At 37.9% G+C, this 230,686-nt stretch carries 208 protein-coding genes and 21 tRNA genes (1 of these 229 cut by a window edge); 133 read left to right on the top strand and 96 right to left on the bottom strand.

Features of this window, described 5'->3' with window-relative positions; translation table 11 throughout:
• The first annotated feature begins 361 nt into the window (after positions 1-361).
• Positions 362-1,480 (top strand): vWA domain-containing protein, encoded by a 1,119-nt coding sequence (locus ACM40_RS11105; RefSeq protein WP_048502897.1) that lies wholly within the window; start codon positions 362-364, stop codon positions 1,478-1,480.
• 58 nt (positions 1,481-1,538) lie between these two features.
• Positions 1,539-2,978, top strand: a complete 1,440-nt coding sequence (locus ACM40_RS11110) for an AAA family ATPase (protein ID WP_048503717.1) — start codon at positions 1,539-1,541, stop codon at positions 2,976-2,978.
• A 262-nt stretch (positions 2,979-3,240) separates the two neighbouring features.
• Here ACM40_RS11110 and ACM40_RS11115 read toward each other — a convergent pair whose 3' ends face one another.
• Positions 3,241-4,869, bottom strand: coding sequence for an acyl-CoA carboxylase subunit beta (locus ACM40_RS11115; RefSeq protein ID WP_048502898.1), 1,629 nt, complete (start codon positions 4,867-4,869; stop codon positions 3,241-3,243).
• Between the two features lie 293 nt (positions 4,870-5,162).
• Positions 5,163-5,690, bottom strand: coding sequence for a GNAT family N-acetyltransferase (locus tag ACM40_RS11120; RefSeq protein ID WP_048502899.1), 528 nt, complete (start codon positions 5,688-5,690; stop codon positions 5,163-5,165).
• 237 nt (positions 5,691-5,927) lie between these two features.
• Between ACM40_RS11120 and ACM40_RS11125 the strand changes: the two genes are divergently transcribed.
• Genes ACM40_RS11125 through ACM40_RS11135 form a run of 3 tightly spaced genes read left to right on the top strand, consistent with a single transcriptional unit; the run spans position 5,928 to position 8,685 of the window.
• Positions 5,928-6,803, top strand: a complete 876-nt coding sequence (locus ACM40_RS11125; protein ID WP_048502900.1) for a DMT family transporter — start codon at positions 5,928-5,930, stop codon at positions 6,801-6,803.
• Positions 6,804-6,820: 17 nt separating this feature from the next.
• Positions 6,821-7,903 carry a PorV/PorQ family protein gene (locus ACM40_RS11130; RefSeq protein WP_048502901.1) on the top strand — a complete coding sequence of 361 codons (1,083 nt, stop codon included), beginning with the start codon at positions 6,821-6,823 and terminating at the stop codon, positions 7,901-7,903.
• 23 nt (positions 7,904-7,926) lie between these two features.
• Positions 7,927-8,685, top strand: coding sequence for a hypothetical protein (locus ACM40_RS11135; protein ID WP_048502902.1), 759 nt, complete (start codon positions 7,927-7,929; stop codon positions 8,683-8,685).
• Positions 8,686-8,745: 60 nt separating this feature from the next.
• Here ACM40_RS11135 and uvrC read toward each other — a convergent pair whose 3' ends face one another.
• Both uvrC and ACM40_RS11145 read right to left on the bottom strand, forming a co-directional pair.
• The gene (gene uvrC / locus ACM40_RS11140) at positions 8,746-10,539 is read right to left on the bottom strand and encodes an excinuclease ABC subunit UvrC (protein ID WP_048502903.1); all 1,794 of its coding nucleotides are present in this window, start codon (positions 10,537-10,539) and stop codon (positions 8,746-8,748) included.
• Positions 10,540-10,626: 87 nt separating this feature from the next.
• Complete coding sequence (locus ACM40_RS11145) at positions 10,627-11,388, bottom strand: hypothetical protein (protein ID WP_048502904.1); 762 nt, start codon at positions 11,386-11,388, stop codon at positions 10,627-10,629.
• A 137-nt stretch (positions 11,389-11,525) separates the two neighbouring features.
• On the opposite strand from ACM40_RS11145, the gene hutH reads away from it, so the two are divergent.
• The 4 genes from hutH to ACM40_RS11165 all read left to right on the top strand — a co-directional run bounded on the left by hutH (position 11,526) and on the right by ACM40_RS11165 (position 15,617).
• Positions 11,526-13,016, top strand: coding sequence for a histidine ammonia-lyase (gene hutH / locus ACM40_RS11150; protein ID WP_048502905.1), 1,491 nt, complete (start codon positions 11,526-11,528; stop codon positions 13,014-13,016).
• 8 nt (positions 13,017-13,024) lie between these two features.
• On the top strand, positions 13,025-13,492 hold the full coding sequence (locus tag ACM40_RS11155) for a DUF2059 domain-containing protein (protein WP_048502906.1): 468 nt from the start codon (positions 13,025-13,027) through the stop codon (positions 13,490-13,492).
• Positions 13,493-13,562: 70 nt separating this feature from the next.
• Positions 13,563-14,009, top strand: coding sequence for a GNAT family N-acetyltransferase (locus ACM40_RS11160; protein WP_048502907.1), 447 nt, complete (start codon positions 13,563-13,565; stop codon positions 14,007-14,009).
• Between the two features lie 117 nt (positions 14,010-14,126).
• Entirely contained in the window at positions 14,127-15,617 is a 1,491-nt protein-coding gene (locus ACM40_RS11165) for a S8 family peptidase (protein ID WP_048502908.1), read from the top strand.
• Positions 15,618-15,778: 161 nt separating this feature from the next.
• On the opposite strand, the gene ygiD is transcribed toward ACM40_RS11165, so the two are convergent.
• Both ygiD and ACM40_RS11175 read right to left on the bottom strand, forming a co-directional pair.
• On the bottom strand, positions 15,779-16,606 hold the full coding sequence (gene ygiD, locus ACM40_RS11170; protein ID WP_048502909.1) for a 4,5-DOPA dioxygenase extradiol: 828 nt from the start codon (positions 16,604-16,606) through the stop codon (positions 15,779-15,781).
• A 110-nt stretch (positions 16,607-16,716) separates the two neighbouring features.
• Complete coding sequence (locus tag ACM40_RS11175) at positions 16,717-17,229, bottom strand: YceI family protein (protein ID WP_048502910.1); 513 nt, start codon at positions 17,227-17,229, stop codon at positions 16,717-16,719.
• Between the two features lie 407 nt (positions 17,230-17,636).
• Here ACM40_RS11175 and ACM40_RS11180 point away from each other — a divergent pair, with 407 nt between their 5' ends.
• The gene (locus tag ACM40_RS11180; protein WP_048502911.1) at positions 17,637-19,778 is read left to right on the top strand and encodes a S9 family peptidase; all 2,142 of its coding nucleotides are present in this window, start codon (positions 17,637-17,639) and stop codon (positions 19,776-19,778) included.
• Between the two features lie 53 nt (positions 19,779-19,831).
• On the opposite strand, the gene ACM40_RS11185 is transcribed toward ACM40_RS11180, so the two are convergent.
• Positions 19,832-20,638, bottom strand: a complete 807-nt coding sequence (locus ACM40_RS11185; protein WP_048502912.1) for a hypothetical protein — start codon at positions 20,636-20,638, stop codon at positions 19,832-19,834.
• A 121-nt stretch (positions 20,639-20,759) separates the two neighbouring features.
• On the opposite strand from ACM40_RS11185, the gene ACM40_RS11190 reads away from it, so the two are divergent.
• From ACM40_RS11190 to ACM40_RS11200, 3 genes are all read left to right on the top strand, one after another.
• Positions 20,760-21,785, top strand: coding sequence for an LLM class flavin-dependent oxidoreductase (locus ACM40_RS11190; protein WP_048502913.1), 1,026 nt, complete (start codon positions 20,760-20,762; stop codon positions 21,783-21,785).
• An 81-nt stretch (positions 21,786-21,866) separates the two neighbouring features.
• A complete protein-coding gene (locus ACM40_RS11195) occupies positions 21,867-22,118 on the top strand; it encodes a VF530 family DNA-binding protein (RefSeq protein WP_048502914.1) in 252 nt (83 codons plus the stop codon).
• Between the two features lie 99 nt (positions 22,119-22,217).
• Positions 22,218-22,718 carry a peptidylprolyl isomerase gene (locus tag ACM40_RS11200; RefSeq protein ID WP_040997023.1) on the top strand — a complete coding sequence of 167 codons (501 nt, stop codon included), beginning with the start codon at positions 22,218-22,220 and terminating at the stop codon, positions 22,716-22,718.
• A 38-nt stretch (positions 22,719-22,756) separates the two neighbouring features.
• Here the strand turns inward: ACM40_RS11200 and ACM40_RS11205 are convergent, their stop codons facing one another.
• A complete protein-coding gene (locus ACM40_RS11205) occupies positions 22,757-23,134 on the bottom strand; it encodes a YchJ family protein (RefSeq protein WP_048502915.1) in 378 nt (125 codons plus the stop codon).
• 209 nt (positions 23,135-23,343) lie between these two features.
• Positions 23,344-25,485, bottom strand: a complete 2,142-nt coding sequence (locus tag ACM40_RS11210; RefSeq protein WP_048502916.1) for a M3 family metallopeptidase — start codon at positions 25,483-25,485, stop codon at positions 23,344-23,346.
• Between the two features lie 58 nt (positions 25,486-25,543).
• Here ACM40_RS11210 and ACM40_RS11215 point away from each other — a divergent pair, with 58 nt between their 5' ends.
• Positions 25,544-26,380, top strand: a complete 837-nt coding sequence (locus tag ACM40_RS11215) for a head GIN domain-containing protein (protein WP_048502917.1) — start codon at positions 25,544-25,546, stop codon at positions 26,378-26,380.
• 92 nt (positions 26,381-26,472) lie between these two features.
• Here ACM40_RS11215 and ACM40_RS11220 read toward each other — a convergent pair whose 3' ends face one another.
• From ACM40_RS11220 to ACM40_RS11240, 5 genes are all read right to left on the bottom strand, one after another.
• A complete protein-coding gene (locus tag ACM40_RS11220; RefSeq protein WP_048502918.1) occupies positions 26,473-28,353 on the bottom strand; it encodes a monovalent cation:proton antiporter-2 (CPA2) family protein in 1,881 nt (626 codons plus the stop codon).
• A 3-nt stretch (positions 28,354-28,356) separates the two neighbouring features.
• Positions 28,357-28,878 carry an NAD(P)H-dependent oxidoreductase gene (locus ACM40_RS11225; RefSeq protein WP_048502919.1) on the bottom strand — a complete coding sequence of 174 codons (522 nt, stop codon included), beginning with the start codon at positions 28,876-28,878 and terminating at the stop codon, positions 28,357-28,359.
• 186 nt (positions 28,879-29,064) lie between these two features.
• Positions 29,065-29,874, bottom strand: coding sequence for a TPM domain-containing protein (locus ACM40_RS11230; RefSeq protein WP_048502920.1), 810 nt, complete (start codon positions 29,872-29,874; stop codon positions 29,065-29,067).
• Complete coding sequence (locus ACM40_RS11235; protein ID WP_185097190.1) at positions 29,855-30,283, bottom strand: TPM domain-containing protein; 429 nt, start codon at positions 30,281-30,283, stop codon at positions 29,855-29,857. Before ACM40_RS11235 ends, ACM40_RS11230 begins: the two co-directional genes overlap by 20 nt.
• Positions 30,283-30,888, bottom strand: coding sequence for a LemA family protein (locus ACM40_RS11240; protein WP_040997006.1), 606 nt, complete (start codon positions 30,886-30,888; stop codon positions 30,283-30,285). The genes ACM40_RS11235 and ACM40_RS11240 overlap by 1 nt, the downstream gene beginning before the upstream one ends.
• Positions 30,889-30,961: 73 nt before the next feature.
• On the opposite strand from ACM40_RS11240, the gene ACM40_RS11245 reads away from it, so the two are divergent.
• Together ACM40_RS11245 and ACM40_RS11250 are read left to right on the top strand one after the other, a co-directional pair.
• A complete protein-coding gene (locus tag ACM40_RS11245; protein WP_048502922.1) occupies positions 30,962-31,456 on the top strand; it encodes a dihydrofolate reductase in 495 nt (164 codons plus the stop codon).
• A 74-nt stretch (positions 31,457-31,530) separates the two neighbouring features.
• Positions 31,531-32,100 carry a membrane protein gene (locus ACM40_RS11250; protein WP_040997002.1) on the top strand — a complete coding sequence of 190 codons (570 nt, stop codon included), beginning with the start codon at positions 31,531-31,533 and terminating at the stop codon, positions 32,098-32,100.
• A 66-nt stretch (positions 32,101-32,166) separates the two neighbouring features.
• On the opposite strand, the gene ACM40_RS11255 is transcribed toward ACM40_RS11250, so the two are convergent.
• The 3 genes from ACM40_RS11255 to ACM40_RS11265 form a co-directional block, all read right to left on the bottom strand.
• A complete protein-coding gene (locus ACM40_RS11255; protein WP_048502923.1) occupies positions 32,167-32,799 on the bottom strand; it encodes a trimeric intracellular cation channel family protein in 633 nt (210 codons plus the stop codon).
• A gap of 99 nt (positions 32,800-32,898) precedes the next feature.
• Positions 32,899-33,363 (bottom strand): pantetheine-phosphate adenylyltransferase, encoded by a 465-nt coding sequence (coaD, locus tag ACM40_RS11260; protein WP_048502924.1) that lies wholly within the window; start codon positions 33,361-33,363, stop codon positions 32,899-32,901.
• Between the two features lie 129 nt (positions 33,364-33,492).
• Positions 33,493-34,476 (bottom strand): D-alanine--D-alanine ligase, encoded by a 984-nt coding sequence (locus tag ACM40_RS11265; protein WP_048503718.1) that lies wholly within the window; start codon positions 34,474-34,476, stop codon positions 33,493-33,495.
• Positions 34,477-34,631: 155 nt separating this feature from the next.
• On the opposite strand from ACM40_RS11265, the gene ACM40_RS11270 reads away from it, so the two are divergent.
• The 5 genes from ACM40_RS11270 to murI all read left to right on the top strand — a co-directional run bounded on the left by ACM40_RS11270 (position 34,632) and on the right by murI (position 40,035).
• On the top strand, positions 34,632-35,735 hold the full coding sequence (locus tag ACM40_RS11270) for a PASTA domain-containing protein (RefSeq protein ID WP_048502925.1): 1,104 nt from the start codon (positions 34,632-34,634) through the stop codon (positions 35,733-35,735).
• A 71-nt stretch (positions 35,736-35,806) separates the two neighbouring features.
• Positions 35,807-36,880: an RluA family pseudouridine synthase gene (locus ACM40_RS11275; RefSeq protein ID WP_048502926.1), complete on the top strand. Its 1,074-nt coding sequence runs from the start codon at positions 35,807-35,809 to the stop codon at positions 36,878-36,880.
• 51 nt (positions 36,881-36,931) lie between these two features.
• Positions 36,932-37,882, top strand: coding sequence for a PorP/SprF family type IX secretion system membrane protein (locus ACM40_RS11280; protein ID WP_048502927.1), 951 nt, complete (start codon positions 36,932-36,934; stop codon positions 37,880-37,882).
• Positions 37,883-37,933: 51 nt separating this feature from the next.
• Entirely contained in the window at positions 37,934-39,058 is a 1,125-nt protein-coding gene (hemW, locus tag ACM40_RS11285; RefSeq protein WP_083996845.1) for a radical SAM family heme chaperone HemW, read from the top strand.
• Positions 39,059-39,204: 146 nt separating this feature from the next.
• Positions 39,205-40,035 carry a glutamate racemase gene (gene murI, locus ACM40_RS11290; RefSeq protein ID WP_048502928.1) on the top strand — a complete coding sequence of 277 codons (831 nt, stop codon included), beginning with the start codon at positions 39,205-39,207 and terminating at the stop codon, positions 40,033-40,035.
• 55 nt (positions 40,036-40,090) lie between these two features.
• Here the strand turns inward: murI and ACM40_RS11295 are convergent, their stop codons facing one another.
• Positions 40,091-40,690 (bottom strand): nitroreductase family protein, encoded by a 600-nt coding sequence (locus tag ACM40_RS11295; protein ID WP_048502929.1) that lies wholly within the window; start codon positions 40,688-40,690, stop codon positions 40,091-40,093.
• A gap of 85 nt (positions 40,691-40,775) precedes the next feature.
• Here ACM40_RS11295 and ACM40_RS11300 point away from each other — a divergent pair, with 85 nt between their 5' ends.
• Positions 40,776-41,126, top strand: a complete 351-nt coding sequence (locus ACM40_RS11300; RefSeq protein WP_048502930.1) for a winged helix-turn-helix transcriptional regulator — start codon at positions 40,776-40,778, stop codon at positions 41,124-41,126.
• On the opposite strand, the gene ACM40_RS11305 is transcribed toward ACM40_RS11300, so the two are convergent.
• The 4 genes from ACM40_RS11305 to ACM40_RS11320 form a co-directional block, all read right to left on the bottom strand.
• The gene (locus tag ACM40_RS11305; RefSeq protein ID WP_048502931.1) at positions 41,123-41,695 is read right to left on the bottom strand and encodes an RsmD family RNA methyltransferase; all 573 of its coding nucleotides are present in this window, start codon (positions 41,693-41,695) and stop codon (positions 41,123-41,125) included. The genes ACM40_RS11300 and ACM40_RS11305 overlap by 4 nt on opposite strands.
• Positions 41,696-41,779: 84 nt before the next feature.
• Positions 41,780-42,496, bottom strand: coding sequence for a DUF3822 family protein (locus tag ACM40_RS11310; protein WP_048502932.1), 717 nt, complete (start codon positions 42,494-42,496; stop codon positions 41,780-41,782).
• An 18-nt stretch (positions 42,497-42,514) separates the two neighbouring features.
• Positions 42,515-43,009 carry a Smr/MutS family protein gene (locus ACM40_RS11315; RefSeq protein WP_048502933.1) on the bottom strand — a complete coding sequence of 165 codons (495 nt, stop codon included), beginning with the start codon at positions 43,007-43,009 and terminating at the stop codon, positions 42,515-42,517.
• A gap of 29 nt (positions 43,010-43,038) precedes the next feature.
• Positions 43,039-43,536 (bottom strand): metallophosphoesterase family protein, encoded by a 498-nt coding sequence (locus tag ACM40_RS11320; protein WP_048502934.1) that lies wholly within the window; start codon positions 43,534-43,536, stop codon positions 43,039-43,041.
• 135 nt (positions 43,537-43,671) lie between these two features.
• Between ACM40_RS11320 and ACM40_RS11325 the strand changes: the two genes are divergently transcribed.
• Positions 43,672-45,216 carry a serine hydrolase gene (locus ACM40_RS11325; protein WP_048502935.1) on the top strand — a complete coding sequence of 515 codons (1,545 nt, stop codon included), beginning with the start codon at positions 43,672-43,674 and terminating at the stop codon, positions 45,214-45,216.
• Between the two features lie 65 nt (positions 45,217-45,281).
• Here ACM40_RS11325 and ACM40_RS11330 read toward each other — a convergent pair whose 3' ends face one another.
• Both ACM40_RS11330 and ACM40_RS11335 read right to left on the bottom strand, forming a co-directional pair.
• Positions 45,282-46,166 carry an archaemetzincin gene (locus ACM40_RS11330; protein WP_048502936.1) on the bottom strand — a complete coding sequence of 295 codons (885 nt, stop codon included), beginning with the start codon at positions 46,164-46,166 and terminating at the stop codon, positions 45,282-45,284.
• Positions 46,147-46,623: a SixA phosphatase family protein gene (locus ACM40_RS11335; protein ID WP_048503720.1), complete on the bottom strand. Its 477-nt coding sequence runs from the start codon at positions 46,621-46,623 to the stop codon at positions 46,147-46,149. Before ACM40_RS11335 ends, ACM40_RS11330 begins: the two co-directional genes overlap by 20 nt.
• A gap of 115 nt (positions 46,624-46,738) precedes the next feature.
• On the opposite strand from ACM40_RS11335, the gene ruvX reads away from it, so the two are divergent.
• The 5 genes from ruvX (at position 46,739) to ACM40_RS11360 (ending at position 50,533) form a co-directional block, all read left to right on the top strand.
• Complete coding sequence (ruvX, locus tag ACM40_RS11340; protein WP_048502937.1) at positions 46,739-47,155, top strand: Holliday junction resolvase RuvX; 417 nt, start codon at positions 46,739-46,741, stop codon at positions 47,153-47,155.
• Positions 47,152-47,724: a peptide deformylase gene (gene def / locus ACM40_RS11345; RefSeq protein ID WP_048502938.1), complete on the top strand. Its 573-nt coding sequence runs from the start codon at positions 47,152-47,154 to the stop codon at positions 47,722-47,724. Before ruvX ends, def begins: the two co-directional genes overlap by 4 nt.
• 78 nt (positions 47,725-47,802) lie before the next feature.
• Positions 47,803-48,357 carry a DUF5606 domain-containing protein gene (locus tag ACM40_RS11350; RefSeq protein ID WP_048502939.1) on the top strand — a complete coding sequence of 185 codons (555 nt, stop codon included), beginning with the start codon at positions 47,803-47,805 and terminating at the stop codon, positions 48,355-48,357.
• A gap of 319 nt (positions 48,358-48,676) precedes the next feature.
• A complete protein-coding gene (gene mazG / locus ACM40_RS11355; RefSeq protein WP_048502940.1) occupies positions 48,677-49,444 on the top strand; it encodes a nucleoside triphosphate pyrophosphohydrolase in 768 nt (255 codons plus the stop codon).
• 204 nt (positions 49,445-49,648) lie between these two features.
• Entirely contained in the window at positions 49,649-50,533 is an 885-nt protein-coding gene (locus ACM40_RS11360) for a hypothetical protein (RefSeq protein ID WP_048502941.1), read from the top strand.
• A 27-nt stretch (positions 50,534-50,560) separates the two neighbouring features.
• Here the strand turns inward: ACM40_RS11360 and ACM40_RS11365 are convergent, their stop codons facing one another.
• Entirely contained in the window at positions 50,561-51,280 is a 720-nt protein-coding gene (locus tag ACM40_RS11365) for a hypothetical protein (RefSeq protein ID WP_131705358.1), read from the bottom strand.
• A 276-nt stretch (positions 51,281-51,556) separates the two neighbouring features.
• The gene (locus tag ACM40_RS11370; RefSeq protein WP_048502943.1) at positions 51,557-55,270 is read right to left on the bottom strand and encodes a metallophosphoesterase; all 3,714 of its coding nucleotides are present in this window, start codon (positions 55,268-55,270) and stop codon (positions 51,557-51,559) included.
• A 26-nt stretch (positions 55,271-55,296) separates the two neighbouring features.
• Between ACM40_RS11370 and ACM40_RS11375 the strand changes: the two genes are divergently transcribed.
• A complete protein-coding gene (locus ACM40_RS11375) occupies positions 55,297-56,478 on the top strand; it encodes a Pycsar system effector family protein (RefSeq protein ID WP_048502944.1) in 1,182 nt (393 codons plus the stop codon).
• 131 nt (positions 56,479-56,609) lie between these two features.
• Here ACM40_RS11375 and ACM40_RS11380 read toward each other — a convergent pair whose 3' ends face one another.
• From ACM40_RS11380 to ACM40_RS11460, 18 genes are all read right to left on the bottom strand, one after another.
• The gene (locus ACM40_RS11380) at positions 56,610-58,916 is read right to left on the bottom strand and encodes a GAF domain-containing protein (RefSeq protein WP_048502945.1); all 2,307 of its coding nucleotides are present in this window, start codon (positions 58,914-58,916) and stop codon (positions 56,610-56,612) included.
• A 258-nt stretch (positions 58,917-59,174) separates the two neighbouring features.
• Positions 59,175-60,554 carry an NADH-quinone oxidoreductase subunit N gene (locus tag ACM40_RS11385; protein ID WP_048502946.1) on the bottom strand — a complete coding sequence of 460 codons (1,380 nt, stop codon included), beginning with the start codon at positions 60,552-60,554 and terminating at the stop codon, positions 59,175-59,177.
• A gap of 137 nt (positions 60,555-60,691) precedes the next feature.
• Positions 60,692-62,185 carry a NuoM family protein gene (locus ACM40_RS11390; RefSeq protein WP_048502947.1) on the bottom strand — a complete coding sequence of 498 codons (1,494 nt, stop codon included), beginning with the start codon at positions 62,183-62,185 and terminating at the stop codon, positions 60,692-60,694.
• The gene (nuoL, locus tag ACM40_RS11395; protein ID WP_048502948.1) at positions 62,185-64,098 is read right to left on the bottom strand and encodes an NADH-quinone oxidoreductase subunit L; all 1,914 of its coding nucleotides are present in this window, start codon (positions 64,096-64,098) and stop codon (positions 62,185-62,187) included. The genes ACM40_RS11390 and nuoL overlap by 1 nt, the downstream gene beginning before the upstream one ends.
• 3 nt (positions 64,099-64,101) lie before the next feature.
• Positions 64,102-64,431: an NADH-quinone oxidoreductase subunit NuoK gene (nuoK, locus tag ACM40_RS11400; protein ID WP_034703571.1), complete on the bottom strand. Its 330-nt coding sequence runs from the start codon at positions 64,429-64,431 to the stop codon at positions 64,102-64,104.
• A 4-nt stretch (positions 64,432-64,435) separates the two neighbouring features.
• A complete protein-coding gene (locus tag ACM40_RS11405) occupies positions 64,436-64,933 on the bottom strand; it encodes an NADH-quinone oxidoreductase subunit J (RefSeq protein ID WP_048502949.1) in 498 nt (165 codons plus the stop codon).
• Positions 64,933-65,490, bottom strand: coding sequence for a NuoI/complex I 23 kDa subunit family protein (locus ACM40_RS11410; RefSeq protein ID WP_040996950.1), 558 nt, complete (start codon positions 65,488-65,490; stop codon positions 64,933-64,935). Before ACM40_RS11410 ends, ACM40_RS11405 begins: the two co-directional genes overlap by 1 nt.
• A gap of 64 nt (positions 65,491-65,554) precedes the next feature.
• Positions 65,555-66,619: an NADH-quinone oxidoreductase subunit NuoH gene (nuoH, locus tag ACM40_RS11415; RefSeq protein ID WP_048502950.1), complete on the bottom strand. Its 1,065-nt coding sequence runs from the start codon at positions 66,617-66,619 to the stop codon at positions 65,555-65,557.
• A gap of 116 nt (positions 66,620-66,735) precedes the next feature.
• Positions 66,736-67,734 (bottom strand): 2Fe-2S iron-sulfur cluster-binding protein, encoded by a 999-nt coding sequence (locus tag ACM40_RS11420; protein WP_048502951.1) that lies wholly within the window; start codon positions 67,732-67,734, stop codon positions 66,736-66,738.
• 43 nt (positions 67,735-67,777) lie between these two features.
• Positions 67,778-68,656: a hypothetical protein gene (locus tag ACM40_RS11425; RefSeq protein WP_117614867.1), complete on the bottom strand. Its 879-nt coding sequence runs from the start codon at positions 68,654-68,656 to the stop codon at positions 67,778-67,780.
• An 8-nt stretch (positions 68,657-68,664) separates the two neighbouring features.
• Positions 68,665-70,023 (bottom strand): NADH-quinone oxidoreductase subunit NuoF, encoded by a 1,359-nt coding sequence (nuoF, locus tag ACM40_RS11430; RefSeq protein WP_048502952.1) that lies wholly within the window; start codon positions 70,021-70,023, stop codon positions 68,665-68,667.
• Positions 70,024-70,035: 12 nt separating this feature from the next.
• Positions 70,036-70,545: a complex I 24 kDa subunit family protein gene (nuoE, locus tag ACM40_RS11435; RefSeq protein ID WP_040996940.1), complete on the bottom strand. Its 510-nt coding sequence runs from the start codon at positions 70,543-70,545 to the stop codon at positions 70,036-70,038.
• Between the two features lie 102 nt (positions 70,546-70,647).
• Positions 70,648-71,871 carry an NADH-quinone oxidoreductase subunit D gene (locus ACM40_RS11440; protein ID WP_048502953.1) on the bottom strand — a complete coding sequence of 408 codons (1,224 nt, stop codon included), beginning with the start codon at positions 71,869-71,871 and terminating at the stop codon, positions 70,648-70,650.
• Between the two features lie 74 nt (positions 71,872-71,945).
• Entirely contained in the window at positions 71,946-72,440 is a 495-nt protein-coding gene (locus tag ACM40_RS11445) for an NADH-quinone oxidoreductase subunit C (protein WP_048502954.1), read from the bottom strand.
• Positions 72,441-72,445: 5 nt separating this feature from the next.
• On the bottom strand, positions 72,446-73,006 hold the full coding sequence (locus tag ACM40_RS11450) for an NADH-quinone oxidoreductase subunit B (RefSeq protein ID WP_034712360.1): 561 nt from the start codon (positions 73,004-73,006) through the stop codon (positions 72,446-72,448).
• A gap of 104 nt (positions 73,007-73,110) precedes the next feature.
• Positions 73,111-73,482 (bottom strand): NADH-quinone oxidoreductase subunit A, encoded by a 372-nt coding sequence (locus ACM40_RS11455; RefSeq protein ID WP_048502955.1) that lies wholly within the window; start codon positions 73,480-73,482, stop codon positions 73,111-73,113.
• Positions 73,483-73,603: 121 nt separating this feature from the next.
• Positions 73,604-73,780 carry a FeoB-associated Cys-rich membrane protein gene (locus ACM40_RS20585; protein WP_165579307.1) on the bottom strand — a complete coding sequence of 59 codons (177 nt, stop codon included), beginning with the start codon at positions 73,778-73,780 and terminating at the stop codon, positions 73,604-73,606.
• A 156-nt stretch (positions 73,781-73,936) separates the two neighbouring features.
• On the bottom strand, positions 73,937-75,061 hold the full coding sequence (locus ACM40_RS11460; protein WP_048502956.1) for a GNAT family N-acetyltransferase: 1,125 nt from the start codon (positions 75,059-75,061) through the stop codon (positions 73,937-73,939).
• A gap of 105 nt (positions 75,062-75,166) precedes the next feature.
• Between ACM40_RS11460 and ACM40_RS11465 the strand changes: the two genes are divergently transcribed.
• Entirely contained in the window at positions 75,167-75,877 is a 711-nt protein-coding gene (locus tag ACM40_RS11465; protein ID WP_185097191.1) for a zinc metallopeptidase, read from the top strand.
• Here ACM40_RS11465 and ACM40_RS11470 read toward each other — a convergent pair.
• From ACM40_RS11470 to rbfA, 8 genes are all read right to left on the bottom strand, one after another.
• The gene (locus ACM40_RS11470; RefSeq protein ID WP_048502957.1) at positions 75,874-76,476 is read right to left on the bottom strand and encodes an IMPACT family protein; all 603 of its coding nucleotides are present in this window, start codon (positions 76,474-76,476) and stop codon (positions 75,874-75,876) included. The genes ACM40_RS11465 and ACM40_RS11470 overlap by 4 nt on opposite strands.
• A gap of 227 nt (positions 76,477-76,703) precedes the next feature.
• The gene (locus tag ACM40_RS11475; protein ID WP_048502958.1) at positions 76,704-76,904 is read right to left on the bottom strand and encodes a hypothetical protein; all 201 of its coding nucleotides are present in this window, start codon (positions 76,902-76,904) and stop codon (positions 76,704-76,706) included.
• Positions 76,905-76,995: 91 nt separating this feature from the next.
• On the bottom strand, positions 76,996-78,030 hold the full coding sequence (gene ribD, locus ACM40_RS11480; protein ID WP_048502959.1) for a bifunctional diaminohydroxyphosphoribosylaminopyrimidine deaminase/5-amino-6-(5-phosphoribosylamino)uracil reductase RibD: 1,035 nt from the start codon (positions 78,028-78,030) through the stop codon (positions 76,996-76,998).
• A gap of 62 nt (positions 78,031-78,092) precedes the next feature.
• Complete coding sequence (locus ACM40_RS11485) at positions 78,093-79,895, bottom strand: DUF349 domain-containing protein (protein WP_048502960.1); 1,803 nt, start codon at positions 79,893-79,895, stop codon at positions 78,093-78,095.
• Positions 79,896-79,970: 75 nt separating this feature from the next.
• Positions 79,971-80,708, bottom strand: coding sequence for a shikimate dehydrogenase family protein (locus ACM40_RS11490; RefSeq protein WP_048502961.1), 738 nt, complete (start codon positions 80,706-80,708; stop codon positions 79,971-79,973).
• A gap of 62 nt (positions 80,709-80,770) precedes the next feature.
• A complete protein-coding gene (locus ACM40_RS11495) occupies positions 80,771-82,567 on the bottom strand; it encodes an endonuclease (protein WP_048502962.1) in 1,797 nt (598 codons plus the stop codon).
• Positions 82,568-82,637: 70 nt separating this feature from the next.
• Entirely contained in the window at positions 82,638-83,843 is a 1,206-nt protein-coding gene (locus ACM40_RS11500) for an ABC transporter permease (RefSeq protein ID WP_048502963.1), read from the bottom strand.
• Positions 83,844-83,846: 3 nt separating this feature from the next.
• Positions 83,847-84,206 carry a 30S ribosome-binding factor RbfA gene (rbfA, locus tag ACM40_RS11505; RefSeq protein ID WP_048502964.1) on the bottom strand — a complete coding sequence of 120 codons (360 nt, stop codon included), beginning with the start codon at positions 84,204-84,206 and terminating at the stop codon, positions 83,847-83,849.
• A gap of 94 nt (positions 84,207-84,300) precedes the next feature.
• Here rbfA and mce point away from each other — a divergent pair, with 94 nt between their 5' ends.
• On the top strand, positions 84,301-84,699 hold the full coding sequence (gene mce, locus ACM40_RS11510) for a methylmalonyl-CoA epimerase (protein WP_048502965.1): 399 nt from the start codon (positions 84,301-84,303) through the stop codon (positions 84,697-84,699).
• Between the two features lie 62 nt (positions 84,700-84,761).
• A tRNA-Ile gene (locus ACM40_RS11515) sits at positions 84,762-84,835 on the top strand.
• A gap of 63 nt (positions 84,836-84,898) precedes the next feature.
• On the opposite strand, the gene ACM40_RS11520 is transcribed toward ACM40_RS11515, so the two are convergent.
• Positions 84,899-86,476, bottom strand: a complete 1,578-nt coding sequence (locus tag ACM40_RS11520; protein ID WP_048502966.1) for a Na+/H+ antiporter — start codon at positions 86,474-86,476, stop codon at positions 84,899-84,901.
• A gap of 275 nt (positions 86,477-86,751) precedes the next feature.
• Between ACM40_RS11520 and map the strand changes: the two genes are divergently transcribed.
• Positions 86,752-87,516 (top strand): type I methionyl aminopeptidase, encoded by a 765-nt coding sequence (gene map / locus ACM40_RS11525; protein ID WP_048502967.1) that lies wholly within the window; start codon positions 86,752-86,754, stop codon positions 87,514-87,516.
• Between the two features lie 72 nt (positions 87,517-87,588).
• Here map and ACM40_RS11530 read toward each other — a convergent pair whose 3' ends face one another.
• Together ACM40_RS11530 and ACM40_RS11535 are read right to left on the bottom strand one after the other, a co-directional pair.
• Entirely contained in the window at positions 87,589-87,795 is a 207-nt protein-coding gene (locus tag ACM40_RS11530) for a hypothetical protein (protein ID WP_048502968.1), read from the bottom strand.
• A 196-nt stretch (positions 87,796-87,991) separates the two neighbouring features.
• Positions 87,992-90,133: a TonB-dependent receptor domain-containing protein gene (locus ACM40_RS11535; protein ID WP_048502969.1), complete on the bottom strand. Its 2,142-nt coding sequence runs from the start codon at positions 90,131-90,133 to the stop codon at positions 87,992-87,994.
• Positions 90,134-90,433: 300 nt separating this feature from the next.
• Here ACM40_RS11535 and ACM40_RS11540 point away from each other — a divergent pair, with 300 nt between their 5' ends.
• A complete protein-coding gene (locus ACM40_RS11540) occupies positions 90,434-91,480 on the top strand; it encodes an MBL fold metallo-hydrolase (protein WP_048502970.1) in 1,047 nt (348 codons plus the stop codon).
• 152 nt (positions 91,481-91,632) lie between these two features.
• Here the strand turns inward: ACM40_RS11540 and ACM40_RS20760 are convergent, their stop codons facing one another.
• Complete coding sequence (locus ACM40_RS20760; protein WP_228376172.1) at positions 91,633-92,484, bottom strand: DUF4822 domain-containing protein; 852 nt, start codon at positions 92,482-92,484, stop codon at positions 91,633-91,635.
• 164 nt (positions 92,485-92,648) lie between these two features.
• On the opposite strand from ACM40_RS20760, the gene ACM40_RS11550 reads away from it, so the two are divergent.
• The 4 genes from ACM40_RS11550 (at position 92,649) to ACM40_RS11565 (ending at position 95,275) form a co-directional block, all read left to right on the top strand.
• The gene (locus ACM40_RS11550; RefSeq protein WP_048503724.1) at positions 92,649-93,377 is read left to right on the top strand and encodes a DUF434 domain-containing protein; all 729 of its coding nucleotides are present in this window, start codon (positions 92,649-92,651) and stop codon (positions 93,375-93,377) included.
• Complete coding sequence (locus ACM40_RS11555) at positions 93,364-94,014, top strand: hypothetical protein (protein WP_048502971.1); 651 nt, start codon at positions 93,364-93,366, stop codon at positions 94,012-94,014. The genes ACM40_RS11550 and ACM40_RS11555 overlap by 14 nt, the downstream gene beginning before the upstream one ends.
• A gap of 134 nt (positions 94,015-94,148) precedes the next feature.
• A complete protein-coding gene (locus ACM40_RS11560; protein ID WP_048502972.1) occupies positions 94,149-94,493 on the top strand; it encodes a hypothetical protein in 345 nt (114 codons plus the stop codon).
• Entirely contained in the window at positions 94,490-95,275 is a 786-nt protein-coding gene (locus ACM40_RS11565) for a TatD family hydrolase (protein WP_048502973.1), read from the top strand. Before ACM40_RS11560 ends, ACM40_RS11565 begins: the two co-directional genes overlap by 4 nt.
• Positions 95,276-95,387: 112 nt before the next feature.
• On the opposite strand, the gene deoD is transcribed toward ACM40_RS11565, so the two are convergent.
• Positions 95,388-96,098 carry a purine-nucleoside phosphorylase gene (gene deoD, locus ACM40_RS11570; protein WP_048502974.1) on the bottom strand — a complete coding sequence of 237 codons (711 nt, stop codon included), beginning with the start codon at positions 96,096-96,098 and terminating at the stop codon, positions 95,388-95,390.
• A gap of 182 nt (positions 96,099-96,280) precedes the next feature.
• Between deoD and ACM40_RS11575 the strand changes: the two genes are divergently transcribed.
• The 30 genes from ACM40_RS11575 to ACM40_RS11715 all read left to right on the top strand — a co-directional run bounded on the left by ACM40_RS11575 (position 96,281) and on the right by ACM40_RS11715 (position 115,809).
• A complete protein-coding gene (locus tag ACM40_RS11575) occupies positions 96,281-96,670 on the top strand; it encodes a VOC family protein (protein ID WP_048503725.1) in 390 nt (129 codons plus the stop codon).
• A 281-nt stretch (positions 96,671-96,951) separates the two neighbouring features.
• Complete coding sequence (locus ACM40_RS11580) at positions 96,952-97,596, top strand: hypothetical protein (RefSeq protein WP_048503726.1); 645 nt, start codon at positions 96,952-96,954, stop codon at positions 97,594-97,596.
• Positions 97,586-98,302 (top strand): hypothetical protein, encoded by a 717-nt coding sequence (locus tag ACM40_RS11585; RefSeq protein ID WP_048502975.1) that lies wholly within the window; start codon positions 97,586-97,588, stop codon positions 98,300-98,302. The genes ACM40_RS11580 and ACM40_RS11585 overlap by 11 nt, the downstream gene beginning before the upstream one ends.
• 6 nt (positions 98,303-98,308) lie before the next feature.
• Positions 98,309-99,442 (top strand): AAA family ATPase, encoded by a 1,134-nt coding sequence (locus tag ACM40_RS11590; RefSeq protein WP_048502976.1) that lies wholly within the window; start codon positions 98,309-98,311, stop codon positions 99,440-99,442.
• The gene (locus ACM40_RS11595) at positions 99,415-100,158 is read left to right on the top strand and encodes a hypothetical protein (RefSeq protein ID WP_048502977.1); all 744 of its coding nucleotides are present in this window, start codon (positions 99,415-99,417) and stop codon (positions 100,156-100,158) included. The genes ACM40_RS11590 and ACM40_RS11595 overlap by 28 nt, the downstream gene beginning before the upstream one ends.
• Positions 100,149-102,530, top strand: a complete 2,382-nt coding sequence (locus ACM40_RS11600; protein ID WP_048502978.1) for a hypothetical protein — start codon at positions 100,149-100,151, stop codon at positions 102,528-102,530. Before ACM40_RS11595 ends, ACM40_RS11600 begins: the two co-directional genes overlap by 10 nt.
• Positions 102,520-104,226: a US12 family protein gene (locus ACM40_RS11605; protein ID WP_048502979.1), complete on the top strand. Its 1,707-nt coding sequence runs from the start codon at positions 102,520-102,522 to the stop codon at positions 104,224-104,226. Before ACM40_RS11600 ends, ACM40_RS11605 begins: the two co-directional genes overlap by 11 nt.
• A complete protein-coding gene (locus tag ACM40_RS11610) occupies positions 104,219-105,238 on the top strand; it encodes a tetratricopeptide repeat protein (RefSeq protein WP_048502980.1) in 1,020 nt (339 codons plus the stop codon). The genes ACM40_RS11605 and ACM40_RS11610 overlap by 8 nt, the downstream gene beginning before the upstream one ends.
• Before the next feature lie 854 nt (positions 105,239-106,092).
• Positions 106,093-106,166 (top strand) — tRNA-His (locus ACM40_RS11620).
• Between the two features lie 86 nt (positions 106,167-106,252).
• Positions 106,253-106,329: transfer RNA gene (locus ACM40_RS11625), tRNA-Lys, on the top strand.
• Positions 106,330-106,428: 99 nt separating this feature from the next.
• Positions 106,429-106,502 (top strand) — tRNA-Arg (locus ACM40_RS11630).
• A gap of 7 nt (positions 106,503-106,509) precedes the next feature.
• Positions 106,510-106,580: transfer RNA gene (locus tag ACM40_RS20590), tRNA-Asp, on the top strand.
• A 66-nt stretch (positions 106,581-106,646) separates the two neighbouring features.
• A tRNA-Pro gene (locus ACM40_RS20595) sits at positions 106,647-106,718 on the top strand.
• Positions 106,719-106,726: 8 nt separating this feature from the next.
• Positions 106,727-106,798 (top strand) — tRNA-Glu (locus ACM40_RS11635).
• A 96-nt stretch (positions 106,799-106,894) separates the two neighbouring features.
• A tRNA-Ile gene (locus tag ACM40_RS11640) sits at positions 106,895-106,968 on the top strand.
• Between the two features lie 5 nt (positions 106,969-106,973).
• Positions 106,974-107,045 (top strand) — tRNA-Asn (locus ACM40_RS11645).
• A 459-nt stretch (positions 107,046-107,504) separates the two neighbouring features.
• Positions 107,505-107,588: transfer RNA gene (locus ACM40_RS11650), tRNA-Tyr, on the top strand.
• A gap of 83 nt (positions 107,589-107,671) precedes the next feature.
• Positions 107,672-107,743 (top strand) — tRNA-Glu (locus ACM40_RS11655).
• Between the two features lie 274 nt (positions 107,744-108,017).
• Positions 108,018-108,091, top strand: a tRNA-Leu gene (locus ACM40_RS11660).
• Positions 108,092-108,099: 8 nt separating this feature from the next.
• A tRNA-Leu gene (locus ACM40_RS11665) sits at positions 108,100-108,173 on the top strand.
• 106 nt (positions 108,174-108,279) lie between these two features.
• Positions 108,280-108,352 (top strand) — tRNA-Phe (locus tag ACM40_RS11670).
• Positions 108,353-108,455: 103 nt separating this feature from the next.
• Positions 108,456-108,528 (top strand) — tRNA-Gln (locus ACM40_RS11675).
• An 8-nt stretch (positions 108,529-108,536) separates the two neighbouring features.
• A tRNA-Trp gene (locus ACM40_RS11680) sits at positions 108,537-108,607 on the top strand.
• A 103-nt stretch (positions 108,608-108,710) separates the two neighbouring features.
• Entirely contained in the window at positions 108,711-109,196 is a 486-nt protein-coding gene (locus tag ACM40_RS11685; RefSeq protein ID WP_048502982.1) for a ribonuclease H-like YkuK family protein, read from the top strand.
• Between the two features lie 76 nt (positions 109,197-109,272).
• On the top strand, positions 109,273-110,049 hold the full coding sequence (locus ACM40_RS11690; RefSeq protein WP_048502983.1) for an ATP-grasp domain-containing protein: 777 nt from the start codon (positions 109,273-109,275) through the stop codon (positions 110,047-110,049).
• Between the two features lie 18 nt (positions 110,050-110,067).
• Entirely contained in the window at positions 110,068-110,430 is a 363-nt protein-coding gene (locus ACM40_RS11695) for a cyclic-phosphate processing receiver domain-containing protein (RefSeq protein WP_410492735.1), read from the top strand.
• A complete protein-coding gene (locus ACM40_RS11700; protein ID WP_048502984.1) occupies positions 110,427-110,978 on the top strand; it encodes a 3'-5' exonuclease in 552 nt (183 codons plus the stop codon). Before ACM40_RS11695 ends, ACM40_RS11700 begins: the two co-directional genes overlap by 4 nt.
• A 236-nt stretch (positions 110,979-111,214) precedes the next feature.
• Positions 111,215-111,493 carry a hypothetical protein gene (locus ACM40_RS11705; protein ID WP_048502985.1) on the top strand — a complete coding sequence of 93 codons (279 nt, stop codon included), beginning with the start codon at positions 111,215-111,217 and terminating at the stop codon, positions 111,491-111,493.
• A gap of 273 nt (positions 111,494-111,766) precedes the next feature.
• Positions 111,767-114,463, top strand: a complete 2,697-nt coding sequence (locus ACM40_RS11710; RefSeq protein WP_048502986.1) for a DUF6493 family protein — start codon at positions 111,767-111,769, stop codon at positions 114,461-114,463.
• A 2-nt stretch (positions 114,464-114,465) separates the two neighbouring features.
• On the top strand, positions 114,466-115,809 hold the full coding sequence (locus ACM40_RS11715; RefSeq protein WP_048502987.1) for an SWIM zinc finger family protein: 1,344 nt from the start codon (positions 114,466-114,468) through the stop codon (positions 115,807-115,809).
• A 43-nt stretch (positions 115,810-115,852) separates the two neighbouring features.
• On the opposite strand, the gene ACM40_RS11720 is transcribed toward ACM40_RS11715, so the two are convergent.
• From ACM40_RS11720 to ACM40_RS11735, 4 genes are all read right to left on the bottom strand, one after another.
• On the bottom strand, positions 115,853-116,299 hold the full coding sequence (locus ACM40_RS11720; protein WP_048502988.1) for a VOC family protein: 447 nt from the start codon (positions 116,297-116,299) through the stop codon (positions 115,853-115,855).
• 156 nt (positions 116,300-116,455) lie between these two features.
• The gene (locus ACM40_RS11725) at positions 116,456-116,836 is read right to left on the bottom strand and encodes a helix-turn-helix domain-containing protein (RefSeq protein WP_228376173.1); all 381 of its coding nucleotides are present in this window, start codon (positions 116,834-116,836) and stop codon (positions 116,456-116,458) included.
• Entirely contained in the window at positions 116,817-117,248 is a 432-nt protein-coding gene (locus tag ACM40_RS11730) for a transposase (protein WP_048502990.1), read from the bottom strand. Before ACM40_RS11730 ends, ACM40_RS11725 begins: the two co-directional genes overlap by 20 nt.
• Positions 117,249-117,840: 592 nt before the next feature.
• Complete coding sequence (locus ACM40_RS11735; RefSeq protein WP_048502991.1) at positions 117,841-119,373, bottom strand: SulP family inorganic anion transporter; 1,533 nt, start codon at positions 119,371-119,373, stop codon at positions 117,841-117,843.
• A 511-nt stretch (positions 119,374-119,884) separates the two neighbouring features.
• Here ACM40_RS11735 and ACM40_RS11740 point away from each other — a divergent pair.
• The 10 genes from ACM40_RS11740 to ACM40_RS11785 all read left to right on the top strand — a co-directional run bounded on the left by ACM40_RS11740 (position 119,885) and on the right by ACM40_RS11785 (position 128,837).
• A complete protein-coding gene (locus ACM40_RS11740) occupies positions 119,885-120,553 on the top strand; it encodes an HAD family hydrolase (protein ID WP_048502992.1) in 669 nt (222 codons plus the stop codon).
• A gap of 5 nt (positions 120,554-120,558) precedes the next feature.
• On the top strand, positions 120,559-121,383 hold the full coding sequence (locus tag ACM40_RS11745; protein ID WP_048502993.1) for a phosphoribosyltransferase family protein: 825 nt from the start codon (positions 120,559-120,561) through the stop codon (positions 121,381-121,383).
• Entirely contained in the window at positions 121,373-121,930 is a 558-nt protein-coding gene (locus ACM40_RS11750) for a TerD family protein (RefSeq protein WP_048502994.1), read from the top strand. The genes ACM40_RS11745 and ACM40_RS11750 overlap by 11 nt, the downstream gene beginning before the upstream one ends.
• Positions 121,931-121,932: 2 nt before the next feature.
• On the top strand, positions 121,933-123,102 hold the full coding sequence (locus ACM40_RS11755; protein ID WP_185097192.1) for a toxic anion resistance protein: 1,170 nt from the start codon (positions 121,933-121,935) through the stop codon (positions 123,100-123,102).
• Between the two features lie 40 nt (positions 123,103-123,142).
• Positions 123,143-124,066, top strand: a complete 924-nt coding sequence (locus ACM40_RS11760) for a hypothetical protein (RefSeq protein ID WP_048502995.1) — start codon at positions 123,143-123,145, stop codon at positions 124,064-124,066.
• A 100-nt stretch (positions 124,067-124,166) separates the two neighbouring features.
• Positions 124,167-124,775 (top strand): TerD family protein, encoded by a 609-nt coding sequence (locus tag ACM40_RS11765; RefSeq protein ID WP_048502996.1) that lies wholly within the window; start codon positions 124,167-124,169, stop codon positions 124,773-124,775.
• A 173-nt stretch (positions 124,776-124,948) separates the two neighbouring features.
• A complete protein-coding gene (locus ACM40_RS11770; RefSeq protein WP_048502997.1) occupies positions 124,949-125,983 on the top strand; it encodes a TerC/Alx family metal homeostasis membrane protein in 1,035 nt (344 codons plus the stop codon).
• A gap of 359 nt (positions 125,984-126,342) precedes the next feature.
• Positions 126,343-126,870 (top strand): TetR/AcrR family transcriptional regulator, encoded by a 528-nt coding sequence (locus tag ACM40_RS11775; protein WP_048502998.1) that lies wholly within the window; start codon positions 126,343-126,345, stop codon positions 126,868-126,870.
• Between the two features lie 3 nt (positions 126,871-126,873).
• On the top strand, positions 126,874-127,275 hold the full coding sequence (locus tag ACM40_RS11780; protein WP_048502999.1) for a DUF1348 family protein: 402 nt from the start codon (positions 126,874-126,876) through the stop codon (positions 127,273-127,275).
• A gap of 170 nt (positions 127,276-127,445) precedes the next feature.
• The gene (locus tag ACM40_RS11785) at positions 127,446-128,837 is read left to right on the top strand and encodes a T9SS type A sorting domain-containing protein (RefSeq protein ID WP_083996848.1); all 1,392 of its coding nucleotides are present in this window, start codon (positions 127,446-127,448) and stop codon (positions 128,835-128,837) included.
• Positions 128,838-128,956: 119 nt separating this feature from the next.
• Here ACM40_RS11785 and ACM40_RS11790 read toward each other — a convergent pair whose 3' ends face one another.
• Positions 128,957-129,964: a catalase gene (locus ACM40_RS11790; RefSeq protein ID WP_048503001.1), complete on the bottom strand. Its 1,008-nt coding sequence runs from the start codon at positions 129,962-129,964 to the stop codon at positions 128,957-128,959.
• Between the two features lie 243 nt (positions 129,965-130,207).
• Here ACM40_RS11790 and ACM40_RS11795 point away from each other — a divergent pair, with 243 nt between their 5' ends.
• From ACM40_RS11795 to ACM40_RS11815, 5 genes are all read left to right on the top strand, one after another.
• Entirely contained in the window at positions 130,208-130,642 is a 435-nt protein-coding gene (locus ACM40_RS11795) for an FKBP-type peptidyl-prolyl cis-trans isomerase (RefSeq protein ID WP_053077109.1), read from the top strand.
• Between the two features lie 105 nt (positions 130,643-130,747).
• Positions 130,748-131,698 (top strand): hypothetical protein, encoded by a 951-nt coding sequence (locus ACM40_RS11800; RefSeq protein ID WP_048503002.1) that lies wholly within the window; start codon positions 130,748-130,750, stop codon positions 131,696-131,698.
• 66 nt (positions 131,699-131,764) lie between these two features.
• Positions 131,765-132,175, top strand: coding sequence for an Rrf2 family transcriptional regulator (locus ACM40_RS11805; RefSeq protein WP_048503003.1), 411 nt, complete (start codon positions 131,765-131,767; stop codon positions 132,173-132,175).
• A 58-nt stretch (positions 132,176-132,233) separates the two neighbouring features.
• A complete protein-coding gene (locus ACM40_RS11810) occupies positions 132,234-132,887 on the top strand; it encodes an NAD(P)-dependent oxidoreductase (RefSeq protein ID WP_048503004.1) in 654 nt (217 codons plus the stop codon).
• Between the two features lie 17 nt (positions 132,888-132,904).
• Entirely contained in the window at positions 132,905-134,080 is a 1,176-nt protein-coding gene (locus ACM40_RS11815; protein WP_048503005.1) for an MBL fold metallo-hydrolase, read from the top strand.
• Positions 134,081-134,481: 401 nt separating this feature from the next.
• On the opposite strand, the gene ACM40_RS11820 is transcribed toward ACM40_RS11815, so the two are convergent.
• A complete protein-coding gene (locus ACM40_RS11820; RefSeq protein WP_048503006.1) occupies positions 134,482-135,522 on the bottom strand; it encodes a M23 family metallopeptidase in 1,041 nt (346 codons plus the stop codon).
• Between the two features lie 227 nt (positions 135,523-135,749).
• Between ACM40_RS11820 and ACM40_RS11825 the strand changes: the two genes are divergently transcribed.
• The 4 genes from ACM40_RS11825 to ACM40_RS11840 all read left to right on the top strand — a co-directional run bounded on the left by ACM40_RS11825 (position 135,750) and on the right by ACM40_RS11840 (position 139,935).
• Complete coding sequence (locus tag ACM40_RS11825; RefSeq protein WP_048503007.1) at positions 135,750-136,790, top strand: NAD(P)H-dependent glycerol-3-phosphate dehydrogenase; 1,041 nt, start codon at positions 135,750-135,752, stop codon at positions 136,788-136,790.
• A 265-nt stretch (positions 136,791-137,055) separates the two neighbouring features.
• Positions 137,056-138,561 (top strand): malate dehydrogenase (quinone), encoded by a 1,506-nt coding sequence (gene mqo, locus ACM40_RS11830; RefSeq protein ID WP_048503008.1) that lies wholly within the window; start codon positions 137,056-137,058, stop codon positions 138,559-138,561.
• 102 nt (positions 138,562-138,663) lie between these two features.
• The gene (locus ACM40_RS11835; RefSeq protein WP_048503009.1) at positions 138,664-139,065 is read left to right on the top strand and encodes a hypothetical protein; all 402 of its coding nucleotides are present in this window, start codon (positions 138,664-138,666) and stop codon (positions 139,063-139,065) included.
• A 6-nt stretch (positions 139,066-139,071) separates the two neighbouring features.
• A complete protein-coding gene (locus tag ACM40_RS11840) occupies positions 139,072-139,935 on the top strand; it encodes an AadS family aminoglycoside 6-adenylyltransferase (RefSeq protein WP_048503010.1) in 864 nt (287 codons plus the stop codon).
• A gap of 2 nt (positions 139,936-139,937) precedes the next feature.
• On the opposite strand, the gene ACM40_RS11845 is transcribed toward ACM40_RS11840, so the two are convergent.
• Complete coding sequence (locus ACM40_RS11845) at positions 139,938-141,521, bottom strand: GMC family oxidoreductase N-terminal domain-containing protein (RefSeq protein WP_048503011.1); 1,584 nt, start codon at positions 141,519-141,521, stop codon at positions 139,938-139,940.
• A gap of 133 nt (positions 141,522-141,654) precedes the next feature.
• On the opposite strand from ACM40_RS11845, the gene ACM40_RS11850 reads away from it, so the two are divergent.
• From ACM40_RS11850 to ACM40_RS11865, 4 genes are all read left to right on the top strand, one after another.
• A complete protein-coding gene (locus tag ACM40_RS11850; protein ID WP_048503012.1) occupies positions 141,655-142,272 on the top strand; it encodes a DUF1684 domain-containing protein in 618 nt (205 codons plus the stop codon).
• A 3-nt stretch (positions 142,273-142,275) separates the two neighbouring features.
• Positions 142,276-142,749, top strand: a complete 474-nt coding sequence (locus ACM40_RS11855) for a GNAT family N-acetyltransferase (RefSeq protein ID WP_048503013.1) — start codon at positions 142,276-142,278, stop codon at positions 142,747-142,749.
• Between the two features lie 72 nt (positions 142,750-142,821).
• Entirely contained in the window at positions 142,822-143,631 is an 810-nt protein-coding gene (locus tag ACM40_RS11860; RefSeq protein WP_048503014.1) for a glucose 1-dehydrogenase, read from the top strand.
• Positions 143,632-143,793: 162 nt separating this feature from the next.
• Positions 143,794-146,451, top strand: coding sequence for an MGH1-like glycoside hydrolase domain-containing protein (locus ACM40_RS11865; protein ID WP_048503015.1), 2,658 nt, complete (start codon positions 143,794-143,796; stop codon positions 146,449-146,451).
• Between the two features lie 40 nt (positions 146,452-146,491).
• Here the strand turns inward: ACM40_RS11865 and recO are convergent, their stop codons facing one another.
• Genes recO through ACM40_RS11885 form a run of 4 tightly spaced genes read right to left on the bottom strand, consistent with a single transcriptional unit; the run spans position 146,492 to position 151,146 of the window.
• Entirely contained in the window at positions 146,492-147,178 is a 687-nt protein-coding gene (gene recO, locus ACM40_RS11870; RefSeq protein ID WP_048503016.1) for a DNA repair protein RecO, read from the bottom strand.
• Positions 147,178-149,436, bottom strand: a complete 2,259-nt coding sequence (locus ACM40_RS11875; RefSeq protein ID WP_185097193.1) for a hypothetical protein — start codon at positions 149,434-149,436, stop codon at positions 147,178-147,180. The genes recO and ACM40_RS11875 overlap by 1 nt, the downstream gene beginning before the upstream one ends.
• Position 149,437: 1 nt before the next feature.
• Positions 149,438-150,388, bottom strand: coding sequence for a bifunctional metallophosphatase/5'-nucleotidase (locus ACM40_RS11880; protein ID WP_048503017.1), 951 nt, complete (start codon positions 150,386-150,388; stop codon positions 149,438-149,440).
• A complete protein-coding gene (locus ACM40_RS11885) occupies positions 150,388-151,146 on the bottom strand; it encodes a 5'-nucleotidase C-terminal domain-containing protein (protein WP_048503018.1) in 759 nt (252 codons plus the stop codon). Before ACM40_RS11885 ends, ACM40_RS11880 begins: the two co-directional genes overlap by 1 nt.
• A 192-nt stretch (positions 151,147-151,338) precedes the next feature.
• On the opposite strand from ACM40_RS11885, the gene dapA reads away from it, so the two are divergent.
• The 4 genes from dapA (at position 151,339) to ACM40_RS11905 (ending at position 154,169) form a co-directional block, all read left to right on the top strand.
• Positions 151,339-152,214, top strand: coding sequence for a 4-hydroxy-tetrahydrodipicolinate synthase (dapA, locus tag ACM40_RS11890; protein ID WP_048503019.1), 876 nt, complete (start codon positions 151,339-151,341; stop codon positions 152,212-152,214).
• A gap of 138 nt (positions 152,215-152,352) precedes the next feature.
• A complete protein-coding gene (locus ACM40_RS11895) occupies positions 152,353-152,856 on the top strand; it encodes a GNAT family N-acetyltransferase (protein ID WP_048503020.1) in 504 nt (167 codons plus the stop codon).
• Between the two features lie 292 nt (positions 152,857-153,148).
• Positions 153,149-153,730, top strand: a complete 582-nt coding sequence (locus tag ACM40_RS11900) for a helix-turn-helix domain-containing protein (protein WP_048503021.1) — start codon at positions 153,149-153,151, stop codon at positions 153,728-153,730.
• A complete protein-coding gene (locus ACM40_RS11905; RefSeq protein WP_048503022.1) occupies positions 153,723-154,169 on the top strand; it encodes a transcriptional regulator in 447 nt (148 codons plus the stop codon). Before ACM40_RS11900 ends, ACM40_RS11905 begins: the two co-directional genes overlap by 8 nt.
• A gap of 600 nt (positions 154,170-154,769) precedes the next feature.
• Here ACM40_RS11905 and recG read toward each other — a convergent pair.
• From recG to ACM40_RS11940, 7 genes are all read right to left on the bottom strand, one after another.
• Complete coding sequence (gene recG, locus ACM40_RS11910; RefSeq protein WP_048503023.1) at positions 154,770-156,854, bottom strand: ATP-dependent DNA helicase RecG; 2,085 nt, start codon at positions 156,852-156,854, stop codon at positions 154,770-154,772.
• A 105-nt stretch (positions 156,855-156,959) separates the two neighbouring features.
• On the bottom strand, positions 156,960-157,493 hold the full coding sequence (locus ACM40_RS11915) for a thioredoxin family protein (RefSeq protein WP_048503024.1): 534 nt from the start codon (positions 157,491-157,493) through the stop codon (positions 156,960-156,962).
• A gap of 41 nt (positions 157,494-157,534) precedes the next feature.
• Entirely contained in the window at positions 157,535-159,046 is a 1,512-nt protein-coding gene (locus tag ACM40_RS11920; RefSeq protein WP_048503025.1) for a peptide MFS transporter, read from the bottom strand.
• 23 nt (positions 159,047-159,069) lie between these two features.
• The gene (locus tag ACM40_RS11925; RefSeq protein WP_048503026.1) at positions 159,070-160,065 is read right to left on the bottom strand and encodes a YhcG family protein; all 996 of its coding nucleotides are present in this window, start codon (positions 160,063-160,065) and stop codon (positions 159,070-159,072) included.
• A 57-nt stretch (positions 160,066-160,122) separates the two neighbouring features.
• Positions 160,123-161,877, bottom strand: coding sequence for a peptide MFS transporter (locus tag ACM40_RS11930; protein ID WP_048503027.1), 1,755 nt, complete (start codon positions 161,875-161,877; stop codon positions 160,123-160,125).
• A 132-nt stretch (positions 161,878-162,009) separates the two neighbouring features.
• The gene (locus ACM40_RS11935; protein ID WP_048503028.1) at positions 162,010-163,665 is read right to left on the bottom strand and encodes a peptide MFS transporter; all 1,656 of its coding nucleotides are present in this window, start codon (positions 163,663-163,665) and stop codon (positions 162,010-162,012) included.
• A gap of 141 nt (positions 163,666-163,806) precedes the next feature.
• On the bottom strand, positions 163,807-165,936 hold the full coding sequence (locus ACM40_RS11940) for a S9 family peptidase (protein ID WP_048503029.1): 2,130 nt from the start codon (positions 165,934-165,936) through the stop codon (positions 163,807-163,809).
• 120 nt (positions 165,937-166,056) lie between these two features.
• Here ACM40_RS11940 and ACM40_RS11945 point away from each other — a divergent pair, with 120 nt between their 5' ends.
• The gene (locus tag ACM40_RS11945) at positions 166,057-166,530 is read left to right on the top strand and encodes a hypothetical protein (RefSeq protein WP_048503030.1); all 474 of its coding nucleotides are present in this window, start codon (positions 166,057-166,059) and stop codon (positions 166,528-166,530) included.
• 11 nt (positions 166,531-166,541) lie between these two features.
• On the top strand, positions 166,542-166,727 hold the full coding sequence (locus ACM40_RS11950) for a DUF6496 domain-containing protein (RefSeq protein ID WP_048503031.1): 186 nt from the start codon (positions 166,542-166,544) through the stop codon (positions 166,725-166,727).
• 144 nt (positions 166,728-166,871) lie between these two features.
• Here ACM40_RS11950 and glgP read toward each other — a convergent pair whose 3' ends face one another.
• Entirely contained in the window at positions 166,872-168,539 is a 1,668-nt protein-coding gene (gene glgP, locus ACM40_RS11955) for an alpha-glucan family phosphorylase (RefSeq protein ID WP_048503032.1), read from the bottom strand.
• 204 nt (positions 168,540-168,743) lie between these two features.
• On the opposite strand from glgP, the gene ACM40_RS11960 reads away from it, so the two are divergent.
• The 5 genes from ACM40_RS11960 (at position 168,744) to ACM40_RS11980 (ending at position 175,487) form a co-directional block, all read left to right on the top strand.
• Entirely contained in the window at positions 168,744-169,541 is a 798-nt protein-coding gene (locus ACM40_RS11960) for a hypothetical protein (RefSeq protein ID WP_048503033.1), read from the top strand.
• 169 nt (positions 169,542-169,710) lie between these two features.
• Positions 169,711-171,819, top strand: a complete 2,109-nt coding sequence (locus ACM40_RS11965; RefSeq protein ID WP_048503034.1) for a T9SS type B sorting domain-containing protein — start codon at positions 169,711-169,713, stop codon at positions 171,817-171,819.
• A gap of 94 nt (positions 171,820-171,913) precedes the next feature.
• Entirely contained in the window at positions 171,914-172,501 is a 588-nt protein-coding gene (locus ACM40_RS11970) for a DUF1572 domain-containing protein (RefSeq protein WP_117614878.1), read from the top strand.
• Positions 172,502-172,571: 70 nt separating this feature from the next.
• Positions 172,572-173,918, top strand: a complete 1,347-nt coding sequence (gene mtaB, locus ACM40_RS11975) for a tRNA (N(6)-L-threonylcarbamoyladenosine(37)-C(2))-methylthiotransferase MtaB (protein ID WP_048503036.1) — start codon at positions 172,572-172,574, stop codon at positions 173,916-173,918.
• Positions 173,919-173,969: 51 nt separating this feature from the next.
• Entirely contained in the window at positions 173,970-175,487 is a 1,518-nt protein-coding gene (locus ACM40_RS11980) for an FMN-binding glutamate synthase family protein (protein WP_048503037.1), read from the top strand.
• Between the two features lie 65 nt (positions 175,488-175,552).
• Here the strand turns inward: ACM40_RS11980 and ACM40_RS11985 are convergent, their stop codons facing one another.
• Positions 175,553-176,299 carry a hypothetical protein gene (locus tag ACM40_RS11985; protein ID WP_048503038.1) on the bottom strand — a complete coding sequence of 249 codons (747 nt, stop codon included), beginning with the start codon at positions 176,297-176,299 and terminating at the stop codon, positions 175,553-175,555.
• A gap of 55 nt (positions 176,300-176,354) precedes the next feature.
• On the opposite strand from ACM40_RS11985, the gene ACM40_RS11990 reads away from it, so the two are divergent.
• Positions 176,355-176,795 (top strand): RNA-binding S4 domain-containing protein, encoded by a 441-nt coding sequence (locus tag ACM40_RS11990; protein ID WP_048503039.1) that lies wholly within the window; start codon positions 176,355-176,357, stop codon positions 176,793-176,795.
• A gap of 9 nt (positions 176,796-176,804) precedes the next feature.
• Here the strand turns inward: ACM40_RS11990 and ACM40_RS11995 are convergent, their stop codons facing one another.
• On the bottom strand, positions 176,805-177,320 hold the full coding sequence (locus ACM40_RS11995) for a shikimate kinase (protein ID WP_048503040.1): 516 nt from the start codon (positions 177,318-177,320) through the stop codon (positions 176,805-176,807).
• A gap of 114 nt (positions 177,321-177,434) precedes the next feature.
• On the opposite strand from ACM40_RS11995, the gene ACM40_RS12000 reads away from it, so the two are divergent.
• The 4 genes from ACM40_RS12000 (at position 177,435) to ACM40_RS12015 (ending at position 178,005) form a co-directional block, all read left to right on the top strand.
• Positions 177,435-177,507 (top strand) — tRNA-Lys (locus ACM40_RS12000).
• Positions 177,508-177,543: 36 nt separating this feature from the next.
• Positions 177,544-177,626, top strand: a tRNA-Leu gene (locus ACM40_RS12005).
• 55 nt (positions 177,627-177,681) lie between these two features.
• Positions 177,682-177,754, top strand: a tRNA-Lys gene (locus ACM40_RS12010).
• 178 nt (positions 177,755-177,932) lie between these two features.
• Positions 177,933-178,005: transfer RNA gene (locus tag ACM40_RS12015), tRNA-Lys, on the top strand.
• Positions 178,006-178,195: 190 nt separating this feature from the next.
• Here the strand turns inward: ACM40_RS12015 and panC are convergent.
• The gene (gene panC, locus ACM40_RS12020; protein ID WP_048503041.1) at positions 178,196-179,044 is read right to left on the bottom strand and encodes a pantoate--beta-alanine ligase; all 849 of its coding nucleotides are present in this window, start codon (positions 179,042-179,044) and stop codon (positions 178,196-178,198) included.
• Positions 179,045-179,214: 170 nt separating this feature from the next.
• Between panC and ACM40_RS12025 the strand changes: the two genes are divergently transcribed.
• The 9 genes from ACM40_RS12025 (at position 179,215) to ACM40_RS12065 (ending at position 189,738) form a co-directional block, all read left to right on the top strand.
• On the top strand, positions 179,215-179,985 hold the full coding sequence (locus ACM40_RS12025) for a glycogen/starch synthase (protein ID WP_048503042.1): 771 nt from the start codon (positions 179,215-179,217) through the stop codon (positions 179,983-179,985).
• 11 nt (positions 179,986-179,996) lie between these two features.
• Positions 179,997-181,607, top strand: coding sequence for a DUF4270 family protein (locus tag ACM40_RS12030; protein WP_048503043.1), 1,611 nt, complete (start codon positions 179,997-179,999; stop codon positions 181,605-181,607).
• Positions 181,608-181,622: 15 nt separating this feature from the next.
• Positions 181,623-183,476, top strand: coding sequence for a glutamine--fructose-6-phosphate transaminase (isomerizing) (glmS, locus tag ACM40_RS12035; protein ID WP_048503044.1), 1,854 nt, complete (start codon positions 181,623-181,625; stop codon positions 183,474-183,476).
• A gap of 108 nt (positions 183,477-183,584) precedes the next feature.
• Positions 183,585-185,006 carry a gliding motility lipoprotein GldK gene (gene gldK, locus ACM40_RS12040; RefSeq protein ID WP_048503045.1) on the top strand — a complete coding sequence of 474 codons (1,422 nt, stop codon included), beginning with the start codon at positions 183,585-183,587 and terminating at the stop codon, positions 185,004-185,006.
• Positions 185,007-185,064: 58 nt separating this feature from the next.
• Entirely contained in the window at positions 185,065-185,757 is a 693-nt protein-coding gene (gldL, locus tag ACM40_RS12045; RefSeq protein ID WP_048503046.1) for a gliding motility protein GldL, read from the top strand.
• A 53-nt stretch (positions 185,758-185,810) separates the two neighbouring features.
• Positions 185,811-187,403, top strand: a complete 1,593-nt coding sequence (locus ACM40_RS12050) for a GldM family protein (protein WP_048503047.1) — start codon at positions 185,811-185,813, stop codon at positions 187,401-187,403.
• A 20-nt stretch (positions 187,404-187,423) separates the two neighbouring features.
• Positions 187,424-188,362, top strand: a complete 939-nt coding sequence (gene gldN, locus ACM40_RS12055) for a gliding motility protein GldN (protein ID WP_048503048.1) — start codon at positions 187,424-187,426, stop codon at positions 188,360-188,362.
• Positions 188,363-188,417: 55 nt separating this feature from the next.
• The gene (locus tag ACM40_RS12060; RefSeq protein WP_048503049.1) at positions 188,418-189,452 is read left to right on the top strand and encodes an NAD(P)/FAD-dependent oxidoreductase; all 1,035 of its coding nucleotides are present in this window, start codon (positions 188,418-188,420) and stop codon (positions 189,450-189,452) included.
• Positions 189,453-189,480: 28 nt separating this feature from the next.
• Positions 189,481-189,738, top strand: coding sequence for a SemiSWEET transporter (locus ACM40_RS12065; protein ID WP_048503050.1), 258 nt, complete (start codon positions 189,481-189,483; stop codon positions 189,736-189,738).
• A gap of 70 nt (positions 189,739-189,808) precedes the next feature.
• On the opposite strand, the gene ACM40_RS12070 is transcribed toward ACM40_RS12065, so the two are convergent.
• Positions 189,809-190,246, bottom strand: coding sequence for an META domain-containing protein (locus ACM40_RS12070; protein WP_048503051.1), 438 nt, complete (start codon positions 190,244-190,246; stop codon positions 189,809-189,811).
• 38 nt (positions 190,247-190,284) lie between these two features.
• Positions 190,285-190,677 (bottom strand): hypothetical protein, encoded by a 393-nt coding sequence (locus ACM40_RS12075; RefSeq protein WP_048503052.1) that lies wholly within the window; start codon positions 190,675-190,677, stop codon positions 190,285-190,287.
• A gap of 566 nt (positions 190,678-191,243) precedes the next feature.
• Between ACM40_RS12075 and ACM40_RS12080 the strand changes: the two genes are divergently transcribed.
• The 12 genes from ACM40_RS12080 (at position 191,244) to ACM40_RS12135 (ending at position 211,200) form a co-directional block, all read left to right on the top strand.
• Complete coding sequence (locus tag ACM40_RS12080; RefSeq protein WP_048503053.1) at positions 191,244-191,633, top strand: hypothetical protein; 390 nt, start codon at positions 191,244-191,246, stop codon at positions 191,631-191,633.
• A gap of 144 nt (positions 191,634-191,777) precedes the next feature.
• Positions 191,778-192,860, top strand: coding sequence for an efflux RND transporter periplasmic adaptor subunit (locus ACM40_RS12085; protein ID WP_048503731.1), 1,083 nt, complete (start codon positions 191,778-191,780; stop codon positions 192,858-192,860).
• A gap of 25 nt (positions 192,861-192,885) precedes the next feature.
• Positions 192,886-196,080, top strand: a complete 3,195-nt coding sequence (locus ACM40_RS12090) for an efflux RND transporter permease subunit (RefSeq protein ID WP_048503054.1) — start codon at positions 192,886-192,888, stop codon at positions 196,078-196,080.
• Positions 196,067-197,509: a TolC family protein gene (locus tag ACM40_RS12095; protein WP_048503732.1), complete on the top strand. Its 1,443-nt coding sequence runs from the start codon at positions 196,067-196,069 to the stop codon at positions 197,507-197,509. Before ACM40_RS12090 ends, ACM40_RS12095 begins: the two co-directional genes overlap by 14 nt.
• A gap of 237 nt (positions 197,510-197,746) precedes the next feature.
• The gene (locus ACM40_RS12100; protein WP_048503055.1) at positions 197,747-199,291 is read left to right on the top strand and encodes a T9SS type A sorting domain-containing protein; all 1,545 of its coding nucleotides are present in this window, start codon (positions 197,747-197,749) and stop codon (positions 199,289-199,291) included.
• Positions 199,292-199,295: 4 nt separating this feature from the next.
• Positions 199,296-202,715, top strand: a complete 3,420-nt coding sequence (locus tag ACM40_RS12105) for a hypothetical protein (RefSeq protein WP_048503056.1) — start codon at positions 199,296-199,298, stop codon at positions 202,713-202,715.
• A gap of 132 nt (positions 202,716-202,847) precedes the next feature.
• Complete coding sequence (locus ACM40_RS12110; protein ID WP_053077110.1) at positions 202,848-206,426, top strand: DUF6443 domain-containing protein; 3,579 nt, start codon at positions 202,848-202,850, stop codon at positions 206,424-206,426.
• A 6-nt stretch (positions 206,427-206,432) separates the two neighbouring features.
• The gene (locus ACM40_RS12115) at positions 206,433-206,837 is read left to right on the top strand and encodes a hypothetical protein (RefSeq protein WP_048503057.1); all 405 of its coding nucleotides are present in this window, start codon (positions 206,433-206,435) and stop codon (positions 206,835-206,837) included.
• A 497-nt stretch (positions 206,838-207,334) separates the two neighbouring features.
• Positions 207,335-207,688, top strand: a complete 354-nt coding sequence (locus tag ACM40_RS12120) for a hypothetical protein (RefSeq protein ID WP_131705359.1) — start codon at positions 207,335-207,337, stop codon at positions 207,686-207,688.
• A 302-nt stretch (positions 207,689-207,990) separates the two neighbouring features.
• Positions 207,991-208,557 carry a hypothetical protein gene (locus ACM40_RS12125; RefSeq protein ID WP_048503059.1) on the top strand — a complete coding sequence of 189 codons (567 nt, stop codon included), beginning with the start codon at positions 207,991-207,993 and terminating at the stop codon, positions 208,555-208,557.
• A 106-nt stretch (positions 208,558-208,663) separates the two neighbouring features.
• Positions 208,664-210,196 (top strand): M20/M25/M40 family metallo-hydrolase, encoded by a 1,533-nt coding sequence (locus tag ACM40_RS12130; RefSeq protein ID WP_048503060.1) that lies wholly within the window; start codon positions 208,664-208,666, stop codon positions 210,194-210,196.
• 305 nt (positions 210,197-210,501) lie between these two features.
• Complete coding sequence (locus ACM40_RS12135) at positions 210,502-211,200, top strand: hypothetical protein (protein ID WP_048503061.1); 699 nt, start codon at positions 210,502-210,504, stop codon at positions 211,198-211,200.
• A gap of 134 nt (positions 211,201-211,334) precedes the next feature.
• On the opposite strand, the gene ACM40_RS12140 is transcribed toward ACM40_RS12135, so the two are convergent.
• The 3 genes from ACM40_RS12140 to ACM40_RS12150 all read right to left on the bottom strand — a co-directional run bounded on the left by ACM40_RS12140 (position 211,335) and on the right by ACM40_RS12150 (position 213,495).
• Positions 211,335-212,165 (bottom strand): DUF2490 domain-containing protein, encoded by an 831-nt coding sequence (locus ACM40_RS12140; protein ID WP_083996850.1) that lies wholly within the window; start codon positions 212,163-212,165, stop codon positions 211,335-211,337.
• A gap of 171 nt (positions 212,166-212,336) precedes the next feature.
• Positions 212,337-212,423 (bottom strand) — tRNA-Ser (locus ACM40_RS12145).
• Positions 212,424-212,478: 55 nt separating this feature from the next.
• Positions 212,479-213,495: an asparaginase gene (locus ACM40_RS12150; RefSeq protein ID WP_048503062.1), complete on the bottom strand. Its 1,017-nt coding sequence runs from the start codon at positions 213,493-213,495 to the stop codon at positions 212,479-212,481.
• Positions 213,496-213,576: 81 nt separating this feature from the next.
• Here ACM40_RS12150 and ACM40_RS12155 point away from each other — a divergent pair, with 81 nt between their 5' ends.
• A complete protein-coding gene (locus tag ACM40_RS12155; RefSeq protein ID WP_048503063.1) occupies positions 213,577-214,248 on the top strand; it encodes a TrmH family RNA methyltransferase in 672 nt (223 codons plus the stop codon).
• On the top strand, positions 214,245-214,886 hold the full coding sequence (locus ACM40_RS12160) for an XAC2610-related protein (protein ID WP_048503064.1): 642 nt from the start codon (positions 214,245-214,247) through the stop codon (positions 214,884-214,886). The genes ACM40_RS12155 and ACM40_RS12160 overlap by 4 nt, the downstream gene beginning before the upstream one ends.
• A gap of 33 nt (positions 214,887-214,919) precedes the next feature.
• Here the strand turns inward: ACM40_RS12160 and ACM40_RS12165 are convergent, their stop codons facing one another.
• Genes ACM40_RS12165 through tsaD form a run of 3 tightly spaced genes read right to left on the bottom strand, consistent with a single transcriptional unit; the run spans position 214,920 to position 217,083 of the window.
• On the bottom strand, positions 214,920-215,621 hold the full coding sequence (locus tag ACM40_RS12165) for an RsmE family RNA methyltransferase (RefSeq protein ID WP_048503065.1): 702 nt from the start codon (positions 215,619-215,621) through the stop codon (positions 214,920-214,922).
• A 44-nt stretch (positions 215,622-215,665) separates the two neighbouring features.
• Positions 215,666-216,070, bottom strand: coding sequence for a hypothetical protein (locus ACM40_RS12170; RefSeq protein WP_048503066.1), 405 nt, complete (start codon positions 216,068-216,070; stop codon positions 215,666-215,668).
• A complete protein-coding gene (tsaD, locus tag ACM40_RS12175) occupies positions 216,067-217,083 on the bottom strand; it encodes a tRNA (adenosine(37)-N6)-threonylcarbamoyltransferase complex transferase subunit TsaD (protein WP_048503067.1) in 1,017 nt (338 codons plus the stop codon). The genes ACM40_RS12170 and tsaD overlap by 4 nt, the downstream gene beginning before the upstream one ends.
• A gap of 4 nt (positions 217,084-217,087) precedes the next feature.
• On the opposite strand from tsaD, the gene ACM40_RS12180 reads away from it, so the two are divergent.
• From ACM40_RS12180 to ACM40_RS12190, 3 genes are all read left to right on the top strand, one after another.
• Positions 217,088-221,878: a hypothetical protein gene (locus ACM40_RS12180; RefSeq protein WP_048503068.1), complete on the top strand. Its 4,791-nt coding sequence runs from the start codon at positions 217,088-217,090 to the stop codon at positions 221,876-221,878.
• Between the two features lie 134 nt (positions 221,879-222,012).
• On the top strand, positions 222,013-222,483 hold the full coding sequence (locus ACM40_RS12185) for an Lrp/AsnC family transcriptional regulator (protein WP_040996736.1): 471 nt from the start codon (positions 222,013-222,015) through the stop codon (positions 222,481-222,483).
• Between the two features lie 70 nt (positions 222,484-222,553).
• Entirely contained in the window at positions 222,554-222,931 is a 378-nt protein-coding gene (locus tag ACM40_RS12190; protein WP_048503069.1) for a hypothetical protein, read from the top strand.
• Between the two features lie 28 nt (positions 222,932-222,959).
• Here ACM40_RS12190 and gwsS read toward each other — a convergent pair whose 3' ends face one another.
• From gwsS to ACM40_RS12240, 9 genes are all read right to left on the bottom strand, one after another.
• A complete protein-coding gene (gene gwsS / locus ACM40_RS12195) occupies positions 222,960-224,009 on the bottom strand; it encodes a grasp-with-spasm system SPASM domain peptide maturase (protein ID WP_048503070.1) in 1,050 nt (349 codons plus the stop codon).
• A gap of 175 nt (positions 224,010-224,184) precedes the next feature.
• A complete protein-coding gene (gene gwsG / locus ACM40_RS12205) occupies positions 224,185-225,090 on the bottom strand; it encodes a grasp-with-spasm system ATP-grasp peptide maturase (RefSeq protein WP_228376175.1) in 906 nt (301 codons plus the stop codon).
• A complete protein-coding gene (locus ACM40_RS12210; RefSeq protein WP_048503072.1) occupies positions 225,090-225,983 on the bottom strand; it encodes a hypothetical protein in 894 nt (297 codons plus the stop codon). The genes gwsG and ACM40_RS12210 overlap by 1 nt, the downstream gene beginning before the upstream one ends.
• A 52-nt stretch (positions 225,984-226,035) precedes the next feature.
• Positions 226,036-226,242 (bottom strand): grasp-with-spasm system A modified peptide, encoded by a 207-nt coding sequence (locus ACM40_RS12215; RefSeq protein WP_048503073.1) that lies wholly within the window; start codon positions 226,240-226,242, stop codon positions 226,036-226,038.
• A 691-nt stretch (positions 226,243-226,933) separates the two neighbouring features.
• Positions 226,934-227,881: a transketolase family protein gene (locus ACM40_RS12220; RefSeq protein WP_048503074.1), complete on the bottom strand. Its 948-nt coding sequence runs from the start codon at positions 227,879-227,881 to the stop codon at positions 226,934-226,936.
• A gap of 61 nt (positions 227,882-227,942) precedes the next feature.
• The gene (locus ACM40_RS12225; RefSeq protein WP_262483723.1) at positions 227,943-228,797 is read right to left on the bottom strand and encodes a transketolase; all 855 of its coding nucleotides are present in this window, start codon (positions 228,795-228,797) and stop codon (positions 227,943-227,945) included.
• Between the two features lie 106 nt (positions 228,798-228,903).
• A complete protein-coding gene (locus ACM40_RS12230) occupies positions 228,904-229,422 on the bottom strand; it encodes a hypothetical protein (protein ID WP_048503076.1) in 519 nt (172 codons plus the stop codon).
• A gap of 39 nt (positions 229,423-229,461) precedes the next feature.
• The gene (locus ACM40_RS12235; protein WP_048503077.1) at positions 229,462-230,151 is read right to left on the bottom strand and encodes an SGNH/GDSL hydrolase family protein; all 690 of its coding nucleotides are present in this window, start codon (positions 230,149-230,151) and stop codon (positions 229,462-229,464) included.
• 163 nt (positions 230,152-230,314) lie between these two features.
• Positions 230,315-230,686: the end of a sodium:solute symporter gene (locus ACM40_RS12240; RefSeq protein ID WP_048503078.1), read on the bottom strand. The gene runs 1,068 nt beyond the window's last position; the window shows 372 of its 1,440 coding nt (coding positions 1,069-1,440); the start codon falls outside the window, past its right edge; its stop codon occupies positions 230,315-230,317.

Consider the following 230,686-nt stretch of genomic DNA (forward strand, 5'->3'; position numbering starts at 1 on the left):
AAAGTCTCATACAACTTGTTTGTGTGAGACTTTTTTTGTTATATACATCACTTTACTTTAATTCACTTTACTCCAGGGACACATCCATCGCGATACTATATTCAAACAAATGATCATTGATGAATGATGAATGAATAGTAAGTTATACATGATACGGGTAATCTGTGTAATTTTCCCTAATCCCTAATCCCTAATCCCTAATCCCTAATCCCCTATCTTTGCAATAAGCAATAATCCACAAAACTCAGAGTTGTGATTTTCCTTATTCTATCTTGAAAATAATTAAGATTATTTCTATTCATAAAAATTAAAATAGATTAAATCTCTTAAAGGTCTTTTATTTATGTTGTAACTTTATTTTATGAAAGAGCATATTGTGAGAGGGTTCAGATTTGAAACTTATAAAGCGCCGGAATTATCTGTATTTGATCGGTTGCTGGAAATTTTTACAGATTTGCTGACCCATACCTCAGGAGATTTTGATGAAGCAATCGACTGGCTTCGAATGTTGGACGAAGAATACCAATTGACTACTCCGGAATATACAATTGATGATTTTATTGAAGACCTTAAAAAGAAAGGATATATCCGTGAAGAAGTTGATCCTAATGGTGGGAACGGAATTCGGCTGAGTGCAAAAATGGAGCAGAATATCCGTAAACAAGCGCTTAATCAAATATTCGGGAATCTTGGAAAAAGTGGAAATGGAAATCATAAAACTAATAAAAGCGGAACAGGAGAAGATACAACAGGGGAATTTCGTAATTATAACTTTGGAGATCCGGTAGAGAAAATTTCTATTACCGAAAGTCTTAAAAATGCCCAGATCAATAATGGGATCGGAGATTTTCATCTTACTGAAGATGACTTAATTGTTGAAGATAGTATTCACCAATCTCAGATGAGCACGGTTTTGATGATCGACATCAGTCACAGTATGATTTTGTATGGTGAAGACCGTATCACTCCGGCCAAAAAAGTGGCAATGGCACTTGCAGAATTAATTACAACACGTTATCCGAAAGATACTTTGGATATCATTGTTTTTGGAGACGACGCATGGCCTGTTAAAATTCAGGATCTGCCTTACTTACAGGTTGGCCCGTATCACACAAATACGGTTGCCGGACTTCAGCTGGCGATGGATATTTTGCGCAGAAAAAGAAATACCAATAAACAGATTTTCATGATTACCGATGGAAAGCCAAGTTGTGTACGTCAGGCTGATGGTACCTATTACATGAATTCTTTCGGTCTTGATGAATACGTTGTTCAGAAATGTTATAATATGGCGTCTCAGGCCAGAAGGCTGCACATTCCTATTACGACTTTTATGATTGCGCAGGATCCTTATCTGCAGCAATTTGTAAGTGAATTTACCCAAGCCAACCAAGGGAAAGCATTTTATACGGGACTCAACGGATTAGGTAACATGATTTTTGAAGATTATGAATCTAATCGTAAGAAAAGAATTCGCTAAAAATTCATTCTCAACAAAAAATATAATTCAAAAAGTAATCAATCAGATTTTAAATAAAATGACTGAAAAGCCAACTATAAAAACATTAGGCTCATTAAGAGCATCAGAATACAAATCAAAAAATATTAAAGACGAATTAAGAGATAACTTAAAAGCTAAAATTCGTAATAAAGAGTCTGTATTTGAAGGAATTTTCGGATATGAAAATACGGTTATTCCTCAATTGGAGCACGCCATTTTAAGCCGCCATAATATTAATTTATTAGGATTAAGGGGTCAGGCAAAAACCAGACTGGCAAGAATGATGACGTCTTTACTGGATGAATGGATTCCTTTTATTGCAGGAAGTGAAATTAATGATGATCCGCTCAATCCAATTTCACGTTATGCTAAAGAATTAATCGAAAAAGAAGGTGATAATACTCCGATAGAATGGCTTCACCGTGATGAAAGGTTTTTTGAAAAGCTGGCGACTCCGGATGTTACGGTTGCCGATCTTATTGGGGATGTAGATCCCATTAAAGCTGCTAATCTTAAACTTTCTTATGCAGACGACCGTGTGATCCATTTTGGAATGATTCCGCGTGCGAACCGCTGTATTTTTGTTATCAATGAATTGCCGGATCTTCAGGCGAGAATCCAGGTTTCTCTGTTTAATATTTTGCAGGAAGGAGATGTGCAGATTCGTGGATTTAAAGTGAGAATGCCTTTGAATATCCAGTTTGTTTTCACAGCGAATCCTGAGGATTATACGAACAGAGGAAGTATTGTAACTCCGCTGAAAGACCGTATCGGGTCGCAGATTTTGACCCATTATCCTGAAAATATCAATATTGCAAGAGAAATTACCAGGTACGAATCCAGCTTAGACAGTCGTCAGAAAAATGGAGTATATGTTCCTTCTTTGGCCAAAGATCTTTTGGAACAGATCGGTTTTGAAGCTCGTGAAAGTGAATATGTAGATTCAAAAAGCGGAGTGAGTGCCCGTATGAGTATCACTGCTTTTGAAAATTTATTGAGTACTGCAGAACGCAGATCTTTGTTAACAGGTGATGAAACAACAACTGTAAGATTAGGCGATTTTGTGGGTGTTATCCCGGCGATTACAGGAAAAGTAGAATTGGTATATGAAGGAGAGCAGGAAGGTGCAGAAGCGGTTGCTCAATTGTTGATTGATAATGCAATCAGAACTTTATTTACATCTTATTTCCCAAAAGTAGAAAAGCTGGAGAAAAAAAATATTGACGGACCGTTCAGCCAGATTACGGATTGGTTTCTGGAAGACGACGGCTCTTTGGAAATTACGGATGAATCTTCGGATGAAGTCTATGCAAAATCTCTTAACAGAATTAAACCTCTTGACCAAATCATTGAAAAATATCAGCCGGATACGCTGCCGGAAGATATTTTATTCTTGAAAGAGTTTATTCTTTGGGGACTGGCAGTTAATAAAAAGCTCAATAAAGAGAGATTCAGAACAGGAGTGTTCTTTTCTTAGAATTAAATTTATGTGAAGCTATTTCCCGCTTTCCGCACTCGCTATTTTCTATTTTTGGGTTGCGGCGGCAAAGCCGCCGCAACCCAAAAATAGAAAATGAGCTCAAACAATTGCTGCAATCGGGGCTAGGTGCAATCAATATTTATAAATATTAAAGAATAAAGAACTTTAAAAAATTACAATATTTCTAAAAGCTTAAAACAAAAAAAGATGTGGAATTCGTTTTCCACATCTTTTTATATTTTAAGGGTAACCAAAATTATCAAACCTGGATAACTCCCAGATTGAATTTTTCAGTAATAGGAGAATGATTGGCAGCTTCAATCCCCATAGAAATCCATTTTCTTGTATCTGTAGGATTGATGATAGCATCTGTCCAAAGTCTTGCAGCAGCATAAGTAGCTTCAGTTTGCTTCTGATATCTTTTTGTAATGGTATCTAAGATTTCATTGTGTTCTTCTTCAGAGATTTCTTTACCTTGCTTTTTCAAAGTAGATTCCTGGATTTGAACCAAAACTTTTGCTGCTTGTGATCCACCCATTACAGCAAGATCCGCCCATGGCCACGCTACAATTAATCTTGGATCGTAAGCTTTACCACACATGGCATAATTTCCGGCTCCATAAGAGTTTCCAGTAATAATCGTGAATTTAGGAACTACAGAATTTGAAACGGCATTCACCATTTTAGCTCCGTCTTTAATAATACCGCCATGCTCGGATTTTGAACCTACCATAAATCCTGTAACGTCCTGAAGGAATATTAAAGGAATCTTTCTCTGGTTACAGTTGGCAATGAATCTCGTTGACTTATCAGCAGAATCTGAGTAAATGACTCCTCCAAACTGCATTTCACCTTTTCCGCTTTTCACAAGCTTTCTCTGGTTCGCTACAATTCCTACAGACCATCCGTCAATTCTTGCTGTAGCACAGATAATACTTTTTCCGTAATCAGGTTTATATTCTTCATATTCTGAATTGTCTACCAGGCATTTAATGATTTCATAGGTATCATACTGCTCTGCTCTTGAGACTGGAACAATCCCAAAAATATTGTCGGGATTTTCTTTTGGCGGAAAACTTTCTATTCTGTCAAATCCTGCTTTTTCAGTACTTCCGATAGACTTCATGATATTTTTGATTCTGTCCAGAGCATCTTTATCATCTTTAGCTTTATAATCAGTAACTCCTGAAATTGAGCAGTGTGTAGTAGCTCCGCCCAGCGTTTCATTATCAATACTTTCCCCGATAGCTGCTTTTACAAGATAGCTTCCGGCAAGGAATATAGAGCCGGTTTTGTCAACAATCATAGCTTCGTCACTCATGATAGGAAGGTAAGCACCTCCGGCAACACAACTACCCATAACCGCTGAGATCTGGATGATTCCCATAGAGCTCATCTTGGCATTATTTCTGAAAATTCTGCCGAAATGCTCTTTATCAGGGAAAATCTCATCCTGCATTGGAAGATAAACTCCTGCAGAATCTACCAGATAGATGATCGGAAGTTTATTCTCCATTGAAATTTCCTGTGCCCTTAGGTTCTTTTTTCCGGTAATGGGAAACCAGGCTCCGGCTTTTACAGAAGCATCATTGGCAACAACAATGCACTGCCTGCCCGAAACATAGCCCATTACGACTACCACTCCGCCGCTAGGGCAGCCTCCATGCTCTTCATACATTTCATAACCTGCAAATGCACCGATTTCTATAGAGTCTGAACCTTTATCAAGAAGATATTCAATTCTTTCTCTGGCTGTCATTTTTCCTTCATCACGAAGCTTTTGAAGCCTCTTTTCTCCGCCTCCTTTTTTTATTTCAGCAAGTAATTGATTGATATCAGATAATTTTAATCTATTTTGATCTTCCCGTTTATTAAATTCAAGGTCCATAAAATTTCAATTTTTTACGGCTAAAGATACTATTTTTATAATGAATGAAGATCGAAGTAAAACAAGTGTTTAATATATTGGTTCTCAGAAAATTGTGAAATTTTTAACAAAAAAATATTTTTAAATTACTGATATTTTTTCTAACTTTACTTCAGAGTAAAAGGGATCATATTCCCTGATAATTACTCTAAGTTCCTAGTTTATTTTTTTAATAGTTTATTATTTGAAGGCCCTGAACGTTGAACAAATTTTCAGGGTTTTTTATGTGCATTAGGTTCAGGTTAGGAGAAGAATTACTCAGAATAATATTTTCTGTATTCTATTATATTCAGATAAGAAGATGTGCCTTTATTTTTCCTGTATTTTTTATAAGGACTGAAGCCTAACTTTTCCGGAATTCTTCTGCTGGCTATATTTTCTTCATCAACGGGGTAGAAAATATATTGAAAGGTAAAATTATTTTCTAAAAATTCAATCAGACTGGTAATAATTTCAGTCCCTAATCCCATACCCTGCCTATCTTTTCTTAACCAAAGCCCAAGTTCTATAGACTCTCCCGATATATTATGAATTCCGCAGCAGCCTATAAATTTCTCATTTAGATCAAGAACGGCCATGACGAGATCGGTATTTTTTAAGAGAGATTCTTTGGATGAATTTACAAAATTCAGGACGTCATTCCTATCGCCTGTTGGATTGAAAGGCATGTACTTGGTAACTTCTGCTGTGAAAAATTCGTTAATATCATCAATGTACAGGTCTTCCACAGGCTTCAGTATCAACCGATCCGTTTTGATTCTAATATTTGTGTTTAATTTCATTAAGCAAATCTATAATTTTTCTTCATAATAAAGTTTTGTATCCCAATCCAATACAATTTTAATCTTGTTTAATACCTCAGAAAATATATCTTTTGTATTAATTTTTTAAATTAATTATAGAAAAAATATAAAAACAGGCCAAATAATTATTTGTTAAAGTAATATTTATATTTTTTTATGAGATTTATAAAACCCTATTTGTAAATTTGCCTGTTAAAAATTTACAGAAGTTAGGATATGCAAAAATTAGCGCTTTTCAGGCTGCATTTGATTGTTTTTTTATGGGGGTTCACTGCAATTTTGGGAAAGCTGATTCATGCCAATGCCCAGGTTCTTGTATTTTACAGAATGCTGTTTGCTGCTGTGTTTTTATTTGTCTTTATCAGGATTTATAAAAAGGAAAGTATTAAGGTGTCCAGGAAAATATTTTTTCAGCTTGCAGGAATAGGCTGTGCCATGGCGCTTCACTGGTACTGTTTTTTTTATTCGATCAAAGTATCCAATGTTTCGATAGCACTGAGCTGCCTGTCGCTTTCTACGCTGTTTGCATCCATATTGGAGCCTGTAATTTTTAAAAGAAAGATTGATATATCAGAAGTCGTGATGGGAGTGGTGATAGTTGCCTGTATATTACTAATCTTTAAAACCGAATTTCATTTCAAAGAAGGGATTATTTACGGAATACTCTGTGCGGTGTTCGGGACTGTTTTCTCTGTTTTTAATGGCAAAATGTTTGGTAAAACCAGCTCAGGAAACATTATATTCTATGAAATTTTCAGCGGATGGTTTGTTCTTGCCTTATTTTATATGTTTACAGGGCAGATTTTTCAGATGAATGAAATAAACTACAGAGATCTGGCGTTAATATGCTTATTGGCAAGCGTTTTTACTGCTTTTCCAATGCTGGAATCGGTGAAGCTGATGAAATATATTTCGCCTTTTACTCTAATTTTAACAGTTAATTTAGAACCTGTCTACGGAATTATACTAGCTTTTTTTATCTTTGGAGAATCAGAAGAAATGAGTCCTATATTTTATGTGGCTTCAGGCGTTATGATACTGGCAATCATTGCAAACGGATTAATGAAAGCCAGAAAACAAAAAAAACTTTAACTAAGCATCAAATTTATATGATGAAGAAATATTTTTTACTTGCATTTTCACTGCTGTTTGGGCTGTCTCAATCTCAGATCATAAGAAAATACTCCAATGAATTTTTAAATATCGGAGCCGGAGCGAGAGGGCTAGCCATGGGAGGGGCGGTAATTTCCAACCAGGATGATGTGTATTCCCCCATGTGGAACCCAGCCGGTTTAATGGCCATTGAGAAAGACTGGCAGGGAGCAGCAATGCACGCAGAATATTTCGAATCCATCGCGAAGTATGATTATCTGGCTTACGCAAAAGTGCTGGAAGAAGGAGTGTTTGGAGTTTCAATTGTAAGGTTGGGGGTAGATAATATCCTGAACACAACCCAAATGATTGATTCTGAAGGTAATATCGATTATGATAAAATTACAAAATTTTCCCAGTCAGATTATGCTGCTATTCTTTCCTATGCATTTAATCCTGCAGGGAATACTAAGCTTGATGTCGGAGTAAATGCTAAAATTGTTTACAGAAATGTCGGGAAATTCGCCAGTGGTTATGGGTTTGGTTTCGATATCGGAGCTATCTATAAAGCAGACAATGGGTGGAAATTCGGTGGAATGCTGCGTGATGCAACTACTACGGTAAACTTTTGGAGCATTAACCAGGGAGAACTTTCAACAGTGGTGAACGGTGAAGAATTTAACCCGGCACCAAAAGATAAAATGGAGCTTACAATGCCGAAACTGAATGTAGGGGCAAGTAAAATATTCAATATTAACAGCAGTATTTATGTATTGCCGGAAGCCGGTATCAATGTTGATTTTGCCAAAACAGCAGCCCTGATATCTACAGATTTTGCAAGTATTACTCCATATGCCGGTGCTGAGCTTGGGTATCAGAAAATGATCTTTGTACGGCTTGGGGTGAACAGGTTCCAGTCCATTACAGATATTGAGGACCTCAAAAGAAAAGTTTCTTTCCAGCCGAGTGCAGGTCTGGGGATAAGATACCGCGGACTTACACTGGATTACGCCATTACCAATTCAGGAATCGGGGGATCTAATTTCTATTCCAATTTTTTCTCTCTTAAACTGGATATGGGAGCGTTCAGAAATGATTAACTTTGAAACGTAATTTAAAAGCAATGAAAAAGATTTCCATACTTACATGTATACTCGCAGTAACAGCTGTTTTCGGGCAGAAAGTTTCAGATTATAAATATATTTCCATTCCTCAGACCTTTAAGGATTTTGAAAAAGAGTCCTATGGTCTGGATGGAGTTTTGATAAAAACCTTAAAAACTAAAGGTTATATAGCGATTCAGGAAGGAAAAGACCAATGGCCATCCGAAATTGATAAAAGCTCATGCAGTTTTGCAGTAGGCAATATCAATAATAAAAGTAGTTTTCTGAGAAACAAAGTAGAAGTTGAATTCAAAGACTGTAATGGAAAAGTATTATTTTCTTCAAAAGGAGATTCTAGTCTTAAAGAATATAAAGAAGGCTATCAGGATGCGCTTAACCGGTCTCTGGTTTCACTTCCCGTTTCAAATCCTGTAGCTAGTCTTCAGGTTACAAAATCTGAAAGCCCAAAAGAACAACAGGTCGTGAAAAAAACTGAAGAGACTTCATCTGTATCCGTTTCTGAAAATAAGTCCGGAAAATACACCAACGGTAAAGTAAACCTACAGAAAATCCAGGTGGATACCAATCAGTTTATCCTGGCAGACGGAGGAAGCTCTGTGCCATTTGCTGTTTTTAAAACCTCCTCCAAAAAGGATGTTTTTAGAGTAAAACTTTCGGACGGAAGCTATACCATCGGGTATTTCGAAAACGGAAATATTGTGATCGATATGCCACAATCCAATGGAGAATTTACCAAAGAAGTATTCTCATCAAAATAAGACATAATACAATAAACGAATATAATCCTTAATCCAAACTGAATTAAGGATTTTTTGTTTTTAATTACCGTTGAAATATTCATAAATAACGGCTGCCTTACTTTTCCCAAGAATCTCTTCCAAAGTCTCCATACTTGATTCTTTGATCCGTTTTACAGATTTCAGTTTGGAAAGCAGAAGTTCAATGGTTTTTTCTCCAACGCCGGGAATTTCTTCCAATTCAGATTTGATGGTAGAATTTTTTCGCCTTGTTCTGTGATGCCTTACCCCGAAACGGTGAGCTTCATCCCTTACTCTCTGCAGGATTTTTAAAGTTTCAGATTTTTTATCAAGATATAAAGGAATAGAATCTTCGGGAAAGAAAATTTCCTCAAGTCTTTTGGCGATCCCTACAATCGTGATTTTGCCATAGAGACCTAATAACTTTAAACTTTTTACGGCAGATGAAAGCTGCCCTTTTCCTCCGTCTATAAGGATCAGTTGCGGAAGATCTTCTCCTTCGTCCAGCATCCTCTTATAACGGCGGTAGATGACTTCCTCCATGGTTGCAAAGTCATTGGCTCCTTCCACTGTTTTCGGGTGGAAAATCCTGTAGTCAGCTTTACTTGGCTTACCGTCTTTAAAAACGACACAGGCGGATACAGGATTGGTTCCCTGGATATTCGAGTTATCGAAACCTTCAATATGTCTCGGCTCTACAGGCATCCGAAGAAGCTTCTGCATTTCGGACATGATTCTATTGGTATGCCTTTCCGGATCTACAATCTGTACCTGCTTCAATTTTTCTAAACGGTATTCCTTTGCGTTCTTCTCGGAAAGCTCCACGATTCTTTTTTTATCACCAACTTTCGGAACGATGAGCTTTACATTCGGAATCTCTACAGACAAATGGAACGGAAGCAATACTTCCTTGGAATCGGAACCGAACTTTTGCCGGATTTCGATTAAAGCTTCTTCCAGAATGTCTTCATCGGTTTCTTCAAGGATTTTTTTAATTTCTGTAGTAAAACTCTGGATGATATTTCCGTTCCTGATCTTGAAGAAATTGACGTAAGCCGCCGTTTCATCACTGGTCATTCCAAAAACATCCACATCATCAATATTAGGATTTACCACCGTATTCTTAGCCTGGTAATCTTCCAGGATATCCAGCCTTTCCTTAATGATCTGTGCCTCTTCAAACTTAAGATTGGAAGCCATTTTCATCATCTGATTCACCAGATACTCTTTTGCTTTCCGGAAATCCCCTTTGATAATTCCGCGGATAGCATCGATCTTTTCATCATAATCCTCCTTACTTTCCAGATCTTCACAGGGACCTTCACAGTTTTTAATATGATATTCAAGACAAACCTTATATTTTCCTTCTGCAATTTTTGAAGGTGCAAGATTAAGATTACAGGTTCTGAGCTTATAAATATGTTTAATGGTATCCAGTAAAATCTTTGCCGGGCGTACCTTAGCGTAAGGACCATAGTATTCGGAACCGTCTTTGATTACATTTCTGGTCAGGAATATTCTTGGAAAACTTTCATTTTTAATACAGATCCAAGGATAGGTCTTGTCATCCTTCAGCAATACATTGTAAAAAGGGCGGTGCTCCTTGATCAGGTTGTTTTCCAGTAAAAGGGCATCATATTCACTGTTTACGATGGTTGTTTCAAGGCGGGCAATCTTGCTCACCATTATTTTAATTCGGTAGCCCGGAAGGTTTTTATTGAAATAGGACAGGACCCTTTTCTTTAAATGTTTGGCTTTTCCTACATACAGTAATTGATCGTTTTTATCATAATAACGATAAACGCCAGGTTCCGATGGTAAAGTTTTGAGCTGTAATTCTAAAGAAGGATTCATATAACAAAATTACGGAATCCATCCGGGATTTAAAAGAACAAAAAAACTGCAGAATTTTCTGCAGTTTTAATGATATGGTTTAATATTTTATCCGTTGTTCATTGAAGTATATTCATTCACAAGAAAGCTGAAATAATCCCATTCAACAGAATTTTTAGGATATTTTTTCATGAATTCTGCATTGTCGCCAAACAGGAAATCATAATTATCTTCAAAATCATCCTTGTGAAGCCACATCACCTTATCTCCTTTCTTTACATAATAAGACTTGATAACGCCGCCACCAAGCTGTGGGGAACCCATTACGGAAAATCCGGTTGTTTCTTTAGCCCTCGGATCATGATAAACAGAAATGATATCACTAAACTCAGGATTGATAAGCTGCATCAGGAATTCTTTGTCATCTTTTTTGTTTTTCAGAGAAACGGTTTGGTTAACAAAGTGTATTCTTTCCCCGGTCGTATTCTTTGTCAGTTTTTTAGTTCCGAAATTTCTGATATTTCCCATGTATTTTCCAACTTTTGCAATTTTTTCTGCATTGGTAGGGTATACATACATTTCACGGATCTGGTCAGCATTGAAGACTTCACTTTTTTTCGTGATGCTGTCTTTCACAGAAACCTCATAGATCTGTCCTTTTTTTGTTTCAATCTTGCTGCAGAAACCTTTATGAGCAGTTCCGTCTTTTAAAATAATAGTTGATGTTTTCTTGGGAGATGGAGAATTAAAGCCTTCATTGAAGAGATACATTTCCATTTTTTTAATGTCTTCCTTAGTATATTTTACTTTCTGGGCGAAAGTAGCAGTACCTGCAAGACATAATGTAAGCAGTAAAGTTTTAAGTTTCATAAGTTATTGAGAATTGTTTTTAATTTCGGCAGTAAAAATAGCAAATTAATTTACTTATCGTTTATAAAAATGCAACACAGCGAAATTTAGCTTTTCCAATTATCGTTAAATGTGTAATTTTAAGAAAATTTTTAGAAATGATATACGGTGTAGATGTTTTCACTTTCCATGATGTTCTGGAAATCTGTAAAAAACCAGGTAAAGCCAAACTTAATAAAGCGGCCAAAGAACAGATCCTAAAATCTCAGAAAAATGTTCAGAAAATAGTAGAGTCCGATAGATGCGTCTATGGGATCAATACTGGTTTCGGACCTCTTTGTGATACCAAAATATCAGCTGACGAAACTGCCCAGCTGCAGTATAATCTTATTATTTCCCATGCAGTAGGAGTAGGAAAACCTATCCATAAAGAACTTTCCAAAATCATGATCATTGCAAAAGTTCATGCTTTATCAAAAGGATTTTCAGGAGTTTCCCTGGAAGTGATTGAAAGACTAATCCTGATGCTGGAAAAAGATATTATTCCTGTAGTGCCGGAGCAGGGTTCTGTAGGGGCATCCGGAGATCTTGCTCCTCTTGCCCATCTTGTGCTTCCATTGCTTGGACTGGGACAGGTTTGGGAAGGAGATCAGATTTACGAAACCATGGAAGTTCTGGACAGACATGGTCTTGAACCATTGGCATTAGGCCCTAAAGAAGGTTTGGGACTGATCAACGGAACCCAGTTTATTCTGGCTCATGCAATTAAAGGATTGGAAAAGTTTGAATACTTACTAAATCTTGCGGATATGACTGCTGCAATGAGCATTGAAGCTTACAGAGGTTCTGAAAGTCCGTTCAAAAAAGAACTTCACGATATAAGACCCTTCGAAGGTAGCAAGAAAGTAGCGGCCAGAATGGTTAAATTTTTAAAAGGCTCAGAAAATATGAAGGCCCATGAAGACTGTGAAAGGGTTCAGGATCCTTATTCCATGAGATGTGTTCCGCAGGTACACGGAGCCAGCAGAAATGCTTTTGAACACCTTAAAATGATGGCAGAAACAGAACTGAATTCTGTAACAGACAATCCAATCGTTCTAAGTGCTGAAGAATCTATTTCCGGAGGAAACTTCCACGGGCAGCTGATGGCTCTTCCATTGGATTATGCAACACTGGCAGCAGCAGAGCTTGGAAATATATCAGACAGAAGAAGCTATTTATTGCTGGAAGGAAAATACGGACTCCCAAGATTACTGACGGAAAGCTCAGGACTGAATTCAGGATTCATGATTCCGCAATATACTTCAGCTGCTTTGGTTACGGAAAATAAAACGCTGTGTTTCCCGGCTTCAGCAGATTCTATCCCTACAAGTCTGGGGCAGGAAGACCATGTTTCCATGGGAAGTATTTCCGGCAGGAAATTCAATCAGGTGTTGGGAAATCTTGTCAATATTTTAGCTGTGGAATTAATGTTTGCAGCACAGGGACTGGAATTCAGGAGACCTTCAAAATGCTCGAAGATCATCGAAGAAAACTATGCGATTATTCGTTCAAAAGTTAAAAAACTTGAAGATGACAGGCTGATAGGTAAAGATATGCTGGCCATTGCAGAGCTGATCAATGAAAGAAAATTTAATGTAGACGCTTAATCATTTATATGAAAAGACTAATCACCGTTTTAGGTCTGTTTGCCGGAACATTTATATTTTCTCAAACTTCTGATGCTAAAGCCCGGGAGCTTGTCAAAATCATGGGAGCAGATAAACTGGCTATTTCTGGAATGAAATCGCAGATTCAGGAGCTTAAAAAAACTTCTCCTGAGATTTCGGATGAATTTGTAAAAGAATTTATTTCAGAAATTACACCCGAAAAGATTATTGAGGTGTATGCCCCAATTTATATGAAATATTATACAGAGCCGGAAATGGATGAACTTATAAAATTTTATAAATCTCCTTTGGGACAGAAAGGTATTTCGCTTGTACCATCCATTATGAAGGAAAGTATAGAAGCAGGAGGCAAGTTAGGCAGGGAAACGGCCATCAAGGTAAAGGAAAGGCTTAATAAAAAAGCCGGTTACCAAAATCCGCCACCACCTATGCCGGAAAAAACGGAAAATAAATAAATTATAGGCTTCCTCTTACCGGGGAAGCTTTTTGCATTACAGTTTGACATTAAATTTTTTGAATAAACCAATGATCATCAAAAGAACTGATTCTTCCAATACAGATTTTCAGAACCTAGTTAAACTCCTTGATGCCGATCTGGCCGTTCGTGATGGAGAAGAACATGAATTCTATCACCAGTTTAATGCAATTGATATGCTTAAAAACTGTGTGATAGCTTATTCTGAAGACAGGGCTGTTGGTTGTGGTGCATATAAACCTTTTTCTGAAGATGCCGTAGAGATAAAAAGAATGTATACGGATGAGGCAATGAGAGGGAAAGGATTTGCATCGAAAATATTAAATGAACTGGAAGTCTGGGCCAAAGAAGAAGGCTTTAGCAAATGTGTTCTGGAAACAGGGATCAAGCAGCCGGAAGCGATTGCTCTGTATGAAAAAAACGGATATTACAGAATCCCTAATTACGGACAGTATATTGGTATTGACAATAGTGTTTGCTACGAAAAATTACTATAGATTTTTTAGCAGCTTGATATAAAGATTCATATTCAGGTAATATTAAATTCATTTTTTATAAGCTTTTAATTCACATCAAAGTGTTATATTGTGGTTCCAAACCATAAAATTAATACTATGAAAAAAAGTGCATTTTACCTTCTGGCACTGTTCTTTACATTGAATTCGTGTACCAGGGACGAACTTCAGACTGAAAATCCTTCTATTGAAATGGTTCAGAAAGACCCTTTAACAGGGAAGCAAATCAATTCGGAAATTAACAGTACGATCAAAAGCACCGGGACATTTAACTGGAAAAATGCATCGGACCATCTGCTTTGGAGCGCTGTTTTCAGGGGAAACAGAATGGTTTCCATCGGCTTCGGATCTTCAAAAGATGATTTTGACAGAAGCCTGTCAGCAAACAACAAAGCAATGGAAGCTGAGATCCTTGATGTCATCAGACAGAAGGAAGGTGTGGAGCAGACGAGGTTTCTGATTTCCTCAGATCAGTATCTTAATCAGATAGATGTTATCGTAGAGAAAGAAGAAACTATTACAGCGCTGAGAAAGATGAAAACCATCCGCTACGTAGAACCGGGGGATTATCATTATTTTGAAATAGAAAACAGTCTTAATCCCAATGCAAAATCAAGTGGTTCTTCAGGCTGTGGATTTGATTCTGCCGTTTTAAATGCTGCCGACTATACCACAACAGCCCCTAACGCTAAAATTCCATGGGCTTTTACCCAGCACAATATTCCCAATGCATGGAGCTACAGCACAGGAGCAGGAGTGACCATAGGACTCATTGATACCGGAGTTTCTCCCGAACAGACCTTATTGGGAAGCAGCTTTAATACCGGAGCATCTTCAGGAAGAACAATCAGTAAATTCGGATCATACGTCAACGGATCTACTACAGACGGACCGGCAGATCAATGCGGACACGGAACCAAGATGGCTTCTGTAATGGCGGCCCCAAAAAATAATGCAGGGCTTCCTGTAGGAGTTGCCTACAATGCCAATCTCATTACTTACCGTGCGGCTTCCAATGTGGTGCTGGAAACTTCCAGTGAGCAGAATGGAGTAAAAACAGCCTTCACTGATCTGGCCAATAATACCAGTGTGAAGATTATTTCCATGTCGATGGGACATATTTTCTCCGTAGGAAAGATTGAAGATGGGGTGAAGTATGCCTATTCCAAAGGAAAGCTGATTTTCTGTGCAGGAGGAACTTCTACCAGTTTTACCAATTTTGTGGGGGTGATTTTCCCGGCAAGCATGTCCGAAACACAAGCTGTAACCGGAGTAAAAGAAGGGACTTCCAACCAGAAATGTGACGTTTGCCACTCCGGAAGCCAGATTGATTTTACCTTCCAGATGGAAAGAGCTAACGGAAATACAGTTCCTGTTTTAAGTTATTACAACAATCAGGCTGATTATGTAGGAGGTTCATCAGTTGCTACCGCTGCCACAGCAGGTATTGCTGCGCTGGTCTGGGCTAAAAATCCTTCATGGACAAGAGGGCAGGTCTTGAATAAAATGAGACAGTCTGCCACTTATTATCCTACTGTCAATTCAAGTTATGGATACGGAAATATCAATGTTTTGAAAGCAGTACAGTAACCTATTAAAATATAAATATCGGGTAATATTTCAGTCTACGGGCCGTTCATCAGGTGGAAACATATTTTCAATTTATTATTTGAAAATTCACTTTTGTTGGTGAGCGGCCCGGATTGATGATATTCTCTTTTTTAAGACTTTATGCATTTCAACATCACATGTTATCCTATCCTTACACTGGTCATACTTAAAGATCCCCCGATCAGTTCATCATTGAATAAGGAAAGGTTTTCAGCTTTATCTTTTAAACCTAAAGTATAGATAAGCGGAAGGTAATGATCCGGTGTGGGAACAGCATACTGAAGAAACGTGCCTTGTTTCTGGTAATCTATAATATTCTGGAAATTTCCGTCCAGAAGCCAGTTGTTGGTTTTTTCTCGTGCTTCAACAGCCCAGTCCCAGCCGGCACCTATGGTGTCAATGTTTTTCCAGTCAATCAGCCGGAGATTATGGACAATATTCCCGCTTCCAATAATCAGAATTCCTTTTTCGCGGAGTTTATTCAGCCTTTTGGCAAGATCAAAATGATATTGCGGAGGTTGGGTATAATCTATACTCAGCTGTATGACCGGAATATCGGCATCAGGATACATATGTTTAATGACCGACCACGCGCCATGGTCAAGTCCCCAGTTGTGATCTTCCTCTACTAAAACAGGCTCTAAAAGTTCAACTGTTTCTCTGGCCAGTTCCGGACTTCCGGGAGCAGGATATTGTACATCAAATAATGCTTTCGGAAAACCACCGAAATCATGGATTGTTCTGGGCATATCCATCGCCGTTACAAAAGTTCCCTGTGTATACCAATGTGCAGAAACACATAAAATAGCATTGGGTTTCGGAATTTCCTGAGCCGCTTTTCTGAAGCCCTGTACAAACTGGTTTTCTTCAATAGCATTCATCGGGGAGCCATGCCCTAAAAACAGAACAGGCATTCTTTGGGTATTTCCGAAATGATCGCTGATATTTTGCAGATCGTTGAGATTCATAAATAGGTAATTATTGAAAAAGGTTCAAGGCTTTTAGAAAAATCCCTGAACCTTTTGTATGTTTTAATTTTATAGTAGTTTTTGAAATATTATCAAAAACCGTATCTGTATTATGCCTGTTTTACAAACTGTAATTCTCCGGCTATTTTTACTTCATCACTTACCATTACGCCTCCTGCTTCAAGAGCTGCATTCCAGTTAAGTCCATAGTCTTTTCTGTTAATCTTCCCTTCAAAAGAAAATCCTGCTTTTGTATTTCCCCACGGATCAACGTTGATTCCACCGAAGTCTACATCTAAAGTGATAGGTTTTGTAATACCGTTTACAGTAAGATTTCCTGTTACTTTATCATTTAAAGCCTGGGACTCAAATGTAATAGTAGGATATTGTTCCGCATTGAAAAATTCAGCCGATTTCAAATGGTTGTCTCTGTCTGTATTGTTCGTGAATACAGAATCAGTCTGTATGGTAGCGGTAGTTTTAGCGTTGGCGAAGCTATCGTCTTCAGATTCAATTTCAGCATTGAAAGTTCTGAAGCTTCCTTTTACATTAGAGATCATCATGTGTTTTACTTTGAAAGTAATTTCACTATGTGTTGGGTCTAGGTTCCATTTTGTTGCCATTGTATTGTATTTTTTGTTTGTTATTAATACTGTAAATGTAGGTTGGAGAACATATACAAATCATTGATTTAGGTTAAGAAATGAGATTGAGATGTGAATGGTCAATTTTGCTTTGCAAGTGAATGGTCAATAATTAGTACTGATTAATTCACTATTGACAATTGACGATTCACTCAAAGTTCATGTGAATGATTGGTTTTGCTTCGAGAATCAATAGTCAATAATTAGTACTGCAAAAATCACCATTGACAATTTACCCTTCACACTAATTCCTCCCTATTTTTCCTACCATTAAGTTAAGAATTTATTTTTATCAGTACATTAATTCTGTTTTATGAATGTTTTATTTTAACATTTGTTAACGGATGGTTTTTATTTCTTATTTTTGAAGGATTCAATTTTATGCAATGAAATTATATAGATTTTCTTTATTGATGATGGTTTTGGGTAGTTCTGCAATAGCACAGACCCAAAAATTTACAATGGCGGAGGCAGTGAACGGACTGAGGACAAATCTGGCCGTAAAAAACATTTCCCAATTTTCCTGGACAGCAGACGGTAAATCATATATCCAGGCTGTAAAAGGCGGTTATCTCATTACCGATCTTAAGACCAGCAAACAGGATACACTCGTATCTTTAACTCAGTTAAACAAATCATTTTCTGATGCTCAGCTGAAAGCCGTTCCACAGATTAAATTCATCAGCGGGTCAAGCGGTTATTTTAATGCCAATGATAAAATGTTCTGGATCGAGAAATCCGGCAACGACTGGAAAGTAAAAACAACTGCTGCAGTTGACGCGAATGCTTCTAATGTAAAAGTATTCGGAGATAACCAAACCTTTGCATTTACTGTAAAAAATAATTTATTCGTTAATAAAAACGGAAAAACAGTGGCTATAACCAACGACTCTGATGAAAATATCATCAACGGCGGTGCAGCAGTCCACAGAAATGAATTCGGGATCGATACAGGAATTTTCCCTGCACCCAATTCAGAAGCAGTTGTATTTTACAGAATGGATCAGACCATGGTAGCGGATTATCCTGTTATTGACTGGTCCGTAACGCCGGCAGTGAACCACAATATCAAGTATCCAATGGCAGGGCAGAAATCCCATGAAGTAACTTTAGGGGTTTATAATATCAAAAATCAGTCAACCACTTTCCTTAAAATTGAAGGCGAAAAAGATCAGTATCTTACAGCGGTTACATGGAGTCCGGATTCAAAATATATTTTTGTTGCAGTTCTGAACCGTGGTCAGAATCATATGAAAATGAATCAGTACGATGCGGCTACAGGAAATCTGGTAAAAACTTTGTTTGAAGAAACCAGTGATAAATATGTAGAGCCTCAGCATCCGCTTACTTTTTTCCCGAATTCCAATACAGATTTTATCTGGCAGAGCCAGAGAACCGGTTATAATCATCTGTTCCACTACAGCCTTGAGAAAGGACTTGTTGCCCAGATCACTAAGGGAGATTGGCTGGTAACCGATATTTTAGGCTTTAATGAGAAGAAAAAGGAGATCTATTTCACCTCTACGAAAGAAACACCTCTGGAAAAGCATTTATACAAAATCAACTGGACGAACTTCAAAATGCAGCGTCTGGATGATGCATCAGGGGTACATACAGGAATCCTGAGCAGTGACGGGAATTACCTTTATGATGCTTACAGCAATGCAGGCACGCCGAAATCTGTCAATATCATTAATACAAATACGGCGAAGTCCACTAATATTCTTACAGCAGAAAATACATTGAAAAATTATCAGAGACCTGAAATTAAAAATGTAGAATTAAAAGCTGATGACGGAACACCGCTTTACGGGAAGATCATCCTTCCGACAGATTTCGATGCCACCAAAAAATATCCGGTAATCGTTTATCTTTATAACGGACCCCACCTGCAGCTTGTAACCAATACCTTCCCGGCATCAGGAAACCTTTGGTACGAATACATGGCGCAAAACGGATACATTATTTTCACCATGGACGGAAGAGGTTCTGCTAACCGTGGAATGAAGTTTGAGCAGGCAGTGTTCAGAAACCTTGGGACTACCGAAATGAACGACCAGATGAAAGGCGTAGATTACTTAAAGTCCCTTCCTTATGTAGATTCCCAAAGAATGGGTATTCACGGATGGAGCTTTGGAGGATTTATGACCACAAGCTTTATGCTTCGCAATCCTGATGTTTTCAAAGTTGGCGTTGCCGGAGGTCCTGTGATCGACTGGAAAATGTACGAAATTATGTACGGTGAAAGATATATGGATACCCCGCAGGAAAACCCTCAGGGATATGCCACGGCTAATCTTCTTGACAAAGTTCAGAATCTGAAAGGAAAATTACTGATGATTCATGGAGCTCAGGATGATGTAGTGGTTTGGCAGCATTCCGTCAAGTTTATCAAAGCTGCCGTAGATAATGGAGTTCAGCTGGATTATTTTGTGTATCCGGGGCATCCGCATAATGTAATCGGAAAGGACAGGGTTCACCTGATGCAAAAAGTAACCGATTACTTTGATCAGTATCTGAAAAAGTAAAAAAATCCAGCCGGAAGGCTGGATTTTTTAATGCTCAGATTATTTTATCAGGCTTAGTCATAAAATTCTTTGATTACATAAGTACCATTATTGATTCTTTTCAGTTCTTTTATTAAATAATATCTATGCAGGAAACCTGTCAAGATCACTATTTTTTTACCAGGGTAATTTTCAGCTATTTTATAAATATTTTTAGCCATAGTCTGGTTTCTGAGATCCCAAAAACCGGACATCAATGTAAAACCATCTTTATAGCTGATCTTTTCACCATTGGGTTTCACAACAAATTTTTTTACAAATTCAGATCTTCCCTCAACGATCTTTAAAAGTCCGGAATATTGAGCATTCTGTCTTTTTTCAGAAATTTTATCTGTAGCAGGTTTATTGAAATTCTCCGGAGATAATTCTGCAATTTTCATCAAATCCTGAGTTGTTCCGAGATAGTTCTCATAGATTTTAACTTCCGAGGGTGCTAATTTTTTGGCTTTGTAGAGGCTGTCAATCAATTTTACGGCTAAATTATCTGTCGGAACCATTCCCGTGTCTTTTCTATACTGATTCCTGTTTTCAAAATCAAAAGGAAACCTTAATGTTCCCGGGAATTTTAGTTTATATAAATTGCTTGCCGTTATTTCATTTCCTTTAAGGCTTTTATCTGATTCATATTCCTTCATACCTTCGCTGTCTACTTCATGAAGGATAATGTCCGGTTGTACTTTTTCAAGGATGCTGAACAGTATTTTAGGGTGATAATTGGGCACGCTGTCATGAATATTACCAATGATGTAAATTTTGGTTTTGCTTTGCGAAAAGTAAAGACAGGTTGATAATGTCAAAAGTAAAGAAAAAAAAGATTTCATTTTTTTAAATTGTGATAAGTCCCAAATATAGGAAAAATCCGTTCTTATCAAAGATCAATGTTTTTGATCTCCGGCATTCGTAATTTTGCTTATCTAAAATGTAAAACATAAAATCAGAAATATGGAATTAGGAATAGGAATGTTTGGGGACCTGGCTTTTGACCAGGCGACCGGAAAATATAGAGATGCAGGGGTAAAGATCCGTGAAATATTGGATCAGGTAAAATTAATGGATGAGGTAGGAATTGATGTTTTTGCCATGGGAGAGCATCACCGTCCGGATTATGCAGTTTCCTCACCGGAAATGGTACTGGCTGCAGCAGCGAGCATTACCAAAAATATAAGGCTGGCAAGCGGAGTAACGGTTTTGAGTTCTTCGGAACCTGTAAAAGTATATGAAGATTTTTCAACCTTAGACCTGATATCAGACGGAAGAGCTGAAATATTTGTAGGAAGGGGAAGTTTTATCGAATCATTTCCGTTGTATGGATACTCATTGAATGATTATGAAGAGCTTTTTGATGAAAAACTGGAATTATTGTTAAAAATCAATTCGGAAGAAAATGTAACCTGGTCCGGAAAGCTTCGCGCTCCGATGCAGAATCAAACCGTCTATCCGAGAGCAAAAAATGATGGAAAACTTTCAATCTGGAGAGCGGTAGGAGGAACTCCTCAATCTGTTTTAAGCGCTGCAAAATTAGGGATGCCTTTAGTGGTAGCCATCATCGGAGGAATGCCTGTGCAGTTTAGAAACCTGGTGGAATTCTATAAGCAGGAATATCAAAAAGCCGGACATGATCTTTCCAAAATGCAGATTGCCATCCATTCCCACACCTTTGTAAGCGATGATCAGACTGTTGTAGACGGATATTTCAACAACTATAAATCACAGATGGACAGAATCGGGGCGTCCAGAGGCTGGGCTCCTTACACCAAAATGCAGTATGACGGAGGAAGAGGAAGAGACGGGGCATTATTTATAGGAAGCCCGGCAGAAGTAGCGGATAAAATTGCCTACATGAAGGAAATCTTTGGAATTACTAGATTTATCGGGCATATGGATGTCGGCGATCCTGCCCACGATGTCATGATGAAATCCATTGAATTGTTCGGCGAAAAAGTAAAACCGGCTATTCAGAATCTTTAAAATAGAATCCTGCTGTATGTCAGCAGGATTTTCTTATAGAAATATTAATCTTATAATTATTACTTTTACAAAAAAATAGCAATGCAGGAACCGTCCAAAGATCCGCTACACGGAAAAAGACTGGATGCCATTCTTGAAGAACTGGTAGAATACTACGAAGGTTTCGAGAAACTTGGCGAGCAGATCAATATAAAATGTTTTACAGATAATCCCAGCATCAGCTCTTCACTGAAGTTTCTCAGAAAAACACCCTGGGCGAGAACCAAAGTGGAAAGCCTGTACCTCTATGTATTAAGACAGAAAAAAAAGAACGAATCAAAAAGAAGAGATTAAAAGGTTTTTTGTTTTAACGGTTTTCCGCAATCAATCATTTCAAAAATAGTATATTTGTGATGTTAATCGTGAAAAGCGTCACGAAAAAAAGAGAAAAATATGACAATTGAAAACAACCATGTTGTAGCAGTAAGTTACATACTTCATACCATCGAAGAAGATGGGAGCAAGATTCTTGTTGAAGAAACAACCGCAGAAAATCCGCTTACATTTTTATATGGGGTAGGAAGAATGATTCCAAAATTTGAGCAAAATATTCAGGGTCTGAAAGCAGGAGATAAAGCATCTTTCGTGATTCAGCCTGAAGAAGCTTACGGAGAAAAAGATCCGAATTCAATCGTGCAGTTGCCGCTTGATATGTTCCAGGAATCTGGAACTCCACCTGTAGGAGCTATTTTACCTCTATCAGATGGTCAGGGTAATAATTTTCAGGCTTTTGTGGTGGAAGTAACTCCAGAAGGAGTAGTAGCAGACCTTAACCATCCAATGGCTGGGAAAGTGTTAGATTTCCAGGTGGAAATTTTAAATACACGTCCGGCAACGGAAGAAGAACTGGCACATGGCCACTCTCATGGAATTGACGGGACAGATGCCCACTAAACCATAATGAAATGTCCGGATTTTTTCCGGACATTTTTTTATTCTAAAAATTCTCCGCTCACATAAAACCAACGGTTTTGAATCATTTTGAATCTCGATAATTCGTGATGAACCTGCTGATGTCCCTTCTCATCGGTATAAAAGGCTTTAAATTCAACCTTGCTCACAGAGGGCTTATCTATAATTTCCAGTTTTGTCCAGGTATTAATTTCACCCCATTCCTGCAGATCTTTTTTATTGTGAAATTGTCTTTTAACGGGAGATGTAGTTTCCATTAAATAATCTCCATTGGGAATTGCAAAAGCAGAAAACCTTGAACGCATTAAAGCTTCAGCAGTTGGAGCATGCTTTTCTCCTGTATGATAAGGTTTACAGCATTCCTCGTAAGGTTTCCCGGAACAGCAGGGACAATCCATATTATATTCAATTTTTTATTAGAAATCCAAAAATAGAGATTTTATCAATAGAAATGGCTTTAGCCCGTTGATTCCGGCAGAAATATGATATCATTATAATTCAAAATATAGAAATGGGCTTCAGCCTCATTTAAAAAATGAAAAAATTCTTCTGGCTTTAGCCAAAACCTAAAAAAAGAAGCACTCTTTCGAATGCTTCTCTGTAGAATTTATTTGATGAAACCTCTGTTTCTCAATAAAGGCTTAATGTCCGGATCATGTCCTGTAAAATCTCTAAATGCCTGGTTAAGGTCCACGGAATTTCCTACGGAAAGAATATATTTCCTGAAACGGTCTCCGTTTTCTCTTGTAAGGCCTCCGTTATTTTTGATCCATTCCCATGCATCATTATCAAGGGTTTCAGACCAAAGATAAGCGTAATATCCTGCTGAATAACCTCCGCCCCAGATGTGGGCAAAATAAGGAGTATGGTATCTCGGAGGTACTGTTGCTAAAGTAAATCCGTGGCTGGCTAATGATTGTTTTTCAAAATCAAGAACCGGAATTAACTGGCTTTCATTGGTTACTGTATGCCAATCCATATCCAGGGCAGCTGCAGAAACAAGTTCTGTTGTCATATATCCCTGGTTGAAAGTAGCTGCTTTTTTAATTTTATCAACCAAAGCCTGTGGAATCGGCTGCTTTGTTTCGTAGTGAATTGCATAATTCTTAAGAACTACAGGATCTAAAGCCCAGTGCTCATTGATTTGTGAAGGGAATTCTACAAAATCTCTCGGAACACTCGTTCCTGAAAGGGACGGATATTTCTGGCTTGCAAACATTCCGTGGATAGAGTGCCCGAATTCGTGGAACATCGTCGAAACATCATCATAGCTGATCAGGGAAGGTTTTCCCGGAGCCGGCTTCTGGTAATTATAGCAGTTTACAATCACAGGTTTCGTTCCTAAAAGATAAGACTGCTCAACAAAGTTGCTCATCCATGCACCTCCGTTTTTAGAATCTCTGGTATAGAAATCAAGATAATAGATCGCAATAGATTTTCCATCGTGGTCAAAAACCTCGTAGGTTACTACATCCGGATGATAAACAGGAAGATCTGTTCTCTTTTTAAATGTCAGTCCATAGAACTTTTCAGCGGCGTAGAAAACCCCTTTTTCCAAAACAGTAGTTACTTCAAAATAAGGTTTGATCTGGTTTTCATCAAGGTCGTATTTTGCCTTTCTTACCTGTTCTGCATAGAAGTTCCAGTCCCAGGGCTCTACTTTGAAGCCTCCCTTCTGCTGATCGATGAGGTCCTGAATATCTTTTGCTTCACGTCTTGCCGTTTCTACAGCAGGAGTAGCGATCTGGTTCATTAATTTGGTAGCTGCCTCAGGTGTTTTAGCCATCTGATCCTGAAGTTTCCATTCGGCAAAGCTTTTCTTGCCCAGAATCTGCGCTTTTTTAAGTCTTAGCTTGGCAAGCTTTTCAATTGTTTCGCGGGTATCATTTCCATCGCCTTTTTCAGCTCTCAGCCATGATGCTTTGAACAGCTTCTCTCTTGTCGCTCTGTTTTTTAAATTTTGAAGAAGAGGCTGCTGCGTTGTATTCTGAAGGGCAAGAAGATATTTTCCCGGTTGTCCTGCAGTTTTAGCATCAGTTGCTGCTGCTTCGATTTCATCAGCAGAAAGTCCGTCAAGTTCTTTAACATCAGAGAAAAATACACCTCCCTGCTTTCTTGCTTCCAACAGTTTATTGGAATATTGGGTAGAAAGTGAAGCGAGCTCCTGATTGATCTGCTTTAATTTTTCTTTATCAGCCGAAGAAAGATTGGCTCCTGCAATTTCAAAGTTCTGCTTATAATACTGAACCAGTTTTTTGCTTTCAGGATCTAAACCATCTTCCTTAATGGATTTAATTCTTTTATATAAATTTTCATTCAGGTACATTTTGTCAGAATGCGCAGCAAAAATAGGGGCGTATTCTTCATCTAAAGCCTGAAGGGTAGGGTTGGTATTCGCGCTTGTAAGATTGGAAAATACAATAGTAGCTCTTCTTAAAACCTCACCGCTTTTTTCCAGGGCTACAATAGTGTTTTCGAAAGTAGGGGCTTCCGGGTTATCGGCGATTTTCAGAATTTCAGCATCGTGCTGTTTAAGTCCGAAATCGAAAGCCGGTTTGAAATGTTCATTTTTAATTTTATCGAATTCCGGAGCCTCATACTGAAGCTTGCTTTTCTTCATAAAAGGGTTTGAAGACAGGGATGGATCGGTAACAGGAGTTTCCTGTTGAGTGTCGGTTTTCTTCATGGTAGTACAAGATTGATTAAGTGCCAGAGCAGAAATTAACAATACCGATGAAATATTTTTCATAAATTAGTTGTTATTAAAGTATAAAGATATTAAAACTTAATTTATAAAAGCAGTAAACATGAAATCAACAACTCTTTTTATATTTTCAGCCCTGGCGCTGATGACCGCATGTAATGATAAACATGATCGAAGAAATGACGAAAATAACCGTAATAATGATAAAGATAACGGTTGGGTGGATAATGTGATTAACAAAGAAAGCGGTCCGGTGAAAGAGAAAGAATTTAACGGGGATTTTGATGAAATTGAAGTTTCCCAGGCTATAGAAGCGGAAATCATCAAATCTGAAACAGAAAAAGTAGTTATTTCCGCACCGGAAAACATCATCAGTGAAATTCTGGTGGATAACAGTGGCGGAAAACTTCATATTCACTATAAAAGAGGTATCAGGGTGATGAACAGCCATAATGTGAAGGCAAAAATTTATACAAAAGATTTCTCTAAACTTGTTGCCAATTCTGCGGCAAGCATCCATGTAAAAGATAAATTTACACAGGAGAAGGTAGATATTGAAATATCCAGTGCGGCGAGTGTTTCCGGAGATCTTGAAGCCAATGACTTTGATATCTCTGCGGATAGCAGCAGCAGTTTCAATGGAAAAGTCTGGGCAGTAGACCTTGATGTTGATGCTTCTTCGGCTGCCAGTATCGATATTTCCGGGAAAGCTAAAAATGCAGACGTTACTTCTTCATCCGGAAGCAGCATCTCAGCTAAGGAAGTGATTGCAGATAATGTAAAAGCTGAGGCATCCAGTGGAGCAAGTGTTCATATCAGTGCTGTTTTGTCTGTGAATGCAGAAGCTTCTTCAGGAGGTAGTGTGGATATTTCTAAAAAAGGAGAGCTTAAAAATGTAACCAAGCAGGAAAGTAGTGGCGGAAGCGTCAGTATTCAATAAGAAATACATTCATTAATAATCTATAAAAACCCCTGACTTAATTAAAGCCGGGGGTTGTTTTTTTATTAATTGTCAACCTTTGAAAATCAGGATCAGTTTTCCTCGTCGTTTTCTTCATCTACCGACGAAGAACCTTCCCAGTCTCTGTTATCAAAATTAAGGTTGTCATAAGCCAGTAATTCCTCCTCCCGCTGGAGGATTTCTTTTGTGGTGAACAATAAGATCTCATCCTCCTCCTTTGCTTTGGCCAGCCTTCTGATAGAGGCTTTATCTATGGCCATAAATCTCTGCCCAAGTCGTCTTGCCGCATATTTTCTCATACCGGTTTCATGAAGAACATCTACAGCCATATCTACAGCGGTTCCCAGTGTTTCCCGGTAAATATTTTCAATGCCGTTATTAAGATAATTATAAGCATCAATTCTGTTTTTAGCCCTTACAAAAATCCGTACTTTGGGATAATGTTCCCGCACCAGATCCGCAATGAATTTATTATCATCAGGATCATCAAGACAGAGAACTAAAATCTCCGCATCCTCAATTCCTGCAGCTCTTAAAATGGGGATTCTTGTAGCATCGCCGTAATATACTTTAAAGCCGTAGCTTCTTAACAGTTTCACCCGGTCAGAATCCCGGTCCAGAACCGTCGCTGAAATTTTATTAGCCTTTAAAAGACGGCCTACCGTACTTCCGAAATGCCCGAAACCTACAATAATGATCTTCTTCTGGCTTACCGTATTATCCAGAATATTGAAATCATTATCCGTATCAGGAATTTCCCTGATAAACTTAGGTGTAATCAATTTATCATTAATGATCAGGAGAATAGGGGTAATACACATGGTAATGGCAGTAACCGCCATCATCTGTGCATTGAGCTCAGGACTTAAAAGATAAAGATCCGAAGCATAATTGATTAAAACAAAGGCAAATTCTCCTACCTGGGAAAGAGCAAATGCATAAAATAAACTTTGTGGGGTATCAATCCTAAAAAACTTTCCAATGGCATATAAAACCACAAATTTTACAATCAATACGGCAAAAACCGTAGAAAAAATAAACAGGGGATCCTGCTGGATAATATTAAAGTTGATAGTGGAGCCCACACTTACAAAGAATACGGCCAAAAGCAACCCTTTAAACGGATCAATTTGTGCTTCCAGCTCGTGCCGGAATTCACTGTTGGCAAGCATAACCCCTGCAAGGAAAGCGCCCAGCGCCGGCGAAAGTCCTATGGCTACCATCAGCTCCGAAACTCCTATGACGAGGAATAATGAAGAAGCTGTAAGCAATTCCGTCATTCCTGACTTTGAAACATATCTTAAAAAAGGAACAAATACATATCTGCCCAATAAGATCAAAATAGCCACTCCTAAAATCACGGTTCCTGCCTGCAGCCATTCAGGGAGTTTCTGGATCAGAATCTGTATGTCATTATCATGATGGCTTGCTTTATAGTTGGCGATGATTGGTAGAATTGCCAAAATAGGGATCACCGCAATATCCTGAAACAGAAGCGTAGAGAAAGAAGCTTCTCCGGCCAGGGTTTTAAGATTATTTTTTTCCTGAAGGGTTTGCAGTACAATAGCCGTAGAAGAAAGCGCAAAACACATCGCAATGGCAATCGCTTTATCTATCCTCCATCCGGCACTGATGAAAACGAGGAACAGAAGTGAAATGGAAAGCAGCATCTGGGTAAGTCCCAGACCCACAATTTTCTTCCGCATTTCCCAGAATTTCCTCGGTTCCAGCTCCAACCCAACCAGAAAAAGAAGCATAATGACTCCAAATTCACTGGCATGCATGATGTCGTTGACATCTTTTCCAGTAAGCCTTAAGACATAAGGCCCGATAATAATACCACCTAAAATATATCCGATCACAGAACTCAACCCCAATTTTCTGGCCAGCGGAACCATAATGATGGCCACTCCTAAGAAAATTAATGTATTCATTGCTAAACTGGATTCCATATCTTATTGGTTGAGGAGTTCTGTAAATTCTTTTTTATGTAAAATAATATCTTTTTTGCTTAGTTTATGAGCTTCATAAACAATTTTGATGTGTTTGATATCAGCCTTGAAAACTTTTAGGGAGACAATCAGTCCGCTGATGAGTTCCTCCACAGTATACTGGTAGGTTCCGTTTCTGCTGAATGATCTTTCTCTTCCTCCGGTCGTTACCAGAATATAAATTTCTTTGCCTTCTAACGGATTGGTTTCGCCTTCCCTGAGCCAGTCGCGGTCGAAAACTTCATCAATCCATAGCCGTAATAAAGGAGGCATTCCGAACCAGATAAGCGGGAACTGAAAAATAAAACGGTCATAATTTTTTAATCTTTTCCTTTCCCTGAATGCTGCAATATGAAAGTCAGGATATTCTTCGTAAAGATCTCTAAGGGTAAAATGCTGGTGACGGACATAGAAATTAATAAGCTCTACATTAGAATTGGAGTGCTCTAAATAGGGATGTGCAAAAACTACCAGCGTCTTTTTCATATACCTGTTTTCAGTAAATATACCAAAAAAATATTGAATTAAAAACGGGTTTTATGTGGTTTTATTAATTTTTTACTAATTAAAATTGAATTTAATATTAAAATAAACAAATAAAAAGCTAGTATTTAGTATATTAAATAAAAAATCGGGCAGTGCGCCCGATTATATTGAATATTGTTATCTGTATTACCATCCGCCGGAAGCGCCGCCGCCTCCAAAGCTGCCGCCTCCTCCAAAGCCGCCGAACCCGCCTCCGCCGGAACTTCCACCACCAAAACCGCCTCCTCCGAAGCTGCCCGGGAAAGGAAAGAACCCGCCAGGATAATTTCTGCGTCCTCTTCTCGTAATGATCACATCATCGTCATCATTATTTCCGCCACCACGTCCTCCGCCTCTGCCGCCGAAAATAATCGCCAGAAGGATGAAAATTACAAAAGCTATGATAAGAATCTTAAATGCACTTCCATCGCCTGAAGGCGAAGTTTCTTCTACAGGTTTAAATTTTCCCTGAACGGCCTCCATAATGGCGGAAGTACCACGGTTGATTCCTTCATACCACTGGCCCTGTCTGAAATTGGGAGTGACGATATAATCAAGGATCTGCCCTGCCACAGAAGCTGTGAGATACTGTTCCACAGCTCTTCCCTGCTGGATAGACATGGTTCTGTCTTCAGTAGCGATCAGGAAAACAACACCGTTATCTACTCCTTTTTTTCCGATTCCCCATTTCTCGCCGAACATCGTTGCCAGAAAGTTGACATCTTCTCCTTTGGTAGAAGGGATAATGACCACTTCAATTTCTGTGGAGGTAGAGTCTGAAAATTTGATCAGCTTATTGTTCAGCTCATCTTTTTGCTGCTGGGTAAGCAATCCTGCTTCATCAAACACAGGATAAAGAACCGCAGGTTTTTGCGGAATCGTATACTGTGCTGATACAAAAGTGTAAAAGCAGATGAGTATGAATGAAAATACTATTTTAAGAGAACGTAATCTCATTGGAAAGCTGATTGGGATTTTTTCCTTCTACAGGAAAATATTTTTTGAGTTCAAGACCGGTTTCCAGGATGCCGCTTTTTAAAGCTTTATAATAATTTCCTTTGGCAAATTCAGCAGTAATATAGTCGTGCAGATGATCCCAATACGACTGATGTACTTTATCATGAATCCCGATATCTCCGATAATAGTCAGATATTTCTGTTCGAAATTCACATGAAAAAGCACGGCATTCCTGTCAGCAGTTTTATTCATACAGAGTTCTTTGAAAACTTCAAATGCAGTTTTTGCATTCTCTGTTTCCGTATTTGAGTCAATGTGTACCCTGATCTCGCCTGTAGAATGTTCTTCTGCCGACTGTATCGCTTCCACAAGGGAATTGATCTGCTGATTTGTCAGAAAACGGTTCATTATTTAAATACTTCAGGAGCTTTTTCAGCACCGGCTTCAGCCTTGAAGAAAGGTTTTTCTTTAAAGTTGGTAAAGTTCGCCAGAATATTATTCGGGAACGTTTTGATTGTCGTATTGTAATCTTTGGCAGCATCGTTGTAATAAACCGTTTCGGTTCTGATACTGTTTTCAATCGCGGTATATTCTCTCTGGAAGTTGATGTACTGCTGGTCAGCCTTCAGGTTAGGGTAAGATTCCACTACCGCCATTAATCTGCTTAATGCGCCGGATAATTCTCCCTGTGCAGCCTGGAATTTTGCCATATCAGCTTCTGTCATATTCGTTGGGTCAACGTTGATAGATGTAGCTTTTGAACGGGCTTCAACTACTTTTGTCAAAGTTTCCTGCTCAAATTTTGAATAGGATTTAACCGTTCTTTCCAGGTTTGGAATAAGATTAGCCCTTTTCTGATATACCGTTTCTATATTGGACCATTTGGAATTCACATTCTGTTCTTTCGAAACAAAATTATTGTAACCATTTTTACCCCAAAAGAATATTACGCCTACAATGATAAGCAGTGCGATACCGATAGTTCCTGCGCTCAGGCAGCCTTTATTTTTCATAGTTTATTTTTTTAAATTTTTTGTGCTAACCAAATATACAAATTATGTGCTAATTTTGTAAAAAATTATTAGAATGACAACAATAGTGGTGGCAATGGGAGAGAAGAACGAGATCGGTTTTGAAAATAAACTGCTGTGGCATCTTCCTAAAGACCTCAAGCACTTTAAAGATATTACTTCCGGACATCCCGTTATCATGGGAAGAAAAACCTATGAAAGTATAGGGAAACCACTGCCTAACCGCACCAATATTGTTATTTCCAGAAAGAAAGACTGGTTTGAAGAAGGAATTCTGATCGTAGGAAGCATTAAAGAAGCTGTAAAATTTGCCAAAAAGATTGATGAAGAGGTTTTCATTATCGGTGGTGGAAATATTTATGAACAGACAATGGAGATTGTTGATAAATTAGAAGTTACTCTGGTGAAAGCTGACCTTGAGGCCGATACTTTCTTTCCAAAGATCAATGAAAAAATCTGGCAGAAGACTGACGAAATATGTCATGAAAAAGATGAAAAGAATTCATATGATTTTTGCTTTCAGACCTTTGAAAGAATCAAGACTGAGTAGTTATGAAATTCTAACAGGCAACCTCTAGCTTCTAACCCGTAAATTTTCTATCTTTGCACTTCTAAAACTGAATAATGAATAAGTACATAAAAATTGCAGTTGCAGCAGTCCTTATCCTTTTAGGACTTTATATGATGATTTTCACAAGAAATCTAGGCTGGGGAATTGTAGTTTTCCTTCTGGCAGCAATACCTATTATACTTTTCTTCAAGAATGAATATATTCTTCTTGCCTTTTGGCAGCTGAGAAAACAGAATATGGAAAAAGCAGCACAATGGTTAAACGGCATCACCAATTACCAGGCACAGCTTCATAAATCCCAGTATGGATATTTTCATTATCTATTGGGACTAACGCAGGCACAGGAGCACCCTGCGAAAGTAGAACCTTTAATGAAAAAAGCTTTGGAATACGGATTGAATATGAAGCACGACAGAGCGATGGCCACTCTGAATCTTGCAGCAGCAGCTATTTCCAAAGGAAGAAAGCAGGAAGGGCAGAAACTTCTGGAAGAGGCAAAGAGACTAGACAGCGCGGGAATGATGACAGACCAGATTAAAATGATGAAAGAACAACTGAAAATGCCATCCATGCAAAAGCATATGCATAATCCTAATATGAGACAGAGAGGAAAATTCTTCTAAGAAAACATACGAAAAGAAACGAAAAAGCACCTGATTCAGGTGCTTTTTTATTTTAAACCAAACAGATCACATTTCCGAGTTATGATCATAGCCGTAAAATTTGGGTATCTGCCATTGGTATTTTACAGCCAGAGTTCTGATGGCAACAATCAGTAGTATTGTAAATATCTGTATAAATGTATAGGAAAGGGGGATATACTTTGTCATTAAAAGGAAAACAGATCCTCCGACAATGCATGCTGTAGCATAAATTTCTTTCCTGAAGATCAATGGAATCCGGTTCAATAGAATGTCCCGTATAATTCCTCCGAAACATCCTGTAATAGTTCCCAGGGCAATACATATGAATGGATGAATTTCTGCATTAAGCCCTTTCTGTACACCGATAATGGTAAATAATCCCAGCCCGAAACTGTCAAAAATAAACAGAGTTACTTTGAAATTCTTTTCAATAGATTTGAAGATCATCGCAAAAATACTTGTTCCAAGGATCAGAGCGCAGGTCAGAAGATCGTGCATCCAGAAAACAGGAATATCCAGCAACAGATCCCTTACAGTTCCTCCGCCAACGGAAGTAACGAATGCAATAATCAGAACTCCAAACGGGTCAAGACGTTTCTGCATTGCGGCGAAGCTCCCAGACATCGCAAAGGATATGGTTCCGAGTACTTCTATGGCAAAATTGAACTGTTCGTGCATAATTTATGAGTGATAAATGATGAGTGATAAATGAGTTGTGCATAAGCAAATCCTCGGCCATTTTATCAATCATCATTTATCAATTATTGATTATACAATTTATCTTTCCACCCTCACCGAATCCGGAACCAGCAATTCATATTCTCCGCCGTGGTTGATGATCTCTCTTACAATGCTGCTGCTGATGAAAGATTTTCCGGATGAGGTTAATAAGAATACAGTTTCCAGTTTTTTGTGGGCTAAGGTCCGATTGGTATGGGCAATAGCTTTTTCGAATTCAAAATCGGCGGGATTTCTTAAGCCTCTGAGGATGTATTGTGCATCCTTTTCAAAGCAGTAGTCTACCGTTAATCCTTCAAAATAATCCACTTCCACATTCGGAAATTCGGCTACGGAATTTTGAATGAATTCCATCCTTTTTTCCAACGGAAACATATATTTTTTCTGGGAATTCTGCCCGATAGCAATAATCAGTTTGTCAAAAAGCGGAGCTGCTCTTTCAATGATATCGTAATGTCCCAGTGTAATTGGATCAAAAGACCCCGGGAAAACAGCAATTTTCATGTTTTACGTATTATGGCGAGTTACTGGTTGTGAGTTTCGGGATATATGATGTGGATGGTAGGATTATATTTTCATTTTCACCATATCAAATTCCAATTCTCTAATTTCTAACTTCTATTATTATTTATTTTATTTATTGAGAGCTTTTTCTACTTCGTTTCCGCAAAGGTCGGTGATGGATATTCCGTAAATTTTTGCCTGTTGAGGAAGAATGCTGGCCGGTGAGAATCCTGGGTTAGTATTCATTTCAAGCATGTAAGGAATACCATCCATAAGGATAAATTCACTTCTCGAAAAACCGCTCATTCCAAGGGAGTTATAAGCTCTTTTTGAGATTTCTTCCACCCTGATTCTTGTAGAATCATCAATTCTTGCAGGGGTAATTTCTTCTGAGGCGCCTTCATATTTGGCTTCATAATCAAAGAATTCGTTGGTAGGGACAATTTCGGTAATTCCTAAAACAATAGTTTCCCCTTTATAATCTATAACACCTACTGAAACTTCCATTCCGTCAAGGAAGCTTTCGATCAGGATTTCATCATCTTCTTTAAAGGCAATTTCCGTAGCGGCAATTAATTCTGATTTCTCTTTTACTTTTGAAATTCCCAGCGACGATCCCGACTGGTTAGGCTTTACGAAAACAGGAAGACCAAGAGTTTCCACGATCTCATCCGTATTGATTTCTTCTCCTTTTCTTAAATAGATGCTTTTCGCAGAAGGAATTCCATATTTGGAAAGTACAGCCAATGTATCTTTTTTATTGAAGGTCAGAGCACTTTGGTAGAAATCACAGCCGGTATACTTCTGCCCGATGGCATCCCAGTAGGCCTGGAGAATTCCGTTTTCACCCGGAGTTCCGTGGATAATATTGAAACAGACATCAAATTTCAGCTTTTCATTGTTGTCCAGCGTTACTGAAAAATCTCCGCGGTTGATTTCATATTTTTTATCATTTTCACCCAGAAAATACCATTCATCTTTAAGGATAACTACTTTATATACATCATATAGATTTCTGTCCAGAGAATCGTAGATCAACTGACCGCTTTTTAAGGAAACCACATATTCGTCCGAATAGCCTCCCATAACAACGGCAACACTTTTTTTGCTCATAACCATTATAGTATCAATTAAGGCAAATTTAATCATTTTATGTAATGCAATAAGGGAAATTCAGAAATTTTAAAATTCAAAATGAATTGTGTTAAATAAAAGTACATTTAAAATTATTAGCTATATTTGCCGTTATAATTAAAGTATTTTTAAGTATGCTTAAATCACTTTTCAATTGGAAAGTTTTACTGAATTTAGTAGTCGCCATCGGTGTTTTTGTGGGGTTGGTGTGGCTTACTTTCCGCTGGTTGGAGTACCATACAAATCACGGTCAGGAAATTCCTGTGCCCAATGTTATTAATAAATCGGTCTATGATGCCGTAAAAATATTAGAGGATACCGGGCTGGAGTATGAAGTAGACAGTGCGGAATATAATCCTAAATATAAACCTTTCCAGGTTTTAAAAATGCATCCTTTATCCAGTTCGCGTGTAAAGCCGGGATCACTGGTAAGAATTGTTGTGAACCCAAGAACGTGGGCTCCTATTACTGTTCCGGATGTAATTAATAAATATTCAGGACTGGCGTTCCAGAGACTGGATCAGGTGGGTCTTAAGATCGGAGATACCATCTATGAGCCGAGTATTCAGAAAGATGCTCTTTTAAGAGTATTATATAAAGGTAATGCAGTGAATCCGGGTTCACGACTTCCGAGATTCTCCGTAATCGATGTTGTAGTGGGATCAGGGCCTATGAGAAATATTTCTATTCCTAATGTGGTAGGGCTTTCGGTAAAAGAAGCAAGAGCTGTAATCGCAAGAAGCTTATTCGAAGTAGGGCTTGTAGAACATGAAGATGGAAGCAAGGATGAATCTGATATTATCTATTATCAGGATCCGGCTTCAGGAGATGTAAGGGATCAGGGAATGCAGATTGACCTTTGGGCCAGTAAGAGAACCCCTGCGGAACTTAGAGCAAAAGTAGAGCAGCTGAATTCTATTTACAGGATGAAAGTAGATACCTCACTGCCTCCGGTACGTTATGAGGAGGTTCCTAACTATCAGGAGCCCAATTATGAGCCGCCTGTAGCCGCTCCGGTGCCTAAAAAAGAAGTTCCTAAGCCTGAACCTGCTAAAACAGAACCAGCCAAGACAACTACTAGTGCAGCTACAGGAACTAAACCTGCAGGGACTACAGCAGAAAAGCCAAAGACCACTGCAACAGGCAATCAAAATTCAGGCAGCAAACCGGCAACAGCCGGAAATACAACTCAGCAGCCGGCTCAAAAACCAAAAGCTAAGAAAGTAGTAGTAGAATAATAACAATTTATTATAAAAAATATAGGCTTCAACTGCAAAATGTTGGGGCCTTTTGTGTAAAAAATAAAACAATGGCAGAAGATAACGAAGATTTTTTTGACGAAGAATTATTAGAGTCCGACAGTTTGGAGAACATCGATATTGATGAGGAAAATAAGGGATTATACGAACATCTTAACATCAAAGTTGATAAAAACCAGGAGCCTTTAAGGATTGATAAGTTCTTATTAATATACAGGCAGAATTCTTCACGGAACAAAATTTCTCAAACCTGCAGGGCAGGAAATGTTGTGGTCAATGGTGCTCCGGTAAAACAGAACTACCGTGTAAAACCCGGTGACCAGATTTCTGTGCTTCTTGCCCATCCGCCAAGAGAAAATGTAATCATTCCCCAGGATATCCCTGTCAATATTATTTATGAAGATGATGATCTGGTGGTCGTAGATAAAGAACCGGGAATGGTAGTACATCCCGGACACGGAAACTGGGACAAAACATTGGTGAACGCGCTTGCTTTCCATTTTGAAAAAAACGGTGATAAATCTGATCTGGACAGGGTAGGACTGGTTCACCGGATCGATAAAGATACATCCGGCCTTCTGGTGATCGCTAAAAATGAATATGCACTGAGCTTTTTAGCTAAACAGTTTTTCAACAGAACGACAAAAAGATTGTACTGGGCTTTTGTCTGGGGAAATCCACAGGAAGATGAAGGAACCATAAGAGGACATATCGGAAGACATCCTAAAAACCGTATGCAGATGTCCGTTTATGAGGATGGAAGCCATGGTAAGCATGCTGTGACGCATTATAAGGTTTTGGAACGGTTTAGATACATGACTTGGGTAGAATGTAAACTGGAGACAGGAAGAACCCATCAGATCCGTGCTCATTTCAAACATATCGGCCATACTTTGTTTAATGACGAAAGATATGAAGGGCATACCCCGCTGAGAGGAGTGAATCTGCCTAAGTATAAGCAGTTTATAAAAAATGTATTCGAAATTCTCCCTAGACATGCGCTTCATGCCCACACTTTAGGGTTTATACACCCAACAACTAAAAAGGAATTATATTTTGAGAGCCCAATGCCTAAAGATATGGCGGATGCTGTAAAAAAATGGAGAAATTATTTAGAAAACTAAAAATATATTGAGAATTTTTTTATATTTGTTGAATTGAAATCAAGATTTGTTATGAGAAAACTATATGCTATCGTATGTTTAGCTCTTTTGTCAAATGCATACAAAGCACAAGAATCACTACCATACTATCAGCAATATCTTCTGGATGGTGAATTCCTGTTCAACCCAGCTCAGTACGGAAAGACCGACTACGTGCAGCTTAATGCTAATTACCACAAACAATTTGACAAGTTTAGCGATTCTCCAAATACGCAGTCTATAGGAATCAACGGGAACATCTTCGACAGAGTGGGAGCAGGGCTCTCTATTTTCAGAGACAGTAATGGCCCTATTTCTGCAGGCGGTATTACAGCGGGAGCTTCATACTTTATTCCACTAAGTAGTGAAGGAGAAAGAAAAGACCAATTCTCTTTTGGTACCAGTGTTTCATTTTATAATATGAACTTCGACTATACTTCAGTGAACGTTGAAGATGGCTACGATCCACTATTGATCGGAAAAGAAGGGAATATTTTTATGGCTTATGCCAACTTCGGTGCAGCTGCTACCTATAGAAACATTTTTGCAGGAGTATCTGTAAACGATATCGCACTAAGCAATGATAAGGCTATCGTAAACGGAATTGAGCCTTCACCAATTAAATTCTTCTTAAACTTAGGATATGACTGGCATTTTGCTGACAATATCTATGTAACGCCATCAGCGTTGATCAACCTGAATACGAATTCAACAAGAATGATCGACTATAACTTAATGGCTACTTTCTTTAATGATATTAATTCATTCTCTGCCGGAGTAAGCTACAGAACGGTACAGAACAGATTCGACAGCCAGCAGCTTCAGGTAGCACCAGTGATTAAAGTAAGATTTAATAAATTCATGGTTGGAGCTACTTACAACATCGGAATGTCTGATATCCAGACTTATGGTGGAAACAGCTTTATGATTAGTTTAGGATATAACTTCGATAACTTTATTAATCATAGAGGATATAGATATTAATCTGATATAATTTAAATAAATTTGAGCTCTGAAATTTTCAGAGCTTTTTTTATGATATATATTCACATTCCATTCTGCAAGCAGAAATGCAGCTACTGCAACTTTCACTTTTCCACTTCTTTAAACTTTAAAGATGAAATGATCGGTGCCATGAAAACCGAAATGCGGCTTAGAAAAGATGAACTGCAGAATAAAAATCTGAAATCCCTGTATTTTGGAGGCGGAACCCCTTCCATTCTTTCGGCAGATGAAATCAAAGGTCTGATTGATGAGGTACAGAAGTATTTCAGTTTTGATAGTGATATCGAGGTTACTTTGGAGGCCAACCCGGATGATCTGGACAAAAATTTTTTAAAACAGTTGGCTCAATCTCCGGTCAACAGGCTTTCCATCGGGACCCAGAGTTTTTTTGAAGAAGATCTTAAGCTGATGAACCGTGCTCATAATGCTTCTGAAGCAGAGAGTTCAATCAAAAGAGCTCAGGATTTTGGCTTCGAAAACTTAAGCATAGACCTGATCTATGGCTCTCCAACGTCGAATCTGGACATCTGGAAGGAGAATTTAAATAAAACCATAGCCCTTAAAGTTCCGCATATTTCATCCTATGCATTAACCGTTGAACCTAAAACAGCTTTGGAAAACTGGATTTCGAAAGGAAAAATTGCCAGTCCACGGGAAGAAGAACAGAATAAAGAGTTTTACTACCTGTCAGATTTTTTAAAAGACAATGGATTTGAGCATTATGAAGTCTCCAATTTTGCAAAACCAGGCTTTTATTCAAGACACAATTCTGCATATTGGAAGTACAGAGACTATCTGGGGATCGGGCCTTCCGCACATTCTTATAATGGATTTGATGTCAGAAGCTGGAATGTTGCCAACAACCAGCAGTATATCAAAAAGCTTCATACCGGAATTCTTGCCAAAGAAGAAGAAATCCTGTCGCAGGAAGATCAGTTCAATGAAATGATCATGATCGGGCTGAGAACAATTTGGGGTGTAAATCTTGATAGTCTGAAGAATAAATTCAATGATAAGATCCTTGAACATTTCCAATCCGAGATAAAATCTAAAATAGAAGAAGGTATTTTGGTCATTGAAGATAACCATCTGAAAATTCCGGAAAAGCATTGGTTTATGGCGGATGGGATTGCTTCAGATTTATTTATGGTATAAATAAGTAATATCCATGCTGAACGGAGTCGAGACATGAGCAAAAAATGGCAACACAGTTTCAATATTATACCATAGAAATAAAGTCTGAAATCAGGAATACAAAAATCTAAAAATCTTTGTATTTTTGTATAAAAATTTCAGTTCACTTGAAAACTAAAAAGCAAGATTATTCACATCTTTCACCAAGCCAGCCTATCGGTATTTTCGATAGCGGGGTGGGAGGACTTACCGTAGCTAAAGAGATCAAAAGACTTCTTCCTCACGAAGACCTGATCTATTTTGGAGATACCAAACACCTTCCGTACGGTGAAAAATCAAAAGATGCGATCATCGAATATTCTACCAAGATCACCAATTTTCTACTTCAGCAGAACTGTAAAGCCATTGTCATTGCGTGTAACACGGCTACGGCAAATGCTTTGAATGAAGTTATGCAGTCTGTGAACGGGAAAGTACCTGTAATAGACGTAATCAATCCGGTTGCAGAAAAGGTAGCCTATGAAATTCATAATAATGTTGGTGTCATCGCGACAAAAGCTACTGTGAATTCCGGACTGTACAAAAAAAGTATCAGAAAGCAGAATAAATGGATTAAGGTTGATGAGCTGGCAACTCCGTTATTGGTTCCTGCCATTGAAGAAGGATTCAAAAACCATCCGATAACACATGCTATCATTTATAATTATTTGAGTAATAACAAGCTCAAAAATATTGAAACGCTGATCCTTGGCTGTACACATTATCCTTTGCTGATTGATGAGATTAAACAATACTACGGAAACAGAGTCCGCGTGATTGATTCACCCAATATTGTAGCCAACCACCTGAAAATTATCCTGGATAAATACCATCTTCTGAATGATAATAATCCAAAGCCAAACTATCATTTCTATCTCTCGGATCTGACGAAAAACTTTGAAAAGATCTCTAAGAAATTCTTTGGAAAAACAATAGATTTAGAACTGAAAGTATTATAATATAAAAAGCTGTTTCACCTGAAACAGCTTTTTATTTTTTTAATATTCCCTGAAATCAGGGCTCTAAAATAACCATTTCACTCTTCAGTCTCCTTTTAGGAGTTGTTGCCGGATGGTTAGTGTCATTTTCATCCCTTTTTCCGAGGGTTACTGCAAAAAGTGTTTCATAAGAATCATTTTTAAGGATCTCGTCATATTTTTCAGTCTCAATACCTTCCATTGGGGTGGAATCTATTCCCATAGCTGCACATGCGGAAAGAAGAACTCCCAGTGAAAGATAAACCTGATGGCCCATCCATGCCTTAACAAACTCTTCACCGTGTGGTTTTACCATGTTTCTGTAATAATTTACCGAACCTTCGGGAAGATTCTCTTCAATCTGTTTCTCAAAATCTCCCGGATTTTTCAGTACCTGGAATACAACCAGATGACTGCTTTGCAGCACTTTTTCCTTATTAAAGTAAGAAGCATCCCCTAATTGTTCCTTAAGCTCAGGCTTATTAACGAAAATAAAATTCCACGGCTGGCTGTTAATGGAAGAAGGGCTGAGATTAAGAATCTCTTTCAGTTCTGCAATCTGTTCTGCACTGATTTTTCCCTGAGGATCATACTTTTTTACCGTATACCTCTTTTTCATCTGTTCTAAAAAGCTCATAAATTATTGTACTATCATTTTTATAGTTGCAAAACTAATGTAAGTTTAATACATTTGCAATAACGGTAAAAAAGGATAGTATAAAATGTATACAATAGACAACAAAGAATATCCATGCTGCACCAGCGTAACGATGAGATTTATAGGGGGGAAGTGGAAGGCGGTAATTCTGCATCACTTACTTGATGGCGCCAAAAGATATAACGAGCTGAAAAAGTCTATTCCAACCATTACAGAAAGAACTTTGAGTCTTCAGCTAAAGCAGCTTGAAGAAGACCATATCGTCAACAGAAGAGTATATACGGAAAAACCTCCGCTGATGGTAGAATATACCCTTACGGAATTTGGAAAAACATTACTGCCGGTACTTGAAGCTATTACAAACTGGGGAATTGCTGCGCCTGACCATTCTATCAAAAAAATAATCAGGAACTAAATTTCCTGATTATCTTCTTTATTCGCTTCGAAAAAACTGAAACTTACATTTCCGTATTTTCGGGTATCTATTAAATTGGGATGCTCCAGTTTCATCCTGCTCTGGTGTTCTACAATCAGGATTCCATTGGGTTTTACAAATTTATTATTCAGAACCAGAGATAGCAGTTCATAATATTTCTTTTCTTCCATTTCAAACGGAGCATCAGAAAATACAATTTCAAAGCTTTTCTTATTTCTGAATTTTTTAAGCCAGTCAAAAACGTCACCCCTCTGAACATTGATCTGCAGTGACATATCCAGTTCTGAAGCAGTAGAATTAATAAAGCTGGTGTGTTTCGGGTTCAGTTCCACTGAAGTCACATCCTGGCATCCTCTGGAGGCAAATTCAAAGGTGATGGAACCGATGCCGGCAAAAAGATCCAGCACGGAAATCGACTGCATATCATATTTATTTTCCAGGATACTGAAAAGTGCTTCCTTGGCAAAATCTGTAGTAGGTCTTACATCAAAATTTTTGGGAGCCGCAATTTTTTTCGCTTTCCACTTGCCGGATATTATTCTGAACATATTTGTTTAGGGTTTAGGTAACAGGTTTTAGGGATCAGGGAAAACATAATAAGGCTAAGCCCTTTTCCCTTATTCCTAATCCCTTTAATTAAGTATAAAATTCTTATTAGGAACATTGTCAAAAACAATTCTCATGTTTTTAACGAATTTCTGAAGCTCGGAGATAAAGGTTTCGTTTTCCGTAGTTTCACCGTAAGCGTAGAAATTGGTCTCATTAATTCCGAAACCTATTTTGCTTAGCGTAAACATCACGAAATACAGAAAGTCGACTTCAGAGTTTACATCCAGGTTGTTGTATAAAATAACCTTCTTATTATCAATGGCGAAAAATTCACATTGGTTATGATATAAATTGATATGGATTTCCTTATTGTTCTTATTATTGATTGAATTCAAAAACTTTTCTCCGGAGAAATTAAAATGAACCGGAACCGCCAGCTCTTTTATTTTCCTGTAAAAGTTTTTAGGGAATGTATAGTAAAACTGTACCCCGAATTTTTTATTCACAGAAAGCATCAATTCCTCTTTTTCCCTATCTGCAGGCGCATTGAAGGCAATCAGTTCAAATCCGGCCTCATGTTCTGAAAATCCTTCAGGCATCAGGGTGAAATGGTTTAATGCAGAGATCACATGGATTTCATCAAATCTTTGTTTAAGAAGGATTTCGTCCAGCTTTTCTTCAATTAGAGTTTCCGGAGTTTCTTCAGTAACGAAATAAGACTTTTCTTCCAGGATGCTTTTGTTCCTGGCAATCTGGCAGATTAATCCGTCTTTGGTAAAAAGTAAATTAAGTACGTTCATATTTCAATTGCTGCAAATTTAGTGAAATTCTATCATAACGGCACCCGATTGATGATGAAGTATTTCCTTATTATAAAAATCGATATCTGTCTGGCTTTCCAAAACATCCATGACCATTCTCTGCAGCGTTCCGTCACCAATTCCGTGAACGATCTCCAATCTTTTCAGATGATGTTTTCTACAAAAGTCTAAAACTTCCATCAACTTTGCCTTTTGAATGAAGAGCCTTTCGAAACTGTCATAATCACCGGGGTTTTTAACCAGATAATGAAAGTGCAGATCTAGGACCATATGATTTTTCTGGTGCTTTTTGGAAACCACTTTCTTCGGTTCTGCTTTTTTTATTACGCGGATATTTTCATAAAGATCTGCATTTTTCGGAACCAGCTTTTCTTTTGGATACTGGTAGGTAAACCCATAGCCATCTTTAAAAACAACAATATTTCCGTTCACAGAAGTAATAATTCCGCTTAAATCTTCATCTACCACAGAAACTTTGTCCCCGATTTTCATGTATTGTGCTTCTTTGTTGTTGCTTTAATTTAATTTTTCGGTCCCAGCTCAATAATTTCCAGATCCTTTATTTCTTCCCCTTCCACCACGAAACGCATCATGGTTCTTACCTTATGCCATCCCTGTTTGCCACAGGCTCCCGGATTCAGATGGAGAAGGTTGTTCTTTTGGTCAAACATGGCTTTTAAAATATGAGAATGCCCTGAAATAAACAGCTTAGGTGCTTTTTCAGAAATTTCTTTAAAGGCAAGCGGAGTATATTTCCCGGGATATCCGCCGATGTGGATCATCAAAACTTCCAGATTTTCACAGAAAAAACGGTTCACTTCAGGAAATTCTGCCCGGATCTTCGCATGGTCTATATTTCCGTAAACCCCTTTTAAAGGTTTTATTTTTTCCAGTTCTTCAATAACCTCCATGCTTCCGAAATCACCACAATGCCATATTTCATCAGCCTGGCGGGCATATTCTAAAATCCTATCGTCTATATAGGAATGGGAATCGGAAAGAAGGAGAATTTTGGTCATGAAAATCTGGGATTTGTGCAAATTTAGGAAAGATTTATTTTTAATTAAGATTTAGGTTCCTTTTTAAATAGACAAAGTTTTAAGACAGAAGCTCTCATCGCCTAATATTTACTAAATTTGAAAAAATTAAATAAAATGAAGCAGAAGTTTTCTTTTCTCCTTTTTCTAGCGGCAGTGGGACTGTTTAATGCCCAGGTTGAAGAAAAAAAACTGGATGAGCTGATCCAGAATACCTTAAAAACTTTCGATGTTCCGGGAATGTCCGTGGGAATAATAAAAGACGGAAAAGTGATCTATTCCAAAGGATTTGGGCAGCGTTCCTTAGCAACCAAACAGCCGATGGATGATGCTACACTGGTAGGAATTGCATCCAATTCAAAAGGGTTTACCTGTACTGCGCTTGCTATTTTAGCAGATGAAGGAAAACTGAACTGGGATGATAAAGTTTCAAAATATATTCCTGAATTCCAGATGTATGATCCGTATGTTTCCCAAAATGTAACCATTAAAGACCTTATAACTCATAGAGCCGGATTAGGTTTGGGACAGGGTGATCTGATGTTTTTCCCCGAAGGCGGGAACCTGTCAGTTAATGATATTGTTCATAACGTAAGGTATCTGAAGCCTGAAAACCCTTTCAGAACTAAACTGGATTATAACAATATCATGTTTATTGTAGCCGGAGAAGTAATCCACAGAATTTCCGGTCTTAGCTGGGCAGAATTTATTGAGCAGAGAATCATGAAACCAGTGGGAATGACTTCCAGCTACGGAAGCTACAACAGGGCAAAAGCAGTAACCAACAAGATCGATGCACATGCCCCTGTAGATGGTAAAGCTGTTGCTGTTCCCCACGACTGGAATGAAACCGGAAATGCAGCCGGAGGAATTATGAGTAATATTAAGGATATGACCACGTGGGCTGACTTTCTTTTAAATAATTTCACGACGAAAGACGGGAAAAAACTGGTTTCGGATAAAAATGTACAGCAGCTGTGGAGTCTGCAGATTCCGGATAGAGTTGCTTTAAAAAATCCTTATGATACAAGTTTCTACGGATATGGACTGGGATGGTTTTTAAGTGATGTGAAAGGGCACAAGCAAATCCAGCATACGGGAGGCTTAATTGGAACCGTTACACAATTTACCCTGATTCCGGATATGAAACTAGGAATCGTAGTACTCACTAACCAGCAGTCCGGAGCGGCGTTTAATACGATCACCAACACGGTGAAAGATTCTTACCTGGGTGTGGCAGACAGAAACTGGCTTAAAACATATGGTGAAAGAATGTCAAAAGTAAATGCAGACTTTGATAAACAGAAAAAAGAAGCTTTTGCTAAATCCGAAGCGTTTAAGAAAGAAAAAAATCTTCAGCCTAAAGCAGAACAATTTGTAGGGAAGTATAATGACCAGTGGTTCGGAGACGTTGAAATTTCTCAACAGGGAAATACATACAGAATTTCTTGTCAGAATTCTCCAAGACTCAAAGGGGAGCTGCTGCCTTATTCCAATAATTCTTTTATTATTAAATGGGACGACAGAAGCTATGATGCTGATGCTTACATTATCTTCAATTATGATGAAAACGGAAAAGCAGAGTCTGCAAAGTTAAAGCCTGTTTCAGATGTTACGGATTTCAGCTTTGATTTTGATGATCTGGATCTGAAAAGAAAGTAATGATAGATAAGAAGATTAAAATATTCAATAAGAACGGGCTTTAGCCCGTTTTTTTTATTAGCAGATTATTTCAAAAGGTTAAAGTCTTGTTCAGCACGTACAAACTCAGAATTCAGATGCTGCTTTTCAAAGAAATTTTTCAGATCAAGCAAACGTTTTTTATGATCATACAGAAGACTTGAATTTAATTTCTGCTGGCAAAGCGAGCATGCTCTTGCAAAATGATAATCTGTTTCGGAAAGGCTATTTGTTCCGTTCATTACACAGTTGGCATTAAGGCAATGGCTGATCCCGAACATGTGTCCGATCTCATGGGAGCTTATTTTGATTAATCTTTCTAAACTTATATTGAAATTGGAGCTAGACACATGGCAGTCAGAAAACCTGTACATTGAAGTTACACCCACACCATCCTCATAAGATGCCTGGCCAAATACATAGTTCCATTCAGGTTTTGGAAAAAGATCTTTTTCTGTAATACCCATAAAAACTGTGGCATCATTAGGTTTACGCTTTATCAATATACTGTCCAATATGTAACCTGCCAGAATCTGTTCCTGTCCTTCTGTAGAAATCCTTGTTACTGATTTTGGGAAAATGGTGTTAGGTAAAATCGGAAGAATTTTTGTTTCCAGCTGAAAATATGTACTCAAATATTCTCTGGTAAGTTCTATTTCCTTTTTCTGAAGTTCATTGAATTCTCCAATAGGCTGAAGATAAATCGTATTTTTTCCTGGTCCAGGCTTCATTTTTGTCAGTTTCTGGAAATCATCAAAGGTCTGAAACTTTTCATTCCTTGAATATCTCCAGTCACCGGACTTGGCCTTTGGGAGTTTGACATCATTTAAGGCAATAGTTTCAATATACGTCCTCTCTTTTTTGTTGCATGAAAAAAAGAGTAGAATAGGGAATAGGCATAAAAAAATAGAATTATATTTTCCCAGGTTCATAAAAGAACAGAAGTTTCTTCTTGGCTCCATCAAATTCAGACCATGAATTACAGTCTATTTCAAAACCGGCCACTCCGCAGGTGGGAAAATGAAAAATATCTTCAGAAATGGAATTCGCAAAATTGGAAATTCCGTTGTTATGAGAAAAAAAAGCTACAGAGCTTACACTGTCATCCAGATCGTAAATTACAGATTCGAAATTTTTTTCGGAAGGGTTATACAGTTTATCTTCTGTAGAAACTGTAAGCTGGTAAGCCTGGTTAAAAATCTTACAGGTATTCAGGGCACGCACAGCCGGGCTGGAAATAAACTGATCAATAGAAATATTATTGTTTTTCATGAATCTGGACATGTTCATAGCATCTTTCAATCCTTTATCTGCCAAAGGTCTGTCAAAGTCCTCTGTTTCTTCCGGCCAGTCGCTTTTCGCATGTCTTACGAGGATGAGTTTCTTCATATTTTCGTTTTTTGGAAGATTAAAATTATAAAAAAAATAATGGAATAAAACATGATTTTTATAAAAAAGCTGCGTTGTGAATAAAATCATTAAATTTTACTAAATTTGCACACTTATGGGACAGATCCTTGCAATAGACTATGGAAAGGCACGCTGCGGCATCGCTGCAACGGATGATATGCAGATTATTGCCAGTGCACTGGATACTGTTGAAACACGGTTTTTGATGGAATTTCTCAGAAAATATTTCACCGAAAACAAAGTGGATGATGTGGTAGTAGGCCTTCCTACAGATTTGAAAGGAAATATATCCGAAATGGAGACCGATATTTTAAAATTCATTGAAGAATTTCAGAAAGAATTTTCCGGTATCACAGTCCACCGCCTTGATGAAAGATTTACCTCAAAAATGGCTTCTTTTTTTATCTCCCAAAGCGGGAAAAGCAAAAAAAAGAGACAGGAGAAGGGGTTAATAGATAAAGTAAGTGCAACGATTATATTGCAGAATTTTTTAGAACAAAGAATAAGATGATTTTACCGATAAGAGCTTTTGGGGATCCTGTTTTGAGAAAAGTAGGGAAAGATATAGACAAAGATTATCCCGGTTTACAGGAACTTATAGATAATATGTTCGAAACGATGTACAGTGCAAACGGTATCGGGCTGGCAGCACCACAGATCGGGCTGGACATCCGTCTGTTTGTGATCGATGTGACTCCTCTTGCAGATGACGAAGATTACGAAGACATCAAAGATGAATTGGCTGAGTTCAAAAAAGTTTTCATCAATGCTAGAATTCTTGAAGAATCCGGCGAAGAATGGAAATTCAATGAAGGATGTCTTTCTATTCCGGATGTAAGAGAAGATGTGAAGAGAAAAGGAACCATCGTTATTGAATATTATGACGAAAATTTTGTGAAACATACAGAAACTTTTTCCGATATTAGAGCCCGCGTAATTCAACATGAGTATGATCATATTGAAGGCGTGCTGTTTACCGATCATCTGAGTGCTTTGAAGAAGAAACTTGTAAAAGGTAAACTGACAAAGATCTCTCAGGGCGATGTAAGCATAAGCTACAAAATGAGATTTCCAAAATAAATTAAACAAGGATTAAAAACAAAATAATAAAAAGCAAAAAGCCCCGTGCCGATTGCAGAATTTACAAAAAATAAAATTATGCTGTTAGAAAAAATAATTTCAATTTCCGGAAAGCCAGGACTTTTCAAATTAGTTTCCCAATTAAGAAACGGTTTTATCATTGAAGATGTTACCACGAAGAAAAAAGTGAGCATCGGAAACTCCAGCCAGGTGAGTTTATTGGATAATATCGCGATGTTTACGGTTGATAAAGAAGTTCCTTTGTTCGAAGTTTTTGAAAATATTGCTAAAAATAACGATTACAAAGAAGCGATTTCCCACAAGTCTTCCGATGAGGTTCTGAAAGAATTTATGACAGCTTCTCTTCCTGACTATGATACAGAAAGAGTATATGCTTCAGACATCAAAAAACTGGCTCAGTGGTACAACATCCTTCAGAAAGCAGGATATATCACTCCAGAAAGCTTCGTAAAAGCAGAGCCCGAAACACTGGATGGTGCACAGGAAGAAATAAGCATTGAAAAAGAAGCTCCTAAAAAAGCTCCAAAAGCTGAAAAGCCTGCCGCTCCAAAAGTAAAAGCTACTTCTGCCGCTAAAGTCGCTCCGAAAAGTACTCATACCAAGAAAGGATAATTGATCCCGGATTGTTAATATAAAGCCCTGTCAGAAGTTTCTGGCGGGGCTTTTTTAACCGATTTACAATGACCTCGGAAACTGTAGCGTTAAAAAAATAAATTCTGTAAACGTTAAGAAAATTCTATTGTTTGAAGTGCGGGAGCAATATTGAAATGATTCAGCAATAGTAAATCCGTACAAGTTTTAGAATTTTTAGAGAACAGAACTTATTTTTAGCGGAGGTTTCCAAGTCTTGAACTTTTCGTTCTTTTGTTTCAAGACAAAAGAACTTAATTAAAGATTTACCCTAAATTTGCATTACTCGAATTCCTAACTTATGAATACCAGACAAGAAAAACTAGAAGCTTTCGGAAGATTATTAGATATTATGGACGATCTCCGTGAAAAATGTCCGTGGGATCAGAAACAGACACTGCAATCACTCCGCCATCTGACCCTGGAAGAAACCTATGAGCTTTCTGATGCCATTCTGCAGGAAGATCTGCAGGAGATCAAAAAAGAGCTTGGTGATGTGCTTCTTCATTTGGTTTTTTATGCTAAAATTGGTTCTGAAAAGGAAAGTTTCGATATAGCCGATGTCATCAATTCCTTAAACGAAAAACTGATCTTCCGTCATCCGCATATTTACGGGGACACTGAAGTAAAAGATGAGGAAGAAGTGAAGCAGAACTGGGAAAAGCTGAAGCTGAAAGAAGGAAACAAATCTATTTTGGGTGGTGTTCCGAAAAGTCTTCCAAGTTTGGTAAAAGCTTACAGGATTCAGGATAAGGTAAAGGGGATCGGTTTTGAATTTCATGATGCGGAAGATGCCTGGAAGAAAGTAGATGAAGAAATCAGGGAGTTTCATGAAGAAACAGATCCTGTTAGAAAAGAACTGGAGCTGGGAGATGTATTTTTCTCGCTTATCAACTATGCAAGAATTTCGGGACTGAATCCGGACTCTGCTCTGGAAAGAACCAACTTAAAATTTATTTCCAGATTCCAGAAAATGGAGGGGCTGGCAGAAGAATCAAATCTAAAGCTGGCTGATTTATCTCTGGAAGAAATGGATGTATTGTGGGAAAAAGCAAAACTGATGTCCTAAACAAAAGTCAGAAACTTCCTGTTGAACCCCTTCAGTGACGGCACTTACATAAGATGTTTTTTGAATGTACACAGCAGAATATACAAGATTCAGGAAGCTGTATTGGAATAGGTTTTGCAGGGCTCATCATCACAGGATTATTAATACCTTAGAGAAAAATATCCGGTACTCGTATTTTCAGTATAAAAAATTAAAAAAATAGCTATGTTGCGCATTCTTACTTTATCCGCTTTCTTACTATGGAGCTGCAATCCAAAAGCTCAGGACAGTCCTAAAACCGATGCCCTGAAAGTAGAATTTTCCCTTCCTAAAAAGTTAAAAGAAGTTTCCGGAATTGTATTGTCTCAGGACAAAAATACCATTTGGGCTATAGAAGATCAAGGGAACAAGAATGTGGTTTACGGCCTGGATATGCAGGGAAAGCTGGTGGCAGATGTTCTTGTAGAGAATGCAGAAAACAACGATTGGGAAGATATTATAAAAGATACCCAGGGGAATATTTATCTTGGAGATTTTGGAAATAATGACAATAACAGACAGAATCTGGCTATTTTAAAGCTGGATCTGAAAGAGGCTTCTCAAAAGACCACGAAGGCTGTCCAGACCACAAAATTTCATTACGAAGGACAGACTGAATTTCCTCCGAAGAAATCAAACTGGCTGTATGACTGCGAAGCTTTCGTAGAGATGAATGGTAATTTTTATCTTTTTACGAAAAACCGAAGCAAGGGTTTTGATGGAACTTTCCTTGTATTCCAGGTTCCTAATAAAGAAGGGGATTTTGAAGCAAAATTAATCGGGAGGCTTAAGTTAGCAGGAAAATACAGCGATGCTGCCATTACCTCTGCAGCTGTAAATAGTACCCAAAATAAGATTGTTCTGCTTACCCATAAAAATATCCATGTACTTTCCGGATTTACTGCAGACAATTTTAACTCCGCTACCATTGAAAAGTTACCGTTAAATCATAATTCGCAGAAAGAAGCTGTTGTTTTCCTTAATGATAAAACACTCCTGATTGCTGACGAAAAAGATAAAGACACCGGCGGAAACGTATATAGGTTTGAATTGAACCCTCAAGGCAAATAGCTGCAAGAGGGTTAAACTCAAAATATTTTACGGAGTAAGATAAGAAATGTGAATATTTCCGGCCGACAGTCTGAAATTCTGCGTATAAACACATCTGATCCTGAAAGTATCACCGGTATTAAAATAGGTAATCGAAGACAGGTTATGATTTACCGTTAATGTGCGCTCACCATGTCCTGTGGATGTAGAAGCCAGGGTTTCCGTAGCTGGTGAAACTTTCTGTACGGAAGATTTTGCCGTTCCTGCTGTGTAGCCGTTGCCGTTTAAGCTCAGATCATAGGTGATATAAGGGACAACATTGTAGTATCCGGGCTTTACTACTGTGAATATTCCGGTTGCAGAGTCGTACTTCAGGTAAGTATTGTCAATCTTATTACTTACGTTATAAATATAAGTCTTTGCAAAACTTTCATGAGTGCTTACAGGATTGCTTCCGGTACCTGTATAGCTTCCTGTAGCAGGATTGATATCCGTTTTATTCCCTACAAATATTACTTTCAGGAAATTCTGGGATTCAATGGTAGTCCAGGAAGGGGCAGCTCCTGCTCCGTTTGACATTAATACTTCACCCCGGTTTCCCGAGCTTCCTTTGGTTTTTGCGTTTCCACCTACATTCAGGTCCTTTACTACCTGAAGGCTTCCATTGACGTGTAATGTGTTTTGTGGTGTTGGGGTTTCTATACCCACTTGAGCTTTTACATTTAAGAACATGACAAATAATGCCATGTATGACAGCGTTCTCTTCATCCGATAGTTGTTTTTTTGAAATAATTTTAAACAAATATATATTCTTTTTAAAACATTGAATTTTTAAAAGATATACAAGCATATTGCTCTATGGATGCTTTTTCTTAAAATTTGAAAAAATATGAATTAGCAGTTTTAACCGTATATTGTTTACGTGTAATAATTTGTAAATGAAAAATTAAAATAATTAAATTTATTTATATTAAAATTAATAAGTGAATTAATCTTTTTCTATAATAAAATGCATAATTTGCCTTTCTAAAATGGGGATCCGGTTTAAAAAGTCATTCCTACACCGCCGGAGATTCTTCCTCCATCAGAACCATAGAAATAGTTGAGTCTTGCAGAGAACATATCAACAACGCTCATCCAGAATCCGGCTCCTACAGATTGGTGCCACTTTTTAGAATCTTCATGATCATTCCATACCCGGCCCAGATCATACCCGATCAGGACTCCCATATTGGCTGGAATGATATTGTTTCTTACCCTTCCGAAATCCCATCGGATCTCAGAGTTATTCGTGAAATAGGATTTACCTGAAAACCTGTCGTTACGGAAAGCCCTCATTCCATTATTACCTCCTATGCTTGCGGCCTGATAGAATTCAAAGTTATTATTGCTGATCCACATAGCGTTGCTGGAATTGGCAAAAACAAAATTTCCTCTTTTGTCAAGTCTATGATCAATTGTAAGTGTACCGTTCAGCGTGAAAAAATTCTTTTCAGTATTGGAAAGGTTCGTCTTCCAGTCTGCGTTCAGTAATAATTCCAGCCCCAAAGTAGGGAAGGCATTATTATCAAGGTTTTTGAAACTGAATGTATAATTGGCTCCGGCAAACTGCTGGCTTTTGAAAACTTCAGGTCTCACATCCGGTGACTGATCTACAAAACGGTCGCCATTCCTCTGCACCTTATTATCTTCAAACGTCAGCTGAAACTGATGCTGAAGATTCATCCAGCTTTTTTTAGAGATAGAGGGGGCAAAATTGAACTTTGAGATCCTTGCCCGGTTATATTCCCTTTCCGTATTTTCTTCATCATATTGACTTTCATTGGACAGCCCGAAGAAGTTTTCAGCAAACCTGGGTGTTGTATAAGCTGCATCCAGATTGAAATCCCATCCCGATATCGCTTTTTTGAAAATTCCTTTATAAGCAGCATTGAATCCACCGGTCGCCGTATAAAAATTTACTTTCAGGCTGTGCTTCTGGGTATAAGGATCGCGGATGAAATTATTAACGGTATAATTAGCCAGAACCCCTAAAATCACACCGTCATCCGGATTGTAGTCTGCATTCGGGTAGCCTGCAAAGAAATTGTATTTAGGATGCTTATAATTGTACGTATTGATATCATAATCATCAGAAATATTTTTCGTTCCACCGCCGTTGTATGTATTTTTCTGGCTTTTAAAATCATAAATCTTCACACTTTTCCCATCAGCAATATTGTACACATCGTGATTATAACCGCCGATAAGCCTGATGTTCATCTTCGGCCTTCCTTCCCCTGAAACTTCATAAATGTCGTCATCTTCAAGGCCGTAGATCCAAAGTTCTTTCGTTTTGGAGTCTTCGTAGGTTTTTTCAAAAACCAATTCAGGGTTTTCTTTATTTTTATCTAATTTATATTGCTGTACATGAACGGTATTTGCCGTTTTTGTGATAACGAATTTATCAGGATTCACTGTTCCGGCAAGAGGAACTTTTTCCTGCAGCACATCATAATATTGGGCAGCATAATCCTGAAGCTTTGTTTTTCTGACTTTTAATTTTCTCTGAATATCAGCAATCGTTTCATCCTGTACTTCTTTCGGCAGATTCTTGAAGGCATCATCAATATCAGCATCCGTAAGATGTTCCTGAATATACTTGGCCTGCGCAGTCCATTCTTCCTGTGAAGCCCCTTTTAAAAAGATGAGGTCCAGCGGATACGGCTCCATATTCATCCATTTCACATTTTTAATATCGTCCTTAAACGTTTTCATATGGCGGATAGCCGGAACATTCATAATAACTTTGAAAGCAGCACCGTCATATTTACTGAAAGCCTGGTCTCTGTCTTTGGGGATCGGTTTGTAAATAACCTTGTCGCCATCCTGATATTCCGCCCATTTCCATTGGTCAGAATGCCTGTCCCAATCGCCGATAAGCATGTCGAAAATCCTTGCTCTTATGTACGATTCGCGGTCTACGGAATATTTGTAATTTTTAGAGAAATTTTTAAGAACATCATCCGTGGAAACAATGTCTTTGGCATTATCCAGCGAGGCCAATGTTTTGGGATCTGAAGAAAAACGCTCTTCGATCATATACATTTCGTCACCGTAGTTTTCATTATATTCTCCCAAAGCATATTGTTTCGGGATGTAATAAAGCTTCGGATTGCTGTGGAAAATACCAAGTTTATCAGCCATATTTCCTACAGAAAAAGGAGTAAACGGGTGATTGGTCGTATAAAAATCAAGCAGGAATTTTTCAGGAAACGTATTGTTAAGCTCATTTCCGAAAGTGCTTTTTTTGAAAGCCATATTATTCAGGAAACGGACAGCACTCTTTTTTACTCCACGCATAACAAATTCCTGTCCGTCTGCCGCTTTCAGCCTCAAACTGTTCGACTGGTTGCCTCCTCCTTCCCGGAAAGGCGTGAATCCACCGTTCAACGAAGCAAGATCGCCTGTAGGTGCCTCAATAGGGATACCGTAGTATTTTCTGTAGTGCTCGCCCCATAACCAGCGGTAAACGGGTCCTTTTTGGGTAAGCTTCACCGGATAAACGCTTGAAGTTGCTGTGGCCGGAAAATCTTTTGGATAGTTATTCAAAAAGGCATCCGGTTTTGAGATGACAGAAATGTGGGCAAGCTTTTTAAGACCATTATCTTTTGTTGAAAAATATTCTACATCTGTGCTCTGGTCTTTTCTGATGTTCAGAACGGCAAAACCGCTCCCTCCGTATGAGAAATCCGTTTTTTCCGCAATGGTGGCAGGGTCTGTCTTGGAACCGGCACCACTGATGATCTGCCTGATATTCCTGTCTTCATGATACTGCAGATTATGATCATGCCCGGAAACAAAAATAATATTTTCCTTATCCTGAACGATGCTTTTCAGCCTGTTGGCCAGATCTGCATAATGCTTATTGTTGATATCCTCCAGGCTTGCCCCGGAAGAACTTCTCAGTACATTGATCAAACTTGCTACAACAGGAACAGGAACCTTACTTTTTAATGGATAAAGATGTGACTTTGCAGAATTGAATCCCGCATGGGTTCCACTGCTGATCACGGGGTGGTGCAGGGCTACAATAATTCTTTTATCCTGGTTTTTGGTAATAAGGTCTTTAAATTCTGTGAAAAAATCCTCACGGGTTTTAATACTGCAGTTTTTATTTACCCCCGGATACTGATCCCAGTTGACAAGGGCCCATTCCGTATCAATAACAATAAGTTTTATGTCTTTGGATAAATTAATATCGTCGATGCCGCAGGAATTTTTAGGAAGAAAGGCCTTTTTATCATTAAAATAGCTTTTCACAAGGTCTTCCTGTGCCCTTAATCCATCAAGACCGTTGTTCCAGTCATGATTTCCCGGAATAACGAGTGTTTTTCCTTTAAAGTTTTTGGTAATGGCAAGCTGGTTTTCCAACTTTTGCTTGGCCAGTGCATAATCTTTGTCGGATTCTTTTGGCAGACCGTTAGGATAAATATTATCACCAAGGAAGATCAGCATAGAATTACTGTCTGCGGAATCCAGCTTGTTTTTAAGTAAGTTTAAGGTATTCTGTGCCTGGGGCTCATCTGCATTTCCGGCATCCCCGATCAGGAAGACTTTAAAATCATTTTCAGATTTTATATCAGAATTTTTTATTTCAAATAAGTTTTTACCCTTTTTTACGTTATATGTAGCGCAAGAATAGAGAACTCCCGCAGATAATACTGCTCTAAAGGCAATAGTCGTTTTTTTTAAATGAGTTTTAAAGGATAAATTCATAAATTTACATTAACAAAAATTCAGGAATGAATATTTTACACAAAGCTAAAGATTATGTAGAAATCTTATTCAAAGATAAGTTATCTTCTGTATACTTTTACCATAATTTTATTCACACGACCTATACCGTTAATAAGGCCGAAGAGATTATGCGAAATACACCTGTTTCCAAAGAGGATCAGGAAAAGGTGCTTCTAGCCCTTTGGTTCCATGATACAGGTTATGTGGAATGTGCACAGAATCACGAAGAAAAAGGAGTAACGATTCTTACCGATTTTCTGAAACAGGAAAATTATCCTGAAAATTATATTGAAGATGTTTCCAGGCTGATCCTGGCAACCAAAATTACCTACCAGCCGCAGAACCTTTTGGAAAAAATTGTAAAAGATGCAGACTGCAGCCACTTTGCCAGCCATGATTATAATGATATTTCAGATGCGCTCAGAAAAGAATGGGAACTTACCAATGTAAGGTGTTTTTCCAATGAGGAATGGAATGCGGGCAACCTTGAAATGCTTAAAAACAAGCATCATTATTATACAGAATATGCAAAAGAAAAGTGGGAGCCTCTGAAAGCTGAAAATATAAGGAAAATAGAAAAAAAGCTGGAAAAAGATGAAGACAAGAAAAAAGATAAAAAAGAAAGTTCCGATACAAAAAAGGAGCCTAAGGATCCAAAATCCGACCGCAGTGTGGATACCCTGTTCAGGGTAACCCTGAATAACCATACCAGATTGAGTGATATTGCAGACAGCAAGGCCAATATCCTTCTTTCGGTTAATGCCATTATTATTTCCGTCTGCCTTTCCGTGTTGGTTCCTAAGCTGGATACCCCTAAGAATGCCCATCTGATCATTCCGAGCTTTATCCTGCTTATTTCAAGTGTTCTGACCATCATATTCGCCATTTTATCAACGAAACCGAATGTGACGAAGACGAATTTTACAGCTCAGGATATTGCAGACAGGAAAGTAAATCTTCTGTTCTTCGGGAACTTTCAGCAAATGCTCTTCAACGATTATCACAATGCAATGAAAGATTTAATCAAGGACAGGGATTATATCTATGATTCTATGGTGAAAGACCTTTATTTCCTTGGAAAAGTTCTGGACAGAAAGTATAAACTTTTATCCATAACCTATAAGATATTTATGGCAGGAATTATTATTTCCGTACTTTCTTTCGGATATGCTTTTCTTTCCCTGTAATTAAAAAGCGGCGATAATTGTAAGATAGATTACGAATTGTATGAAAATGGGTAACCCGCTCGAATATTCTATTTTCGAGCTGGCAGGAATGTTATAGGTGAGCTGAAAAGGACGGGTTCTTATTTTGTTGATCAGCCTTGGGCCAAAGAAACCCTCAACGCCAGCAATCCTGTAATTCCCTGCAAATCTTCCACTTTCAAAAATTCCACATCATTCTGCAGAATTCCTTTTTTCTGAAGCTTACTGATGTATTCCAGATATTCTCTCTGGTTTTCCATCCCGAAATACACAATGGTAATCTTGCCGGGGCAGGTTATTCTTTCCGGAGAGTCTTTGATATGGGCTTTATCCAGACGCTTTTTTATAATTTCATAATACGAATTGTAGGCGCCGTCTACATCGAAGCGTTTCTCGTCCATTCTGAAGCGGATGTCTATTTTTTCATTATAGACAAAAAGCAATGAGGCGATATCCAGCTGGATGGGCAAGGTATTTTTAAAAGTCTGGAATTCTCTTTCCATGTTGCAGATCGTCTTCAGCTGCCAGTACCTTAATTTATGAACTACTTTTGAAGTATAATTGAGATCCGGGGCAATAGTATGCCCGATGTATAGGTTGTGCTCTACGCCATCGGATTTGAATCTTTCAAAGTAATGCGGGAAGATATCCTGGGCTTTAATCTGGCTTTCGTCCAGCATATCCGCCAGTTTCCTGTTGACCAGTGTTATAGAATCATCCAGGTTTTTCCTGTTGGCATAGAAGAGATCGGTTTGGGAAAAAACCTGTACAAAATAATCTTTGATCTTGTTTTTTATTTCCCTGTCGGTTTTCAGTTCCAGTTTTCCCTGGAGATAAGGATGGATCTCTTCTCTTAAAAACCTCTGAAGACGCTGTTCCGTATCGGCCTTGATCTCATTATTCAGTTCATTTTCAAAAACATCCAGGGCCAGAAGATATTTCTCCGAATCGGAATTGATGAGGGTGAAAATATCATGAAGACTTTCAAGCTGCTGATTGAGGTCTTCAAGCATCAGATTAAAACGCTTATCCGAAGAAGAACGGATATCCGAGAAGCCAAAAAGAGGGGTGAGGTTTTTAAATGTAATCTGTTTCAGCGTATACATTTTTTTTCCAAGCGAAGCGTTGAAATACTTTTCTGCTTCGCTCCTGAATTTCCATACAACGCTGTCGTGAATAGAGGTATATTCACGCTGGATAATAGCTTCTATCTGGTAATTTTTTTCAAAGCTGAACCTGTTCAGGGAGAAGAGGATCATATCGGTGAAAAATTCCATTTTTTTAAGCTTTAATCCGTTAAAACTATTGGCCTGCGGAGAAGTGAATTCCATAATAGCCAGAAGTTCATTGTCTTTCATGATAGGAATTACCATGAAGCTGTTGATATTGTTATCCCTTAAAATACTGAAAGAGGGAAGGCTTTTGACATCTTCATCCAGGTTGTTGACGTTTGAGATGACAATCGGTTTGGAATTATGGTTTAAATTATTGAAAGTACTCTTCCGAGTTTCTTCATCAAATGCATTGATCCAAAAATCAAGGACATGATGGGTGAAAATATTTTCGTAGATAGGAAGCCTGCCAAGTTTCTGATCTTTTTTATCAAACAGCATTAATCCGAAATTAAGCTCCGGAACATCAAAATAAGACTTGAAAATTTCTACCAGATTTTCATTCGGGCTCAGATCTTCGGGATCAATCTCAATCATACTGGATTTCAGATCAGACAGAGCCACTTCCGAAGTACAATCTACCAGAGAAATAATAGTGAACCCTTTTAATATCCATGATTTTGAAGGGAAGTATTTTTTCCAGAGCTTAAAGTCGTCCAGATTTTCAAGCAGCATATCCAGTACATCATCAGAAGGGATTTCAGCATTTTCAGTAGGATAAATATCCGTAAAATCTGAATTTACCGTGATTTTATAATGCTTCATGATTCCCTGTCTGTTCGGGATATCATAATAAAGCGGGATGGTGGTTTTAATATCCCTTTTGAAATAGCTTTGAAGAATAAGACAGCAGCAGAAAACATAAAACTCATTATCATCAATGTTCCTGAGCTCTATTTCAAAATCTTTTCCGGCATCTTTCAGGATATTTTTAAATCTTTCAGTATAATTAAAAGTGATATTGGAAAGCGGAATACTTGCTGCTTTAATTTCATTGTTGGTAAGTCCTGTAGGGAAAAGGTCTGCAAGCAGAAGCCTGATGAGGTCTTCATGTTTATCCAGAAGTGTAACATCCTCGAATCCGTCTTTCAGTTCCTGGAAATTTCTGGTTCTTTCAATAAGAGATTCAGCATAATTGACCCGATACTCCAGGCGGTCATTATAACGGATATGTTCCAGCACATCCAAATATTTTTTGAATGATATAAGAACCTGGAAAGGAGCGTCTTTTTTGTAAAGATTGGCCAAGAGCTGAAATTTAAAGTAAAGTTATGAAAAAAACACCATTTCCAAATGTATAGCGAATGGATGAAAGCCACCTTTGTAAGCTGTTTTTTTATTTTTCCTGAATAAAATACGAATATAGGTAAAGCATTGATTACTGCTTTCTTTTCTTTTTCAAGAATTTCGCAGTTTTATGAAAGATTCATCAAAATTATTCGAATTATATTTTACAAAAAAGCACAACTGAAAAGTTGTGCTTCTGTATATTTTTATAGTAGTATTCTATAATCCAAACTGTCTTGCAAACAGATCCGGGAAAATTCCCAGAATGATAATTGATGCAATAACAAATACTGCTACGATATTGTAAGTAAGTGTTACTTTTTCTGAAGACTTAAATGTAGATTCTTTAAAGAAGAACATAGCAATAATCAGTCTTAAGTAATAAGCAATGGAAACAGCGGAACCCAGAACAGCAACTAATACTAAGAAAGCCGCACCGTTCATGGCCTGAGAGAATAAAGCAAATTTCCCCATGAAACCGGCAGTTAACGGAACTCCAGCCATTGAAAGCATAGAAATAGCTGCTGCTGTGGCCAATAGAGGCTCAGTTTTAGCCAATCCTTTGAAAGCTCCGAAAGAAGTTTCTCTCTTCAGCTTTTCTACCCAGATCAGGCACATGAAAACTCCTACTGTAGATAACGAGTAAGCAAATAGGTAAAATGCCAGGTTATAGGTAGAAAGGCTTGTCATTCCGAAGAAAACCAACCCGATGTATCCTGCGTGGGATACTGAAGAGTAAGCCAGCATTCTTTTGGCGTTAGTTTGGGCAAGACCCATAACGTTGGCTAAAAGTAAGGTAATGATCAGAAATACTCCAAGTACATTGATCCATTCGTGGGTAACTCCGGTAAAGCCTATCGTCATCAGCCTGAAAAGGGCAAAGAATCCTGAGATTTTTACCACACTCGCCATGAATGCTGTAATTAATGAAGGTGATCCTGCATATACATCAGGGCTCCACATATGGAAAGGAGCTAAAGCAACTTTAAATGCAAGTGCACAAAGGATCAGTAGAACACCTAAAATAAACATTACATCTGTAGAATTGGCTAATCCAAAGTCGTGGATCTTATAAAGGTCAAAGCTTCCTGCACTTCCATAGATAAATGCAATCCCGAACAGTAAGAAACCTGTCGCGAAAGCACCCATTAAGAAATATTTGATTGAAGCTTCATTTGATCTTAAATCAGTTTTGTTGGCACCGGCCATTACATACAAAGGAATGGAAAGAATTTCTACCCCTAAGAAAAGGGTTACCAGATTCTGGAATCCGAAAAGAATAATTCCTCCGCATAATGCAAAAAGCATCAGCGCGTATAGTTCAGACTGGTGGCTTCTGTGGTTGCTGAATGCAAAACCTCCCAGAAAAAATAACAATAATGTCGTTACAATTGATATTTTAGTGAATAAAGCAGTATTGGCAGTATAGTCATACATGTGTCTGTACTGTTCGAAGAACGCACATTCCGGCATGAAACTTACCCATAACGCGATGATTAATCCCAAAATCCCAATGTATCTTGCGAATTTTCCTTGTTCAAAAACTCCTGAAAATAACGCAACAACTGCCGTTAGGAAAACAATAATTAAAACACTCATAATTTATATTTGAGATTTTGAGTTTAAAGTTTAAGGTTTAAAGTCTGATGTAAAAATTTTACTTCCAAGCTCTATTTTTCTTGTCTTTTAACCTTTTTTAATCTCCTAATTTTTTAATTTTTAAATCTTTTAATTTTTTAATTGGTCATTGCCGTGTAGATAAACGTCAATGAACTATTCACCATATCGATTATCGGCTGCGGGAAAATACCAAATACAATCACAAAAACCGCTAAACTTGCCAATACGGAGAATTCTACAGCTGAAAGGTCTTTTGCTGTGCTTAAAACAGCTTCGTCTCCTTCTCCGAACATTGCTTTTCCGTAGAATCTCAATAAATATACAGCAGCAAGGATTACCGTAAGACCAGCAATTACTGCTGCCAAACCGTTAAAATCATATACGGATTTCAACAGGATAAATTCCCCGATAAATCCATTGGTTAACGGAACTCCCATTGAACCCAAGATAATGATCAGGAATAATACAGCAAATTTAGGGGCTACTTTCGCCAAACCTCCCATCTGTCTGATGTCTCTTGATTTAAATCTCTTGTATAAAATATCACAGCAGTAAAATAATCCAACGACGTTGATACCGTGGGCAAAAGTCTGAACTAAAGCTCCCTCAGCACCTTCAATGTTAAATGTTCCTCTTAAAGAAATTACTGCAGAAGAGAAGATCCCTGCAACCATCAGTCCTACGTGAGAGAAAGATGAATAAGCAATGATTCTTTTCATATCTGTCTGGATAATCGCGATCAGTGCGCCATGTACAATTCCTATGATGGCAAGGATAATAACAATCTGTCCTGAAATTCCCGCGATAGGAAGCGGAGTGATTGGCAATAAATAACGCAATACCCCGTATACAGCCATTTTCAGCATGATCCCTGATAAAAGCATGGATCCCTGAGTAGGAGAGTAGGTATACGTGTCCGGCTGCCATGTATGGAAAGGGAATACTGGTAATTTCACTGCAAATGCAAAGAAAATAAACCAGAATACCACAGTCTGCTGTACTTCGTTAAGATCAGCATTGTAAAGATCAGTTAAAGCGAATGATGCAGAGTGATTGTACACATAGATCAATCCGGCTAACATAAATAATGATCCTACGAATGTATATACGAAGAATTTTGTAGTGAACTCAAATCTTTTGTTTTCCTGGCCCCAAAGTCCGGCAATGAACCAGATCGGGATCAGGGTTACTTCCCAGAAAATGTAGAATAACAATCCGTCAAGCGATGTGAAAACTCCTACAAGACCGAACTGCATCAGCAGGATCAGGCCGTAGAATGTGTTTCTGTAGCTTACATTTTCATTGAAAGATGATAAAATAATGATCGGCGTAAGAATATTGGTCAAAAGCAAAAGCAGCAAGCTCATTCCGTCAATTCCGAAATGAAGTGAACTTTTAATGAATTGTGACCAAGGGTAATTGATCTCGTGCTGCAATACACTGTCTACCGTCGGATTAAAATTGAAATCCGCTGCGATGTAGAAAGTAATAAGCATTTGGACCAACGCAATTCCCAGCGCCAGATATTTGCTGGATTTATCTTTCCATGCAAAAACTAATCCCGAACCTACTAGAGGTAATAGTAATAATGTTAATAATAAACCAGACATTATTGTAATATAAAGTTAACAATCAGTATAATTCCCACCGCTAAAGACATGATAAGGATGTAAGTTTCCACATTTCCGTTCTGGATACGCTTCATGGCTTTTCCGCTGTCTTCAGCACCTTCGCCCACGAAGTCTACAAAACGGTCCAGGATTCCTTTATCAAACATCTTTCCTCCGCGTCCTAATCCTTCAACAGTTTTTACAATTAATGCATTGTAAAGTTCGTCTACATATAGTTTTTTAGCAGAAAGCTTTTCCCATCCGGTATAGTTTTCTTCTGCAAGAGCCATTTTTTTCTTCTTCACATAAGTATTTTTTACAACAAACCAAACGGTGAAGAACATAAGAACTGTAGCTCCCAACAGGATCATTTCAGTACCAAACGGAACTCCTGATAGGGTAGCTTCCATCTGGCTGAAGCTTTGCTCGGTAAGAACCGGCTTAAGCCATTCCATTAGTTTCGCATAATGACCGTGACCGATGAAGTGAGGAAGGTTAATGAAACCTCCAAGCACAGAAAGGATAGCCAGAACGATCAACGGAAGTGTCATATTAGACGGACTTTCGTGTAAGTGATGTTTTTGTTCTTCAGTACCTCTGAACTCTCCATGGAAAGTCAGGTAATACAGTCTGAACATATAGGTTGCAGTTATTGCTGCTAAAACAAATAGAATTACCCAGTAAATAGGGTTTTTAGCGAATGCTGCTACTAAAATTTCGTCTTTTGAAATCATCCCTGACAATAGAGGGAAACCTGAGATCGCCAGTGTTCCGATAAGGAAAGTAGCGTGTGTGATTGGAATGTATTTTTTCAAACCTCCCATAAAACGCATATCCTGCTCGTTGCTCATTGCGTGGATTACAGAACCTGCTCCCAAGAATAACAGAGCTTTAAAGAAAGCGTGCGTCATTACGTGGAACATCGCCGTTGTATAAGCTCCCAATCCTAAAGCGATGAACATGAATCCAAGCTGTGAAACGGTAGAGTAGGCCAATACTTTTTTGATATCGTTCTGACGAAGCGCATAAAATCCTGCCAAAGCTGCAGTCAGGAATCCGATGAATAAAATTCCTCCCTGAACTGTAGGGGCCAGAGTAAATAAGAAATTTGATCTTACTACTAAGTAGATCCCCGCAGTTACCATCGTTGCCGCGTGAATTAACGCAGAAACCGGAGTCGGCCCGGCCATCGCATCCGGTAACCATGTATATAAAGGAACCTGAGCTGATTTACCGGTTGCCCCGATAAATAAACTGGCTGTAATAAAGATAATTACTGTTCCGTCTAATTCAAATTTTGAAGAATTCTGTGCTACCGTAAGGTAATCTACAGCGTTGGTCTGAGAAGCGATCATGAAAATACCGATCAGTAACGCAAGGTCACCAATTCTGTTCATGATGAAAGCTTTTCTTGCAGCTTTACCATATTCTTCGTTGGTATACCAGAATCCGATTAACAGGTAAGAACAAAGACCTACCCCTTCCCATCCGATGAACAGGATCAGGTAATTGCTTCCCATCACCAAAAGTAACATGGAGAAGATGAAAAGATTCAGATAAGTAAAGAACTTATAAAAACCTTTGTCGTGGCTCATATATCCGATAGAGTACAGGTGGATCAAAGAACCGATACCTGTAATGATCATCACCATCATTAAAGAAAGCTGGTCGATCTGGAATCCGAAATTGATTTGGACCCCGTTTACTGTAAACCACTCAAATGCTTTTACGATAACCGGCTGGCTTTCAGAATTCATATTCATGAAAATACTTACCGCGATACAGAAAGATCCGAAAACCATAGCTGTAGCCAATGAGCCTACCAATATTTTTGGAAGATTTTTCCCGAATAAACCGTTAATAAGAAACCCTAAAAGTGGTAAAAGTACTATTGCATACACTAAATTTTCCATTCCTTATCCTCTTAATTTATTAAATATACTTACATCTACAGAACGGGTATTTCTATACAGCATAGCAATAATTGCCAATCCTACCGCTACTTCAGCGGCAGCTACCACCATAATGAAGAAAACTAAAAGCTGTCCGTCTCCGTTTCCTTTGTACGCTGAAAAAGCAGCTAATAAAAGGTTTACAGAATTCAGCATAAGCTCTACACAGCCCAAAATAACAATAGCGTTCTTTCTCAGCAATACTCCCAACACTCCCAGACAGAACAATACTGAAGAAAGAATGATGAAATAATTCAGAGGGACGCTTTGTATAAATGTATTTACTTCTCCCATAATTTTATAAATCTTTTTTACCGATTAATACCGCACCTACAATACCTGCCAAAATAAGGATGGATGCAAGCTCAAACGGTAAAACATATTCATTAAACAAAAGTCTACCCAGATTTTTGGTAAGACCAACACTTCTGTCTACATTTTCAACAACAATGTGCTTGTCCTGAACACCTCTGAATACGCCTAAAACTCCAATTAATAAAAGACCGGCAGTAAAAACTCCGACAAACTTTAAAGTATTGCCCTTCTTACTTTCGTCTTCTTTATTAAGGTTAAGCATCATCAGGATATAAAGGAATAATACCATGATGGCTCCGGCATACACTATAATCTGGATGATGGCAAGGAATTGTGCATTCAGAAGGATATACATTCCCGCAATGGAAAACATTGTAACAATTAATGACAAAATAGCATACAAAGGATTTCTTGCAAACACAAAGTAAACCGCACTTGCCACTGCTAAAAACGCCACCAAGAAAAATAAAATCTGATCCATTATTTTACCGCATTTTTTTGTTTCTCGGACTGTCTTGTCGTAATGTCAATCCTTTCATTTATTTTTTCAACCAACTTATCTTTTCCGTAGATGAAAGAACCTCTGTTGGTTTCCACATCCACCAATCTGTCTGTAAGATAGATGGCAGATTTCGGACAGGCTTCTTCACACATTCCACAGAAAATACATCTCAGCATGTTGATTTCATATACTGATGCATATTTTTCTTCTCTGTAAAGTCCTTTTTCCTCTTTTGTTCTTTCTGCAGCGGTCATGGTGATGGCTTCTGCAGGACAGGCTACGGCACAAAGTCCGCAGGCTGTACATCTTTCTCTGCCTTCTTCATCTCTTTTCAGAACGTGCTGCCCTCTCCAGATAGTGGTTCTGGGTTTCTGTACTTCCGGATAAGAATATACTGCGGGAGCACCTTTTATCACGGTTCTTACAGCATGCTTGAAGGTAATCCCCATTCCTGTAAAGATAGCAGGAAGGTAGATTTTTTCAGCAAGGGTCATTTCTTTATTCGAAACAACTTTTGATCTGTTAGTAAGTTTCATTTATTTTAATTTTTTTAGGCTGAATTTTAATCAGCGTTAAAAATATTTCTCTTTATCTATCTTTTTAGTTTGCAAATGCTAATATTACAGCACCCGTAATCAACAAATTAACCAATGCCATTGGAATTAATGTTTTCCAACCTAAATGCATCAGCTGATCATATCTGAATCTTGGAAGCGTCCATCTGATCCACATGAAGATCAGAATTCCGATTACCGTTTTTGTTAAAAATGCTACGATACTCAAAATTCCTGCTGCATTTTCGCCCCAGTTCTGAGTTACCCATTCAATTCCCGGATAGTTGTACCCACCGAAGAAAAGAACCACCATGAAAGCATTGGAGATAAACATGTTTACGTATTCACCGAACATGTATAAACCTAATTTCATGGAAGAATATTCTGTAGAATATCCTGTTACCAGCTCAGATTCACATTCAGGTAAATCGAAAGGGTGTCTGTTGGTTTCTGCCAATGCGGCAGTAAAGAATACTAAGAAAGCGATTGGCTGGTAGAAAATATTCCAGTTGAATCCGGAAACCCAGGGAATAACTCCCCAAAGTTTTCCTGTTGTCTGGCTTTCAGTAATTTCTTTTAAATCTAAACTTCCCGTCATCATAATGATAGAAAGTAATGCCAATCCCATTGCCAATTCGTAAGAAATCATCTGTGAAGAAGCACGGATAGCACCTAATAATGAATATTTGTTATTCGAAGCCCAACCTCCGATCATGATTCCGTATACACCAATTGAGGCCATTCCGATGATGAAAAGTACACCAACGTCGATGTTGGCCACCTGAAGATCAAAAGAGGTACCTGCAATATTTAAACTTTTACCCCAAGGGATAACTGCTCCTGTGATCAGTGAAATAAACATTACCAATGCCGGGCCCAATACGAAAAGGAATTTTTCTGCATTGGCAGGCGTAAAATCTTCTTTAAAGAAAAACTTTCCACCGTCAGCAAGAGGCTGCAGCAATCCGAAAGGTCCGGCTCTGTTGGGACCAATTCTATCCTGCATGATAGATGCAACTTTTCTTTCTGCCCATGTAGAGTAGGCTGCAATCGTAAGAGACAGCAGGAAAAGTGCCAGTACAAGTATAAGTTTAAATGTTAGTAAATCCATTTTATTGTTATAGATGTTAGAAGTTATGAAGATGGGAGCAGGAAGATGGAAGCTATAGCAGTCACATCACTAAAGTCTCTCATTATCAAATTAACTCATTATCAAATTTTCAAATTTTATTTTTCGCCTTTTTCACTGATTTCTTTGGCCATAGGATTGTCTAAAACTCTTAGCTCATCCTTAGGTTTTTCGTAATGGTTCAATGAAATAACAGAATGTCTGTCGATATGTCTAGGACCTTCGATGTTCCAGTCAGAAAGTTCTTTTCTTTCGAAACGGCAAGTGTCGCAGATGAATTCTTCCACTTCTCCCCATTGGTCCTTTCTGGCAGTCACTCTTATGATTTCATCACCTTTCATCCAAACTACAGCTTTTCCTGAACATTTATCACATTTACATGTAGCGTTCATTGGTTTGGTAAACCAAACTCTGCTTGCAAAACGGGAAGTTCTGTCGGTTAAGGCTCCAACCGGGCAAACATCAATAATGTTTCCGATGAAGTCGTTATCTAAAGCTTTATTTAAATAAGTGGAAATTTCAGCGTGGTCTCCTCTGAAAAGAATTCCGTGTTCTCTTTCTCCTGTTAGCTGGTTTGCTGCCAATACACATCTTGCACAAAGAATACAACGGTTCATATTCAGCTTGATATTCGGACCAAGATCATCTGCTTCGTATGTATTTCTTTCAAATTCAGTTCTGGTCTCAAGGTTTCCGTGCTCATAGCCAAGATCCTGAAGGTGGCATTCACCGGCCTGGTCGCAGATAGGGCAGTCCAGTGGGTGGTTGACCAATAGGAATTCGGTAACAGCTTTTCTTCCTTCCTGAGCTTTTTCAGAAGTAAGATTTTTCACTTCCATACCGTCCATTACGTTAGTTCTGCAACTAGCAACCAATTTTGGCATAGGGCGCGGATCTGCTTCGGATCCTTTTGAAACTTCGACCAAGCAAGTTCTACATCTTCCTCCACTGGTTTCCAATTTGCTGTAATAGCACATTGCAGGAGGTACGGATTTTCCACCGATTTGTCTGGCAGCTTCCAAAATAGAAGTTCCAGGCAAAACTTCAGTAGTCTGTCCGTCTATAGTTATTTTGAATTTTTTAACCTCTTCGCTCATATTCTATGCTTTCGCTTATGCTTTTAAGGCGTTAAGCTCTATTTTAATTATACTTCTTCGTGTTAAATGTATATCCGATGCCTGCAAGGACCTGTCCGAAAACAAAATCCTGACGTGCTTTATCCGGTTTATTATTTAATGTAGTCTTGATATCCCACATATTGATATATCCGGCTTTAGCCTCTGCCCTGATCATCCAGTTTTTCCAGAAAACCATGTTAAGGCTGGTTCTAAGATCGGTTCCCATCCCTGCTACGTGAAAACGGTCGCTTCTTTCATTTCCAAAAAGCTTGATGTTACTTTTCGGAAACATTACTCCGATTCCTGCTCCATAAGACCATACCAGATCTATATTTTTCTTATGAATAAGATTCCTGTATTTCTCAAGACCTAAATTTTCATAATTCAATCCGTCCGTATGCTCAAAAGTAAGAAACTGTGTGTCAGCTAAATTAACCTGTCCATTTTGTACCATTCCTGCATATTTCGGATCTGAAATTGTACCTGAAAAATCAACCGTCTGGTCTTGTTTCATTACATATTTCATATGATCTATCCCTAAAACAAGGGCTAAATTATCTTTGATAAAATATCCCAGCCTGAAATTATATTGCGTTACGGTAAACCAGCTTGGATCGATATAAACGATTCCGAATTTAGTAGGTTTATCTCTCGCCTGTACATTATTCAGCTGAAAATCATAACCGTTTCCGGTAAAATGGATATCAGAATTGCTAAAAGCCCCTCTGTTCCATCCGTAAAAAACAAACACCTGACCTTTCTTGCTTAAAGGATTGGGTTTCTGTTTTTTTTCTTTCTTTGGAGCTATCTCCAGTTTATATTCTTTGTCTAATGTATCCTGTTTTATTTGCCCGAAAGCAAACCCCGACATCATTAAGCCGACAACCAATAACTTCTTCATCTTTTTAGCTATGCATTTTTTTCAACAGCCGGAATAGGATCTGCATAATTTGCCAATCCATAGTTTTGTGTCTGAGACAATTCCGGGTTTTTAATATGCCACTCGAATTCGTCTCTGAAATGACGGATTGCTGCTGCAACCGGCCAAGCTGCTGCATCCCCCAGCGGACAGATCGTGTTTCCTTCGATCTTTCTCTGGATATCCCAAAGAAGGTCAATGTCTTCCATTTTTCCTTCTCCTTTTTCAATTTTCTTTAAAATCTTGTACATCCATCCTGTACCTTCACGGCAAGGAGTACATTGTCCGCAGCTTTCGTGATTATAAAATCTCGCCAAAGTCATGGTGTGTTCCACGATACACTGGTCTTCATCTAAAACGATGAAACCTCCTGAACCCATCATGGTTCCGGTAGCAAAACCACCGTCTGCCAACGATTCATAGTTCATGTATCTTGGTTCTCCGTTCACAGTTCTCAGTAATAAATTAGCCGGAACAATAGGAACGGAACTTCCCCCTGGAATACAGGCTTTTAATCTTTTTCCATCTTTAATACCGCCGCAATATTCATCTGAGTAGATGAATTCTTCTACGGTGATGGTCATATCGATTTCGTAAACTCCGGGCTTATTGATGTTTCCACAAGCGGAAATTAATTTTGTACCTGTAGATCTTCCAACCCCGATTTTAGCGTATTCAGCTCCTGTAATATCAATGATTGGAACGATAGCTGCAATGGATTCAACGTTATTTACCACCGTTGGTCTTTCCCAAAGCCCTTTTACAGCCGGGAATGGCGGTTTTAATCTTGGGTTTCCTCTTTTACCTTCAAGAGATTCAAGCAATGCCGTTTCTTCACCGCAGATATAAGCTCCACCACCTCTTTGAACATAAATTTCACAGTCGAAACCTGTTCCCAAGATGTTTTTACCTAAAAATCCGGCTGCTTTAGCTTCTTCAATAGCTTCTTCAAGAATATCAGGAATCCATGAATATTCTCCACGAATGTAGATATAAGAAGTGTTTGATCCTAAGCAGTAAGATGAAATGAGCATTCCCTCAATTAATAAATGAGGAAGGAATTCCATTAAATATCTGTCCTTGAAAGTTCCTGGCTCAGATTCATCGGCATTGACCACAAGGTGTCTTGGAACGCCTTCAGGTTTTGCCAGGAAGCTCCATTTCATCCCTGTCGGGAATCCTGCTCCACCACGTCCGCGAAGTCCGGAAGCTTTTACTTCTTCAAGGATTTCATCGGGTGTCATTTTCAAGGCTTTTTCTGCTGCAGTATAACCTCCCTGTTTACGGTAAGTTTCAAAGTAACGGATGCCTTCTATATGTGCGTCTTTAAGTAAAAGTTTTTTACTCATCGTATATTTTAATTAATCTAAAGCAACCTGTCCCTGTCTGCAAAGATCAAGGATTTCGTCCACTTTTTCTATCGTTAAATTTTCATGAAAGAATTTTCCAAGCTGCATCATGGGTGCGTATCCGCAAGCTCCAAGACATTCAGCAGGTTTTAAGGTAAACATACCGTCTTCGGTAGTTTCCCCGTCCTTAATGTTCAGTTTTGTTCTGATATGATCAAGGATTTTTTCGCTTCCGCACACCATGCAAGGTCCCGTTCGGCATACTTCCAAAACATATTTACCAACCGGCTTCATATTGAACATGGTATAAAAAGTAGCTACTTCATATACTTCAATTGGCTTGATACTTAATAATTCAGCAACATAATCCATCACAGGAACGTCTAACCATCCTCCGAATTCTTTCTGTGCTAAGTGAAGTACAGGAAGAAGAGCAGACTTTTGTCTTCCTTCAGGATATCTTGCGATAATTTTGTGTACCTGTTCTAAACTTTCCGGTTTAAAAGCTATTGTTTCGCTCATTTTATTGAATGTATTATTGTACAATGTACAATGTACTAATGACTTATTTATTTTAATCATTGTAAAACATTAATACATTTTACAATGATACTTTTTACAATTTTATGCGTCTAATTCTCCCGCAATGATATTCATACTACACATGGTAACGATCGCATCTGAAATTACAGAACCTGTGATCATTTCAGGGTACGCTTGATAGTAGATGAAACATGGTCTTCTGAAGTGAAGTCTGTAAGGGCTTCTTCCTCCGTCGCTCACCAGATAGAATCCTAATTCTCCGTTTCCTCCTTCTACAGCATGGTAAACTTCTCCTTTAGGTACGTCTGTTTCTCCCATTACAATTTTGAAATGGTAAATCAGAGCTTCCATTTTCTGATAAACATCTGCCTTTTCAGGAAGGTAGAAATCCGGAACATCCGCATGGAATGGTCCTTCAGGAAGGTTTTCGTATGCTTGTTTGATAATTTTAATAGATTCCCAGATTTCCTGCTGACGGACCATGAAACGGTCGTAGGTGTCACCTGCAGTTCCTACCGGAATAATGAAGTCGAAGTCTTCATAAGAAGAATAAGGCTGTGCAACTCTTACATCATAATCTACTCCTGCTGCACGTAAGTTCGGACCTGTGAAGCCATAGCTTAATGCTCTTTCTGCAGAAATGGCTCCTGCTCCAATAGTTCTGTCCATGAAAATTCTGTTTCTTTCCAATAATGTACAGAATTCTTTGAATCTTGGCGGGAAAGTTTTAAGGAAATCCTTTAACAACTCATGGAATTTTGGAGTGAAGTCTCTTTCAAAACCTCCAATTCTTCCCATATTAGTGGTCATTCTTGCTCCGCAGATCTGCTCGTACATATCATAAATACGTTCTCTTTCGATGAACATGTAGGTAAGACCTGTAATTGCTCCTGAGTCCATCCCGGTTACTCCGTTACAGATCAGGTGATCACCGATTCTTGCCAGCTCCATTAAAATAACACGCATGTAATCTACACGCTTCGGAACTTTGACACCGATGAGCTTTTCAACTGTCATATGCCAACCTAAATTGTTGATGGGTGCAGAACAGTAATTCATACGGTCTGTAAGGGTAGTGATCTGAGCATAATTTCTTCTTTCGGAAATTTTTTCAAATGCTCTGTGGATATATCCTACGGTTTGCTCTGCGTGAAGGATTCTTTCCCCATCCATCGTTAGGATGTTCTGGAAGATTCCGTGAGTTGCCGGGTGGGTAGGTCCTAAATTGAGGGTGTAAAGCTGCCCGTCAATCTGCTCCTTACTTTCGTATTGGTTAAGTATATTAGATAATGAGTTATCTTTCATAATTTAAATGCTTTAGGCTTTAGGCACTAGGCTTTAAGCTTACTGCTTATTGCTTATTGCTTACTGCATTATTTTTATCTTCCGAACATATCATCGTTCTTATCTGTTCTGGTACCGTCTTCAAGTCGGTATTCCTTCAGCATCGGATGGTACCCGAGATCTTCCATATTCAGGATAGGTCTCAGATCAGGGTGTCCTTTAAATTTAATTCCGTAGAAATCATAAGTTTCCCTTTCCATCCAGTTGGCTCCTGCAAATAATTCCACAAGGGAGTCCACTTCAATGTTTTCTCTGGACATAAAGATTTTCAGACGTAATCTGAAATTGTCCATCATATTATGGAGGTGATATATTACACCAATTTCCTTGTCCGGAAATTCAGGATAGTGAATCCCGCAGATATCGGTAAGAAAATTGAATCCTAACGATGAGTCTTTCAGATAGTGAATGATCTTTTTGATATCATCTTTCTTCACCTCAATCGTTAACATCCCATAAGGTTCTGAGCTTGAAATGACAGATTCCGGAAATTCTCTTGTGATTGCTTCTAATACAAATTCGTTTGTCATTTCCGTTAGTTGCTTATGTTGTAAGAATCTAATAGTTTCTGGTATTCAGGCATATCTCTTCTTCTGATGCTTTCGCTTTCCGCAAGGGCCTGAACCTGCATTACCCCTTCGATGATCTGTTCCGGTCTCGGAGGGCATCCCGGCACGTACACGTCAACCGGAATAATTTTATCAATTCCCTGTAATACAGAGTATGTGTCAAAAATACCACCGCTGGAAGCACAGGCTCCAACAGCAACCACCCATTTTGGCTCGGCCATCTGAGTGTAAACTTCTTTCAGGACAGGTCCTAACTTTTTGGATATGGTTCCGCAAACCATCAGCATATCTGCCTGTCTTGGTGAGAAAGAGTTTCTTTCCATACCAAATCTTGAAGCATCATAGGTAGGGTTCAGGGTAGCCATAAACTCGATACCACAACAAGAGGTTGCAAAAGGCAACGGCCAAAGTGAAAACTTTCTTGCCATCCCGATTACACTGCTCAGTTTCGTTGCGAAAAACCCTTCTCCTTCAAATCCTTCCGGAGCAGGTGCATCTGTTCTTATTACTGGTTTTTTATCTGACATCTTGTAGATGATTTTAGATTTTAAATTTTAGATTTTAAATTAACTCTCATTGATTTAATTCAAAATCCCCATCTAAAATTTTTAATTTAAAATTTTTAATTTCTCTATTTGTCCCAATCCAATGCACCACGTTTCCAAACATAGAAAAACGCCATGAAGAAAATTGCGACGAATGTAAGTACGGCCAGGAATCCTTCCATTCCGAATTCTCTGAAATTAACCGCATACGGGTAAAAAAATACGATTTCAATATCGAATAGCACGAATAATACCGCAGTCAGGAAGTATTTAATGGAAAATGGCGTCCTCGCATTTCCTTCTACAGGAACTCCACATTCCCAGCTTTGGTTTTTCACAGAATTTCCTTTTTTCTGTTTCGGTCCCAGAAAATGGGCTCCAAGCAAAGAAACGGCTACGAATGCGATAGCTACACCTGCTTGAATAAGGATTGGAATATAACTTTCAGGTAAATTCATTTTTGCATTATTATCTCAATTTGCAAATTTAGCGAATAAACAAGAAAGCATGAAATTAATCAGGTTAAAAGTGGGATGAAAATGGGGAAAAGTGGTAATTTAGAATCAATAAAAATAGTGTTTATTTCTTCATTTTTTTGAGGAGGGAATAGGCCATGAATGCTATGTATCCAAAAAGAATGCTGGCCAGTATGATATTAACAATGGTATTCATCCTGTCGTCCTCGATACGGAAGAAGAAATTGTAAGCAATGAATATGGCAATAAGAATAGCGAAGACAATGAGATGTGGTTTCATGGGGTGGATGTTGTGATGTTCGGGTTTTCGCGATGCGGGTTTCGGGTTTTGGGTTGAAGTTTAGTGTTGGATGGATGGTTTGAATTTCGAGCTTGTAAAGTTTGAGTTATTAGTTTCAGATATCAAATAAGTCTACTAATAACTCATTACTTATTGTCATATAGTCATGGAATATGTTCTTCTTCTCTTATGGTTCACGGGGTTGTAATCCTGCCACAGAAGCTGAACGCTTTTATTTTCTTCCAGTTCGGGATTGGTTTCAGCAAATTGAATTCCCATACTGGTAAAGCGCACAAAAATTTCTTTGAATATGATGGCCGTCACGCCACGTCTCTGATATTCAGGGTGAATTCCTATCAGATAAAAATTAGCCCGGTCGTTTTTCTTTCCTGCCTGTAAAAAATGCCACCATCCAAAAGGAAATAATTTGCCTTTTGATTTCTGCAAAGCTTTTGAATAAGAAGGCATTGTAATGGCGAATGAAATGAGTTCATTATTTTCATCTACCACACAGATTACGTAGTTTTTGTCAATAAAAGGAAAATATTTTTCTTTGTAAGTTTTGATCTGTTCGTCTGAAATAGGAGTGTAGGTTGAAAGATGCTTATAAGTTTCATCAAGCAGTTTAAACATAGGCTCTACAAACGGCAAAATTTCCTGCTTTGATTTGAAATTAAGTACTTTAAGCTTGTATTTCTGAGCAATCAGTGAACTGAATTTTTCTACCTTTTCAGGAAGGACTTTCGGAAAATTCATTTCATATTCTACCCATTCCTTTTCTTTGATCATTCCAAGGTCCTCCAAATGCTTAGGGTAATATTCATGGTTATAGATTCCGATCATAGTAGCTAATTTGTCGAATCCCATAGTGAGCATTCCAGCCTTATCAAGATTGGTAAAGCCCATTGGCCCTTCGATCTTGTCTATATTGTTTTCTTTGGCATAATCTATAGCTTTTTGAATCAACGCTTTAGAAACTTCTTTATCATCAATAAAATCAATCCATCCAAAGCGGACTTTTCTGATGCCAAGTTCCTTTTCTTCTTTATGGTTGATGATAACTGCGATTCTTCCAACTACTTTATTGTCTTTCAGTGCAAGATATTGTTTCGATTTTGAATAATTCAGTGCCGGATTTTCCTTTTCGTCCCAGATTTTGAATTCGTCTTTGATAAAGGAAGGGACATAATAAGGATTGTTTTTATAAAGATCCATTGGAAACCTTACGAATTTTTTTAATTCATCTTGGTTTTTCACTTCAATAACTGAAACTTTAGACATAGTTTAGAGGGTAATTAAAGAGCAAATATAGATAATAAAATGTAATACTTTGGCACAGTTTTTACATCATTATGATTAAATTTTAAACACAAAAATCTATATAAAATGATGGGTTATTATATCATTATCGGTATTTCAATGCTGGTGAGCTGGTGGGTTTCGTCCAGATTGAAATCGAAATTTGAATATTATTCCAATGTCCATCTCAGAAATGGCCTTTCGGGAAAAGAAGTGGCAGAAAAAATGCTTAGAGATAACGGAATCAATGATGTACAGGTAATTTCTGTTCCCGGTCAGCTGACGGATCATTATAACCCGGCAGATAAAACAGTTAATCTTTCAGAAGGAGTCTATATGCAGAGAAATGCTGCGGCTGCGGCTGTAGCAGCCCATGAGTGCGGACATGCAGTGCAGCATGCGGTGGGATATTCAATGCTTAATCTGCGCTCAAAACTGGTTCCTGTTGTTAATATAAGTTCTAATTTGATGCAGTTTGTCCTTATTGCCGGTATCGCAATTATGGCAGCAACGAGATCTATTGATGATCCAAACGGTAATACTACGGTTCTGGCGATAGGAGTGGCCATGTTTGCAATGACCACGCTTTTTGCTTTTGTAACACTTCCGGTGGAATATGATGCGAGTAACAGGGCTATGAAATGGCTTAAGGATACAGGAACCGTTACTCAGGAAGAATTTGCCGGGGTTCAGGACAGCCTGAAATGGGCGGCAAGAACGTATGTCGTAGCAGCTATCGGATCTTTGGCACAGCTTTTATACTGGGGATCTCTATTGCTTGGGAGCAGGAGGGATTAATCTGTAAATTCAAATGAAACATACTGCATCTCGGATAATTTCTCTGAGATGCTTTCTTTTTGGGCCAATTTTAAGGAAGCGGTAAGAACACAGTTTTCATTGGCATCAAAATTCAGGACCTTTGCATCAAATTTCGAAAGCAGGGTGAAAATGGTGTTCTGCTGATTAAAGTTAAACTGAATTTCAATTTCCGTTTCAAGCTCACGCGTGATGATATGGGCCTCTTCAAGCGTGAGCTTGGCACATTCTTTATAGGCTTTTACCAATCCCGAAACGCCAAGTTTTGTCCCACCATAATAGCGGACTGAAATGACGAGAACATTCGTTATTTCATGGGCCAGAAGCTGATTATAGATAGGAAGGCCGGCACTTCCTGAAGGTTCCCCATCATCATTGGCACGGTAATTTTCTCCCTCCATGCCCATTCTGAAAGCGTAGCAGTGATGGGTAGCCTTGGGATGCTCTGCCCTGATTTTATCTAATGCCGTTTTCAGTTCCTTTTCATTATTGACGGGGAAGGCAAATCCGATAAACTTGCTACCTTTTTCTTTTAATAAAATATTTTCTATGGGTTTTTCTATGGTCTTGAACTCGAACATTTATGCCTTTCCGATTTATTTTTACAAAATTACGCTTTATAATAAATAAAAAAGAGCTGGAATGCTCTTTAAATATTTATTACGGATGAAAATGTAGAAAATCCTTCTTTCTGTATTTATTAGATTAGAAAAGAAGGATTAAGAAGTAATTTTTATAACTGATATCTTTATCAATTATAGTTAAAGTGTGTCAAAATAATGTTAGTCTTCACAGCATGTTGGTTAGGTTATGCAGGCGGATTACATAGTCCCCATTGTTGGCCGGCATCTGAAATAGGATGACAGGCAGTTCCTATGCAGCATTGATCGGGTCCGCATCCTTGATTGGGTAACGAGGGTGCACCACATTGGTTAAACCCTCCAATAATCGACTTTTGATCATTTCTTGTAAGCGTTTTTGCGCCTTTTACATTTTTTAAATTTTTCATAACATTTTTTTAATTTGTATAACAAATTAATGAATTATTTACATGTAAAACGTGATAGAATTGAATTATTTTATTATGTTAAAATTAATTTTTATGAAATTGATTTTTTTATGTATTTTTCAATTACATTATCTCTGAAGTTTAAAACCTGGTCAGGCTTACAATCAAACTGTGGAGCTCTTGTTCCGTTTTCCAGTTTTAGATTTTCATTTTTAATAATAATAGCTTCATCCCAAAGATTAGCATTAATAAACTCCTGCAATGTAAATCTTCCGCCTTCAATAATTATGGATTGAATTTGTTCCTTATATAATGCGTGCATTAAATTGGGTAAGAAATTTTCTTTTCCTGTTTTAATAAATTGAATATTATCCTGATTTTCTTCTTTAACTGAATTAAAAATAAGGGTTTTCGCCTCCTTATTATAAATATTGAAATCACCTGGAACTTTTAGATCAAAATCAATGAGAATTCTCACCGGATTTGTTCCTTCAGTATTTCTTACCGTCAAACCTGGATTGTCATTTAAGGCAGTCTGTGTTCCTACCAATATGGCATGTTCATCGGCTCTTAACTGATGTACAAACTGATTGACGAGCGAATTTGAAATGGCGGTAGGCTGGAAATCTTTATCTAAAAAGCCATCTCCAGATTCTGCCCATTTTAAGATAATATAAGGCCTTTTCTTTTCGTGATAGGTAAAGAATCTTTTATTCAGTTCAATGCATTCCTTTTCAAGTATTCCTGAAATGGCTTCAATACCAGCGTCCTGGATAATTTTTTTTCCCTTTCCATTCACTTTATCATGGGAATCCATAGCGCCAATGACTACTTTTTTAAAGCCAAGCTCCTTAATTTTCAAGGCGCAGGGGGGCGTTTTTCCATAATGGGCACATGGCTCAAGAGAAACATAAATCGTGGATTCCGGGATCAGGCTCTTATCTTCTACAGAATTGATAGCATTGATCTCTGCATGGTTTTCTCCGGCTTTATGGTGGTAGCCTTCCCCGATAATCTTTCCTTCGTGAACAATCACGCTGCCTACGAGAGGGTTGGGATATGTTTTGCCAAGGGCTTTTTGAGCCAGTTCAATGCACCTTTTTATATATAATTCGTCGGTATTCATAAGGTAAAAAGAAAAAGCGAAGACAAATTTCTTTGCTTCGCCTTTTTATATTGTTTGATAAATTAATCTCCGGTAATGATATTGTGAAGATTCTGTTTTAAGGTTTCCAGATGGGCCTTCTTCTCATCGATTGTATTGAATGTATCTTTCAGAAGAGGATTTTCTCTTGACGGTTTGTTGAAGAATGCAAGGTTGTTTTCCAGCTTTACAATTTCGGCTTCAAGATCAGAAATCTGGCTCTTGATCTTTCTTGCTTTGTCTGTAAGCTGATTTTCTGTTAATCCTTCTTCTTTCAGCTCAAGCTCGTTGATTTTATTCAGTTTCAGTTTTTCTCTTAAAGCTCTGTTGAATTCAGTATTGATGGAGATTTTGTCTCTCGGTACCTTACCGATATTGTTCCATGCCGTTTTTATAGCTTCTATTCTTTCGATACTGCCCTCATCGTTGGAAACGGTTTTCAGATCTTCAAGAATTTCTTTTTTCTGCTTGTAATTTTCCTTCCAGTTGTCGTTGGAGGCATTGTTTTTCTCTCTGTAATTATTGAAAAATGTGTTACACGCATCACGGAATTCATCCCAGATTTTATTGGTCATGCTTTTTGGAACATGTCCGATTTTTTTCCAGTCTTCCTGAAGTTTTTTAAACAAAGGAACGGCAATATCCCATTCTTCACTGTTCATATTATCCTGTGCAGTCTGGATCAGTTTTAATTTTTCATCCAGATTGGCCTGCTGGGAACCTTTCAGGGATTTATAATAATTGTTTTTTGTTGTATTGAAACCTCTTAGGGTAGTCTTAAAATCATTCCAGTTTTGGTTGGACAGTTTTCTTGGAACGCTTCCTGTTTTTAAGAATTCTGTACGGAGATCTTCCACTCTTTTGATTGCATTCTGCCAATAGCTGTGGTTTGGCGTTTCAGAAGGCTCGGACAGTTTTTTAATTTCCGCTATGATCTGGTTTTTCTTTTCCATATTGCTGTTCTGCTCTCCTTCAATAGCTGCTGAAAGTTCAGATTTTCTTTCGTGAATCTTGTTGGAAATTTCTTTGAATTCTTCCCATGTTTTCTCACGGAATTCTTCAGCTACAGGTTCAGCCTCTTCTTTCCATAGCTTATGAAGATACTGAAGTTCGTTCAGCGCTTTCTGAATTACAGGCTCATTTTCCAGTTCTTTGGCACGGGCAATGATATGCTGTCTTTTTTCCAGATTATGGCTGAATTCCTGCTCAAGAAATTCTTTATTCAAATCCAGCATCTGATAAAACTGATTCAGGTGATGGAAGTAATTGTTATTCAGTATTTTGAATTCAGATTTTGCCACCTGGCCGGCTTTTGACCATTCTTCTTTGATCTCACGGATGGATTTGAAGAGGTTGGTTCCCGGTTCAGAATTGGTATAAAGGTTTTTTAATCTTTCTATGATATTCTGACGGTGTTCTAGATTTTTCTTTTGCTCTTCGTCCTGAGATTTCTGATAGCTGTCATGCTTTTCTCTGAAAATATTGATTAAAGCAGAAAGTCTGGATTGTAAAGGATGCTCGTAGCTGAAATTTTCAGGAGCATTTCCGCCTTCTGTGTATTCATGCTTCTTGTCTTCCACTTCATCATGAATGTAATGACTTGCTTTTTCTTTTAATTGATTGAATCTTTTGAAATTTTCACCGGCATTAGGTGAGTTGATAATGGTTTCCATTTCTTTCAAAGCATCAGCCAAGGAGATATCTTCAACATGGTCTTCCTCTAAATGTTCTGCATCATCCTGAGTATTTTCAGTTGGAAATGCAGGTGTTTGAGAGGTTTCTTCCGGAGATACTTCATTAGAATTTTTGTTTTCTTCGTTTTCAGAAAGATTGTTTTCTGTAGTCATAGCAAATCTTTTATGTGAGTGGCGTTAATATCCTTTTGTATATAGCTGTAAAGTCAATTAAGGTACTAATTTAGGTTATTTTTTTTGAAAATTCCAAATTTCCCAAGCTTTTTCTGCTTGCTGTTCAAGCATATAATACCCATTGACTGTTTTGGCTCCCTTTTCTGATGCATTGATGATGAATCGGGTGTAATTCGGGTTGTAGATCAGGTCTATAATGAGGTGTTCGGAAGTGATTCCTTCAAAAGGAAATTCAAGGCAGTCCTCAACATTAGGGAACGTACCTACCGGTGTGCATTGTATGATAATTTTGTGATCGCGTACCGTGTCGCTGTCCAGGTTACTGAAATTAATTTCAGAATTTCTGGAAATAATGATAGATGGAATTCCGTGTTTATCCATCACATATTTCACCGCTTTTGCAGCCCCACCGTTTCCTAGAATCAAAGCTTTGTCCTGATATGATTTCTTGTGGAGAAGAAGTGTTTTTTCAAAGCCGAAGGCATCGGTATTGTAACCTGTTTTTTTTCCGTCCTTAATCAAAACACAGTTAACAGCGCCAATTTTTTCTGCTTCGTCACTAAGACCGTCAAGGTAATCCACAATTTTTTCTTTGTAGGGAATGGTAACGTTGAAGCCTAAAAGTTCAGGATCGGAAAGCAGACCTTCCACTTGATTGATTTCGTTCAGGTCAAAAATATCGTAGGTGAAGTTTTTCAGCATCAGCTTCAGGAACTTATCTTCAAAGAATTTTTTGGAAAAGGAATAGGAGATATTTTTTCCTATCAGACCTAGTTTTTTATTGGAATCCATACATCAAAAATAAAAAAAAGACCGAATATATCGGTCTTTGTTATCAAATATTTTTTTACGGTTTAATCTACTATGAACTTGGTAGAGAAACTGTCTGTTTTTAAGATGTAATTTCCTTTTACAAGCCCTTTAAGATGGATTTTGTTGGAATTTTTAAACGGATTTGCAATCACTTCGATGAGTTTCCCGGAAAGGTCATAAATCTCAGCTTTTGAAATTTTACTTAAGTTTTCACCTTTTACAGATAATTCATTGTTTTTTATCGGGTTAGGGTAGATGGTGAATTCTGATTTGTCTTTTTTCACCTCTGAAGTTCCTAATGTACCAAAACATGTCCACGTAAGATCATCTAATGCTACTCTGTTTCCGCTGGAAGATACAGGGTTAACAATCTTGATCACGACATTTCCGCTTACATTAATATTATTGATGTTTAATGTGGATACTGTTTTGTCTGCTGTATAAGATATTGTACCGACTTGTATATCATTTATTAACACATTCATCGTTCCTGCTGTGCTTCCATATTTCAGCTGGGTTTTTATTTCTAAATTCTGAATACCTCCTGTAATGGTGGAACTTGTTAAACTACCATTTCTGATGGTAATTGCTTTTCCGTTAATAGTTTCATCGGTTCTTGCAGAGGTAGCAGTCCAGGAAATATTATTACTGGTCCATGTCCTGGTTAAATAGCCTGAGTCCGCAGCTGGAATATTACTAAATGTTTCTGTTCCACAGTTGGTATTTCCGGGCTGTCCTGCTAAAGTTGTTCCATCTGCATTGTTACTTTGCGGAGAAGAATTTCCGGAAGCATCTTTAGCAATCACATAGAAAGTATAAGTAGTAGACGGTGCCAATCCCTGAACAATGGCAGTAGTTCCTGAAACTGTCATTTTGAATACTCCGTTAGCATATACATCATAACCTGTAACCCCGATATTATCTGTAGCTGCCGTCCAGCTTAAAGAAATCGTATTGGATGTAGGATTTTGAGTAATAAGGTTGGTAGGAGCAGTAGGAGCCTGTGTATCAGCAACCGGTGTTCCCCAGATCTGGTTAACGTAAGCGGGATTATCAATAAACGGGTTTCTGTTTCCCTGATATGTATAAGATGCATTATTTCTGGCAATTTCTTCGGCAGATACAGGATCTGCAGCATGCCATGCTAAAAGCTGGTTCAGCTCCCATGTCTGAAGACCAGGAAAGGCTGATCCGCCAAGCATATTTCCTGTACTGAACCCAGCAAGACCATCTTCATATCTCGTTACAAAATAGAAGATCATTCTCGCTACATCACCTTTGAAAGCATCGATAGGTTCAAATACTGTTCCTCCATATCCTGGTGATGCTGAATTTCCAAGTTTAGAACCGTTATACGAAGTAAAAGAAGCATTTTGTACTTTCCCGAATGGATAGTTCGATCTCATACCGTTTACTTTCCCATCTGTAGCACGTATGAAATGAATATCTGCTACCATTGGATGAGCTTCATTGAATAAGCTTTGAGGTACAATATGCTCTCTGTTGTAACAGTCACCCTCACTGTTATAACCACTACCGCCACATTGATTTGTGCCTAAGGTATATGAATAAACATCCGGTCCATTTGGATTTTCAGAATAAATATCCAGAATAGTTCCGTCATTTTCATAAAAATAGTCACGGTCTGTTGTTGCATAGCCCGTCCATAGGCCATTATAGCCATTGTCCTGATGTCCTTGTGTAATTATAGTTTTAAGTGCCGTTTTAAGTTGAGCACCCGTAAAGCCTGCAGCATTGTCATAATAACCGGCTGGTGCCTGTGCTGATGCAAAAATAATTGCAAAACTTAATAAGAAAAAAGATAAAATTTGTTTCATTTCAAAAAAATTGGGCCGTAAAGGTACAAAAAATTGAAAGTGAAGTATATTTTATTTTAAATTCGTCATATTAACTTTTAGTAATATAATCTTTGCTGATTTTAGAGAAAAACCATGAAATAATAATTCCGAACAGGGAAGCGGTGAATGCTACGATAAGGTAATTTTTTCCGACAATTTTTACAGGAAAAGGAAGTAATTCATTAGCTCTGAAAAATTCCGTATAAAGCTGGAAATAGCAAAGCAGCGTTCCTAGAATAAGTCCTGAGATGACTCCCGAGATTACGATAAGAAGGCCGGTATAAAAATAGGTCATTCTTAAATGGCTGATCGGGAACCCAAGTGAAATAAGGGATCTTGACTGTTCTTTTTTATCAAGCTGAAGAATAATAATAGCTCCGGCCAGATTAAAGGTTGTAATAAAAATCACCAATGCAAAAATCAAATAGATGAACATTTTTTCTGTATTGATCATCTTCCAGAAAGCTGCGTTTTCTTCTTCCTTGGTCTTTATTTCGATATTCTTGCCCAGTGAGGTAAGAAGACTCTGTTTTACAGCGTCAGCATTTTCCGGATTGTTTAGTTTAATGACAATCTGATAGGCTGACTTCTTGGGAAGACTTAGTAATTCTTCTGTAAGTTCTATCGGGGCAATGATATAGCTGTCAAGCTGTTCTTTTCCTGGGAAAACACCTGTTACAAGGAAGTCTCTTTTATTATAGATATCTTCTTCTTTATTAATGATCCCGGTTCCAGGTTTAGGCATAAAAACGGTTGCATAATTGCCTGAGGAATCTATAGGAATTGAAAGCCTGTTGTGAAGGTTGGTTTCCATCAGTACTTCATTAGAGTACTTGAAACTTGGATAGGTACCGTAGAATACATCCTTATCAATAGGATTGACTTTGGTGTAAGCGGAATCAACACCCCGCAAATAAGCAATATCGCCCTTACCTTTATAATTCACATACACTTTTTCCTCAATGACACGGGAAAAACTGCTGATTGCCTTGTCGTTTTTTAAAACAGATGTAACCTTGTCCATGTCTTTCACCGTTTTTCCCGAGATACTTTTCAGAGTCAGGTCCGAGTGAAGATTGGAGATAAGGTCTTTGTTCAGGACTTCGAGGCCTGAGAATACTGATATAATAACGAACATTGCCGTTACAGCAACCGTCATTGCACCTACCGAAAGCCAGGTAATAAAGGTCACGGCGGTACTTCCTTTTTTAGCCAAAAGGTATCTGGATGCTATATAAAATGCAATATTCTTCAAGATTTATAAAACCGGATTGTCGCCTTCGCCTCTTAGTTCTCTTTCCAACTTTTCAACATCATCAAGAGCAGTGTCCAGATAAAAGTTAAGCTGCGGAATGATACGTACCTGTTTTGCCATTTTCTGACCGATAAAATTTCTGTACTGAGACTTGTTTTCTTCAATTTCTTTCATCACCGCAGAACGGAATTCCTGCGGGAAAATACTTAAATAAATTTTAGCAATACCCAGATCCGCTGATACTTTTACATCTGAAACGGATACCAATATACTCTGCTTGCTTTCTGAAGCCTGTTTGCGGAAAAGCTCTGCGAAGTCTTCCTGGATAATCTGTGCTACTTTTCTTTGTCTGTTACTTTCCATAAGTTATGCAAATTTAGTACTTTTGTTTGAATTGATACCTTTGAAATTCAGCTCCGGTATCAAATTTACGATTTAATTATATTTATTAGTATTTATGAAGCTAGAACATATTGGTATTGCGGTAAAATCTTTAGGCGTTTCAGATGAGCTTTTTGCCAAATTATTAGGAAAGGAATCCTATAAAAAAGAAAGTGTGGAAAGGGAAGGAGTGACAACCTCTTTTTATGAAACGGGAGAAAGTAAAATAGAACTGCTGGAAGCCAGTAATCCTGAAAGTCCGATCTCCAAATTTATAGATAAAAAGAACGAAGGGATTCATCATTTGGCATTCGGTGTAGAAAATATCCTTGAAGAAATCGAAAGATTAAAAAAAGAAGGATTCCAGTTTATCTCCGAGGAACCCAAAGAAGGTGCTGATAACAAATTAGTTGTCTTCCTGCACCCGAAATCTACGAATGGGGTGCTGGTAGAACTTTGTCAAGAAAAGCAATAAAAAGTTTTGTAGTGAAATAAATTTTGCTATTTTTGCAATCACAAAATTTAACCAAGTTTTGAGGTCCTATAGCTCAGTTGGTTAGAGCACCTGACTCATAATCAGGTGGTCCCTGGTTCGAGCCCAGGTGGGACCACAATAAAAAAACCGTAATACTCTAATAAAAGTATTACGGTTTTTATTTTCTATGTAGTAAGCTCTAACTTTTCATATTCAATCTTTCCTCCTGAAGATCAAGTAATCGTAGGTGTTTTCTGATGATTTCTTCATCTAATAACAGTTCTTCACGGTTTTTATTGATAAGCCAGATTCTTTGGGTTTCGAGAATGTCAATATAAATATTTCGGTATTCTGTGAAATTAATAATGATTTCGGAACTGCTCAACTGTTTCTCGTATTTCTCTAATTGATCTTTCAGTGCGGGGAAGCTTTCTATTTTGTGAGCATAATCTTTACGGATTTTATCAACTGCCACCTGAGCAAGACTGTTTTGAATTTCATAATCGATTTCCTTTTCACTTCTCACAAAATCCCGGTCTATAGGCGGGAATTTTTTCAATAAAAACGGAAGGGTAAGTCCCTGAACAAGCAACGTTAAAAGAATCACGACAAATGTGATGAAAAGGATCAGATTTCTTTGTGGAAAAGGAGTTCCGTCATCTAAAGTTAAGGGAATAGAAAGTGCTGCGGCCAAAGAGACCACGCCTCTCATTCCCGTCCAGCCAATGATCATAGGTGTTTTCCAGCCGGGAGATTGTGCGTCTGCCACTGTGATGAAATTTCTCATAATTAAGGTTGTAACCACCGCTGCGTAGCCTGCGAAGATCCTTACAATAATTAAAACTGCGGTAACGGCAACTCCATAACCTATTGCGGTATAAATATCGGTATCACCTAAACCGGAAACAATCTCAGGCAGATCTAAGCCGATGAGCATAAAAACAATCCCGTTGAGTAAAAAGCAAAGACTCTCCCAAACCGTCACAGTACGTATTCTGGAGGCACTACTCAAAAAATCGTGGCTTCGGTAAGAGAGAAATAATCCGCCACTTACTACTGCCAGAATTCCGGAAGCGTGAAGCTGCTCAGCTGCCAGATAAATCGAAAAGGGGGCAATAAAAGTCAGTAAGATATCGGTATTTGAATCGGTGGGTAAAATCTTGTGCATTTTCAGAAAAATATACGCAATTAGAAGTCCGATTCCTACACCGCCAATGCACATCCATACAAAACTTCCGGCTGCTTCATGCCATACAAACTGTCCGGTTGCAGCAGCAATCATAGCAAAGCGGAAAATGATTAAAGAAGAAGCATCATTCAGTAAACTTTCGCCTTCGAGAATGGAAGCCAGCCTTTTAGGTACTTTTACAAACTTTAAAATCGCTCCGGCGCTTACTGCATCTGGTGGAGAAACAATTCCACCCAATAAGAAGCCTAAAGCTAAAGAAAATCCCGGGATAAAATAGTTAGCAAAAACGGCAACTGATAAAGCAGTGAAAAATACAACGACGAAAGCAAAGCTGAAAATAATTCTCCGCCACCGCCAAAGTTCTTTCCATGAAGTTGACCATGCTGCTTCATATAACAAGGGTGGTAGAAAAATGATAAATATTAATTCAGGTTCTATTTTTATGGGTGGTACTCCTGGAATAAAGCTTATTAAAAGACCTGCCAGCACAAGCAAAACAGGATAGGCAACCTGAATTTTTTTAGCCAGCATAATAAGCATGGTGATGAGCAGAACTAAAAAAAGATAGAATTCGAAATTTTCTAACATGTGTAATTTTTTAGATAAATATATATTAAATTTTTAGAAAAATTTTGAGCTTATATAAATGAGACAGTAAATTTTGATGCTTCTATTTGGCAAAAACATAAATCAACAATAGATTGATTCAGGCAGATGTTAGCAAAGCTAGAAATTTATGTTCAAAGGCTCAGGGATAATAACTAATGTTGTTCACAGTAAAAGAAACTAAAATTATTAACTTTGTAGTTTTCAGGGGTGTTTATCACTGAAATGTTTTATAATTACCATCAAACGAAAATAAAATGTCAATAACAAACGAACAGGAATTAGCAGGAATGCAGAAAGTAAGCGAGGCTGTTGCCTATACTTTAAAAGAGATGATCAATTATGCTCAGCCTGGTATGACGACAAAAGAAATCGATGAATATGGAGCTAAGATCCTTTCCGGTTTCGGTGCAAAATCAGCACCTTATTTAACGTATGGTTTTCCGGGATGGACCTGTATAAGTGTGGACAATGAATTTTGTCATGGTATCCCGACTGATCAGCGGGTTTTAAAAGAGGGTGATCTTATTAACATTGATGTTTCAGCGGAACTCAATGGCTATTGGTCAGATAACGGAGGATCTTTCATCATTGGAGAAGATATTCATTCTCATCAAAAGCTGGTGGATGCTTCTAAAGATATTTTGCAGAAAGCAATCAATACTATCAAAGGAGGAGTAAGAATAGCTGATATTGGATTTCTTATGGAAACGGAAGCTAAAAAAAGAGGTTTTAAAGTCATTAAAAACCTTGGAGGGCACGGCATTGGCAGAAGCCTGCATGAGCAGCCGGATGAATTGATGAATTACAGAAACCGTTTCGATTCCAGACGGTTCAAAAAAAATTCTGTAGTGGCCATCGAAACATTTATCTCAACATCTTCAAACCTTGCCGTAGAGCTCAATGACGGATGGACGATGGTAGGAAATAAAGGCGGTTATATGGCACAGCATGAACATACCATCGTAGTGACCGACGGAAAGCCAATTATCCTGACTGAAATGAATGAGATTCTGAACTAGGATTCAATGGAAATAAAATATAAAAAAAGCCGCTTACAGTACTGTGAGCGGCTTTTTAGTGGTAACTGATTCTTACAGAGGCAGCTTGTAATCACATTTTGGATCATTGCCAATTTCAACCCCCGGGATAACTTCTCCGCCGGGACAATACTGATTGCAGGCGTTCCAAACTTTGGTGCTGTTGATGTAACAAAAACAATTACATGGATGAACAGGAATCGGTCCTGATCCCTGAATTTCCTTTAAATTTTGTCTTCCGATTTTCTTTAGATCTCTCATAATGAATATTTTTAATTGGTTAAGTGAAGTTAATAAAAATTATAAATTCAATTTAAATATTTTTTATAAGTATTTCTAAATCCTATAATAAAGCGAAAAATTCATCATAAATGCTCAGGAAATAATTTGAATACATCATTATAAAATAAAGCCACCTGCATCAATGCAGGTGGCTTTATTTTACGAGTAATTTCCGTTATTTTCCTCCGCCGTCGTTTTTCTCCACGTCTGTTTTGGTATTTCCTTTTACTTTCTGATTTCCGAAACGTTTTACAAACGAAAGTGAAAATCCGTACCAGTCGGATTTCAAAGACGATCTGAAAGTTCCTTCCGGGCTGTAAGTTGTCGCGTCAAAATTAGGTCTGCTGAAAATATTCATCAGCTGCAGGCTTACTTCCATCCGTGTTTTAGGGAATATTTTCGTTGCAGAGATGTTGTGGAAAATATTGGTTCTGTTGGCAATTGAGTTTCCATTGTTCTGGTTAGAGACTTCCACCCATGCACTCAGGTTAATATTTTTGTTAAAAAGATTGGTATAGGAGAGATTGGCTGAAGCCCCCATATAGCTGATGTAATCTTTGCTATCAAGCTTATTCACTTCGTTAAAATCATGGTTATCGATATAGTACCATCCGATCCCGACATTTACATTAAGCTTATTCTTCAGGAAAGTCTGATTGGTGTTGGCGAAAAGATAATACTTCTGCACCTTCCCGTTAAGATTGTCCGGCAGGGTAACCGTTCGGCCGTCTTCTTCGGCAAAAGTGGTCCAGTAATCCTTATCCGTATACATATACCTTGCAGAAAGGAAATATTTTTTCATGAATCCGAATTTCATATAAAGCCTGTGGCTTGGGTTAGGCTCCAGATCCATATTTCCCCGGGAGAATGTTCCATCATTGGTAGGCACCAGGAACGGATTGAATTCCGCATACCACGGACGCCAAAGATTACGGTTATACGTTAAACTCAGGTCATATTTATCCGAAAAAGAATATTTAAGCAATAAATTCGGGAGTAGAGTACCGTAAGAATCCTTTCTTTCTGTTCCGGCTACATCCTGCCTCATTTTATAATCAATATGCTCATAACGTACTCCGATTCTCGTTTCCAGTTTTTCGAAGAACGTTTTACTGTAATTTACATACAGGGAATTGATATTATCCTCGTAATGAAAAACATCACTGGAACGCAGATTATCAGCATTATTACCGGATAAGCTGTTGGGAATAACATTATTGTTGAAATCCATTTTTCCGCCCACTTCAAAACTGCCTCCTTTTCCCAGAGGCTGGGTATAATCTACTTTCAGATAATAATTTCGCGTCTGTTCATGAGAATTGATACCCAATCTGTTGATGGCTGATGAAGTATCATAAGTCTTTAAAAACTCATTCGTATTCTTCTGAGAATTGTAGTTGGTTCCCAGGTTCACATCCAGAATCCTGTTTTTTTCCTTATCGTAATATTTGTAAAAAACATTCGTTCCAAGCGTTCGGTAACGCCCTGTTACGTCCTGGTTCTGATGGTAAGCGTCAAACGGGGAATCATTTTTGGTTCTGATGAGATCCGCATCAGAAGCAGATGAGTTTTTACTCTGATAATATTCAAGGATAAGGCCTATATTATTTTTATCATTTAGTGCATACTCAGAAGTGGAAGATAGGGAAGGACTCTGATTTCTGCCTAAGGTTTCATTGATGATCCGGGTAACATCGTTATCCTTATATAAGCTGTTGACACTGGTGTTTTTTTGAAAATAAGTATTGTCGCTGTAGCTGCCAATTAAAGTCTGTGTGAAATTTTTCTTATGATAATTAAGGTTAAGATTGGTATACTGCGAATTTTTGGTATTCTGTCTGTTGTTAAAGGTTACACTGCCTTTCATTCCCTCGTCGTCTCTTTTTTTAAGGACAATATTGATGACCGACCCGGTAGTTTCGTAACGTGATGAAGGGCTTGTGATCACCTCAATTTTCATCAGATTATCTGCAGGAATCGTTTTCAGGTACTCCTTTAATTCCTTACCCGTAAAAACAGATTTTCTGTCATTGATGTAAACCGTTACTGATTCCCCTTCCGCTTTTACAGCATCATTATTATCAATACTTACCAAAGGGGTCATTCTTAAGACATCCCAGGTTGTATTTCCCGCAAGAATAGAGCTGTTGGACACATTAAACACCGTTCTGTCAGCTTTAGATTCTACGGTAGGTTTTCTTGCCGTTAAGGTAACTCCTTCAATTTGATTTTCCTTCTGCTTGATGGTATCATTTTTTGCTTGTGCAAATAAGAAAGAACCTATTAATAAAGCGGCCGAAGATATAATTATTTTCATTCAAAGTGATATTTCACCAATAAGACATTTATTGCTGAAAGTTTGTTACATCAAACTGAAAAGTTTAGTAAAAAATTAACAAATAATAGCTTTTGTAATGAAATGATACAGTCTAGGAAGCCGGTATGAAAGATCTGATTGATAAGTTGTTGTTTATTCTAGGGTCTTCAGGCGTCAGGAAAATGATGATCATCTAAAGTAAATATTCTCCTTGTTCGTTTATGTTATAAATAAGAAATCTATTCATATATTTATTATTCTGATCATCTTAAAAAAGATTCGGAACAAAAAAACAACAGAATGAATTTTAAAAAACAAATGGGACAGTTTCCCAATGAAAAAAGAAAAACCTATTTCAGCACACTGTTCAATTATGCCAACGGGAAATTCCAGAATATACTTCCCACACCAGCCCTTCTGGAAGGGGAAAGCATGACCAAATTACTTTTCCAGACCTTATGCAGAGTAGATAATGTAAGTCCGAAATCACCTCTTTCCTTCGTCATAACAGACCTGAAAAATCTTAAATCCGATGAAAATGTGCTGGTATGGTTTGGGCACAGCTCTTATTTTATCCAGATTGATGGAAAAAAATTCCTGATAGATCCTGTATTTAGTGGCAATGCATCCCCAATGCCCGGTTCCATAAAAGCCTTTGCCGGATCGGACCACTATAAACCGGATGATATGCCGGAAATCGATTTTCTTCTTATTTCACATGATCATTGGGATCATCTCGATTATTCAACCGTTCAGACTCTGAAAGATAAAGTAGGTAAAGTCATTTGTGGCCTGGGAACCGGACAGCATTTCGAATACTGGTGCTGGGAGACAGAGAAAATTATTGAAAAAAACTGGTGGGAAAGCATCGATTTAGCGGAGGGCTTTACCATTACATTGACGCCGGCAAGACATTTTTCCGGACGCCTTCTCAACCGGAACATCTCACTTTGGACCTCCTTTGTATTGCAGACACCGTCTAAAAAGCTGTTTCTTGGCGGCGACAGCGGTTACGGAAATCATTTTACAGAGATTGGAGATAAGTACGGACCTTTTGATATCGCGGTAATGGAATGTGGGCAGTATAACGAAAAATGGCCATACATTCACAGCCTTCCCGAACAGATTATCAAAGAAGTTCAGGAGCTCAGGGCTGAAAATTTTATCCCTGTTCATAATTCAAAGTTTAAACTCGCCCAGCATCCATGGTTTGAACCTTTGGAGCTGGTTTCAAAATACGCAGAAGAAAACGGTATACCCGTTACACTTCCGATGATAGGAGAAAAAGCAGATCTCAACCAACTAGGAAAAGTAGCCTGGAAAAAGTGGTGGCAGGAATTGATGTAATGATTAAATACGCATCCATACTTCAATCAATCGAAGAAGGATTTCTTCTTTACACTAAATAAATAGAACTTTGCGTGAAGAAAACTAAGCGTAAGTTAAAATCCGGCCCAATTTGGGCCGGATTTTCCATTCATAATCAACTAAATTAAAAACTATGGTTCCTGATGAGCCACTTTCGTATGGATGATGTCGTAATAAACAGATGGATTTACTGCATCAGGAATAATTCTGTACGTAAATTCTGAACTATTTAAAGTAAGAATATCAACAACCCTTGTGAACAGCACATTGCCATTGGCATCCAGAGCGGTGATCGTTCTTTTCTTCCCATCGGGAGAGATAGACCATGTCCCTTGTGACCTCAGGACGTTATTCAGCCCGTAAATCGCGAAAGTTCCGTTCGCTTTAAAATAAGAATATCCTACAAAGCCCGCTACACTTGCATCTGTTAAAGCTACCGGACTTCCGTTTTTATCTTTAGCTCCGGTTGTTTCCCATGGAGTGGAAGCCAGGATAAGCTGTCCGTTCGCCGGTTCCGAATGAGCCGTTTTTGTATGGATAATATCATAATAAACGGAAGGATCATTCGGATTGGTGTGAATCCTGTAAGTGAATTCATTTCCGTTCAGGACAAGAATATCCACCACACGGCTGAAAATGGAAGTACCGTCAGGATTAAGTGCTGTAATAGTTCTTGTTTTTCCTTCGGCATCTACAGACCATGTTCCGCGGGATCTTAAAGCGTCACTGAGATTATAGATGGTAAAGTTTCCGTCAGCTTTGAAATACGCAAAACCAACGAAGCTGGCTACACTTGCATCTGTCAGGGCGACTGCATTCCCATTTTTATCCTTAGCTTCGGTCGTTTCCCAGGGAGTGGAGGAAAGAACCTGTGAAGGAGTAGGTTTTTCCTGAACAATATCGTCGTTATCAGAGCAAGATACAAAAGCAGATAGCATCCATACAGCTGTGAACAGGTAACAGAATTTTTTCAATGTATTCATAATTGATATTTTTATCTCTGCAAACATATTCCTTATGAAAGTCAAAACGTTGTACAGAATATCTCTTTTGTTGTAAAATGTATAACTCCTCATTTCATATAGGTAAATTGACAAAGCATAGATCAGTAGAAGAATTATATCCGCTTAAAAAACTATTTTTGAATATGAATAACAGAAACCGTGGAAAAAATACAGGAGATGATGTGCTGTTTGGCTCTGAAAAGCAACTTGGCAGACTGAAAATGGCAGCACAGGACATGCTGTATTTATTGACCCGGAATTATCCTGAGAAAGCTTCTTCAGAACTGGTGGGAAACAGGTATAAACTGAAGACCCGCCAGATCCAGGCGTTACGGGGAGCCTCTGCATCGGAAAAACAAATAGAGGACAGGAAACTCAGACAGCTGGAAGCGGCAGAACTGGAAGGCAAAGTCCTTTACATCGATGGTTTTAATGTGCTCATTCTGATGGAAAGTCTGCTCTCCGGGGCTTATATTTTTGAAGGATCCGATGGATGCTTTCGTGATCTTTCAGGCGTTCACGGAACCTATAAAAGAGTAAATCAGACTCTGAGAGCGGTGGAGCTTGTGGCTGTATTTTTCCAAAAAACCAAAATACAAAAATTGATATGGATCTTTGACAAGCCGGTTTCAAACAGCGGAAGAATTAAAGAAATTATTCTTGATTTTGCACATGAAAACAACTTGAACTGGGAAGCCGATCTGGAATACAATCCGGATAAATTTTTGGCAGAAAACTCAGACATTGCAGTATCTTCAGATGCGTGGATATTGGATCACTGTAAAACGTGGTTTAATCTCATCGGATATTTAATTACTGAAGAGAAACTGCAGGTCAACCTTATAAAAATGTTTGAGGATGCATCTGTTTAAACCTTATATTCCTTTGATTTCAGATTCGTGGAAGCAAAAATACCATGCCGTTCTTGCTGAAGAACATCTACAGGCTGTAGAAAATAATATACTGAAATTTAAGACTGGCCAGCTGGAGTGGGATTTTCCCTATTTTAATGAAGAAATTAAAACAGACCGGGCAGAAAGTTTCAGAAAATTTACCGGGGTATTTCAAAGCAATGATCCTGATGAGGTAAAAGCATTACAGCTGGAAGAAATCCCGTTTGAGCACTGGTTAAATATTCTTGGCCAGCGTCTTACTTCCGCCAGCATCCGTGATGAAAATGCCATTCCACCTTTAGGGAAAACTCTGATTGATGCGTGCTGCCAGCCTTTTAACAGCGAAATAACTATTGCGCAGAGAGCCTGGGAAAAACATATCGGAAGGATGGATGATCAATTCTGGGGAGAGATCAGGGGAAACAATCAGCAGAAACAGGAAAAAGTAATGGAAAAGATCTGTCATATTCTGGACAACAGGACCTGGTGGAATGTTTTTTATCATTACAAGCACGAACTTGTTTTTGAAGTCAGGGAAAAAGAAGGTCACGGCATCCGCTGGAGCCACGGAGGGAAAAAGCTGATAGGTTTTCTGGAAAAATTTGTCAACGAATAAAGCAGAATTTTAACTACGTAAAAAGGTTGCGTATTGAGAAAGTAATTTTGCAAAATTATTCTGAAAAAAGCAGTTTATCTGGAGAGCAAATTTACTTATTAGTAGCAATAACTTATTCCCTAATATAAAAAATCATGAGAAATATTTACAATAAAGGCAATTTCAGAGCTGGTGAATATGGAAAAATTTCCCAGGAATTAAGAAAATATGGCAATAAGAAATGGAGGCGAACACAAAAAGCAGCCATAGAAGATCAGTTAAGTGAAACATTTAAATTCAAAAAAGCCAGAAAAAGCCGACATAAAATAATTTGGGTGAAAATAACAAAAGAATTTAACGGAAAAAAGCAGTCTGATTATCGTGGCTTTTATTCTGAAAAAGAATTCGCAAACGTTCTGAAAGGCCCTAATATTCTAAGGTACTTTTACATAAAAAATAAAAACAGAAACAAAAACAAAAACAAAAACAAAAACAAATGAATACATACATCGATATTGGCATTAATCTGACCAATAAACAGTTCTATAATGAACAGGAAGAAATTATCAACCGCGCTCTGGATAATGGCGTAGAACAAATGATCCTCACAGGGACAAGTATACGCGGAAGCAAAGAATCTGCTGAAATTGCAGAAGACTATCCTGAGATTTTATTTTCTACAGCCGGAATTCATCCTCATGATGCAAAATCTTTTAACCAACAAAGTATTTCTGAGCTCAGAAGTCTTCTGAAACTGGATCATGTGGTCTCAGTAGGAGAGTGCGGTTTGGATTTTGATAGGGATTTTTCTCCAAGACCCATTCAGGAAAAGTGCTACCGGGCTCAGCTGGAACTGGCCGTTGAAGTTGGCAAACCTCTTTTCCTTCATGAAAGATCAGCTTTTAAAAGATTTAATGAAATCACGGATGAATATCTTTCTGAATTACCAAAAGCCGTTGTTCACTGCTTTACAGGAACATTGGATGAAGCCAGAGTCTATCTTGATAAAGGTTTCTATTTAGGATTTACCGGAGCAATAAGTGATGACAAAAGATTTAAACATCTCGAAGCTGTCATTAAATATACACCGCTTGACCGCATGATGATAGAAACCGACGCCCCTTTCATGCTTCCGAAAAATATGCCGAGAACACAGAATCGCCGCAACGAACCGTCTTTTCTTCTTTATGTGGCACAAACGATAGCCCATTGGAAGAAGATCAGCATTTCTGAAGTTGCAGACGAAACCACAGAAACTACAAGAAATTTTTTCAAAATATAAAAAAGAGCTCTACAAATTAAGTAAAGCTCTTTTTTTAGCGAGACAGCAAAATGACAAAATCGTATTAACCCATTTGCTTCTTCGCTTCTTTGCCTTTTTGCAATTCAGCCTTTTAAAGACTTTTCAACGCCGATTCCAAAGCCAGTTCCATCATTGGTTTAAGGGCTTTTTCTCTTTCATCAGCAGAAATTTTTTCGTGGGTAGGAATAATATCGGTTACCGTAAGGATAGTAGCAGCATTCTTTCCTAAATATTGGGCATTTGCAAATAATCCGAAAGCCTCCATTTCTACTGCCGGACAGTTATATTTTGTTGCAATTGCAGGAATATTCTGATCTTTTCTGTAGAAAATATCACTGCTGTGAACGTTGATCGCTTTTGCCGCCAAAGAAAGCTCATGAGCAGTTTCATTAATCGTCTCAAAAATATTTCCCTGGTGAGAAAGGATTTCATCCTCAATTTCCCATGCATACTTTGCATAGGTACTTTCACTGGCTGCATTTTCAATATTTAAGATATCAAAAAGCTTAAGATCTGTAGTATAAGCCCCGCAGGTCCCAATTCTGATGATGGTATCTACTTCATATTCCGTAAATAATTCAAAAGAATAGATCCCGATGCTCGGAAAGCCCATTCCGCTGGCTCCTACAGTAATCTCCTTACCTTTGTAAAGACCTGTATAATAAAAGATTCCTCTTGTTTTGCTTACCAGTTTAGCATTTTCCAAATAATTTTCAGCAATATATTGTGCGCGAAGCGGATCCCCCGGCTGCAATACGACTTTAGCTATTTCTCCTTTTTTTGCACTGATGTGAATACTCATAATGTTATTTTGAAGGAACAAAGATAGCAACTTTTAGATTGAAATATCCAGAAGACTTTCTGTTTAATCTGCAGGAGAAAAAAATGATTATTGGCTAACACAGAACCGGAAAATAACAATATAGCAGTAGCATTTACCCAGGTTCCTTAATTATTTTAGCAATGTTAAAAGATAAATTACAAATGAAAATCGAGCATATTGCCATCTGGGTAAAAGACCTGGAAAAAATGAGAACATTCTATCAGAAATATTTTGGAGCCGTCTCCAATGAGAAATACCACAATCCTGTAAAACATTTCCAGTCGTATTTTTTAAGCTTTGAAAATGGCTGCCGTCTCGAAATTATGAACAGACCCAATATTCAGGACAGCGGAAACTCTTATGATGCCCAGCAATTCGGGATTATCCACCTGGCGTTTTCTACGGGAAGCAAGGAAAAAGTAGATGAACTGACAGAAATTTTAAGAAAAGACGGTTATACCATAGCTGGTGAACCTCGTACAACAGGTGACGGATACTACGAAAGCGTAATTCTGGATCCGGAAAATAACATCATCGAAATAACTGAATGATATCTTTTTAAAGTAAATTTTCTGGATTTAGAGTTTGGGTTTCGGCGGCTTTGCCGCCGAAACCCAAACCCATCAAATATTTTCAACTTGTTTACAAGCAGATTAGTTTTTTATTAAAACCACGTTAATTATGTGTCTAGTCTGGATAACATACAGTATAAAATAATTTGTCCTTAATTTAATTAACTTTTTTATCCATTCCACACCGGAAATGGTATTTAACTATTAATCATTCATATAAAATTTTATTCTCTGCGAAATAGTTTTATTTTTGTTAGATGATGCAAACCGGTTCCCCATTTTTGGATACTATTTTTCTGCTGCGGAAAAGCGGCAGCATGACTGTTTTTTCAGATTTACAAAAGATATCAGCAAAAGAAGAGAATGAAGCCGGAGATTATTTTGAAGCGGAATTTGAAAAAGAAAGACTGGAGTTTTTATCTGCGGAAATCCCTTTTCATAGAGAAGCAGCAGTTTGGGGTGCCAAAGTTTTATACCACAGTACCCAGCTCTATCTTATCCGGAAAAATACAGCAAAAGATCTGGATAAACTGATTCCGAAGTTGAAAATACCGGCTGATACTTCTTCCATTTTATCTGCGGATTTATCATTAAGGTTTTTACCACAGATCGCATCTTTGCTGCATAGTGCAGATTCACACGATCCGTTGATTAAGATTCTGGAAGATATTCTTACTCAGTTTCATTATTCAGCGGTTGGATATCATCTTGATTTGGAAAAAGTCAACTGGGAAAAAGAGTTGAAGAACAATACCTACCGGAAATTATATCTGGAGAGAATTGTGGAAAAGAGAGCTTATGAACTCGCCGAAATTCCCTATATTAATAAACTTTTAATGGCGGATTTCGGAATGCATAAAGATGGCTATTGGAGAGATTTAAAGATTGTTGAACATGGAGATTAATACTGCGATTACACTCGGTTTTGTAACAGCTTCTTATTTTTTTATTTTCAGTATTCTGGCATATTATGCCCAAAAGATCATCTTTAAAAAGAAGATTAAAGAAGTTCATATGTTTATGTCATTCTCAAAACCTTTGTATTCCTATACCCTCAAAAATGATGTTGAGGTTAAATATGGTTATATACCGCTTTCCAGCTATGTCAATGTCGATTTCGGTGATGATTTTGATTTAACCGGTCCGGAACAGAAAAAACATGAAGCAAAAATCAGGAATAATAGTGTCGCTTTTCATCTCATGACAACAGTTTTTTTCCTGGCTGTCTTTGGTATCGTGAATTTTATTCTGGGAAATAATACACTGACCATGTTCAGTGATTTGGGTACCCATACCTGGGAATTACTATCCGGAAAACAGGATTTTTCACATTTTGTGGCATTTTTCCACGGTCAATATAATGCTTATGGGAAACATTTTTACATAGTAGCGTCTACAATGATGTATTTCATTGTGATTGCGTTACTCATGATAATTACCACCTGGTCTCCATACCTGTCATTGATCTTGTCCCTGTTTATTGTGGTGATCTATTTTTTATTGGTTTTTAAATATTTCGAATTGCCGCTGACTTTCTATATCGATCTGATGCTCTCATTGATTATTAGCGGATTTATATACTTTTTATTATTAAGATTTTTCATTAAATAAATACTGATGACTCAAAATATTACAAAACTTAATACCGTTCTCAACTACGTAAAAGATACCTTCGTAGGAAAAAATGATGTTGTGGATCTGTTGGGAATCTGCCTGCTGGCAAAAGAGAACGCATTTCTGTACGGACCTCCCGGTACCGCAAAATCTGCCATTGTAAGAACACTGTCAAAAACAGTCAAAGACGGAAGAAACTTTGAGTATTTATTAACCCGTTTTACAGAACCGAACGAAATTTTCGGTCCTTTTGATATCCGGAAACTCAAAGAAGGAGAGCTTCTTACCAATACCGAAGGCATGATGCCGGAAGCCTCAATCATTTTCCTGGATGAAATATTCAATGCCAATTCCGCGATCCTGAATTCACTTCTGACTGCTCTGAATGAGAAAATCTTCAAAAGAGGAAAAGAGACAAAAAAATTGCCGGCGCTTATGTTCGTGGGAGCAAGTAACGTTCTCCCGGAAGAAGAATCGCTTAACGCATTATTCGACCGTTTTCTGGTTAGAATCAATGTAGATTATGTAAACCCTGAACTTCTTCAGCAAGTCCTTCTGGCCGGAAGGAAGCTGGAAAACGAAGCAGAAACCGATATTCCGGAAATTTTTGCAGACGAGATCAGGGAGCTTCAAAACCTGTGTAAAACAGTAGATTTGAAGCCCATCTATGAAGTTTATTTGAATACCATCATCAGCTTAAGAAATACAGGAATTGCTATTTCAGATCGTAGAGCAGTAAAACTTCAGAACCTGATTGCTGCCAGCGCTTTAATCTGTGGAAGAAATGAAGCCGTACTCTCCGATCTTTGGGTGCTGAAACATATCTGGGATACCGAAGAACAGATTGAAATTCTTGAAGGTATCATCAACAGGACCATTGAAAAAGACGATCATCCGAAATCTCACCCACAGGCTATGCAGAACAAAACTCCGAATCCGGAGGAAGTAATGAAAGACGTAAAAATCCTTGTGGAAAAATGGAACAGCGGAATGCTCAGCTTTGAAGAACAGAATGTGATCAAAGATAAACTGAGATACCTTCAGACCCGCTGCGACTGGATCAGGAATCCGGAGCAGAAACAGTATATACAGCAAGAAATTGAAAGTTTATGGCAGAAGATCCTTCAAAGTGTGTAAAAGAATTCCGTGCAGAAATTCCCCGTGCCGATGAAGATTTTCTCGGCTCAATAAGAGACTGGAAAAACATCCATATTGCGGTGGATGAAGACACTATATGGCTGAAAGGTTTCACCGAAGAGCAGACCGCATCTCCGGAGATTCAGCAGCTGCCGAATTTCATATTGTACGAACTTCGTGAAGGACTTTTGTTTAAAAAAGGAGCACTGGTTCCAGACAAAAAGATGAGAACTGCTTTGCTGTGGTCACCGATAGATAAGGCATTACGTCTTACCTTTCCGGCATCCAACCAGAATTATTTTGGAATAGATGAAAAAGCTAAGGTCAGTTTAAAGCCAGGCAGTGAAGAACATCCTGCTGTGGCATTATTAAGCATAATTTCAGAAATTAAAGAAAGCATTCCCGCCCAACCCAATTTTAAGCTTGAAAACATTGAATGGACGGTGATTAATGATAAAGCCCTGTTTCTCGGAACACCACTGTTAAGCCTGCCGGGTAAAACCTATTGGACAAGAGACGGGCACCTTCTGCCAGCAGGTTTTGAATTCGAATTTAAAAATCTGAGTTCCCTTCTGCAGCAGCAGTATAATAAAAGTTTGGACAAATGGCTGTTATGGAATGAAGACGGAACATATCTTCCCATTAAAAAAGAAGATTTCCGGCCGCTGTCTGTAAGCTCATTCCGTCTTACTGAAAAAACAAAAGAATGGATTTAAACGAATATTTCCAGTCATACGAAAACTACTTCTGGGAGTGGGAAACCGACGAGGATATCGCCGGAGATTCCGGGTACCATGATCATAACCTTATCTCGATTCCGGGTGTTGGGGCTATAGCCTACAGACCTTACGTAATGGAGATTCTGAAAGAGCTTCAGCCGCAGGGATGGCCTCCTTTCGGGGCATTGCTTATGGTGTTGTATGCAATGCAGGACGGATATACGGATTTCGCAGGACCCTTAAAACATACCGCTGATTTTCACAGTATCGGAAATTTTGATTTCACTGCAGAAAAAAGCATTGAATTTCTTGAAAAGCTTAAATCATTAAATAAAATCTATAAACAGGGGCAAAACAGGATAGTACTCCTTCAGACCCTGTTTCAGGATTCACATAACAGACTGTCTCCCGGGAAAGCAGAAATGATCCTCACGAATTATTACCGGAGACCCCATATGCTGGCTGCAAGTGCAGAGAAAAGATATGCAGGGCCATCAGCGATCAACAGGGATCTGAGTACACTTAACCTTTTAAATGAAAGATTTTCTACCACGCAGTCTATCGTTGATGCTATGCGGGATCATATCGATGAACCGGAGCTGGATGACGAGGTGGTGGAAGAGGAAACCACTGTAGAAACAGATAAGGACTTCATTCAGCAACTGATCGAAGAACCTAAAACCTTTCAGGTGGGCAGCCTCATTAAAAGGATATGGAGCGGCTTGAGAATTCCTATGCGTCATTTGTCCCCCGGCGAACAGCCTATCGGGGGGATTTCTGATATGGCGAACAAAGGAGATCTGCACAGGATGCTTCTGTCTGAATTTGCCAATGAAGATGAGGTTTTCATGAACCGTGTAGCCAATAACGAAGCTTTGTACATTCAGAGAGAAATACCGCCGGAAGAAAATATTTTTGAACGTATTATTTTAATCGATACCTCCCTTAGAAACTGGGGAACACCAAAAGTCCTGGCATTTGCATCGGCTATTGCAATCATTAAACATCCGAAAGCCCATTCGGAATGTAAAGTTTTTGCATTAGGACAGGCAGGCATTCCGATTTCTCTGGATAAACCGGAACATATTATTGAAAACCTTAATCAGGTAAGCCCCGTTCTGGAAGTTTCAGAAGCATTGCAAAAATTCTTCAACGAAGAACATACTGAAAAAGACCTTGAAGTGTTCTTTATTACCCATCAGGAAAACCTTGCTGATGAAAAGATCCGGAAAGTAATCCATGAAAACAGGGACAGGCTGAAATTCCTGATTACAACAGATTCCAACGGTGAACTGAATTTCTACAAACACCATAAAGGAGCAAGAAAACATATTCAGAAAATAAAGCTTCCTTTGCAGGAATTATGGGCCAATCCGCCACAGCGGAAGCAAAAAGCTCATCAGATCAACGGTAAGAAAACAGACCTTCCACAGAATTACCCCATCCTGTTTCCCACACCATCCAATAAAATTGCCCAGTTCTTATACGAAGGCGAATTTTATATTCTGAGTTCAAAAAAACAGCTGCTGAAGACCTATCTTTCCGATAATTATTATGACAGGCATTCTTATGACTATTATAAAACCTATCATGGCAGCGAAGTTTTGATTGAAGATATTTCGGTGAAACCGAGAGGACAGTTTGCTTTGGCCAAGAACAAACAGCAGCATTTTATTTTGTGCCAGTACCAGGCTGATAAAAAGCTGGTTTCAAAACTTAATCTGAACACCAGAGAATATTCCGAGCAGAACGTTACCGGACTGAATATCCCCGGTTCTTATCACCTGATCTATTTCGGAAAGAATTTTTACCTTCACCAGCCTACGAATTCCTCTCTTTATAAAATTAATCTGGAAGGAAATGTATTTGTAGAAAACATTTTCAATGATGACGACGAAATAGATAAAAATGTGGCAAAAGCAGAGATTGAAGTAGCCAAGCTGAACCGCAGCGGAATGAAGATCATCAGCAACTTCAACAGAATAGGCATTAATGAAAACAATAACCTGGTGGTTTCAGGAAATGAACTCTGCAGAATATACGAGAACTCCCTGAACCTTTATAAGAACAGGTTTACAGTAAAGATCCTTGCAGAGCAGAATAAAAATAAATTTACATTTCAGGATGGCAGCGAGGTAATTACGGATTCCCGCGGCATGCTTACTTTTAAAAGCAGCAATACCGGAATCCCTACATTTTATATTCCTTCCACAGAGTATGGATTTCTGGCCCTGGCGACCCATATCGAATATGGCGGATCAGAATATTACCTTCCAAAGCAGACCCTACTAAAAGTGAGAACGATGGAAGAAATGTATACTCAGTATTTAACAGCATTTATTGACCAGATTCTGGATTATGGAGCTTAGAATAAAACCTTTTCCTAAAAATACTTATCCTAAAAAAGGCCTTTTGATTAAAGGTCCTTCACCCCGAATATGGCTTCATGAAATGGAAATACTGGGAATAGATCTCAGCCGCATAAAGTCCTATGCTATTCCTTCAGGTCAGCCTAATGTCCTGTACGGATGCCTGCTGGTATTTTATGATGAAGCACCTCAGGAAATCGGGAGGAATGCATATTTCCAGTGTGTGGAAGACCAACTTTTTATCCCTGAAAATACTATATTTTACCCAAAAATTAATCCTGAAGACTGGCAGTCTGCCGGTTCACGCTTTCTGGTGATGCATCCCGAATTTGGTTTTGTAAGGCTTACGGAAGAAATAGATTGGCTTTCCTTGATACACGAACCTGAAATTTCAATCGGAAAGGTAAGAAAACCTTCAAACAGAGTAAAAATTCCACAGTATATCGAAAGCTTCACCGTCGAAATGGATGATGAAAAAGTTTTGGAAACCCTTCAGCAGCCAAAAAGTGAAGAAGAATGGATGAAAAATCTGCCTTTTGACCTGAAAAAAGTAATGGCAGGAAACAAAAAAGAAATTGAAAAATATTTAAAATATTTAGAAAAATACCCTGACAGAGCTGTAGAACTAGGAGTCCCGCTGGATATTATGGGAACCTCCCGTGGTGACGGTTTTGGGAAATTTACCTTTGGAGATAACTGGCTGAGTTCCCTGTTCGGAGGTTCGGGAGATCGGAAAGAAACTGCAGGAAGCCGGAATTTCCGGTGGATCTTTTGGGGTGTTGTGGTGACCGCTATACTTTTCAGAATTTTCATGCCGTCGGATAAAGATAGGACCCAGAAAGAAGATTTTCTTGTTTCGTCAGGGAAAATTATGAACGGGACGGAAAAACTTCAGGCAGATATCATTGCTTATCAATCCGGAGTAACAGATATTGACATGAAAATCGATTCCATTTACGGAAAAGAAAGGAAAAAGCTTTCGAGTGAATATACTGCTGCTGGAGCCGCTATGTCAAAAGATAAAAATGAAAGAGAGCGGTACAAAAAATCAGGAGGTAGAAACCTGGGTGAGGTTGGAAATGATATTGAAAAACTGAATACCAGGGAGCAAAACAGTAGGGATTCTCTGAAAATTGTTTATTCAAAAAGAATTACAAAACATCTTGTTCAGCAGGAGGAAACCATGAAGCGGCGGATTTCAGATTCGCTTAAACAGTACACCAAAGGAAAACCTGTGAACGGTGAGATTGTGAAATTTATTTTAAAGAAAAAGCAGGTTCTCATGGCAGATTCTCTTGGGAAGTTGTATGGAACACTTGATATAACAGAACTTCCACCGGCTCCGATTAAAGATTCAAAAATTGGAACTCTTGAGTCAGGAGAAAGCAGTGCTAAAGAGAAAACCAAGATTTCAGATATCCTGTATCTCGTGATTTTTATGTTCGGGGCTGTAGGACTCTATTCTTTTATTTTTAGAAGGAAATCGTTAAACCTCGGTGGGGAAAATGTTCCGTTTTGGGTGAAGATAACATTGTCTGTCCTGCTGGTTTCCATGCTGGTATATCTGTTTTATCCGCTGGTAAAAATGTTTGGCTATAACTGGTTCGTATGGATTCTGGTGATCTTTGTAATCCTTCTTCTTTACCGCCTGTTCAGCGAAGACAAAACCATTTTAAACTCTGATGACGATGAATAAACAGAAATTTATAGATAAGTTCCTGATTGCATTTATGATCCTGGCAGTGTTTAAGATCATTGGCATCGCAGCACAGCTCTTTCACGAAAGTTTTTGGAGTGTAGTGGGAACACTGGCTATTTTCCTGGTTGTGGCCTTTATTATTATGATTGTGATTACTGCTTTAAAGGATAAAGAGCGGAACAGTAAAAGTTCGGGAAGAAGAGGTTCCGGTGGCGGAAACTTTTATCTGGAAACCTCCTTATTTGACAGAATCAGAAACAAATACGAAGAGCTTGCTGAAAAATATATTGAAGAAAAAGATTATAAAAAAGCAGCGAAAGTATACATGAACCTGCTTCAGGATAATTTCCGCGGTGCAAAAACCCTGGAAAACAGCGGTTTCTATAATGAGGCAGCAGCAGTTTATCTTAAAAAACTGAACAACAAATCAGAAGCGGCATCATGCTACGAAAAAGCAAAACAATACAAAAAAGCAATTGATCTGTACAAGGAAATGCAGCAGAAAGAGAAAGTAGGAGACCTTTATAAAGAATTGAATGATATAAAAAATGCCCGGAGCTATTATCAGATGGTTGCGGATGATTATGCAGCCAACAATCAGATGGTAAAAGCCTCATTAGTTTACAGCAAAAAAATGGAACAGCCGGAAGAAGCTCAAAAAATTCTTCTCAAAGGCTGGAACGAAGACAAAGACGCCTTCAACTGCCTGAATAATTATTTTGCTAATGTTTTTGACCTTAAAAAACTGGAAAAAGAGATTCGGAATATTTATCAGGATACTCCGTCCTATAAAAAGGTGATCTACCTTGAAGCAATGAAGCACGAGTTTAAAAAATCCCCTGAACTTCAAGCTGTAACCCGTCATATTGCTTATGAAATTATTACAGAAAAAGTAGGTACACGTTCAGAGATCATTAATGAACTGAAGCATTTCAATCCTGATGACAGCGTAATTTTAAAGGATATTTCGAGGTTTAAAACAGGAAGAAACAGGATATTGAGAAATTAAGATAGAAGAATTAAGAATTTAAAGATTAATTAAACACAGTTCTGTTTTACCGACAAAAATAAGGTGGCTGAGGCACTCGAAGCCACCTTATCCCCTAGCAAACAAAAGCATCATTTGATTTCTCAAAAACAATTTTTCATATCTTTGCGCCAGAAAATCATGATACAACAAAGAGCACATATCAATGTAAATCTATGCGATAGCCCTTCAATAAAAGGATTATTCGGATACGAATGGATGATATGGAATGAGGCTAAATGTGCTTGCTTTGAAAATTATTTACAATAAACCCGTAAGAATTTAAACAAAATACTGCAGAAACGCCTCGATAACTCGAGGCGTTTCTTGTGTTTTAGGCCATAAATTATTTAGAATGAAAAAAAATAACCATACAAACGAAATTTTTTTAATTAATAATGAACATTTAATACGATAAATAAGAGTGATAAGTAACCCGATGAGAGACAGTCATTTAGGTATTTAAGGAATCTGCAGGATATTGCGGACGGGTATTTCTTATGCTTAATTTTGAATTTAACTAATTGATTTTCAATATTTTAATTGAGAAATAAATTTGGAGATTAAAAAAAATCACACTTACTTTGCAACCGAAAATTGAAAGCAACAGGTTTTCAGGATTCAAAAACTTTTTAAATAACAAGAATATAATGAAACAATTACATAACATATCTAATCAGTATTCGAGACTAAACGGACAGGAGCCGAAAGGATATGCATGTATGATTCTCGATATTGAATTTATAGATAAAAAAGGTGCTTATATACGTAGGTCTCAGTGATCTGACACGTCAAAATATATACAGCACCTCCCGGAAAGAGGTGCTTTTTTTATGGTTTCTTTAGCTTATTTGGTAAAGCGCCGGTCTGTGGAACCGGAGAACAGGGTTCGATCCCCGAAGATACCCCAAATAAACGTGAATAGTCAATGGTGAATTGTGAATTTAAAATTGACAATCAAAGCAAATTGACAATTGACCATTCACATAAAAAAACAATCTCATAGCTCAATTGGTTAGAGCACCGGTCTTTTAAACCGGGGGTTGAAAGTTCAAATCTTTCTGGGATTACCATTAAACGTGAATAGGCAATGGTGAATTTTACTTCGTAAGTGAATTTTGAAAAATTGACGAGCAAAATGAATTGACAATTGACCATTCACAAAGTAAAACAGTCTCGTAACTCAATTGGACAGAGTATCGGTTTTCTAAACCGTAAGTTACAGGTTCGAACCTTGTCGAGGCTACAAAAAAGGTCTATTGAGGTAATGGTAACCTGCCCGACTGTCTCTTGGGCACTGCGGGTTCGATTCCCGCATAGACCGCAAAGATTTACGGAAAATTTGGCTCCGGCTGTCTCCCGGAAAAAAATACTGAAGTGAATCTGAAAACTGGAAAGATAACGGTGGTTGTTTACCCGCCTTGGACACGGGAGGTCGCAAGTTCGAATCTTGCTTTCCAGACATAATTTGCTCTATTCGTCTAACGGCCAGGACACCTGCCTTTCGAGCAGACAGCAAGGGTTCGATTCCCTTATAGAGTACAAAAGTGAATGGTCAATGGTGGATTGCTTTGCAAGTGAATTTTTAAAAATTGACAGTAAAACGAATTGGCAATTGACCATTCACAAACAAAAAACGATTTCGTAGCTCAAGTGGTTAGAGTGTCGGTCTGATACACCGAAGGTTGAAGGTTCGAGTCCTTCCGGAATTACAAATGATTTTGCAGCTCAATGGTAGAGCGCTGGTCTGTTAAACCGGAAGTTGAAAGTTCGAATCTTTCCGGAATCGCAAAAAACTAAATGTTAATTGTTTCAAAAGAAGAGAAAAAAGGTATGTCAAGAGCAGAAGATCTTTACGCCCAATACGGAAAATACCGACAGCCTTTTTCTTTTTATTAGAAATTATGGGTTAGAAGTTATTTTGAAAATTAATCATTACTAATTGCTAATTACTCATAAAATGATGGTTCGCCGAAGTGGAAGAGTCGGGCGGTCTGCAAAACCGCTGTGAAAACTGAGTGGGTTTGAATCCCATAACCATCTCAAATAACTAAAATGAGATTAGTTCCGGAGAAAAGTAAAAGTTTGTCGAGCGTAGAAGTTCTTACATCAAACTAAAAATAAAGACAGGCTTTGTTTTTCTTCACAAATGCAAAAAATTAGAATTTATAAATGATATAATTTGTTTAACGACCACAAGGCTTGTTAATCATTTATCAATCATCCCTTATCATTTATAATCATATCTGGAAGTACGCCGAAGCTGGAGAGTCGGGGCAGACTGTAAATCTGTTGCTTCATTGCTGAGCAGGTTCGAATCCTGCTACTTCCACAAAACCGCTGATAATGTAACGGCAGCATGCAGGAAAAGTACTCTTGTTGTTCAGGTTCGATTCCTGGTCGGTTGGTTTAAATGCTCCATTAGCATAACGGTAAGTGCATCCGGCTTTCTACCGGACGACAAGGGTTCGATTCCCTTATGGAGTACAGACGTGAATGGTCATCAGTCAATTGTGAATATAATACCATGAAAGTTCAGATTGAGAAATAAAATTGATTTGATCATTCACAGAAAAACAGGAAAGAGAAAAGTTTGTCAAGCGCAGAAGATCTTACAGACACTAACAGGCATAGTTTTAAAGAGACAGACTTTCTCTGACCTATTAATAATGAGTAATAAGTAATAAGCAATGAGTAATGTGAGTACTCAATAAATGAATAAGTCTTTGAATTATTCATTACCAATTACTTATAAATAACCGCGGGAATGGTGGAAATGGTAGACACACTTGATTTAGGCTCAAGGTTTTGGGGGTTCGAGTCCCTCTTTCCGTACAAGAGTTGCCTCTCTATTCCAACTGGCAGAGAAAACGGCTTTAAACCCCGTAAAGTCCCGGTTCGAATCCGGGGAGAGGTACAGAAATATGAGTAATGAATAGTAAGTAATTATTGTGAATGGTCAATGGTCAATATTGAATTTAATGAATGCAATTTATTACTAATTGCTCATTACTTATAAATCCGGAAGAGTGGTGTAAAAGGTGTGCACGCTAGTCTGAAAAACTAGAGGCGTGGGTTCGATTCCTGCCTGTTCCACAGAAAATAAATAATAATGATAAACGATGGATTTAAGCTAAAAATATCATTGATCAATCATCAATCATCAATCATCAATCATCATTTATAATCATAGTTATCCTGATTCATAGTGTAACTGGTCAGCACACAAGACTTTGACTCTTGTCGTTCAGGTTCGAATCCTGATGAGTCGACAGAAATTACTCTGATAGTGTAATGGCAGCATCTCAGTCTCCAAAACTTATGGTATAGGTTCGAATCCTGTTCGGAGTGCAAGAAAGTGAATTGGTAATAGTGTTAAAATTGACAAGTAAAACGAATTGACCATTCACCATTGACAAATTAAAATAAAACAAATTTAAAACATGTAGAAAAAATGGAAACGCAACAAGAAGTATGGCAGAATATGAAAGGAATTTTTTTCCGGAAACCTATCACACAGCTGGTAGAAGAAGCCATTATCCGCGAACAGGCCAACGGTCACCGTCTGAAAGTATGCGTGGGCTCAGACTCTCATGTATATGGCGATGCCATCAGTTATGCAACGGCAATCGTATTCGTTCGTGAGGGAAAAGGAGCGTTTACCTTTATCAGAAAAGAAAGAGAAATACAGAAGATCAGTATCAAAGAGCGGATGCTGAATGAGGTGAACAGATCCGTAGAAATTGCTTACGCTATCTGTGCCATTCTGGATGCTTATGGAGTAGAAATGGAGGTACACGCAGACATTAATACCGACCCGGATTTTAAATCTAATGTAGCATTGAAAGATGCAATGGGATACATCCTGGGAATGGGCTATGTGTTTAAGGCAAAACCTTATGCATTCGCAAGCTCCAATTGTGCTGATATGATGGTTTAACCATTAATGGAGAAAAAACCGGAAATTTCAAAGACTGTGAAAAAACAAATAAAAAGAACCCTTTAAAACTTAAACCATGTATTTTTTAATTCAGGCTAATGTATATCTGGACCCGGATCATTATAAAATTTTTGATGCATTGGAAGAACTGAATATTGATTATGATGTAATTAATATTCCGCCAGCAACACAAAAAATAGATTTTGTAACAGACAGAAAAGATGTTTTTGTCTATGGTTCGGTGACGATTGCGAGATTAGCAAAGCAGAATACAGACTGGTTTCCGGGATCTTTTTACGGAGGTAATCATCTGTATGAAATATATTCCAGGCATTATGGGGAGAACCTTCTGAATTACAAAGCTTCAGTCCATAAAATTTCAGAAGAATTAATCTGGAAAAAAAATGAAACAAAATTCATTAAACCATATAATGAAGCTAAAATTTTTACTGGAAAAGTTTTCACAGAAACAGAATGGAGAGATTTCGTTTTTGAATCTGTCGAAAACAAATTAAATAGGATCACAGAAGATTCTTTAGTACAGGTTTCTGAAGCTAAACGTACAATCAAAGAAGCAAGACTCTGGATTATTGGCGGACAAATAATCGATGGAGGCTATTATAAATTTAATGATGATGCTCCTTTCGAAGAAAAAGTTGCAGAAGACGGATTTATGTTTGCAAAAGAAATGATCCGGCTTTTTGACCTAGAAGAAGCCTTTGTAATGGATATTTGTTTAACGGATGAAGGCTGGAAAATTGTTGAAATAAACTGTATCAACAGCTCCGGGTTTTATCCCAATACTAATGTGAAAAGTGTTATCAAAGCATTGAATATCTACTTTTCCAGCTAAAAAAATGAAAACATGGAAATGACCAAAAGATTATTGTTTCTGGATGATATAAGATACCCAATTGAGGCATACCATTATACCAGACAGGATATTTTCCTCAGGAAAGATTGGCATATTGTACGCAGCTACGAACAGTTTGTCGACAGAATTCTGGAAAAAGGACTCCCGGAAATGATCTCTTTTGACCATGACCTCGCAGAAATACATTATCTGAAACCTGATTCCGATGAATATACGGAAAAAACAGGCTACGATTGTGCCAAATGGCTGGTAGAATATTGTATGGATAATTACTTAGAGCTGCCAAAATTCTATTGTCATTCAATGAATCCTGTAGGAAAGAAAAATATTGAAAGCCTTTTAAAAAACTTTAAAAAATGAAAACAACAGAAAATATATTAGTTATAGACCTGGAAGCCACCTGCTGGAACGACAGACCGCCCAGAGGCCAGGAAAGCGAGATCATCGAGATCGGAGTATGCATTATGAATGCAGCAACCGGTAAGATCTCAAAAAATGAAGGCATTTTAGTGAAACCGCAATACTCAATTGTGAGTCCTTTCTGTACAGAGCTGACTTCCATTACACAGAATATGCTGGATAACGAAGGCATCATGCTGGAAGATGCGCTGGATATCCTCAGAGCAGAATATGATTCCGAAAATCTTACCTGGGCAAGTTACGGAAACTATGACCTGACCATGCTGCAAAACCAGACCAGAAGATTCAATGTGGATTATCCGTTAAGTGACGACCATATCAATGTGAAAACATTATTTGGCCAGCTGCATCCAACGGTGAGAAAAAGTGTGGGAATGAGCAGAGCCTTAAACGAACTTAATCTTGAGCTTGAAGGAACTCACCACAGAGGTGTAGATGATGCGAAGAATATTGCAAAAATTCTTCACTGGTGCCTTAAGCAAAGGTAGTGAAATCATTTAAAAACTATTTTTCAGATGACTCTCTTTCTCAGAAAGGGAGTTTTTTAGCTTTAAACTATTGATACTATGTTAAAAGTAAGAGGAAATAATTTAACTTTTTATTCAGAAATACGGATTAAATTGCTATTGAAAGCATAATTTTTTGTTAAAAAATTCACTTTAAAGGGATAATTGCATACCCTGTCATTCAATTTTTTATTATTTTAGTCCCCAAGATTGGAATTATGCTTACTGAAGATGAATGGAAGAGGACTTATTTAAATGATAAAACCAAAGAAATAATTCCTTTTCCTGAAAAGTTTACCCCAAAAGATAAGAAAGAAACCGCGGTCATTTTAAAGAATTTTTTAAATAAAGACCGGGGTTACAGTCAGGTCACTATGCTTGCCGTTTTAGCTTCCAGCCGGACCCAGGACCAAGACAAGAAACTGGCACCGGGCTATCAGACAATCCCTATCAACTTTTTTTCAGAATTATTGTTAACCAATGATATCCGCAGATAGGTTGAGTAATGTAAGAAACCTCGTCTGGTATGGCTTTTGAAGAGATTTGAAAATTAAATTCCGGCTTTGCCGGATGAGTCCCACACAAAGGACATTTGAAAAACTATTGATAACCATTCTTACAATGTAGATCATCCGGTTTAGTCTTAAAAAAGACCTGGATATATGCTGAAAACTTTACCTTTTAATCAGTCCGGAACTGATTATGTTGCAGCTGTAAGACTGGCCAACTAAAATAACCTGAAAAAAATTATTATCAAATTAAAAACAAAAATGAAAGAAAGACTTTATGAGATCCTTAATGAGGAAAAAGCACATGAGATTATTCCGTTTCTGAAACAGCTTACAGCTGAAGAAAAAAAGGCCCTGGTGCCTACCATAAAAAAACTGGACAGGGAGATCAGCAAGATCGTAATGACGAAGAACTCCTACCATACTGCAGGTTCTGCAGACCAGCATTCTATTATTGATATAGCATCGTTTGTCTGTATGGACCAGAAGCATTACGGGAAAGACTACTGGAGCCTTTTCGGGAACAGGGAACAGACTGAAAAAATACTTGAATGGGGATGTCCGCACTGGTTTTCGGATTTTATCAACAATTCTATTGATGCAGAATTTACAGCGTTTAATTATCAGGATATTCTGGGGTGGACAAAAAAAGGCTATGTACAGCCCAGACCTGAACTGCTTGGATATCATTTAAGCCTTCAGCCCTACGATCTGGAGAAATTCCCGGAAACCCTGGAAACTCATTTCTGGTATATGTGCGAATTTCCTTCAAAATCACTTCCCTTTAAAAAAGAATGGCCTCCATTGTTGCAGAAACTGATTGCCGAGAATAAAATTGACAGAAAAAGATTCCTAAAAGAGTGCCTGCTGGCGGCCAACAGGAATTTTAACAAAAATGTTACAGGATGGTTCATGGATACATTCAATGCACTGAAGCCTTCTGACGAGGAACTCATTATATTTCAGGATGAGCTGATGGCCGGCTTGGCCTCCGTGCAGTCAAAAGCAGTGAATACGATGCTTGCCAATTTGAAGAAGATCGTTCAGGACCCGGCATTCAGGACCGATGAATTTTCAAATTTCCTTCCCAATCTGCTAAGCTCGGAAGTTAAAACAGTAGTGGCCGCCAGTCTGGCAGTGACAGAAAGAATTTTTCAGAAAAAGAAAGTGGATACAGAAAATCTGGCAATGGCTTTGAGTGCGGCATTTGTAAGCAAAGATGAGAGCATACAGACCAAAGCGGCAAAGATCATTTTAAAATATATTCCTGTTTCTGAACCGATAAAAGAAGCGCTGTCCCATTATGCAGATAATATTCTGGCTAATGTAAGGCCGGTACTGGTTCAGTATATAGATAACAGGCAATTGGAACTGGACGTTTTTGAACCGGAAAAATTAGAACTCATCAATGAGGAGTGTAAAGTTCAGGAGCTTCAAAGCTTTGAAGATCTTATGTTTCTTCTCCAGCAGGCTATTGAAAATCCTGGAACTTACTATTACGATTTGGCGCTCGCTGGGCTTATCCGTTTCGGAAATGAAGCTGATGCCGCCTCTGTAAAACTCTTTGAACCCGTATTTCAAAAAGCCTGTAAAACCATTTCCAAATGGGAAGTACATCAATTTAATATATTATTATGTAATCTCATTATCAATTACGGGCTTTTACTATTAGAAAAATTTCCGTTACAGCTTAAGAATATTGATAAAATATATAAGAAAACCCGTGAGGACGAAGCTTCCAGAGAAGTTTATTCCACCTATCATAAAAAGCTGAAGCCTATTAAAGATATTTATGCAGGCGGTTTGGCTATGGAGCCGTTTAAGCATATAGCGGTCCATGTTTTTAATCAGGTAGCAGCAGGAGATAAAACGCCGTTGCTGTCTACCGTCACCCATGAGCCATGCTGGATTAGTCCTGAAGCTTTGGTAGAAAGATTCGAAATCTATCAGAACAAAAATATAAAACCGGATGACCTTGATGTACAGCTGGCATTGCAGCGCTGCTCCTTAGAAAAAACTTCAGAAGCATTACATCTTGTGGAGAAAAAATTAAAAGGAGAGTATAAAGACCTCCTTCTTTTCTTCTTTAGCAAAAATTCTGCCCCCAAAGGACAAATTGAACATCCGTCATGGTGGATGACAGCCGGGATCACACGCTCTCCCCAAGCCGTTTTTGAAGAATTTCAAAACTTTGACTATGAGGATATTCCAAAAGAATTCCTTACCGGAATTTATGAATGGAAGACGATTGACAGCAAAAAAAACTCTTATTATCCGGTTGAGCTTAACATCAGGGTCCCGAAATATCACCTGAAAAAAAGAGAGCATCAGCTTTTCCTGGAATACTTTGTTGCGGAGCAGAAAAACTCTTCAGAAACACCTTCATTGATATGGAGTTTTCCCAATACCTTAGGGAATCTTTTAGCTAAAACCATTAAAGACTGCCTGTTTTATTCAGGGATTGCAGAAGTTTACGAAAGAAATTTTGTTCTGAATATAGCCCAGGCGCTCCATCAGATGAAAAAGCCTCTGGATGAAATGGGCTACCTGTTTCTGGGAACCATTTTCCTGGATGGAGACAAAGTAATCCGTGGAACAGCCGCTGAAATATGGCTGGAACATGTGTCTCATAAAGTAATGGATGACAGAAAGCTCGGCAGGGTAATAGGTCTTCACGAAAAACTGGAGTGGGCTCCTGTTAAAAGACTTACAGACCTCATGCAGCACCAGATGATCAACGTCAGCAAAGACCATAATCTGGCTTTGGAACAGCTTCTTACCCATATTTTGCTGCAGATGGAAACACCCGTTACCAATCTAAAAAAAATACTGGATATTTATCATGAGGTTTTGGCTCTGAACCAATCGGAAACCGATATAAACTTAAAAGAAAAACTGAATAGCTGGAAAGAAAACTCCAGCCTGAAAAAAATCTGCAATCTTCTTCTAAAAAAATAGATATGGAAGATACGCTAATTTACCGTTATCAGAGACCTTCGTCTTTGATAAAAAAAGATGCATCCGAAGAATTATTCCTGTCCAAATACAGTGAAATTCAGAAAAATACAGATGTACCCTGCTTTTTCTGGGGAGATGTCGGTCAGCCGTTTATACTGGCGAGATGCCTCATCACGCTTTCCAATATTGTAAAATCAAGCTTTAACCTGTCACCGTTTCAGATGGCATTGCTTAAAGATCCTATTGTTACTGCCGGAAACGGACGATTACGTTTTGAGGGTTTTTCGCATTGTGCCGGTGTGTATGCACGGGTAGATGTTTTACCTGACGGACTTCATGGTGAATTTCTTGAAAACGGAACTACCAATGTAGATTTCAATCAGTCTATGATTACAGCTCTGGGAAGCATTCGCCTTAATGAAAGAATAATGCTTTCCGTAGGTGAAAAAGAATTGGGACTTTATAAGGAAGAAGAAAAAGTGGTGGAACGGAAAGTCCCGCTGCCTGTGAAATGGATTAAAGGGCTAAGTACCGTTCAAATCTATCTCTCTGAATCAGAAAAACTTTATTGCTTTAATAAAATTCAGACTCAGCAGCTGTTCAGAGGAATACCCAAAGGACCTATAAAATCAGATTATTACCTTATTATCAGAGGGAACAGGCCTATGTTCTCACCGGTGAAATCAGTAGATGCCGTTTGTGTTGGAGGACTTCACAGGCTGCGCCTGCTGGAGCCTCTTCTTCCTTACATTGATCAGATGCAGGTGTTTCCACATGCCCATATGCAGTCTACCACATGGCAGCTCCGTATGGGAAATCTGAGGTTCAGTTTTTCAGTGTCAAGAGAAGCCTGGAGGGGATTTTCCGGAGAAGGAGCTGTTTTGAACAGTCTTATTGACGATATTCCGGATGAATGGATAGATGCATTGGATAAATATGCTTATGCCAATCAGTCTTTTAATCCTTCGGCATTTGCTTTAAATGAGAATATAAGCCTTGAAAAAACCGTTAATCTTACGGGAAAACTGGCCGCTATGGGGCTTTTAGGTTACGATCAGGATGAAAACGGATTTTTCTACCGCAGACTGCCGTTCAAACTAAGCCGGGTTGTAGGTTTAAATCCAAGAATGAAAAATGCAGAAAAGCTTATTGCAGAAGGAAAAGTTGAAATTTTAAATAAAAATGCTGTGAGAACAGAAGCAAGGGTAGAAGGTACCGGCGTACATCACACAGTGATCATAGAGAATGACAAGGAACGCTGTACCTGCGAATGGTTTAGCAAATATCAGGATGAAAGAGGACCGTGTAAGCATGTTCTTGCCGTAAAGAAATTAATAAATGCTTAAATAAAAAGGACAGCTTCTGGGAAATTAAGTCTGTCCTTTTATTTTATTGATGTTTCATCCATTCCTCATAGGAAACCACACCCAACTCCGGTTTTCCTTCACCTTCAAGGATAGAAATAAATTCAAGCTGATTCCCGTCTGGATCATTGAAATAAATAGCCAATGCAGGCATCCATGCAAAAACCATCGGCTCATCTATACCGTCCCTCAAAAAATTATAAGGTTTTAAATCTTTTTTCTTCAGAAAATCCACAGAATAATTTAAAATATCTTCTTTACTGCTGGAAAAAGCAAAATGCCTTGGCTGAAGGTTTTCTTTCTGTTCCCACAACCCCAGCATAAACTCTTTATTTTCACGTATCCATAAAAAGGCAATAGGGCGCTTTTCATCCATATGGGCGAGTTTCAGACCCAATATTTCAGTATAAAACCGGATAGAATTCTCTAAACTGCTCACCTGGATATGGGTTTCATATAATCCTTTGATCATCGCTTTAATTTTAATCTACACAAAGCTAAATAATGCCTCTGTACAAATGCCGGATCTCTGATTCCTTTATTGGAAATGAATGATAGAAAAATTGTATTTGAGAATTAAAACGGATTCAAAGCTTATTAAAAGCACTTATAAAAAAATGCCGGTGAGTTATTCACCGGCATTAATTACTTGTTCTATTTCTTCTTCGAAGGTTTTCTTCCAGTTCATAATCGTTGTTCTGCTGATTTTGTACTTTCTGGACATATAGCTGGTAGAAAAGCCATGCTTATTCTGATACTGCAAAAGCTTGAACATTGTTTTTTTATCATAGGTTTTCAGCTTCTGATTGTTGATCTGGCTTTCCTTAGACTGCTCAAAAATTTTTTCGTTCAAATTCAGAATATCCTCAGTTGTATTCAGTTTTCCCAGAAGTTCTTTGATCTTTGGGTCTTTCAGCTTTTCCGGATGTTCCAGTCTCAGCATATCGTAGTATATCTTCTTGTAATTGGGACGCATAATTGGGCTTTGTTTATCCGTTCGTATTATCATTATTTTTCTGAAGCCAGCGGTGAAGGGTACTTTTGGGGATAGAATATTCTTTGATCACTTCGCCATACGTCATCTCGCCGGATAAGATTCTTTTCATAATAAAATCTTTAATTTCCTGAGTATAAATATTTTTTCTGAAATAAGGAATTTTATCAGATTTCTTCTGATTTTTGTTGACAGCAGACGGAGGAGCATACAGGATAAGGTGCGAGCTGTAAAGTCTGAAAAAGTCATATTCCAGAAGTTTGCTCCATCTTAGCAATAAGTCTGTATCGATCGATTTGCTTTGATATACGTTTTCAATAAACTGCTCATCTTTATTGAGAAAATTACAGATCCTTTCCATAGACACCTCATTTTCATCAACCATTTCCTTGATAAATTTTCCTATATGAATTTCTTTATATAACATGTATAAATACTATTTGTTAAATTATAAAAAGAAAATAGATAACATATTCCAAATGAATGCCTGTAGCGTCAAAGTACGCTTTAGAAAATCTTAGCGTTGTCAAAAGAGAAATTTAAGCTGGATAGCATATATGGTATATGCATAGTCGGCAGTCTGAGGGATGACCGGCCAATAATTGTTATGTTATATCTTAAGAATATTTTATATCTTCCATTTCCTGCTCTATATTCTCATCAGTGAATTCAGATTTTATGCTTTTCTGTATAAATATGCTTATCAGGTATTTCTATACAGTTTGTAATATTTTTAGCTATTTACCTTAGTGTCAACAGATTTATTACTATAATTTTTTAATTGAATAGTAACCTGTCTGTTTGTTAATTTTTCAAATTTAAATAAAAAATAGAAGTGATTCCCTAAAAATGAATAAAAAAAGCATGTAAAAATAAAATTTAATTAAAATTAACATATTAAATAAGCGAAGAAGTGAATTGTTTTAAGTTGAAATGATAATGCTGAAAGGGGTTTCAACAAAAAGTGGATAATCATGAAGACATCCACGCTTATTATTTTGTTAAAAATTATTTTTAAATTATTTTGGCATCACACGGTAGGTAGGATCATCCTCAATATTCACCTCTATAAAACCACCGGCATTATCCAGAAGTTTGATGCAGTCGGAACTTAAATGTTTAAGAACAACATGTTTATTCTGCACCTTATATTTTTCAGTGATTTTTTTGAGGGCTTCAATGGCTGACATATCTACCACACGGGATTCCTTAAAATCAATAACAATAGTCTGGGGATCACCGGCTACATCAAATTTTTCGGTAAAAGCGGTTGTACTGCCAAAGAAAAGCGGTCCGTAAATTTCATAGACTTTATTACCCGATTCATCCGTTGTTTTTCTGGCTCTGATCCTTTTGGCGCTGTCCCAGGAAAATACCAGGGCAGAAATAATAACTCCAACCAATACAGCCAGGGCAAGATTATGAAGGATAATCGTGATGAGAGCAACAAGCATCCCTACAAATATATCTGATTTGGGCATTTTTGTAATGATACGGAAAGAAGCCCATTCAAAAGTGGTGATGGCTACCATCATCATAACCCCTACTAAGGCAGCCATTGGGATCTGTTCAATGACGGAGCTTCCAGCGAGGATAATAAAAAGGATCGTTAAAGCTCCGACAATAGCAGAAATTCTTGTTCTTGCCCCTGCTCCGATATTTACCAGCGTCTGGGCTACCATGGCACAGCCGCCCATTCCTCCAAAAAATCCGTTGGTAATATTGGCAATCCCCTGAGCCACTGCCTCTTTATCAGATTTTCCTTTTGTATTGGTGATCTCATCTACCATATTTAAAGTCAGTAAAGATTCTATCAGCCCTACACCCGCCATTACCAAAGAATAAGGAAAAATAATTTTCAGGGTTTCTATAGTAAAAGGAATTTCAGGAATATGAAAAGAAGGTAATGAACCGCTTACTGAAGCAATATCTATTACCTTTTTGGTTTGAATATTAAAAAAGTAAACCAACGCAGAAACAATAATGATGGCAACCAATGATGCAGGAACAGCTTTGGTTATTTTAGAAAAAACCAAAACGATCAAAATCGTAAGCGCCGTTAAACCAGCCATAATCATCAATGCTGAGCCTTCCATCCATGTAGTGATACCATCTTTAACCACTTTAAACTGGGCCACCTGAGCCATAAAAATAATAACGGCAAGACCGTTTAAGAAACCGTACATGACGGGCTGGGGAATGAGCCGGACAAATTTTCCAAGCTTAAAAGTTCCTACCAATATCTGAATAATTCCTCCCAGGATAATCGCTCCAAAAAGATACTGCACCCCGTGAGATGAAGCCAAAGCTATTAGAACGACAACCGTTGCTCCGGCACCACCGGAAACCATTCCCGGCCTCCCACCAAAAATGGCAGTGACAATTCCCATTAAAAAAGCAGCATATAAACCTGTAAGCGGGGACAGTCCGGCCAGTATGGCAAATGATAAGGACTCCGGGATCATCGTCATGGCAACCGTTAACCCCGCCAGAATTTCATTTTTAAGATTGACATTCCGCAATGATTGAAAACCAGATAATATGTTTTCCATAAACTATTGAGAGATATAAAAACACCTGTTAGCAAATAAGGTGCGAAGATTAAAAATTGATGATATATAATATAAAACAGATCCAAAAAGTAATTCCGAATATGAGAGAAATATTCACCTTAGTCCTTAAGGCGGTGTGATTTGCGAGGATATATTTGCGAATCGGTTCATAGACTGCAAAGGTAGAAAAAATAAAACGAACCTTACAAAGAGCAGGAAATAGAGATGGAATTTCTATAAGAAAAATAGAAAAAACAGAAGAAGATAGAAGCGGCAGAAAAAAATCTGTGTGATCAGCAAAATCTGTGAGAGAAATCATCATTAATTATGATCTAAATAAACCGTGAAACTATTCAAAATTCATAAAAATTTCTTAAAACAGACAAGGACATCATGCATTTATGAGAAAAATTTTATCTTTGGGAAGAATAGCCTGTTAAACCCTTGTTGATGATTAAATAATTTTAAATCTTTTTCAAGAAAGCTAAATAAAACTTTTAACTTAAAACTATTGAAAACGGATATCGACATTCACAACCACTGTCATTTTTCTTTTGACTTGTGGCTCACCCTAATCAAATCTCATCCTGAATTTAAAACAAAAAGAGTTGAGCTGTTCACCTCGTTTTTTAATGTTGATAAACCTATTGATGAAGTTGCTAAAACTGTAAAATATTATGATGATCTTTGCAATACAATCAATGAAGTAACTGGCGGGAATATCGATACATTTGAGATCTATTTAATGATTCTGAGTGCGCTGAATGTAGATGTAAGACAATTAGATAAAAATAAGCTGGAAACGTTTTACCTGAAAAGTGAAGAGCTGTTTTTAGAATATAAGCCGGTTATCATTTTCAAAAACATAAAAGAATTTCTTGATCAGATTAAAAACCAGGGAAAAACTGTTAATATTTTAAGCAATACAGGATTTATCAAAGGAAGAACAATGCGAAAATTTTTGATCCAGGAAGAGCTGGATCAGTATATAGATTTCCACATTTATTCCGATGAAATCAATATTTCCAAACCCAATCCTCTTATTTTTCAGGAAATAAAGAACAATCTTAAAGATCAGGAACTTCCGATGCACCGTATTCTTCATATCGGAGACAATCCGGTGGCGGATTACAAAGGTGCAAAAGATTTCGGCTTCAGTGCACACCTACTAAAACACTAATACATATGAACAAGAGATACAGCTTACACCACATTCATTCGGCGGATGAGTTCACATTCTCACCCGCGGAATACAGCTATTTTAAGTATGGCGCTAAGTCGTATGCTGAGAAATTTGCCAGAGAATTATTCGACGGCTTCATTGCCGGACATGCAGAACTTTTAAACACAGAAAAAGAGATTGTGGTCCTCCCAAGCCCGTATATGGCCATCCCGACAGCCTCTAATTTCTTATGTTTTTTCTTTAAAAAGCATCTGGATATGTACCTCTTTCAAAAAGGGATGAAATCCAGTATTTTATCAAAGATCAATAGAAATCATACCTATATCACGGATTATGGGAATCTTAATTTTGAAGACCGTAAAAATCTGATTGCCAATGATACTTACTATATCGACAAAGACTTTTTACGCGGAAAACTTTGTATTTTTATAGACGATATAAAAATCACGGGAAGCCATGAATTTACGGTAAACAGAATTTTGGATGAATACAATGTGGAGGCTGATTTTATGTTCCTCTATTATGCGGAACTGATGAATTTTAACCTCGATCCGAAGATTGAAAACTTTTTCAATTATTATGCAGTTAAAAATGTAAAGCACGTTGCAGAAGTAATGGAGAAGCCGGATTTCGAATTTAATACAAGGATTGTAAAATATATTTTAGGCCTGGATTCAAGTAATTTTGACTATCTTACGTCTAAAGTAAAAAAGGAGCAGATGGACCTGCTTCTGGAGCTGGCCATCAGCAATAATTATCATTTAATAAAAGAATACGAAAACAACATCAATACTTTAACACAAACGGAACTCTATTATGGCTATTAACTTACAAAAAGGACAGAGAGAAAACATTAACGCACCTAAATTCACTGTAGGTTTAGGATGGGATATCAATAATACTTCTACAGGAACAGCATTTGATCTTGACGCTTCTTTATTTTTATTGGGAGGTGACAAAAAACTGGTTTCAGACGACCATTTTATTTTTTATAATAACCTTGAATCTCCGGACAAATCTGTGATCCACACAGGAGATAACCTTACCGGTGAAGGGTCAGGAGATGATGAGCAGATCAAAATAGACCTTACAAAAATAGATTCAGCAATTCAGGAAATTACCGTTGTGGTGACAATCCACGATGCTGATGCGAGAAAGCAGAACTTCGGACAGGTAAGAAACTCTTTTATCAGAATTTTTAATTCAGATACCAATGAGGAAATCCTGAAGTATGAACTGGATGAAGATTTCTCTATTGAAACCGCTGTGGAATTCGGTAGAATCTACAACAGGAACGGAGAATGGAAATTTGAAGCAGTCGGGGCCGGTCAGAGAGAAGGCCTTGAAAAATTTGTATCAATTTATCAAAAGTAATTATGGACAATCAGGATAATCAGCCCATAGATCCGATGGGGTCAATTGAGCCTCTTAAAACATTTGAGCCGACACCAATGGCTCCGCCAAGCCAGCCTGCACAAAGTGCAGCACCGCCGGTTCTTGTGGACAAGGAAGGAAATGTAAATCTGGCTCATTTACCATCAGAAGAAAAACAGAAATACGAGCTTCTGGCCAATTCCATCGATGAAAACAATCCAGGTTCCATCGTGAATTACGGTGCGGAACTTCAGAAAACCTTATCCAACCAGAGTGACAGCTTCTTAGGGAATGTAAGAAGGTCAAACTCGGGAGAAGTTGGAGCCTTGATCAATGATCTCTTGGTAGAACTGAACTATGTAGACGTTGATGAGCTTCAGCAGAATAAAGTGAAAAGCTTTCTGAGCAAAATCCCGTTCATGAAAAAAGTCATGACGCAGGTAGAAAATCTTTTCGCAAAATATGACAAAATTATCAGTAATATAGATCAGATTGCCCATAAAGTGAATGCCGGAATTATAACGTCTACCAAAGACAATGCAGTTCTGCAGACTATTTTCGAAAGCAATGTGAACTCCATCAAGGCTATTGAAGATCTGGTGATTGCAGGAAATGTAAGAATGGAAAGAGCTGCCGGAGAACTTGCCCAAATGGAAGCCGCTCCGCAGAATTACCAGGATTACCAGATTGCTGATAAAAGAGATTTCATCGCGAGATTAGACCGGAGAATGGCTGATCTTAAGGTAGTGCGTATCATTATGATGCAATCGCTTCCACAGATTAGACTGGTACAGAACAACAATGTTTCTATCGCAGAAAAAGCGCAGACGATCCTTACTACGACACTTCCGGTTTGGAAAAACCAGCTTTCACTGGCTGTGGCGATGTTCAGACAGCAGCAGAATATCGAAATTCAGCAGAAAGTATCTTCTACTACAGAAGCGATCCTGAAGAAAAATGCAGAACGTCTCGGCCAGAATTCAGTGAATGTGGCAAGAGCGAACGAACAGACGATTGTATCCGTAGAAACATTGAGAGAAACCACTTCAATGCTGATCAATACTTTGAATGAAGTGAAGCAGATCCAAAAACAGGGAGCAGAAGGAAGAAGAAAACTGGATCAGGATCTTCAGACATTGGAGCACGAACTAAAAGCAAATGTCAGAGGTTAAATAACAGCATACCAAGGTGGGGGATGACGCAGCAACCATAATGTCTCAGAGTAAAAGGAGATTAACCAAGCTTAAACTTCTTGCTAATTTTTTTGAACATATTGATATCATATCTATTTACATCAAAACAGATATTATCCACAATTTGTTTCAGGAAAATAAAGCGCTGGACTACAGCAAGCTGGAACTTTTTCACCTTCAGTATACAGACAGCCTCATTGAGCTTCTGACCAAAATAAAAAGGCAGAAAGAAAATGATATGCTGACGATTATTAACGAAATTGATGTTAATACAAAATATATTGAAAGCTTTGAGGAAAGGAGGGTAGACAGTTTTCAGACCGACCGGAAAATGTACAGCGGTATATTTTCCCAGCATCTGAAAACACTCTACAAAGACCTTACAGAAGATATTTTTACAGCAGACTGGAATAATGTCCTGTACTTCCATAAGAAATACGGTCAGGAATTCTACAGGACGGGAGCAGACGAAGAACAGCTTAAACCTAAACCTTTTCCGGCCTATCAGTATAAAAATTATACGATAGAAAGAAAACTCCTGGGAAGGCTGAATATTCAAGGCTTCAAAGTTCGTTTTGTCTGTGGCTACCTTATTGGGACGTTTGAATATGAGCTTTTTAAAATCTTCCAGTCCGATGATTATTTTGTTTTTGGAGTGGATGATAAAAAGCTTTATTTATTTGATGGCGAGCTGGAAAAACTGGATATTTCAGAAAACCAGTCGAATCAGAGCTCGATCATTAACCAGCTTAAAGCAAAGAATGAGCTGCTTGAAAATTCCATCAACGAAAGAAAACGGACGATACCCTCAGAAGTGGAAAATGTGCTGAAAGATTATCTTAAAAACCTCGAAAATATAGATATCATGAGCAAAATATTCGCTTTCGATGAAGAAACGAATATCCTGCGCGCAATGCTGAATTTAAATTTGAATAACAATTAAAGCGAAAAGGCTGAAGGCAAAATCGCGAAAAGGCAAGAAGTGAATTTGCAAAAAGCCAATTTGCCTTGAAAAAATAACAACAATACTAAACCATAAAAAGATGGCTATTAACTTACAAAAAGGTCAGAGAATTAATCTGAAAAAGGAAAACGGTGCCGAGCTTACCCAAGCCTGCGTAGGAATCAACTGGGGAGCAATCGAGAAAAAAGGATTTTTCGGAACAAAAAAAGAAGCAGTGGACTTGGACGGGAGCTGTATTTTATATGACTCCAACAAAAACGTTACAGAAGTTATTTATTTCGGAAACCTGAAATCAAGAAACGGATCTGTAAAGCATAGTGGAGATGACCTTACCGGTGATGTAAACGGAGATGACGGATTGGATAACGAAGTGATTACGGTAGATTTCAGCCAGCTGGAGCCCAATGTAGAACACGTTGCTTTGGTACTGAACAGTTACCAGGGGCAGGATTTCGGAACTATTCCTTTCGCTTCCATCCGTATTTATGAAGGAACACCTACCAACGTAAGAGAAGTTTTCGCAAAATATGATATTGCCAATGATGCCTCATTCAAAGGACATGTAGCAATGGTTATGGGAGTTTTCTACAAAAGAAATGGTGAATGGAAATTTAATGCAATCGGAGATCCTACATCAGACAGAAAACTTGAACAGACAATCCAGACGGTTCAGGCCAACTATTTATAATCAATAGAAATCAGTAAAGATGTGTTTTGGCTCATTCGAAAAAAAAGAATAATTTTATAAGCTTGAGCTAAAAACTTATTGACGTATTGATATCAAATAAAAATCATTAAAATGAGCAATATTTGTGCATACCGTACATCTATTGCTTTTATCATATAATAACATAAACTGAAGTGGAACATCAAAGTATTTTAGAATTGCACCCGGGCTTGGTGTGGGGATTTGCGGTAACGGTTGTTATCATGCTGCTCCTGGATTTAGGAGTATTCAACAAAAAAAGCCATGAAGTATCGTCCAAAGAAGCTACCATCTGGTCTATCGTATGGATTTCATTATCCATGGTATTTTCCGGAGTAGTCTATTGGGTTTTCAATACAGACGGAAGTCCTGAAAGCCATACACTGGCCGTAGAGAAATTTACGCAATATCAGGCAGCCTACTGGATAGAAAAGGCCCTTTCTGTGGATAACTTATTTGTATTCATCCTTGTTTTCGGGTTCTTTAAAGTTCCGAAATACCTTCATCACAAAGTTCTTTTCTGGGGTATCATCGGAGCCCTGATTTTCAGAGCGATATTTATCTTTGCGGGAGTAGGTTTGATTAATCTTACTTATCTTCCTGAAATGAATATCTTCGGAGAAGCTGTAAAGATTAATGTGGTGATGACTTTATTCGGGGTGTTCCTTGTGTATGCGGGAATTAAGTCCTGGGGTGAAGGAGATGGTGAAGATGATGAAGACTACAGTAATACAGCTGGTGCAAGACTGATCAAAAGTTTCTGGAAAGTTTCCGATAATTACGATGGCGATAAATTCTTCACCATTCAGAACGGAATCAAAATGGCAACGCCGCTTTTAGTAGTGGTGGGAGTAATTGAATTTACTGACGTTCTTTTCGCAGTAGACTCTATTCCGGCAATTTTTGCAATTTCCAATGACCCGTTCATCCTTTATACGTCAAATATTTTTGCGATTTTAGGATTGAGGTCTCTATATTTCCTGTTAGCGAACTTTATCCATATGTTCAGCAAGCTTTCATATGGACTGGCTATTATTCTGTCATTTATCGGGATCAAAATGCTGATCGCACCATGGATTCATATTTCTTCTCCAGTTTCCTTAGGAATTGTGGGAGGTGTATTGGTAATCGCGGTTCTTGCATCAATCTTATTCCCTGAAAAAGAGGAAGAAAAATTGGAAGAAGAATAAATAATAAAAATTCTTTTTAATATATAATAGCTCCTGAAAATCTGATTTCAGGAGCTTTTTTGTATTTTTTATTGCTTAAAATGAGCTTACAAACCAACCATTAAGAAAAAATGAAGTTTTTAAGAACATTAAGAACAGCTTCGCTTTAAAGACTGTGCTTAAAAAATCTAAAGATTTTTTCCCTTAACTCCTCTTATTTCCTTCATTCTGCTTAATGTTTGATAAATAGGAAAATAAACCTGCTATTCGTTCCATCCATATGAGAACATAAGTTAAAATAATATTATTTAAAAAAAATAAACAGACCAGTCTGTCTATATTAAAATTTTCTTGTACATTTGTATTATAAAATAATAAGAATGAAATCTCCAAGAGAAAGAATACTGGAAACAACCTTTGATCTGTTTGGCTGCCAGGGTTATAATTCTACGGGAATCTACCAGATTATTTCTGAAGCAACAGTGGCCAAAGCAAGCTTTTACCAGCATTTTAAGTCTAAAGAAGATCTTTGTGTGGAATTTCTAAATGTAAGACATCAATATTGGTTCAGTGAGTTGAATATTTTTTGTGGTGAAGAAGAAGATCTGAAGCTTCGAATTCTGAAATCTTTCGATTTTCTTATCTACATGAACCAAAAAGAAAATTTCAGGGGTTGTAGTTTCCTCAATATTTTATCTGAGATTCCAATGGATAATGTTAAAATTTTAAGCGTGATCCAGCAGCATAAAAAAGATCTCAGAAATTATTTTCTGCAGCTGTTGAAAGATCAAGAACTTTCAGATCATATCTATTTACTTTTTGAAAGCAGTATTATAGAAAGCCAGCTTTTCAAATCCAATGAACTCATCGAAAGATCAAAAAAAATAATTAATCATTTAATTCCTTAAAAAATGGAACAGAAACATCCGCTTCCGCCTTTCACCTTTGAAACGGCAATAGAAAAAATACAGATGGCAGAAGATGCCTGGAACAGCCAAGACCCGGAAAAAGTGTCCAAAGCTTATACTGTTGACAGTGAATGGAGAAACAGGGATACTTTCATTAACGGAAGGGAGGAAATAGTTGCCTTTCTACAGAAAAAATGGCAAAAAGAACTCAATTATAAGCTTAAAAAAGAATATTGGGCCCATACAGACAACCGTATTGCCGTCCGCTTTGAATATGAATACCAAACCAAAGATGGAAATTGGTTCAGAGCCTATGGAAACGAAAACTGGGAGTTTGATGAAAACGGCCTGATGGCGAAAAGATATGCAAGTATCAATGATTTGGCTATCAGAGAAGAAGATTGAAAATTATAATAGAGAGACTGTTGCAATGACAGTCTTTTTTATGAAGGAAATTCATTTTCTTGTTTTATATTTGTCAAAAAATTAGGGTATAATTCTTCAATATAATTAATAACCCATCTGAATTTTGTTCTCATTAGAAATGAAAATTCGGAGATAAAACTTAAATACAAATGAGAAAAAATCGATCAATTGAAAAAGTATTTTTACTTTTTTCACTTATGCCTTTTCTGGCTTTTCCCCAATGTTGGAAAGAAATCGCTACAGGAAGATGGAACTCTGTAGGTGTTAAAAATGACGGAACCCTCTGGACCTGGGGAAATAATTGGTATGGACAGCTAGGAGATGGTACTACTGTATATAAAACAAGCCCGGTTCAGATAGGAAATGCTAACTGGAAAAGTATCATAACAATCCCCGCAGAAGACTATGTTCTGGCTATAAAATCTGATGATTCACTCTGGGGATGGGGAAGTAATTTTCATGGACTAATGGGAGGCGCTATCAATGAGAATAAAACCAGTCCCGTAGAGATAGGGAGTGCTGCTAATATAAAAAGTATATCTCCCGGGGAACATATACTAACAGTAAGGACAGATGGAACACTATGGGCGAGAGGAGATAATACTTTTGGACAATTAGGAGATGGAACAATAACAGACCAGAACTATAATTACATTCAAATAGGAACCGGAACCAATTGGAAAACCGTTGGTGTTGGAATATTTCACACTATTGCCCTGAAAACGGATGGTACACTTTGGGCCTGGGGTTTCAATAGTACAGGACAATTGGGAGATGGTACTAATGTCTCTAAAACGAGTCCGGTTCAGGTAGGAACAGATAACAATTGGAAAAGTATATCAGCTGGACCCAATTATAATTTGGGATTAAAAACAGATGGTACACTTTGGGCCTGGGGATACAACGCTTATGGGAAAGTAGGTGACGGAACGACCACAGATAAGCTTGTTCCTACCCAAATAGGTACTGCTTCAGACTGGAAGAGCATTGTAGCCGGGGTTAATCATTCATTGGCAATAAAAGATAACGGAACACTTTGGGGCTGGGGAGACAATAGCACAGGACAATTGGGTGATGGTACTTATCTTAATAAATTGGTGCCTACCCAAATTGGTGTACAAAACAATTGGAAAATTGCAGTAGGAGGATATAACCATACACTTGCCTTAAAAACGGATGGCTCACTTTGGGCTTGGGGAGACAATGGTTCAGGACAGCTTGGAGATGGTACCAATATTGAAAAGAATATACCCACAGCTGTTTCCTGTCCTACAAGTGCAGTCTTGCACGTTGGAGAATTTGGTGTGAAAAATGAAAGGATAGTGTTGTATCCCAATCCTGCAAAGGCCTTATTTATGATAAAAAATCTATCAGGAATCAAAAATATAAAAATTTACAATGAAGAAGGAAGGTTAATAAGATCTTCTGCAGATAGCAACGTTGTTAATATAGAATCCTTACAGCAAGGCATATATTGGGTTAAAATAGAAGATCTGAAGGGAAATACAGTTGTAAAAAAATTGATAAAAACTGAAAAGTAATAATTATTGAATATAAAGATTAAAAAAGGGACAGTGTTTATGCTGTCCCTTTTCTATTTTTAATAAGCCATATCAAAGTATTTGTAACTTTGTATTTACAAGCTCATAATTCATTATATCTATCCACTCTTCCCATGTAACAGCTTATTAATTTTTCTTCTTGTCTGCACAGACACTTTATACGCCTCATCCCTCAGTTTCTGTATCTTTCCTACAGGCTGGAAAAAGATTTTACTTTCAAATGGATTGAATGAAAGCAGCTCATTGGTACAGTCTCGGGGATCAAGCAGTGCTCCTTGACTGATGATCACTTCCCCGACTTTAATGTAAGGAGAATTTTTCCATTCTACATTCAGTCTGTTGATAGGCTGGTTTTTCAGGTCATAGCAGAACTGAATTAAAACCTCTGCCGTATAATCATGATCCTGGAAATAACTTTTCAAAGCATCCATTATCTTTAATTTCCGTCCGAATTTTTTGTTTACGGATAGTGGGACCAGCTTTATTTTAATCATATGTTCACCAAGGCGGTAAGCGCCTACCGAATGATAGTCGAAAGACAGGATAAAATCATTCCTTTTGCCCAGAATTTTCAATATATTTTTAATAAAGGATAGAGAAAAAGTAGCAGGAATTATCTTAACCGCCTGCGAAACAAGCGAAAAAATACTACTCCATTTTTTGATATAAAAACGGTTAATGGCAGTAAAAAGCTTCAAAAAATGAGACACGGAATTTGTTGGAAATAAAGGAAAATTAACAAGGGGGAAATTTGCGATCAGCCCGCCGTTTTCATCCTTTACCTTTATGGCAAATCCATAAGCAGGAATATCCTTTTCAGTATTTTTTATTTTCAGATGAGCATTCGAAAACCTGATCGTCAGGTCAAATTTTTCATTGTCAAAAAACGAAGCGAGTTCTTCAGGAACGTTTTGATCAATAAAAAATGTACCATCAGCTACAGCATATGTTTTAGCATGGGCATTTCTGGTGGCATAGTTGACGTCGCTAATTGAAGATGACTGTTCTACGAAATCTGCAATCGACTTTTTATTGATTTCCAGAAGTTTTTTTTCCTCCTCATTAAGCTCATCAAATTTCTTATTATATTTTAGTGGTTGTGGCATTTAGTTTTTAAATCCAATTATAACGCCAAGTTTCGGAATCTGTGTTAACATAATATTAAAATTGTTTGAATTTTCCTCAGACAGTGAAGTAAGAACTGCCAACCTATACTTAAGCAATCGACTTCACTAACCCTAAACTCAAAACTTTAAACCCCAAACCCCAAACCTCAAACTTAAAACCTTAAACCTGCAACTCGCATCCCGCAACTCAAAAACCCCTATCTTTGTAAAAAAATATCAACAATGGGAGTAGCAGATATGTTATTTAAAAAGAAAAAAGAACTGGCAGAAAAGAACCTTAACGATGGTAAGGAATACATGGAAGAATATGGTAAAAGAGAAAGTGTTGTACAGCTTCCAAGCGGTTTACAGTATGAGATTATCACTGAAGGTGACGGTGCAAAACCAGGGCCTAAATCTACTGTAAAATGCCATTATCACGGAACGACCATTTCAGGTAAGGTCTTCGACAGCTCTGTGAAAAGAGGGACACCGGCATCTTTCCCTTTAAATAAAGTAATTAAGGGATGGACAGAAGCTTTACAGTTAATGCCTATCGGAAGCAAATGGAGACTTATTATCCCTCCACATTTAGCTTACGGCGATCAGCAGATCAGCAAAGAAATAGGACCTAATTCTACACTAGTTTTCGAAGTTGAATTATTGGATATAAAATAATCCGGCTTAAAAATAGCTTAAAAATTTACCTGACCTCAGGTAAATTTTTTTATTTATACTATATTCGTGCACATCAACTTTTTTATACAAGTCAAATATAACTGAATGAGAAAAATATTTTATCTTTTCGCAATTTTGAGTATTCTGACGTCCTGTGTTTCCAAAAAGAATCAGGCAATTAAACAGAACATCCTTACGCTGAAAGACAGTTACTGCAAAGCTCCTTTTAAATACAACTACAGCAACAGAATTCCTTCCTACAATTCTGATTCTATTTTGCTGGCCAACAAAGATTTAAAAGGAATGTTTTCTGACCAGAGTATTTTAATTCTCAACGCACTGGATAACCTTGATGAGGTGCACCAGATTATTGAGCTTAAAAAAGATTCCTCCATAGCCTCACAGGTTAAAGTATTGCAGCTTAAAAGTAAAATCAACAGTAAAATTACCATTGCTCTGACCGAACTGGATGCTGTGGCGGCAGAATTCGACTGCGAAGGGGAAAGGGTGGCCCAAATAGGAAATTATGTAGACAACCTTAATGACTCCAAAAATAATAAACTGATCCTTCTTTCCATTGTAACAGGAGCTGCAGCATCCGTTGCAGGCGGAATTATACAGGACGGAGGATGGAGTAATGCCGTTGATATCAGTGGGGGAGTCCTGGGAGCAGGCTTCGGTCTTGCTACCCTTAATCCAAAAGGGAAGAAGGTAGAATTTATCCACCAAAGAAACCTGCTGAGGGATATCTGGAGACAAAAGCTGGAATCTCCGAATTTTCCGCCCTTCATCTGGTATATGTATACCGAGAAAAAATTTTCCAATAAAGAAAAGCATTCCATTATCAGCAGTATGAAAGAAAGATGGCTTCATTACCAGTTTGATGATGAAAAAGCAGCCGCAGACCAATCCGTGATTTTTAGTGACGGAGGTTTCTACAGGGCGGATGACCTTCACAACCGGGCTGCAATGCTGAATCAAATGCAGTCTGCAACACGAACCATCAACCAGAATATTAACTATCTGCTGTTAGATTTGGATAAATTAATTCTTTAAGAAAAAATTAACTGTAATAAAATTTGTTACATTTAAAATTTTTTATATCTTTGCCAAGTAATTACAATGAACAATACAAGATTTGCTACGGCAATACATATTATGACCTTATTGGCCAAAAGTCCTCAGGAGTGGCTCACTTCTGAATGGATTGCCGGCAGCATCAATATCAATCCCGCGATTGTCCGAAAAGAAATTAGCGTGTTGAGAGAAGCAGGTCTTATTACCAGCAGACAGGGAAAAGAAGGAGGGAGCCAGCTTGGTAAAAATGCAGAACACATCAGTATTTCTGAAATCTACAGAGCAGTGAAGAATACTGAAGTTTTAGGCAAGAAGAATCAAAATCCCAATCCTGCCTGCAGTGTAGGGAAGGAGATTAATACCCACTTAAATACATTATTTGAAGAAACAGATCGATTGGTTACTCAATTTTTAGGCGACAAATCTCTGAAAGAATTTTCCGAACAGTTTGAGTAAAATTTTTTAATCATAAATGTAACAATTTTTATTACAATTTAATTTAAAATAAAATATTATGAAAAAAGTAGCAGTAATTGGAGCAACAGGTTTCGTAGGAACCCAAATCGTAAATGAATTAACAGAAAGAGGATACGCAGTGGAAGCTTTGGTAAGAGATGCTTCTAAAGTAGAATCAAAAGAAAATGTAACCGCAAAAAGTGTTGACGTGAACAACACAGAAGAACTGGCAGAAGCTTTAAAAGGAAATGATGCCGTGATCAGTGCCTTCAACGCAGGCTGGACCAACCCAAACCTTTATAATGATTTTCTGAACGGTTCCATCAATATTGAAAAAGCAGTAGAACAATCAGGCGTAAAAAGACTGATCGTAGTGGGAGGGGCCGGAAGCCTTTATACTCCGGACAACGTACAGATCGTAGATACTCCAGATTTCCCTGAAGCTTACAAGCCGGGAGCCACCGCAGCAAGAGATTATTTAAACAAAATCAAAGAAAATAATACCCTTGACTGGACCTTTTTCAGCCCTGCTATTGAAATGAACCAGGCGAATGTAGGGGAAAGAACCGGAAAATACAGAACTTCCCTGGAAACTCCTGTTTTTGACGAGAACGGAAGAAGCCGTCTTTCTGTAGAAGATGTAGCTGTAGTTCTGGCAGACGAACTGGAACAGAATAACCACATCCGTGAGCGTTTTACAGCAGCTTACTAATTCAAAAAAAATCAACAATGTTAAAAAAGAAATTATTATCGCTGATGGCAATATTGGGCTTTGCAGGTATTTTATTGGCCGGAAACTTAAAGATCAAAGTATATAATCCCGGTTCAAAAGCCATTTTTCCCATTACTTCCACCATTATTTACGGAGATAAGGATGCAATGCTTATCGATGCCCAGTTTCAGAAGCAATATGCAGAGCAATTGGTCAAGGAAATTAAAGCCACAGGAAAAAACCTGAAAACGGTATTTATTTCCCACAGTGACCCGGATTTTTACTTTGGGCTGGATGTCATCAAAAAGGCATTCCCAAACGTGAAAATCATTTCAACCGCACAGACTGCCTATCTTATATCTGCCTCCAAAGATGATAAAATGGCAGTATGGAAGCCACAACTGAAAGAAGATGCTCCGTCAGAAATCATCGTTCCTGAAGCTGCAAATGCCATTCCGGACCTGGAAGGAAATAAAATTGAACTCAGGCAGAATGCTGAAGATACAGCTCACAGTTTTGTGTGGATCCCATCACTGAAAACAATTGCAGGAGGTATTTCCGTTTCCGTAGATTCACACATCTGGATGGCAGATACGCAGAATGTGAAAGCCATTGACCAGTGGATTGCCCAGATTGATGCTATGAAAGCACTGAAGCCTGAACAGGTGGTGCCTTCCCACTTTGCCAAGCTGTCTTTGTCTCCCCAATCTCTTGATTTTGTCAGAAACTATCTGGAAAACTATAAAACAGCTGTTACTGAAAATAAAACATCTTCCGGAGTTGTAGATTTTATGGTTAAAAAATATCCTGATCTTCACGGAAAAGATGAGCTGGCCATGGGAGCAAAAGTTTTCTTCGGAGAAATGGATTGGGATCTGAAGTCACCTTATCCGGCTATTGGAAATAAAGTAGAAGTAGATTTCGGAACACTTAAATTCATTCTGGATTTTAAAGACAATAAAGAAATGTCTTTCACAGGAGTTTCCGAAAATGTAAAAGGCCGCACGGATACCGTACAGTATACTGCTGTAGAAGTAGCAAAGAATGTCTTCATGGTGTATTGGCACGAACCTAAATTAGGCTCTAATGTTACCCATATTCAGGATTATAATAAAAATATAATCTATACCAATATTGCAGATCCAAACGGGACCTTTACCCATCTGAAAGGAACCTTAAAAATTCTGAAATAAATACTGAAACTGCCGTCGCAAGACGGCAGTTTTTTATGGTTCCTACAACCATATGCTTCATCAAATCAACTTGTTGATTCATTCTTTGCTTTCATTAAAATCTATAATATGCATCGTAAACTTTGCGTTAGAAAAAACTCTCATAGTTTAAGCCGATGATGCAGATTTTATTGAACCATTAAGATTGTTAAGCGTTTAAGTTTCATTATGATTATTAAAGTAACCTTGTTTAAAGCGAGGCTCATCTTAATATTCCTAAAAGCTTAATAGAACGGTAATGGTTGAAAAAATGGTCAAATAAAATATTTTTTTCATAAAAACTCTCACAGATTTCTCAGAATACACAGATATTCTTTTGATATTATTACATAAAAATGGCCGTCAGAAAGACGGCCATTTTATTATAAATTCATAAACAATTTCGGATTAACCGGAGTGTTGTTTTTATGGACTTCGTAATGAAGGTGTGGGCCTGTAGAACGCCCGGAATTTCCGGATTTTGCAATAACCTGACCTACCTTTACCTTGTCATTCACCTTTGAAACCAATTGGGAAAGGTGTCCGTATAGTGTAGCCAGCCCATTTCCGTGAGAAACAATAACACAGTTTCCGTAACCGCCCTTCTGGCCGGAAAAAATAACGGTTCCTGCAGCAGCAGCTCTTACATCTGATCCGTAAGCAACCGCAATGTCTAGGCCTTTATGAAACTGCATCTGATCTGCTTCAGCAGGAGGATTGTTCTTTTCCATCGGAGCTTTATCGGCAGTATTGCCGGCAACAGCTTTCGTTGAAGCAGCAGCAGGGGATGGTGCCGGGGCAGAAGCAGAAGGAGCAGCTTTTGGAGTTACCATTACTTTTACTTCTCTTTTATTGCCATAGCTGTCTGTTAACTCTATGATTTTCTCAACAGGCTCAGCTTTTACTTCAGGTTTCGGAGCTGCAGCAACGGCTGCTGGTTTAGATTCAGCAACAGCGCCTGATTTTACAGAGGCAAATACGGTTTTAAATGGAATAGGATTTTTTCTGATGCCGAAATTAGAGGAAATATATCCGTCGGTAGGCATCCCAAGGGGAACTTCCATCAGTTTTTTCTGCAGATTCATCAGATACTGGCTGTAGCGGTTGGCCTGCTTGGCAAGGTATATGGAATTGGAGATACTGTCTTTGCTGAGCACGGTCAGCTTTTCGTCAGTAATGTTTTTAGATCTCAGGAAAGAATTAAGCTCGGCAACAGTCTGATCTACCATAGTAAGATCTGTTTTCATTTTTAGATAATCCACGCTGTCTTTCTCGGTGTTTATCTTAACCAGATTTACTTCGTACATTTTGTCATCTTTTTCGGAAAATAACTTTGCGATAAAGACAGCCTGTGCAAAAACTACTAGCAAAAGCCCTCCGAGGAGAAGGTTCACGTTCTTCTTGCTGTTTAGAAATTTCTTCATATTTCTTCTCTTAGTATATTACAAAACGGTTTTAAGCGTGCAAATTTAATTAAAAATACTCTTTGTACGATATTTTTAGAGAAAACTTAGTTTTTTCTGTATTTAACGTATGATTAGATATTTAATTGTGTTCAAATGTTAATTTTTTCAGAAAATGGTTTTTATCATAGCCTCAAAAGTCCTTGTTCCGTCTTTGTTTTAATATATTTGCAGTTCACTTTCCAATTATGGCTAAAAAGAAAATAATTTCAGAATCTTCTCATCCGAAAAAGAATAAAAAAGACCTTTCTGTAGGAGTAGTAGGAAGCGGAAGTTTTGCAACTGCTATTGTAAAAATGCTTGTTGAAAACTGTAAAACAGTGCACTGGTGTGTTAGAAATGAATTCGTAAAAGGAGCGATTGAACTTCGTGGGCACAACCCGTCTTATCTTACGGCAGTTAATTTTAATCTTAAAAGTCTGAAACTTACCACAGATATCAACGAACTCGTGACTGCGTGTGATGTAATCGTATTGGCGACCCCTTCCATTTATCTTTCGGATACCATGGATAAGATGACCTGTGAATATGGGGACAAAATCTTTGTTTCTGCTATTAAAGGGATCATTCCTAAAGTAAATGATGTAGTTGCTCATTATCTGAGGGATGAATTTAAAATAGGCTTCAGAAATCAGGCAGTTATTGCAGGACCATGCCACGCTGAGGAAGTAGCTATGGAAAGACTTTCTTACCTTACAGTTGCTGCGGCGGAAGATGAAACTGCTGAGAAACTGGAAGGAATTTTCAGTTCAGATTTTATTAAAGTACATTCCAGCAAAGATATTTTAGGAAATGAATACAGCGCAATTCTTAAAAATATTTTCGCCATCGGAGCAGGAATAGCAAGTGGATTAGGTTATGGAGATAACTTTACTGCCGTTTTTGTTTCCAATGCCATCCGTGAAATGGAAATCTTCCTTGAAGCTGTATATGAAGCCCCGAGAGATGTTAACGAAAGTGCTTATCTGGGAGATCTTCTGGTAACCGCATATTCCCTTTTCTCAAGAAACCGCAGTTTAGGAAACCTTATCGGGAAAGGTTACACCGTAAAATCTGCAATCCAGTCCATGAATATGGTGGCAGAAGGATATTATGCAGCAGATTCCATCTACAAAACGGCAAAACAGAAAAACCTTAAACTACCAATCATAGATACCGTTTATGCTATCCTGTATGAAGGAAAAAATGCAGAGAAACAGTTCAAAAAGCTGACTGCTAAATTGAATTAAAAGGAGCTTTACTCAAGTTTCATACTGAATAATAAAAATAACTTAAGTCTTTTCGGGCTTAAGTTATTTTGTTTTGAACCCCTTGATTACAGTAGATATTTTGCCTGTTTAATCAGCTATTTCAATAGAGGATTATTGACAGTATCCATAGAATTTTATTGCTTGTTTAAAAACTGTTTTTATCGTAAAAATTAACGTGTTAAAATCGTTAAACGCACTCTTACTTATAAAACTTTTCCCGAAATTTGAAATAAAATTTAGAATTATGCCACAATCGCTTATAAGCAGAACACCGAAACCAAAATATGACGTTGTACTGATAGGCGGCGGAATCATGAGCGCCACTTTAGCAACGCTGCTTCACGAATTTGATCCCAATCTGGAAATTGCCATATTTGAAAGGCTTGGCAGGTTTGCCAAAGAAAGTACGGCAGCATGGAACAATGCAGGAACGGGACATTCAGCTTTTTGTGAACTAAATTATACCCCTGAAAAACCGGACGGAAGTATTGATATTACAAAGGCAGAAAGTATTGCAGAGCAGTTCGAGATGTCGAAACAGTTCTGGTCATACCTTGTTACCCAGGGATACATAAAAGATCCCAAAGAATTTATTAATTCCTGTCCTCACATGAGCCTTGTATTCGGCGAAAAAGATGCTGAATACCTTAGAAAACGCCATGAAAAAATGTCAGGCTCTGTCCTTTTTTCCGGAATGGAATATTCTACAGACCATGAGCAGCTTAAAGAATGGATTCCATTGGTGATGAGCAAAAGAAATCAGTCTGAAGTAATGGCAGCTACCAAAATGGATATGGGAACAGACGTTAATTTCGGAACATTGACCAGAAAAATGGGACGGCATCTGCTGGAAGATTCCAATGTGGAAGTATTCCTGTACCATGAAGTAAAAGATATCGATCCGCGGGAAGACGGTAAATGGGAAATGAAGGTAAAAGACAGGATCCATAATCACAAGCAGGAAGTCGTTGCTGATTTCGTATTTATCGGTGCCGGAGGCTATGCACTTCCGTTGCTAGACAGTTCGGATATTAAAGAAAGTGAAGGATACGGAGGTTTCCCTGTTTCAGGACAGTGGTTGGTAAGTCATAATCAGGAACTGGTAGAAAAGCACCACGCCAAAGTGTATACCCAGGCGACAGTAGATGCACCGCCGATGTCTGTTCCCCACCTGGATCTTAGAATCATTGATGGTAAAAAAGCACTCCTTTTCGGGCCTTTCGCTGGGTTCTCCACAAAATTCCTTAGAGAAGGAAGCTATCTGGACCTGCCTGAAAGTGTTAATACTAAAAACCTGAAATCATTATTTGGAGCCTGGTGGCACAACATCCCGCTGACTAAATACCTTATTCAGCAGGTAGCGATGACAAAATCCCAAAGAATGCAGCACCTGAGGGAATTCATTAAAGATGCCAAAGAAGAAGACTGGGAACTGAAAGTAGCAGGCCAGAGGGTGCAGATTATCAAGAAAGATGAAAAAGACGGTGGAAAACTGGAATTCGGAACTGAAGTGGTTGTCAACAAAAGCGGAACGATTGCCTCATTGCTTGGTGCCTCTCCCGGAGCCTCTACAGCAGTATTTGCCATGCTGAATGTGCTTGAGAAATGTTTCCCTGAAAAACTACACGGCGAATGGAAAGATAAACTACTTGAAATGGTTCCTTCGTATGGCCAGAAGTTAGCTCAGAATCCTGAACTTACTGATAAGGTTAGAAATTATACCAAAGAGAAATTAGAACTGGAATATTAAAAAGTGAATGGTGAATGGTCAATTTTGCTTCGCAAGTGAATTTTGAGTGAGATTAAAATTGACCATTGACGTTTCACTATTCACATAGATGACTATAAAAAGGTGGAAGAAGTTATTATAAAGCCCATCATCGCCAAAGAACTCCTGGAATCCCTTCAAACCAAGGTAGAAGAGGAAAAGCAGGTGATTGTGCACTGCTGTTTTCCGGCATCCCCGTTTTTAGGCAACCTGATCAGGATCTGGAACTCCACTTATCTGTTGGACAATCAGTCTGAGCATAAAAGCAAGCTGATTCATGCAGAAAATATCAGCATTTATCCTAACTGGACTCCGGTACCGTTTATGAGGGATTTTTGGTTTACCCTGGTGTTTTCCGGTTTGCCAAGAGACTGTAAAAGTTTTGATCTTAAAGAAGTTATTCCGGAAGAAGGAGGATTCTTTGTAGAGTCCATCAAAAGAAATGCTCTGGATGTTTACCGTGTGAAAATTTCAGAATCTTATTAGTATATAATGGCAGTACGCGAGGAAAAATTAAAACAGATCATCAGCTGGGCAGAAAACAACCCTGACATCCGCACCGTATTGCTTACCAGTTCACTAGTGAACCCTTATGCTCCGGTAGATGATTTCAGTGACCTGGATATAGAGCTTGTTTTCGAAAATATGAAAGATTATGAGGCTGACAGGAAATGGATTGATCTTTTTGGCGAGCCCATTTCAATGCTGGAAGAAGATGAAACGTATTTTGACGGGAAGCATGCCATGAAAATGGTACTCTATACGGATCATGTAAAAGTGGATTTTAAGCTGTATCAGAAATCAGAGTTTGAAAAAGAAATTCAGGAAGAGTCACTTCCCGATGATTGGGATGTTGGGTATAAGGTTTTGATTGATAAGGATCATCTGACCGAAAATATGAAATTGCCTACATACCAATCCATTATGATCAAACAACCAACGGAAAAGAAGTTCAGGCAACTGATGAACGATTTCTGGTGGGATACGACCTATGTGGTAAAATGCCTTAAACGCGAAGATCTGTTTTATGCCCAATTTATGTCCGGTGGGATCAGGACAGATTATCTTGTTCCTCTGATTGAATGGTATATTGCCAGCAATCATAACTGGGAAAATATCACCACAAATAAACATGGCCGTCTTTTCAAAAAATACCTGCCCGAAGAACTCTGGAGAAGGGTAGAGGCAACCTTCTCAGCAAGCAGTATCGAAGAAAACTGGCGTGCTTTATATGCCACTGCAGACCTGGTACATGAGCTTGGGGTAATTTTAGCAGAAAACTTAAAATTTGAGTATCCTCAGAAGCTGGAAAATGATATCAGGAAATACTTCGATGAGGTAAGATCAATACCTTGATTTTAAGCAAACTCATTCTGCCGGATCAGATTTTCAATACAGTATTCTGCAATGGCTGTGATCGTTACAAACGGGTTAACGCCAATGGTTCCGGGAATTAGGGAACCATCTAAAACATACAGATTGTCGTGATCTTTTAGTTTTCCGTATTCGTTCGTCGCTTTACCCAACACACAGCCACCCAGCGGATGATAGCATACATCTGCCCCAAAACCGTTGTTAAATAAAAAATGACTTCTCGTTCCGCCATTGGCCCTGTTCATCTTTTTGATAAAATAGTCGGCATTTTCCTTCATTTTGGCAGTATTGCTCTTGTTCCAGTCTAAGCTGACCTTCTTGGTGTTTGGGTCATAGGAAACTTCTCCCTTTTTATCCACTCTATTGATAAGAAGGTACAGTGCTGTTGCTACATCCATTCCCATTGGAAGAGGTGCTATTTCTGTAAAAAAAGGATGCTCCTCATCTTCCCAGTTATCTATACCACCCACAGGAATGGTAGATTGTTTAGCTCCTGTTCCGCCCGAAAGAGGTTTTACCCAGTTTCTGCCCGTCATGAAATTGCCGTTGTTTCCCCAGTTTTTCCCTATCTGATCATGAACAGGAAAGTCATTGACTGCATTGGAATGTAGGAGCAGCTGTAAAGTTCCCATTGTTCCGGCGGCAAGAATCAGTTTTTTACAATTGAATTCTTTCTCCGAAACTGTAGCTCCCGAAGTATCGGTTTGCCGGACCTGTAAAGTATAGGTTTTATCTCCGTTTAGTTTTATATTTTCAACATGATGAAGATCCATGATTTCAAGATTTCCAGTTTCCAGGGCTTTTTTAAGATATGTTTTGTCCAGGCTGTTTTTGCCGTGATTATTTCCGTAGATCACTTCCGTGTTGAAAGCAGAGCGGGGAACTTCATTTCTGTATTCCTTCTCCATATACTGAAAATCATATACATTCGGAACCCGTATGGTTTTAAATCCGGCTTTATGAGCCTCTGCTTCACCGACTCTCGTGAATTGATAATAAGGACAATCCTGTAAAAACTGCTCATCAATAACATTGACCTTCAGCTCCTTATGAACCATTGGAAAATAATGGTTGTAAAATTTTTCGGCATCCAGATCAGGAAATACTTCCTTAAAGTAGCTTTCCTTTGGAGTAACGGCCATTCCGCCGTTAACCAGGGAACCTCCGCCAACTCCTCTGCCTACCCAGATATTGATGTTTTCAAAATCCATCCTGTCCAGTGTGCCCGTGAATGGGGTTAAAGAAAAAATATTCATAAAAGGAGCAATGGTCTTCTTTTTCAGCCATGCTGCGCTTTTTCCGGGTTTCAGCATATTGGAAAACGGAATCCCGGATTTCTCCCAATTAAGACCCATTTCCAGCATCACGACTTTTTTCCCCTCCTCGCAGAGACGGAGAGCAGATACAGCGCCGCCATAACCGCTGCCGATAATAAGTATTGGCGCTTCTATGACCTCTTTACCAGGTTGTATTGTTTTGGGTTGTATAGCCTGAAACAGCTCAGAATTAAGAAAATAAAATCCTGATACTGCCAATAAACCTGTTTTAATGAATTTCTTCCTGTCCATGTGCTCTGTTGGTCAAAAAATATGCTAAAAGAAATGGAATTCGGATTATTTAAAATAGATTGTGCTTTTTATTAGTATTTTAACTTTTTGTGCCATAGAAAATCCTTAGTTTTACGTATAATTTGCATCAAAGATGAAAAAATATCTGATCCTGATTCTGCTTTTTCCGTTTTTTGCTTTTGCTCAAAAAATGGTGTCCCCGGAAGTTACAGCAGTTAAGAAATTCCAGGAAGAACTCAATGCTGAATATCTGAATCCTAAGGAAACGCCTTTAAGGGGAGATAATTTTACCAACTTTAAAGGGCATCCTTTCTTTCCGTTTGATTTAAAATACAGGGTTACTGCGAAACTGGTGAAGACTACAAATCCTCAGCCTTTTGATCTTCCTACCTCTTCCGGAAAAACCAAGTCTTATCGTGAATATGGGAAAGCCACATTTCAGCTGGATGGGAAATCTTATACCCTTACTTTATATCAAAGTCTTGATCTGATGAAGCAAAAAAAATATAAAGACTATCTGTTTCTTCCCTTCCGTGATGCCACTAACGAAAAAGAAACCTACGGCGGCGGAAAATATATGGATCTGAAAATTCCGAAAGGCAATACAATTATTCTGGATTTCAACCAATCCTATCAGCCTTATTGTGCATATAATGCTTACGACTACAATTGCCCGATTGTTCCCGAGGAAAATAAACTTCCTGTAGAGATCAGGGCCGGAGTGATGTACCAGGACATTTATCATCATTAAAATATGGTCAGTTTAAAGTTTTTCGAGATATCTGATTTCCCTGAGCTTGATTATGCTTTGGATGAAAATCAAGGGCAGTATACTTCAACAGTAGAAAAAGCTCTGGAAAGAATTAAAGAAAGAAATGATAATAAAGCATTGGCAGTTACCATCCTTCAGGATGAAAAGCCTGCCGGTTTTTTCGTGCTCGATTTTGGGGAAGATAAGCTTGAGTTTACCGACAATGAAAAATCTGTTTTATTAAGATCTTTATCGGTCAATCCAAATTTACAGGGGAAAGGAATCGGGAAAGCAGCGATGCAGCAGGTAGATCGGTTGGTCAGGGAAAACTTCCCGGATTGTGATGAAATTGTTCTTGCAGTCAATCAGAAGAATATTTCGGCCTATCAGATTTACCTTAAAACAGGTTACCTGTACGAAGGGAAAAGCAGGATAGGAAGAAGCGGTCCGCAATACCTCATGCATAAAAAACTTTAAGAAAATTTTAATTCCAGATTTTCTGTTTGGCTTGATTCTTTCCATTAACTTTGAGTGAAATACAAATAAATTATGGAAATATCCCTTCAAAATCAGGTAGCTGTAGTTACAGGTGCCTCCAGTGGAATAGGCTCAGGAATTGCAAAATCTCTTGCAGCAGCAGGAGCTACCGTAATAGTCAATCATTCATCGGAACGATCTACAGAAGAAGCACAGGCTGTTTTAAAAGAAATTACAGATGCCGGCGGAAACGGGATTACGTACCAGTGTGATGTTTCCAAAGAAGACCAGGTGATCAAAATGTTTCAGGATACTGTTTCACAGTTTGGAACAGTAGATATTCTTATCAATAATGCAGGAATTCAGAAAGATGCCAAATTTACAGAGATGACTCTCGACCAGTGGAATGCAGTAATCGGTGTTAATCTTACCGGGCAGTTCCTTTGTGCAAGAGAGGCCATCAAAGAATTTCTGCGTCGAGGCATAGATCCGTCCCGATCCATTGCCTGTGGAAAAATCATTCATATCAGTTCCGTTCACGAAATTATTCCTTGGGCTGGCCATGCCAATTATGCAGCCAGTAAAGGAGCCATCAGAATGCTGATGCAAACCCTTGCTCAGGAATATGGAGCGGATAAGATCCGGGTGAATTCTATCTGTCCGGGTGCTATTCAGACTCCTATCAATAAAGATGCGTGGAGTACACCTCAGGCATTAAATTCACTTTTAAATCTTATTCCTTACAACAGGATCGGGCAGCCACAGGATATCGGTAATTTAGCTGCTTTTTTAGCAAGTGATCTCGCCGATTATATTACAGGAACCAGCATATTTGTAGACGGGGCGATGACCACTTTTGAAAGCTTTTCTACAGGAGGATAGACTAGTTTCAGGATTGATCATTTTAGGGTTGAGGAGTTGCTAGTTACTGGTTGACGGTAATTAAGACGCATCATCTTCAATCATCTGAAATCTGATGTCTGATATCTTAAATCTTTTCTCTTTATTCTTGTCTCTATTACCAATAAATTTTGCAAAAAACACATGTCCGAAAAACAAAGACTTTCAGAAATAGCATGGAAAAAATGGGGTCCCTATGTCAGTAACCGTGAATGGGGGCTTGTCCGCGAAGATTACAGTGAAAACGGAGATGCATGGAATTACACTACACATGATACTGCAGAAGCCAAAAGCTACCGATGGGGCGAGGAGGGGATCTGTGGTATTTGTGATGATCTTCAGCAGCTGGTTTTTTCCATAGGATTCTGGAATAAAAAAGATAAAATGGTGAAAGAGCGTTTCTTTGGGCTTACTAACGGGCAGGGAAATCACGGGGAAGATGTCAAGGAATATTTTTATTACCTGGATTCTACCCCTACGCATTCTTACATGAAGATGCTGTATAAATATTCGCAGAATCCTTTTCCTTATGAAGATCTTTTAAAAGTAAATGCAGAAAGAAATAAAAATGAACCTGAATATGAACTGATTGATACAGGAATCTTTGATCGGAATGAATACTTTGATCTGTTCATTGAATATGCCAAAGAAAGTGAACACGATATCCTGATTAAGCTTACAGTAGTCAATAAATTTGAAAAAGAAGCTCCTATTGTCATACTGCCTACATTGTGGTTCAGAAATACATGGAACTGGGGCTACGATGATTACCTGCCAAAGCTTAACAGTGAAGACGCAGAGCATATAACCGTCAACCATAAAAATATAGAAATTAAAAACGTATATGCGAAACAGTCTTTGAAGACATTATTTTGTGATAATGAGACCAATACTGAAAAGCTCTACAAATCTCCGAATCAGTCAAGATATTGTAAAGACGGAATTAATGATTTTGTTATTAACGGAAACTCACAGGCTGTAAACCCTAAAAGTACCGGGACCAAAGCTTCTTTCTTTATTGATGAAACATTGGAAGCGGGAGAAACAAAAATTTTTGAATTCAGAATGTCGGAAAAAGATTTAAAAGATCCTTTTGCCGATTTTGAAGCTATTTTTGAACTCAGAAAAAAAGAAGCAGATGAATTTTATGCTGAAATTCAGAAAGGGATATCGTCAGATGATGAAAAATTAGTCCAAAGACAGGCTTTTGCAGGAATGCTGTGGAACAAAATGTTTTATCATTACAATGTTGAAAAATGGCTGAAAGGAGATCCTGCTGAAATGTCGCCTCCCAAATCCCGGGAAAAAATCAGGAACTACGACTGGAAGCATCTCAATAATGAACATATCATTTCAATGCCTGATAAATGGGAGTATCCCTGGTATGCGACCTGGGATCTGGCATTTCATACAATCAGTTTTTCACTTATTGACCCGGATTTTGCCAAACACCAGCTGAAACTTTTCCTGTTCGAATGGTATATGCATCCAAACGGCCAGATTCCTGCCTATGAGTGGAATTTCAGCGATGTTAATCCTCCGGTTCATGCTTGGGCAGCTTTCCGGGTTTTTAAAATTGATGAATATATCAAAGGGAAACCTGATCTACAATTTTTGGAAAGCGCCTTCCAAAAACTGCTCATGAATTTTACATGGTGGGTAAACAAAAAAGACAGCAATGGCAATAATATTTTTGAAGGAGGATTTCTAGGTCTTGATAATATTGGTGTTTTCGACAGAAATTTAACGCTTCCAAACGGTGAGCAGCTGGAACAGTCTGACGGAACGAGCTGGATGGCTATGTTTGCCCTTAATATGATGCGAATTGCCCTTGAACTGGCTTTATATAACAATGTATATGAAGAAATGGCCATGAAGTTTTTTGAACATTTCCTCTCCATTGCTAATTCACTGGATAATATGGGGGACGAAAAGTTCAGCCTTTGGGATGAGGAAGATGAATTTTTCTATGATGCCATCAGTTCCGATGATGGAAACCATATGTATTTAAGATTAAGAACTATCGTAGGACTGATCCCTATGTTTGCTGTTGAGGTCATTGATGATGAAATGATCGAAAAGCTTCCCAATTTCAAAAAAAGAATGAAGTGGGTTCTCGAAAATAAACCTGAACTGGCCTCCCTTGTGTCTAGATGGGAAGTAAAAGGGCAGGACTCAAAGCATCTCCTTTCACTGCTTCGCGGTCACCGTTTGAAAAGGTTATTAAAGAGAATGCTAAATCCTGAAGAGTTTCTGAGCGATTACGGAGTTCGGGCATTATCTAAAGAATATGAACAGAATCCGTATACACTCAATTTGAACGGCACAGATTATTGTGTGAAATATACACCAGCAGAAAGTGATAGTGGTCTTTTCGGAGGAAACAGCAACTGGCGTGGACCCATTTGGTTTCCGATCAATTTTCTGATCATTGAAAGTCTCCAGAGATTTTTCTTCTATTACAGTCCGGATTTCCTGGTAGAATATCCTACGGGAAGCGGAAATTATTCAAATCTGGACCAGATTGCAGATTCTTTAAGCAAAAGGCTTTCTAAGATATTTTTAATGGATGAAAACGGAAAACGTCCTGTGAATAGTCAGTACGAAAGATTTCAAACCGATCCTGATTTTAAGGACTATATTTTGTTCTATGAATACTTCCACGGAGATAATGGAAGAGGAGTAGGAGCATCACACCAGACCGGATGGACAGGACTTATTGCAAAAATCCTCCAGCCAAGGTTCTCCAAAAAAGAAATTGCTGAATCCGAAACAGAAATGCCGGGAGAAGTGAAGAGTTAGCAGTTTGGAAATCGATTTTTGTATCCTTAAATATTATCTGCTATTCAAAGATCTGCTGTATCACTTCAAGCGATGCCGGGATTTTAAAATCTGTGATGTGATAATGATAGTACACTAAAATACTGTCCAGAAAATCTTTTCGCTGCGAAGAATGAATTTTTGTAGCATAAAGGTTTTCTGCGCAAAGAATTTTTTTCCATAATCCGGAAATTTCATGATTGAACAACTGATGGGCGGGTACCTCGGAAAATGTCCCGGTTTCCGGATCCAGATAGGGGCCGTCATGCATCAGAGGAGCAACTCCCTGGATTTTCAATACTGTAATTAAAAACAGAAGATGGCACTGGTAGTTTTTGGCCATCAACTCGTCTATAAACTGATCAATACTAAAGAAAAGCCTGGGATTCTTATTTTCGTGCCTCAAAACCTGATTCAGAAAGTCCGATATGAAAAAGATGACAGTATTGGTTCTGATATCCATATACATATCGTGGTTTTTCACGAGTTCAAATTTAGAAATCAATGGAATTCCGTTTCCTTTTGCAGGATTAACCGTGAAATTAAGCATGTTCAATGGCTGGAGCAGGGCTTTCTTTTTATTTCTTTTGGAATAAATACCTTTTATGAAATACGTCTGAAAGCCGTCTTCTTCTGTAAAACAATGCAGGACCGCATCATTTTCACCATATTTTATGAATGATAATAAAAATCCGTTTTGTGAAATCATTAATTAACTACAGCTATTTTTGCAGTAGCTTTATCGGACCCGTCCTCATTAGTCATCAGGACAAAATAAATACCTGAAGCTACTCTGGTGCCTTTTTGATTATTGAGGTCCCATTCATAATAACCTCCTCTGGCTACTGCAGAGTGAATTACATTTCCTGCTGCATCTGTGATTCTGATATTTGTTTTTTCCGCAAGTCCTTTAATGGTTACTTTTCCTTTAAAGTTCGAATACACAACAGGATTTGGATAGACCACTACATTTCCGAAGTTGGCATTCACATCAGCAACATCTCCCTGATAGGCCACAATACCGTTAAAAGTTACGAAATATACTTTTCCGGTTTTTCTGTCAACCTTTATATCGGTAACGGAATTGGTGGGAAGAGGTGAGTTTTCTTTTGTAAAATGCTTTATAGTCTGCTGTCCATCGGAAGAAAGGTAATATACTCCTCCTCCGTCTACAGAAAGCCATTTGTAATCCCCGGCATCTACTTCTATTTGCAGTATTTGGCCATCTCTGAATAGTTCTTCACCAAGGCCTCCTTGTTCTATGATGATGGGCTCTACTGTAGGGTTGGGCTCTTTTATTGCCGTAGCAGCATTAGGCAGTATTCTTAATCCACTGTCGGTACCGATCCAGGCGTCTCCGGATTTGCTGAAAGCTACAGATAAAGTTCCTTTTGAGTTCCCTGCAAAGCCATTGGTATCTTTTAAAATATAATCTGAGTCATCCGAAAGGTTGGTAGGGGTTTTATAATCGTATACAATGAAATTATTGGTTCTTGGAAGAGGCAGCCACAGCATATTTTCATAAAATATTGGCTTTTGCATCCCTTCACTTGTTAAGCCGAATTTTTTTACAATAAAATTATCTGCTACCTTGTCATATATACCTATAGATGGAGATCCATCATTAAAACCTACAGAAACAAAAAGATTATTTTGATTGTCAAATACAAATCCTACAGGACGACGATAGGAAAGACCGGGAGTTCCCATATCATAATATTTTACTAGATCAAAGTCTTTATTACCAGAATTATATTTCATTTTATAAACACCTTGCGAACCTATTGTATAATTAGTAAAAAAGACTTCACTATTATCTGCAGGATTCATTACTGCATCCAGAACATTAACAGGAGTAGTAAGGCCTATGAAATAAGATGGATAAATCCATTCAGAACCATTAAAGTAATAAAATCCTGGTTTTTTAGGATTTTCCGCAGGATGATTATACCTGTTCACTCTGGATCCTGATGATACCAGCAGCTGGTTATTGTCATACAAATTGATCTTATAGGAAGAATTGGAATATGGACCTGATGGCTTGTAGGTTGTTCCACTTTCTTCTTTTATCCCAGACAGTACTGTCCCGGCATATATTCTCCCGCCGGCGGTAATTGCTGTATTACAGTCTTCTCCTACACTTACGGCATTCTGTGATACTCCGTTTAATCCAAAAGTATATATTCTGTTATCCGTTACTACAATATTGCTGGCGTTGATGACAATATCCTGAATATTTGAAAAGCTGGCAGGTAATGGCGTACCGGTACCGTTATTGTAAATGTATGCTGATGTTGTAGAGGAAAATATAAGGGATGATTCAGCGTCAATATGCTTGTATGATCCTGGGATTTCATTTGTCCATGTAGAAAACACCGGAAATGTAGTATTCATTTCGTGGCTTTTAAGGCCGGTATTTGTTACGGAGTAGACTTTATTTCCGAACAGGGTTGCTTCATTACTGGCTTCATATACGCCGCCGCTCACAAAGAATGCAGAATCTCCGAATTCTTTTTTATTAATGTTAAATATAGAAACTCCATAGCCTACAGATATTACAGCCTGATCTCCTGTAATAGAAATATGATTAATCTTTTTGCTTCCGTTATAACCAGTTGCAATAGGAATATCAACAATATATTTAATCTCTTGCGGGGTAATAACGTCCATCGAACCGTTTGCGTATCCTATAATCCCTATTTTAGTCTGCGGATTATAATCAAAGGCAGATATACTGACATCATGCAGCCCGTTAGCTTTTGACAGCTTTGTAATCTCCCCGGTTGAAATGGTATAGTAAAATATCCCGTTTTCGGTGGCGGCAATTATTTTCCCATTGTCTTCCTTCATGGCAAGGACATTATTATAGGAAAAAAGATCCGTCCATTTTTTTGATGAAATAACCTGCGCATTCATGAATTGCAGGGAGGCAAAAATACCCAGAGAGATTAAAGAGAGTTTTTTCATATTATACGGTTATGCTGCTGTCTATTGCCTGGTTGTTCCAGGAAATGTGCTTTACGTTTTTATTTGCATCGAAGTAAAAATCTATTCTGCCAAGAAGAAGACCTGCCCATCCTACCTGGTTGACCAGAACATTTTTACCTTGCCGGTTAGTAAATGTTTGTGGTTCAGGTAAAAAAGTATGGGTATGCCCGCCCAGGATAATATCAATGTTTTCCGTTTTGGCAGCCAGAATTTTGTCGCTTATTTTATCAGGTTCATCTTTGTAATCATAGCCTATGTGAGAAAGACAGATGACAAGATCACATTTTTGTTCGTTTTTAAGGAAGTTGGAATAGTGTTGTGCTACATCTACAGGATCCGAATATACGGTTTCTCCATATTGTTTCTTGCCTACGAGACCATCCAGCTGGATACCAACACCGAAAATTCCGACCTTTATTCCGTTTTTATTAAAGATTTTATATGGTGACGTCTTCCCGTCCAGAACTGTATTCTTAAAATCATAATTTGAACAGATGAATGGAAACTGTGCATTGGGAAGCACTTTTAAGAAACCATCCAGGCTATTGTCAAAATCATGGTTTCCCATAGTGGAGGCGTCATACTTCATCATAGACATCAGTTTGAATTCCAGTTCGCCACCAAAAAAATTGAAATAAGGAGTTCCCTGAAAAATATCACCGGAATCCAGAAGAAGAACATTATTTTCCTGGCTTCGGATCTGCTGTATCAGGCTCGCTCTTCTTGCAAAACCTCCCTGATTGGGGTTTTTGGTATAGCTTGCATCAAAAGGTTCTATTCTGCTGTGCTGATCGTTGGTATGAAGAATGGTCAGTTTATTTGCGGATTTAAAAGGATTGAATTTCAATTCTTCCGCCATCATCATATTGGGAGCTAAAGCTGCTGCTAAAGATCCGCCACCTATTACTTTTAAAAATCTTTTTCTATCCATTATTTCTTACCGATAAAATTTAAACGAACATCTGTATTCGGAACCACTTCAGGAGTTTTCTTAAAATATTCAATGAAAAGATCCCTCAGTTTAATCCCCGTGGAAATAGATTCCCCTTTGGAAAAGAATTTCATATTGTCCCCGCCTAATGCCAGATAATCTGAAGTGGCAATATAGTAATCCTGTGAAGGGTTTATAGGTTTGCCATTGATCTGGGATTGAGTGAGCTGTCCGTTATTGGTTTCAATATATAAATGGGAAACAGGATTGTTGACCTGAGTTTTTGCATAGTAATCAAAAAGCCCCTGAAGGTCTGATCCTTTCATTTTTACGATAATCACCTCATTTTCAAAAGGCATTACTTCAAAAATACTTTTCAGGAGAATGTCGCCTTTTCCGATTGTTGTACGTATTCCTCCGATATTGATCAGAGCGGCATCTACACTTTTATTCAGATTCTTTTTTGCCCATGCATCAGCACCTTCAAAAGTGTAATCGGCCAAAAGATTTCCAAGATTGCTGTTATCCCCTTGTTTGGTAAGATCTACGCTGGTGTGGGAGATCTTCTGGTTCATCTCTTTATCCAGTTTCTGCTTATAAGGTTCAATGACATTTACAAACGCCTCATCATTTTTCAGCTCATTATTAATAGAAATGTTTTTCTGGGGCTGAACCTGAGCCAGCTGCAGCGTGGATGCTGTTTTGCAGGCAGTGAGTGTAGCCAGAGCAATTCCTAGTAACAAGAATTTATTTTTCATATGTTGCAAATTATTTTTAAAGGTCATATGTAATCGCCGGTATTTATAGTTTTTTTATAACTGAGTTTGGTCGCAGCGATGCCATACTATCTTTTAGTATATGCAAATATAATTATATGTATAATAAAACATTATTATTTATTACAAATTCTTGCCGTAAATTATTAAATTTGGCAAAAATAATTCTAGCAGATGAGCATTTTAAAAGGAGTAGGTGTTGCATTGGTAACACCCTTTAATGAAGATTTATCCGTTGATTTCGACAGTTTAACAAAACTTGTTGAGTATAATATCGAAAACGGAACCAATTATTTAGTTGTTTTGGGAACTACAGCAGAAGCTGCAACGCTTTCTGATGAGGAGAAGAAAAAGGTGATTGAGCATATCATTAAGGTTAATAATAAACGTCTTCCTTTGGTTTTAGGAATTGGCGGTAATAATACTCTTGAAGTCAAGAAACAGATTGAAGAAACAGATCTTTCTGCATTCGAAGCCGTGCTTTCTGTATCCCCGTATTACAACAAGCCTAACCAGGAGGGGCTTTACCAGCACTATAAAATGCTGGCATCTACCGGTAAAAATATTATCATTTATAACGTTCCGTCAAGAACAGGCCAGAATGTTGAAGCTGATACTACGATTCGTCTTGCCAATGAATTCCCGAATTTATTCATGATCAAAGAAGCGACACCGAATATTCTTCAGTATTTTGATATCTTAAGGAAGAAGCCTGAAGGATTTTCACTGGTTTCGGGAGACGATGAATATACACTTCCAGTGACTTTAGCTGGTGGAGATGGTGTAATTTCTGTCATCGGGCAGGGGTATCCTAAAGAATTTTCCGCAATGGTTCAGCTTGCTTTTGAAGGAAAGGTAAAAGAGGCTTATGAAATCCACAATAAATTAGTTGACATCACAAGACTGATTTTTGCAGAAGGAAATCCATGTGGAATAAAAGTAGTTCTTGCGGAAAAAGGAATCATTAAAAACTATTTGAGACTTCCGTTAGTTCCTGCTTCAGAGGGGCTTTATGCGAAGATCAAAGCGGAAATGGCGAAAATCGGATAAGTCAGTCAATTGGTAAAATTTGCTTCACGAGTGGATAGTCAATCTTAAAAATATACCGTTGGCGATTCATCGTTGACATCAAATATCAAAGGTGAAAAGCTCGGGCTTTTCACTTTTTTTAATCATAAAATTTAAAATATGAAATTAACAGAAGTAACGGAAAAAGATATTCCATTGATCCGCGATTTGGCCAGAAGATCATGGGAGAGTGCTTATGCGGGAATCATTTCCCAGGAACAGATAGAGTATATGCTTAATAAAATGTATTCGGAAGAAGAAATTTCAAATCAGCTTCAAAATCCGGACTATCATTATTATCTCATTTTTGATGAAAATAATAATTCTTTTGAAGGCTTTATCGGTTATGAAAATAATTATGAGGCAAGAACCACAAAACTTCATCGGATTTATTTAGTTCCTGAAAGCAAAGGGAAAGGATTTGGAAAAGAGGCATTGAACTTTTTAAAAGATAAAGTATCTGAGAGCGGAAACGAAAGAATTATATTAAACGTAAATAAAGAGAATTCCGCTAAAAAATTCTATGAATCTCAGGGATATAGAGTATATGATGAAGTGGTTTTGGATATAGGCGGAAATTTCGTCATGGACGATTATTTGATGGAATATGTATTTCACAAATGATTGACTTAAAATTCTGTAACATTTAATTTTAATTCTATAACAAGTGATGTTTCTTTTTACTTCATCTTTGTATCAGAACCAAATCACTTTCAATAATACATTCATATGCTTGGTTTTGAGCTTTTATAGCTTTTTATCAGTATATTTTTTTCATCCTTAGTGTTTAAATTCCTGTATTCAAATGCAGGAGTTTTTTCTTTTTTATACATTATGTTAAAAAAATAATTCTATTTCACTTTTAAATGAAATAAATTGTTATATTTACTCCGAAATTCAACACACTTATACCAGGATGAAAATGTATGTAAAATTTGATTTCAATGCTCTCTGTAAGAAAGTATTGGATGAAAAGCTAAAAGAGCATGGGCTGAAATATCGCCTTCTGAACTTTGGCGAAGTAGAATTCTATGAACCCTTTACCCAGGAACAGCATAATCTTTTTAAGAAAAACCTTAAAGATTACGGAATAGAAATCATAGAAAGCCAGAAAACGGCTTTGGTACAGAAAATAAAAGATGCCATCGTAGAACTTGTCTTTTCTGAGAATGCAGTTCCCGTTAAGGCGTCTATTTACATTGCTGAGAAGCTGAATCACAGCTACGGATACCTTTCCAATCTTTTTTCTGAGGTTGCATACACATCTATAGAAAATTTTATTATTCTTCAGAAAATAGAATATGCCAAGGAGCTGATCCTGAATAATAAGCAGAGTCTGACAGAAATTGCGCATAAGCTGAATTATTCCAGTGTAGCCCATTTGAGTACCCAATTTAAAAATACCACCGGAATCACACCTTCCCAGTTCCAGAAGATCGTTATGAAAAGAAGAAAAAAGCAAGCGATAGCCATCAATTCAAGAATGCTGTATGAATAAGGAATATCTGAATGTAATAGCGGTAAATAATGACGAAGGAAACATCATATTCTTTAAAAATATTTTCAAAGATTTAAAGATAGGCGTGAAATCGCAATGTTTTTCCGATGGGGAAGGGCTTATGAAATATCTGAAAAGCTGCGGGGCTATTATTCCGGAAGTAATCTTTATCAGATATGATATTCCGGGAAAAAGCAGTATGGATTGTCTGAAAGAAATTAAAGCAGATCCCAAATTCAGTAGTATAGTAACTGTAGTATATGCTCATGAGATTTCTGAAATTGAAATTGAAGAAGTATTTGTTGACGGAGCTAATGTTTTTATGAGACAGCCGGAAACTTACGAAGGGCTGAAAAAGGCAATAACAGAAATTATTACGATCAACTGGCAGTACCATTCTTCAGGATTGAACATTGATAATTTTATCATGAAAGTATGATGAACAAAGTTTTTTCAACACTTGGTTTTTTAGAAAAAAGTTTATATTTATTACATACTATTCACACAAAAGTGAAAATTGTATAATTAATAATTAAAATAATATAAGAAGAAATCCATGTAATATGGTCAATTTTGTAAATGTAAACATTGCAACACAAATTAGTTATATATAAAAGCAATGGATGATAAGAAAACAGATTATTTCACATAGAAACAAGATATAAGTCACAATGTTAGTTTTAACAAAATGAATTATGTTTATTTCCAGCTATAAAGCATAGAAGATCTTTAAACAAAACGGTACAATCATGAAAACTTAAGAGAGTTGGAGGGTATTTATTCGTTTCATTCCCACTCCTTCAACTTGAACAGTTAGTTTTTATAATAAGCAGTTGGAAAAATAATTCATTTTGTTTTTTTAATTTATTTTAATAGTCAGGACTGAAAAATTCAAATAGTATATAAATATTTTCACACCAAACCACAAGATATTAGTTCTTGCTATTAAAATAAATTTTTTTAAAAGATCAAAAAGTAATTTCTTCTAAATAACAGTTTTATAAGGGGGCCGCGGAAAGATTTTTCTTTTCGCGGTTTTTTATGAAATCTTACTCCATTTATTCTTTCCCCTATAGTATTTCAAGTAGTAATTTTTAATAATCAGATTGTCCGGCCTGGTCAGATGCGGATCTGCTTCGAGGATTTTATCAACCGTATTTTTTGTTGTTTTGATAATGGCAGAATCATTTACCAGATCCAGTCTTTTAAAGTCTACGACCCCGCTTTGCTGCGTTCCTAAGATATCTCCCGGCCCTCTGAGCTGCATATCGACTTCAGAAATCTTGAATCCGTCATTGGTTTCCGTCATAGTCCTGATACGGGTTCTGCTTTCTTTCGACAATTTGTCCGAGGTCATAAGAATACAATAACTTTGTTCTGCCCCTCTTCCCACACGGCCCCGCAGCTGGTGAAGCTGTGAAAGCCCGAATCTTTCCGAACTTTCTATAACCATTACAGAAGCATTCGGAACATTAACGCCTACTTCAATTACCGTGGTTGCCACCATAATTTCTGCTTTCCCGGAGGCAAAATAATTCATTGCAGCGTCCTTTTCAGCAGGTTTCATCTTTCCGTGAAGCATTGTGACATTATAGTCGGAGAATGCATTCATCACATGATCCAGACCCTCCATCAGGTTTTTATAATCTAAAGTTTCCGATTCCTCGATCAATGGATAAACAAAATAAACCTGTCTTCCTTTTCTGATCTCGTCCCTGCAGAAGTTATATACATAGGTTCTGTCTTTCTCCCGTCTGTGAGCGGTGATGATGGGCTTTCTTCCCACAGGCATTTCGTCGATCACAGAAACATCGAGGTCGGAGTAAAAGCTCATGGCCAGCGTCCTTGGAATGGGAGTAGCAGTCATCACCAGAATATGTGGAGGGATTTTATTTTTAGCCCATAATTTTGCTCTCTGCGCTACCCCAAACCTATGCTGCTCATCAATGATGGCTAATCCAAGGTTTTTAAATTTTACCTTATCTTCCAGAACAGCATGTGTTCCTACCAAAATAGAAAGGGTTCCGTTTACCAGCTCTTCATGAATGATTTTTCTTTCCGAAGTTTTGGTAGAACCTGTCAGCAGGCGCACATTAATATCTGTTTCTGTTAAAAGATCTTTAATTCCGTTGTAATGCTGCTGCGCCAGGATTTCAGTGGGAGCCATCATACAGCTCTGAAAGCCATTATCCATAGCGATCAGCATTGTAAGCAAAGCGACCATCGTTTTCCCGGACCCTACGTCGCCCTGAAGAAGTCTGTTCATCTGGATAGGTCTTTTCATATCCACCCGGATCTCCTTTAAAACCCTCTTTTGTGCATTGGTAAGATCAAAAGGAATATGATGATTGTAAAAGTCATTAAAATGATCTCCTATAACAGGAAACGGATTACCTGGCGAATGGCTTTTATGATGGAGTTTTTTGAGGGCATAACCCAACTGGAAAAAGAAGGATTCCTCAAATTTCAGCCTGTTGTCAGCTTTTTCAAAGTGTTCCATATCCTTTGGAAAATGCATGTTTAAAAAAGTATGCTGCCGGGATAAAAACTTAAAAGCTCTGATCATATATTCGGGGAAATTCTCCTCGATAAGATTGGGAATCTCCTTGCAGATATTTCTTAAAACATTCTGGAAAAACCTCTGATTCAAACCTCTTTTGGTAAGCTTTTCCGAACTGGGATAGATAGGTTTCAGGCGGCTGTCATTTTCTTTATTCTCTTCAGCTTCAATTTCAGGATGGGGCATGGAAAATTGCCTGTTAAAAACATTGATTTTCCCGAAAATATAAACTTCACGGTTCACCGGAATCTGCTCTTTCAGCCATTTTGAGTACTGAAACCAAACAAGGTCCATTGTTCCCGTATCGTCATTAAATTTTGCAGAAAGCCTTTTTGTTTTTCCGGTCTGTATTTCCTGTACCTGTGTGATTCTTCCCTTAAGCTGTACCTCAATGGCACTTTCCTCAAGCTGGGAAATTTTGTATACTTTATTCTTATCCAGATAACGGATAGGGTAGAAGTTCAGAAGGTCTTCAACAGTGGAAAGGCCCAACACACCTTTGATGAGTTTGGCTCTGTCAGGACCAATTCCTTTTACATATTCTATAGAGGTCTCTAAAGTCATTTTAAAAATGAGCCCTAATTTCGGGAAAATAGGCTTAAGATTAAAATTTTTTCTCTAAAATAAAATCAAAAAAAACGGCTTCCAATTTGAAAGCTGCTGTAAGGTTTAGTCTTTTATTTTAGATTTAAATTTCTTCTGATAATCTTCCCACTGTTCTCTGGAACGGATCTTTTTAAACAGATCTTTAGAGATAAATTCTAAATAAGGTTCCAGTTCCTTGGCAGATAACTCTCCCTGAAGGATAGTAATAGGCCCGCCGTTCTCATCGAGAAATACCGTACTCGGAACTGCAGCAACGTTCATATACTGAGTGAATTCGTGCAAGGAATTTCTTCCTTTCTTATGCTCGGTATTGTCATTGGAAAATGTTCTCCCAAAAGCTTCAATAGATTTTTTTTCTTCAGCATTAAATTTTACGGGATAATAATTTTCATTTAAGATCTGGGCAATGATGTCATGACCATATGTTTTTTTATCCATGATCTTACATGGGCCGCACCAGTCTGCATAAAAGTCGATCAGGATTTTTTTCGGATTTTCTTTCTGGGCTTTTAAGGCTTCTTCAATGGTCATCCATTTTACCTGGGCAAAACTGAAGCTAACTAAAAATAAGAGTATTATGCTTATAATTTTTTTCATAATTTGATATTTAACATAAAAATAAGCATAATCTGCTTACATTATTTTACATCCTGCATTAATTTTTTCACGAACGGAGATATCAAAATTAATACCACACCGGCAATTACCGCATACAAACCCAATTGTTTATATCCATCGGTGTAAGTGATCAAAGCATCATAGTTAGTAGATCCTTCTTTGGCAGTGGCAAGTCCTGCTCCTATAATCCCTGCAACATATTGTCCGTAAGCCGAAGCCAGGAACCACATTCCCATCATCATTCCCTGCAGGTTTTTGGTGGAAAGCTTCGTCATAATCGATAATCCGATCGGGGAAAGACAAAGTTCTCCAAGAGTAATAATCAATAGTGCCAGTGTGAAGAAGTTCAGTGATGTTATTCCCTGAAGATCGGCAAAAAGTCTGGTTGCAAATAAAACATAATAACCAATTCCAAGAAAAATAAATCCTAAACCGAATTTAACGATGGTATTAGGTTCAATTTTTCTTTTATTCAGCCAAATCCAAAGAAGCCCAATAAGTGGGGCAAGGAAAATAATGAAAAAGGCTCCTCCTGAATTATTTACCCCATTCGGATCCAGTCCGAAAAGGTCCTTATTAAGGTTTTTAGCAGCAAAAATACTTAATGAGCCACCACTTTGTTCATAGATTCCCCAGAATAAAATAGAGAAAATGATGAAAACTAAAGCAGCCCAAAGCTTTTTACGTTCTGATGCGGTTACTTTGGACATTTCATAGAACAGGTAGATTAATGTCAAAGGTCCGATGGTCCACATAAAATAATCCGTGTATTCCGTTTTCGCTACCATCGTCATAATAATCGGAACAAAAATGAGAGATAATACATAAACGCCGTATTCTTTCCATTTCGGGATGGGCGCAGATTTCACTTCTGCCAGAGGATGTCCCGGTTGAAGACCAATGGTGCCCAGTGTTCTCTGAGTGAAAATGAAGTTGATGAGGCTGATTACCATTACTATTGCTGCCAATCCAAAAGCTATATTCCATCTCATTCCTTCCGGAATAATATGACTCAATACTTCTCCTTTTCCAATAGCAATACATAAATATCCACCAAGTAAGGCTCCAAGGTTGATTCCTGCATAAAAAAGAGAAAATCCGGCATCAGCACGTGAGTCGTTAGGTTTATAAAGCTGCCCGACCATAGATGAGATATTGGGTTTGAAGAATCCTGTTCCTACTACAGTAAATGCAATTCCCAAGAAAAAGAATTTGTGCGGATCGGTTGCCAGGATCAAACTTCCGACGATCATTAAAAGTCCGCCCCAGAAGAGAGATTTTCTGAATCCAAGGATTTTATCGGCGAAAAGACCACCAACGAAAGTAAAGGCATAAACAAATGCCTGGGTAGCGCCATACTGAAGGTTGGCTTCTTTTTCATGGAAATTAAGCTGTGAGATCATAAAGAAAACCAGCATTCCACGCATTCCGTAGAAACAGAAGCGCTCCCACATTTCAGAGAAAAACAGGCTCCAGATCTGTTGAGGATATTTTCCTTTAAAGTTTTGTATTTCTTCTAGAGTTAAGCTCATAATTGGGTATGATATAATTTAATTTAGGGTTGTTTATTATTGTTCTGATCCAGTTCAAAACGGATTCTGTCCTGATCTATGATTTCTTTTAATTCCTCTTCTTTTGGTAAATAGAGAAGATATTTACTGGCAAAGAGGTTGTTTTTGTCATTCAGAACAGAATACTTAACGATGGTTTCATCTTTTTCTGAACAGAGTAGAATTCCAATGGTAGGATTATCACCCTCGCCACGTTTCAAATCGTCATACATTCTTACGTACATATCGATCTGCCCGATGTCCTGATGGGAGAGTTCTCCGGTCTTAAGGTCGATAATGACAAAGCATTTTAAAATATAATTGTAAAAAACAAGGTCTATATAAAAGTCTGAAGTATCAGTGGAAATATGCTGCTGTCGGGCTACAAAAGCAAATCCTTTCCCAAATTCCAGAAGAAATTTCTGAATATGATCAATGATGGCCGTTTCAATTTCTTTTTCTGATATTTTTTGATCGGCTGTTAAACCTAAAAATTCAAATATATAAGGATCTTTTAATAAGCTGTGGATGTTTTCTGCCGGAGATTTCTTGTGTTCCAGAACTCTTTCGTAGGCAAGCGAGTTGATCTGTCTTTTTAAATCTCTGTAATTCCAGTTATTCTGAATAGTCTCATTAATGTAATAGTTCACTTTATCAATATGATCCAGCCTTACGAGTAATCTGTAATGGGTCCAGCTCAATTCGTGACGCAATGCGTCACATTTTGGAAAAGTCTGGTAAAAAGAGCGCATATTTCTTAAATTACTCTCATCAAAACCTTTCCCAAATTCCAGAGAAAGTTTTTTAGAAAGATTTTTCAACGTTTGCTTTCCGTATTCAGCACGTTCTTTTCCCTGCTGTTCATCTTCCACGATCAGTTTTCCTATTTGCCAGTAAGTAAGCAATAAAGTAGAATTCGCGATCCGAAATACTTTTTCGCGCGACTGCCTAATAATTTCCTTTACGGACTGGAATAAAGAATCTTCGGAAATTTCCATCATACGAAAATAAAAAAAACCTCTGACTTGGCAGAGGTTTTATTATATTTATTGATACGGTTATTTCACACCGTGCATCATTTTCTTTAAGATTGGAGAAAGGAATGCTAAAATTACAGCTGCAATACCACAAAGCACTACGAATACCATAAAGAATTCAAATAGGTTGTGGATCTCAAATCCTGCAAATGTAGGATTGTGCATTGGCAACTGAGCTTTCTCAAATGCCGCTGCCTGATCAGCAGTAAGCGTTACTTTTTTATCTAAGACATCCTGAAGATTAACTCCGATTTCTTCTGCTTTCTTAAACTTATCACCTGTTGCAGGGATAAGAGCTCCCAATGAACCTGCCAGGGCGTAACCTGCAGCATTGGAAATGAAGAAAACACCATATAACAGGGATGCAAATCTTTTTGGAGCCAGTTTACCAACCAACGAAAGACCAATTGGAGATAAGCAAAGCTCACCACAAGTCTGGATGAAGTATAGGAGCATTAACCATTTGATAGCTAATAATCCTGAATTTCCAAGATCTTTTACATTGTGTGCAATGATGAAGTAAGAAAGAGCTATTAATGCAAGACCCATTGCCTGTTTGAAAGGAGATACCGGCTCTTTTCCTTTTGCTCTTAGTTTATCCCATGTTAAACTGAATGGAACCGCTAACAGTACTACGAAAATACCATTAAAGATCTGAACCATTGAAGGTGGCATATTCCAGCCGAAGATGTTTCTGTCGGTTTGGTTATCCGCAATAAACGTTAATGAAGATCCTGCCTGTTCGAAAGCTGCCCAGAAGAAAATAATAAAGAAGGATACAATATAAATTACCCAGATTCTCTGTCTTTCTATTTTGTTTTCAGCAGAAGTCATGATCAGGAATGCCAGGGAAATACCGGCCGCATAAATGAAAGGATAAATAATTCCTTTGATCATCTGCCCCATTTCTACAGAGTTAAATCCAAATTCTCCTACCAGTAAATATCTGAAAGCGAAGAATAAAACAACAAATATAACTCCGGTAATACCTAAAGAAGCTCCTGAGAATTTTGCAGTCTGAGTTTCCCCTTCTTCAAAATCTGCACTTGTATTGTTTTTGGGTAATCCACCGATAGGTCTTCCTTCCGGCGTTACCACATATTTGTTTTTAAGGATAAAGAATGTTACTGTTCCGATGATCATTGCAATTGAAGCTGCTAAGAAGCCCCATTTGAACGCAAAAATATCTCTTACTCCGGTAGCAGCATCTTTCACATCTCCTACGTACGGACAGATAAATTGTCCCAGGAATGCTCCAATGTTGATCCCCATATAAAAAATGGTGAAAGCAGAATCTAATTTAGATTTTTCCTGCTTAGGGTAAAGGCTTCCCACCATTGAGGAAATATTGGGTTTGAAAAATCCATTACCGAAGATAATAACGAATAAAGCCAGCCACATAATCATTTTAGAGCTGCCAAGATCGGCAGAGAAAGTAGAAGCACTGATAAACAATAGAAACTGACCAATAGCCATTAAAGATCCACCGATTAAGATGGCATTTCTGTTTCCGATATATTTATCTGCAATAAAACCTCCTAAAAGAGGTGTTAAATAACATAAAGCTAAAAATCCACCGTAAATGATTGCCGCATCCGCTTCTTTTATCAATAAGGAATTTACCATAAAGAGCGTTAAAAGTGCTCTCATCCCATAAAAGTTGAAACGCTCCCACATTTCTGTTCCGAAAAGAACCCACAATCCTTTCGGATGCCTTGAGTTCTTGTTCTCTACAAATTCATCCGGTTTCGGACTTAATGCTTCAGTATTATCCATTCTATTGTTAATTTTTGTTAAGACTGACAAATATAGTTTTTTTTGGGTTTTTGGCAAGGTTTTAATTTTATATTTAAATAAAAAAGCTGCAGAATCATTCTACAGCTTGATATTCTTTATGATAAATAAGGATTAATGCCCTTTTTCCTTCATGATCCTGTTTAGTCTTTTTAACATAGACAGTCCTAAAAGTGTAGCAAATATTAACAAAGCAAAATTAACAAGGAAGTAATTCATTTTGTTGTCATAGCTGTACCAGGTACTGGCAAGGATTCCTGATAGCTTATTTCCTACCGAGTTGGCAAGAAAGAAACCTCCCATCATCAAAGCTGTAATTCTTGCCGGTGAAAGTTTGGACACAAAAGAGAGCCCCATAGGTGAAAGGCATAGTTCCCCGATTGTAATGACTCCATAACCAGCAACCAGCCATAATGGTGAAACTTTTACAGCCCCATTATCCCCGGCCATAACAGCAAGAACCATCACAAGGCATGATAATCCGGAGATAAATAATCCCAATACAATTTTGGTAGGCGTTAGAGGTTCTTTTCCTTTTCTTCTTAATAAAGCCCAGAATCCTACAATAACGGGTGTTAAAGCAATTACCCAGAAAGGATTGATAGACTGAAATAATTCCGTATTATATAAATAGACCTTAGTTTCCGGATTCTTTTCTAAAGTAGCGCGCTGTTCAGCGGAGATATTTTTGAAGTATACATCTTTCCCGTTTTCTTTAATGGTATTTCCGTCTTTATCTTTCTGAGACTGAAACTGGTTATCGTAGACAGGAACTTCCTTGTCTTCGTAACTCTTTCCTTCTACCATATAAATGTTCTCAAGAGGTTTTTCCAAAGAAGCGGGAACACTTCTGTCCGTATAATAATTGGCCCATCTTGTAAGAGCTGTACCATTCTGCTTGAAAACTGCCCAGAAGAACATACTGATCAGAAACACAGAAAGAAGGGCTCCGATTGACGGTTTCTCTTCCGGCTTTGCCTTAAAGTAAAGGGAAGCATAAAAATAAATCACAGGAACACAGGCAAAAATAAAGGCGTCCGTACTGTCACTTCCAAAAATATTTCCCGGGATGAACCATCCTATGACCCCAACTGCAATGGCAGGGACGAAAACCTTAATTAAAATTTCAGAAAGTTTTGTATCACCTTCCTGTACAGGTTTCATCTGTGCAGCATGGATATAGTGTTTTCTTCCGATGGTAAAAATAACCATTCCAATTAGCATACCCACTCCTGCGGTAATGAAGGCTTCTCCCCATCCGAATTTATTACGCATGAAAGCTGCAATAATATTACAGATAAAGGCCCCGATATTGATCCCCATGTAGAAAATATTATAACCGGAGTCTTTATTGGCTTTATAAGGTTCTTCTGAATAAAGGTTTCCTAAAAGGGTGGAAATGGTAGGTTTAAAGAAACCGTTTCCAATAATGATTAATGCCAGGGAACCGTAAAAAAGAGGAAGCTCCTTGAAAACGCCCATTCCTATATAACCGGCTGCCATCAGTATTCCTCCCAAATAAATAGATTTGATATACCCTAAAACCCTGTCTGCCAAAAAGCCTCCAAGGAAAGGGGTCAGGTAAGTTAAAGCTATGTAAGTTCCGAAAATATCATCAGCAGTTTTGTCCGGAAGTCCAAGTCCTCCTTTCAGTCCAGTAGGCTCAATGACATAAAGAACAAAGATTCCAAGAATCAGATAATACCCGAAACGCTCCCACATTTCTGTGAAAAAGAGGAAGGGCAGGCCTTTAGGATGTTTAGTCTTCATATAATCAATTTTCAAATTTCTCAAAAATAGGTTTTTAATTTTAATTGATAAAATAAATAATATTTTATGAAAATGATTAATAAAATAAATACAAAACCTCTCAAAGTAATTGAGAGGTTTTGAAAATTTGTTTAGAAGAAATTATAAATTATTCAAGATAAAATCCGTCATTTTCTGATACAGCTGCGGTCTTGTCTGCCCTCCATAAATACTGTGGTTTTTATCCGGATAAGCCATAAATTCAAACTGTTTTTTGTTTTGGATCAAAGCCTCAGAGAATTCCATAGAGTTCTGGAAATGTACGTTATCATCAGCAGTTCCGTGGATCAGTAAGAATTTGCCTTTTAATAAGTTAGCATACTCTGTTGGAGAATTTTTATCATATCCGTCAGCGTTTTCCTGAGGGGTTCTCATGAATCTTTCTGTGTATACGGAATCATAATATCTCCAGTTGGTAACCGGTGCTACTGCAATTCCTGCCTTAAAAACATCTGCACCTTTGGTCATAGCCAGACTGGTCATATAACCTCCGTAGCTCCATCCGAACATTCCGATTCTTGTTTTGTCAATATAGGACTGGCTTCCGAACCATTTTGCTGCAGTAATCTGATCTTCAATTTCATATTTACCCATATTCAGGTAGGTAACCTTCTTGAATTTAGCTCCTTTATACCCTGTTCCACGGCCATCTACACAGGCAACGATATAACCTTTCTGCACCAGATGATTAAACCATATAGCATTTCCATTGTCCCATGAATTGGCAACCTGCTGAGATCCCGGTCCTGAATACTGATACATAAACAGCGGATATTTTTTATTCGGGTCAAAGTTTTTAGGCTTCATGATCCATGCATTCATCTGGTCACCGGCGCCATTTGGAATGGTGATGAATTCTTTATCTACAAAATTATCAGCTTTTAATTTCTGGAGCTGTTCATTATTGTTCTGAAGCTCTTTTACTGCTTTACCGTTTCCGTCCTTTAAAACAAAAGTGTAAGGTCTTGCAGCGGTAGAAGAAGTTTCGATGAAATAATTGTAGTTTTTGCTGAAGTTGGCAGAGTTGTTACCTTCCGCATTTGAAATAAGCTGGGATTTTCCGTTTTCAATATTTACTTTGGAAACTACCTTGTTAATGCTTCCTTTTTCAGTGGTTTGAACATAAATTTCCTTAGATTTCGGATTGAATCCGTAATAATCGGTTACTTCCCAATTCCCTTTAGTAATCTGCTTTTTAAGCTTCCCATCTTTGTCATACCAGTACAGATGGCGGTTTCCGTCTCTTTCAGAAGCCCAAAGGAAAGAATCATCCTCAAGGAACTCCAGGGTAGGGCTGTCTGTATCGATCCATTTCTCATCCGTTTCTGTAAACAGTTTCTGAACGGCTCCGGTTTTGGTATTCACCTTTAAAATATCGGAAGCATTCTGAATTCTTTCAGAGGTCACCAGAACCATTTCGTCAGGTTTTGCAGTCTGGATAACGTTCGGGATATAATAATTTTTGAAAGAACTCAGGTTGATCGGCATTGTTTTTCCCGTATCAAGACGGTAGAGCTGTGCAGAAACGATAGAGTTTTTTTCTCCTGCCTTAGGATATTTGTAACGCATTTCCTTCGGATAAAGCGTCTTTCCATAGATCGGGATATAGATTTCCGGAACCTGGCTCTCATCGGATTTTACAAATACAATGGCATCTGAATTTTTTGTCCATTCATATTGTCTTGCATGCCCGAATTCCTCTTCATATACCCAGTCTGCAAGCCCGTTGATAATGGAATTTTTCTTACCGTCATTAGTAATCTGGGTGATTTTTCCGGTACCGAGATCCTGGTAAAATAAATTATTTTCAGAGATAAATGCTACTTTCGTGGCATCAGGAGAAAATCTGGGTTCCTGAACTGTTTTGCCTTCATTCAGGCTGATGGTTTTACCCGATTTTAAATCTTTTACATCAAATTTTCCAAGAAAAGAACGCCTGTAAATAGGCTGGCTTTCGGTTAAAAGAAGAATTTTCGACTCATCATCGGAAAATTCATAGCTTTCAAACTTACCGTCTACAATATTTCCTTCTTTTTGTGAAGTTTTGTAAGAATACTTTGCGATTCCGGCCGGCTCAATGACCAGATAATTTTCTCCGTTTTTCATGGATGTAATACCGGCAATGCCTTTTCCACGGTAATATCCTGAGTATATTTTATCTAAAGTAATTTCCTGTGCAGATACATTATGGAATGCTACGGCTACAGTAAGAGTTAAGAGTAGTTTTTTCATTTCTAATTTTAATGGATCTCAAAGATAATAATTTTATTAAATGGACAAAAAAGCTTTTTTTCCACGGGTTTTGGCAAAAAAATTGAATATATAACGATATATCAAATTAAAATAATAATTATGGAAACGAATGCATACAACCAGAAACTGAACCGCTATGTTTTAGCTGATCAGATTGTTTATACTGGATTTTCAAGTTTCAAAGATGCGGAAGAATGTGCAAACAAAAAAGGAGGAACTTTAGTAGAGGTAGGTTTTAAAGATGGAAATGATAATCCGCAGATTACCCATGAAGCGGGACTAATTGAAAAAAAACTTCATTACTATGTATATGCCGGAGAAGAATATAAATTTATCCATTCTTCTGATCCCGGATTCAGAAAATACGCAGATGAATTACAGAAAATAAAGGCAAAAATACGCCAGGATGCACCGGACGAAAGGTATCTGGCCAATTTCGAGATTGAGAATGCAGAAGATCCGATTATTGTGATCAAAAATGATCATTTTGAATCGGTAACTTCCAGAGAACGCTCAAAATATTTGAAGCACGCTGAAGTATATGAACTAGGGGTATCCCTGCCAAAACCTTAAAATTTTTTATCATGAGCAAGACTAAATATTCAGAAAAAGCTCAGGACAAAGTAGGAAAGGTCATGCACGAATTTAAAGAGGGGAAGCTGAAATCCTCTTCAGGAAAAAAAGCGACCAGTAAAAAACAGGCAGTAGCCATAGGTATTTCCGAAGCCAGGGAGAAAGGGCTGAAGGTACCGAATAAGAAAAAGGATTAAATTCAAAATAAAAATTCCGTGAAAAAAAAATTCACGGAATTTTTATTTTGAAGGGCTAAGAAGGCAAAAAGGCTGAATTGCGAAAACAGTTAAAAAACTTCTCTTGCCATTCAGATTCACATGCCCATTTGCTTATCTGCTTTTTTAGCCTTTTTGCCCGTTATACAATATCCTGTAATATTCATCTGCCATTCTATCGCTGTTAAAATGTTCCTGAACATCATCCATAGCGGTATACTGGATTTTTCTCCACTTATCCGGGTGATCGTAGTAGGTAGGAAGAATTTCGTTTTCAAGAATTTCATACAGCTTATTCAGGTCATAAGTATCCTGTTCGTAGATGCTCATATTCAAATAATCAGCTTTCGGGACTACAAACGAATTTTCTCCCGGTTTGGCAAATTCAGGAATCCATCCGTCATCGGTAGAAAGATTAACAGATCCGTTCATGGCAGCTGTCATTCCCGAAGTTCCCGAAGCTTCTCTCGGCACTCTTGGGTTATTAAGCCATAGATCCGAGCCTTGTTTCAAAGATTTACTTAAAGAAAGTTCATAACCCGTAAGAACAGCCATGTTTTTATGATTCTTGCTTTCTTCCACCAGTGTGTTAAAGGTAGAAATAGCAGAGTAGTCCATCGGATAGGGTTTCCCTGACCAGATGATCTGAACCGGATATTTAGGGTTGTTTAGTAATTTGTAGAATCTTTCCTTGTCGTGAAGCAGTAATTCAGCCCGTTTGTACCCGGCAAACCTTCTTGCCCAGACGATGGTGAAAATATTTGGATTGAAAAGGTTTCCGGTTTGGTCTGCAACAATCGTGAATAGCCTTTTCTTCAAATGCTTTTTGCGATAATCGAAAACTGTTTCGTCATTTTCGTCTTTGGCATTGTACAGAGGTTTATCCGCCCAGTATTTAAATTCCTGGGCATTGGTGATGGAAGTAATTTCGCAGATTCCCGGATATTTGCTCCACATAGCCCTTGATACCACACCGTGCAGCTTGGATACGCCGTTTGCCATCCGTGCCATTTTCAAAGCACACAATGAGTGATTGAAACGGTCATCTTCCGATCCTTCAATGCTTTTCACATCTTCCATGCTGAAGCCTGAGAAATAAGACATATCGTAGCACAGTTTCAGGTTATGCTTTTCATTTCCTGCTTCTTCCGGGGTATGGGTGGTGAAAACCAGTTTTTCTTTCACTCTGTTCAGATCACCGTTGTACTTTTTCAGAAGGTAAAAGGCTGCGGGAAGGCCATGTGCCTCATTCAGATGATAGACCTCTCTTTCTGTGTTCATCTCGTCCAATAATTTGGCCCCTCCCTTTCCTAATAAAATATACTGGGCCAGTTTTGTAGACTCGTTGGCGTCATAAAGCTTGTGGCAGATGGTTTTGGAAACATGATCGTTTTCCGGAACGTCTGTAGAAAGAAAAAACATTGGTGCCGTATTGAAAATTTCAGGGTCAAGGTACCAGACTTTTACCCACACCGGTGCGCTGTGGATCTCGATCTGGAATTTTATTCCTGTATCTTCAAGAAAGCTGTACATTTTTCTCGTCCATACCGGCTGCAGGGTCTGGTCATGGTTTCTTGCCTGGTCGTAATAACCGAATTTCCATAGAATTCCGATCCCGATAAGATCCTGTTTCAGGTTATAAGCACTTCTCATATGAGATCCTGCGAGGAATCCCAAGCCTCCCGAATATATTTTTAAAACCTGTTCAATGGCAAATTCCATCGAAAAATAGACGGTTTTTTTAGAATATTGTGGATTAACGTTGTAAGGTATTTTAAAGTTTTTAAAATCCATATAAGTCACAGTTTTATAATTTGAACGCTAAAGGTATTGATTATGAAAATAAACTTTACATTAATTATTTGATAAATTAATTTAAAAGTATCCTGTGAATAGTTTTTTTACTTACCTTTATTAGGTAAATTTTTGAAAATCAAAAACTTCTAACGGTGAAAACCAATATGGCATGTGTTCTTTGGTCACATAAAAAAATCACCTATGAAAAAGACATTTTCTGATGAAGATTTAATAAAGAATCTGAGCCTATACTATATGAACCGGCATTTGAAAAAAAAGCCGATAGAGAAATATCACCGTAAAATAGACGAATCTCTTCTTCACGACCGCGAAAAGTATAGAAAGAAATCTGAGATTCTGCTGCTTAATTCATTTATGCACCACTTCCCCGAAGTGAAATTTGAAGATCTTACCTGCGAAAGTCCTGACTTTATCGCAAAACTCAACGACAAGAAAATTGGCATAGAACTGACCGAAGTGATCAACCATCTGGAAATGAAAAAGGTGGAAAGCACTTTAAATAAAATGTTCCGCCAGGCAGAAATATTATTAGAACAGGAAGACACCGCGAAGTATCGTGGTGTTTATTTTTTAGAATTTTATCCGAATATTAAATTTGACAATATAGAACAGCAGGAAGAAAATATCCTGAGTATTTGTAAAAGCATCAAAAAAAATAAGCCGGTGGGCTGTGTAAAAGGGATGAGGAAATCTTTTCACCGAAGGAATGTTTTCATTACCCATGAATACAGCATGAATCTTTTCGATGAGCTTTGTTCTGAGAAAATCCTTGAGCTTATCGATAAGAAAAACGAAAAGTTCCCTTATTATGATACTTCTGTGGATGAGTGCTGGCTGGTGATTGTTTCCGATATGAATTCTATTGCGTCCAGATATACGTTTATCCAGGACAAAGAGCACCTCCAGCAGGTGAAGAGTCCTTTTCATAAAATTTTTCATCTGGAAAACCTGTGTGGAAATATTACAAGTATAAAATAGTTGATGTTTATCGTTTGATATCATAATTATTATGAGTTTTTATTTGTAATAATTCAATATTTTTAAAATTCTATTGTTTGTGATTAAATTATAGGTATATTTGATGTACGTGTTGTAAATCAGCACGTACCACGTGATTTTCAAGTCATTTACTAAAAACTATATATCTATGAAAAAACTTTTACTTCTTATTTTTTTCGGTATTTCGCAGATGTTTTTTGCACAGGCAGATTGTTCGACGGCTCTTGCAGTCTGTGGGAATTCCAATATTACCTATAGTCCGACCGGTTATGGTAACATCAGAGAGCTGGTTAATTCAGGAAGCTGTATTGATGCGACCGGCGAGCACAATTCGATCTGGTATAAAATTACGATTGCTATCGGTGGAACACTCACCTTCGATCTTGTTCCTAATAATCCGGATGCCGACTATGACTGGGCTATTTTCGGCCCCAATGTAAACTGTGGGGCTTTAGGAGCACCCATACGCTGCAACGCTGCAACAGTTATAGGTCCCGGACCAGCTACAGGATTAAATATGACAAGTACGATAACCAATGCTTTAGGAGGTTCACTTACCCCTTACTGTAAGTATATGGATGTTTTACCCGGACAAACCTATTATTTGTTTATTGACAACTGGGTGAGCAGTACCAGCAGCACAACTGCCCCGTTTTCTCTGACATGGGGCGGAACTGCAACATTAGCTTCTCCGTTTACAGATCCTGCTTTACAGCCGAACCCATTCATTCCGCCGGGAGTTCCTGCTGCTAATCCGGCAGATCCGAAAGAGGTAATTATCTGTACAAATCCTGCCGTATTTGATTTTTCTACCCTTTCTGCAGGAATCTTAAACGGGAACCCCCATTTTAGCGTAAGCTATCATATGAGCCAGAATGATGCATTGACAGGAAATAATGCGATCACTGTTCCTACAACCGTCAATACAACTTCTGTTTATTATTACAGTATCAGCTATACCGATCCTACCAATCCAAACAGTCCGCTCAATCAATGTAAACAGATTGGAACATTTAAATTCAGGGATGGTAAAATTACCGCAAAAAATGCAATACTGACCCAATGTAACAACAATAATGCTGGAACAGCAGTATTTGACCTGACAACAGCCGATGTTATTGCAGATCCAACGGTAATCAAAAAATATTACAACACGCTTTCAGATCTGAACGCAGGAATCAATGAAATCACAAACCCATCGGCATTCACTTCTGCTGAAGCAACGATCTATGTAAAAGTGATTTCTACATTCGGATGTACCGCTGTCGCACAAATTACACTGAAATTCTATCCCGTTGTTGTCGTAAATGATACTACATTAAGATCCTGTGCTATTGAAGGTACTCCTTCCTTAGGATCTTTTAATCTTACGGTAGCGTCCGTCACTACACAAACTGGTGCAGGGAAGAAATATTACCCTTCAGCGGCAGATGCGGTCAATCAAACCAATGAAATTGTAATCCCTTCACCTTATACTGCTCCTGACGGCGTTGTTTATGTAAGAGTTTCCAATGCACAGGGATGTTATAATATTGCTAAAATTACACTGGTGGTTATTCCTCCGGTTTACTCCACTGTTCTAAAGGATAAGATTATCTGTGTAGAAGACAGGACGACCCTGGATGCCGGACCGGGATTCAATAGCTATGAGTGGAGTACAGGAGCTACCACCCAAGCCATCACAAATGTAGGTGTAGGAACCTATTGGGTGAAACTTAAAACAGGTGACTGTACCGTAGTTCAGAACGTAAAAGTATATCCTTCGGAACAACCGGTTGTTTCCAGTATTGAAATTTCAAATACTACCGTTACGGTATTTGTAATAGGAGGTACGCCACCTTATAAATATTCGATGGATAATATTAATTGGCAGGATTCCAATGAATTTAATAATGTCAAAAGAGGAGACGCGACGATATTTGTAAAAGATTCTTATGATTGTGATCCTATAGATATCAGTATTGTGGTTCCTAATCTGGTGAATGTAATTACTCCAAATGGTGACGGCTACAATGACTTTATTGATTATTCTGCACTAGCCAATAAGAAAAATTTTGTAATGAATATTTTTGACCGCTATGGTAACATGATCTTCCAGATGGATAAGTTTAGCGGCTATAAGTGGGAAGGCACCAGCAGAGGCGGATTGAAAGTACCTACAGGAAATTACTGGTATTCCGTAAGCTGGAATGAAAATGATAAGCTGAACACTCCGATCAAGTATTCAGGATGGATCGTTGTTAAAAACAGGGATTAAGCTTTTTAATAATAAACTATATAGACAGAACCATTTCGAAAGAAGTGGTTTTGTTGTTAAAATACCCTTATTTTAGTCGTACAAAATGAAAAATATGAAAGAACTTTTTGTAAAACGCTTTAAGTATTATAAGTCTCTGGGGGATAAATCATTTGAGCAGCTTTCTGATGAGCAGATCTTCTGGCAGTATAATGAGGAAAGTAACTCCATTGCGGTAATTATGAAGCATATTGCCGGGAACATGCTTTCCAGATGGACCAATTTTCTAACGGAGGACGGTGAAAAGCCCTGGCGAAATAGGGATGATGAATTTGTGAATACTTTTAAAACCAAACAAGAAGTTATAGAGTATTGGGAGAAAGGCTGGGAATGTCTTTTTAATGCCTTGGAGCAGGTACAGGATGAAAACCTATATTCTACAATTTATATAAGAAGGGAAGCCCATACTGTTTTAGATGCAATTGTACGGCAAGTAGCCCATTATCCTTATCATATCGGGCAAATCGTTTCTATTGCAAAAATGCTCAAAAATGAGGAGTGGAAAACACTTTCTATTGCAAGAAACAAGTCTCAGGAGTTTAATGCTGTAATGAAAGAACAATTTTCTAAGCCGGAAGAACCTGGTAATTCATCACCGATATGCTTTCAGAACAGTCCGGAAGTAAGGGATGAATATAAATAATAGACTGAATCAATTCTGAATTATTATTTAAATTACTATCTTTGCACCCATAAAATTCAGGAGTAAATAAATGTCTACTTTTCACGGAACTGCCGCATTTCATACCCTCGGCTGCAAATTAAATTTTGCGGAAACATCTACTATTGCCCGTCAATTAACAGATGCAGGTTATGATAAGGTAGGTTTCGATGACAAAGCAGATGTTTATGTGATCAATACCTGTTCAGTAACTGAAAACGCAGACCGTGAGTGTAAACTTCATGTGAAGCGTGCCATGAAAGCCAATCCAGAAGGACTGGTAGTTATCGTAGGATGCTATGCCCAGCTGAAACCCGAAGAAATTTCGCAGATTGAAGGAGTGGATCTCGTTCTGGGAGCCAAAGAAAAGTTCAATATCCTGAGCTATCTTGATGATCTGGAAAAATCTGAAAGTGAAGGAGTAGTTCATTCATGCGAAATTGAAGAAACCGATTTCTTTATCGGAAGTTATTCCATTGGTGACAGAACCAGAGCTTTCCTTAAAGTACAGGACGGATGCGATTACAAATGTACCTACTGCACGATTCCGCTGGCGAGAGGGATTTCCCGTTCAGACACCATCGAAAATGTAATCAAAAATGCCAGGGAAATTGCCGGGAGAGATATCAAAGAAATTGTTCTTACCGGTGTAAATATCGGTGATTACGGTAAAGGTGAATTTGGTAACAAAAAACACGAACATACTTTCCTGGATTTAATTTCGGAACTTGATAAAGTTGATGGAATTGAAAGAATCCGTATTTCTTCCATAGAGCCCAATCTATTAAAAGACGAAAGTATTGAACTGGTTTCCAGAAGCAAAAGTTTTGTTCCTCATTTTCACATCCCATTACAGTCAGGATGCGATGACCTGTTGAAAAGAATGAAGCGCCGCTATCTTACGAAGTTATACAACGACAGAGTTAATAAGATCCGCGAGGTAATGCCTGATGCAGCTATCGGAGTAGATGTTATTGTAGGGTTTCCAGGTGAAACGGAAGAAAAATTCATGGAGACCTATAACTTCCTGAATGAGCTTCCTATTACCTATCTTCACGTATTTACCTATTCTGAAAGAGAAAACACGGAAGCTGCCGATATGGACGGTGTTGTTCCTATTCCGGAAAGGAAAAAACGAAATAAAATGCTGAGAATACTTTCTGAAAAGAAGAAAATGGCATTTTACCAGACCCAGCTTGGAAAAACGCTTCCTGTTCTTTGGGAGCACGAAAATAAAGACGGCAAAATGTATGGCTTCACAGAAAACTATGTGAGAGTCCAGAAAGATTTTGATCCTGCGTCCGTTAATCAGATTGAATTTCTAAATTTAGAAAAAATCCTGTCAGATGGCACGGTTTCTGTGCAGTCATCCTTCGAAAGTTTTTTAGCAAAAGCGTAGTCTCTTTGCAAAATTTCAACTAAATTTATTTTAACTTTAAATACTACATTCATGAGAGATAAGTTTTTATCTTGGGGAATTGTATTGGTAATTGCAACATGGATTGTTGCGTTACTGATCAGAGCACATTACTGGATACCCATCCTTTTATCTGCCATCTATGCATTGGGCGTTTATAACGCTTACCAGTCGAAACACGCTATTTTGAGGAATTTTCCTGTGTTGGGCTACTTCAGGTACTTTTTCGAGAGTATATCACCCGAAATGCAGCAGTACTTCATCGAAAGAGAGACAGATGGCAAGCCATTTCCGAGAAATCAGCGTTCTGCAGTATACAGACGTGCAAAAAACCTGAGTGATACCGTTGCTTTCGGAACACAGTTAGAAGTTAATCACAGAAAATATGAGGGAATCAAGCATTCCATTTATGCAAAATCACCTAAAGAAGAGCTTCCGAGGGTATGGGTTGGGGGAGAGCAGTGTACCCAGCCTTACCATGCCTCTTTATTCAATATTTCGGCAATGAGCTTCGGAGCGTTAAGCGACAGGGCACAGATTTCCCTGAACAGAGGAGCTAAAAAAGGAAATTTCTATCACAATACAGGTGAAGGTGGTATTTCTCCATATCATATGGAAGGAGGTGACCTTTGCTGGCAGATCGGAACCGGATATTTCGGCTGCCGTGATGAAGAAGGGAAATTTAACCCGGAACTTTTTGAAAAATATGCAATCCTGCCTAATGTAAAAATGGTTGAAATTAAACTTTCCCAAGGGGCAAAGCCTGGCCATGGGGGTGTGCTTCCGGGTGTAAAGAATACGCCTGAGATTGCAAAAATCCGTCACGTCACTCCGGGAATGACTGTAATCTCACCGCCATCCCATTCTTCATTCTCTGATGCGGCAGGTTTGTTGAGATTTGTCCAGCAGCTTAGAGAGCTTTCCGGAGGCAAGCCAGTCGGTTTCAAGCTTTGTATTGGAGATACCAGGGAATTTGAGGATATCTGTGTACAGATGAATGTTTTAAAAATTTATCCTGATTTTATTACCATAGATGGGGCAGAAGGAGGAACAGGAGCAGCACCTCCGGAATTCTCGGATGGAGTAGGGATGCCTTTGGAGCCGGCTCTGATCTTTGTGAACAGAACATTGAATAATTATAATTTAAGAAGCAAACTGAGAGTAATTGCAAGCGGAAAAGTGCTTACAAGCTTAGATATTCTGAGAGCGATAGCCATGGGGGCGGATATGTGTAATAATGCAAGAGGATTCATGTTTTCTTTAGGATGTATTCAGGCTTTAAGATGTAACAATAACAACTGTCCTACAGGCGTTGCCACTCAGGATAAAATGCTGGTTAAAGGACTTGATGTTACAGACAAAAGTGAAAGAGTATATCATTTTCATAAAAATACCCTTCATACCTGTAACGAACTGATTGCAGCAGCAGGAAGAAGCTCTTACGAAGAAGTAGATGCTACGATGTTTATGAGAGGTGATGAATTTGACCATCTGGCAGACCTTTATTTCCCGGATATTTTAGGAAATGTAAAGCAGAAAGCAAGATCTTAATCGACAGAGACCATAAAAAATCCGCCTTCAGATGAAGGCGGATTTTTTTATTTATTGAATATAAATTATTGTCCATCCGGTCTGTCTGCTCTTCCGTATACCTGGAAGTTGAATACCATACAGTAATTTCTCAGAGAATACTGCGTATTGTAAGGATAATGTGGATCTCTTGCAAAGGCAGCTCTTGAAGGCACAATAATAACACCTTGAAGATTGTATGGGTTTCCACTTGGAAGATTGTTAAATGCCTTAAATTTCTGCATGGCTTCACGGAAACCTTCCACTTCATAGTAGCTTCTCTGCTTGGCGGCATCTGTTGTAGCTGCATCCAGCACAGACTGCTTTACATAATAATACATAGGATCTATGATTGGAAGTCCGTTGCCATTAATTGTGTTGGTAATGGCCAGAGTTGAAGCAAAAGCCACATTTCCATCGGTATTAACGGCTAAAAGAGCATTAGCTTTCATCATCATAGTAAGAATATCCTTCGGGCCGATGGTTTGAGCATCAGTTGCTGAGGGTTGTGCTCCTTCCCTGACAATATAGATTGTTCCTGATGGAAGCGTTTCATAAGGCATATCTATCAGCTTCTTCTCATTATCATCACTGGTATCCGTAGTACTGAAAGCTTTTATATTCCCCTGGGCGTCCAGATAATTCTCGTTCATGAACTTCTTAATCGCCTGATCATCATAACTGTTCTGAACGGTAATATCTTCCGGTTCTTTATACGTTTCAATTTCATCATCTTTCTTACATGCAGAAAAACACAAAGATCCCGCAAGGATATATAAAAATATTTTTTTCATTTCAAAAAACTTTAATTACTTTACAAATAATATAACGGCAAAAGTATAAAAAATTATGAGAATAGATAAATTTTTATGGTGCATTCGTTTTTATAAGACGAGAAGTATTGCAGCAGAGGAAATTAAAAAGAACAGGGTTTCTATAGGAACGTCCGCCGTAAAGTCGTCTAAGGAGGTAAAAGAAGGGGATATCATCAAGATTCGTAAAAATCAGATTGATTATAAAATAAAAGTTACCCAGATCCCGAAAAGCAGGATGGGGGCAAAGCTTGTTCCTCTTCATATTCAGGATGTGACGGATAAAGAGCAATATGAATTATTAAAGCTTCGCAAAATGTCACAGGATTATTACAGAAGCAAAGGTGAAGGAAGGCCTACGAAAAAAGACAGACGTGAGATGGATGAATATGTAGGAAATGATATTGCTTCAGACTTTACAGACTGGGATGATTTCTTTGGAGAAACGGCAGATGGTATCGAAGAAAATGAAGATTAAATGAAAGCTCTAGAGATAGAGCTTTTCTACTATTTCCTGAACAATATCTTCCGGGGTTCTTGAATCGGTATTGATGCTGAACTGGGCTTTGCTGTAAAATGCATTTCTTTCAAATAAATGCTTGGCGATAAACTCAGGCAGATCTTCATCCGGGATATTGGCTATCAGCGGCCTTTTTTCTTTCTGTTTGGAAAGTCTTTCATATAAAGTGTTTACGGAAGCCCTTAAAAAAATGCTTTTTGAGCTGTGGTTGATAATTTCCATATTATTATAATAAACCGGTGTTCCACCCCCAAGGCTTAAAACCACATTTTCTTCTGAAGCAAGAATTTCCTCCAGCGCCTCTCTTTCCAGCTTTCTAAACTGAATTTCCCCCTTTTTTTCGAATATTTCAGGAATGGTTAATTTATTTCTCCTGGAAATCTCTTTATCGAGGTCAATGAGTTTAAAATTTATTTTATCGCTTAAAATTTTGGAAATGTGAGATTTGCCACATCCCATGTATCCGATCAGTGAAATAACCATGAATTTTTTTTAAACAAATTTGCAAAAAAGTTTTGAGATAATGAAAAAACACCTATCTTTGCACCACTGAAAACGAGGGATATTATTCAAATATAAATCGTTTGTAAAGTGGCCGACTCGGTAGCTCAGCTGGTAGAGCAATACACTTTTAATGTATGGGTCCTGGGTTCGAATCCCAGCCGGGTCACAAGCGAAAAAATTACTGAATTATTGTAATTTTATAGCCTGCGTGGTGAAATTGGTAGACACGCCATCTTGAGGGGGTGGTTTCCTAAGGATGTGCTGGTTCGAGTCCAGTCGCAGGCACTGCAAAGAAAATTTAATAATTAAAAATGAAGTTATTTCACTTTTAATTGTGGCCGACTCGGTAGCTCAGCTGGTAGAGCAATACACTTTTAATGTATGGGTCCTGGGTTCGAATCCCAGCCGGGTCACAAGTTTACTGAAAAGTAAATTTTTTTCATATTAATATTTTGTGATTTGGTGTTTCAAAGGTCTCGTAAGAGACCTTTGATTTTTTTTATAATTACTATTGCAGGAATGAAAAAAGAATCATATCTTTGCACCGCTTAAAAAACGATATCAGAAATGTTAATCGTTTTAATTGTGGCCGACTCGGTAGCTCAGCTGGTAGAGCAATACACTTTTAATGTATGGGTCCTGGGTTCGAATCCCAGCCGGGTCACTAATTTACTGAAAAGTAAATTTTTTTCATATTAATATTTTGTGATTTGGTGTTTCAAAGGTCTCGTAAGAGGCCTTTGATTTTTTTATATAACAGTCTTATAAAAAAGAAAAAAACTCTGATCATGTAACCAGAGTTGTGTTTTTATAAAAAATATACAGATGTATTTTTGTTGAACGGTTGTTTAATATTAATCCAGATGCATGTTGTCAATAAGTCTCACCCCGTCTACAACCACCACGATGAATGCTCTGTATTTTCTGTCTTTATAGAAAAAATCTGTCTCTTTCAGGGTATTTTCATCGGCAATCAGGAAATATTCCAATTTCATTCCGTGCTGCTGGTCAAAAATATCCGTTACTCTTTCTTTTATTTCAGGGATGGTGATCACCCGGAACCAATCGTTTACCTTAACCAGGGTTTCGTAAATCACCTTTGAGGCTTCTTTCCTATCTTCATGAAGTCTTTGGTTTCTTGAACTTAAGGCCAAGCCGTTTTCAGCCCTGTAAATAGGAACTCCTATGATCTTTACAGGAAGATGTTTTTTTTCAGCCATCTTTTTAATAATGGCAAGCTGCTGGAAATCTTTTTCACCGAAATAAGCATGGTCCGGTTTCACCTGTCTGAAAAGCTCTTCTACTACGGTTCCTACCCCATCAAAATGTCCTGGTCTGGATTTTCCTTCCATTTCGTTTTCCAGTCCATCGAAATCATAATGCTGGCTTTCTGTTTTTTCAGGATAAATATCAGTTACTTCAGGGATATAAACAGCATCTACCAATCCCGAATTTTCTAAGATAAGAATATCCCTGTTCACATCTCTTGGATATTTTTCAAGATCTTCCGGATTATTAAATTGGGTAGGATTTACAAAAATCGAAGAAATCACGAGGTCATTATCTTTTCTGGCTTCTTCATACAGAGAAAGATGGCCTTTGTGGAGGGCTCCCATGGTAGGGGCAAAGCCTATTTTTTTTCCCATTTCTTTCTGTCTTTCAATGAAATCCTGAAGGGTTTTCTTATTCTTTATAACTTCCATAGTTTATTTTAATACTAATTCAAAAATACTAAAAATATCATATAATTATATGAGTTTTTAATAATTTGAAATTGGGAATTATCGTAAAAAAATGTTAATTAAAATAATGTTGAATGTTTTTTTGTAATTTTGCACATTAAAGCATTTTTACAAAAATATAGATAGAATTTATGCCGAATCAAAAAATACTGTACATTACTACAGAGATGTATCCATATCAGGAAGATACGAATATGGCTGCATTGGTAAACAAAATGGCACTTAAGATGCACAATGAAGGCAATGATGTAAGAGTTTTTATGCCAAGATTTGGACAAATAAGTGAAAGAAAATTTCAACTTCATGAGGTAATCCGTCTTTCGGGAATGAACATTATTATCAATGATCTGGATCAGCCTTTAATTATTAAAGTAGCATCTCTTCCGGGGGAAAGACTTCAGGTTTACTTTATTGATAACGAAGAATACTTCAAAAGAAAACAATATTACGTAGATGATGAAGGAAATCCTTTTGACGATAACGACGAAAGAGCTATTTTCTTTGCAAGAGGAGTGATAGAAACCATCAAGAAATTAAATTGGGTTCCTGATGTCATTCACTTAAACGGATGGATGTCTTCCTTTGTTCCTATTTACCTAAAAACGTACTACGAATCCGATACGTATTTCAAAGACGCCAAAATTATCCTTTCCTTATACAATGAAAAGGATGCCGCACTGGACAAAAACATTGCTGAAAAACTGACATTCGATAATATTTCAGGATTAAAAGCGTTAGATAATCCGACAATCAAAAATTTTGTTATCGAAAGTATGAACTATGTTGACATGGTAGTGAAAGGGGATGAGTTTCTGGATGCAGACCTTGACAAGGGTTTCAACGAAACAGCCACTTCAAAATCGGAATACGTTGACGTAGATTCTATAAACCAACTTTATTAAACACATTTTTAATGACTCATACTGTTAAAAGGACCTTAGCCATACTTTTTATGGCGGTTTTCGGGAGCGCTCTTCTTTATAATTGCGAACCGGAGGCGGATTCGCTTGGCGAACAGCTTTTTATAGATGGTGCTGCGGAAGGCAATGTATCTTCTTATGACCTTATTGCTTATAATATTGATAATCACGATTCAATCAGAAGTGATGCCAGCAGACTGGTAGAAGTAATAAACACTTCAGGTATATCCTCATCCCGTTTTGTTCTTGGAGCTTTTTCCGAAGGACAGTTTGGTATGCAGAAAGCCTCTTATCTTACCCAGTTAAGAATGAGCACGGATAATTTTAGTTTCGGGACTACTCCAAAGGTGGATTCTGTAGTTCTGGTACTGAGACCGGATGTAGTTGCCGATTCAGTAGCTACCCTTCCTCTTAAGGATGAAAGCATATTAGTAGGAACGGAAACCGTACCTGTTTCTACAGAGATTAAGACGTATCCTACCAGCTTTACTTATAAATATGGTAAAACAAAGTTAGGTCCGGGAGGAACACATACTTTAATGCACATTAACGTAGATGAGATTACAACATTCCTGGATGGGAATGATGTTGCTTTCAAACGTTCCAACGTTGTTGTAGGTACGGGAGCAGCTTTGGGATCTACTGTATTTAACGGAACAGTAACTTCTAAGACGATTACCAAAAAGTCGGATAATTCAGCTTTATTTACTTCTGATGCAGGAATCAGAATTCGTTTGGACAAAGATTTTTTCCAAACCAAGATTCTTGACAAAAATGGTAAGCCGGAGCTTATGGATGCAGCTAACTTTACAAGATACTTCAAAGGGATCAAACTTTCTGTAACAGATACAGACGGATATCTTCTGCAGATTTCTCCGGAATCTATGGAAATGATCATGTACTATACCAACGAAAAGAACGATAACGGTACGATCACAAGACCACAATCTACCTTTAAGTTCTTGCTGACAGGAGGTGTGGGCAATGCCCGTATCGGTCAGTACGAATATGACAGGACAGGTTCTGCATGGGCAGCTGCAAGATCATCAATCAATGAAACTGATGGGGATGCCAAGCTTTATGCACAGGGAATGGGAGGACCTTCTATTGGTGTGAAAATTCCTGATACTACCATTGCCAGTCTTAAGGAGTTATATCAAAAAGACAAGAACGCCATTATGAGTGCCAAGATCAGAATCTATACAGATGCTGCAACATGGAGCAATAATTATAAAAGAACGACAGATAATTTAATGATTATTCCTGTTGTGAAAGATGCGACGAGCGGACTGCTTACTTCTTCAGGATTTATTTCAGATTTAACAGCCGGGTTTGGTATGATAAAATCTTATGATTTAGATAAAAATCCATCTTATTACGACTTTGTAGTTACAAAAACAGTAAAAGATATTGTTGAAGGTTCAGAAACAAATAAAACACTTCTCGTTAATACCGGAAAATTTGTTTTAACTACAGCAGGTTCACTGGGAGGATATAAATTTACTACCCGAGCATTTGCAACGGAAAGAGGCGTTTATGTTGGTTCAGATAAAACCAACGCCAACAGAATTCAATTAAAAATTACTTACGGAACTAAAAAATAAAAACACCAGAAAAATATGTGTGGAATTGTAGGATATACAGGATTTCAGGATGCGTATGATATTGTAATCAACGGTCTTAGAAGATTAGAATATAGAGGATATGATAGTGCAGGGATTGTTTTGGAGGGTTCAAATAATAAATTTGAAGTAGAAAAGACGAAAGGTAAGGTTGATGATTTGGTTAATATTTCATCACAATTGAAAGGAACGGCCAAAATAGGGATGGGGCATACCAGATGGGCTACCCACGGAGTTCCAAGTGATAGAAACTCTCACCCGCACTTATCAAACAATGGAAAAATTGCTCTTGTACACAATGGTATTATAGAAAACTATGATACGATTAAAACAATGCTTACCGAAAAAGGATTTACTTTTAAATCCGAAACAGATACAGAAGTTTTGGTAAATCTTATCCAGTATTTCACAGATCTGAAACCGGAGACAGATTTCCCTACGGCGGTAAGATATGCTTTGAATGAAGTATACGGCGCTTATGCTATTACCGTACTTCATGAAGATTACCCGGGAGTATTGGTGGTGGCAAGATTAGGTTCTCCACTGGCAATTGGTTTGGGTGACAAAGAATATTTTATTGCTTCCGATGCCTCTCCTTTCGTAGAATTTACCAAAGAAGCCATCTATCTTGAAGAAGGCCATATGGCAACTATTTCATTAGAAAATGGAGTAGACATCAGAACGATTAATGATAACTCAAGAATTGAACCTGAAGTTCAGGAACTTAAATTAAGCCTGGAGCAGATTGAAAAAGGGGGCTACGAGCATTTCATGCTTAAAGAAATCTTTGAACAGCCTAAATCCATCCATGATACCATGAGAGGAAGACTGCTTGTAGATGAAGGCGTTATAAAAATGGCCGGAATCTGGGATCATTTGGAGAGATTCAAAAATGCCAACAGAATTATTATTATTGCCTGCGGTACATCTTGGCATGCAGGTCTTATCGGGGAATATCTTATTGAAGAATATGCAAGAATTCCTGTAGAAGTAGAATATGCATCAGAATTCAGATACAGAAACCCTATTATCACCGATAAGGATGTGGTTATTGCAATCTCCCAGTCAGGAGAGACAGCAGACACTATGGCTGCATTGAAGCTGGCAAAAGAAAAAGGAGCATTTATATATGGTATATGTAACGTAGTGGACTCTTCCATTGCAAGAATTACAGATGCAGGTTCATATACCCACGCTGGTCCTGAAATTGGGGTAGCTTCTACTAAAGCATTTACTGCACAGCTTACTATTCTTTCTTTAATTGCCCTTAAATTAGGGAAACATAACGGGAACCTCGGAAATGCTGAATTCATGAGCCTGATTACCGAACTGAACGCACTTCCTAAAAAGATAGAAGAAGTTTTGAGCACTACTCATGAGCTGACTCAGAATATTGCCAAAGACTTTATTAAGACAACCAATTTCCTTTATTTAGGAAGAGGATACAACTATCCTGCAGCATTGGAAGGCGCCTTGAAGCTTAAGGAGATCTCTTATATTCACGCAGAAGGATATCCGGCAGCAGAAATGAAGCATGGGCCTATTGCGCTTATTGACGAGAACATGCCAATCGTTATTATTGCTCCTAAAAAAGGACATTATGATAAAATTGTAAGCAATGTTCAGGAAATTAAGGCTAGAAAAGGAAAAATCATTGCTGTTGTTAATAAAGGAGACCAACAGGTAAGTTCAATGGCAGACTATGTTATTGAAATCCCGGAAACCTCAGAATGTTTCTCACCAATCGTTGCCTCTGTGCCTTTACAGCTATTGGCATACTATATTGCTATATACCGTGGAGCCAATGTAGATCAGCCAAGAAACTTAGCAAAATCGGTAACTGTGGAATAAAAAACAGTTGTAAATAAAATAAATTTAGATTTCTTCCGTTATTTCAAAAAAAATCTTAAAAGTTTCTTAAAAAAATTATATATTTACGGCTTAATTATAAAAATTAACATGAAAAGGATATTTCTTTTATTATTGTCTGCGTCGGTAGCATCAGTATCTTGTTCAGGTGGTGGCAGTTCTTCTGTAGGGAAGCCTGGAACAAAAGGAGAATTGATACCAAGAGAAAAAACGAAATCATTTGTTGCGGAAAGACCATACGGAATGGTCGGTATTCCAGCAGGTTCATTTGTTGCTGGTCTTGCAGATCAGGATCCAACAAACACTCCTGAAAAAGCTTCATTGAAAACTGTTACTGTTTCCTCTTTCTTTATGGATGAAGCGGAAACTACCAATGCAGAATACAGAGTATTTATCAATTATGTAAGAGATTCCATTGCGAGAACTCTGCTAGCCGAAGCTGCTGGGGAAGGCGGTGAAGAAGGCGGACGTAAAGGCGCAAGCATTGGAGACTATGCATATCTTGCTAAAAAAGAAGAAAATTTAACACCTTATCAAGAATATTTAGAAGGCCAGGGAGGAAGAGAAGACGGAGGCTATGATCCAACCAAAAAACTAGACTGGAAAATCCCTTTGCATTGGAGTACTGGAAAGTATCCTGATGTAGAGTATGCAGAAGTTTTGGAATCTATGTATCTGCCTGCTTCTTCAAGAATAGGAAACGAAAGAATTTTAGACGTTAGTAAACTAAAATACAGCTACCAGTGGGGAGATATGGATGCGGCACTTGCTGATAACGAAAGAGGAGCCAATTACCTTAAGAGTTCAAGCATTGCCATCTATCCGGATACTACAGTGTGGGTAAAAGACTTCCACTTTGCTTACAACGAACCATTATTTGAACAGTATTTCTGGCACAAGGCCTACAAAGATTATCCTGTAGTTGGGGTAACTTGGGATCAGGCAAGAGCTTACTGTAACTTCAGATCTAAACTGAAAACAGATTATAACGAAAGCTTAAAAAGAAAAAAACAAAGACCAATGCAGTTCCGTCTTCCTACAGAAATTGAGTGGGAATATGCTGCCAGAGGTGGAATGCAAAATGCTACTTACCCTTGGGGAGGTCCATATTTAATGGATGACAGAGGTTGCTACCTTGCCAACTTCAAACCTAAGAGAGGTAACTATATGGAAGACGATAAAAAAGGTACTTATACATATACAGCTCCAGTAAAGAAATTTAAGAAAAATGGATTTGGGTTATTTGATATGGCTGGAAATGTTTCTGAATGGACAGAATCTGCGTATAACAACTCTTCTTATGGATTCTCTTCTACGTTAAATCCTTCTACTAAAAATAAGGTGGATACGAAGAAATCTGTAAGAGGTGGATCTTGGAAAGATATAGGATATGCCCTAATGACAGGTGCTAGAGATTGGGAAAGAAAAGATTCTGCAAGAAGCTATATCGGATTCAGAACTGTACAGGATATTCCTGAAGCAGCTGTTAAGCCAAGAAGAGTTAACAGATAATTTAACCGGACAATTTTTCAATAACAATTTTATTTAACATTAAAAAAACTAACTTAATATGTTTAAGACTAAAGATGCTTGGATGAATTTCTTTTATTCATTCGGTGCTGCAATTGTAATTCTTGGAGCTTGGCTTAAAATTACTCACATTACCTTGGGACCAATTAATGGTAATATGGCTCTTACAGTGGGTCTTATTACGGAGGCTATTATCTTTATTATTTTCGCATTTGACCCTCCGAAATCAGAAGAGTCTTATGCATGGGAAAATGTTTATCCTGAACTTTTGGATAAGCATGCCAACCCAAACCCTTTACATTCTAATGTGTCATCCAAAAACAATGCACAGCAGTTTGCAGAATTAGAAAATTCTCTTTCAAATAAATTAGACAAAATGCTTCAGGAAGCAAAACTGGATGTTCAGTTATTTGACAGACTTAGAACAGGTATCGATAAATTCTCCAGCTCTGTTGACCAAATCAACCAGACTGTGGATGTATCTGCTTCTACTCATAAATATAACGACCAGCTTAACAAAGCTGCACAGCATATGGAAAGCATGAATGCTTTATATGCAATGCAACTGGAAAACGGTAAAAAACAATCTGAGTTTGCTAACAAGTATGTAGCAGATATGCAGAAATCTGCAGAGCAGTCTGAAAAATTCAATCAAGAATTACAAGGTTTAACAACTAATTTAAATAGCTTAAACAGAGTTTATGGTGGTATGCTTACTGCTATGAAGTCTTAATTCCTAACCATTTCTAAATTTAACTACTTAATCAAAAACTAAAAGAAAAGAGAATGGCACAAGGAAAACAGACCCCTCGTCAGAAGATGATCAACCTGATGTATTTGGTGTTCATCGCGATGATGGCCCTAAATATTGATGCAGAAATCATCAGATCATACTATGACTCTACATTATCATTAAGAGATACCCGTCTTTTAACCGAAAAGAAAAATGAGGGTATTTTTGAAAAAACTTTAGAAGCTAAAGCTCAACAAGTACCAGATACTTATTCTCAGCCTTGGGAACAATATAAAATATTGAAACAAAAAATCAATGATTTAGTTTCTCATGCGGAAACCATCAAAGATAAATTGAAGAAACAGGCTGAATTCATGGAAAAAGATCCGGTAACCGGAAAAGCCATTGATGTAAGTGAGAATTTTTCAGCGCTTAATAATAATGAAGGTGCTACAGAATACTTCTTTAAGGAAGGGGATGAAAATACTCCTTCAAAAGAAGCAGATGAACTAAAAAGTAAGATTGATGCAGTAAGAAACTATATCAATGCTACTTTTGGAAAAAATCCTCAATTACAGAATTTAGTTAGCAGAGCTAATGCATCTCTTATTGCTGAATATCCTAAAGGAAAATCACCAAATGCGAAAACGTGGTTCCAGAATAAATTCTATCATCAGCCATTGATTGGTGCAATGTCCAATTTGGAAATTATCCAAAATGATGCAAGAAACGTTCAGTCGGATGCTTTAGCATTATTATTACAGGAAAAAGTAGATGCAAGCATTAAATTCAGTAGCTACGAGCCTATCGTTTCTGGTCCGGTTGATATTCAGGCAGGAAAACAGGCTGAAGTAAAAGTAATGTTGGGTACATACTCAAACAGCAATAAGATTAATATTTCTGGTGTAAGCAGAGTAGAAAATGGAAAAGGTATTGTTCCAATTTCCGGTTCTGGTATCGGAGAACATAAACTAGCAGGTACAATTACTTTAACAGATGCTTCAGGAAAACCTCAAAGCTTCCCATGGACGCATACTTACAACGTAATTGCAGGACCTAGAGAAGTAAAACTTGAAAAAGGACTATTGCTTTCTGCTGATAAGATGAATGTAATGTATAGAGGACTTGAGAACCCTGTTTCAGGATCAATCTTAGGTGCCGATAATTCTAAACTTTCATTATCTGCTCCGGGAGCTTCTGTAAGAGGTACTGGTCCAGGAAAATGGATTGTAAAACCTACAACAGGAAATACAGTTAAACTGACGTTATCAGGAATAGATCCTTACGGAAAATCTGTATCTCAGGTGTTTGAATATAGAATTAAAAATGTTCCGCCGCCACAAGGTCAGATGAGAGGACAGAATGTATTGTCGATGCCGGCTACTTCTATTCCTAACCAGTCTGTACAGGCAGCAATTCCGGACTTCGACTTCCCTGTTTCATTTAGCGTGACACAGTTCATGGTAAGAGTACCTGGAAGAGCAGCATTACTGGTTCATGGAAACACATTAGGTGATGCCGCAGGATTAGTGAAAAACCTTAGAACAGGTGATGTAGTTTCTATCTTCGATATCAAAGCTACAGCACAAGGATTGGAAGGACAGCAGATTAAAAACATTACTCCTATAATTATTAATGTTCAATAGGACTAAAATTGTAATTTATTATGAAAAAATATATTAGCACCCTTTTAGTATTAGTTTCGGGATTTGCTTTTTCCCAGACTATCCTGAACGCAGCTTCTCCGGAAGAGTTCAGACAGATGAGAGAAGAAAACAAACAAAAAGTTGGTGATACTATTATTGATAACAAAGTAAAGCCTCTTGAATACGGTTTTGTAGAAGATAAAGATATCCTTAAGAGTATGTTTGTTTGGGAAATCATTGATATGAATGATAAGATCAATCAGCCATTCTATTATGACAATCCGGACGGGCTTCTTGCTACCCCTACAAGATCTTTGTACCAGCTATTATTGGACGGTGCCTTAACAGGAAAGATCGAGCAGGTTTATGACGATGAAAACTTTACCGTGAAACTTTCACCGGAAGGTATCCAGAAAAGACTGGAAAAAGTAATTATCAACGATGCTGCTATTGATATCCTTAACTCCGGAAGACAGCTAACTGAACAGGAGAAAAAAGAATATACCGACGTTTTCAAGACAACGACTGAGAAAGTAAAAGTTCTTAAGATCATGGGTATGTGGTTTATCGATAAGAGAGACGGACAGATGAAATACAGACCTCTTGGTATTGCAGCAATGGGACCAGATCCTGCTGTACAGGGAGTTATAGGACCTGATGGTAAGCCAATTGCCGGTAACGACGAGCTTATCGACCTATTCTGGATTTTCTATCCGAACGCGAGAGATATTTTGGCAAACAATTATGTTTACAACAGAAAAAACTCTTCTGCTGACCTTTCTTTCGATGATATCATCAACGGAAGAAGATTCTCTTCGGTTATTTACAAATCATCAAGCGGTTTAGGTGATGGTACTATCAAGGATTATATCCCTAAAGATGCTGAAGACCAGTTGGAAGAGAGCGAAAGAATCAAGGCTCAAATCCTGAACATGGAAAACGATATGTGGAATTACTAAGATTTCACTTGATATTTATACAAAACCTGAGTATTTTTACTCAGGTTTTTTTATTATGAAACATATAGACTATATCATTGTTGGAGACGGATACGCAGGACTCTTTTTCGCTCACCAGTTAATTAAGAATAATAAATCATTCTTGATTTATTCTGAAGGAAGGAAAAGTGCTTCTCAGGTTTCCGCAGGAATTATCAACCCCGTGGTTCTCAAAAAATTTACTACTTTCTGGAAAGCACAGGAGCAAATTGACTTCCTGAAGGTCACTTTAAATGAAATAGAGTCGTACACCGGAAAAAATTACCTGATCAGTTCACCCATCCACAGAATTTTTCATGACGAGAACGAACAGAACCTTTGGCTGAAGAAATCGGGAAACGAAGAACTTTCGGACTTCCTTGATCAAAAATTCGATCATTTAGAGGTAGTAAAAAACGATTTTAAGACAGGAAAGGTCAATCAGTCTGCCAGACTTCAAGTAAGCGAGTTTTTCATGGGTCTATTTGGTTTTTTAGAAAAAAAAGAGCTTTTGATTAAAGAAAAGTTTGATTACGAAAAATTGGATACCTCCGCAGATTCCTATAAGGATTTAAAATTCAAAAATATAATCTTCTGTGAAGGCATGGGAGTAAAGGAAAATCCTTTTTTCTCAGATATAGCTGTAGTTCCGAATAAGGGACATCATATCAAAGTAAAACTCTCAGAAGAAATTCCACAGGATATAACTATTAAAAAGAAACATTTCTTATTTCCAACAGATAACGGACTTCACTTCTATGGAGGAACCTACGACAGAGAACAACTCCATCATCATATTGATGAATCCGCCGTCGAACAGCTTGTGAACGGTCTTTCTGAAATTTATCCCTATGACTTTGAAGTGAAAGAAGTAAACTTTGGTTTCAGGCCTACCGTAAAGGATAGAAGACCCATCATCGGAAGACATCATTCATTCAAAAATCTATATGTTTTCAATGGCCTTGGCGCAAGAGGAATTCTTAATGGCTGCTACTTTTCCAAAAGTCTTTATCAGTTTATCGAACAAAATATACCACTTCACGAAGAAGTTGCCATTGACCGATTTAAATAATTCCTATCTTCAGAGAAAGAATTAAACTATGAACGAAAATGTACTGGGTATAATAGCCGGAATTCTTACATCCATCTCCATGATTCCTCAGCTTATTAAGGTAGTAAAAGATAAAAATGTAGATGATATTTCACTGGTAATGCTTTTGGTGCTTATTTCAGGGTTGTCACTCTGGGTCTGGTATGGCTTGATTAAAGATGAGCTGCCCATTATTTTGTCAAATGCTTTTGCGGTCCTTGTCAATATAAGCTTGCTGATCTGCTACATGATCTATAGAAAATCTTAATATAATAAAAAGGTGGCTGAAAACTCGAAGCCACCTTTTTTTATCGTAAAATTTTAAATTCAATTTATATTTATGGCTGAAGAACAAATTTAGCCAAAGGAGCCATTCTTGCTTTATTGAGCGTCAGGGTATTTCCGTTTATCGAATAATTATCTGCAGCAAGCACTGCTTTGGTAAATAATTGTTCAGTTTCCAGATCCTCACAAGCCATCATGGTAGACATTCCCTGGTTGAACTTAATCCTCATTACATCAGGTTTGATTTCATAAGTACCTCCAAACCCATTGCATCCTGCATGTCCTTCATATCTCATTCCTTCCGTATTAAGTTTGAAATAAGGATTGTTTTTAGGGTTTTTAAGCTTAATCGGTTGCCCGTTCAGTTCCGTAAGTTTCCATGTTTTGCCCGTAATATCAGTCGTTTTTTCTGTTGTCGGAGTAGTAGTTTTACATGCCGTAAGAAATACGAGTAATAAAAGAGCGGATAAATAGTAATACAGGTTTTTCATAATAATTATTTTGGTGGTAATATATTTCAGGCCTTAGATTAATAAGAGGCCATTTTTGCAGATCCTGATCCATTCGTTTCACGTTTTGCATGAAATAGAACCATATCTACATTTTTTTTCAGTAAGGTAATATTTCCTTTTATATTGGAATATTGATATTCTTCATTGCTGGCAGTATATTCCGGAAGCGCATCACTTTTTTTAAGATCATAGGTTTTGCCTTCCAGATGAACTGTTGCCGTACCTTTTGTATGGTTAATAGTGACTTCAATTTTTTCCCCATAGCTGTCCGTGAAAACATCTTTTGAGGTTTCATCCTTATTTTCAGGAGCTGCTTCTGTAACAACTTCTGCCTCTTTGCCAGGATGTTTACATGCTGTTGAAGAAAGGACTGCCAGCCCGATAAGGACCGATGTAAATAATTTTTTCATAGTGATAAGTGATTTGTAAGTGTGTCATGAAATAGCGGTGTTAATACTACATAAATTTACAAATATTTTTAATAAATATATGTTAATTTTACATAAATTAATTAGATTTTTTTATCCGTTGTGCATTACAGAGTCCTTGCAGTAGTTTTCAAAAAGCCTGAAAAACACTGTGTTTTTTAAAGATTGTAAGCCAGATCACCGTTGAAAAAGGCTATGCTAAGCCGACGGTTTAAGAATAAAATAATACAGTTTTTCCATGTTCTACATTTGTTGTTTTTACTGGGTGCAAAATTATTAAAAATTATAGAATGCTGATATACAGCAAAAAATGATTTAAATCATACTGCTGTAGATTCCATTTTTCACGTTTAATGGACATAAAATAAGGGTATTCTTATGGAAACCCCTTTGAATAAAGGAATTAATATTCATTATCAAAATTTAAAAGCGATTAGAACTCATTGTGAAAATTTCAATTTTTTTTATTCAGTTTATTTAAAGAAGCGTTAAATTTTGTTAATCTGTTATGAGCGTATGCCTTTCTGGATGTACATTTGCGACTTCAAATGAGAAATTTTATTATTTACTTTTTAACCAGCCTTTTTCTGCTTTTCGTAGTAGAAAGCAGACTTAGTGTTAAAACACTCCGTAATGACTACTCAGGTCATGTTTCTCATCATATGCCTAAAAAAGCCAACCGGCTGAACCAGACTTTCGAAAAACTATCTATACAGCAGAGAGCTGATCAGATAGACAATTCTACCCTGGAACTTGCTGAAGATGATTTTCAGTTGTCCGATACCATTCAGATGATTGTTGTATTTGCTGGGGTTTTCAGTCTGACTTATATTTTTGGCTTATCTTCTTCAAAAAGCAGAAAACCTGTTATTCCAGGCTTTCTTTCGCTCTATTCCAATGTTAAAACATTCATTCTGATCCGTTCCATCAGAATTTAAAATTCCTTTTTTCCAATCTGTTTTCTGTCTGTTATACGGATGGAGAGCAGCTGCGTTGCGTATGTCGGTAATCATCACAGTGCAGTAATCTATTACCATTTTCCACTTAAAACATTAACGATTTATATAAACTCTAGAATTATGATCAAAAGAGTTGTCGCAAGTATTGCGCTAAGCAGTCTTCTGTTGTTTACAGCATGCAACAAGAAGAAAGAAGAAAAAGAAGAAGCTGCAGTTTATCCCGTAACCACCCCGGTAGTGATGGATACGGTGATTGACAAAGAATATGTAGCCCAGATAAAATCTGTAAAGAATATCGAGGTTCGGGCTCAGGAAAAAGGCTTTCTTGAAAAAATTTATGTAGACGAGGGTCAATACGTACATCAGGGGCAGACATTGTTCCGTATCATGCCCCAATTGTACCAGGCGGAATTACTGAAAGCCCAGGCAGAAGTTGCTCAGGCTACTATTGAATTAAAGAATGCAAGCACATTAGCCAGTAACAACATCGTTTCCAAAAACGAAAGAGCAATGGCTAAAGCTAAACTTGACGCAGCCAATGCCGAAGCTAAACTAGCTCAGATTCACTTGTCATTCACAGACATTAAAGCTCCGTTTTCAGGGATTATCAACAGACTACCTTTGAGATTAGGAAGTCTGGTAGATGAAGGAGATTTGCTGACATCCCTTTCTGATAATACCAATATGTACACCTATTTTAATGTTTCAGAACCGGAATATCTTAATTATCAGAGAAATGTAGCTTCAAGAGGAAGTAATCAGGTAGGTCTGTTGATGGCAAACGGAGATTTGTTCCCGCAACAAGGCGCTGTTGAAACAATTACAGGAGAATTCGACAGTGAAACAGGAAACATCGCCTTCAGAGCCAAATTCCCGAACCCTGACAAATTATTAAGAAACGGGGAAACCGGAAAAGTAAGAATGACTTTGCCGTTAAGAAATGCTTTAATCATTCCTCAGAAAGCAACCTACGAAATTCAGGATCAAAAGTACGTTTTCGTAGTGGATAAAAAAGGAGTGGCAAAGTCTAAAAATATTAAGGTTGCTTATGAACTTCCGGATGTTTATGTTGTGGCATCGGGGCTTGCAGCGGGAGATAAAATCTTATTGGAAGGAGTTCAGAAAGTGAAAGATGATCAGAAAGTTCAGACCAAAGCTCAGGATCCTAAAAAAGTTCTTCAGTCATTGAAATTAAAAGCAGAGTAGGACTCTATAAATGAAGTAAGTAATTATGTTTAAGAAATTCATTCGCAGACCTGTTCTGTCCATCGTAATCTCTTTGATTATCGTATTCATGGGAGTTTTGTCTTTAGTAAAACTTCCGATAACGCAGTTCCCGTCCATTTCACCACCAAAAGTAAACATCACGGCAGAATATCCGGGTGCCAACAATGAATTGTTGATCAAATCAGTGGTTATTCCATTGGAAAGAGGTCTTAACGGTGTGCCGGGTATGAAATACATGACCTCCGATGCCGGAAACGACGGGGAAGCTTCTATTCAGGTGGTTTTCGATTTGGGAACCGACCCGAACGTAGCAGCAGTAAACGTTCAGAACCGTGTATCTTCGGTAGTAAACAAGCTTCCGCCGCTGGTAGTTCGTGAAGGGGTGAAAATTACCCGTGAAGAGCCCAACATGCTGATGTATATTAACCTGTACAGTGATGACCCGAAAGCTGACCAGAAATTCCTTTTCAATTATGCAGATATTAACGTAATGTCTGAATTGAGAAGAGTAAGTGGAGTTGGTTTCGCAGATATCCTGGGGACAAGAGAATATGCAATGCGTATATGGCTTAAACCTGACAGGTTAACGGCTTACAGCATTTCGGCAGATGAAGTGATGGAATCGCTAAATGCGCAAAGTTTGGAAGCATCTCCGGGTAAAACGGGAGAAAGTTCCGGAAAGCGTTCGCAGTCATTTGAATATATTTTAAAATATCCGGGTCGTTTCAACAATGAAAAAGATTACGGGAATATTATCCTTAAAGCAAAGCCTGACGGAGAGTTTATCAGATTAAAAGATGTAGCAGATATAGAATTCGGTTCCTCCATGTATGATATCTATTCTACACTGAACGGAAAACCTTCTGCAGCAATCACCGTAAAACAGTCATACGGTTCCAACGCAAGTGATGTTATCAAAAATGTAAAATCTTTGATGGCCGAACTGCAGAAAACAACCTTCCCGAAAGGAATGCATTACGACATCAGTTATGACGTATCAAGATTCCTGGATGCATCGATTGAAAAAGTAGTTCATACGTTATTTGAAGCCTTCGTTTTGGTGGCAATTGTGGTATTCCTGTTCCTGGGAGACTGGCGCTCAACGCTGATTCCAGCTTTGGCGGTTCCGGTTTCATTGGTGGGAACATTTGCCATCATGTCTGCCTTTGGAATTACGTTAAACATGATCTCGCTATTTGCCCTTGTGATGGCGATCGGGGTCGTTGTGGATGACGCGATTGTGGTAATTGAAGCTGTTCACGCCAAAATGGAGGAGAAACATTTATCTCCGTTAAAGGCGACAGAAGAAGCAATGCACGAGATCAGCGGGGCAATTATTGCAATTACTTTGGTAATGGCATCTGTATTCATTCCGATTGCGTTTATGTCCGGTCCGGTTGGGGTTTTCTACCGCCAGTTCTCAATTACAATGGCTTCTGCAATTATCCTTTCAGGAGTTGTAGCCTTAACATTGACGCCGGCTCTGTGTGCTTTAATATTAAAAAATAACCACGGAAAACCTAAGAAAAGAACTCCAATTACCATTTTCTTAGATAAATTCAACGGTTTATTTACAAAAGGAGCCAATAAATATGAAGGAATGCTGAATAAAACGGTTAAGAAAAAGACCATTACTTTACCTTTATTATTAGCATTCTGTGCCTGTACATTCTTCCTGAGCAATTCATTGCCTTCAGGGTTTATTCCGGCAGAAGATCAGGGGATGATCTATGCCATCATCCAGACGCCTCCGGGCTCAACACTGGAAAGAACTAACCAGATTGCTAAAGAACTGTTGAGGGAATCTGAAGATATTGATGGTGTACAGTCCGTTTCTTCACTGGCAGGTTATGAAATTCTGACAGAAGGTACAGGTTCAAATTCCGGTACGTGTCTGATTAACTTAAAAAGTTGGGAAGACCGTAAAGAATCCGCTGCAGAAATCATAGAAAAACTTGAAGAAAAAGCCAAAAATATTCCGGGTGCGAATATAGAATTCTTCCAGCCTCCATCCATTCCGGGCTATGGTGCTGCAGGTGGTTTCGAACTCCGTTTGCTGGATAAAGCAGGAAGTGGGGATTACCAGAAAATGGAAAAAGTAAGTAATGATTTCGTAAGGGAGCTCAAAAAGCGTCCTGAACTTGGTTCTGCATTTACATTCTATTCCGCGAGTTTCCCTCAATATATGTTGAGAGTGGATAATGATCTTGCCGAACAAAAAGGGGTAACGATTGAAAATGCGATGGATAATTTATCTACGTTAATCGGTTCCAATTATGAAACCAGTTTCATCCGTTTCGACAGGCCCTATAAGGTAATTGTTCAGGCAGGTCCTCAATATCGTGCACTGCCGACAGATTTATTAAAATTATATGTTAAAAATGATAAGGAACAAATGGTTCCGTATTCAGATTTCATGCATTTGGAAAAAGTATATGGTTTATCTGAAATCACGAGACATAATATGTATAATTCATCCGAGGTAAGTGGAACCCCTGCACCGGGCTACAGTTCCGGACAGGCAATTGCAGCGATCAAAGAAGTTGCGGATAAAACCCTTCCAAGAGGTTTCGGGATCGATTGGGCAGGTATTTCTAAAGATGAGGTAAGCCGTGGAAATGAAGCGGTATTTATCTTCTTAGTGTGTTTAGGATTTGTTTATCTGATTCTTTCTGCACAGTATGAAAGTTTTATTCTTCCGTTGCCGGTAATTTTATCATTGCCGACGGGTATTTTCGGAGCTTTCTTATGTTTAAAATTATTAGGATTAGAAAACAACATCTATGCTCAGGTAGCGATGGTCATGTTGATTGGTCTTTTAGGTAAAAACGCTGTATTGATTGTAGAATTTGCCGTACAGAAAAAGGCAGAAGAAGGAATTCCGGTAGCTCAGGCCGCAATCGAAGGAGCTGCGATCCGTTTCCGTCCCATCCTGATGACTTCATTTGCATTCATCGCAGGTTTGATTCCATTGGTCATGGCAACCGGGCCGGGAGCGATTGGTAACCGAACCATCGGTACAGCTGCCGCAGGAGGGATGTTGATCGGAACTATTTTCGGATTAATGATTATTCCTGGATTGTATTACATCTTCGGAACCATTGCTGAAAAATCAAAACTGGCAAAATATGAAGAAGAAAATCCTTTAACTGAACAAACAGAACCGTACCAACACGATGACAAACATGAAGATTTATAATAAATACATAGCAGCCATTGCCTTATCGCTTGTTTTAGCAAGCTGTAAGGCGCCAATGGCGACCGTCATAAAAGACGAGATGAAGGAGAATGTGCCTCAGAATTTTAATCAGGAGGATCAGGGGGATGCCAATAACAATAGTGGAACAACACCCTGGAGACAATTCTTTACAGATCCTGATCTGGTAAGCTTAATTGAAACAGCTTTAAAAAACAACCAGGAATTAATGATCACCCTTCAGGAAATTGAAATTGCCAAAAGTGGTGTTTTAGCTAAAAAAGGAAGATTAACTCCTACGGTTTCAGCAGGAATAGGAGCTGGAGTGAAAAAATCCGGACGTTATACAAGCGAAGGAGCGGGTGATGCTACTACGGAAATAGAGCCTGGGAAAGAAATGCCGGATCCGCTGGGTAATTTTGAAGGAGGCCTGATGGCAAACTGGGAGATCGATATCTGGAAAAAGCTCAGAACCGAGAAAGAAGCAGCGGTGGCCCATTATCTTTCTACTGTAGAAGGGAAAAACTTTGTATTGTCCAACCTCATTGAGGAAGTGGCGGACAATTATTATGAATTGCTTGCCTTGGATAACCAATTAGATATTATTCAACAGTACATTAAACTGCAGCAAAGAGCCCTGGAAATTTCCAAAATTCAGAAAGAAGCTGCTGCTGCCACCGAACTGGCAGTAAAAAAGTTTGAAGCTGAGCTGGCTAAATCAAAAGCGGCAGAATATACCATCCGTCAGAATATTACGGAAAAAGAAAACCAGATCAATGCTCTTCTGGGAAGATATCCGCAGCCCATTGTGAGAAAGAAAGAGAGTTTCATGTCTACAGTGCCTCAAACGGTGTATACAGGAATTCCGTCTCAGTTATTGGCGAACCGTCCGGATATTAAACAGGCAGAATTAGAATTAAAAGCCTCAAAGCTGGATGTAGAAGCTGCCAGAAAGGAATTTTATCCGTCACTGGAAATTTCTGCAACCTTGGGATTGGAAGCTTTCAAACCTTCTTATCTGGTTAAATTGCCGGAGTCTATTGCAACAAGCCTTGCCGGTGAACTGGCTGGTCCGCTGATCAACAAAAGTGCGATCAAAGCCAATTTCCAGACTGCTGATGCAAGACAGATACAATCCCTGTATGAATATGACAAAACGATCTTAAATGCTTATCTGGATGTGGCCAACCTTATGTCAAAGGTTAAAAATATAGACCAGTATTATCAGTTAAAATCACAGGAAACCAAAGCTTTGGACCAGTCTATTGACATTGCGAACCAGTTATTCAAAAACTCAAGAGCGGATTATCTTGAAGTTCTTCTGAACCAGAGAGATGCTCTGGATGCAAAACTGGAGCTGATCGAAGCTAAACAGAAACAGCTGAGCACCGTTGTAGATATTTACAAAAGCTTAGGTGGTGGCTGGAAATAAAACATCATAATTCTCAATAAAACAGTTAATGTTTTGGGCTGATCCTTTCGGGGGTTGGCCCTTTTTATTTTTAATGGGTAGATTTTGCTGCTGGGATTTATTTTATTCGCTAATCACAGGAAATTGATAGAAGATATACTTGTATAAATGAATTTAGATTAAATCTCAGTGTTGGGATTTGAAATGCGTTAAAAAATGTTAAATTTGCAAAAATATATTAACTAACAACACCAATAGATGAAAAAACTCTACATGAGTGCATTTACGATGTGCATAGTCCTGAGCTTGTCTGCCCAGGAAGTATTGTGGCAGAAAGATATCAAATCCAATACCCAGGATTTTCTAAGCCAAATTACCACAACCATTGACGGTCAATATTTAATAACAGGAAGCAGTATTCAGAGCAGTAAGCTTCAGGCAGAAGGCAGTAAGCAGAATGGTGGCTACGATTTCCATTTAATCAAACTAAACCAGCAGGGAGAAGAGGTTTGGGAAAAATACTTTTCAGGACAGAATCATGATTACCTGTCAGCTTCTGTAGCTACCCAGGAAGGTGGATTTCTTGTTGCTGGCACTTCTTATTCCGGAAAAGGATTAGATAAAAAAGAAGATTCCAAAGGTGGATCAGATATCTGGCTGGTAAGGCTTAATGAATTTGGTGATGAGCTTTGGCAAAAAACATTGGGAACTTCTTCTGATGAGGAAGCAAGATCAGTTATCCAAAGTACAGATCTGGGATTTTTTGTAGCTGGAAATGTTCAGAATTCGGCTAAAGGTTACGGTTCTAAAGATATTCTGGTTGTAAAACTTGATAAGGATGGAAAAGAAATCTCTCAGTCTATTTTGGGAGGAAAAGGATTAGATGAAGTAGAGAAAATGATTCCCACTAAAGATGGAGGAGCTTTGTTAGGAGTTTATTCAAGAAGCAATACAGGAGGCTCAAAGAAAACTGAAAACTATGGTGAAGGAGATTACTGGATCATTAAGCTCAATAAAGATGGAAAGGTAGAATGGGAAAAGAACTATGGAGGAAAGTCAGATGATCACATAAGAACCTTAGCACTAACATCTACAGGCTATCTGATTGGTGGAGAATCCAGATCAGAAAGATCAGGAAACAAAACCGTAGGAATAGAAGAGGGAACCGATCTGTGGCTAATTTCCTTAAATGAAAGAGGCGAAGAGCTTTGGCAGAAATCCTACAATTTTGGAAACAGGGATATCCTGATGGGAACCAGCGTGCTTCATTCAGCGGATGATACATCTTCCAAAGGAATTCTTTTGGGAGGTTATACCCAGGCAGAAGGAAAAATACAGACTGATGACGAAACCTTCTGGATGCTGTATCTGGATCAGTATGGAAATGAAAAGTGGAGAAAGCACGTGAAAGGTGAATCCAGAAAAAGAGAGGAGAGATTATCTGATATAAAGCTGAACAGAGACGGCTCGATTATCCTGGCAGGAACCAGTGCGGAAGAGCTAGGCAAAGAGAACTGGAAGATCGTAAAGCTGGGAGATAAGCAACTTGACCAGCTGATTGAAAAGCAGGACATCAAGATTTACCCTAATCCTGTTTCAGATTATGCTTATGTAGAAATTGGTTTTGATTTCAAGGAATCTGATATTATACTTTATGATATGGGAGGAAGACAGCTTCAAAGTTTGAAGACAAAGAATAAAGTGACGAAGATTAATACCCAGAATTTAATTCAGGGAGTTTATCTAGTGACGATAAAAACGGATAACAATAAAACGGCTAGCGCTAAACTGATAAAAAAGTAAGACTATGGAAAAATTAATAAAAAATATTTTAGTTTCATTACTGTTAATTAATACAAATCTATTTTATTCTCAGGAAGCCGGTTTTATTCCACCTAGTCCACAGTCTTTTTCCTTTATAAAAGCTGGCAGTGAAGTTTCTGAAAATGAACATACGGGATCTGTAAATGTCAATATTCCGCTATTTAATTATATAACAGGAAAACTTTCTACAGGCATAAACTTAGTGTATAATGGTGCAGGTGTAAAGGTAGATGACTTACCTACAGATACAGGAATGGCATGGGTGTTGGATGCAGGTGGAGTTGTTACAAGAACCGTGAACGGACGTATTGACGAAAAAGCCACAATGAGGCTAAATAAAACCGAAGACCAGATCAAACAGACAACAATTTCGGATTGTACCGCGGATAATGATATACTCACCGCGTGTTATTCTCCCACGCAAATTGATACAGAAAGAGATATTTTCGATTTTAGATTTGGAGTGATCTCTGGTTCTTTTTATCTGGATGAAAATTTTCTTCCTATCTTTTTAAAAAATGATTCAGATGTAAGAATAAAAAATATTCTTCCTTCTGGCAGTACTAATAATAGACAGTTTATTGGTTTTGAAATAACAACAAAAGAGGGAGAGGTTTATATTTTTGGCAACGGAGATGAATACCAGGAAACTACAGCATCCAAAGCAATGCCTAGCAATCCTCCGGGAGATTATGCAGTAACGTCATATTTTCTTAAGGAGATCCGTCATCAGAATAGTGAAAAAATATTTTTCACTTATAGCAACATTGCTTTGGTGAAAAAAGACATTGCCGAAATCCACTACAGGTATCTTTACTCAACAGGTTTAAATTCGGGAATTATGCCAGATCTTGATCCGGAATTGAAAACCAGTACTCAAACTCATTTCACTAAAAATAAAAAGAGATTACAACAGATTAGTAACAATGTGAATAGAGATGTAATCAATTTTATTTACGCTCAAAAAGCAAACTCAGATTTTGATGCTTACCTGTCACAAGTGGAATACGGTTCAGGTGGCAGTATACCAAAAAAGATTGTACTGGATTATTTTTTTGAAAGCCTTGATCCTATTCAAAGGTTTTATATTAGTGCTGCAAATTTCTACAATGGAAATGTTTTTGATAAGAAATATCAGTTCAGCTATAACAATATTGAAGCTCTTCCTAAAAGGCTAAGCTATTCACAAGATATGTTTGGTTTTTATAATGGTAAAGGCGGCGGCTCTTTAATTGCAAAATATTATGGAGTGCCAGCATTGTCAACTCTTTCTATACCATCCAGTATTCTTTCCAGTTTCGGAGACCGTACACCGGACTTCGCATTTGCATCTAAAGGAACCCTTACTGAGGTTATCTATCCTACAGGAGGGAAAACGGTTTTTGAATATGAAATGCCCAAAACAAAAGTTTTACTATCAGAAAAAAAAATACTTCCTGATCTTGACGACCTTGGAACTACGACAGTTATTGAAGGGCTGCCAACGAACCAAACCATAGATTTTGTACTGACAACCTTTTCAGGGCCCCAGAGCCAGTACCATATGAAAACAGCTACTTTTACTGTGGAAGATATGGATACTGGAGCTTTAATACACACAGGAGGAAAAGTATATGGATATTCGCCTATGGATTCAGTGAATTACATGGTACCTCTTGAAATGAATAAAAGATATCTTGTTAAACTTACTGATACAGGCCCTGCTGGTGCTGAATTGAAATTTAATCAGACGTATAGAAAAACTATTGATTGGCTGGGACTACGCCTTAAAAGTATAACCAATATAGAGAATGGACAGCCGGTTCAATACAAAAAATTTTATTATTGTGCCGCTGATTTATATAAATTAAGAGAAGAAGACCTTCGTGATGCAGATGGAGTTATTATGCCAGATGTACAATTTGCTACTTTTAATGAGTTTCACACTGATGGCTTAACTTCCGCATCATTTGCAGTTACCTATTCGCTCTATAGTTCCAATAATACCAGTGCGCTTTATAATAGTCGTCGCCAGAGTAGATATAGTACTGTTTCATGTAGTATTGGAGGAGATAATTTTGAAAACGGAGGCTATCAAAAAAGATTCCGTAAAGACTCTGAAGATAATTTAGACAGAATTCGACCTGCATCTGCAGGAGGTGGCGGGGCGGGGTCTCCTTCTGCCGGTCACGGATATTTTGATACCACCGAAGGAATGCCAAACTTTTTTGCTTTCTTATTATCCAAGATCTATTTTCCTGCCCGAGGAAACAGAACTTCTTTCAGTGGAGGATTGGAGAACATAAAATATTTTGGCAGAAGAAATGGAGAGATCTTTAAAACCAAACAAATCAATTATCAAAATAGATATAATATTCTTGGGATCAATCCCAATCTTTTTGTTTCGAAAGTATTTGATGATAATGTACCTGCCACTTGTGGTTCCAATAATAATGTACAGCGGATCGCCAATTTTTATATAGCAACCTACAAAAACTACACAATAGATACTAAACTGGAAAAACAGATCACCACTGAATATATAGATGGGGTTCCCTTACATATTTATCCAACCTATGCAGATTATCTGAATAATGGTCAGCTACCTGTCGATAGTACTGAGACATCATACAAAAAACTTGTAACCACCATAGATTACGATTATACCGGAATGCCGGCTCATAATCAGCTCACGAAACAATCTGTAGAGTCACCGGACAAAAGTATTCTAGAAACAACCTATCAATATGCTCATGAGAAAAATAATCAAAAACTTATAGCCGCTCATATGATTGGTGTCCCTCTTGAAGCCAAGACTATTGCAAAGCAGAATAACTCTGATGCTGGGAAGATAATCTCTAGATCTGAAACTATTTATCCTGACCAGAATAACCCTCCAACATCAGATATAGGAAATCTCTTGATGCCACTTTCTTTAATTTCTTATAGTATTCAGAATAATACTCCTTCAACAGAAATTACTTATAATTGGTACGACCAGAAAGGGAATCTGATGCAATATATGATTAATGGGTTGCCTGTAACAATAGTTTGGGGTTATAATAAAACATTGCCTATTGCTAAAATAGAGGGTGCTGAATATAGAAGTGTGGCTGAGCTCTCAGATCTGTTAGAAGCTATTTCGGCTTCAGAAAAGGATGCAGACCCTGCTTTATACAATCTCCAGCCTGAAAATACGGAAACCCAACTAATCAATAAACTAGATGAACTACGTACAAATCCTAATCTTGTTAATTTTAAAATCACCACCTATACCTATGATCCATTAATTGGAGTAAGAAGCATTACACCACCATCAGGAATCAGAGAAGTTTATAAATATGATACAGCCAACCGACTTGAAAAAATAATTGATGCTAACGGAAAAGTATTGAAAGAATACAAATACACTTATAAAAACTAACACAAATATGAAAAAATTAATATTCATTGTCGATATACAGCTGCCGGCCGCAGTTGTAAATTATGTGGCAAGACCACGATCTGTTAATAAGAACAAAAGCAGTCTATAATATTTACCCATTAATTGAAAAATATGCATAAAAAAATATACATAAGTATAGGATTAGTACTGGGTATTTATCACTATGGCCAGGTAGTCCTGAATTCTCCTCCTGCTCCTAATACGGAAAAAGCAGATCCTCAAAGTATACGGATGCTTCCGGGATTCAGCTTCAATTCTGTTAGCGGAACATTTCGGGCTTATATCGGAGGATCTTCTTCCAATAATCCGGGGAATACCTATACGCCTGTCACCATTGATTATTCGACTAATATTTCAAATACTGAAAATTATATTTATACGAGGCAGTATTTAGTGCCTACCGAGGTGTCAAACGGATCTCTGCAGCAGATACAGAGCGTGCAGTTTTTTGATGGCCTTGGAAGACCTAAGCAGTCAGTGAGCATAAAGTCTACCCCTACAGGAAAAGATCTTGTCACTCATATTCCTTACGATGGGTTTGGAAGGCAGGTCGACAGTTGGCTTCCGGTTCCTATGTCCTCACAAAATGGAAATATTCAGGCAGGAGTGGAAAGTAGCGCCAATACTTATTACCAGGGGAATGGAATCAATGATTCATTTCCGTTCAGTCATAAAAATTTAGAAAACTCTCCGCTTGACAGGCTTCTGAGCCAGAAAAATCCAGGTGCCGACTGGCAGAATAAACCTGTTACTTTCGGCTATGAGACCAATACGGCAGGTGAAGTGAAAAAATATACCACCACCACTACCTGGGCGGATGGAGCCACTTCTTCTGAATTAAATGCCCCCGGAACTTATGGCGAGGCACAACTGTATAAAAATACTGTTACGGATGAAGACAACAATAAAACCATAGAATACAAAAACGGTAAGGGACAAACCATATTAGTCAGAAAAGTCATCAGTTCTTCAGAAAATGCAGATACTTATTATGTGTACAATGAATATGATCAGCTGGCGTTTGTAATTCCTCCTTTGGCTTCTGCTTCTGCATCAATATCTGCTTCAGCTTTGGACCACCTATGTTATCAGTATAAGTATGATGGCAGAAACAGGCTGGTAGAAAAAAAGCTTCCGGGAAAAGGTCCGGAGCAGATAGTTTACAACAAAAAAGATCAGATTATTCTGTATCGGGATATTGTTCTGAAAAACGGGATACCTAATTTTACAGCAGATAACTCATGGACTTTCACAAAGTATGATCAGTTTGGAAGAGTTGTTTACACAGGAATTTCAAGAGATGGAACTTCAAGGCAAAACATTCAGACATCCATTGATAACCAGCCGGTGGGTACTTCTTATGAAACCCGTGGTGGAAACCTTGTTCTGAATGGAATGAATATAGGATATGGAAATGTTTCTTACCCTACAAGTATTGACAAGGTTCTTTCAGTCAATTATTATGATACTTATCCTCAGGATGCTTCGGCCATTCCGGCAACAATTTTAGGCCAGGAAGTATTGCCTCAGGATGTTCAGAGTTCGAATGTTAGTACCAAGAGCCTGCCTACAGCCTCTTATGTGAAAAATGTTGAGAATGATAACTGGACAAAGACCTATACTTATTATGACAAGAAAGGAAGAGCAATATCCACCTATTCTGTAAACCATCTCGGAGGGTATACCAAAACTGAAAGTTTTCTGAAATTTTCAGGAGTTCCGGAATATACGCTTACCGAGCATAAAAGAGCTGCAGATGGAACAAAAGTAAATATCAAAGAAACTTTTGAGTACGATCATCAGGAAAGATTGGTGAGGCATTGGCATCAAGTAAATGGTGACGCACAGGAACTCCTTGCAGAAAACCTTTACAACGATCTTGGCCAGATACAGACAAAAAATGTAGGAAATACTGCAGGAAGTGCGTTACAGAATGTTAAATATGCATACAATATCAGAGGTTGGCTCACAAAACTTAATGAACCTTCCGATCTGCAGAATAAACTCTTTGCTTCCGAGCTGAGGTATAACAGGCCGGACAGCCAGTTCTCTGGTTCTGCGAGATACAATGGAAACATCTCTCAGATGTCATGGATTACCCAGAGTGATGCTGTAATGAGAAATTATTCCTATGAATATGATGCCCTTAACCGTCTTAAAGAAGGGCGTTTCTGGGATGCCATGAATTTGGACAGGGGAGAATACCATGAGCAGCTTACCTATGATCTGAACGGAAATATTAAAACCCTGCTCAGAAGAGGAAGACAGCTTCCAGGCTATACCGCGCCTGAAGTTATGGATAACCTTGAATACCATTATGAAAATGGTGAACAGAGCAATAAACTGGCTTATCTTAAAGAAATAGGTACAGGTAATGCTTTAAGTGGATATCCACTTTCATCGGGAAGTACAGGAAGTACAATTATCTATGACCTGAATGGGGATATGACGGTTCAGCAGGATAAAGGTATTTCTTCTATTCAATATAATTATTTAAATTTACCGGAAAAGGTTACCCAGAATTCCAAAGTAACAGATTACACTTACAGGGCAGATGGGGTAAAAGTAAAAAAAATCTTCGGTACAGACACCACAGATTATTTAGACGGTTTCCAGTATGAAAATGGAACGTTGAAATTTTTGCCAACTGCTGAGGGGTATTTTAATTTTGAGACCGGGAAGTATGTATATAATTATACTGACCATCTTGGAAATGTCAGGTTGAGCTACTTTAAAAATGGCTCAGGAGCAGAGATCATTGAGGAGAGTAATTATTATCCGTTTGGATTGAAGCATGAAGGGTATAATGTTTTGTCGGGAAATCCTGCTTACAAATACAAGTACAACGGAAAAGAACTTCAAGAGAATGGAATGTATGATTATGGAGCGAGGTTTTATATGCCGGATATTGGTAGATGGGGTGTCGTAGATCCGTTGGCGGAAAAATATCGTAGATGGTCTCCTTATAATTATGTAATGAATAACCCTTTAAGATTTATTGATCCAGATGGAATGTCTGTTTGGCCACCTGAAGGAGGTTACGAAGGACAAACGCATAGTGATGGTGATGGCGATTTTGTTTTTCAACATGGAACCTGGTATAAAGATGATGGTGCTTTGATGGGTTTTCTTTCAGGTTCCAGATATCAATCTGTAAATACAAAAAATACCAATGGAACTCCAGGCTATGATGGAAAAAATATACTTCCTGATTCTTCATATGATTATACATATGATTTAATGCCTGGAAAGCAAGCGGATGATGTAAACTATTGGAAAAATGGTGAAAACGGAGTGATGCTTACAAGAGTTTTGGAAACCACAGGCAGAGATGCTACTGCTATTGAAAACAGAACTACTACTATTGATGCTGTAATTATAGTTGCTACAACTCCTGGTAGGGGGGTACCCAGAGAAGTTCCAACATTAGAAGCACAAGCTTCGGAATTAAAAACATTAAATAATGGTAAAAATTCAGTAACAGTAAAATCTGGAAATGGACAGACTAGATATGATTTAGAAGGCAAAGCTCATAATGGAGTGGAAACCCCACATAAGCAAACCTATAAAAATAATGTTGTTAATGGCGAAGTCAAGAGCGTAACAAGAACAAGTAAAGAAGCGACCCCAATGACTCAGCAAGATATTCGTACAGTAAGAAAAGTTCTAAAAAATAGAAACGGACAATAAAATAATATGAAAGCGAGTTTTAAAATCACAGATAATATTGGAATTCAGGATTCATATAATTATTTTGATTTACATAATAATTTTGAATTAGGAAAAATAGAAATAGTACAGAATGAGGTAATAATTTTTTTTGAGAAAACAAATGAAGATTGGGGGAAAAATGAAATATATGATATTTTGCAAGTTTCTCATAAAAATGTAGATTTTTATTCACTTAAGTCTTTTACTAAAAGTGCCAATAAAATTTCATTATCTAATGTTTCTTTTAGTCCTAAAGATAATTTTGATATAGACACTATTTTTTTAAGAGAGTTTCCAGAAGAAGGGGATGAAATAGTATACTCTTTCGAGAATGAATCTTATATTAGAATTTCTTGTAGTGATATTTCTTTATCATATTTTAATTTGTAAGAGGCTCGCTCTATTAACCTAGTAGGAAATAGAGGGAGTTTTATAAAAATTTAAATTACTGAAAAGAAATAAGTTACAAACAGTAAAATAATACAAGTGATTCTATATCAAACGATTCGAATTTTCGAATACAGCCTTATAGAATGCCAGAGATTATTTTAACAAAGAATGTATACGAAACAAGTACATTAGAGTAATCTGATTGTGTTCAGAGCATTTTAAAAATGATAAAAGTTCTTTAACATCTTCGAAATTTTAAAAATAAAAAAGGAAAGAGAAAAACTAAATTACTCCTACACTCCCGTGCTGCCGCACGATTTTATCGTGTGGCAGATAATAAATAAAATCTCGCTGCAAACTTAGTGATGGATAGCAAGTGTCTGTAGGTTAGGTGAATATAGGTTTTTGGTTACCTGCAGGACCTGTTCCTGTAAATGCTGCAGCTGGTTTTTCAAATACATATATGATAAGAGATTTTGGAATTAAAAGATAAAAAGATGATTAAAAAAGTATACATTCCTTTTATTATTACTTTAATTATTGTCATTCTTTACTACTATTTTAGTGGTAAGAATCCACAAATAGAAGCCAAAGAAAATTTCAGATATTTTAATGAAAGTAATTTAAAAGAAAAGTTAATTAGTATTGACTATTATGCAAGAGGAGTAAAAATCACCTTTAAAAAAGATAAATATGTTTTTTATCCCATTACAAGCCCATTAAATGATAATAATATTTTTGAGGGAATTGCAGAGAAAGGGGATAGTATTTATAAAAAGCCATTTCAAAAAATATTGGTTTTAAAAAAGAAAAATGGAAAAGAATATAAATTCTCTTTTAAAGAGTTTTAATAATTTTATGAATACCCTTCGCTGCTGCACGATTTTATCATGTGACAGATAATAAATAAAACCTCGCAGATTGCGAGGTTTTATTTATTATGAAGTTTTATTTAGCAAGCAATTTTTCCAGTCTACTCATCATTTAGAGAGACTTCACTAACTGATGTTAGACTCTTAAAAATACCAAGAGACACTTGTATAAGGGGCTGGCGACGGTTCATGTACTACCTTCAGTCGGATAGTGAACCGGGTAATGCCTTCATAACCTGAATACCCGTAAAAAAACCTAAATTTACAAAAAGACAATATCCATGAAAACAATCTCCTATCTCTTTTCCATCACACTTCTCATCACATTTTCCTGCACCAACTACATAAAACCCATCCATACAGAAGCAGTACCTAATCCCGAAAACATAACAAGAAAATTATTTCTTCAGAATGAAACACTGGATGTTAATTTTTATGGAGATTATATATTCAATAAGGTTGAAAAAGAATTCATCTTTTTCACCAATAAAGATGTTGACAATATTCTTAATAACCTTAAACAAAAACCTTCTTCACAGGTTCTTTTTACCTACACGAAAATCAGTATTTATAACAATATGCTGGGATTTTATTATGCCGGAAAAACTTTGGCAGATATAAAGAATAATTTCTCCATTAAAACTCCTGAAAAAGAAATACAGAACGGACTTTTATATGGCTATGAATATAATGGGTACTATATTATCGAAGTCTATAGGCAGACAGAAAAAGGAGTGGTACGTTTTATTTCAATCAATAATTCTGCAAAACAAACCGTTGAAAAATTTAGACTGGAAAACACAAAGCTGTTTTTCGAGGTGAATTCCGGGCTTTTGAGCCAATATTGATAGCTGCTTTTTTATCTTGCCTGTGGGAAATACTTCGCTTTTAACATGGTTATAGCCCTTTTGTTTGGTATATTTGTTATACAATCACAACACAAAATTATTTACCATGAAAAAGTTCCTTTTAGCCGTTCTCGGTATTTTTGTCATTTTAGTTGCGGTATTGCTCATCAAAATGTATACTTATCCTTTTAAAAAGATTGCAGTACAAACGTCGGAAGGATGGAAGCCTGTAAAAAATGATTCTGCTGTAATGCACCTGTCAGGCGGCCTCAAGATTCCTACCGTTTCTACTGGAAGTCTGGGCGAATTCAATTATGCTCCCTTTGATCAGTTTAAAGAATACCTGAAAGCATCTTATCCATTGGTTTACCAGAATACCGAAAACAATGAAATCAATACCCATGCTTTGGTTTTCAGGCTTAAGGGAAGTAATCCCTCGTTACAGCCCATTCTTTTTCTTTCCCACATAGATGTTGTGCCTCCCGGAGAGGCCGATGTGATCAATAAAGAACTTAATATTTTCAAGCCTGATGATCAACCATTATCACCTGTTTCAAAAGTAGCGGAAGATTGGGATTTTGAACCTTTTTCAGGAAACGTGGCCAACGGAAGGATTTATGGCAGGGGAGCCATCGATATGAAAGGGATGCTTTTTTCCCTGATGGAATCAATGAATACAATGGTTAAGAATAAAAAAGTGCCGAAAAGGGATATTTATCTGGCTTTTGGTTTTGATGAAGAGGTGGGCGGACAGAAAGGAGCAATGCAGATTGCAGATTATTTTAAGAAAAAGGGACTTCAGTTCGATACGGTTTATGACGAAGGAGGTTTGATCATGCAGAAAGGAAATGTGGCAGGAATAGATTCCGATGTTGCTGTCGTGGGTTGTGCAGAAAAAGGATTTTTATCTGCAAAAATAAAGGTGAAAGGACTTGGTGGGCATTCCTCTATGCCTCCTATGGAAAGTGCAATAGGAAAAGCAGCAGTGATTATGCAAAGGTTTGAAGATGATCAGATGAAACCAGAAATAACTCCGCTTATCAAAGAATTTTTCAATAATATTGGCGGTGCAATGCCTTTTACCAGCAGACTGGCTATTTCGAATCAGTGGCTGCTGAAACCTCTTCTTCTGTCACAGCTCACTAAAAATAATACAACTAATGCTCTGGTACGTACAACAACGGCTCTGACAATGATGAAAGGAAGTGACGGAACCAACGTGCTTTCTCCCGAGGTCGAATTTGTAGTCAATTTCAGGCTTCTTCCCGGAAATACAGTGAAAGACGTTCATGATCATATTGCAAAAGCAACAGAAGGTTTCGATGTTGAGGTAGAAGAGATCGATAACACCAGGGAAGCTTCGGCCGTTTCATCTTCCAATACGAAAGGATTTAAATTAATAGAAGCTGGTGTGAAAGAGATTTACCCATCTGCTATTGTGACTCCATATCTTACATTGGGAGGTACTGATGCTTATAAATACCAGATCGTAAGCAAAAATATCTACAGGTTTATGCCGATCCGGATCAACAGTTCGGAACAGCAGAGCATCCACAGCACCAATGAGTATATCAGTATAGAAAATTACCTGAAAATGATTCATTATTTTGAATTTGTGATGATGAATTATGATAAATAGATGTGGGGTGCTAGTTTCGGGGTTAGAGTGTTGGAGAGTTTTAGAGAGTTGCGAGTTTTGTTGAAGGTTTGAGAGTAAGAGCGTAAGACGGTTACTGCTTATAAACAATGGATCCGGAAATGTTGAACAAAAATACAAATATTCGGTAGCTCAGGCTCCTGAAGCCACCATTACAAACATCTGAAATCTGAAATCTTGGCTCTGGGTTCTTGGTTCTCATCCTTAAAAACATTTTACAAAAAAAATAACACGTCAAGTTTTGTCGCATTACAGCAATAGCTTTGTCATATCAAAATTACAGAGCTATGGAATTGCCGTTTTACTTAACATTTAAAGAATTTGAAAGCCATTATTACGATACCCTTGAACAATGGTTTGAAGAATATCATAACGCCAGCGAAATTGATTATCTGAAGGCTCTTGCAGACCTTTACAGTCCTTATCTGTATTACAGCTTTGCGGGCGACAAGCTTTTGGCTGATGCTTCCATGGAGATTAAAGATTGCTTCTTGCCTTATCATGAAAAAATCGGAATTTCTTTCTGCACCAACTGTGAAAATGAAAAACATTTCAAGGCCAAAGGGATGAACCATATATTTGAGTGGAAAACCATCACCATGATGGAATACGCCCAGCATATCCTGGATAAAATCAACCGACACCTGTTAAAGAACAGCAGTTCCCCGGAAGAAAATAAAACAGTTCTGGATTATATCAACACGAGTGAAGTGGTTACTGCAAGGGAAGGAGCAGGATATTGTGTCAATTACAACAGGCATCAGGCTGCAGTTCCTTTTTTGAAGGCTTATCTTCCTTGCCACGGACAGACAGTGGATATTGCTGTGTACAGAGATTTTATTTTTTCTGTCGTGCAGATTGCAGAATATATAGACAGGAAACTGAAAGCCGTACGTGCTTTTGAATACACTGTTTATGCTAAATTAAAATCAGAAGCCAAATTCAAAGTACAGATGAGCCATCAGTTTTTGACGATCTGTAATTAAACTTTGCACCAAACATTCATATCTAAATTATATTGATGGAAGACTTTCAAAGGTTTTCCAAAAGCAAATCCCGGTAGAAACGCCGGGATTTTGTTAATGATGATTATCATTCATCCCTCACAATTTACCACTCATCATTTACCATCTTTAAAAGGCAAATTCCAGATAAGGCCTGCTGCCAGATAGTGTACACCGCCTTTCTTTACACTTCTGCTGCCTCTGATCAGATCATTGACATAGCCTATATCTACACTGAAAGGAGAGTGAGGAATACTGAACATATAATAAGCTCCAATACGCATTTCCCTGTATCCAAAAGGCGTCCATTTCTGTTCCGGTTCATTAAGATAGCTTGCAGAAAACAAACCTTCGGCACTTAAAGCTAACTTCTGATTGTTTTTCTTGGATAAATTATAGGTGAGCTGGCTTTTCACCCTTGTTCTTAACTGAAAATTTTCCTCCGTTTTACGGAAATCGGCATCAAAAAACTTACGGAATTCCTGGCGGACTGTATTTTTCAGTTTCCATCTTCTTCCTAAGCTAAAAGTATAAGCATACCTCCCGTAGATCCTGAATTCCTGCTCCGTAGCCTCTTTTTCATAAGGTGCGGAGCTTTCATACTTTGGCTGCCGGCGGTAGCTTACTGCATAACTGTATTGCTGATTGGGAGCAAAAGAATGATAAACTTCGTGATTCAAAACAATAATAGCCTGTTTTGAAACCGGATTGTAATTATCCGGACTGCTTTTCCGCCCCAAAGCAATATAACTTAAAGACTGCTTCTTTCCAAGAGAATCCAGCTGACGTTTAACTCCAAAAGCCGACCAGAAAGCCGTATTGGCATCCCCAAGACCCGGCGGACTGATCTGTGCGTATAATAAGTTGTTTGCTAAACCCAATAAAAATAGGCCGATAATAATTTTTTCTTTCATGTACATTATTGCGAATGTAATTTCTTTCTTCATTAAATAATTATTTAAAAACCATCAATGCTGTTGATAAACGGGACAAATTAATTATATGATTTAGGAATGTTTTAGGAACAGAAAGAAATGAGTGTAAAATCTTAAAGAATTATAACAAAACTAAAATAAAAAAAGCCTTAAACAATTAAGTTTAAGACTCTTATCTTCTTGCAGAGAGGAAGGGATTCGAACCCTCGATACAGTTACCCGTATACTACCTTTCCAGGGTAGCTCCTTCAACCACTCGGACACCTCTCTATTTGAGATTGCAAAAATAGGCTAATTTCTGGAATCTGCAAATTATTCTTTAAAATTACTCAGTTATTTCTCCACAAAGACTTTTGGTAAAGTTGTCTGCAAAGGTTCCTGAGTAGCTCGGATTGTCTATCAGGTGCATAGCTTTACTGATGGCACTTTCTGCCGTCATATCTTTACCACTGATCGCACCTATCCTTGAAAATATATTACTGTTTTCATACTTCCCGAAAGAGATACCTCCTGATATACACTGGCTTACCACTACGATTTCAGTTCCATTATTTCTGATCTCCTGAAGTGTTTCCTGCGTCTTTTCACTGCTGAAAATAGTTCCGGAACCGAAAACCTGGAGAATAAGAACCTTCATTTTAGGGATTTCTTTAAAATGGCTCAGGTGCATTCCCGGAAAAATTCTCCAGAAAAGAATATCTTCAGAAATATGTTCATCTACATGAAATTTTATTCCTGGATCGCACCGGTAAAGATTTTCCTTGATAATATTTAAGTGAACCCCGGACTGTCCCAGTATAGGGTAATTCGGGCTGGCATAGGCATCAAAATATTCGGCAGAATATTTCAGGGTTCTGTTTCCTCTTAATAATTTATACTCAAAATAAATGGCTACTTCCTGAATAACGGCCTCATCATTTTCATAAAGACTGGCATAATAAAGACTGGTCAGAAGATTTTCCTTCGCATCCGTTCTCAGATCACCGATCGGCAGCTGTGAACCTGTCATGATCACCGGTTTTCTCAAACCTTTCAGCATAAAGCTTAAAGCAGAAGCAGTATAAGACATGGTATCTGTTCCATGAAGAATCAGGAAACCGTCATATAGCTCGTAGTTTTTCAGAATATAGTTGGCGATCACCTTCCATTCCTCCGGTCCCATATCAGAAGAGTCCAGTGGTTTTGCGAAAGGATGCACGAATACTTCACATTCCATCAGTTTCATTTCGGGCATTTTTTCGAAAATATTTCCAAAATCAAATGCGCGGAGGCTTCCGGTTTCATAATCTTTTTCCATACCGATGGTTCCTCCGGTATAAATAAGCAGGACTTTTCGTTTCATGAATTACTTTTTAATAAGAAATTGAGCCTCATTCAGGTTCATACCTCAAAATTACGTTAATTTGCAAAGATTTGAAAATGAATGAAAGATTTAGCGCAAACTTTTGAGTATTTAAAACAGTTTTTAACAGAGGAAAGATTGGCAAAGATTGAACACTTCTCACCGGAGAGTTCGGATTTTGTGCTTCCTGTTGTAGAAGATATTTATCAGTTCAGGAACGCTGCTGCCATTGTACGTTCTGTGGAAGCCTGTGGTTTTCATAAGGTCGTGGCTTTGCAGGAAGAATATAGTTTTGAACCCAATCTTCGTGTTACAAAAGGGGCCGATACCTGGGTTGAGGTAGAAAAACTTCCCAGAAACATGGAGTCTTTTCAAAAAATTAAAGACAGAGGCTACAAAATAGTCGTTGTTTCATTAGAAAATAATGCGAAAATGCTGCCTGAATATGAAATTACCGAGCCGATTGCCTTGGTTTTCGGAACCGAAATGGAAGGGGTTTCCCAGGAAATTCTGGATTTTGCAGATGAAACACTGGCAATTCCGATGTATGGTTTTACAAGGAGCTTTAATGTATCCGTTGCTGCTTCCATCTGTATGTATGAATTAAAGCAAAAGCTGATAAAATCGGATATCGATTATAAGCTTGATGAGGAGAAACTATTGAGAATGAAGATCCGTTGGGCTGTAAATTCTATACGAAGCGGGCAACAGATTTTTGAAAAATATCTTAAAGATCACAACGTGTCCATATGAATAAAATGTTTCTTTTAATCCTGATCACTTTTTGCTGCTGCTCGAAAAAAGCGGATCTAAAGGAAGACCATCTGGTGAAAGAGACAGCTCCGGTACAACAGGTAGAAAATGTACAGACTGAAGATACGGCATCAGTTCCTTTTTCCCAATCTCTGAAAGGAAACGGATTTACCTATACACTTAAAGGCTTGGAAAGTCCTGATGGAGAAATCAGTTTTAAATCAATCAGTATACTTAATAAAAATAAGCTGTATCAGAAAATTAGGGTAGACACTATCTCAGTTCTGAATGAACGGGAAGTAATTTTTAATATTGATAATGATGCCAATTTTGACGGCTATAATGACATAGAACTGATCAATCAGGCAGGAAATTACACTTCGTCTTCAAGTTTCTGGTTGTATAATCAAAAAAGCAGGAAATATAATCATTACAAACCTTTGGATACTATCCAGAACATTGGGTTCGATCGGAAAAGAAAAGAAATCACTTCATCCTATCATATTGGTCCTGTTAATACCTACAGCAAAACCTATCAGTGGGAAAAGGGTAAACTTTTAATGATGAGTGCCCATATTATTGAGGAAGGTGACGAGATTAATATATACCGGAAAAATGGAAAAATCATTGTAGAATAATCCTGATCTGGCTTCCATCTTCTGACCTTTTATCTATCCTTTCATCATCTTAAAATAATTCCACGCGGCTACAAAAACCCCTGCTGTTTCTGTTCTCAGTCTTTGGTCGCCAAGTGAAACCGCTTTGATTTTATTGTCGGATAAAAACAGGATCTCCTTTTCCGAAAAATCTCCTTCCGGACCAATTAAAAAAGTGGTCTGTTCCATTGAAGGAATAGCATTCAGATCAATCCTTTCAAGATTTTCATGGCAATGGGCTACAAAAGCATGTTCCGCATCAATATTTTTTAAAAAATCAGTAAGCTTTACTGCATCATTGATGATAGGGAAATGAAACCTTAGGCTCTGTTTAGAAGCAGCAATAGCCTGTTTTCTTATTTTATCAATATTGATATTTTTGCGTTCGGTTTTTTCAGTAATAATAATGCTGATCTCTGATATACCCATTTCCACAGCCTTTTCCACGAAAAACTCAATTCTGTCTATATTTTTTGTAGGTGCAATGGCGATATGAAGTTTAGGATTAAAATCCGGAGCATTTCTTTTAATTTCAGAAACTTTCAGGCCGGCTTTTTTTCCTTCAATAATTAATGTTCCGGAAGCAAGATTTCCTTTACCGTCTGTTACATGAATTTCCTCGCCATCTTTCATTCGCAGAACCTTTACCATGTGCTGCTGTTCGTCATCATTGATCGTTACCTGATTTCCTTCAATTTCTCCGTAAAAAAGTTTCATATTTAAATATTTAGAATCTGCCTGAATTTATTGATAAATGAGTATTAAAAGTAAGTTTCATTCTCGCTTAAAAATGCCACACCAGTTTTTATCGTGGTATAAATATCGCCTTCACAATCTCTGTATGAACAAGTATAAATTTCTTCAATCCACTTGTCATTCAAGAAAATTAAATTCAGATATTCGTTTTTTCTTAAATTATTTTTGATAGATAGATAATCTCCTTCTTTCGGTTCATACTCAAAACTAAAAACGTTCTCTGAGTTTATTTTCTCAATAATTTCTTCTTTAATATTCTGAACATATCCTATTTCTGAACTTGCAGGAAAATAATCGGTGGAATGCTCTGAAACTTCATTTTTACCCGTCACTGTTTCTAATATCCAGTAATATTTTGAGTTCTTTTTAGAATGTTTGCCTAATATTTTTTCTTCTAACAATATTTTCATAAATCGTATTTCGCCGTAGCAGTTGTTCTCAGATCTGTAAATTCGCCTCTTTCAAACTTCAACTGAGCCACCATTGCAATCATAGCAGCATTATCTGTAGTATATTCAAATTTAGGAATATAGATGTTCCAGCCTAGCTTTTCATGATTGTCCTGCATTACTTTTCTCAAAGCAGAATTGGCAGAAACTCCACCGGCAATAGCGACTTCTTTTATATTTAATTCTAAGGCCGCTTTTTCAAGTTTGGTCATTAAAATTTCAATGATAGCTTTCTGAACAGAAGCGCAGAGATCGTTTAGGTTTTCTTTGATAAAATCAGGATTCTTTTTAACCTCTTTCTGAATAAAATAAAGAACAGAAGTTTTGATACCGCTGAAAGAATAGTCGTAATTCTCCATTTTAGGCTTATTGAACTTAAAAGCATCAGGGTTTCCTTCCTTAGCCAGCCGGTCTATAATAGGTCCGGCAGGGTAGTCCAGGTCGAATACCTTCCCGATTTTGTCAAAAGCTTCTCCTGCTGCATCATCAATTGTTTTCCCGATGATTTCCATGTCAAAATAATCTTTCACCAATACGATCATGGTGTGCCCTCCGCTCACCGTAAGACACAGAAAAGGGAATTTTGGCGGCATAGGATTTGCATCGTCAATGAAATGGGCTAAAATGTGGGCCTGGAGATGGTTCACCTCAATTAGCGGAACATTTAAACTCATTGCCAGAGACTTAGCAAATGACGTTCCTACAAGCAGGGATCCTAAAAGTCCGGGACCACGTGTAAATCCTATAGCTGAAATAGCATTTTGTTGTATATTTGCTTTAGTAAGAGATTTTTCAACAACGGGGATTATATTTTGCTGATGCGCGCGCGATGCCAGTTCCGGAACCACACCGCCATATTCTTTGTGAATAGCCTGGTTCGCAGCAATGTTAGACAGAATACAGTTTCCCTTGATGATAGCTGCTGAGGTGTCGTCGCAGGACGATTCAATACCTAAAATTATAGAGTCGCTCATAATAATGGCAAAGTTAGAGAATAATAACGAGAATGAGAATAAAAAATCAGTAGCTGAGAACCTTGGTGATCAGGTACAGAAGACTGTTGAAGATGTAGAAGGTGCTGTAAAGGAGACAGTTAAGGAAGCATCTGAACTCGCTTCAGATGCCATTCATCATCCCGTGGAAACTGCTGAAGAATTTGGAAAGCAGGCTGTAAAAGATGTTACCAGCTATTCCTGGTGGGCACGGCTTCTCCTGATCCTTTTCTGGCTGGGAGTTATTCTTGTTGGAGGAGTACTGATTGCCATTAATCTTCCGGCAACCAAGCAATGGGCGGCAGATCAGGCACTTCAGATCGTTAATAAAGACTTTAAATCCGGAATGACTACCGAAAGCGTAGAAGTAGATTATTTTGGAGACGTAACTATAAAAGGATTAAAAATTAAGGATTATAAAGGCCTTGATTTTATCACAGCTAAAGAGTTTCGTGCCAATTCAGACTGGATGTCTCTTGCCTACAATGCCATTTCGGGGAACAGCAATTCTCTGAGCTTTAATTCTCTTACGCTTGTTAATGCCGATATAAAAGTAATTACCTACAAGGGCGACAGTATTTCCAATTTTATCAGATTTACACAGCTTTTCGATAATGGTAAGAAAAGAGACCCAAATAAGCCGCCTTTCCAACTGGATTCCCGTGTACAGATTATTGATTCGAAGGTTTCCATTGTCAGCCAGAACTCTCCTGGAGAACCAGGCAAATGGCTTACTGCAACAAATTTCAATTTAAAAGCACCTAATGTAAAGGTGAACGGAGCTAATGTTTCGGCACTGATCAACAATATGTCGTTCGTCACTAGCAGATGGGGGAAATCTCACTTGGTAGATACTTTTTCTACAGAACTTTCCTTAACCCATGAATTTCTGTCTTTAAAAGACCTCACTTTAAATACAGACCATTCACTGCTTCAGGGAAATATAAAATTTAATCTTCATGACGGCTCATGGTCGGATTTTGCAGATCGTGTACGCTGGGATATGGAGATTCAGCAGGGAAGCCAGCTGAGTGGATACGATATCAGCTACTTTGTGACGAACTGGGACAATTTTAAACCATTCAATCTGGCCGGGAAAATGACCGGTCCGCTGAATAAATTCCATTTGGAAAACTTCCTCATCAGAAATCCGGACGTTAATATTGCGACCAGAACAATGAAGGTGGACAGGCTGCTGAAAGGAAATTTCGCGATTGAAACCAATGACCTTTCCACTGATTTTACCTACAAAGATCTTAAAGCAATGATGCCTTCATTTATATCTAAAAAGATGAAGAACTTTGCCGATGATTTTGGCAAGCTGAAATACAACGGAGCCGCAAGGGTGACGCCTGAGCAGGTATACGTTTCAAATGGAAATCTGATGACAGGAATAGGACAGGCGAAGATCTCCAAGCTTTCTCTTACTGCATACAGCACGGCAATGCCTAAATATTCAGGATATCTGGAGGTAAAAGATCTGAACACCTCTGTGATCACTAAAAATAAAACTGTTGGTCTGATCTCCGGTAAATTTAATCTTAACGGGCAGAGCTTCGATGTTAATACCATGCGCCTGACTACCAAATCCCAGATCAGCAGCATAGAAATAATGGATAAAGTGATTAATAACCTCTATCTTGACGGGTTATTGGATCATAAAAAATATAACGGACTCATCACCGTTAATGATGAACAGGCAAAGGCGACTATCAAAGGACTTATTGACTTCAGTACTTCAAGGGTCAATATGAATGTGAATGCTGATGTCAGCTCCCTGAACCTGAATTATTTTACCAATAAACCGGGAAGTCAGATTGTAAGCGGGCAGGTAGAAGGGAAAATGTCTATGTCTAATATCAATGATTTGACCCTGGATGTAGATGCCAACAATCTTCATTTTGCTACAGCTACCCAGCAATATATAATCCCTAATGCGAAGCTGAAAACTTTTATTGAAGCAGGAGGACGTGTTATAGATGTTGATGCACCAGGTGCAGCAAGCGGTAAGATATCCGGAAGATACAACCTTGCTGATCTTGCAGGGATGGTTGAGAACGGAATCGGAAGAATCCTGGTAGGTCCTCCGCCAAGGAAATTATACAGAGGACAGAATTTTAAAATGAACTTTGATGTTCAGCAGGGCGTTGTGAATTATTTCCTGCCCGACCTCAAGCTTCCGCAGGGCGCTGTGATAGAAGGAGAATATAATGGGGATTCCAATGACCTGATTCTGAATCTGGATGCCAATTCCCTGAAATATATCATGACGAAGAAAGAGGAAATTACAGATGCCGATAAAGCTCTCGCAGCAGCCAATCCTGATTATAAAATCAATGACAGGAATAATGTTTCCAGAGACAGTGCGATGATCGACAGTGTTATGGTAAGGATCAATACGGCCAATCTTAATGAACAGCTGTATGCAAGAATCAGCAAACTTCAATACAATAACAATATCATCAAAGATTTCGAGCTGAAAGGGAAAAACGAAAACAATACAGCCCTTCATCTGGCTACAACCTTTAAACACGGAAGCCCGGACGATGATCTGAATGACAATCTTAAAGCATATGCCATTAATGTCGATCAGTCTACCAATGCTGCCGGGGATTATGTTTTCAGATTTGAACCTACAGAAGTTAAATTCAATGAAGTGACCTGGGCTATAGATACAAGCCCGGAACTTGATCATTCCATTACTTACAGGAAAAATACGGGTGACTTTGATATCCGGAACCTTCGGATATATTCAGATAAAAGTGCCTTATTTATCAAAGAGGCACAATTTAAATCAGCTAAGGATTTTTATTTAGACGCGGATGTTGAAGAATTTGCCATTGAAAAGCTTCTTGAAATGCAATCCGGAGGAAATCCTATGGGGATAAAAGGCCTTGCAAACGGAAGTGTAAAGATCAAAATGGATAAGAGTACACTGCAGCCGCTTGTAGATCTTACCGTAGATGATATTGTGATGAACGGAAACCAGATGGGTAACGTTACTATTTCTGCAACCAACGGTTTCTCTCTGAATGTATATGATGTTGATGTAAAAGTTGCTTCGGCAGGAGTTCTTGGAAACAATAACCTGCATCTGACGGGTACTGTAAATAATAATACAGCTTCTCCTACTATTGATCTGACTGCGGAAATGCGTGATTTCGATCTTGCTTTTACCCAGCAGTTTGTACAGGCTGTGTTCGGAAACATCCGTGGAAAAGCGACCGGCGATCTGAAGATTAACGGGAAATTAAGCGATCTTGACTACAGCGGTGATATTGCTTTGAAAGGTTTCGGTCTTAAACTTCTGTTTACCGGTGTGGATTATTCATTTGATGATACAGTGGTTCCGCTTTCCCGCGGACTTGCGCTTCTTAACAATATTGAGGTTCACGACGGTAGATCGAACTCTAAAGGAACCATTTCCGGGGCAATCCAGTTTGAGAAGATCTCATCGATGGGGGTCAACCTGATCATGCGGGCAGATAATCTCCTGATGCTTAACACGACTCAGAAGGATTATGATCTGTTCTGGGGAAGAGTTTACGGACAGGGAGATCTCTATGTAGACGGACCGGTTTCAGGACTGAGCATCACTACACCAAATATGAAAGCTTTGAACGGAAGTAATTTTACTTTCAACTCCAGCTCAACTTCCAATGTAGAAGAATTTAAAATGCTGAGGTTCCTGAAAGAAGGAAAAGACGGGCTTATTACCTTGGAAGAGAAGAAAAAAACGGGAGCCAATATGCATATTGATTTCAGTCTTGATGTAGATAAAGGAACTACCGTGAATGTCCTTGTAGGAGATGACGTAGGAAATATTACAGTAAAAGGAACTGCCGACAGGCTGAGGTTCCAGATGGGAAGACAGGGAGCAATTGCTATGAACGGAACCTATAAAGTAGATAACGGAACATTTGTTTCCAAAGCCATTCTTAACAAAACGTTCCAGATTGAAAAGAACAGCAGCATCAGATGGGATGGGGATGCCATGAAGCCGGCACTGGATATTACGGCTAATTATGTAAGAATGGTATCCAACGCAGGGGAATATCTTAGCATGGGGAAATTGCAGCCTATCAGTGTACTCCTGCAGGCCAATATTACCCAGACACTGGTAAATCCTAAGATAGACCTTAATGTAACAGCCCTTGATGTTTCCAGCCAGGTAAAAGAAACATTAGCCGCCAAAATGAGCCAGGAAGGCGAAAAAGTCCTTCAGTTTGGTTCTATCCTGCTGCTGAATACCTTTAACGTATCCAATAGTGGAGGGGTAGATTTTGATGTGGCAGGAGTAGCGGAATCTTCCGGATACAATATGCTTCTGAAGCAGCTGGGATCTGTGCTGAACACAATGAGCAACGAATTCCAGATCGATTTGAATTACGTAAAAGGTGACCAGAACTCCAATACGGGAGACAGAGCTAATGCAGGTGTGAGTGTAGCCGTATCACCAAGGATCAATATAAAAACCGGATTGGGTATTCCTTTAAACAAAACCGAGGGCACGCAGGCAAATTATCTCTCGGGAGAAGGATCTATTGAGTATGACATCTCTAAAAAGAACGACGGAAGTCTGGTTTTAAGAGGATATTCCAAACCTACCAATATTGGAATGGTGAGTACGAATGGTTCTGCAAATCAAGCTTATGGTGGGGGAGTAGTATGGAGTAAAAGCTTTAATTCCCTATTTAAAAAGAAGAAAAAAGATAAAAAGCAGCCTGAAGCCAAGGCGGAAATAAAAACAGATTCTACAAAATCAACTGGTAAATAATCGTAATATTTTAATGATTTTTATCATCCGTGTTAATTATTGTTAATATTTGATATAATTTTTTTAGTTAAATTATTTTTTATAAATTTGCAACAAATACATAGATTTTTTAAGAAAATTGTAATTTAACTAATATGAACTATCAACTGGACGAAATAGACAAGAAAATTCTTGATTTCTTAGTCGAAAACACAAGAATGCCTTTTACTGAAATTGCAAAGCAGATGGATGTTTCTGCTGGAACAATTCACGTAAGAGTGAAAAAAATGGAGGATGCAGGTATTATTTTGGGATCATCTCTTAATATCGATTATGGTAAGCTGGACTATCACTTTACAGCTTTCATTGGAATCCTTTTGACAAAATCCAACCGTACTCAGGAAGTGCTTAAAGAGCTATCTACACTTCCAAACGTAATCGAAGCAAGCGTTATTTCCGGGAAATATAATATTTTCTGTAAAGTAAGAGCGAAGAATACGGATGATGCGAAGAGAATTATTTATCAGATAGACGATATTCAAGATGTAATGAGAACCGAAAGTATGATCTCTATGGAAGAGTACTTGAGCGACAAAAACAGATTGATCAACGCTATTTCTATATAATTCAAATTTTAAACGAAGATTATATTAAAGAACTTATGAATTTACTCATAAGTTCTTTATTTTTGCACCTATGGAAGAATACAGTTATTTTGACGAGGATCCAAAGAAGGGATGGGGCTTTATTTTAGCATTTGCATCACTGATGCTTTTCACCATTATGGGGCTGGGAATTGATATTGATGAATATCTTCAGCATGAATTTCTACAGATCCCGAGGTGGTATTTCTTCGTTATTTTTTCCATTGATGCCCTGATGATCATCGGGCTGGTCCTGATGTTTTTCTACAGAAAAATAGGAATCTTTATGTTTCCGGCATTACTCGTTCTGCATTTCTTTATGCACAATTATTATCTGTCTACATTCCTGTATACTGATGTAACGAATCTTTTCCTGTTTACAGGTTTTGGGATGCTGGCCATTATTCCGAAATGGAAGTTTTTCAGGTAAATCTTCTAGAATTATTTCTTATAAAGGCTTAGTGCTTTTGTTTTAAAGGATGGTTACTTCCTGCTTCCCATTTTCCGGAGTACGGATCATAACCACACTTCAACGGTTTGGAAATATCCAGTCCCTCACTGTTTTTATGGCTGCTTTCTGTAAAAGCCCGGCAGTCTGTGCAGATATATCTGAACTCACAGTCGCGGCAGGCTTCTACTTTATCCTTGGTGAGATTCCAGTATTTTCTGAATCCAGGTTTTGCCATGGCATTTTCAAGGCTTTCATAATTGATATTGCCAAAACTCTCAGCCATTAAAGGACAGTTTTTGATATTGCCGTTTACATCTATCCCTATTTTTTTGTGCAGGCAGGAATTATGATGGAGAGCTTCTGAAACTTTCTGGGAATTGGTATTGAAATACTTTAGATTTACTTTTCCGCAGGACGAAATTTTCAGATCTTCAGAACTGAACTGCACATGAAATCTGAAAATATCCCTGGATTTAAAAGGAGCTTTGGCACAGCCATAAAATACCAGTCCGTAAATTCTCTTTGCAGTTTGATTAAGATAATGAATAAAGTTTTCATCTACCGCATCGTGGTAAGGCGAAAATATTTCAATACCGTTTAAAACAGAGCCTGCAAATTGTAATTCAATCTCCTGAAAACCACTAAGGGAAAGTTTTTCATGGGAGTAAATAACAAGATGTTTTACCCCAAGATTTTCCACAGACTGTTTTATAGTTCCTAAAACCGAAAGATTATTAATCTCAATGAAAATATTAGAAATTTTATTTGGTTCATTATATTCATTGGAGATTGACGGGAAATTCCTGTCCCAGTCTCCTTCTGAGATAAAACCATATTCTTTTTCGAGCAGCAGTTCAATATATTCATAGATGAATTTCCGGGATTCTGCATTGTAATTTTCCAGGATATTTTCAATGGATTTTTGGCTCAATTCTTCTATAACATCATAAAATTCTAAAGAATATAATTCTGAAACATTCCTCTGAAGATCGGAGATCAGGATGCGGCTGGCTCCTTTGGTAACCATGATATTGCTGAACAGATTAAAATAAGTCATAGGAGTTTTGTAAGCTGTTTTAACGGTTTTTCCCTCACATGATATTCAGTCTGGTATTTTTCGGAGGGTACAAAATATACCATGCTGCTATGGATTTTACTTACGTTTTTTGTTTTAAAGATTTCAATGTATTTAAATGTAAGTGGAAGTTTGTTTTTTTCGTTATACAGTTTTTTCATAGATATTCAGCGATCTTTTGTTCAAGTGAATAATTGCATGTATGGGACATTCCCAGAAATTGCCCGATCGGGTTGATTTCCAGGAAATAATATTGGTCTCCTTTCTTTATAAAATCAAGTGATCCGCAGTTCAGGTCAAAACATTCCATTAGTTGATGTATTTTTTCCTCAAGATGGTATGGAAGGGTATATGGGACGTTTCGGTTAGGATTCGTTTTATTGTATTTTCTGAAATCTATTTTGGTTTGTTCATCCTTCTGGGAAAATATAGCCATCGACCAGCATTGGCCGTTTAAGTAAAAAGTCCTTATCTCGAAATCCTTTTCAATCTTTTTCTGGAAGAAGGTAATGAAGAAATCTCCTTCTTCATGTTCATCAACCACCGATGTATACATAAAACCGCCTGAGTTTTTCCTGATCTCTTCCAGCATTACATTTCCGTTGATGGTTTTTATAACAGTATTTCCGAGGTCTACATCATGGGTATTTTCTGCCAGATAATATTCAGGAACATCAAACCCGAGTTCTTTTGCTTTGTCAAGCACCAGAAGTTTATTAATATGGGCATTACTTTCCTTGTTGATATGCCTTTTGGACGCAAGTGTTTTTCTTACATAGTCTTCAAGCCAGTGCTGGGTTTCATTCATGTTCTGGTTAATGGCGGTGTGGTTGTATTTTAGGCGTTTAAAAGTTAACCCGCCTCTTCTGAACCAGACACTTTTTATTTCATCAAGAAAAAAAATACTGCGGGAGCTTTGCAGTAAAATTCTTTTTTGTTGGACCTTTATTTCAAACACTTCATCTTCATGCACACGGATGAATTTCTTTCCCATTGAGATCAGCTCTTTTATCACTTCTGTGGTCGTAATTTCATTATTTTGAGAGATAATCAGTATCATCATTAATGGTTATTTATTTTTCTCTGAAAGTCTTTTGTCATCTTTGAAGACAGTTTTAATGAAGGAAAGCCTACCGCTCTCCGGTTGTGGTCTATCCTTGCAGAATCTGTAGCATTAAAATTCACATCATAATGTGAGAATATGCCGTAAACAGGCTCCAGATTATGAATGTACTGGTATTTGTCAACCATTTCTATATAATCTCTTGGTGTACATTCACCGGATTTTATATATTCCATTAACTTTGTCTTGAAGTACTCATAATGTACCGTTCCCGCCATATGATTAAGAAGGGTTCCCATAGGCATGAATTGTTCGTTATTTCCATTTAGCCCTATTTTTTGTTTTGAGGGAAAACCATATTTTTTGAACGTCCAGATCAGTAACTCTGCATTTTTCCTGTCATTAATGACGACTTCCGGACCTACGCGTTTGTTTTGCTGGTCTCGTTCAAAAGCAATACTGAAAGAATCTATCAATGTTTTATTTAAGCTTCTTTTCCATTGAAGGACTTTTTGCTCAACAGTAATGCTATCAATTCCATATTTTTTGTAGAGCTGGAAAAAATCCCGGTCCTCTCTTTTGTATTTCCAGTTAGGGGCCGATTGTGCTATGAGCTTATCCAGACTTTTTATGCCTCCAAATTTTTTATGGAAGCGTTCTGCGTACCTGATGTAGGTTTCGTATTCTTCCAGCCTTTCATTCTGTACAGGAGGATATTTCCTGAACAGCTTTCTGTACTGCCTGATGGTGGCTAAGGTATCTTTATCGATTCTATGGGCGCTGTCAATGGCATATACTCTATGATAATAGTCAATATAGTTCAACTCTTTACTTTTGCATGAAAAGAGAAATAAAATAATCAGTAGGGTAAAAAATAGTTTTCTATCATTCATCGACATAGAATTTATTATAAAAACAGAGGGGGAAAATTCCCCCTCTCTCATATTAGTCAACAGTTATTGTTGCTACCAAAACCCCGTCATTGTACATCTGCGTATCACCAGTATTTCCTGCATTACCATTAGGAGCTGTTTCTGCTGTAGTTCTAGTATTAGATTCAGCTAATCTTCCTCCAACAATATTAGCCGGATTATTCATCTTTTTGTTTTCTAATGAAGAAAAGTCTTTCTTCATTCCTTGAAGCTTTTTCATAATTTGATTACTTTTTTGTTTAAAAATCTTTGTTGTCATATAAACCCTGACATGGGTTTGCTTGATTCTTTATTCTATCCCATACTGTACACTTATAAGTAGAATATCGAAACTTAATCAACGTTGATGGTTTCAAAACTATAAATAATTACATCACTTTGAAGTGATAAAATATGCGATTATTTTGAAACTTTTTTTGGCTTTTGTATCGGTTTGTACAGGAAAATGAAGGTTTAATTTAAACAAGATCAGTTTAGAAAGTGTAGAAAAATATTCCTTCGTATAAAGTAAAATATCAACTAAAAATGCAATACAATATAAAATTTCTATTGTACAACAAGATTTAACTCAAAATTCAAGGCAGCTGAAAGTATCGATTATATCTTTATTTCCTGGTTATTTTGTAATATGTATGAAATTTTAAATTACAATGCAAAAAATGTAATAAAGGAAAAAAATGTACAAATCACTAAAACTCCATTCACCTTAAAAAGTAGAGTTTAGATAATTTTTTCAAAAAAAAAGAAAATATCAGAAGTTTTAAATCTGGGGTTCTATAAAAATGGTTTCAAGTAGTACTGCGAAAATTCCCCTCCTCCGGAGGGGTGGCAAATCGAAGATTTGACAGGGTGGTAAAAAAAGCTTGGGCTGGTTCAAAGAACCAGCCCGAGCCTATATCATAAAGCGTTTTCTAGTTCGCTAAAATTCTCTTCACAGCCTCTTTTACAGCAGCTGCATCTATCTTATATTTCTTCATCAGTTCCGCAGGGGTAGCAGATTCCCCGAAAGTATCGTTTACTGCTACAAATTCCTGTCTTGTAGGTCTCTTTCTTGCAAGCATTCCTGCAATAGATTCACCTAAACCGCCAAGATAGTTGTGCTCTTCAGCAGTAACAATCTTACCTGTTTTTTCAACAGATTTAAGGATGATTTCTTCATCCAGAGGCTTGATGGTGTGGATATTGATCACCTCACAGGAAATTCCTTCTTTTTCAAGCTCGTCAGCTGCTACAAGAGATTCCCATACAAGGTGTCCTGTGGCAACAATCGTTACATCGGTACCTTCCTGAAGAAGAATTCCTTTTCCGATCTCGAAAGGCATATCTTCCGGGATGAATACAGGAACGGTAGGTCTACCGAATCTTAAATATACAGGACCTTCATGATCAGCAATAGCAAGGGTAGCTGCTTTAGTCTGGTTGTAGTCACATGGGTTGATTACCGTCATGCCCGGAAGCATTTTCATCATACCGATATCTTCCAGAACCTGGTGGGTAGCTCCGTCTTCACCTAAAGTAAGGCCGGCGTGAGAGGCACAGATCTTTACATTTTTCCCTGAATAGGCAATAGACTGACGGATCTGGTCATACACTCTTGAAGTAGAGAAATTGGCGAAAGTTCCTGTAAAAGGAATTTTCCCTGTGATGCTTAAACCTGCAGCAATTCCCATCATATTCGCTTCTGCAATACCGATCTGAAAGAATCTTTCCGGAGCTTTTTCGATGAATTTTTCCATTTTCAAAGAACCGATAAGATCTGCGCAAAGTGCTACTACATTAGGATTTTTATCTGCAAGTTCTGCTAATCCGGCTCCGAATCCTGAACGTGTATCCTTTTTTTCTGTATATGTATATTTCATTATTAACTTAAAGATTTAAAAGATTTTAAAATTACTGATTACCAATACTGATTACTCATCATTAATAGTCAGCAGGAGCTTCCAGATATAATTGTTTGAATGCTGTTTCAAGCTGCTCATCATTTGGAGCTTTTCCGTGCCATGCGTGGGATCCCATCATATAATCTACACCGTAACCCATTTCCGTATGAAGTAGGATTACTACAGGCTTTCCTTTTCCAGTTTCAGTTTTTGCCTTCTCCAGGATGGCAATAACAGCTTCAAGGTCGTTACCGTTTTTCTCTTCTAAAACAGTCCATCCGAATGCTTCAAGTTTAGCATGTAAATTCCCTAAGCTCAATACATCATCAGTATCTCCATCAATCTGGCGTCCGTTATAGTCGATTGTTGAAATGATATTGTCAACTTTCTTACCGGCAGCATACATAAATGCTTCCCAAACCTGACCTTCCTGAAGTTCACCGTCCCCGTGAAGCGTATAAACTAGAGACTTGTCGCCATCCAGTTTTTTACCTTGAGCTACCCCAAGTGCTACAGAAAGTCCTTGTCCCAGAGATCCTGAAGCGATTCTGATTCCCGGAAGACCTTCGTGTGTCGTTGGGTGTCCCTGAAGTCTTGAATCCAGTTTTCTGAACGTTTTCAGCTCTTCTACCGGAAAGAAATTAAATCTCGCTAAAGTAGAGTAGTAAACCGGCGAAATATGTCCGTTTGAAAGATAAAAATGGTCTTCATTTTTGCCCTCCATGGTGAAAGGAAGGTTATAGTTCATTACTTTTCCGTAAAGTGCCGTAAAGAATTCTGTACAGCCCAAGCTTCCGCCCGGATGTCCTGAATTTACAGCATGGACCATTCTTAAAATGTCTCTTCTGATTTGTGTAGTAAGAGATTTCAGCTCTTCGATACTTTTACTCATTATATCTGATTTATTTGCACGCGAATTTACAATTTTTTAACGGCTTATGGAAATGTAAAAATCCGGATTATCGATCCGGATTTAGAATTATTTAATGAAAATGCTGATTTTAACAACCTTCGTTCAGGTATACTGAAATTTCCGTAATAATATTGTTGATGAATTTAAATGAAAGCTGGGTTCCGGCATCAAGATCTTCCAGCGTGAAATATCCTGTATCTTTAAGACGCTTTTCACCCTTTTCATCCCAGGCCGGGTGAACAGTGAAACTTGGATGATTTCTATAGGCATTAATCAGATCATCTTTGGTATTTCCGATTCCGATACCGCTTTTGGTTTTGAATTTTTTACTGGTAGTAGTTAATCCCATAACGCTTGCCACATTGGGTTTTGCTTCGCTTATATAGCTTTCATAAAGATCGATCTGGATGAGTTCACCGTTGTATTTAATGTTGTTTTTAATGGTTCCGTCCGTTATCTTCAGTTTTGTGCCTGCTACCTTTTCAGCTTCCGCTCTTTCCATAAAGATCTTGTAAGGTCCGATTCTCAGGGTAGAAACCTCAAAATCCTGCGCATTCATAAAACTGAATGCCAAAATGAATACGAAAAGTGAAATAATTTTTTTCATGGTTAATAATATAGGTCTTGAATTGAATTTGTTTGAGTATTATTTTTTTCCTAAAACTTTATTGATGGCGCTTTTAATAATCGGTTCCATCAATGCATATCCTGCAGGAGTAGGGTGGATGCCATCTTTGGCGAGGCCTTCACGCATGCCGCCCTTTGCATCACGCATAGCTGTATTGTAATCTGCGAAAATCAGCTTATTGCTTTGTGCATACTGTTTTAATTTACTGTTTAAAGCATCCACTTTCTGAGGCGCATCGGTTATTTCTTTACGCCACGGGAATGCAGCTGCAGGAAGTACGGATGCAATGATTACTTTTATCCCGTTGCTTTTGGCAATATCAGCCATTGCCTTGATATTATTAAAAGTAAAATCAGGGTTATAAATTCCCGTATTTTCAGCGATATCATTGGTCCCTGCATTGATAACAACCAGTCTTGGTTTTAAAGCTATAACATCATTTTGAAAACGCAGCAGCATCTGTGACGTGGTCTGCCCGCTGATGCCTCTGCCTGTATAATTATTTTCAGAGAAAAATTCCGGATGGCTTTTTACCCAGCCTTCTGTAATGGAATTGCCCATAAAGACTACATCCACTTTTTTCTTTGAATTTAAAATGACGGTATTGTCATCTTTGTATCTGGCAAGATTGGCAAAATCAACGGCGCTCTGAGCCTTTACGAATTCACCGAAAAGTAAACCGATGATAAGGAAAACGGATAATTTCATATAAAATATTGTTTGTGGTTACAGGTGCCGGAAAAGCACGGTTCTGCAAAAATACAATGAAACCAATGACCTTCACAAAAAATAAGCTAATTTTTGTAAAGATTGATTGTATTCCGGGAATATCTATTCAATAGAAATGGGCTTTAGCGCGTTTAAGTGAGCATTATTTCTTTCTGATCAGCCAAAGTCCTATGAACGTCAATAATCCGTTGATGATCAGCAGCTCCAGTCCGATTTTAAAATCTCCGAATAAGTTCTGCTGGTATTTATCAATGAAAAATGAAATTACTGGCGCTGCAATACATACATAAGGAACCAGGTTGTCGCGGACTTTGTATTTGGTGAAAATCCCAAAGGCAAAAAGTCCCAGCAGCGGTCCGTAAGTGAATCCTGCAAGCTTAAGGATCAGCCCGATCATAGAATTGTCATTAATCACTTTAAAAATAACTACCATAATCAGGAAAGAAAGTGCTACAATAAGATGTATTCTTTTTCTGAATTTTTCTTTTTTGGAATCGTCCCACTCTTTCTTTTC

The sequence above is a fragment of the Chryseobacterium sp. BLS98 genome, assembly GCF_001045445.1.
Lineage (GTDB): Bacteria > Bacteroidota > Bacteroidia > Flavobacteriales > Weeksellaceae > Chryseobacterium.

Excerpts from the sequence above, each read along its gene's own strand:
- ACM40_RS11105 (WP_048502897.1), top strand. The coding sequence starts at position 362 with ATGAAAGAGCATATTGTGAGAGGGTTCAGATTTGAAACTTATAAAGCG.
- ACM40_RS11110 (WP_048503717.1), top strand. The coding sequence starts at position 1,539 with ATGACTGAAAAGCCAACTATAAAAACATTAGGCTCATTAAGAGCATCA.
- ACM40_RS11115 (WP_048502898.1), bottom strand. The coding sequence starts at position 4,869 with ATGGACCTTGAATTTAATAAACGGGAAGATCAAAATAGATTAAAATTA.
- ACM40_RS11120 (WP_048502899.1), bottom strand. The coding sequence starts at position 5,690 with ATGAAATTAAACACAAATATTAGAATCAAAACGGATCGGTTGATACTG.
- ACM40_RS11125 (WP_048502900.1), top strand. The coding sequence starts at position 5,928 with ATGCAAAAATTAGCGCTTTTCAGGCTGCATTTGATTGTTTTTTTATGG.
- ACM40_RS11130 (WP_048502901.1), top strand. The coding sequence starts at position 6,821 with ATGATGAAGAAATATTTTTTACTTGCATTTTCACTGCTGTTTGGGCTG.
- ACM40_RS11135 (WP_048502902.1), top strand. The coding sequence starts at position 7,927 with ATGAAAAAGATTTCCATACTTACATGTATACTCGCAGTAACAGCTGTT.
- uvrC (WP_048502903.1), bottom strand. The coding sequence starts at position 10,539 with ATGAATCCTTCTTTAGAATTACAGCTCAAAACTTTACCATCGGAACCT.
- ACM40_RS11145 (WP_048502904.1), bottom strand. The coding sequence starts at position 11,388 with ATGAAACTTAAAACTTTACTGCTTACATTATGTCTTGCAGGTACTGCT.
- hutH (WP_048502905.1), top strand. The coding sequence starts at position 11,526 with ATGATATACGGTGTAGATGTTTTCACTTTCCATGATGTTCTGGAAATC.
- ACM40_RS11155 (WP_048502906.1), top strand. The coding sequence starts at position 13,025 with ATGAAAAGACTAATCACCGTTTTAGGTCTGTTTGCCGGAACATTTATA.
- ACM40_RS11160 (WP_048502907.1), top strand. The coding sequence starts at position 13,563 with ATGATCATCAAAAGAACTGATTCTTCCAATACAGATTTTCAGAACCTA.
- ACM40_RS11165 (WP_048502908.1), top strand. The coding sequence starts at position 14,127 with ATGAAAAAAAGTGCATTTTACCTTCTGGCACTGTTCTTTACATTGAAT.
- ygiD (WP_048502909.1), bottom strand. The coding sequence starts at position 16,606 with ATGAATCTCAACGATCTGCAAAATATCAGCGATCATTTCGGAAATACC.
- ACM40_RS11175 (WP_048502910.1), bottom strand. The coding sequence starts at position 17,229 with ATGGCAACAAAATGGAACCTAGACCCAACACATAGTGAAATTACTTTC.
- ACM40_RS11180 (WP_048502911.1), top strand. The coding sequence starts at position 17,637 with ATGAAATTATATAGATTTTCTTTATTGATGATGGTTTTGGGTAGTTCT.
- ACM40_RS11185 (WP_048502912.1), bottom strand. The coding sequence starts at position 20,638 with ATGAAATCTTTTTTTTCTTTACTTTTGACATTATCAACCTGTCTTTAC.
- ACM40_RS11190 (WP_048502913.1), top strand. The coding sequence starts at position 20,760 with ATGGAATTAGGAATAGGAATGTTTGGGGACCTGGCTTTTGACCAGGCG.
- ACM40_RS11195 (WP_048502914.1), top strand. The coding sequence starts at position 21,867 with ATGCAGGAACCGTCCAAAGATCCGCTACACGGAAAAAGACTGGATGCC.
- ACM40_RS11200 (WP_040997023.1), top strand. The coding sequence starts at position 22,218 with ATGACAATTGAAAACAACCATGTTGTAGCAGTAAGTTACATACTTCAT.
- ACM40_RS11205 (WP_048502915.1), bottom strand. The coding sequence starts at position 23,134 with ATGGATTGTCCCTGCTGTTCCGGGAAACCTTACGAGGAATGCTGTAAA.
- ACM40_RS11210 (WP_048502916.1), bottom strand. The coding sequence starts at position 25,485 with ATGAAAAATATTTCATCGGTATTGTTAATTTCTGCTCTGGCACTTAAT.
- ACM40_RS11215 (WP_048502917.1), top strand. The coding sequence starts at position 25,544 with ATGAAATCAACAACTCTTTTTATATTTTCAGCCCTGGCGCTGATGACC.
- ACM40_RS11220 (WP_048502918.1), bottom strand. The coding sequence starts at position 28,353 with ATGGAATCCAGTTTAGCAATGAATACATTAATTTTCTTAGGAGTGGCC.
- ACM40_RS11225 (WP_048502919.1), bottom strand. The coding sequence starts at position 28,878 with ATGAAAAAGACGCTGGTAGTTTTTGCACATCCCTATTTAGAGCACTCC.
- ACM40_RS11230 (WP_048502920.1), bottom strand. The coding sequence starts at position 29,874 with ATGAGATTACGTTCTCTTAAAATAGTATTTTCATTCATACTCATCTGC.
- ACM40_RS11235 (WP_185097190.1), bottom strand. The coding sequence starts at position 30,283 with ATGAACCGTTTTCTGACAAATCAGCAGATCAATTCCCTTGTGGAAGCG.
- ACM40_RS11240 (WP_040997006.1), bottom strand. The coding sequence starts at position 30,888 with ATGAAAAATAAAGGCTGCCTGAGCGCAGGAACTATCGGTATCGCACTG.
- ACM40_RS11245 (WP_048502922.1), top strand. The coding sequence starts at position 30,962 with ATGACAACAATAGTGGTGGCAATGGGAGAGAAGAACGAGATCGGTTTT.
- ACM40_RS11250 (WP_040997002.1), top strand. The coding sequence starts at position 31,531 with ATGAATAAGTACATAAAAATTGCAGTTGCAGCAGTCCTTATCCTTTTA.
- ACM40_RS11255 (WP_048502923.1), bottom strand. The coding sequence starts at position 32,799 with ATGCACGAACAGTTCAATTTTGCCATAGAAGTACTCGGAACCATATCC.
- coaD (WP_048502924.1), bottom strand. The coding sequence starts at position 33,363 with ATGAAAATTGCTGTTTTCCCGGGGTCTTTTGATCCAATTACACTGGGA.
- ACM40_RS11265 (WP_048503718.1), bottom strand. The coding sequence starts at position 34,476 with ATGAGCAAAAAAAGTGTTGCCGTTGTTATGGGAGGCTATTCGGACGAA.
- ACM40_RS11270 (WP_048502925.1), top strand. The coding sequence starts at position 34,632 with ATGCTTAAATCACTTTTCAATTGGAAAGTTTTACTGAATTTAGTAGTC.
- ACM40_RS11275 (WP_048502926.1), top strand. The coding sequence starts at position 35,807 with ATGGCAGAAGATAACGAAGATTTTTTTGACGAAGAATTATTAGAGTCC.
- ACM40_RS11280 (WP_048502927.1), top strand. The coding sequence starts at position 36,932 with ATGAGAAAACTATATGCTATCGTATGTTTAGCTCTTTTGTCAAATGCA.
- hemW (WP_083996845.1), top strand. The coding sequence starts at position 37,934 with ATGATATATATTCACATTCCATTCTGCAAGCAGAAATGCAGCTACTGC.
- ACM40_RS11295 (WP_048502929.1), bottom strand. The coding sequence starts at position 40,690 with ATGAGCTTTTTAGAACAGATGAAAAAGAGGTATACGGTAAAAAAGTAT.
- ACM40_RS11300 (WP_048502930.1), top strand. The coding sequence starts at position 40,776 with ATGTATACAATAGACAACAAAGAATATCCATGCTGCACCAGCGTAACG.
- ACM40_RS11305 (WP_048502931.1), bottom strand. The coding sequence starts at position 41,695 with ATGTTCAGAATAATATCCGGCAAGTGGAAAGCGAAAAAAATTGCGGCT.
- ACM40_RS11310 (WP_048502932.1), bottom strand. The coding sequence starts at position 42,496 with ATGAACGTACTTAATTTACTTTTTACCAAAGACGGATTAATCTGCCAG.
- ACM40_RS11315 (WP_048502933.1), bottom strand. The coding sequence starts at position 43,009 with ATGAAAATCGGGGACAAAGTTTCTGTGGTAGATGAAGATTTAAGCGGA.
- ACM40_RS11320 (WP_048502934.1), bottom strand. The coding sequence starts at position 43,536 with ATGACCAAAATTCTCCTTCTTTCCGATTCCCATTCCTATATAGACGAT.
- ACM40_RS11325 (WP_048502935.1), top strand. The coding sequence starts at position 43,672 with ATGAAGCAGAAGTTTTCTTTTCTCCTTTTTCTAGCGGCAGTGGGACTG.
- ACM40_RS11330 (WP_048502936.1), bottom strand. The coding sequence starts at position 46,166 with ATGAACCTGGGAAAATATAATTCTATTTTTTTATGCCTATTCCCTATT.
- ACM40_RS11335 (WP_048503720.1), bottom strand. The coding sequence starts at position 46,623 with ATGAAGAAACTCATCCTCGTAAGACATGCGAAAAGCGACTGGCCGGAA.
- ruvX (WP_048502937.1), top strand. The coding sequence starts at position 46,739 with ATGGGACAGATCCTTGCAATAGACTATGGAAAGGCACGCTGCGGCATC.
- def (WP_048502938.1), top strand. The coding sequence starts at position 47,152 with ATGATTTTACCGATAAGAGCTTTTGGGGATCCTGTTTTGAGAAAAGTA.
- ACM40_RS11350 (WP_048502939.1), top strand. The coding sequence starts at position 47,803 with ATGCTGTTAGAAAAAATAATTTCAATTTCCGGAAAGCCAGGACTTTTC.
- mazG (WP_048502940.1), top strand. The coding sequence starts at position 48,677 with ATGAATACCAGACAAGAAAAACTAGAAGCTTTCGGAAGATTATTAGAT.
- ACM40_RS11360 (WP_048502941.1), top strand. The coding sequence starts at position 49,649 with ATGTTGCGCATTCTTACTTTATCCGCTTTCTTACTATGGAGCTGCAAT.
- ACM40_RS11365 (WP_131705358.1), bottom strand. The coding sequence starts at position 51,280 with ATGAAGAGAACGCTGTCATACATGGCATTATTTGTCATGTTCTTAAAT.
- ACM40_RS11370 (WP_048502943.1), bottom strand. The coding sequence starts at position 55,270 with ATGAATTTATCCTTTAAAACTCATTTAAAAAAAACGACTATTGCCTTT.
- ACM40_RS11375 (WP_048502944.1), top strand. The coding sequence starts at position 55,297 with ATGAATATTTTACACAAAGCTAAAGATTATGTAGAAATCTTATTCAAA.
- ACM40_RS11385 (WP_048502946.1), bottom strand. The coding sequence starts at position 60,554 with ATGAGTGTTTTAATTATTGTTTTCCTAACGGCAGTTGTTGCGTTATTT.
- ACM40_RS11390 (WP_048502947.1), bottom strand. The coding sequence starts at position 62,185 with ATGTCTGGTTTATTATTAACATTATTACTATTACCTCTAGTAGGTTCG.
- nuoL (WP_048502948.1), bottom strand. The coding sequence starts at position 64,098 with ATGGAAAATTTAGTGTATGCAATAGTACTTTTACCACTTTTAGGGTTT.
- nuoK (WP_034703571.1), bottom strand. The coding sequence starts at position 64,431 with ATGGGAGAAGTAAATACATTTATACAAAGCGTCCCTCTGAATTATTTC.
- ACM40_RS11405 (WP_048502949.1), bottom strand. The coding sequence starts at position 64,933 with ATGGATCAGATTTTATTTTTCTTGGTGGCGTTTTTAGCAGTGGCAAGT.
- ACM40_RS11410 (WP_040996950.1), bottom strand. The coding sequence starts at position 65,490 with ATGAAACTTACTAACAGATCAAAAGTTGTTTCGAATAAAGAAATGACC.
- nuoH (WP_048502950.1), bottom strand. The coding sequence starts at position 66,619 with ATGGATTTACTAACATTTAAACTTATACTTGTACTGGCACTTTTCCTG.
- ACM40_RS11420 (WP_048502951.1), bottom strand. The coding sequence starts at position 67,734 with ATGAGCGAAGAGGTTAAAAAATTCAAAATAACTATAGACGGACAGACT.
- ACM40_RS11425 (WP_117614867.1), bottom strand. The coding sequence starts at position 68,656 with ATGAAGAAGTTATTGGTTGTCGGCTTAATGATGTCGGGGTTTGCTTTC.
- nuoF (WP_048502952.1), bottom strand. The coding sequence starts at position 70,023 with ATGAGTAAAAAACTTTTACTTAAAGACGCACATATAGAAGGCATCCGT.
- nuoE (WP_040996940.1), bottom strand. The coding sequence starts at position 70,545 with ATGAGCGAAACAATAGCTTTTAAACCGGAAAGTTTAGAACAGGTACAC.
- ACM40_RS11440 (WP_048502953.1), bottom strand. The coding sequence starts at position 71,871 with ATGAAAGATAACTCATTATCTAATATACTTAACCAATACGAAAGTAAG.
- ACM40_RS11445 (WP_048502954.1), bottom strand. The coding sequence starts at position 72,440 with ATGACAAACGAATTTGTATTAGAAGCAATCACAAGAGAATTTCCGGAA.
- ACM40_RS11450 (WP_034712360.1), bottom strand. The coding sequence starts at position 73,006 with ATGTCAGATAAAAAACCAGTAATAAGAACAGATGCACCTGCTCCGGAA.
- ACM40_RS11455 (WP_048502955.1), bottom strand. The coding sequence starts at position 73,482 with ATGAATTTACCTGAAAGTTATATTCCAATCCTTATTCAAGCAGGTGTA.
- ACM40_RS20585 (WP_165579307.1), bottom strand. The coding sequence starts at position 73,780 with ATGAAACCACATCTCATTGTCTTCGCTATTCTTATTGCCATATTCATT.
- ACM40_RS11460 (WP_048502956.1), bottom strand. The coding sequence starts at position 75,061 with ATGTCTAAAGTTTCAGTTATTGAAGTGAAAAACCAAGATGAATTAAAA.
- ACM40_RS11465 (WP_185097191.1), top strand. The coding sequence starts at position 75,167 with ATGATGGGTTATTATATCATTATCGGTATTTCAATGCTGGTGAGCTGG.
- ACM40_RS11470 (WP_048502957.1), bottom strand. The coding sequence starts at position 76,476 with ATGTTCGAGTTCAAGACCATAGAAAAACCCATAGAAAATATTTTATTA.
- ACM40_RS11475 (WP_048502958.1), bottom strand. The coding sequence starts at position 76,904 with ATGAAAAATTTAAAAAATGTAAAAGGCGCAAAAACGCTTACAAGAAAT.
- ribD (WP_048502959.1), bottom strand. The coding sequence starts at position 78,030 with ATGAATACCGACGAATTATATATAAAAAGGTGCATTGAACTGGCTCAA.
- ACM40_RS11485 (WP_048502960.1), bottom strand. The coding sequence starts at position 79,895 with ATGACTACAGAAAACAATCTTTCTGAAAACGAAGAAAACAAAAATTCT.
- ACM40_RS11490 (WP_048502961.1), bottom strand. The coding sequence starts at position 80,708 with ATGGATTCCAATAAAAAACTAGGTCTGATAGGAAAAAATATCTCCTAT.
- ACM40_RS11495 (WP_048502962.1), bottom strand. The coding sequence starts at position 82,567 with ATGAAACAAATTTTATCTTTTTTCTTATTAAGTTTTGCAATTATTTTT.
- rbfA (WP_048502964.1), bottom strand. The coding sequence starts at position 84,206 with ATGGAAAGTAACAGACAAAGAAAAGTAGCACAGATTATCCAGGAAGAC.
- mce (WP_048502965.1), top strand. The coding sequence starts at position 84,301 with ATGAAGCTAGAACATATTGGTATTGCGGTAAAATCTTTAGGCGTTTCA.
- ACM40_RS11520 (WP_048502966.1), bottom strand. The coding sequence starts at position 86,476 with ATGTTAGAAAATTTCGAATTCTATCTTTTTTTAGTTCTGCTCATCACC.
- map (WP_048502967.1), top strand. The coding sequence starts at position 86,752 with ATGTCAATAACAAACGAACAGGAATTAGCAGGAATGCAGAAAGTAAGC.
- ACM40_RS11530 (WP_048502968.1), bottom strand. The coding sequence starts at position 87,795 with ATGAGAGATCTAAAGAAAATCGGAAGACAAAATTTAAAGGAAATTCAG.
- ACM40_RS11535 (WP_048502969.1), bottom strand. The coding sequence starts at position 90,133 with ATGAAAATAATTATATCTTCGGCCGCTTTATTAATAGGTTCTTTCTTA.
- ACM40_RS11540 (WP_048502970.1), top strand. The coding sequence starts at position 90,434 with ATGAATTTTAAAAAACAAATGGGACAGTTTCCCAATGAAAAAAGAAAA.
- ACM40_RS20760 (WP_228376172.1), bottom strand. The coding sequence starts at position 92,484 with ATGAATACATTGAAAAAATTCTGTTACCTGTTCACAGCTGTATGGATG.
- ACM40_RS11550 (WP_048503724.1), top strand. The coding sequence starts at position 92,649 with ATGAATAACAGAAACCGTGGAAAAAATACAGGAGATGATGTGCTGTTT.
- ACM40_RS11555 (WP_048502971.1), top strand. The coding sequence starts at position 93,364 with ATGCATCTGTTTAAACCTTATATTCCTTTGATTTCAGATTCGTGGAAG.
- ACM40_RS11560 (WP_048502972.1), top strand. The coding sequence starts at position 94,149 with ATGAGAAATATTTACAATAAAGGCAATTTCAGAGCTGGTGAATATGGA.
- ACM40_RS11565 (WP_048502973.1), top strand. The coding sequence starts at position 94,490 with ATGAATACATACATCGATATTGGCATTAATCTGACCAATAAACAGTTC.
- deoD (WP_048502974.1), bottom strand. The coding sequence starts at position 96,098 with ATGAGTATTCACATCAGTGCAAAAAAAGGAGAAATAGCTAAAGTCGTA.
- ACM40_RS11575 (WP_048503725.1), top strand. The coding sequence starts at position 96,281 with ATGAAAATCGAGCATATTGCCATCTGGGTAAAAGACCTGGAAAAAATG.
- ACM40_RS11580 (WP_048503726.1), top strand. The coding sequence starts at position 96,952 with ATGCAAACCGGTTCCCCATTTTTGGATACTATTTTTCTGCTGCGGAAA.
- ACM40_RS11585 (WP_048502975.1), top strand. The coding sequence starts at position 97,586 with ATGGAGATTAATACTGCGATTACACTCGGTTTTGTAACAGCTTCTTAT.
- ACM40_RS11590 (WP_048502976.1), top strand. The coding sequence starts at position 98,309 with ATGACTCAAAATATTACAAAACTTAATACCGTTCTCAACTACGTAAAA.
- ACM40_RS11595 (WP_048502977.1), top strand. The coding sequence starts at position 99,415 with ATGGCAGAAGATCCTTCAAAGTGTGTAAAAGAATTCCGTGCAGAAATT.
- ACM40_RS11600 (WP_048502978.1), top strand. The coding sequence starts at position 100,149 with ATGGATTTAAACGAATATTTCCAGTCATACGAAAACTACTTCTGGGAG.
- ACM40_RS11605 (WP_048502979.1), top strand. The coding sequence starts at position 102,520 with ATGGAGCTTAGAATAAAACCTTTTCCTAAAAATACTTATCCTAAAAAA.
- ACM40_RS11610 (WP_048502980.1), top strand. The coding sequence starts at position 104,219 with ATGAATAAACAGAAATTTATAGATAAGTTCCTGATTGCATTTATGATC.
- ACM40_RS11685 (WP_048502982.1), top strand. The coding sequence starts at position 108,711 with ATGGAAACGCAACAAGAAGTATGGCAGAATATGAAAGGAATTTTTTTC.
- ACM40_RS11690 (WP_048502983.1), top strand. The coding sequence starts at position 109,273 with ATGTATTTTTTAATTCAGGCTAATGTATATCTGGACCCGGATCATTAT.
- ACM40_RS11695 (WP_410492735.1), top strand. The coding sequence starts at position 110,068 with ATGACCAAAAGATTATTGTTTCTGGATGATATAAGATACCCAATTGAG.
- ACM40_RS11700 (WP_048502984.1), top strand. The coding sequence starts at position 110,427 with ATGAAAACAACAGAAAATATATTAGTTATAGACCTGGAAGCCACCTGC.
- ACM40_RS11705 (WP_048502985.1), top strand. The coding sequence starts at position 111,215 with ATGCTTACTGAAGATGAATGGAAGAGGACTTATTTAAATGATAAAACC.
- ACM40_RS11710 (WP_048502986.1), top strand. The coding sequence starts at position 111,767 with ATGAAAGAAAGACTTTATGAGATCCTTAATGAGGAAAAAGCACATGAG.
- ACM40_RS11715 (WP_048502987.1), top strand. The coding sequence starts at position 114,466 with ATGGAAGATACGCTAATTTACCGTTATCAGAGACCTTCGTCTTTGATA.
- ACM40_RS11720 (WP_048502988.1), bottom strand. The coding sequence starts at position 116,299 with ATGATCAAAGGATTATATGAAACCCATATCCAGGTGAGCAGTTTAGAG.
- ACM40_RS11725 (WP_228376173.1), bottom strand. The coding sequence starts at position 116,836 with ATGATAATACGAACGGATAAACAAAGCCCAATTATGCGTCCCAATTAC.
- ACM40_RS11730 (WP_048502990.1), bottom strand. The coding sequence starts at position 117,248 with ATGTTATATAAAGAAATTCATATAGGAAAATTTATCAAGGAAATGGTT.
- ACM40_RS11735 (WP_048502991.1), bottom strand. The coding sequence starts at position 119,373 with ATGGAAAACATATTATCTGGTTTTCAATCATTGCGGAATGTCAATCTT.
- ACM40_RS11745 (WP_048502993.1), top strand. The coding sequence starts at position 120,559 with ATGAACAAGAGATACAGCTTACACCACATTCATTCGGCGGATGAGTTC.
- ACM40_RS11750 (WP_048502994.1), top strand. The coding sequence starts at position 121,373 with ATGGCTATTAACTTACAAAAAGGACAGAGAGAAAACATTAACGCACCT.
- ACM40_RS11755 (WP_185097192.1), top strand. The coding sequence starts at position 121,933 with ATGGACAATCAGGATAATCAGCCCATAGATCCGATGGGGTCAATTGAG.
- ACM40_RS11760 (WP_048502995.1), top strand. The coding sequence starts at position 123,143 with ATGTCTCAGAGTAAAAGGAGATTAACCAAGCTTAAACTTCTTGCTAAT.
- ACM40_RS11765 (WP_048502996.1), top strand. The coding sequence starts at position 124,167 with ATGGCTATTAACTTACAAAAAGGTCAGAGAATTAATCTGAAAAAGGAA.
- ACM40_RS11775 (WP_048502998.1), top strand. The coding sequence starts at position 126,343 with ATGAAATCTCCAAGAGAAAGAATACTGGAAACAACCTTTGATCTGTTT.
- ACM40_RS11780 (WP_048502999.1), top strand. The coding sequence starts at position 126,874 with ATGGAACAGAAACATCCGCTTCCGCCTTTCACCTTTGAAACGGCAATA.
- ACM40_RS11785 (WP_083996848.1), top strand. The coding sequence starts at position 127,446 with ATGAGAAAAAATCGATCAATTGAAAAAGTATTTTTACTTTTTTCACTT.
- ACM40_RS11790 (WP_048503001.1), bottom strand. The coding sequence starts at position 129,964 with ATGCCACAACCACTAAAATATAATAAGAAATTTGATGAGCTTAATGAG.
- ACM40_RS11795 (WP_053077109.1), top strand. The coding sequence starts at position 130,208 with ATGGGAGTAGCAGATATGTTATTTAAAAAGAAAAAAGAACTGGCAGAA.
- ACM40_RS11800 (WP_048503002.1), top strand. The coding sequence starts at position 130,748 with ATGAGAAAAATATTTTATCTTTTCGCAATTTTGAGTATTCTGACGTCC.
- ACM40_RS11805 (WP_048503003.1), top strand. The coding sequence starts at position 131,765 with ATGAACAATACAAGATTTGCTACGGCAATACATATTATGACCTTATTG.
- ACM40_RS11810 (WP_048503004.1), top strand. The coding sequence starts at position 132,234 with ATGAAAAAAGTAGCAGTAATTGGAGCAACAGGTTTCGTAGGAACCCAA.
- ACM40_RS11815 (WP_048503005.1), top strand. The coding sequence starts at position 132,905 with ATGTTAAAAAAGAAATTATTATCGCTGATGGCAATATTGGGCTTTGCA.
- ACM40_RS11820 (WP_048503006.1), bottom strand. The coding sequence starts at position 135,522 with ATGAAGAAATTTCTAAACAGCAAGAAGAACGTGAACCTTCTCCTCGGA.
- ACM40_RS11825 (WP_048503007.1), top strand. The coding sequence starts at position 135,750 with ATGGCTAAAAAGAAAATAATTTCAGAATCTTCTCATCCGAAAAAGAAT.
- mqo (WP_048503008.1), top strand. The coding sequence starts at position 137,056 with ATGCCACAATCGCTTATAAGCAGAACACCGAAACCAAAATATGACGTT.
- ACM40_RS11840 (WP_048503010.1), top strand. The coding sequence starts at position 139,072 with ATGGCAGTACGCGAGGAAAAATTAAAACAGATCATCAGCTGGGCAGAA.
- ACM40_RS11845 (WP_048503011.1), bottom strand. The coding sequence starts at position 141,521 with ATGGACAGGAAGAAATTCATTAAAACAGGTTTATTGGCAGTATCAGGA.
- ACM40_RS11850 (WP_048503012.1), top strand. The coding sequence starts at position 141,655 with ATGAAAAAATATCTGATCCTGATTCTGCTTTTTCCGTTTTTTGCTTTT.
- ACM40_RS11855 (WP_048503013.1), top strand. The coding sequence starts at position 142,276 with ATGGTCAGTTTAAAGTTTTTCGAGATATCTGATTTCCCTGAGCTTGAT.
- ACM40_RS11860 (WP_048503014.1), top strand. The coding sequence starts at position 142,822 with ATGGAAATATCCCTTCAAAATCAGGTAGCTGTAGTTACAGGTGCCTCC.
- ACM40_RS11865 (WP_048503015.1), top strand. The coding sequence starts at position 143,794 with ATGTCCGAAAAACAAAGACTTTCAGAAATAGCATGGAAAAAATGGGGT.
- recO (WP_048503016.1), bottom strand. The coding sequence starts at position 147,178 with ATGATTTCACAAAACGGATTTTTATTATCATTCATAAAATATGGTGAA.
- ACM40_RS11875 (WP_185097193.1), bottom strand. The coding sequence starts at position 149,436 with ATGAAAAAACTCTCTTTAATCTCTCTGGGTATTTTTGCCTCCCTGCAA.
- ACM40_RS11880 (WP_048503017.1), bottom strand. The coding sequence starts at position 150,388 with ATGGATAGAAAAAGATTTTTAAAAGTAATAGGTGGCGGATCTTTAGCA.
- ACM40_RS11885 (WP_048503018.1), bottom strand. The coding sequence starts at position 151,146 with ATGAAAAATAAATTCTTGTTACTAGGAATTGCTCTGGCTACACTCACT.
- dapA (WP_048503019.1), top strand. The coding sequence starts at position 151,339 with ATGAGCATTTTAAAAGGAGTAGGTGTTGCATTGGTAACACCCTTTAAT.
- ACM40_RS11895 (WP_048503020.1), top strand. The coding sequence starts at position 152,353 with ATGAAATTAACAGAAGTAACGGAAAAAGATATTCCATTGATCCGCGAT.
- ACM40_RS11900 (WP_048503021.1), top strand. The coding sequence starts at position 153,149 with ATGAAAATGTATGTAAAATTTGATTTCAATGCTCTCTGTAAGAAAGTA.
- ACM40_RS11905 (WP_048503022.1), top strand. The coding sequence starts at position 153,723 with ATGAATAAGGAATATCTGAATGTAATAGCGGTAAATAATGACGAAGGA.
- recG (WP_048503023.1), bottom strand. The coding sequence starts at position 156,854 with ATGACTTTAGAGACCTCTATAGAATATGTAAAAGGAATTGGTCCTGAC.
- ACM40_RS11915 (WP_048503024.1), bottom strand. The coding sequence starts at position 157,493 with ATGAAAAAAATTATAAGCATAATACTCTTATTTTTAGTTAGCTTCAGT.
- ACM40_RS11920 (WP_048503025.1), bottom strand. The coding sequence starts at position 159,046 with ATGAGCTTAACTCTAGAAGAAATACAAAACTTTAAAGGAAAATATCCT.
- ACM40_RS11925 (WP_048503026.1), bottom strand. The coding sequence starts at position 160,065 with ATGATGGAAATTTCCGAAGATTCTTTATTCCAGTCCGTAAAGGAAATT.
- ACM40_RS11930 (WP_048503027.1), bottom strand. The coding sequence starts at position 161,877 with ATGGATAATACTGAAGCATTAAGTCCGAAACCGGATGAATTTGTAGAG.
- ACM40_RS11935 (WP_048503028.1), bottom strand. The coding sequence starts at position 163,665 with ATGAAGACTAAACATCCTAAAGGCCTGCCCTTCCTCTTTTTCACAGAA.
- ACM40_RS11940 (WP_048503029.1), bottom strand. The coding sequence starts at position 165,936 with ATGAAAAAACTACTCTTAACTCTTACTGTAGCCGTAGCATTCCATAAT.
- ACM40_RS11945 (WP_048503030.1), top strand. The coding sequence starts at position 166,057 with ATGGAAACGAATGCATACAACCAGAAACTGAACCGCTATGTTTTAGCT.
- ACM40_RS11950 (WP_048503031.1), top strand. The coding sequence starts at position 166,542 with ATGAGCAAGACTAAATATTCAGAAAAAGCTCAGGACAAAGTAGGAAAG.
- glgP (WP_048503032.1), bottom strand. The coding sequence starts at position 168,539 with ATGGATTTTAAAAACTTTAAAATACCTTACAACGTTAATCCACAATAT.
- ACM40_RS11960 (WP_048503033.1), top strand. The coding sequence starts at position 168,744 with ATGAAAAAGACATTTTCTGATGAAGATTTAATAAAGAATCTGAGCCTA.
- ACM40_RS11965 (WP_048503034.1), top strand. The coding sequence starts at position 169,711 with ATGAAAAAACTTTTACTTCTTATTTTTTTCGGTATTTCGCAGATGTTT.
- ACM40_RS11970 (WP_117614878.1), top strand. The coding sequence starts at position 171,914 with ATGAAAGAACTTTTTGTAAAACGCTTTAAGTATTATAAGTCTCTGGGG.
- mtaB (WP_048503036.1), top strand. The coding sequence starts at position 172,572 with ATGTCTACTTTTCACGGAACTGCCGCATTTCATACCCTCGGCTGCAAA.
- ACM40_RS11980 (WP_048503037.1), top strand. The coding sequence starts at position 173,970 with ATGAGAGATAAGTTTTTATCTTGGGGAATTGTATTGGTAATTGCAACA.
- ACM40_RS11985 (WP_048503038.1), bottom strand. The coding sequence starts at position 176,299 with ATGAAAAAAATATTTTTATATATCCTTGCGGGATCTTTGTGTTTTTCT.
- ACM40_RS11990 (WP_048503039.1), top strand. The coding sequence starts at position 176,355 with ATGAGAATAGATAAATTTTTATGGTGCATTCGTTTTTATAAGACGAGA.
- ACM40_RS11995 (WP_048503040.1), bottom strand. The coding sequence starts at position 177,320 with ATGGTTATTTCACTGATCGGATACATGGGATGTGGCAAATCTCACATT.
- panC (WP_048503041.1), bottom strand. The coding sequence starts at position 179,044 with ATGGAAGTTATAAAGAATAAGAAAACCCTTCAGGATTTCATTGAAAGA.
- ACM40_RS12025 (WP_048503042.1), top strand. The coding sequence starts at position 179,215 with ATGCCGAATCAAAAAATACTGTACATTACTACAGAGATGTATCCATAT.
- ACM40_RS12030 (WP_048503043.1), top strand. The coding sequence starts at position 179,997 with ATGACTCATACTGTTAAAAGGACCTTAGCCATACTTTTTATGGCGGTT.
- glmS (WP_048503044.1), top strand. The coding sequence starts at position 181,623 with ATGTGTGGAATTGTAGGATATACAGGATTTCAGGATGCGTATGATATT.
- gldK (WP_048503045.1), top strand. The coding sequence starts at position 183,585 with ATGAAAAGGATATTTCTTTTATTATTGTCTGCGTCGGTAGCATCAGTA.
- gldL (WP_048503046.1), top strand. The coding sequence starts at position 185,065 with ATGTTTAAGACTAAAGATGCTTGGATGAATTTCTTTTATTCATTCGGT.
- ACM40_RS12050 (WP_048503047.1), top strand. The coding sequence starts at position 185,811 with ATGGCACAAGGAAAACAGACCCCTCGTCAGAAGATGATCAACCTGATG.
- gldN (WP_048503048.1), top strand. The coding sequence starts at position 187,424 with ATGAAAAAATATATTAGCACCCTTTTAGTATTAGTTTCGGGATTTGCT.
- ACM40_RS12060 (WP_048503049.1), top strand. The coding sequence starts at position 188,418 with ATGAAACATATAGACTATATCATTGTTGGAGACGGATACGCAGGACTC.
- ACM40_RS12065 (WP_048503050.1), top strand. The coding sequence starts at position 189,481 with ATGAACGAAAATGTACTGGGTATAATAGCCGGAATTCTTACATCCATC.
- ACM40_RS12070 (WP_048503051.1), bottom strand. The coding sequence starts at position 190,246 with ATGAAAAACCTGTATTACTATTTATCCGCTCTTTTATTACTCGTATTT.
- ACM40_RS12075 (WP_048503052.1), bottom strand. The coding sequence starts at position 190,677 with ATGAAAAAATTATTTACATCGGTCCTTATCGGGCTGGCAGTCCTTTCT.
- ACM40_RS12080 (WP_048503053.1), top strand. The coding sequence starts at position 191,244 with ATGAGAAATTTTATTATTTACTTTTTAACCAGCCTTTTTCTGCTTTTC.
- ACM40_RS12090 (WP_048503054.1), top strand. The coding sequence starts at position 192,886 with ATGTTTAAGAAATTCATTCGCAGACCTGTTCTGTCCATCGTAATCTCT.
- ACM40_RS12095 (WP_048503732.1), top strand. The coding sequence starts at position 196,067 with ATGAAGATTTATAATAAATACATAGCAGCCATTGCCTTATCGCTTGTT.
- ACM40_RS12100 (WP_048503055.1), top strand. The coding sequence starts at position 197,747 with ATGAAAAAACTCTACATGAGTGCATTTACGATGTGCATAGTCCTGAGC.
- ACM40_RS12105 (WP_048503056.1), top strand. The coding sequence starts at position 199,296 with ATGGAAAAATTAATAAAAAATATTTTAGTTTCATTACTGTTAATTAAT.
- ACM40_RS12110 (WP_053077110.1), top strand. The coding sequence starts at position 202,848 with ATGCATAAAAAAATATACATAAGTATAGGATTAGTACTGGGTATTTAT.
- ACM40_RS12115 (WP_048503057.1), top strand. The coding sequence starts at position 206,433 with ATGAAAGCGAGTTTTAAAATCACAGATAATATTGGAATTCAGGATTCA.
- ACM40_RS12120 (WP_131705359.1), top strand. The coding sequence starts at position 207,335 with ATGATTAAAAAAGTATACATTCCTTTTATTATTACTTTAATTATTGTC.
- ACM40_RS12125 (WP_048503059.1), top strand. The coding sequence starts at position 207,991 with ATGAAAACAATCTCCTATCTCTTTTCCATCACACTTCTCATCACATTT.
- ACM40_RS12130 (WP_048503060.1), top strand. The coding sequence starts at position 208,664 with ATGAAAAAGTTCCTTTTAGCCGTTCTCGGTATTTTTGTCATTTTAGTT.
- ACM40_RS12135 (WP_048503061.1), top strand. The coding sequence starts at position 210,502 with ATGGAATTGCCGTTTTACTTAACATTTAAAGAATTTGAAAGCCATTAT.
- ACM40_RS12140 (WP_083996850.1), bottom strand. The coding sequence starts at position 212,165 with ATGAAGAAAGAAATTACATTCGCAATAATGTACATGAAAGAAAAAATT.
- ACM40_RS12150 (WP_048503062.1), bottom strand. The coding sequence starts at position 213,495 with ATGAAACGAAAAGTCCTGCTTATTTATACCGGAGGAACCATCGGTATG.
- ACM40_RS12155 (WP_048503063.1), top strand. The coding sequence starts at position 213,577 with ATGAAAGATTTAGCGCAAACTTTTGAGTATTTAAAACAGTTTTTAACA.
- ACM40_RS12160 (WP_048503064.1), top strand. The coding sequence starts at position 214,245 with ATGAATAAAATGTTTCTTTTAATCCTGATCACTTTTTGCTGCTGCTCG.
- ACM40_RS12165 (WP_048503065.1), bottom strand. The coding sequence starts at position 215,621 with ATGAAACTTTTTTACGGAGAAATTGAAGGAAATCAGGTAACGATCAAT.
- ACM40_RS12170 (WP_048503066.1), bottom strand. The coding sequence starts at position 216,070 with ATGAAAATATTGTTAGAAGAAAAAATATTAGGCAAACATTCTAAAAAG.
- tsaD (WP_048503067.1), bottom strand. The coding sequence starts at position 217,083 with ATGAGCGACTCTATAATTTTAGGTATTGAATCGTCCTGCGACGACACC.
- ACM40_RS12180 (WP_048503068.1), top strand. The coding sequence starts at position 217,088 with ATGGCAAAGTTAGAGAATAATAACGAGAATGAGAATAAAAAATCAGTA.
- ACM40_RS12185 (WP_040996736.1), top strand. The coding sequence starts at position 222,013 with ATGAACTATCAACTGGACGAAATAGACAAGAAAATTCTTGATTTCTTA.
- ACM40_RS12190 (WP_048503069.1), top strand. The coding sequence starts at position 222,554 with ATGGAAGAATACAGTTATTTTGACGAGGATCCAAAGAAGGGATGGGGC.
- gwsS (WP_048503070.1), bottom strand. The coding sequence starts at position 224,009 with ATGACTTATTTTAATCTGTTCAGCAATATCATGGTTACCAAAGGAGCC.
- gwsG (WP_228376175.1), bottom strand. The coding sequence starts at position 225,090 with ATGATGATACTGATTATCTCTCAAAATAATGAAATTACGACCACAGAA.
- ACM40_RS12210 (WP_048503072.1), bottom strand. The coding sequence starts at position 225,983 with ATGAATGATAGAAAACTATTTTTTACCCTACTGATTATTTTATTTCTC.
- ACM40_RS12215 (WP_048503073.1), bottom strand. The coding sequence starts at position 226,242 with ATGAAAAAGCTTCAAGGAATGAAGAAAGACTTTTCTTCATTAGAAAAC.
- ACM40_RS12220 (WP_048503074.1), bottom strand. The coding sequence starts at position 227,881 with ATGAAATATACATATACAGAAAAAAAGGATACACGTTCAGGATTCGGA.
- ACM40_RS12230 (WP_048503076.1), bottom strand. The coding sequence starts at position 229,422 with ATGAAAAAAATTATTTCACTTTTCGTATTCATTTTGGCATTCAGTTTT.
- ACM40_RS12235 (WP_048503077.1), bottom strand. The coding sequence starts at position 230,151 with ATGAAATTATCCGTTTTCCTTATCATCGGTTTACTTTTCGGTGAATTC.